The 230,686-nt window shown below is 62.0% G+C and carries 164 protein-coding genes and 3 pseudogenes (2 of these 167 cut by a window edge); 74 read left to right on the forward strand and 93 right to left on the reverse strand.

Translation table 11 applies throughout. The features are described 5' to 3' along the window. Positions 1-22: the 5' portion of a universal stress protein gene (locus tag BLP82_RS02875; RefSeq protein WP_092165187.1), read on the reverse strand. 902 nt of this gene lie to the left of the window's left edge; the window shows 22 of its 924 coding nt (coding positions 1-22); its start codon is at positions 20-22; its stop codon lies beyond the left edge, outside the window. A gap of 257 nt (positions 23-279) precedes the next feature. On the opposite strand from BLP82_RS02875, the gene BLP82_RS02880 reads away from it, so the two are divergent. Beyond that, positions 280-1,530: an MgtC/SapB family protein gene (locus BLP82_RS02880; RefSeq protein ID WP_092165188.1), complete on the forward strand. Its 1,251-nt coding sequence runs from the start codon at positions 280-282 to the stop codon at positions 1,528-1,530. 100 nt (positions 1,531-1,630) lie between these two features. Beyond that, the gene (locus BLP82_RS02885) at positions 1,631-2,542 is read left to right on the forward strand and encodes a universal stress protein (protein ID WP_092165189.1); all 912 of its coding nucleotides are present in this window, start codon (positions 1,631-1,633) and stop codon (positions 2,540-2,542) included. 51 nt (positions 2,543-2,593) lie between these two features. On the opposite strand, the gene BLP82_RS02890 is transcribed toward BLP82_RS02885, so the two are convergent. Continuing rightward, positions 2,594-3,157 (reverse strand): GNAT family N-acetyltransferase, encoded by a 564-nt coding sequence (locus BLP82_RS02890; protein WP_072347403.1) that lies wholly within the window; start codon positions 3,155-3,157, stop codon positions 2,594-2,596. A gap of 246 nt (positions 3,158-3,403) precedes the next feature. Here BLP82_RS02890 and BLP82_RS02895 point away from each other — a divergent pair, with 246 nt between their 5' ends. The 4 genes from BLP82_RS02895 to BLP82_RS02910 all read left to right on the forward strand — a co-directional run bounded on the left by BLP82_RS02895 (position 3,404) and on the right by BLP82_RS02910 (position 9,295). Further along, on the forward strand, positions 3,404-4,297 hold the full coding sequence (locus BLP82_RS02895; protein ID WP_092165190.1) for a universal stress protein: 894 nt from the start codon (positions 3,404-3,406) through the stop codon (positions 4,295-4,297). A 212-nt stretch (positions 4,298-4,509) separates the two neighbouring features. Further along, positions 4,510-6,882, forward strand: coding sequence for a phosphoketolase family protein (locus BLP82_RS02900; RefSeq protein ID WP_092165191.1), 2,373 nt, complete (start codon positions 4,510-4,512; stop codon positions 6,880-6,882). Between the two features lie 66 nt (positions 6,883-6,948). Further along, entirely contained in the window at positions 6,949-7,839 is an 891-nt protein-coding gene (locus BLP82_RS02905) for a universal stress protein (protein ID WP_092165192.1), read from the forward strand. A gap of 100 nt (positions 7,840-7,939) precedes the next feature. After that, positions 7,940-9,295: an MBL fold metallo-hydrolase RNA specificity domain-containing protein gene (locus BLP82_RS02910; RefSeq protein WP_092165193.1), complete on the forward strand. Its 1,356-nt coding sequence runs from the start codon at positions 7,940-7,942 to the stop codon at positions 9,293-9,295. A 197-nt stretch (positions 9,296-9,492) separates the two neighbouring features. On the opposite strand, the gene BLP82_RS02915 is transcribed toward BLP82_RS02910, so the two are convergent. The 4 genes from BLP82_RS02915 to ftsH form a co-directional block, all read right to left on the reverse strand. Then, complete coding sequence (locus BLP82_RS02915) at positions 9,493-10,032, reverse strand: Hsp20/alpha crystallin family protein (RefSeq protein WP_092165194.1); 540 nt, start codon at positions 10,030-10,032, stop codon at positions 9,493-9,495. Between the two features lie 87 nt (positions 10,033-10,119). After that, on the reverse strand, positions 10,120-11,613 hold the full coding sequence (arcD, locus tag BLP82_RS02920) for an arginine-ornithine antiporter (protein WP_092165196.1): 1,494 nt from the start codon (positions 11,611-11,613) through the stop codon (positions 10,120-10,122). A 130-nt stretch (positions 11,614-11,743) separates the two neighbouring features. Continuing rightward, positions 11,744-12,496, reverse strand: coding sequence for a fumarate/nitrate reduction transcriptional regulator Fnr (gene fnr / locus BLP82_RS02925; protein WP_092165198.1), 753 nt, complete (start codon positions 12,494-12,496; stop codon positions 11,744-11,746). A 210-nt stretch (positions 12,497-12,706) separates the two neighbouring features. Then, on the reverse strand, positions 12,707-14,533 hold the full coding sequence (gene ftsH, locus BLP82_RS02930; RefSeq protein ID WP_092165200.1) for an ATP-dependent zinc metalloprotease FtsH: 1,827 nt from the start codon (positions 14,531-14,533) through the stop codon (positions 12,707-12,709). Between the two features lie 259 nt (positions 14,534-14,792). Here ftsH and BLP82_RS02935 point away from each other — a divergent pair, with 259 nt between their 5' ends. Further along, entirely contained in the window at positions 14,793-15,053 is a 261-nt protein-coding gene (locus BLP82_RS02935) for an Lpp/OprI family alanine-zipper lipoprotein (protein ID WP_092165202.1), read from the forward strand. A 78-nt stretch (positions 15,054-15,131) separates the two neighbouring features. Here the strand turns inward: BLP82_RS02935 and BLP82_RS02940 are convergent, their stop codons facing one another. Continuing rightward, positions 15,132-16,475 carry an OprD family porin gene (locus tag BLP82_RS02940; RefSeq protein ID WP_092165204.1) on the reverse strand — a complete coding sequence of 448 codons (1,344 nt, stop codon included), beginning with the start codon at positions 16,473-16,475 and terminating at the stop codon, positions 15,132-15,134. A 308-nt stretch (positions 16,476-16,783) separates the two neighbouring features. Here BLP82_RS02940 and BLP82_RS02945 point away from each other — a divergent pair, with 308 nt between their 5' ends. From BLP82_RS02945 to BLP82_RS02975, 8 genes and pseudogenes are all read left to right on the forward strand, one after another. Continuing rightward, positions 16,784-17,515, forward strand: coding sequence for a GntR family transcriptional regulator (locus BLP82_RS02945; RefSeq protein WP_092165213.1), 732 nt, complete (start codon positions 16,784-16,786; stop codon positions 17,513-17,515). Between the two features lie 122 nt (positions 17,516-17,637). Continuing rightward, positions 17,638-18,927, forward strand: coding sequence for an MFS transporter (locus BLP82_RS02950; protein WP_092165215.1), 1,290 nt, complete (start codon positions 17,638-17,640; stop codon positions 18,925-18,927). 28 nt (positions 18,928-18,955) lie between these two features. Next, positions 18,956-19,786 carry an amidohydrolase family protein gene (locus tag BLP82_RS02955; protein ID WP_092165217.1) on the forward strand — a complete coding sequence of 277 codons (831 nt, stop codon included), beginning with the start codon at positions 18,956-18,958 and terminating at the stop codon, positions 19,784-19,786. Positions 19,787-19,895: 109 nt separating this feature from the next. Continuing rightward, complete coding sequence (locus tag BLP82_RS02960; protein WP_092165219.1) at positions 19,896-22,079, forward strand: PAS domain-containing sensor histidine kinase; 2,184 nt, start codon at positions 19,896-19,898, stop codon at positions 22,077-22,079. Continuing rightward, positions 22,076-22,477 carry a response regulator gene (locus BLP82_RS02965; protein WP_092165220.1) on the forward strand — a complete coding sequence of 134 codons (402 nt, stop codon included), beginning with the start codon at positions 22,076-22,078 and terminating at the stop codon, positions 22,475-22,477. Before BLP82_RS02960 ends, BLP82_RS02965 begins: the two co-directional genes overlap by 4 nt. A 254-nt stretch (positions 22,478-22,731) precedes the next feature. Then, complete coding sequence (locus tag BLP82_RS02970; protein WP_092165222.1) at positions 22,732-23,175, forward strand: HIT family protein; 444 nt, start codon at positions 22,732-22,734, stop codon at positions 23,173-23,175. Positions 23,176-23,230: 55 nt separating this feature from the next. Beyond that, positions 23,231-23,384, forward strand: a pseudogene (locus BLP82_RS31495) (PLP-dependent transferase); the annotation flags it as partial. A 298-nt stretch (positions 23,385-23,682) separates the two neighbouring features. Continuing rightward, on the forward strand, positions 23,683-24,201 hold the full coding sequence (locus BLP82_RS02975) for a hypothetical protein (RefSeq protein WP_092165224.1): 519 nt from the start codon (positions 23,683-23,685) through the stop codon (positions 24,199-24,201). A gap of 32 nt (positions 24,202-24,233) precedes the next feature. Here the strand turns inward: BLP82_RS02975 and BLP82_RS02980 are convergent, their stop codons facing one another. Continuing rightward, the gene (locus BLP82_RS02980; RefSeq protein WP_092165226.1) at positions 24,234-26,093 is read right to left on the reverse strand and encodes an ABC transporter ATP-binding protein; all 1,860 of its coding nucleotides are present in this window, start codon (positions 26,091-26,093) and stop codon (positions 24,234-24,236) included. Between the two features lie 143 nt (positions 26,094-26,236). Further along, positions 26,237-27,121: a LysR family transcriptional regulator gene (locus BLP82_RS02985; RefSeq protein WP_060741897.1), complete on the reverse strand. Its 885-nt coding sequence runs from the start codon at positions 27,119-27,121 to the stop codon at positions 26,237-26,239. Between the two features lie 113 nt (positions 27,122-27,234). On the opposite strand from BLP82_RS02985, the gene argC reads away from it, so the two are divergent. Next, positions 27,235-28,158 carry an N-acetyl-gamma-glutamyl-phosphate reductase gene (gene argC / locus BLP82_RS02990; RefSeq protein WP_092165228.1) on the forward strand — a complete coding sequence of 308 codons (924 nt, stop codon included), beginning with the start codon at positions 27,235-27,237 and terminating at the stop codon, positions 28,156-28,158. Positions 28,159-28,163: 5 nt separating this feature from the next. Here the strand turns inward: argC and BLP82_RS02995 are convergent, their stop codons facing one another. After that, positions 28,164-28,979, reverse strand: coding sequence for a response regulator transcription factor (locus BLP82_RS02995; protein ID WP_092165230.1), 816 nt, complete (start codon positions 28,977-28,979; stop codon positions 28,164-28,166). Positions 28,980-29,116: 137 nt separating this feature from the next. On the opposite strand from BLP82_RS02995, the gene BLP82_RS03000 reads away from it, so the two are divergent. Continuing rightward, entirely contained in the window at positions 29,117-30,220 is a 1,104-nt protein-coding gene (locus BLP82_RS03000) for a polyamine ABC transporter substrate-binding protein (protein ID WP_060741900.1), read from the forward strand. A gap of 139 nt (positions 30,221-30,359) precedes the next feature. After that, positions 30,360-31,688: a type VI secretion system tip protein TssI/VgrG gene (gene tssI, locus BLP82_RS03005; RefSeq protein ID WP_092165232.1), complete on the forward strand. Its 1,329-nt coding sequence runs from the start codon at positions 30,360-30,362 to the stop codon at positions 31,686-31,688. Positions 31,689-31,820: 132 nt separating this feature from the next. Here the strand turns inward: tssI (BLP82_RS03005) and BLP82_RS03010 are convergent, their stop codons facing one another. The 5 genes from BLP82_RS03010 to BLP82_RS03030 all read right to left on the reverse strand — a co-directional run bounded on the left by BLP82_RS03010 (position 31,821) and on the right by BLP82_RS03030 (position 37,004). Then, positions 31,821-32,840 carry an SMP-30/gluconolactonase/LRE family protein gene (locus BLP82_RS03010; RefSeq protein ID WP_092165234.1) on the reverse strand — a complete coding sequence of 340 codons (1,020 nt, stop codon included), beginning with the start codon at positions 32,838-32,840 and terminating at the stop codon, positions 31,821-31,823. A 34-nt stretch (positions 32,841-32,874) separates the two neighbouring features. Further along, on the reverse strand, positions 32,875-34,263 hold the full coding sequence (locus tag BLP82_RS03015; RefSeq protein WP_218189407.1) for a tripartite tricarboxylate transporter permease: 1,389 nt from the start codon (positions 34,261-34,263) through the stop codon (positions 32,875-32,877). Continuing rightward, positions 34,260-34,736 (reverse strand): hypothetical protein, encoded by a 477-nt coding sequence (locus BLP82_RS03020; protein WP_256574041.1) that lies wholly within the window; start codon positions 34,734-34,736, stop codon positions 34,260-34,262. Before BLP82_RS03020 ends, BLP82_RS03015 begins: the two co-directional genes overlap by 4 nt. Before the next feature lie 61 nt (positions 34,737-34,797). Continuing rightward, the gene (locus BLP82_RS03025; protein WP_092165236.1) at positions 34,798-35,718 is read right to left on the reverse strand and encodes a hydroxymethylglutaryl-CoA lyase; all 921 of its coding nucleotides are present in this window, start codon (positions 35,716-35,718) and stop codon (positions 34,798-34,800) included. Next, entirely contained in the window at positions 35,718-37,004 is a 1,287-nt protein-coding gene (locus BLP82_RS03030) for a hydroxymethylglutaryl-CoA reductase, degradative (protein ID WP_092165249.1), read from the reverse strand. Before BLP82_RS03030 ends, BLP82_RS03025 begins: the two co-directional genes overlap by 1 nt. A 133-nt stretch (positions 37,005-37,137) precedes the next feature. On the opposite strand from BLP82_RS03030, the gene BLP82_RS03035 reads away from it, so the two are divergent. Next, the gene (locus tag BLP82_RS03035; RefSeq protein WP_092165251.1) at positions 37,138-38,532 is read left to right on the forward strand and encodes an aminotransferase-like domain-containing protein; all 1,395 of its coding nucleotides are present in this window, start codon (positions 37,138-37,140) and stop codon (positions 38,530-38,532) included. A gap of 90 nt (positions 38,533-38,622) precedes the next feature. Here BLP82_RS03035 and BLP82_RS03040 read toward each other — a convergent pair whose 3' ends face one another. The 8 genes from BLP82_RS03040 to BLP82_RS03080 form a co-directional block, all read right to left on the reverse strand. Then, complete coding sequence (locus tag BLP82_RS03040) at positions 38,623-40,389, reverse strand: S8/S53 family peptidase (RefSeq protein WP_092165253.1); 1,767 nt, start codon at positions 40,387-40,389, stop codon at positions 38,623-38,625. A 94-nt stretch (positions 40,390-40,483) separates the two neighbouring features. Further along, entirely contained in the window at positions 40,484-41,050 is a 567-nt protein-coding gene (locus BLP82_RS03045) for a DUF6630 family protein (protein ID WP_092165255.1), read from the reverse strand. Positions 41,051-41,246: 196 nt separating this feature from the next. Then, entirely contained in the window at positions 41,247-41,381 is a 135-nt protein-coding gene (locus tag BLP82_RS31500; RefSeq protein ID WP_256576531.1) for a hypothetical protein, read from the reverse strand. Between the two features lie 136 nt (positions 41,382-41,517). Next, the gene (gene arsH / locus BLP82_RS03055; RefSeq protein WP_092165257.1) at positions 41,518-42,252 is read right to left on the reverse strand and encodes an arsenical resistance protein ArsH; all 735 of its coding nucleotides are present in this window, start codon (positions 42,250-42,252) and stop codon (positions 41,518-41,520) included. 233 nt (positions 42,253-42,485) lie between these two features. After that, positions 42,486-42,647: a DUF2986 domain-containing protein gene (locus BLP82_RS03060; protein WP_092165259.1), complete on the reverse strand. Its 162-nt coding sequence runs from the start codon at positions 42,645-42,647 to the stop codon at positions 42,486-42,488. 435 nt (positions 42,648-43,082) lie between these two features. Next, entirely contained in the window at positions 43,083-43,613 is a 531-nt protein-coding gene (locus BLP82_RS30120; RefSeq protein WP_139197803.1) for a hypothetical protein, read from the reverse strand. 345 nt (positions 43,614-43,958) lie between these two features. After that, entirely contained in the window at positions 43,959-46,667 is a 2,709-nt protein-coding gene (locus BLP82_RS03075) for an RHS repeat-associated core domain-containing protein (protein ID WP_256576532.1), read from the reverse strand. 17 nt (positions 46,668-46,684) lie between these two features. After that, positions 46,685-48,175 (reverse strand): DUF6531 domain-containing protein, encoded by a 1,491-nt coding sequence (locus tag BLP82_RS03080; protein ID WP_092165263.1) that lies wholly within the window; start codon positions 48,173-48,175, stop codon positions 46,685-46,687. Positions 48,176-48,625: 450 nt separating this feature from the next. On the opposite strand from BLP82_RS03080, the gene BLP82_RS03085 reads away from it, so the two are divergent. From BLP82_RS03085 to BLP82_RS03100, 4 genes are read left to right on the forward strand one after another with little or no spacing between them, the layout of a single operon-like run. Beyond that, positions 48,626-49,108, forward strand: coding sequence for a formate dehydrogenase subunit gamma (locus tag BLP82_RS03085; protein WP_092165265.1), 483 nt, complete (start codon positions 48,626-48,628; stop codon positions 49,106-49,108). Beyond that, a complete protein-coding gene (locus BLP82_RS03090; protein ID WP_092165267.1) occupies positions 49,102-50,661 on the forward strand; it encodes a formate dehydrogenase beta subunit in 1,560 nt (519 codons plus the stop codon). Before BLP82_RS03085 ends, BLP82_RS03090 begins: the two co-directional genes overlap by 7 nt. Further along, the gene (fdhF, locus tag BLP82_RS03095) at positions 50,658-53,534 is read left to right on the forward strand and encodes a formate dehydrogenase subunit alpha (protein WP_092165269.1); all 2,877 of its coding nucleotides are present in this window, start codon (positions 50,658-50,660) and stop codon (positions 53,532-53,534) included. Before BLP82_RS03090 ends, fdhF begins: the two co-directional genes overlap by 4 nt. Then, the gene (locus BLP82_RS03100) at positions 53,531-53,752 is read left to right on the forward strand and encodes a formate dehydrogenase subunit delta (RefSeq protein ID WP_092165271.1); all 222 of its coding nucleotides are present in this window, start codon (positions 53,531-53,533) and stop codon (positions 53,750-53,752) included. Before fdhF ends, BLP82_RS03100 begins: the two co-directional genes overlap by 4 nt. A gap of 75 nt (positions 53,753-53,827) precedes the next feature. Here the strand turns inward: BLP82_RS03100 and BLP82_RS03105 are convergent, their stop codons facing one another. The 3 genes from BLP82_RS03105 to BLP82_RS03115 form a co-directional block, all read right to left on the reverse strand. Then, positions 53,828-54,358 carry an AidA/PixA family protein gene (locus BLP82_RS03105; protein WP_092165273.1) on the reverse strand — a complete coding sequence of 177 codons (531 nt, stop codon included), beginning with the start codon at positions 54,356-54,358 and terminating at the stop codon, positions 53,828-53,830. 333 nt (positions 54,359-54,691) lie between these two features. Next, a complete protein-coding gene (locus BLP82_RS03110) occupies positions 54,692-55,012 on the reverse strand; it encodes an isochorismate lyase (RefSeq protein WP_092165275.1) in 321 nt (106 codons plus the stop codon). Positions 55,013-55,092: 80 nt separating this feature from the next. Further along, complete coding sequence (locus BLP82_RS03115) at positions 55,093-55,611, reverse strand: UxaA family hydrolase (RefSeq protein WP_256574046.1); 519 nt, start codon at positions 55,609-55,611, stop codon at positions 55,093-55,095. Between the two features lie 69 nt (positions 55,612-55,680). Here BLP82_RS03115 and treA point away from each other — a divergent pair, with 69 nt between their 5' ends. Continuing rightward, positions 55,681-57,306 (forward strand): alpha,alpha-trehalase TreA, encoded by a 1,626-nt coding sequence (treA, locus tag BLP82_RS03120; RefSeq protein ID WP_092165637.1) that lies wholly within the window; start codon positions 55,681-55,683, stop codon positions 57,304-57,306. 160 nt (positions 57,307-57,466) lie between these two features. On the opposite strand, the gene BLP82_RS03125 is transcribed toward treA, so the two are convergent. The 4 genes from BLP82_RS03125 to BLP82_RS03140 all read right to left on the reverse strand — a co-directional run bounded on the left by BLP82_RS03125 (position 57,467) and on the right by BLP82_RS03140 (position 63,585). After that, positions 57,467-58,420 carry a sensor domain-containing diguanylate cyclase gene (locus tag BLP82_RS03125; protein WP_092165277.1) on the reverse strand — a complete coding sequence of 318 codons (954 nt, stop codon included), beginning with the start codon at positions 58,418-58,420 and terminating at the stop codon, positions 57,467-57,469. Between the two features lie 3 nt (positions 58,421-58,423). Next, the gene (locus BLP82_RS03130; protein WP_092165279.1) at positions 58,424-59,434 is read right to left on the reverse strand and encodes a response regulator; all 1,011 of its coding nucleotides are present in this window, start codon (positions 59,432-59,434) and stop codon (positions 58,424-58,426) included. 336 nt (positions 59,435-59,770) lie between these two features. Further along, on the reverse strand, positions 59,771-61,633 hold the full coding sequence (locus BLP82_RS03135) for an ATP-binding protein (RefSeq protein ID WP_092165281.1): 1,863 nt from the start codon (positions 61,631-61,633) through the stop codon (positions 59,771-59,773). Between the two features lie 248 nt (positions 61,634-61,881). After that, entirely contained in the window at positions 61,882-63,585 is a 1,704-nt protein-coding gene (locus BLP82_RS03140) for an ABC transporter ATP-binding protein/permease (protein WP_092165283.1), read from the reverse strand. 199 nt (positions 63,586-63,784) lie between these two features. On the opposite strand from BLP82_RS03140, the gene fhuF reads away from it, so the two are divergent. Beyond that, positions 63,785-64,474 carry a siderophore-iron reductase FhuF gene (gene fhuF, locus BLP82_RS03145; protein WP_092165285.1) on the forward strand — a complete coding sequence of 230 codons (690 nt, stop codon included), beginning with the start codon at positions 63,785-63,787 and terminating at the stop codon, positions 64,472-64,474. A 191-nt stretch (positions 64,475-64,665) separates the two neighbouring features. Here fhuF and BLP82_RS03150 read toward each other — a convergent pair whose 3' ends face one another. The 8 genes from BLP82_RS03150 to BLP82_RS03185 all read right to left on the reverse strand — a co-directional run bounded on the left by BLP82_RS03150 (position 64,666) and on the right by BLP82_RS03185 (position 103,119). Beyond that, a complete protein-coding gene (locus tag BLP82_RS03150; RefSeq protein WP_092165287.1) occupies positions 64,666-66,312 on the reverse strand; it encodes a cyclic peptide export ABC transporter in 1,647 nt (548 codons plus the stop codon). Next, on the reverse strand, positions 66,313-70,164 hold the full coding sequence (locus tag BLP82_RS03155; RefSeq protein ID WP_092165289.1) for a non-ribosomal peptide synthetase: 3,852 nt from the start codon (positions 70,162-70,164) through the stop codon (positions 66,313-66,315). Continuing rightward, positions 70,161-80,366, reverse strand: coding sequence for a non-ribosomal peptide synthetase (locus tag BLP82_RS03160; protein WP_092165291.1), 10,206 nt, complete (start codon positions 80,364-80,366; stop codon positions 70,161-70,163). The genes BLP82_RS03155 and BLP82_RS03160 overlap by 4 nt, the downstream gene beginning before the upstream one ends. A 96-nt stretch (positions 80,367-80,462) precedes the next feature. After that, the gene (locus BLP82_RS03165; protein WP_092165293.1) at positions 80,463-94,409 is read right to left on the reverse strand and encodes a non-ribosomal peptide synthetase; all 13,947 of its coding nucleotides are present in this window, start codon (positions 94,407-94,409) and stop codon (positions 80,463-80,465) included. Positions 94,410-94,467: 58 nt separating this feature from the next. Beyond that, positions 94,468-97,530 (reverse strand): non-ribosomal peptide synthetase, encoded by a 3,063-nt coding sequence (locus BLP82_RS03170; protein ID WP_092165639.1) that lies wholly within the window; start codon positions 97,528-97,530, stop codon positions 94,468-94,470. Positions 97,531-97,641: 111 nt separating this feature from the next. Beyond that, entirely contained in the window at positions 97,642-98,688 is a 1,047-nt protein-coding gene (locus BLP82_RS03175) for a TauD/TfdA family dioxygenase (RefSeq protein WP_092165295.1), read from the reverse strand. A 17-nt stretch (positions 98,689-98,705) separates the two neighbouring features. Continuing rightward, positions 98,706-102,134, reverse strand: coding sequence for a condensation domain-containing protein (locus tag BLP82_RS03180; RefSeq protein ID WP_092165297.1), 3,429 nt, complete (start codon positions 102,132-102,134; stop codon positions 98,706-98,708). 7 nt (positions 102,135-102,141) lie between these two features. Next, positions 102,142-103,119: a TauD/TfdA family dioxygenase gene (locus tag BLP82_RS03185; RefSeq protein ID WP_092165299.1), complete on the reverse strand. Its 978-nt coding sequence runs from the start codon at positions 103,117-103,119 to the stop codon at positions 102,142-102,144. 247 nt (positions 103,120-103,366) lie between these two features. On the opposite strand from BLP82_RS03185, the gene BLP82_RS03190 reads away from it, so the two are divergent. Beyond that, positions 103,367-105,430 (forward strand): TonB-dependent receptor, encoded by a 2,064-nt coding sequence (locus BLP82_RS03190; RefSeq protein ID WP_092165301.1) that lies wholly within the window; start codon positions 103,367-103,369, stop codon positions 105,428-105,430. 106 nt (positions 105,431-105,536) lie between these two features. Then, on the forward strand, positions 105,537-106,958 hold the full coding sequence (locus BLP82_RS03195) for a diaminobutyrate--2-oxoglutarate transaminase (RefSeq protein WP_092165303.1): 1,422 nt from the start codon (positions 105,537-105,539) through the stop codon (positions 106,956-106,958). 91 nt (positions 106,959-107,049) lie between these two features. On the opposite strand, the gene BLP82_RS03200 is transcribed toward BLP82_RS03195, so the two are convergent. The 11 genes from BLP82_RS03200 to tssB form a co-directional block, all read right to left on the reverse strand. Next, a complete protein-coding gene (locus tag BLP82_RS03200; protein WP_092165305.1) occupies positions 107,050-108,003 on the reverse strand; it encodes an MBL fold metallo-hydrolase in 954 nt (317 codons plus the stop codon). 538 nt (positions 108,004-108,541) lie between these two features. After that, positions 108,542-109,078 carry a toxin-antitoxin system YwqK family antitoxin gene (locus BLP82_RS03205; RefSeq protein WP_092165307.1) on the reverse strand — a complete coding sequence of 179 codons (537 nt, stop codon included), beginning with the start codon at positions 109,076-109,078 and terminating at the stop codon, positions 108,542-108,544. Positions 109,079-109,091: 13 nt separating this feature from the next. After that, positions 109,092-111,101, reverse strand: coding sequence for a type VI secretion system Vgr family protein (gene tssI / locus BLP82_RS03210; protein WP_092165309.1), 2,010 nt, complete (start codon positions 111,099-111,101; stop codon positions 109,092-109,094). 43 nt (positions 111,102-111,144) lie between these two features. Continuing rightward, entirely contained in the window at positions 111,145-111,813 is a 669-nt protein-coding gene (locus tag BLP82_RS03215; RefSeq protein WP_092165311.1) for an endonuclease/exonuclease/phosphatase family protein, read from the reverse strand. 14 nt (positions 111,814-111,827) lie between these two features. Continuing rightward, positions 111,828-114,371: a type VI secretion system ATPase TssH gene (gene tssH, locus BLP82_RS03220; protein WP_092165313.1), complete on the reverse strand. Its 2,544-nt coding sequence runs from the start codon at positions 114,369-114,371 to the stop codon at positions 111,828-111,830. A gap of 1 nt (position 114,372) precedes the next feature. After that, on the reverse strand, positions 114,373-115,398 hold the full coding sequence (gene tssG / locus BLP82_RS03225) for a type VI secretion system baseplate subunit TssG (protein ID WP_092165315.1): 1,026 nt from the start codon (positions 115,396-115,398) through the stop codon (positions 114,373-114,375). Continuing rightward, entirely contained in the window at positions 115,362-117,152 is a 1,791-nt protein-coding gene (gene tssF, locus BLP82_RS03230; protein WP_092165317.1) for a type VI secretion system baseplate subunit TssF, read from the reverse strand. Before tssF ends, tssG begins: the two co-directional genes overlap by 37 nt. After that, the gene (gene tssE / locus BLP82_RS03235; protein WP_092165319.1) at positions 117,136-117,579 is read right to left on the reverse strand and encodes a type VI secretion system baseplate subunit TssE; all 444 of its coding nucleotides are present in this window, start codon (positions 117,577-117,579) and stop codon (positions 117,136-117,138) included. The genes tssF and tssE overlap by 17 nt, the downstream gene beginning before the upstream one ends. A 13-nt stretch (positions 117,580-117,592) precedes the next feature. Then, positions 117,593-118,090, reverse strand: a complete 498-nt coding sequence (locus tag BLP82_RS03240) for an Hcp family type VI secretion system effector (protein WP_046063980.1) — start codon at positions 118,088-118,090, stop codon at positions 117,593-117,595. Between the two features lie 227 nt (positions 118,091-118,317). Beyond that, positions 118,318-119,799, reverse strand: a complete 1,482-nt coding sequence (gene tssC / locus BLP82_RS03245; protein ID WP_060741946.1) for a type VI secretion system contractile sheath large subunit — start codon at positions 119,797-119,799, stop codon at positions 118,318-118,320. Positions 119,800-119,829: 30 nt separating this feature from the next. Beyond that, on the reverse strand, positions 119,830-120,390 hold the full coding sequence (tssB, locus tag BLP82_RS03250; RefSeq protein ID WP_092165321.1) for a type VI secretion system contractile sheath small subunit: 561 nt from the start codon (positions 120,388-120,390) through the stop codon (positions 119,830-119,832). A 224-nt stretch (positions 120,391-120,614) separates the two neighbouring features. Here tssB and BLP82_RS03260 point away from each other — a divergent pair, with 224 nt between their 5' ends. The 5 genes from BLP82_RS03260 to tssA are packed head-to-tail and all read left to right on the forward strand — an operon-like array spanning position 120,615 to position 128,143. Next, the gene (locus BLP82_RS03260; RefSeq protein ID WP_092165325.1) at positions 120,615-121,079 is read left to right on the forward strand and encodes a type VI secretion protein; all 465 of its coding nucleotides are present in this window, start codon (positions 120,615-120,617) and stop codon (positions 121,077-121,079) included. Positions 121,080-121,131: 52 nt separating this feature from the next. Beyond that, positions 121,132-122,463, forward strand: a complete 1,332-nt coding sequence (gene tssK, locus BLP82_RS03265) for a type VI secretion system baseplate subunit TssK (RefSeq protein WP_092165327.1) — start codon at positions 121,132-121,134, stop codon at positions 122,461-122,463. A gap of 18 nt (positions 122,464-122,481) precedes the next feature. Beyond that, positions 122,482-123,246: a DotU family type IV/VI secretion system protein gene (locus BLP82_RS03270; protein ID WP_092165329.1), complete on the forward strand. Its 765-nt coding sequence runs from the start codon at positions 122,482-122,484 to the stop codon at positions 123,244-123,246. Then, a complete protein-coding gene (locus tag BLP82_RS03275; RefSeq protein WP_092165331.1) occupies positions 123,243-127,067 on the forward strand; it encodes a type VI secretion system protein in 3,825 nt (1,274 codons plus the stop codon). The genes BLP82_RS03270 and BLP82_RS03275 overlap by 4 nt, the downstream gene beginning before the upstream one ends. Continuing rightward, positions 127,064-128,143 (forward strand): type VI secretion system protein TssA, encoded by a 1,080-nt coding sequence (gene tssA / locus BLP82_RS03280; RefSeq protein WP_092165333.1) that lies wholly within the window; start codon positions 127,064-127,066, stop codon positions 128,141-128,143. Before BLP82_RS03275 ends, tssA begins: the two co-directional genes overlap by 4 nt. Here tssA and BLP82_RS03285 read toward each other — a convergent pair. Continuing rightward, entirely contained in the window at positions 128,140-129,093 is a 954-nt protein-coding gene (locus BLP82_RS03285) for a 2-hydroxyacid dehydrogenase (protein WP_092165335.1), read from the reverse strand. The genes tssA and BLP82_RS03285 overlap by 4 nt on opposite strands. 382 nt (positions 129,094-129,475) lie before the next feature. On the opposite strand from BLP82_RS03285, the gene BLP82_RS03290 reads away from it, so the two are divergent. After that, positions 129,476-130,756 carry a serine/threonine transporter gene (locus BLP82_RS03290; protein ID WP_092165337.1) on the forward strand — a complete coding sequence of 427 codons (1,281 nt, stop codon included), beginning with the start codon at positions 129,476-129,478 and terminating at the stop codon, positions 130,754-130,756. A gap of 258 nt (positions 130,757-131,014) precedes the next feature. On the opposite strand, the gene acnB is transcribed toward BLP82_RS03290, so the two are convergent. Further along, entirely contained in the window at positions 131,015-133,624 is a 2,610-nt protein-coding gene (gene acnB, locus BLP82_RS03295; protein ID WP_092165339.1) for a bifunctional aconitate hydratase 2/2-methylisocitrate dehydratase, read from the reverse strand. Between the two features lie 406 nt (positions 133,625-134,030). Here acnB and BLP82_RS03300 point away from each other — a divergent pair, with 406 nt between their 5' ends. Then, positions 134,031-134,501, forward strand: coding sequence for a DUF1289 domain-containing protein (locus BLP82_RS03300; RefSeq protein WP_092165341.1), 471 nt, complete (start codon positions 134,031-134,033; stop codon positions 134,499-134,501). A 153-nt stretch (positions 134,502-134,654) separates the two neighbouring features. On the opposite strand, the gene BLP82_RS03305 is transcribed toward BLP82_RS03300, so the two are convergent. Beyond that, on the reverse strand, positions 134,655-135,518 hold the full coding sequence (locus BLP82_RS03305) for a universal stress protein (protein ID WP_092165343.1): 864 nt from the start codon (positions 135,516-135,518) through the stop codon (positions 134,655-134,657). Between the two features lie 178 nt (positions 135,519-135,696). On the opposite strand from BLP82_RS03305, the gene BLP82_RS03310 reads away from it, so the two are divergent. After that, on the forward strand, positions 135,697-136,302 hold the full coding sequence (locus tag BLP82_RS03310; protein ID WP_025213256.1) for a MiaE family protein: 606 nt from the start codon (positions 135,697-135,699) through the stop codon (positions 136,300-136,302). Positions 136,303-136,425: 123 nt separating this feature from the next. Here BLP82_RS03310 and BLP82_RS03315 read toward each other — a convergent pair whose 3' ends face one another. The 3 genes from BLP82_RS03315 to BLP82_RS03325 all read right to left on the reverse strand — a co-directional run bounded on the left by BLP82_RS03315 (position 136,426) and on the right by BLP82_RS03325 (position 138,765). Beyond that, complete coding sequence (locus BLP82_RS03315) at positions 136,426-136,914, reverse strand: GFA family protein (protein WP_092165344.1); 489 nt, start codon at positions 136,912-136,914, stop codon at positions 136,426-136,428. 127 nt (positions 136,915-137,041) lie between these two features. Continuing rightward, positions 137,042-137,659 carry a DNA-3-methyladenine glycosylase family protein gene (locus tag BLP82_RS03320; RefSeq protein WP_092165346.1) on the reverse strand — a complete coding sequence of 206 codons (618 nt, stop codon included), beginning with the start codon at positions 137,657-137,659 and terminating at the stop codon, positions 137,042-137,044. Between the two features lie 23 nt (positions 137,660-137,682). Further along, entirely contained in the window at positions 137,683-138,765 is a 1,083-nt protein-coding gene (locus tag BLP82_RS03325; protein WP_092165641.1) for a bifunctional transcriptional activator/DNA repair enzyme AdaA, read from the reverse strand. Positions 138,766-138,909: 144 nt separating this feature from the next. Here BLP82_RS03325 and BLP82_RS31135 point away from each other — a divergent pair, with 144 nt between their 5' ends. Further along, entirely contained in the window at positions 138,910-139,368 is a 459-nt protein-coding gene (locus BLP82_RS31135; RefSeq protein ID WP_092165348.1) for a hypothetical protein, read from the forward strand. Between the two features lie 67 nt (positions 139,369-139,435). Here the strand turns inward: BLP82_RS31135 and BLP82_RS03335 are convergent, their stop codons facing one another. Beyond that, positions 139,436-140,890, reverse strand: coding sequence for a TrkH family potassium uptake protein (locus BLP82_RS03335; RefSeq protein WP_092165350.1), 1,455 nt, complete (start codon positions 140,888-140,890; stop codon positions 139,436-139,438). Between the two features lie 201 nt (positions 140,891-141,091). Between BLP82_RS03335 and BLP82_RS03340 the strand changes: the two genes are divergently transcribed. After that, positions 141,092-141,679 carry a LysE family translocator gene (locus BLP82_RS03340; protein WP_092165353.1) on the forward strand — a complete coding sequence of 196 codons (588 nt, stop codon included), beginning with the start codon at positions 141,092-141,094 and terminating at the stop codon, positions 141,677-141,679. A gap of 193 nt (positions 141,680-141,872) precedes the next feature. Here BLP82_RS03340 and BLP82_RS03345 read toward each other — a convergent pair whose 3' ends face one another. Beyond that, positions 141,873-142,697 carry a helix-turn-helix transcriptional regulator gene (locus BLP82_RS03345; RefSeq protein ID WP_092165355.1) on the reverse strand — a complete coding sequence of 275 codons (825 nt, stop codon included), beginning with the start codon at positions 142,695-142,697 and terminating at the stop codon, positions 141,873-141,875. A 137-nt stretch (positions 142,698-142,834) separates the two neighbouring features. Between BLP82_RS03345 and BLP82_RS03350 the strand changes: the two genes are divergently transcribed. Next, the gene (locus BLP82_RS03350) at positions 142,835-143,797 is read left to right on the forward strand and encodes a sensor domain-containing diguanylate cyclase (protein ID WP_092165357.1); all 963 of its coding nucleotides are present in this window, start codon (positions 142,835-142,837) and stop codon (positions 143,795-143,797) included. A 19-nt stretch (positions 143,798-143,816) separates the two neighbouring features. Here BLP82_RS03350 and BLP82_RS31925 read toward each other — a convergent pair. Continuing rightward, positions 143,817-143,897, reverse strand: a pseudogene (locus BLP82_RS31925) (enoyl-ACP reductase); the annotation flags it as partial. 64 nt (positions 143,898-143,961) lie between these two features. On the opposite strand from BLP82_RS31925, the gene BLP82_RS31930 reads away from it, so the two are divergent. Together BLP82_RS31930 and BLP82_RS03360 are read left to right on the forward strand one after the other, a co-directional pair. Then, positions 143,962-144,324: a lipid II-degrading bacteriocin gene (locus BLP82_RS31930; RefSeq protein ID WP_368665062.1), complete on the forward strand. Its 363-nt coding sequence runs from the start codon at positions 143,962-143,964 to the stop codon at positions 144,322-144,324. A 6-nt stretch (positions 144,325-144,330) separates the two neighbouring features. Further along, a complete protein-coding gene (locus tag BLP82_RS03360) occupies positions 144,331-144,747 on the forward strand; it encodes a hypothetical protein (protein ID WP_139197804.1) in 417 nt (138 codons plus the stop codon). Between the two features lie 53 nt (positions 144,748-144,800). Here BLP82_RS03360 and fabI read toward each other — a convergent pair whose 3' ends face one another. The 8 genes from fabI to gloB form a co-directional block, all read right to left on the reverse strand. Further along, positions 144,801-145,595, reverse strand: coding sequence for an enoyl-ACP reductase FabI (fabI, locus tag BLP82_RS03365; RefSeq protein WP_025213267.1), 795 nt, complete (start codon positions 145,593-145,595; stop codon positions 144,801-144,803). Between the two features lie 20 nt (positions 145,596-145,615). Beyond that, on the reverse strand, positions 145,616-147,226 hold the full coding sequence (locus BLP82_RS03370) for an ABC transporter ATP-binding protein (protein ID WP_092165363.1): 1,611 nt from the start codon (positions 147,224-147,226) through the stop codon (positions 145,616-145,618). Position 147,227: 1 nt separating this feature from the next. Next, on the reverse strand, positions 147,228-148,247 hold the full coding sequence (locus BLP82_RS03375) for an ABC transporter permease (protein WP_092165365.1): 1,020 nt from the start codon (positions 148,245-148,247) through the stop codon (positions 147,228-147,230). Position 148,248: 1 nt separating this feature from the next. Further along, positions 148,249-149,322: a microcin C ABC transporter permease YejB gene (locus tag BLP82_RS03380; protein WP_060741968.1), complete on the reverse strand. Its 1,074-nt coding sequence runs from the start codon at positions 149,320-149,322 to the stop codon at positions 148,249-148,251. 4 nt (positions 149,323-149,326) lie between these two features. After that, on the reverse strand, positions 149,327-151,180 hold the full coding sequence (locus BLP82_RS03385) for an extracellular solute-binding protein (RefSeq protein WP_092165366.1): 1,854 nt from the start codon (positions 151,178-151,180) through the stop codon (positions 149,327-149,329). Next, positions 151,177-153,009, reverse strand: coding sequence for an extracellular solute-binding protein (locus BLP82_RS03390; protein WP_092165367.1), 1,833 nt, complete (start codon positions 153,007-153,009; stop codon positions 151,177-151,179). The genes BLP82_RS03385 and BLP82_RS03390 overlap by 4 nt, the downstream gene beginning before the upstream one ends. Positions 153,010-153,314: 305 nt before the next feature. Beyond that, the gene (locus tag BLP82_RS03395; protein ID WP_092165368.1) at positions 153,315-154,763 is read right to left on the reverse strand and encodes a transglycosylase SLT domain-containing protein; all 1,449 of its coding nucleotides are present in this window, start codon (positions 154,761-154,763) and stop codon (positions 153,315-153,317) included. Between the two features lie 99 nt (positions 154,764-154,862). After that, positions 154,863-155,630, reverse strand: coding sequence for a hydroxyacylglutathione hydrolase (gene gloB, locus BLP82_RS03400; RefSeq protein ID WP_092165369.1), 768 nt, complete (start codon positions 155,628-155,630; stop codon positions 154,863-154,865). A gap of 65 nt (positions 155,631-155,695) precedes the next feature. Here gloB and BLP82_RS03405 point away from each other — a divergent pair, with 65 nt between their 5' ends. The 4 genes from BLP82_RS03405 (at position 155,696) to BLP82_RS03420 (ending at position 158,885) form a co-directional block, all read left to right on the forward strand. Further along, complete coding sequence (locus tag BLP82_RS03405) at positions 155,696-156,454, forward strand: class I SAM-dependent methyltransferase (RefSeq protein ID WP_053119806.1); 759 nt, start codon at positions 155,696-155,698, stop codon at positions 156,452-156,454. An 88-nt stretch (positions 156,455-156,542) separates the two neighbouring features. Continuing rightward, complete coding sequence (rnhA, locus tag BLP82_RS03410) at positions 156,543-156,995, forward strand: ribonuclease HI (protein WP_030142629.1); 453 nt, start codon at positions 156,543-156,545, stop codon at positions 156,993-156,995. Between the two features lie 231 nt (positions 156,996-157,226). Further along, a complete protein-coding gene (gene dnaQ, locus BLP82_RS03415; protein ID WP_060741972.1) occupies positions 157,227-157,988 on the forward strand; it encodes a DNA polymerase III subunit epsilon in 762 nt (253 codons plus the stop codon). 282 nt (positions 157,989-158,270) lie between these two features. Beyond that, a complete protein-coding gene (locus BLP82_RS03420; protein WP_092165370.1) occupies positions 158,271-158,885 on the forward strand; it encodes a GNAT family N-acetyltransferase in 615 nt (204 codons plus the stop codon). On the opposite strand, the gene BLP82_RS03425 is transcribed toward BLP82_RS03420, so the two are convergent. Then, complete coding sequence (locus BLP82_RS03425; RefSeq protein WP_092165371.1) at positions 158,851-159,744, reverse strand: LysR family transcriptional regulator; 894 nt, start codon at positions 159,742-159,744, stop codon at positions 158,851-158,853. The two genes, BLP82_RS03420 and BLP82_RS03425, sit on opposite strands and share 35 nt — an antisense overlap. Positions 159,745-159,830: 86 nt before the next feature. Next, the gene (locus tag BLP82_RS03430; RefSeq protein ID WP_081015420.1) at positions 159,831-160,094 is read right to left on the reverse strand and encodes a hypothetical protein; all 264 of its coding nucleotides are present in this window, start codon (positions 160,092-160,094) and stop codon (positions 159,831-159,833) included. 185 nt (positions 160,095-160,279) lie between these two features. Here BLP82_RS03430 and BLP82_RS03435 point away from each other — a divergent pair, with 185 nt between their 5' ends. The 3 genes from BLP82_RS03435 to BLP82_RS03445 all read left to right on the forward strand — a co-directional run bounded on the left by BLP82_RS03435 (position 160,280) and on the right by BLP82_RS03445 (position 162,765). Next, positions 160,280-160,837 (forward strand): NADPH-dependent FMN reductase, encoded by a 558-nt coding sequence (locus BLP82_RS03435; protein WP_072404556.1) that lies wholly within the window; start codon positions 160,280-160,282, stop codon positions 160,835-160,837. 256 nt (positions 160,838-161,093) lie between these two features. Then, positions 161,094-161,444 carry a metalloregulator ArsR/SmtB family transcription factor gene (locus BLP82_RS03440; RefSeq protein ID WP_092165372.1) on the forward strand — a complete coding sequence of 117 codons (351 nt, stop codon included), beginning with the start codon at positions 161,094-161,096 and terminating at the stop codon, positions 161,442-161,444. A 37-nt stretch (positions 161,445-161,481) separates the two neighbouring features. Beyond that, a complete protein-coding gene (locus BLP82_RS03445; RefSeq protein WP_072404552.1) occupies positions 161,482-162,765 on the forward strand; it encodes an arsenic transporter in 1,284 nt (427 codons plus the stop codon). A gap of 103 nt (positions 162,766-162,868) precedes the next feature. On the opposite strand, the gene BLP82_RS03450 is transcribed toward BLP82_RS03445, so the two are convergent. Next, complete coding sequence (locus BLP82_RS03450) at positions 162,869-163,834, reverse strand: DUF1853 family protein (RefSeq protein ID WP_092165373.1); 966 nt, start codon at positions 163,832-163,834, stop codon at positions 162,869-162,871. 105 nt (positions 163,835-163,939) lie between these two features. On the opposite strand from BLP82_RS03450, the gene BLP82_RS03455 reads away from it, so the two are divergent. From BLP82_RS03455 to BLP82_RS03490, 8 genes are all read left to right on the forward strand, one after another. After that, positions 163,940-164,830 carry an NAD(+) kinase gene (locus tag BLP82_RS03455; protein ID WP_003180647.1) on the forward strand — a complete coding sequence of 297 codons (891 nt, stop codon included), beginning with the start codon at positions 163,940-163,942 and terminating at the stop codon, positions 164,828-164,830. After that, positions 164,827-165,801, forward strand: coding sequence for a metallophosphoesterase (locus BLP82_RS03460; protein ID WP_170842267.1), 975 nt, complete (start codon positions 164,827-164,829; stop codon positions 165,799-165,801). Before BLP82_RS03455 ends, BLP82_RS03460 begins: the two co-directional genes overlap by 4 nt. Then, positions 165,798-166,670, forward strand: coding sequence for a rhomboid family intramembrane serine protease (locus BLP82_RS03465; RefSeq protein WP_092165375.1), 873 nt, complete (start codon positions 165,798-165,800; stop codon positions 166,668-166,670). Before BLP82_RS03460 ends, BLP82_RS03465 begins: the two co-directional genes overlap by 4 nt. 45 nt (positions 166,671-166,715) lie before the next feature. Continuing rightward, a complete protein-coding gene (locus BLP82_RS03470; RefSeq protein WP_072404544.1) occupies positions 166,716-166,976 on the forward strand; it encodes a YeaC family protein in 261 nt (86 codons plus the stop codon). Further along, positions 166,973-167,803, forward strand: a complete 831-nt coding sequence (locus BLP82_RS03475; RefSeq protein ID WP_072404542.1) for a DUF2797 domain-containing protein — start codon at positions 166,973-166,975, stop codon at positions 167,801-167,803. Before BLP82_RS03470 ends, BLP82_RS03475 begins: the two co-directional genes overlap by 4 nt. Before the next feature lie 13 nt (positions 167,804-167,816). After that, positions 167,817-170,474: an aminopeptidase N gene (gene pepN, locus BLP82_RS03480; RefSeq protein ID WP_092165376.1), complete on the forward strand. Its 2,658-nt coding sequence runs from the start codon at positions 167,817-167,819 to the stop codon at positions 170,472-170,474. 415 nt (positions 170,475-170,889) lie between these two features. Next, on the forward strand, positions 170,890-171,942 hold the full coding sequence (locus BLP82_RS03485; protein ID WP_092165377.1) for a WD40/YVTN/BNR-like repeat-containing protein: 1,053 nt from the start codon (positions 170,890-170,892) through the stop codon (positions 171,940-171,942). Between the two features lie 43 nt (positions 171,943-171,985). Beyond that, a complete protein-coding gene (locus BLP82_RS03490; RefSeq protein ID WP_092165378.1) occupies positions 171,986-174,361 on the forward strand; it encodes an efflux RND transporter permease subunit in 2,376 nt (791 codons plus the stop codon). Between the two features lie 230 nt (positions 174,362-174,591). Here the strand turns inward: BLP82_RS03490 and BLP82_RS03495 are convergent, their stop codons facing one another. From BLP82_RS03495 to BLP82_RS03505, 3 genes are all read right to left on the reverse strand, one after another. Further along, complete coding sequence (locus BLP82_RS03495) at positions 174,592-179,280, reverse strand: dermonecrotic toxin domain-containing protein (protein WP_092165379.1); 4,689 nt, start codon at positions 179,278-179,280, stop codon at positions 174,592-174,594. A 248-nt stretch (positions 179,281-179,528) separates the two neighbouring features. Then, positions 179,529-180,248, reverse strand: a complete 720-nt coding sequence (locus tag BLP82_RS03500) for a FadR/GntR family transcriptional regulator (RefSeq protein ID WP_060741988.1) — start codon at positions 180,246-180,248, stop codon at positions 179,529-179,531. Positions 180,249-180,451: 203 nt separating this feature from the next. Beyond that, positions 180,452-182,188, reverse strand: a complete 1,737-nt coding sequence (locus BLP82_RS03505; RefSeq protein WP_092165380.1) for an IlvD/Edd family dehydratase — start codon at positions 182,186-182,188, stop codon at positions 180,452-180,454. 193 nt (positions 182,189-182,381) lie between these two features. Here BLP82_RS03505 and BLP82_RS03510 point away from each other — a divergent pair, with 193 nt between their 5' ends. The 7 genes from BLP82_RS03510 to BLP82_RS31505 all read left to right on the forward strand — a co-directional run bounded on the left by BLP82_RS03510 (position 182,382) and on the right by BLP82_RS31505 (position 188,716). Continuing rightward, the gene (locus tag BLP82_RS03510; RefSeq protein WP_092165381.1) at positions 182,382-183,704 is read left to right on the forward strand and encodes an MFS transporter; all 1,323 of its coding nucleotides are present in this window, start codon (positions 182,382-182,384) and stop codon (positions 183,702-183,704) included. 97 nt (positions 183,705-183,801) lie between these two features. Next, positions 183,802-184,794 carry an AraD1 family protein gene (gene araD1, locus BLP82_RS03515; RefSeq protein ID WP_092165383.1) on the forward strand — a complete coding sequence of 331 codons (993 nt, stop codon included), beginning with the start codon at positions 183,802-183,804 and terminating at the stop codon, positions 184,792-184,794. A gap of 12 nt (positions 184,795-184,806) precedes the next feature. Then, positions 184,807-186,387: an aldehyde dehydrogenase (NADP(+)) gene (locus BLP82_RS03520; protein ID WP_092165385.1), complete on the forward strand. Its 1,581-nt coding sequence runs from the start codon at positions 184,807-184,809 to the stop codon at positions 186,385-186,387. 234 nt (positions 186,388-186,621) lie between these two features. Next, the gene (locus BLP82_RS03525) at positions 186,622-186,918 is read left to right on the forward strand and encodes a DUF5629 family protein (RefSeq protein WP_170842262.1); all 297 of its coding nucleotides are present in this window, start codon (positions 186,622-186,624) and stop codon (positions 186,916-186,918) included. Beyond that, entirely contained in the window at positions 186,905-188,080 is a 1,176-nt protein-coding gene (locus tag BLP82_RS03530) for a lactonase family protein (protein ID WP_092165389.1), read from the forward strand. Before BLP82_RS03525 ends, BLP82_RS03530 begins: the two co-directional genes overlap by 14 nt. Before the next feature lie 156 nt (positions 188,081-188,236). Continuing rightward, positions 188,237-188,416 carry a hypothetical protein gene (locus tag BLP82_RS03535; RefSeq protein ID WP_092165391.1) on the forward strand — a complete coding sequence of 60 codons (180 nt, stop codon included), beginning with the start codon at positions 188,237-188,239 and terminating at the stop codon, positions 188,414-188,416. Positions 188,417-188,590: 174 nt separating this feature from the next. Further along, the gene (locus BLP82_RS31505; RefSeq protein ID WP_256573475.1) at positions 188,591-188,716 is read left to right on the forward strand and encodes a hypothetical protein; all 126 of its coding nucleotides are present in this window, start codon (positions 188,591-188,593) and stop codon (positions 188,714-188,716) included. Positions 188,717-188,888: 172 nt separating this feature from the next. Here BLP82_RS31505 and BLP82_RS03540 read toward each other — a convergent pair whose 3' ends face one another. The 16 genes from BLP82_RS03540 to BLP82_RS03615 form a co-directional block, all read right to left on the reverse strand. Continuing rightward, positions 188,889-189,491 (reverse strand): glutathione S-transferase, encoded by a 603-nt coding sequence (locus BLP82_RS03540; protein WP_092165393.1) that lies wholly within the window; start codon positions 189,489-189,491, stop codon positions 188,889-188,891. Then, positions 189,488-193,129, reverse strand: coding sequence for an AAA family ATPase (locus tag BLP82_RS03545; protein WP_092165395.1), 3,642 nt, complete (start codon positions 193,127-193,129; stop codon positions 189,488-189,490). Before BLP82_RS03545 ends, BLP82_RS03540 begins: the two co-directional genes overlap by 4 nt. Continuing rightward, positions 193,126-194,370 (reverse strand): exonuclease SbcCD subunit D C-terminal domain-containing protein, encoded by a 1,245-nt coding sequence (locus tag BLP82_RS03550; RefSeq protein ID WP_092165397.1) that lies wholly within the window; start codon positions 194,368-194,370, stop codon positions 193,126-193,128. Before BLP82_RS03550 ends, BLP82_RS03545 begins: the two co-directional genes overlap by 4 nt. A gap of 305 nt (positions 194,371-194,675) precedes the next feature. Continuing rightward, the gene (locus BLP82_RS03555; RefSeq protein WP_092165398.1) at positions 194,676-196,313 is read right to left on the reverse strand and encodes a BatD family protein; all 1,638 of its coding nucleotides are present in this window, start codon (positions 196,311-196,313) and stop codon (positions 194,676-194,678) included. Continuing rightward, positions 196,310-198,046, reverse strand: coding sequence for a tetratricopeptide repeat protein (locus BLP82_RS03560; RefSeq protein WP_092165399.1), 1,737 nt, complete (start codon positions 198,044-198,046; stop codon positions 196,310-196,312). Before BLP82_RS03560 ends, BLP82_RS03555 begins: the two co-directional genes overlap by 4 nt. Continuing rightward, positions 198,043-199,122 carry a vWA domain-containing protein gene (locus BLP82_RS03565; protein WP_092165400.1) on the reverse strand — a complete coding sequence of 360 codons (1,080 nt, stop codon included), beginning with the start codon at positions 199,120-199,122 and terminating at the stop codon, positions 198,043-198,045. Before BLP82_RS03565 ends, BLP82_RS03560 begins: the two co-directional genes overlap by 4 nt. Beyond that, complete coding sequence (locus tag BLP82_RS03570; protein WP_092165401.1) at positions 199,115-199,609, reverse strand: DUF4381 domain-containing protein; 495 nt, start codon at positions 199,607-199,609, stop codon at positions 199,115-199,117. The genes BLP82_RS03565 and BLP82_RS03570 overlap by 8 nt, the downstream gene beginning before the upstream one ends. After that, a complete protein-coding gene (locus BLP82_RS03575; protein ID WP_092165402.1) occupies positions 199,606-200,550 on the reverse strand; it encodes a DUF58 domain-containing protein in 945 nt (314 codons plus the stop codon). The genes BLP82_RS03570 and BLP82_RS03575 overlap by 4 nt, the downstream gene beginning before the upstream one ends. Before the next feature lie 9 nt (positions 200,551-200,559). Beyond that, on the reverse strand, positions 200,560-201,519 hold the full coding sequence (locus BLP82_RS03580) for an AAA family ATPase (protein WP_039589986.1): 960 nt from the start codon (positions 201,517-201,519) through the stop codon (positions 200,560-200,562). A 375-nt stretch (positions 201,520-201,894) separates the two neighbouring features. Beyond that, on the reverse strand, positions 201,895-203,049 hold the full coding sequence (locus BLP82_RS03585; RefSeq protein ID WP_092165403.1) for a M20 family metallopeptidase: 1,155 nt from the start codon (positions 203,047-203,049) through the stop codon (positions 201,895-201,897). Next, complete coding sequence (locus BLP82_RS03590; protein WP_092165404.1) at positions 203,046-204,470, reverse strand: M20 family metallopeptidase; 1,425 nt, start codon at positions 204,468-204,470, stop codon at positions 203,046-203,048. Before BLP82_RS03590 ends, BLP82_RS03585 begins: the two co-directional genes overlap by 4 nt. Beyond that, complete coding sequence (locus BLP82_RS03595) at positions 204,467-205,456, reverse strand: ABC transporter ATP-binding protein (RefSeq protein WP_092165405.1); 990 nt, start codon at positions 205,454-205,456, stop codon at positions 204,467-204,469. The genes BLP82_RS03590 and BLP82_RS03595 overlap by 4 nt, the downstream gene beginning before the upstream one ends. Then, positions 205,453-206,469 carry an ABC transporter ATP-binding protein gene (locus BLP82_RS03600; protein ID WP_092165406.1) on the reverse strand — a complete coding sequence of 339 codons (1,017 nt, stop codon included), beginning with the start codon at positions 206,467-206,469 and terminating at the stop codon, positions 205,453-205,455. Before BLP82_RS03600 ends, BLP82_RS03595 begins: the two co-directional genes overlap by 4 nt. 47 nt (positions 206,470-206,516) lie before the next feature. Further along, a complete protein-coding gene (locus BLP82_RS03605) occupies positions 206,517-207,419 on the reverse strand; it encodes an ABC transporter permease (RefSeq protein WP_092165407.1) in 903 nt (300 codons plus the stop codon). 9 nt (positions 207,420-207,428) lie between these two features. Further along, positions 207,429-208,346, reverse strand: coding sequence for an ABC transporter permease (locus BLP82_RS03610; protein ID WP_092165408.1), 918 nt, complete (start codon positions 208,344-208,346; stop codon positions 207,429-207,431). A 104-nt stretch (positions 208,347-208,450) separates the two neighbouring features. Next, positions 208,451-209,971 (reverse strand): ABC transporter substrate-binding protein, encoded by a 1,521-nt coding sequence (locus tag BLP82_RS03615; protein WP_092165409.1) that lies wholly within the window; start codon positions 209,969-209,971, stop codon positions 208,451-208,453. A gap of 186 nt (positions 209,972-210,157) precedes the next feature. Here BLP82_RS03615 and BLP82_RS03620 point away from each other — a divergent pair, with 186 nt between their 5' ends. After that, positions 210,158-211,072, forward strand: coding sequence for a LysR substrate-binding domain-containing protein (locus BLP82_RS03620; RefSeq protein WP_092142397.1), 915 nt, complete (start codon positions 210,158-210,160; stop codon positions 211,070-211,072). Positions 211,073-211,126: 54 nt separating this feature from the next. Here the strand turns inward: BLP82_RS03620 and BLP82_RS03625 are convergent, their stop codons facing one another. Beyond that, on the reverse strand, positions 211,127-214,036 hold the full coding sequence (locus tag BLP82_RS03625) for a DUF4132 domain-containing protein (RefSeq protein ID WP_092165410.1): 2,910 nt from the start codon (positions 214,034-214,036) through the stop codon (positions 211,127-211,129). Positions 214,037-214,066: 30 nt separating this feature from the next. Then, entirely contained in the window at positions 214,067-214,507 is a 441-nt protein-coding gene (locus tag BLP82_RS03630) for a hypothetical protein (protein ID WP_092165411.1), read from the reverse strand. 818 nt (positions 214,508-215,325) lie between these two features. Here BLP82_RS03630 and gcvA point away from each other — a divergent pair. The 3 genes from gcvA to BLP82_RS03650 all read left to right on the forward strand — a co-directional run bounded on the left by gcvA (position 215,326) and on the right by BLP82_RS03650 (position 217,923). Next, positions 215,326-216,231 carry a transcriptional regulator GcvA gene (gene gcvA, locus BLP82_RS03640; protein ID WP_092165413.1) on the forward strand — a complete coding sequence of 302 codons (906 nt, stop codon included), beginning with the start codon at positions 215,326-215,328 and terminating at the stop codon, positions 216,229-216,231. Positions 216,232-216,299: 68 nt separating this feature from the next. After that, complete coding sequence (locus BLP82_RS03645; RefSeq protein WP_092165414.1) at positions 216,300-217,127, forward strand: DMT family transporter; 828 nt, start codon at positions 216,300-216,302, stop codon at positions 217,125-217,127. Between the two features lie 34 nt (positions 217,128-217,161). Further along, entirely contained in the window at positions 217,162-217,923 is a 762-nt protein-coding gene (locus BLP82_RS03650) for a glucose 1-dehydrogenase (RefSeq protein WP_092165416.1), read from the forward strand. Between the two features lie 113 nt (positions 217,924-218,036). Here the strand turns inward: BLP82_RS03650 and BLP82_RS03655 are convergent, their stop codons facing one another. Then, on the reverse strand, positions 218,037-219,287 hold the full coding sequence (locus BLP82_RS03655; protein WP_092165418.1) for an MFS transporter: 1,251 nt from the start codon (positions 219,285-219,287) through the stop codon (positions 218,037-218,039). A 445-nt stretch (positions 219,288-219,732) separates the two neighbouring features. Between BLP82_RS03655 and BLP82_RS03660 the strand changes: the two genes are divergently transcribed. From BLP82_RS03660 to BLP82_RS03675, 4 genes are all read left to right on the forward strand, one after another. Then, positions 219,733-220,752, forward strand: a complete 1,020-nt coding sequence (locus BLP82_RS03660) for a substrate-binding domain-containing protein (RefSeq protein WP_092165643.1) — start codon at positions 219,733-219,735, stop codon at positions 220,750-220,752. 154 nt (positions 220,753-220,906) lie between these two features. Continuing rightward, the gene (locus BLP82_RS03665; protein WP_092165420.1) at positions 220,907-221,332 is read left to right on the forward strand and encodes a YciI family protein; all 426 of its coding nucleotides are present in this window, start codon (positions 220,907-220,909) and stop codon (positions 221,330-221,332) included. Positions 221,333-221,355: 23 nt separating this feature from the next. Beyond that, positions 221,356-221,763 carry a VOC family protein gene (locus BLP82_RS03670; RefSeq protein WP_092165422.1) on the forward strand — a complete coding sequence of 136 codons (408 nt, stop codon included), beginning with the start codon at positions 221,356-221,358 and terminating at the stop codon, positions 221,761-221,763. A 316-nt stretch (positions 221,764-222,079) separates the two neighbouring features. Continuing rightward, complete coding sequence (locus BLP82_RS03675) at positions 222,080-223,822, forward strand: OPT family oligopeptide transporter (protein ID WP_092165424.1); 1,743 nt, start codon at positions 222,080-222,082, stop codon at positions 223,820-223,822. Positions 223,823-223,830: 8 nt separating this feature from the next. On the opposite strand, the gene BLP82_RS03680 is transcribed toward BLP82_RS03675, so the two are convergent. Then, entirely contained in the window at positions 223,831-224,733 is a 903-nt protein-coding gene (locus BLP82_RS03680) for a LysR substrate-binding domain-containing protein (RefSeq protein ID WP_092165426.1), read from the reverse strand. Between the two features lie 157 nt (positions 224,734-224,890). Here BLP82_RS03680 and BLP82_RS03685 point away from each other — a divergent pair, with 157 nt between their 5' ends. Both BLP82_RS03685 and BLP82_RS31935 read left to right on the forward strand, forming a co-directional pair. Further along, positions 224,891-227,959 (forward strand): D-2-hydroxyglutarate dehydrogenase YdiJ, encoded by a 3,069-nt coding sequence (locus BLP82_RS03685; RefSeq protein WP_092165428.1) that lies wholly within the window; start codon positions 224,891-224,893, stop codon positions 227,957-227,959. A 130-nt stretch (positions 227,960-228,089) separates the two neighbouring features. Next, positions 228,090-228,652: pseudogene (locus BLP82_RS31935) on the forward strand (hypothetical protein); the annotation flags it as partial. An 88-nt stretch (positions 228,653-228,740) separates the two neighbouring features. On the opposite strand, the gene BLP82_RS03695 reads toward BLP82_RS31935, so the two are convergent. Further along, positions 228,741-229,961, reverse strand: a complete 1,221-nt coding sequence (locus BLP82_RS03695; protein ID WP_092165430.1) for a multidrug effflux MFS transporter — start codon at positions 229,959-229,961, stop codon at positions 228,741-228,743. A gap of 91 nt (positions 229,962-230,052) precedes the next feature. On the opposite strand from BLP82_RS03695, the gene BLP82_RS31140 reads away from it, so the two are divergent. After that, positions 230,053-230,208: a hypothetical protein gene (locus BLP82_RS31140; RefSeq protein WP_170842263.1), complete on the forward strand. Its 156-nt coding sequence runs from the start codon at positions 230,053-230,055 to the stop codon at positions 230,206-230,208. Positions 230,209-230,298: 90 nt separating this feature from the next. Continuing rightward, positions 230,299-230,686, forward strand: the 5' portion of a protein-coding gene (locus BLP82_RS03705; RefSeq protein ID WP_092165434.1) for an LLM class flavin-dependent oxidoreductase. It continues 1,031 nt past the right edge of the window; 388 of the gene's 1,419 nt are visible here — the first part of the coding sequence; its start codon is at positions 230,299-230,301; its stop codon lies beyond the right edge, outside the window.

A 230,686-nucleotide genomic window follows, 5' to 3' on the forward strand; every position in this document is an offset into this window, starting at 1 on the left:
TCAAGCGTGATTGCGTAGACATGACAAACCTCCCGGGCAAGGACCTGTTGGCGCCGGGCGACGGTTCGCGCGGCGTGGTGTCTGTCATTGATCATGGGCGTCATGGCGCCCGGTAACTTGATTTGCATCAAACACGCTTCAAAGCGTTGCATTGAAGGCGGCAGCGGCGCGGCAATCGCGCTATGTTTGAGCATGATCAGTTGCCCCAGGGCACGAGCGCAGCCGGCTCGGGCCTTTGGATTGAGTGACAACCGCAGGCAGCGCCAGAGAGCCGTGACCATGACTGAAACCCTGGCTTTCGCCAATGCCGCCGCCGCGCTGGGAATCGGCCTGCTGGTGGGGCTCGAGCGCGAACGGCGCAAAGGCGAGGGCGACCGTCGCGACTTCGCCGGCCTGCGCACCTTCGCCATCACGTCCGTGCTCGGCTACCTGGCGGTCCAGGCGGGCGGTCCCTTGTTGCTGGGGGGCATGACGCTCGCCCTGGGCGCATTGGTGACCGTGGCCTATTGGCGAAATCTCGACAAGGACCCGGGGATTACCAGCGAGGTGGCGTTGTTCGCGGTACTGGCACTGGGTGCGCTCTGTGCGAGCGCCCCGGGCCTGGCGACGGCGATTGGCGTAGTGATTGCCGGGCTGCTCGCCAGCCGCCAGGCGTTGCACCACTTTGCCCGCAACCAATTGACTGCCACCGAGCTGCGCGATGGCCTGGTGCTGTTGATCGCCGCGCTGGTCGTGCTTCCGCTGGCGCCGGATCGATTCCTCGGGCCTTATGACGCAATCAATCTGCGCAACCTGTGCACCCTCACCGTCATGCTGATGGCGGTGGGTGCGCTGGGGCATGTCGCGGTTCGAACCCTGGGGACCCGCTATGGCTACGCCCTCAGTGCGATTGCCTCGGGGTTTGCTTCTGCCACGGCGACTGTCGCGACCATGGGCGGTATCGCGGCCAAAGAGCCGATCAATCTCAAGGTGGTGAGCGCTGCGGCGATGTTATCCAATCTGGCGACGGTGACTCAAATGGGCCTGATCCTCGCGGCGGTGGACCCCGCGCTGTTGGGATGGATGTGGGGGCCGTTGGTGTGCGGGATGCTGATGGTATTGCTCTATGCCGGCCTGCTGATGTTTCCCCGTCCAAGGGCGCGGGCCGATGAGCCCATCAAACACGGCGGTGCCTTCAGCCTCAAGCTGGCGTTGACCATGGTTCTGGCAATGACCGGTATCACCGTCCTCTCGTCGGCGATGCTCGATGCGTTTGGCCAGGCCGGGGTGACCGTCACCGCGATTTTCAGCGGGTTGCTCGACGCCCATGCTTCGACAGCCTCCATCGCGTCCCTGGCCAAGGGCGGGTTGTTGCCCTTCGACGGCGTCGCCGTCCCGGTGCTGATGGCGCTGAGCAGCAACTCCCTGAGCAAATGCGTCGTCGCCTGGCTCAGTGGCGGGCGAAGGTTCGCCGGGTATGTGATTCCCGGCCAGGTGTTGGTCACGCTGGCGATGTGGGCGGGGCTGCTGCTCCCGAGTTTGTCAGCCTGAATGATGGCTGTTTGATGAAGATCAAGTCCTGTCTCGGGCAGGCGTCCATTCTGGAACCTTCAATCCTTTAAGTGGCTGTCGCCACGTGCCGAGGTGTTCCATGTCCCAGACTCAACGTTTGTTGTTATTGGCGCCTGACGCCATGATCCGTACGCCGGCGTTCGACCGCGCCACCGAGTTGGCCCTGGCGCTAGACCTGCCCCTGCATATTGTGGCGTTCGACTACCTGGAGTTGCTCTCGGTGGCCGGTCTGTTCGCCCCGGAACAGGTCAAGCAAGCGCGTGAGGGTTATCTGGAAACCCATCGGCATTGGCTGTGGCAACAGGCCGAACTGGCGCGCCGGCACGGCGTCGAGGTGACCTGCGAGGTGGTGTGGAGCAAGGATGCCTTCCAAGCCTTGCAGCAATACGTCAAGGAGATGCCGATGGCGTTGATCATCAAGGACGCGCAGCCGGAACCGGCGATGAAACGGGTGTTTTTCACACCCCTGGACTGGCGCTTGCTGCGTGACTGCCCGGTGCCGGTGCATCTGGTCACGGATTCGCGTCACCCGCGGCCTCGGCGGGTCCTGGCGATTGTCGATGTGCTGCGCAGCGAGGAGCAGGATCTGGTGTTCAACGACCAGATCGTCGACGCCGCGGTCAAACTGGCGGAACAATGTAATGCCCAGGTCGAGTTGCTGCACGCCTTCGATTGGACGGCTGTCTACGCCTCGGACATGGGCATTGGCGCGCTGCCCCTGGCCACCGGGCTCTATGAAGTGTTGGGCCAGGCCCAGCATGAGGTGTTCGAGTCCCTGGCCGAGCGGCATGGGGTCGCACCGCAGCAGCGCCACTTCATCGAAGGAGCGCCGCTGAACAGCATTTGCACGTTCGCCGCCGATCACCAGGTCGATGTCATCGTCATGGGCACCACGGCGCATCGTGGCCTGGACAAGCGCCTGGGTACCACCGCCGAGTTACTGCTGCAACGGGCGCCCTGCAGCGTGTTGGCGATCAAGCCGCAAGCGTGACGGGATCAACGCTGTGCGAGGCCATACCAAGGCCTCGCGCAGCGTCCGGAACTAAAGGTAGAGCCGGTGGATGACCTGCCGGGTGTCGTCGGGATCGCTGTGGGTTTCAAAACCCAGGCTATGGGCCAAATCCCGCATCGGGGCATTGCTGGCCGCATCGACGGAGTACATCTGGCGGTAGCCATTTTTACGCGCGGTGTCGATCAGGTGCTCCATCAGCAACGTCCCCAGCCCCAGGTGTTGCCAAGGGTCGGCGACCGTCACCGCGCACTCGCATTCGTGTTCCTGGGTCGCGCAATAGCGACTGACCCCGATCTCGATCAACTCGCCGTTGTCATGGACCAGGGCGATGTAGGCCATGCGCGTCTTGCAGTCGACGTCCATCAAATTATCGAGCAACGCCGCGCCTGGCTCATTGATCTGCGCCAGAAAGCGCATGTGTCGGGACTCCGGTGACAGGCGCATGATGAAGTCGTATTCGCGCTGGCGATCCTGCTCCCTGAGTGGCCGGATCAAGACATGCCGGCCGTCCTTGAGTGCCTGGATCCAGTGTTTGCCACTGATGCTGGCATACAGGGCAGCGGCGCGTTCGTTGTGGTCTTTGACAGTGAGCATGGTGCGATCCTCCCTCGGATGTACACGTGCGGTGCGATAAAAAGCTACGCATTCGATAGTGTTCTACGCCCGCCACGGCGATCGATTCTGATCTGGATCAGTGCCCGCGTATCCGTCCGTCGATTGCCCTGCCTTTGATTCAGATCAAACCGTCCGGGGCCTTGATGGGCGCACGCTGAAGATCGTGCCGGAAAAGGCCGCTGCAAGGTTTTGGATTTCGTATGGGCAATCCGATGGAGGTGTGCGATGGGGCAATACCAGCGTCTGCTATTGATCGTCGAACCCGACCTGCATCCTTCTGCGGCGATGCGCAGGGCCTGTGCCCTGGCCCGGGCCAGCGGGGCTGCGCTGCACTTGTGCGCGTTCGTCCAGCCACCGGCCCGCACCCACTTATGGGGTGAAAAAATCGATGAAGCGAGCGTGCAGCGCTATTTGCACCGCTATCGTCGCTGGATGGTAGAAGAGGCGGCGCTGCTCAAGGAGGAAGGCCTGGATGTGACGACTCACGTGGTGTGGACGCTCCATCCGTTGCTGGAAATCCTGCGCTACGTCGAGCAGTTCAAGCCTGACCTGCTGATCAAGGACGTTACCCTTGAACCCTTGCTCAAGCGCGTGTTCGCCACGCCCCTTGACTGTCATTTGTTGCGTGACTGTCCGGTGCCGGTGCACCTGGTCAACCAGGCGGTGCACAGCTTGCCGCGGCGGGTCGTGGCTGCGGTGGACCCCTCGGATCCCGAGGCCAATGCCTTGAATGAGCGAATCGTCCAGACGGCCACCTCGCTGGCCCGGCAGTGCGACGCTTCGTTGCATCTGTTGTACGCCTGCGACCTGTCGCCGGCCTTCAATGGCGAAGCCTCGTTGCTGGCCGGTGCCTGGGATGACGACTTTGCCGACGCCCTGCGCGAATCGCTGCATGCGGCGCTTATCAGCCTGGCCGAGCGCTGTGGCGTACCGGCGGAGCGCCGGCACTTCGTCGTTGGCCTGCCGGTGCCGGTCATCCAGGAATTCATCGACGAATTCGAGGCCGATGTGGTGGTGATGGGCACTGTGCACCGCGCCGGTCTTGAGCGCTTGATTGGCAGCACGACGGAGCGTGCCTTGTATTCGGTGCCGGGCAGTGTGCTGGCGGTCAAGGAGTGACTACGACGACCCCGTTGACCTGTCCGCTCATCAGGCGCTCCAGCGTTTGATTTGACTTGGACCAATGGGCAGCAGGCAAGGCCAGCGCCACCAGGCATCGAGCAAGCACCTGGTATGACCTTAGCGTCCCTGGTTCTGATGTAAATCAAGTCACATGCCTTCCTGCGTTCCAGAATCAAGCATGGCAACCCTGTGTTTTTGTGGAGGACGTGATGAGTGATTTTCTCAGCCCCGACCAACTGGAAGGCATTGACGCCTACTGGCGTGCGTCCAATTACCTCGCCGTGGGGCAGATCTACCTCAAGGACAACCCGTTGCTGCGCAAACCGCTGCAACGCGATCATGTCAAACCGCGCCTGCTGGGCCATTGGGGCACGACGCCGGGGCTGAACCTGATTTACGTGCACCTCAATCACCTGATCAAGACCCGTGACTTGAACATGATCCTGATCACCGGCCCCGGTCATGGCGGCCCCGCCATCGTCGCCCAGAGTTACCTGGAGGGCAGCTTCACCCAGTGTTACCCCTCGGTGGAGCAGAATGAAAACGGAATGCTGCGCCTGTTCCGGCAATTTTCCTGGCCTTATGGCTTATCCAGCCATGTCTCTGCGCAGATTCCCGGCTCCATCCATGAAGGTGGGGAGTTGGGTTATTCCCTGGCCCATGCCTATGGCGCGGCGTTCGACAACCCTGACCTGATCGTGGCCTGCGTCATCGGCGACGGTGAGGCGGAAACCGGGACGTTGGCGGCGAGCTGGCATTCCAATAAATTCCTCAACCCCAGGCGTGACGGCGCCGTACTGCCCATTCTTCATCTCAACGGTTTCAAGATCGCCAACCCCACGCTGCTTTCGCGCATCAGTGAAGACGAGCTGTCGGCCCTGATGTATGGCTACGGCTACGATCCTTATTTTGTCGAAGGCGACGATCCGCAAGCGGTGCACCAACAGCTGGCCAGGACCCTGGACGGCATGTTGCTCAAGATTCGCGAAATCCAGCGCATGGCCCGCGCGGATTCGTCGGGACGTACCTTGGAGCGCCAGCTTTGGCCAATGCTGGTGCTGCGCACCCCCAAGGGCTGGACCGGTCCGAAATTCGTCGATGGCCAGCAGGTCGAAGGCACCTGGCGCGCCCACCAGGTGCCGCTGAGCCACTTCGAGTTGCCCCAGCATTTGATGCAACTGGAACAATGGCTCCAGAGCTACCGTCCGCAGGAGTTGTTCGACGACAACGGTGCGTTGCTGCCGGACATTGCCGCCTTGGCGCCGACGGGACATCGGCGCCTGGGCGCCAATCCCCATGCCAATGGTGGCGTGCTCCTCAAACCCCTGGAACTGCCGCGGTTCACCGATTACGCCGTGCAATTCTGCGCCCCCGGCAGCGTGCAGGCAGAGGCCACCCGGGTGTTGGGCGGTTTTGTGCGTGATGTGATGAAGCACAACCTGCGGGCAGGCAATTTCCGTCTGTTCGGCCCCGACGAAACCGCCTCCAATCGTCTTGATGCGGTGTACGAGGTCAGTGGCAAAACCTGGATGGCGGCCCTGGAGGCAAACGATACGAACTTGGCATGCGATGGCCGGGTGATGGAAATCCTCAGCGAACAAGTGTGTGAAGGCTGGCTGGAGGGGTATTTGCTGACTGGCCGGCATGGGCTGTTTTCCTGCTATGAGGCGTTCATCCATATCGTCGATTCGATGTTCAATCAGCACGCCAAATGGCTCAAGACCGCCGCCCAGATCCCGTGGCGCGCGTCGATTGCTTCGCTCAATTATCTGCTCACGTCTCATGTCTGGCGACAGGACCACAATGGCTTTTCCCACCAGGACCCGGGGTTCATCGATCTGGTGGCGAACAAGAGCGCCGACGTGGTGCGCATCTACCTGCCGGCGGACGCCAATTGCCTGCTGTCCGTTGCCGATCACTGCCTCAAGAGTCGCGATTACATCAATGTGATCGTGGCCGGCAAGCAGCCGGAATGGCAGTGGCTGGACATCGATTCGGCCGTTCGGCACTGCTCGATCGGGATCGGTCGCTGGGCCTTTGCCTGCAACAACGACGAAGACCCGGACGTGGTGATGGCCTGTGCCGGTGACGTGCCGACGTTGGAAACCCTGGCCGCTGTCACGTTGCTGCGCGAATACGTACCCGATCTGCGCGTGCGGGTAGTGAATGTCGTGGACCTGATGGCCCTGCAACCGCCGCAACAGCATGCCCACGGGTTGCCGGACGCCGAGTTCGATGGGTTGTTTACCGTGGACAAGCCAGTGATTTTCGCCTTCCACGGCTATCCGTCGCTGATCCATCGGCTGGTCTACAAGCGTCACGGCCACGATAACTTCCATGTCCGCGGATTCATGGAGGAGGGCGCCACCACGACGCCGTTCGACATGGCGGTCATCAACCACCTGGACCGCTACCAACTGGCGCTCGATGTCATCCAGCGCGTGCCACGCTTGCAGCCGCTGGTGGACAGTGCTCGGGATCGCTATTGGGCAACCATGGAAAAGCACCAGTTGTACCTCATCGAGCATGGGCAGGACATGCCCGAGGTCTTGAATTGGCGCTGGACGCCGACGCCGCAGTGACGGCCAACATGCCTCATGGCATCGACGCTGCGCCGTGGCGTTCGAGCCCGATTTTGGAGACCTATCATGAGCCAGTACCAACGCCTGTTGCTGATCCTCAACCCGGCACAACGTCATTCGCCTGCCCTGCATCACGCCGCGGCCCTGGCGACGGCCAGTGGGGCGCATTTGCATGTCACCGCCTTGATTCCCTCGCTGGACATTCTTTCGCTGCTTGAAGAGGGGCCTCGTGAGGAGGCGCGGCAGAACTATCTCCAGGACCATCGTCATTGGTTGGAGGATGAGGCGGACAAGATGCGTCGCCGCGGCCTGCGGGTCACCACTGAGGTGGAATGGGCCCAGAAGATGGGCAAGCAGATCCTGAAACACGTTACACAGATCCAGCCGGATATGCTGATCAAGCAGGTACAACACGAGCCCATGCTCAAGCGGGCTTTTTTCACCCCGCTGGACTGGCAACTGCTGCGCAACTGTCCTGTTCCGATGTATCTGGTTGGGGCTACCGGTCATGCGCTGCCGCGTACAGTGGTCGCGGCGGTGGACCCTTCCAGTGCGTTTGCCCAGAACAGTGGGCTGAACGACCGGATCATCCGCCAGGCAATGGGGCTGGCCTTGCAGTGCGACGCCGAGCTGCACCTGGTTCACGCCTATGAAGTGTCGTCAGTCTATCTGGGGGATGTGGGCGGTGGCGGCCTGTCGCTGTCGCAGCTCAGCAAGGAACTGCGCAGGAGCCTGGAAAAAACCTTTCTGGAACTGGCGAATCTGTTTGGTGTGCCGGCCGAGCGCAGGCATTTTCTACTGGGACATCCGGTCTCGACCCTGAGTGAGTTTGCCCTGGAGCATGAAGTAGACGTGATCGTCATGGGGCGATTCCAGCACGACGATCTGCATGGGCTACTGGGCAGCACGACCGAGCACATCCTGTACCAGGTGTCTTGCAGTGTCCTGGCGGTGTGATGGATCGGACTCGACCGCTTAGCTGTTGACAAAGATCAACGGCAACGAGGTCCAGCAATGTGATTAGTAGACTGACGATCGATTGCCCAGGAGCACCGCCATGCGCATGACATTTCTCGGGGCCGCCGGTACGGTCACCGGCAGCAAGTACCTGCTGGAACACGACGATCAGCGCATCCTGATCGATTGCGGCCTGTTCCAGGGCTACAAGCAATTGCGCCTGCATAACTGGGATCCCTTCGAGCTGCCGATACGTGACCTGGATGCGATCGTACTGACCCACGCCCACCTGGACCACAGCGGCTACCTGCCGGTGCTGGTGCGTAATGGCTATCGCGGCCCCATCTATGCTTCGCCAGTGACCTGTGAGTTGGTGAAGATCCTGCTGCGTGACAGCGCCCGCTTGCAGGAAGAAGAAGCCGAATACGCCAACCGCAAGGGGTTTTCCAAACACGCACCGGCCTTCCCGCTGTACACCCGTGAACACGCTGAACGAGCGCTGAAACTGCTGCGCCCGATTGCATTCGAACACCCGGTGGAGATCGCCCGGGGGATAACCATCTTGCTGCGTCGCGCCGGACACATCCTCGGTGCCGCGACGGTACAGGTCCAGGCCGCAGGGGTGACGCTGGTGTGTTCCGGGGACTTGGGGCGACCCGAGGATCCGGTGATGTTCGCGCCGAAGGTCATCGAGCAGGCGGATGTCCTGTTGGTGGAGTCCACTTACGGCGACCGTCGGCACCCACACGAGTCGCCGGAAGATCAATTGGCTGAGGTGATCACTCGCACCGCGTTGCGCCGTGGCATCACGTTGGTGCCCTCGTTCACGGTTGGCCGTGCCCAGTTGCTGATGTACCACTTGTATCGCCTGAAACAGCGCCGGGCGATCCCCGATATCCCGATCTACCTCAACAGCCCCATGGCCATCGACGTCACCCGGTTGTACCAGCGCTTTGGTGACGAGCACCGTCTCTCCAGGGAAGAGTGCGAAGGCATGTGCCACATCGCCCATCCGGTGCGCTCGGTCAAGGATTCCATGGCCCTGGACCTGCAACGCACCCCGGCGGTGATCATCGCCGCCAGTGGCATGGCCACCGGCGGGCGAGTGCTGCACCACCTCAAGAGCCTGGCGCCCAACCCCATCAACACCTTGCTGATGCCCGGTTTCCAGGCTGGCGGTACACGCGGTGCGAGGATTGTGGCCGGCGAGCCGGCGGTGCGCATTCATGGCAAGGATGTGCCGATCAATGCCGAAGTGGTGCCCATGCAAACGCTGTCGGCCCATGCCGATGCGGACGAAATCATGCAATGGCTGCGCGGCTTCAAGACACCACCCCGGCACACCTATGTCGTGCATGGCGAGCCCAATGCGTCCGATGTCTTGCGCCACCGCATTCACGACGAATTGGGTTGGTCGGTGTCGGTGCCGGAGTACCGCGATAGCGTCGAACTCTGAGCCACCGCCTTCGCGAGCAAGCCCGCTCCCACAGGGAATTTTCTGTGCCCATGGGATTTGTACCCGCCACGGTTCAGTGTGGGAGCGGGCTTGCTCGCGATAGCGGTGGCCGTTTCAACGACGCATTCGGCCTGAAATAGGCACAGGCAAGAAAAAGCCCCTCGTCGTTGGCCGGCGAGGGGCAGGGTTCAAAGCGATCAATCGGCCTTGATGGGCACGACCTTATCCGCTTTCAGTGCTTCCGGTTTTTTTGGCAGTGTCAGCGTCAGCACGCCTTTGCTGAACTGGGCTTCGATCTTGTCGCTGTCGACGCCTTTTGGCAGGTTGAACACGCGTTCGAAGGAGCCGTAATGGCGCTCGGACAGGTGATACCCCTTTCTTTTTTCTTCCTTGGTGTCTTTTTTCTCCCCCTTGATGATCAGGTTGCCGTTGGCCAGACGGATTTCGATGTCTTTCTGATCCATGCCGGGCAACTCGGCGGTGATTTCAAAGCTCTTTTCCTTCTCGCTGATGTCAACGGCCGGCAGGCTGCTCATGGAGAACTCGCGACGCCAGAAAGGCTCGACATCGAACAAGCCGCGACTGAAAGGCGAAAGCCCCGTGCCCCGGTTGAAATCATCGAACAGGCGATCCACCTGCTGGCGGAGCTTTTCAAACGGATGCCTGAGCTCAGTCTTGGCGAGAGGTGGAGCGTTTTCTTCGGTTTTGACCGGCATTTTCTTCACTGAATTGGACATTTGATTTCCTCTTTGGTGATGTCCGGGCGGGTACCTGGCCAGATGAGCAGATACCGTTGCCGAACGGGTCAATGCACGCTTGCGAACTTACAAAGACAGTTGGCCGGCCCAGAGCATCCAGCCGGCGAAGATCGCCGCCACCCAGATCACTATCAGCAGGCCCCAGCCAAAACCATTGAGGGCCCGGCCTGTCCTGGCCCGTTGGGCGCTCAGGTAGATCAGCGAGCCGGGTGCATAGAGCAGGGCACTGAGCAGCATGTACCGGGGGCCGGCGGCGTAGAGCAGCCAGACGCAATAGCCCGTCGCGACCACAGCGATGGCCATGTCGCGCAGTTGCAGGGCGCGATGGCCGGCGTAGGTCTGGCCTTGCCAGGTCATTTTCAGTGCATACAGGCCACTGAACAGGTACGGCAGCAGGATCATCGAGGTGGCAAGAGAAATCAGCGCCAGGTAGCTGGCACTCGAATACAGGGTCAGCAACAGGAACAATTGGATGCAACCGTTGGTGATCCACAGCGCGTTGGCCGGTGCGCCATGTTGGTTTTCCGTGGCCAGCAGGCGTGGCATGACCTTTTCCTTGGCCGGGGTGAAGACCGATTCGGCTGCCAACAGCGTCCAGGCCAGCAGCGCGCCGCCCACTGACACAATCAGGCCAATACTGATCAGCACCGCGCCCCAAGGCCCGGCCACCGCTTCCAGTACACCGGCCATGGAAGGATTCTTCAGCGCGGCCAGTTCGGGCTGTCTGAGGATGCCCAAGGACAATAGGGAAACGGCGATCAGCAGCATCAATGTCAGGATGAAGCCAATCACCGTGGCGCGGCCGACGTCGGCCCGTTCGGCGGCCCGGGCGGAGAATACGTTGGCGCCTTCAATACCGATGAACACCCAGACCGTCACCAACATGGTGCTCTTGACCTGGTCCAGCGTACTGCCCAGCGCCGGCGTGCCCCAGAAATCCACCATGAAGGTGTCCTTGGAGAACGCGGCAATGACCAGCCCGATGAACAACAGCAACGGCACCACCTTGGCGATCGTCGTCAGGGCGTTGGCCTCGGCGGCGGTGCGCATCCCGCGCAGGATCATCCAATGCAGTGCCCACAGCACCACAGAAGCGCCGACGATCGCGGCCTTGTTATTGCCTTCGCCAAACAGGGGGAAAAAGTAGCTGAGTGCAGCGAACAGAATCACCAGGTAACTGACATTGCCGATCCAGGCGCTGATCCAATAGCCCCACGCCGAATTGAAACCGAGGAATTCGCCGCCCAGGGCACGGGCATAGGCAAACACGCCGTTGTCCAGTTCCGGTTGGCGGTTGGAGAGGGTCTGGTAGACCAGGGCCAGCGAGAGCATGCCCACCCCGGTGATGAGCCAGCCGATCAGGATCGCCCCGGCACCGGCGCTGGCTGCCATGTTCTGGGGCAGGCTGAAGATGCCGCTGCCGATCATCGAACCGACGACCAGGGCGATCAGCAGGCTCAGTGACAGGCGCTTGGGCTCGACCTTTCGCAAACTGCCGGCCAAAGGGTGAGGTGTGACGGTCGGGATGACCGGCTCTGTACCTTGCAGGTGCGTTGCCATGATCTAAGCCTCCATGAGACGGGAGGTTCGGTAACCTTCGTCGATGCAAAGGTTCGAACGCTGAGTCTTAATCTCGGCTTGGAGGCGTTGACGGGTATTGACGTAGATCAGATGTCATGCAGAGCAGGCATCACAGTTCCGCATGACGATGACAACCGGCGACTTTTTGCTTGAGGCCGGGCAAGTCCAGAATCGTGACATTACGCCCATGCATGTCCACCAGTTCCTCCTGGCGCAGGTGGGCGATGCCCCGGCAGATGGTTTCCAGGCGCAGGCCCAGGTAGGAGCCGATGGCTTCGCGGTTCATGCGCAGCACGAATTCCTTGGAGGAATAACCTCGCATGTTATGCCGCTGGGACAGGTTCAATAGAAACGCCGCCAGGCGTTCGTCGGCGTTCATGTTGCCGAGCATCAACAGCATGCTGTGGTCGCGCACGATTTCCTGGCTCAGGAGTTTGTTCAGGTTGTGCTGCAACGACGGTAAGTCGTGGGCCAGTTTTTCCAGGAGGTTGAAAGGCAGCGGGCAGACTTCGCTGTCTTCCAGGGCAATGGCATTACAGGCGTAGTGATCTGTGCTGATGGCGTCCAGGCCAAGCATTTCGCCTTGCATCTGGAAACCGGTGACCTGTTCGCGACCGTCTACCGAGAGGACGCTGGTCTTGAAGAAACCCAATCGCACCGCATACAACGAGCGCAGCGGGTCGCCGGTGCGATACAGCGCTGCGCCTTTCTTGACCTTCACCCGCTGGGCGATCAGCGTGTCGAGGCGCTCGACTTCACCACCCGTCAGGCCAATGGGCAGGCACAGTTCAAGCACGCTGCAGTTCGAGCAGGCGGTCTTGAGGGCATGCACCCGCAGAAGTCGCGGTTCGGACTCGGCCATGGGGTAAATTCCTGTAGTTGGAGCAAGCATAGAAGAACAACTCATCCACGCCTGTTTTTTGTCGCCTAAAGCGATACCGACTGTCGATTGGCGCAGTGGGGCGCGAACGATGGGTTGCAAACCTTCACTGTCGGTCTGCAGGACGACGCTGCTGCATCGTGGGCGGGCGTACAAAGGGGCTGTGACAGATCGATCAACGGCCTGGCGCTGTCAAACCAGTCGCAAAGCCAGCGCAGCGCGTTTGAGCGGCAGGAGCGGGGCAAACTCTTCAGGTGTCAGGGTTTCCTTTTCCACCAGCAGATGGGCCCCGGCGTCGAGGTCTTCCCGATGGCTTTCCAGCAGTGTCCTGGCGCGTTGATAGGCTTCAGCGAGCAAGGCGCGGATACCCAGGTCGACTTCCCTGGCGGTTTGTTCCGAGTAGTCCTTGTCACCCATTTCCGTGCGCTCGCCCAGGTAACTGGCACTTTTGCGTTCCAGCACCGCCAGGCCAAGCTCTGTGCTCATGCCAAAGCGGGTGATCAACTGTCGGGCGATATCCGTGGCGTGGGCCAGGTCATCGGCGGCCCCGGTCGAGACCTGACCATAGGCCAGGAATTCGGCGGCACGTCCCGCCATCAGGACCACCATGCGGTCCTTGAGCATCTGGCAACTGACGAGAAAATGATCTTCCGTCGGTCGCTGCAGGGTGTAGCCCAGCGAGCCAATGGCGCGCGGCACGATCGACACCTTATGGACCGGGTCCATGTCCGGCAGGTTGCTGGCCGCCAACGCATGCCCCATTTCGTGGTAGGCCACCACTTGGCGTTCATCGGGATGTAACAGGCTGCTCTTGCGTTCGATCCCGGCAACGATGCGCTCCACGGCTGCGGTGAAATCGTCGAGGCTGACCGTTTCGGCACCGCGTCGAGTGGCGATGATGGCGGCCTCGTTGACCAGGTTGGCCAGGTCTGCGCCAGTAAAACCCGTGGTGATGTCGGCGATACGCTCGCTATCGAGGTCCTGGTCAGTGACGATCTTCTGCAGGTGAACCTTGAGGATCGCCTGCCGGCCTTTACGGTCGGGGCGATCGATCAGGATCTGTCGATCGATCCGGCCGGCTCGCAACAGCGCCGGGTCCAATACCTCGGGGCGGTTGGTCGCTGCCAGCAGCACGACCCCTTCACGCGGGTCGAACCCATCCAGTTCTGCCAACAGCTGGTTGAGGGTCTGCTCTTTTTCGTCATTGCCGCCCAGGACGCCGACGCCGCGCATTATGCCCAGCGCATCGAGCTCATCGATAAAAATGATGCAGGGCGCGGCCTGTCGGGCCTGTTCGAACAAGTCATGCACGCGAGCGGCGCCGACACCGACGAACATCTCGACGAATTCCGACCCTGATATCGAGAAGAAGGGCACGCCGGCCTCTCCAGCGATGGCTTTGGCAACCAGGGTCTTGCCGGTGCCTGGCGGACCGACCAGCAATGTACCTTTGGGAATGTGGGCCCCCAAGCGTGCGTATTTCGCCTTGTCCTTGAGGAAAGAAACAATCTCCACCAGCTCGACCTTGGCTTCGTCGATGCCGGCAACGTCGGCAAAGGTCACGCCGGTATCGCGTTCGACGAACACCTTGGCGCGGGACTTGCCGATGTTCATCAAACCACCCATGCCCTGTTTTTCCGCCAGCCCACGAAACAGGAAATGCCAGATCACCATGATCAGCACGAAGGGCAGCAACCAGCCCAGCAGGCCACTCAGGAAGGTGTTTTCGTTGATGCCGGTGAACCCGACCCCCGAGTGGGCGAGATCCGCCGCCAGTGCCGGTTCCACCCTCACGGTTGCGAACTGGGTGTGGCCGTCGATGGGTTCCTGCAACTGGCCGCGGATCTGGTCCTTCTCTACCCGTAGATCGCTGACCTGCCGATTGTTCAGCAATTGCAAAAACTGGCTATAGGGGATGACCTGCACCGCGGGGCGTTCGAAAAACAGGAACTGCACCAGGCTGAACACGGCCAGTGCAATGAAGAAGTAGGACAGGTTCCATTGGTGGTTTTTTTTCATGGCCTCGACTCAATAAAAGGCCTCGGACGAACAGGCCGCGCATAAATGGTCGGGGAGATCGCCGGCTCCCTGGTTTGCTTTTTCTACGCCTGAGGGCTGCAAAGACATTGAGCTAAATCAACTCGGTTCAAGTGAGCCACGGTGTGGGCGTCGGACGAGCCATGCAGTTGACAAAGATCAGAGTGGGCAGAGGGTGTTGCCAGATACTCGAGCCAGTTGCTAGCCGTTTTTCCTGCTGCGTTTAACCGAGGAAATAACCATGGCTTTGAATAGATACTTACCTGTCGTATTAATGAGCATTTTTCTAGCAACCGCTGCCGGGTGCTGTAATAAGCTCGCCCAAGAAGTGGATGCCCGACTGGAGTCGGCGGAGAATAACGCTGCAACGGCAAGGCTCAGGGCGGATGAGGCCTACAGGAAGGCTGAGCAGGCCGAGACAATGTCCGAGCAGGCCCAACGTACCGCTGAAGAGGCGAGCATCCGTGCCACTCGGATGACCGATAAGGCCTCGCGCAAGTAATCAGCGGATACATGGGGCATGGGCAACAGGCGGGCGCTGCGCGTGTTCGTCCACCTTCGGTTTCCTGACGCGCGAGGATCAGAACGGCCCCAGCTTGAGTGGGTACTGGATGACGATATACAGCCGATCGATGTCATCGCCGCCCTGGCTGCTGTTGGCGCGATGGATGACGTGGGACAGTTGCAACGACAGGTCCTTGGCCGGGCCTGACTGCACGATGTAGTGCAGGTCCAGGTCGCGCTCCCAATGGCGTCCGCCAGCGCCTTGTTGCGGACTGTAAGTGCCGGTGTCGCTATCGAACGGGTTGTAGGCGCCGCCTTGGGGGGCATGGCTGCCGTCGATCCCGCGTCCAGTCACATAGCGGGCCATGAAGCTCAGGCCGGGGATGCCCAAGGTGCCCAGGTCGAGGTCGTAGCGCGCTTGCCACGAGCGCTCGCCGGGGCCGTTGAAGTCGGCATATTTGATCGAGTTGGCCAGGTAGATGGAGTCGCCGCCGACGAAATCGAAGGGCGTGTCGCCGTTGATTTTCTGATAGGCCAGGGTGAACGCCTGGGCATTGAACCGGTACTTGCCGCTCAGGCTATAGGCTGTGGTGTCGATGGCCCCGGCAATGGCCTTGCCATCGTCGCGGGTGTGATACAGGTTGCCGTCAAGGAACAGTTCGCCAACGGTGGCATGCAGGTTGGCATAGTACTGGCGCCAGGTATCGCTCAGTTCGGAGGCGTAGAGCGCACCGCCCAGGGCTTGGCCGGTGAACAGGTCGGCGCCGATGAAGTCGATGACGCCGTGGCGCGTCGTCGCCCCATACCCGGAAAAATCACCCTTGCTGGTCGAGGCGTCCTGATTCTTGAACGCACTGAAGTGACCCGCCTGCAGGTCGACCCCTTCGAACTCGCGGCTGGAGAGCAGCAGGCCGCTGGCGTATTCGGGTTGCAGGCGCTTGTCTGCGGTATCGAATACCGGGCTCTGCACAGTCATTTCGCCGACCGCCAGGGTGGTGCGTGAGGCGTTGAATTTCAGCGCGCCACCCGCACTGGAGTAATGCTCCTCGCTTCGCCCGTTCTCATCCAGCGGCAATAATCCCGTTCCGGAATGCCCCTTGCCGCCGTCCAGTTTCAACCCCAGGAACCCGTGGGCATCGATGCCTACGCCGATCGTGCCGGGGGTGAAACCGGACTCGAACGAGGCGATGAAGCCCTGGGCCCACTCCTGTTTGTAGCTTTTGCCTGCCGGGGTCGGGGCGCGATAGTCATTGTTGAGGTAGAAGTTACGGCTGAGGACTTGCAGCGTCGCCCCGTCGAGAAAGCCAGGCGTGCTGTGCGCGAGTTCCGCTGCCATCGCCGGTGCGGTGCCGCTTGTGAGCAGGGCAAGCAGCCAGAGTGGCTTCAGGGCGGCGGTTGAGTGGTGGGGTGCAGGCAACATGCTTCATTCCATGTGAGATTGGGCGAGCGAAGGGGCGGTACTACGCGCAGCCAGTGGGAAATGTCCGGCGCACCGCAGGGTGGGCGGACAACTTTGCGCTTGAGAAACCAGGTCTGGGCAGAGGGCTTCATTCTTGGACGTGGGCCGCGAGCGTGCGAGTTAAACGTTGTTAATTGCGGGCGGCTGCGTCATTGGATTCACCATTCGTCAACGAGACACCCAGGCACTTCTTGACAGCCATCGAGCCTGGGTAAATACTCGCCGCTCATATTCATATATATGACTAGATAACAAGGTGAATAAGGTCAATGAGCTCTCTCTCCAGCGATGTCCGTCTGCCGCTTTACCAACGTCTGCGTGACCAATTGGCTGAGCAGATCGCCAATAACCGCTGGCGCCCGGGGGAGGCGATTCCGACCGAGGCCGCCCTTTCAGCGGAGTACCAGTTGTCGACCGGAACAGTGCGTAAGGCTATCGATGCACTGGTCAGCGAGGGCATCCTGGAGCGTCAGCAAGGCCGAGGCACCTTCATTCGCCGGCCGCAGTTTCAATCGTCGTTGTTCCGTTTCTTCCGTTTTCAAAGCGCTTCTGGTGAACGCCGGGTCCCCGAGAGTCGGATCTTGTCCGTGGAACCGGTGGCCGCGCCGTCGGCGGTGGCCCAGGCGCTGGGGTTGCCGGTGGATGCGCCGGTGATTCGCCTGGTGCGGGTGCGTCTGCTGGAAGTGGAGCCGGTGCTCGCCGAAGAAATCTGGTTGCCCCGTAGCCGCTTCCAAGCCTTGCTCGACATCGACCTGAGGCAAAAGGGCCCGTTGCTTTACCCCATTTATGAAGAGGTTTGCGGCCAGGTTGTCGCCTATGCCGAAGAAACCCTCACCGCCGAATCGGTGAATGAGGTGCACGCAAGATTGCTGCAGGTGCCGGTCAACAGCCCGGTGGTGGTGATCGAGCGCCTGGCACGGGACTACGCCGGCAATCCCCTGGAGTGGCGACGCTCTCGCGGGCATGCCGAGCACTTCCGCTACCGCGTGGAAATTCGCTGACCCGACCCGGCTGGCGGCGAGTCGATCGCCGCTGTCCTTACCGTTTTGTTTGTCATGACTGGCCCTGTAGCGGCGCGGTTCGCTCTCGGCTGCCTTTCGTTCCACTTACAAGGATAAGAATCATGTTCAGTTGGTATCGCCAAGTCACTGCGCGGGAGCGCAAAACGTTTTGGGCCTGTTTCGGCGGATGGTCGCTCGACGCCTTGGAAGTACAGATGTTCGGCCTGGCGATACCGGCATTGATCGCCGCGTTCGCCCTGACCAAGGGCGATGCCGGGTTGGTCAGCGGCGTGACCCTGGTCACTTCGGCCATTGGCGGCTGGGTCGGCGGGACGCTGTCGGATCGCTACGGTCGGGTGCGCACGCTGCAATGGATGATCTTGTGGTTTTCGTTCTTCACCTTCCTGTCGGCGTTCGTCACTGGCTTCCACCAGCTGTTGATCGTCAAGGCGCTGCAAGGCTTCGGAATTGGCGGGGAATGGGCCGCCGGCGCGGTATTGATGGCCGAGACCATCAATCCAAAGTACCGCGGCAAGGTCATGGGCACGGTGCAAAGCGCCTGGGCGGTGGGTTGGGGGCTGGCGGTCGGCGTCTTTACCTTGATCTATTCCCTCGTGCCGCAGGACATGGCCTGGCGGGTGATGTTCGTCGTGGGCCTGCTGCCGTCGTTCCTGATCATCTGGGTGCGGCGCAACGTTGAAGAGCCCGACAGTTTCCAGCGCCTGAAAAAAGACAACGTCATCCCGCAAAGTTTCTTCAAATCCCTGGCCGGTATCTTTCGCCCCGAGTTGATCCGCGTGACCTTGTTTGGCGGGTTGCTGGGGCTCGGGGCACACGGTGGTTACCACGCCGTGATGACTTGGCTGCCGACCTTCCTCAAGACCGAGCGCAACCTGTCGGTGCTCAACTCCGGCGGCTACCTGGCGGTGATCATCTTCGCCTTCTGGTGCGGCTGCGTAGTCAGTGGCCTGTTGATCGATCGCATTGGCCGTCGGAAAAACATCGTGTTGTTCGCGCTGTGCTGCGTGGTCACCGTGCAGTGTTATGTGTTCCTGCCGTTGACCAACACCCAGATGCTGTTCCTGGGGTTCCCGCTCGGCTTCTTCGCGGCCGGTATTCCGGCGAGCCTCGGGGCGTTTTTCAACGAGTTGTACCCGGCGGATGTGCGCGGCGCCGGCGTGGGGTTCTGCTACAACTTTGGCCGGGTGCTCTCGGCGATGTTCCCGTTTCTGGTCGGCCACATGAGCGACTCCATGTCCTTGGGCTCGGCCATTGGCATCGACGCCGGGATCGCCTACGGCGTGGCGGTGATCGCGGCGCTGTGCCTGCCGGAAACCCGCGGCCGTAGCCTGGAAGCCACTGCGGCATCGGCGCCTGTGGTTGAGCGTGACAGCCAGAGCGCCCGGGCCTGATTTCCCTTATTGTCGATAGATGAGACCCATGGTTGATACCTGTACCAAACCGATGACCGGCATTGACTGCCACGCCCACGTGTTCAGTCGTGAGCTGGAACTGGCCGCTGTCCGGCGCTACACACCCGACTATGACGCCACGCTCGCTCAATACCTGGGCCACTTGCACGCCCATGGCTTGAGCCATGGCGTGTTGGTGCAGCCGAGCTTTCTCGGCACCGATAACCGCTACCTGCTGGCCGCACTACGGCAAGCGCCGGAGCAGTTGCGCGGGGTCGTGGTGGTGGAGCGAGACATCAGCCGCGCCGCGTTGGACGACATGGCCCGGTTGGGGGTGGTCGGTGTGCGCTTGAACCTGATGGGCAAAGCCTTGCCTGATTTTCGTGACGCCGCCTGGCACGGCTTGTTGGGCCACATCGCGGAACTGGATTGGCATGTGGAGTTGCACGCCAACCTGGTGGACTTGCCGGGGTTGATGGCTCAGCTGTTGCCATGGGGCATCAAGTTGGTGGTCGATCATTTCGGCCGCCCGGATGCGTGTTCGGGGCTGGATCAACCAGGCTTTGCCCAATTGATGGCGCTGGGGCAGGGCGGGCAGGTGTGGATGAAGGTTTCCGGCATCTATCGATTGGGCGCAACGGCCCCGCGCAACCTTGAATTCGCCCGCGCCTCGTTGACGTTGCTGGAACGCAGTTTTGGCTCCGAACGCCTGGTGTGGGGCAGCGATTGGCCGCACACTCAGCATGAAAAACATGTCGGCTTCGAGACGGTCATGGCGCAGTTACGCGCGTTGGAATGTTCGGCGTCGCAGATGCATGCGTTAATGGTCCAGGCACCCCAGGCGCTCTTCAAGTTTTGAGGCGCGAGGCTGTGACGTCGAGTTTTCCTGAACTCGCCCGATGAATAGGGATCTAGACTCCATTGATGCCCCTGCGAAAGGTTTCAGCCAGGCGGTTTGAGGATGACAGATGTCGAACATTGAAGAGCTGCCCACGCAAACACCTGCGCCGAGCGAATACGAAAGCTTGATCGCAATGGGGACGAGCGCGCTTGATGCGATTCCCGGTGCGGTGTACCTCTGCGATCACCGGGGCTGGCTCGTGCGGTACAACAGCGAGGCGGCCGAGCTGTGGGGACGGGCGCCAGCACTCGGAGAGCACGGCGACCGCTTTTGCGGCGCCTATCGATTGTTCCAGGCCGATGGCACGCCGCTGGCATTCGAACACTTCCCGACGGCCTCGGCGCTCAATACAGGCATTGCGCCACGCAACCAGGAAGTGATCGTTCAACGCCCGGATGGCTCGCGGTTCGTGGCGCTGATGAACATCCGTGTCCTCAGGGATCGGTGGGGCGACATTCAAGGGGTGATCAACTGCTTCCAGGATGTGTCGGCGCACCATGCCATGGCCGAGGAGCTTCGGCGCAAGAGTGCCGACCTGGAAGACTTTTTCGAAAACAGCGCCGTGGGCCTGCATATCGTCAGTGGCGAGGGCATCATCCTGCGCGCCAACAAGGCGGAGCTGGCGCTGCTGGGCTATCCGGCAGAGGAATACATCGGTCGGCACATCACCGAGTTTCATGTCGATGAACCGGTTATCGACGATATCCTCACCAAGCTGGGCAGTGGCGACTGCCTGGAGAGTTATCCGGCGCGCCTGAGGGCGAAAGACGGCTCGATCAAGCATGTCACCATCACTTCGAACGGGCGCTTCGAGGACGGAAAGCTTTTCAACACCCGTTGCTTCACGATTGACAGGAGCTGCGTCCATGCGGCCGAGGCGGCGCGCCAGGACAGCGATGACCGGCTTTCGGCGACCTACGAGGCGGTGACCATCGGGATTTCCGAGGCCGATATCGACGGTCGCTTGCTCCGGGTGAACGATGCCCTGTGCAACATGCTCGGCCGGTCGCGGGAGGAACTCCTGTCGATGACGTTCCTGGACTACACCCACCCGGACTGCATCGCCCAGGATGCGGGGTTGTACACCCGCCAGGTGGCCGGTGAGCTGGATAACTACGTGCTGCGCAAGCGCGCCCTGAAGCCCGATGGCGAGGTGGTCTACCTCGACATTCACAGCTCGTCGGTGAGGGACGCCAACGGTACGTTCCGTTATGGCGTGCGGGTGCTGCAGGACGTCACGCTGGCACGGCGGATGGAAAACCAGGTCCGCGAAAGCGAACGGCACATGCGCAATCTGCTCGAGGCATTGCCTGCCGCGGTGTATACCACCGATGCCGAAGGTCGCATCACGTTCTTCAATCGCGCCGCTGTGGAACTGTCGGGGCGCACCCCGCAGTTGGGCGACATGTGGTGTGTGACCTGGAAGTTGTTCAATACGGACGGAACCGCGCTTCCCCACGATCAATGCCCGATGGCGATGGCGCTGAAGGAAAACCGGCCGATACGCGGCGTCGAGGCCATCGCAGAGCGGCCGGATGGCAGCCATGTACCGTTCACGCCGTTCCCCACACCTTTGCATGACGCCGATGGAAACCTGGTGGGCGCCATCAACATGCTGGTCGATATTTCCGAACGAAAACAGGCGGAGAACCGCCAGAAAACGCTGATCGATGAGCTCAATCACCGGGTCAAGAACACCCTGGCCACGGTGCAATCGCTGGCGGCCCAGACCGCGCGCAATGCCGAGGATGCGAAGGACGGCTACAGGCGTTTCGAGGCCAGGCTGTTGGCGTTGTCCCGTGCACACGATCTGTTGACCAAGCGCCATTGGGGGCAGACGCCACTCGATACCCTGGCCCATGAAGTGCTGCTGCCGGTCTTTGGGCATGAGCCAGGCCGTGTCGTGATCGAGGGCGCTTGTGTGGACATCGGCACCCGCGTGGCGCTGAACCTGACGATGACCCTCAATGAATTGGCGATCAACGCGCTCAAGTACGGGGCCATGTCGGTGGAGACGGGGACGCTTGCCGTCACCTGGCAGCTGCAGACCCAAGCGGACGGAACATGGCTGACCCTCGACTGGCAGGAGCGTGGAGGGCCGCTGGTATCCCCGCCGGAGCGGGAAGGACTGGGTTCGCGCCTGATGAAGCGCTGTATCGAGCGCGACCTGGGTGGCACGTTTGACCTCACCTATGCCCCACAGGGCGTTTGCTGTCGCTTTTCGTTCCCGATTGGAGCGGACGGGGCATGAGCCCATTGGCTGGGACCCGGGTGCTGGTCGTCGAAGACGAAGGCGCGATCGCCCTATTGATCGAGGAAATGCTGGAAGAATTCGGATGCGAAGTGGTGGCCTCGGTCGCCCGGCTCGCTGCTGCGTGTGAAATCGCCCGCTCGGTGCAGGTGGACCTGGCGATCCTGGACGTCAACCTGGCCGGCGAATATGTCTTTCCCGTGGCCGACATTCTTCGCGAGCGCCAAATCCCCTTTCTGTTCAGCACCGGATACGGCGCCAGCGGGCTGCCGGCCGAGTACGCCGCGCGGTCGGTTCTGCACAAGCCGTTTTCGGAAAGTGAATTGCAGCGGAAAATTGCCGTTACGCTGAAGGAGGCCGGCGAAAGTGACCCGGCAACCAGCCCTGACGCCCACTGACCCACCGCCATCGCGAGCAAGCTCGCTCCCACAATGGCCGGCGAACCGTGATTGAGTGCCCCCCACAAATCCCCTGTGGGAGCGAGCTTGCTCGCGATAGCAGTCCGGCTCCAGCACCGATACCAACGGATACGACACCCTCCCCAGCAAGCCCAGCCCTGGCGTTCAAGCAGGCCTTTACGAGACGTTGCCGCCGGACTGTGCTAAATCTCTTACCGGCAACCCACCTCTCCACACCCATTCAAGGAGTGAACATGAGTCTCCACGGTCATTACGATTCGCAGAACATCTTTGCGCTGATCCTTCGCGGCGATGCGCCGTGCTACAAGATTTACGAAGACGCCGATGTGCTGGCCTTCCTGGATATCTTTCCTCAATCGCGCGGCCATGTCCTGGTCATCCCCAAAGCCTCCCAAGCGCGCAACATCCTCGAAGTCGAGCCCGCTGTCCTGGGCGCGATGATGTCTGCCGTACAGCGCCTGACGCGCATCATCGTGGACGAGTTGCAGCCGGACGGGGTCCAGGTTGCGCAGTTCAATGGCGCTGTGGCCGGGCAGACGGTCTTTCACATTCACATGCACATCATTCCTCGCTGGGAAGGTGAGGAGCCGGGTGTGCATGGCCGGGGCAAGGCTGATCCCGAGGAGCTGGAAAAACTCCAGGCTCGCCTGGTCGAGCGCATTCGCTCAGTGGCCTGACGCCGGACAAGATCCTGCGACGGGGGCACGGGTCGTATCAGTTCCCGTGCCCCTGAGCGACCTGCCCGGACGGTTGCAGGCCAACACCAAAATGATCTACACCGAAGTGCCCGGTTCCTTGTTGTACGAACTCTGCGACTTGCCGGCCATCGCTGCGCTGCAAGCCGCGCGGCATCTTGCTGGCAGTGGACAATACTGGGGTTGGAGGATGTCGAGGTGTTGATCGATGACTTGAAGCATCCAACATCGATTGCGAACTGACCCACCGCTTTCGCGAGCAAGCCCGCTCCCACAAGGGGCCTGCATAGGTTTCAAGTACCGTGCAGCACCACAAATCCACTGTGGGAGCGAGCTTGCTCGCGATGGGGGCAGTACATACTGACCCACCGCTTTGGCGAGCAAGGTTGTGCACCCCGCCACAAAACCTATCGACACTGGGCTACCAAATCCCTTGCCAACCGCTACCATTGCGCGCAGACCTCCCGACGCCCCTGGACATTCACTTTCATGAAATTGCGCCTGCTGACCGCTGCCTTGTTTTTCACCTGCACCCTGACTCACGCCGCTGAATCGAAACCCGTTCCGAAAGCCCTGGAGGCACAGATCGGGCACTTGGTGGCGCTCATCAAGGACAGCTATGCCACCGGCTACCCGGAAGCGACGCTGGTGCAGACGCTGGACACTGGCGAGGACAGCCAGGTCACCCTCGCGGTTTTCACCATCGAGGGTTTTGGTATGGGCAACAACTACAGCCAATACCTGGCGGCCTTTACGCCCGAAGAAAACGAAGAAGGTGTGCCGCACTACAGCCTGTTGGACGTGATGCGCATCGGGGGCGACAGCTGGCGTGCCATCGACAAACTGGATGCCAGGCTGGTCAGCGACCCGACGGGTGAGCAGACCCTGATCGACATTCCCGTGATGGAGAATACCGATGACGACGCGCCGAACTTCCCGAGCAGGGCTGCGGTGATTCACCTATCGCTGGAGGGGGCACAGTCACTGCGATTGGTTGAGAAAAGGTAGGTCGCGTTGCCCCCCCCCCGGGCCATCCACGCTCATACCTGATCCATCGCCTCGCCCACCCACCGGTCCTCCCCCAGGAACCCGCCACTCTGATGGTGCCACAGCCGCGCATAGATGCCGTTCTTGGCGAGCAATTCGCTGTGGGTGCCCTGTTCGATGATGCGTCCATCATCCATGACAATCAGTCGATCCATCGCCGCAATCGTGGACAGCCGATGGGCGATGGCGATGACGGTTTTGCCCTGCATCATTTCATCGAGGCTTTCCTGGATGGCCACTTCGACTTCCGAATCCAGCGCGCTGGTCGCCTCGTCGAGGAGCAGGATCGGGGCGTTCTTGAGCATTACTCGGGCAATCGCGATGCGCTGGCGCTGGCCGCCCGACAGCTTGATGCCGCGCTCGCCGACCAAGGTGTCGTAGCCGGTGTGGCCCTGGCGGTCGTTCAGTTGGCTGATGAACTCATCGGCCTGGGCATTGGCCGCGGCACGGCGGATTTGTGCGTCGCTCGCATCGGGGCGGCCATAGGCGATGTTGTCGCGAATGGAGCGGTGCAGCAGGGACGTATCCTGGGTGACCATGCCGATGGCGCTGCGCAGGCTGTCTTGTGTCACGTGCGCTATGTCTTGCCCGTCAATGCGGATCTGCCCGCTGTCGACATCATAGAAGCGCAACAGCAAGTTGATGAGCGTGGATTTGCCCGCGCCGGAGCGGCCCACCAGGCCGATTTTCTCGCCCGGGCGGATGTTCAGGCTCAAGCCATTGAGCACCTGGCGTTCGCCGTTGTAGTTGAAGCTCACATTGTCGAAGGTGACCGCTCCGTCGGAGGTCACCAGCACTCCCGCGTCCGGCGCATCCTGCACCTTGGGGCCTCGGGTAAGGGTGGCCATGCCATCCTGCACAGTGCCGATGCTCTCGAACAACGAGGTCATTTGCCACATGATCCAGTGCGACATGCCGTTGATACGCAAAGCCATGGCGGTGATCGCCGCCACGGCACCGGCGCCGACGTCGCCCTGGTGCCACAGCCAGAGGGCATAACCGCCTGCCGCCATGATCAAGCCCACCACCAGCGCCTGGTTGACGATCTCGAATTGGCTGACCAGGCGCATCTGGCGAAAGCCGGTCTGTTTGAAGTCCTCCATGGCCGCGCGCGCGAAGTGCGCTTCACGATTGGAGTGGGAGAACAGCTTCACGGTCGTGATGTTGGTGTAGGCGTCCGAGATACGTCCGGTCATCGAAGAGCGCGCATTGGCCTGTTCCTGTCCGACTTTCCCCAGGCGGGGCACGAAGTAGAGCATGACCAGGCCGAACAGCACGATCCAGGCCACGAAAGGCAGCATCAGCTTCAGGGCGAAGCCACCGGCCAATGCGATGATCGCGATGAAATACACGCCGATTCCGGGGGCGATCTCGATCAGGGTGAACAGCACGTCACGCACGGCCAGCGCAGTCTGCATCACCTTGGTGGTGACCCGGCCAGAGAACTCGTCGGAAAAAAACGACAGGCTTTGCCGCAGCATCAGGCGGTGAAAGTCCCAACGCAGCCGCAACGGCAGATTGATCGCCAATACCTGGTGCTGCACCATGGTACGCAACGCTACCAGCCCGATGCTGGCCAGCATGACGAGGCCCATGCCCCACAGCACGCGACTTTCCTGCGCCGCCGCCTCACCGCCGGCCTGCCAGGTCGAGAGCAGGTCTACGACCTGGCCGAGGAAGGAAAACAGCCAGGCTTCATAGATCGACACACCAGCGCTGAGCAGCGCAAACGCGAGGATATAACCGCGGGCGCCCCGTGTGCAGGCCCAGAGAAACCGAGCCAGGCCTTCGGGCGGTGGCGGTACCTCGTCGGGTGGGAAGGGGTCGAGCCTTTGTTCAAATACGCGAAGCATGGGGGTCTCCGAAACGATCGATTGGGGATTCTGTCACTAAAGGCTGCTTTGAGGGTTATGTGGCACCACGACCACCGGTGGTATTGGCACTCTCAGGTAGTCTCTTTGGCGACGGCAAAGTTCGAAGCATTTGGGGGGGGGCATCACTGCGCACTCAACTCCCACAACACATCCAGTACATGTTGCGTAGGCCGCTCGATGTCCAGACTGCGGTGGGCGATACCCAGTTGACGCCACAACAAGGGCTTTAATGGCCGCATGACGATCCGGGTATCGGGCAATGGCGTGGAGGCCTCATGGGGCAACAACGTTGCACCATATCCCGCCGCCACCAGGCTTTTGATCGCATCGTTGTAGTTCAGTTGGATGCGCGGCACAGGCTGTCGGCCGTCACTGGCGAACCACTCCGACGTCAAGCGCGAAAGGCGAGTGGTGGTGTCATTCAAAATCAACGGCTGGGCGGACAGCCAACCGGGTGTCACGGTATCCGGGCATTCCCAGCGAGCCGGCAAGAAGGCCATGACCGGGTCCCGTCGCCACGGCTCGATCCGCAGGCCCTTCACCGGCGACTGCGGCAGCGCGACCAGACCGATCTCCAAGGAGCCCTCGGCAAGCTTCTTCAAGGTTTCCTGGGAGGTGAGCACCGCGACCTGCACATCGATCGCGGGGTGGCGTTGGCTCAACGTGTCCAAAGCGTTCGGCAGCAATTGTGCGATGGCTCCGGTGGAGGCGCCAAGCCGCACACGTCCGGCCAAGCCCTGTACCTGACGCTCCACGTCCTCGAGCGCCTGCTCCGCATCCGCCAACAGGCGCCGCGCGCGCTCCACCAGGGTATTTCCTATCGCTGAAGGCTGAACGCGCCCACGTGTGCGCGACAAGAGCTTGCCCCCCACCCGCGACTCCAGGTCGGCGATATGCAGGCTGACAGTGGGGGGCGCAAGGTGCAGCACACGCGCGGCTTCGGCAAACGATCCCAGGTCGGCAATCGCCACCAACGTACGCAGCCGGTCCAGGCTGATTTCCCGCATAGTGAACCCTTGTTCAGAAAAACTGAATTTCAGCGTTAATAAATTCAACTTTTCCTATCTTAGCGCCTCGCTGAAGATTGGAACTCCTGATTTTCAATGTTCGAGAGCATGCCATGGCAAGTTCCCTTGTATTCATCGATGGCGACCAAGGCACCACCGGGTTGCAAATCCATCAACGCCTGCGCGACCGAAGCGATCTGCGGCTGCTCACCCTCAGCGCCGACTATCGCAAGGATCCGCAACGCCGCGCTGAAGCCATCAACGACTGCGACATCGCAATTCTTTGCCTGCCCGACGCGGCTGCGCGCGACGCGGTAGCGAGCATCAAAAACTCCGCTGTACGGGTGGTCGATGCAAGTTCGGCGCACCGTACCCATCCAGACTGGGTCTACGGTTTCGCGCAGATGAACTCGCAGCAGGCCGGACGAATCGCCACGGCGCGGCGGGTCAGCAATCCTGGTTGCTATCCCACGGGAGCGATAGGGCTGCTACGCCCACTGCTGGAGGCTGGGCTACTGCCCACGGACTACCCGATGAATATTTACGCCGTGTCGGGCTATTCCGGAAAAGGGCGGGCCGGCGTACAAGAATATGAGGGGGAGGGCGTATCGCCGGTGTTTCAGGTCTATGGGCTGGGGCTGGCACACAAGCATATTCCGGAGATTCAGCAGCAAAGCGGTCTGACGCAACGGCCGATGTTTGTGCCGGCCTATGGTGCTTTTCGGCAAGGGATCGTGCTGACCATACCTGTGCAAACCCGCTTGTTGGCGCCTGGCGTGAGCGCGGTGCAGTTGCATGCGTGTCTGACCCGGCACTACGCCGATGCGCGCCATGTACACGTGATGTCGATGCAGGAGGCTAAAGAGTTGACGGCCCTTGATCCCCAAGCGCTTAACGGGACAGATGATTTGCGCTTGTCGGTGTTCGAGAACGATGAGACCGGGCAGGTTTTGCTGGCTGCGGTGTTTGACAACCTTGGGAAGGGCGCCGCTGGCGCGGCGGTACAGAATCTGGACCTGATGCTTGCAGGCGCATGACCGCGTCAATCAGCGTGCTGGCCCGCCTTCAATGGGGGAGCGGAAATATTCTGTTTGGGCATGAAAAATCGCGCAAAGAGTTCAGATTGTGACTTGATGTTTAATTTTGCATAAATGTTGCGGCGGTGAACCTTTACGGTCTCTGCCGAAAGGGACAGTTTTCCGGCTATTTCTTTATTGGAGAAACCGCTGAGTAATAAACGGAGTACGTCACTTTCGCGTGCGGTAATTTGTGTGCCAAGTTGATTGACCGTTTCTGGCCACAGCGGCGGCTCAGTCAGCGTTTTTTCTACATCAGTTTCAAAGCCCATGCGCTGATGCATCAAGGCAGTCACCCAGGGTTTGATAATATCAAGGATGGTTATTTGCTCTTGGCTAAAACGGACTTTGCTGCCGATGGACATGCATAACGTCCGGTCGGGGTCGAGTTGGACATTGTACTGTGCCTCATCCATGGAGATGTATTGGGCAAAATATTGATGGTAATACTCGGTTTCAAGAAAGTATTCCGGTGCAATATCCAGCAGATGGAAGAAGCCACTTTGTGGGTTTTCCCGATTAGCTATATAAAACGGATCCAGCAAGTAAAGACCTTTCACATAGCGATGAGTGAATGCGTCGACTTCTTCCGCATCGGCTACCTCAGGAAGGCTGACGACCTGCACGTGTTGATTGCTGAAAATCAATACAACCCAATTATCGATCTGCACATATTCATTTAATGTGCGAACCAGTGAACTCCAGAAATCTGGACGATTCAGCTGCATGATCAGTTTCCCAATCGATCGATGCCAAGCCAGGCTATGGAGGTCAAACGACATTTTCTACCCCTTTAGGGTTAGGGATTCGCAGGTCAAAGGTAAGTATTCGTAGGTATTTACTATTCGGGAACACCCGGTATATTCGCTGCCAGGGTTACGATGGCCATGAGGGCATATCGTCTTGACAAGGATGTTGCATGAGAAAGTCACATTTGCGAACCATTTTTTCGGCCTCGCTTCTCTGTGCAGGGATAAGCACTTCAGTGGCGGCTGTAGAGCCCGGGATCTATCTGTATAACTGGTTCGGGTTGCTTGCGCCGGAGACGCCAAAGGAGTTTGAGCAGGAAACTGGCACGAGCGTGCATATGGATGCGTTCGACAGCGCCGAAATCATGCAGAGCAAGGTCATGGCCGGGCGCACCGGATATGACGTGGTCGTTGCGACTTCCAATGTGTTGCCAAGCCTGATCCAGGCGGGCGTTCTCCAGCCTTTGGATCGTCATCAACTGAGTAACTTTTCACATATCGATCCTGACATCCTGGCCCAACTCGCGGTCAATGATCCTGGTAACCGCTATGCGGTACCCTATTTGTGGGGCACTACTGGCATTGGCTATGACGTTGACAAAGTCAGAGCGGCATTGGGTGATAATGCTCCGGTAAATAGCTGGGATCTGATCTTCAAAGAAGAAAACATCAGTAAGCTACAGTCGTGTGGCGTGGCAATGCTTGACTCGCCAAGCGAGATCATTTCGATTGCCTTGAATTACCTTGGACTCCCCAGCAACAGCAAGAACCCGGATGATTACCAGAAAGCTCAAGCCCTGCTGTTGAAAATCCGGCCCTACGTTCTTTATTTCGACTCGTCCAGAATCGACGCCGACCTGGCTGACGGCAATATTTGTGCCGTGGTGGGATGGGCCAATGGTGCCCTGGCGGCACAGGCCATCAACGAGAAGGCCAACACGGGACGCAAGATTACCTACAGTCTTCCTCGCGAAGGCGCGTTGTCCTGGTCGGAGAATCTGGTTCTGCTAAAAGATGCGCCCCATCCCAAGGAAGGCATGGCGTTCATCAATTATATGTTGCGACCAGAAATTATCGCCAAGACCTCAAACCATACGCTGTACCCTAACGCAAATAAGGATGCCGCCGAGTTTGTCGAGCAGAAGCTGCGAGACAATCCCTGGATTTATCCAGACAAAAAGACGATCGCTACACTTATTCCACTTGAACCCCTGCCATTGAAGCTGGAGCGCATCCGCACGCGGATCTGGACCAAAGTGAAGAGTGGTGTGTGATCCGGCTTTGATTTGGATACCTGGAAAGTAAGACGTAAACGCCGATATACAGGGGCGCTGGGCTGGTTGGTATTTGTCAACTCATCAGGCCGGTGTCTTCCGGTCCATTGCGCCGCCTTATGTAAAAAGAGAACAGCGGATGTTCAGCTCAGCCAATCAAACGCAGTTCAGTTTGACCATCAACGGTTTCGAACACGATGTTCAAGTGCTCGCATTCACTGGAGAAGAGGGAATCAGCAGGCCTTACCTCTTCAACGTGGAGTGTGTTAGCGAACGGTCTGACCTGGATCTTGCAAGCCTTTTCGACAAAGAGGCTTTTCTGACGTTGGACGCGACGGGCAACGGCATTCATGGACGGGTCTACCACATCGCACAAAGCGGTCATGACCAGGGTTTGACACATTACAGCCTGGCCCTCGTACCGCACCTGTCCTACTTGCGGCACCGCATCAACCAGAGGATCTATCAACAGTTCTCGGTGCCGAGAATCGTCGCCTTGATCCTGGAAGAGCACGGCATTCTGGGGGATGCCTATCGGTTTCGCCTGGGGGCGACCTACCCAGAGCGTGATTACTGTACCCAGTACGGCGAAACGGATTTGCACTTTATCCAGCGCTTGTGCGAAGAGGAGGGTATCCACTTTCACTTCCAGCACAGCGTTCAAGGCCACGTGCTGGTGTTTGGCGATGACCAGGCGATTTTCCCCGGGATCGGACAGCCCACTGCTTATGGGCAAGCGCCCGATACGGTGACCAACGAGCCGCTGATCAAGCGCATCAACCTGCGGCTGGGGCATCTCCCCCGTCGTGACTCGCACCGCAACGATGATGTCGAGCAACACCTGGACATTGAAGACGATGACAGGCTGGAGCGTTTCACCGGTCATGAGCACGGCGAGCAGAGACGTCTTCGCACTATGGAGCGTCGCCATGCGGCTTATCGTCAAGCCGAAGGGCAGAGTGACCAGACTCGGTTAGCCAGCGGCCATGTGCTGGAAATCTCAGGTCATCCACGCCAGGAGTGGAACGCCCTATGGCTACTGACCCAGGTCATCCACGAAGGTCGGCAACCACAGGTGTTGAATGAGGATGTCGCCAGTGGCAACGCTGCGCCCGAAGGTGACTTCCATCAGGGTTACCGCAACCGCTTTATCGTTCTTCCATGGAATGTGTCCTATCGTCCGTCGTTGGCCCACAAGAAGCCTCGTGTGCCAAGCGACCAGACGGCTGTTGTCATCGCCTTGCAAGACGAAGAGATCCAGAGTGATGGGTGCTTGGCAAGGATCAAGGTCAAGTTCCCTTGGGACCGCGACGACAGATTTGATGACAAGAGTCGGTGTTGGCTGATGGGACCCTCCGATTGGGGGTGTGAAGTCGGGCCCCTGCGGACGGGTATGGAAGTCATGGTTACATTTCTTGAAAACGACCCCGATCAGCCGCTGATCAGTGGTTGCCTGTGTTGTCGCTAAGGCGGGCTGCTGCTTTCGCCATTGTTCAGTGCTCCACGGACGTACCTTTTCGATTGGTGCGGCGCTCTGTATTCAAGTTTTCGGTATCGAAGAATCGACACCGCTACCATGATGGAATGCGCCGGGATTTCGCTATTGATGGGAGTACAGTTTCGCAGCATTGGCAAAGCCTTTGGCTCTGAAAATAGCGCTGCCTTCGCCGAGGCTGCCGTCATTGCTCACGAGATAAACCTCGTTGGTGTCGGGCTTGAGCGCCATGCTCGTCGAGCGAAGAAAGTGGCCCTTTTCGCGCCCCGGAATCAAGATCTGGCCGATGGGCAAGCCGTTAGGATTGAGTACCAGCACGCGGCCTTGGCTGTACAGGGCCACGTACAGATTGCCATCTTGATCGACACGCATTGAGTCAGGTGATGGGCCGCTAAACCGGTAAACAACGGCTTCCCCGAAGGGAGCGATTGTCTTGGCATCTTTCAGTTCGATTCGGTGCAGCAGCCCCGTCGCGAACTCAGTGACCCAAAGGGTCTTGCCGTCGGGAGAGAGCGCAATGCCGTTGGCGATCGCGAGATTGGGCAGGATCGAGACGATTGTCTTGCCGCCAGCTGGGACGTAATAGACGCCGCCGGTGGGCTGAGTCGATGTACCCTTGAAATCGGTGAAATAAAATCCCCCTGTGCTGTCGAAAACGAGGTCATCCACCAGATGGTTTTTGCTTGCCGGGATGATGACTTGCTTTCCTGAGCCGTCCGGTTTGTAGGCTGTCAGGTTGCCGGTATTTTTGAAATTACCCAGCCCTGCCACAAACAATCTGCCGTCTTTATGAATAGCCAGTCCCGCACTTCCCAGCGCGTTTTTCGGCACAACGACACTGAGTTTCTTGTCGGGATCGACCTTTAGAACCTGCCCCCCGAACACCTCGACAAACAGCAGATTGCCGGCCCTGTCGAACGATGGACCTTCCAGTTGCAGAGGACCGTCGGACACCTTCATCCACAGATCGGCTGTCACCGTCGGCAACTCTTTTTCTGGTGATCCAATGGCCTGGAGTTGCTGGCCCTGCGCCGAGTAGTTCAGGGTGGGGATAGCGTCCGCGTGGGCTTGTAGGATGCCAGCGCTGAAGACCAGGCACAGGGAAGCCAAGAGTTTTTTGCGCATGTGGGTGACCTTCTTGTTGTTATGTTGGAGTGGCTCATACGTTCAATAGGGCGATGATGGCGGGCACCGTCAGTACAGCGGTGTAATACCCCATGAATTGCACGCCGATGTTGAAGCCAAGGAAGCGCGATAGAAAACCACCCAGCAGGCCGACGGTGACAATGACCAGTAAGCCGAGTGCTCCGCCCTCCCAGATGCCGATCACCAGAATCAGGCCGACAAACGTCGAGATCACCGCTTCGTGACTGATTTTGCGTGAGACGAAGGACGCTGCCCGGTGGGCGTAATTCATCGTGAAGGGATAGGCAATGAGGATCGCCACGATCACCGCCAGCATCCCATAACCCAGAAACTCCCACGTGCTGAGCAGGGTATGGAGGTTGTTGACCTGCCCGGTGGCGGTGTCGACGCTGAAGCGAGGCGGGGCGTTGAACAGCGGTGCGGCCGGCCCTGCGGCGACCGGACTCAACGGCAAGCCAAACGCGATCAACGGGATCAAGGCTTCAGCGATGTATGTCGCTTCAGTGACGCCGTTACGGGCCGTGATCACCGTTGTCAGCCGATGGTAGACATGCTTGACCCGTGACCCGACGAGTTCGCCCATGATCACGGTCATCGCAACGGGGCTGAAGACGAACGTTGCACTGGAGATAATGGCCGTGATCGCAGTCCACAGGCTTTGTTTGCTGTCCAACACCTTGAGCGGATTGGGGAAAAAGCCGCCCCAGCTTTGCACATCCGCAGACAGCGAGAAGGTGCGCACCTGCTGGCGTCTCATCATCTCCCGTTCGGCGGGGGCGAGCATTGAAAATAGCGCGGCAATCAGCGGGCCAATGGCGATACCGAGGAAATAGCTGACGCTCAGCTTGACCCCGTATTGTCCGGTGATGCTTTGCAGGCCGACGATGACCATCACGAAGGGGACAAGCGCGAGCACCGCCGCAAGTCGCCCCTTGGAAAACCATGCAATGGCGATCGCAGCGAGCAGGAAAACCCATGGGGCGGCGCGTTTGATCGTGTCGCCAAAAGGCGCAAGCATCACGGCGAAAAGCACCGCCGTAGGGACTGCGATCAGCGCCGCGATAACCGCGCCTGAAATCATCTTGCGCAGGGCGACGTGCGGTACACCCAGATTGCGCAGGAAGTTGGCCTCGCGCATCAGGGGGGTTGCCAGAGTGTCGCCGGGGATGCCGAGTAATGCCGTGGGCACGGCGTGAGTCATGTGTTTGGCCACTGCACCTGCGAGAAAGAACGTCAGGACACCGGGCGCAGGTACACCCAACAGCACCACGAGCAATGTGAGTGGGGCGAGGGTGGTGGTTTCATCGCTGCCCGAAATGAGGCCAATCCCGGCGAAGATCACTGCACCTAATATGCCCATCCCGAACGCAATGAGAATCTGCTCCAACAGGGGTGTCATCATGACCGGCCACCGTTGGCCCGGATCGGAGCGACCGGGGCTACCGTTGCGTCTTTTTGAGCGTTAGCGGGACGGGTGAGGTTTGTCTCGTACTCTGCAAACAGCTCATAAAGATCCATCTCACGCAGTTCAGCGAGTGTTTCTGCGGGTAGATCCGACAGACTTCCAAGGTCTCCGAACTCGTCCTGCAATTCCGATAAAACCTTTGCTCGCCACGCGGGATCTGCCTGGTGCTCTACCACATTGCGGTTGGGTTTGAAGAGCTTTGCGCTGATGGCTCCCCCCACCAGGCAGCCGACGATGCCCACCAGCATGGCGTAGGCCTTGGCCATTTGGACATTGTCTACCCACCCCACGAGCAGGTGTTTGGCCAAGAAAAAAGCACCCAGGCTGACGGATGCGCCTATGGCAATGGCGTAAATCAGGTGACGACCGTTTACCGTGTCACCCCATAGTTCATAGAGATCGGATTTCAAGGATTTCTCCTACTGCCCTTGCGAGCTTTTATTGTTATGAACATCAAGGAATGTAGCGGAGTCAGGCCTCTCGTCGTCGTTTCGCCAAGAGCGCCCGTGCAACTCTGGACGCCGTTTCTCGACCCAGATGAGCGTCAATGAACTCCCCGGCGTCGACGACGGCATCCAGGTCGACGCCGTGTTTGATCCCCAGGCCATCCAGCAGATAAAGCACATCTTCAGTGGCCACGTTTCCGGTCGCGCCAGGGGAGTAGGGGCAACCACCCAGCCCGGCCACGGAACTGTCGAACACACGAACGCCCATCCCCAGCGCGGTATGGATGTTGGCAATCGCCATTCCATAAGTGTCATGGAAATGACCTGCCAAGGCGTTCACTGGAACCACACGGGTACAGGCGTCCAGCAACGCTTTGGTGGCCGCGGGCGTTCCTGTTCCAATGGTGTCGCCCAAGCTGATTTCGTAGCAGCCCATCCCGTAGAGAGCGGCACTCACGGCAGCCACCGTTTCAGGTTTAACGTGACCTGTGAACGGGCAACCCATCACGCACGAGACATAGCCTCGCACCCTGACGCCGGCATCCCGGGCGCGTACCATGACTGCCTCAAAGCGCTCGAGGCTCTCGGCTATGGAGCAATTGATGTTCTTTTGGGAGAACGCCTCGGAAGCGGCGGCGAATACCGCCACCTCGCGGCAACCTGCTGCCAGCGCTTCCTCCAGTCCGCGAGCGTTCGGGACGAGCGCGGTCCAGGTGACATCCGGCAGGTCCGGCAACGCTTTAAAGACGTCACCTGATCCTGCCATGTGCGGCACCCATCGTTCTGAGACAAATGCACCGGCTTCGAGTGTCCGCAGGCCCGCATTGGCGAGTTTTTCCAGCAACTCGACTCGTATGGCGGGGGCGAGCGTCCGGTTCTCGTTTTGCAAGCCGTCGCGGGCACCGACTTCCACCAATCGAACGGACAGTTCGAGATGGCTATTCATCACTCAGCCCGCTTTTGCTTGAGAAGCTCCGCCGCTTTGTCGGAGCGAACGTCCCGTGCATCGACCATCTCTTTGACCAGCCAAGTCACTTCATCGCCTTTCGCGCCGGCTGACAGTGCAATATTTCGTGCATGCAGCGCCATGTGGCCACGCTGGATGCCTTCCGTAGAGAGGGCTCTCAAAGCTCCGAGGTTTTGTGCCAAGCCGACGGCGACCGCGATTTCGGCGAGTTCCTGAGCGGTTTTCACCCCCAGAATGCGCAAGGAGAGTTGTGCCAGTGGGTGGGTTTTCGTGGCACCACCGACCAGTCCGACAGGCATCGGCATTTCGAGAGTGCCCACCAGATTCCCTTTGCTGTCTTTTTCCCACGTTGTCAGCGAGCCGTAGTGTCCATCGCGGCAGGCGTAGGCGTGAGCACCCGCTTCCACTGCGCGCCAGTCGTTACCTGTGGCGACGATGAGCGGGTCAATCCCGTTCATGATGCCCTTGTTGTGGGTCGCGGCACGGTAGGGGTCGATGACGGCAAAGTTATAGGCGTCGAGAATGCCTTCGATCACGTCCTCACCTTTATAAGCACCAGTGGTGAGCAACGCTGGGGCAATACGGATCTGGGCACGGGCCAGGCGCAAGTCGGCGAGGTTCGAGAGAATGCGCAGGCGTACCTTCCCGCCGGTGATTTCCTCCATCAACGGGGCGACGGCTTCTGCCATCGTGTTCACGGTATTGGCACCCATCGCGTCACGCACGTCCACGATCAAGTGAGCCACGAGCATCGGGCCTCTCGGGCTTTGGGCAAAGGTGTGGACTTCGAGGTCCCGGCAACCGCCCCCTAGCTTATTGAGCAATTGATCCTTGCGGTTTGCCAATTCAATGATGTCGTCTTTGCGACGCAGGAGGCTGAGGCGGGCATTGAAAGGGTCTTCAATGTCTACGATCTGGACTTGTGCGCGCATCAGCGGTTGCGAACTGGACGTCAGGAATCCACCCGCGTCACGGGCAAGCTTGGCCATGAAAGAGGCCGCGGCAACGACGGAAGGCTCTTCCACGACCAGTGGGACAATGACGTCTCGGCCATTGATCTGGAAATTGCTGGCGACGGCGTAGGGTAATTCGAACTTGCCGATCACGTTCTCGATCATGCCATCAGCCATTTCGAGCGGGAGCGCACCTTCGTCGCTAAGCAGGGCCACGTCAGCGGCCGGGAGGTTGAGCAGGTCTTGAAGGTGATTGAGGCGCTCGGCAGGCGTCAGGCTGCGAAAATTGGGAAGGCGAGAGTCGATGCTCATCTGGAAATCCTGTCGCGGTTGTTGTTTTAAGTTGCCGCCACACTATTCCGCTCTGTGCCTGTAAAGAAGGTACAGTTTGGACAGACAGTACCTAAGCTGTACCCTTGTTGCTGGCACTGGAGGGATTCTCGGCATGAGCAGAATGACCTTGGCTCAGCAGCTCACCGCTTCGTTGGCAGCCCAGATTGATGACGGCACTTATCGCGTGGGCGACCGTTTGCCGTCACTTCGTGAATGCATGCGTTTGTTGGGACATTCAAAAAATACGGTCATCACGGCGTATGAAGCGCTGGCCTCTCAAGGCTTGGTCGAAGCCAGGCATGGGCAGGGGTTTTTCGTCAAACAAGGCACCAGCGGTCACTATGAACCCGAGGAACCGCCGCCCTATGCCAGGGCGATGGATACCATCTGGCTAATGCGCCAGCAATTCGTCCGTGAGCCTGGGCATTCGCCTCTTGGGGAAGGATTCCCTCCCGTAGAGTGGTTAATGGACATGCGCCTGGACAAGTTCACCCGGCAAATCATGCGGATGGGCGTTACCACGCTGTTCAGGTACGGAAATCGCCTGGGCAATGCCAGCTTGCGCCAGCATCTGGTGCAAAAATTGGCGTCTTACGCCATTAGCGCGAATCCTCGGCAAATCGTCACGACTCACGGTGCAAATCATGGGCTGGACCTGATCATCCGACGCTTCCTTGCGTCGGGGGACACGGTACTTGTCGAAGATCCAGGCTATTACCCTTTGTTTGGCAAGCTGCAATTGCAGGGGGCTCGAATGCTGTCCGTGCCGCGTTTGCCCGATGGCCCGGATCTTGATGCGCTAGAAGCACACCTGCGCCTGCATAAACCGAAACTGTTTTTCCTGCAGTCCGTTGGCCATAACCCGACAGGGTCTGACATTTCGCCGGGTAAGGCGCATCGACTGGTTCAATTGGCACAGGAGCATGATTTCATTTTGGTGGACGATGACGCGTTGGCTGATTTCAAGCCCGCCGCAGCCATCAGAGTGTCGGCATTGGACCAACTGAAGCGTTCGCTGTACGTGGGGAGCTTTTCGAAATCCGTTTCCGCAGCCCTGAGAGTGGGGTTCATCGCTGGCAGCAAGGAGGTTATCGATGAGTTGGGCGACCTGAAAATGTTGCTGCACACCAGTTCTTCCGAGCTATGCGAGCGAACGGTCGACGTGGTGTTAATGGAGGGGCATTTCCTGAGGCACTTGATTCGGCTTCAAGAGCGGGTCAAATCGGCTACCGCCGCAGCGTTGGAAATGCTGGACGAGATGGGGGCCGACGTGTTCTGTCGTCCTGAGCAGAGCCTGTATTTATGGGCCAGGTTTCCTAACTTCGACGATGCCAGGGAGTTGACCCGGCTGCTGTTGCCGAAGGGTTTCATGATCGCTCCCGGGCACATTTTTTCGCCCGAGCAATCACGTATCAATCCATGGACGAGACTCAATGTGGCTTATCTGAACGACCCTGTCTTCAAGTCCACGCTGCAACAATGGGCGGTGGATGGCGGGGGGCGTTGATGAGTGTTCCAAAGCCTGCCGGACCCGCGAAGCCAAGCCCCGGCTAGCGCGGTGCAATCCATCCACCGACTGACCCCCTGACCCAGCGGTTCAGCGCACACGATCACGGCTTTGCGCGGCCAGGTCCAGGGCCTTTTGCATGTCCAGCCGCGCCGAGCGGCCGACATCCTTGTCGTTGAGTTGATAGCGACGCTCCGACGGCAGGATGGGAGCGGTGAGGTCTTCGGCGTCCATCTGTTCGAAGTCGTGGTTGTCGCCGATGGTCATGGCGCTGCGGCGTAGCAGCATGCGCAACTGTTCGGGTTGCAGTTGCGGGTTGATGGACAGCATCGCCGCCAGCAGGCCCGCGACCATGGGCGTGGCGTAGGACGTGCCGCAATGCACCGCGCTGTCCTGGCCGGCGTTGGTCGTCGAGGCGTGGGCGCAAGCGGCGGCGGTGATGTCGACGCGCATGTCGATGTTCGAGGAGCTGCGCTTGACCGCATAGGCCGGGTCGTCGACGGCGACGCCGTTGCGTTCGCTGCGCTGGTGCCCGCCGACCACCAGCAATTGCTCGGTGATGAAGGAGGAGGGCAGGCGGTATTCATCACTGCCCGAGAACGAGGAGCCATTGCCGGCGGAGTTCACCACTATCACGTCGGGATGTTCCTTGCGCAGCCAGAGGAAGAACTCTTCCAGCAGTTCTTCGTAGCCGCCCATGGCCAGGCCCGAGCGCAGCAGCGAGTCGACGTCATCGCCTTTGATGTCTTTGGCCCCGACGCGATGGATGCCCCAACTCCAATTGAGCACCCGCACGCCATCTTCCACGAGGTTGACCGAGGCGGCGATGTTGGCGGTGATCCCGGCATCGGAATTACGTTCGACGATGACCTCGAAGCCCCCGCTGGCTTTGTCCAGGCCACGGAGAAAGCCGGTGTTGCCGCTGTCGTCCCAGCGTGCGGCGAGGATGCCGGCGACAGTTGTGCCGTGGTTGTCCGGTTTGTCCGCATCGCGGGCGTAGACGCAGGTGCGCGGTGGCGAGCAAGCGCCGAGGTAGTCCGCGAAATCCGTCGTGTCGAAATCCACATCGCGCTCGATCAGGCCGATGCGCACCGGTTGCGGCTGGATGGGCGGCTGTCGCCCGGGGATGCGTCGTTGGTAATAATTCACCGCGTCGAGAAAGCGATTCGCGGCCCATTCGTCAGAGTCCAGGGCCGGTTTCTTCGGCTCTTCAGGCTGGGCAGGGGCCTGCTCGCTTTCTTCGGCCGAGGACTCCTCGGTAACCACGGCATCCACGCTGGTCTCGCTGCCCAGACGCAGCACCAAGGCGTCACGCTGCACCAGATCCTTGGCCGGCAGACGAAGTTGGTAGAGGTTCAGCGGCGCGATGCTACCGACCACTTTCGCGCCGTATTTCTGGGCCAGACGCTCGGCTTCCTGACGACCATCACGGTCTTCCTCGATCAGCACGCTGACCAGGTCGACGTAGGTGGTCAGGCCGTCCATGTTCTTCGCCACTTCGTCCGGCCCGGCGGCCAGCACATGACTGTTGCGCAAGGTCAGCCAGGCGGCATTGCTGGTGCGGGGGCCGTCTTGCAGCCAGAGCGGGCCACTCTGGTAATCGGCGCTGTCCAGGCGCAAGCGCAGGGTTTCCCCTTCACGCTGGACCGTGTCCGCGGGTAGCGCCTTTGCGCCCAACTTGAGTTGTGGCGTTGCGTCGCCCAACCCGCGCGCTGTCAGGCACCAGTCCTGATGCTGGCTTTGCAGCAGGTCGCCACAGCGTTTCAGGCTTTCCAGGCGCAGTGGTTGCGGCGCAGCGGTTGCCATGCCGGCAGCCAGGGTGAACAAGGTCGCGAGGGCAGTGGGTCGTAGGAGCATGGGCCAGGTTTCTTTGTCGAGGGTCCTGTTGCTCCGACTGTTACGGTGTTCGCTTCGTTCAGCGGCAGAGCGATGCTCGGCGAATACATCTTCTTCAGAAACTCTCGAGGTGCACTTCAAGACCTGCCTGTCGCGCGAGTTCGATCATGGCTTCGACCTGGTCTGCCTCGGCGATGAACCCGATATATTCGTCGCCACCGGAGTCCAGGTGCAGGTAGCGTTTATCGAACGCCGCCAACCATTGGTCGAAATTGGCCAGCGTCTGCGACATCGACAACGTGCCCTCATGGCGGTAGGGGTAAGTTTCTTTCACCCCGCTGGCGCTGACCAGATAGGGCACCAGATATTCGAAACCATCGAAGCCTTTCCAGTCGACGCCTAGCAAAGCCAGGTGTTCGAGCTTCTGGCCCTTGCCTGCATCCAGCAGGCCTTCCACCAGGGCCGTGGCCGGCTCTTGGCCCGAGCCGTAAATGCGCAGCACACGCCTGACTAGCCTGGCGCGTTCGCCTTCTGGCATGCGGACCAACAGGGCTTGGGCAAACGCCTTGAGCCCGGAGCGATAGGGATGCAGCTCCCGCATGATCGTCGCGTCGCTGACAGTCGTTTCCTCTGGTGGCGGCAGGGTAAAGCGGCCGCCGAACAAGCGATCAAGAATGCCCATTTCCTTTCCTCGGATTGTCCATTTTTCCAACCAGCCGTTACACGTTTCCCACATGAACGCGATACCTGATATCCCGATCAAAGTGGTCTTCCGGGTTCTCATAAGCTTCTAGGGTTTCCAAGAATCCTGTCCGCTCAAGACTCGTCAAATCCTCAAGGGTCCAATCGAAGGGGAAGTCGCTGGAAAAGCTCTCGCCCTAATATTCAACCCATTGAAAAACCGGGAAGGGCAGGTAACCGAGCCACTCTGATCGATAACTGATCTCGTCGGATTCGCTGCTCTTCACCACGGCGCGGATCTTGTGCTTGATGGCTGCTTGACGTTCATCCATGGTGTTTCGATCCCTAGCTCGGGGTTGGGCTGGAGGGTTTGGATGTAATAGCGCTCACTCATGCGTTCCTTGCGGTTCAAGGGCGTATTTTGCCTCGAAAAGCCAAACGCAGCACATCCTGATTCTGCCGCTGCGCCTAGATGGACCTCTGGTTAACGCGTTTGGAGAGCGCTTCGGCGCTTTCCTTGCGCTCGGAGTAGCGGTCTACCAAATAGGCTTCTCTGCCACGCACCAGCAAGGTGAACTTCATCAGCTCCTCCATGACATCGACAACCCGGTCGTAATAGGACGATGGCTTCATGCGTCCGGCTTCGTCGAACTCAAGGAAGGCTTTGGGGACGGAGGATTGATTGGGGATCGTGACCATGCGCATCCAACGACCCAACACGCGAAGTTGGTTCACCGTGTTGAAGGATTGCGAGCCGCCGCACACTTGCATCACCGCCAACGTCTTGCCCTGTGAGGGACGAACCGCGCCCAGGGCGAGCGGGATCCAGTCGATCTGGGCCTTGAACACCGCCGACATCGAACCATGGCGTTCTGGCGAGCACCAAACCTGGCCTTCCGACCACATCACCAGGTCGCGCAGTTCCTGCACCTTGGGGTGATCGACGGGCGCATCGTCCGGCAATGGCAGCCCGGACGGGTCGAAAATCGCGGTTTCGGCGCCCATGAGCTCCAGCAGGCGCGCCGCTTCGCGGGTCAGCAACTGGCTGAAGGAGCGCTCGCGGGTTGATCCGTACAGTAGAAGTATGCGCAGCTTGTGCTGTGGTTCTGCGCTCGGCGCGAGCTTTTCCGGCGTAGGTACATCGAAAAGTGACAGGTCCAGATTTGGAAAGTCATTTGGGGGTTCGCTGGAAAACTCAGTCATTGCACATCTCCCGTCCGGTCGAAAACCTGATATATGGAAAAAAGAATATTCGTATTTCCATATATTTAGCGCAAGACGCAATTTGACTGACGGTCCGAAATTTCGCCGAAGGCAGATGACTTCAAGGGGAGGGGATGCGGGCTGGAGTCAGCCCGGCAGGACTGAAGCGCAAGCTTGAGATCAGCAGCCAGGTGCGGCGTTTTTGGCGCAGCGCTTCAAGGGGGGGACGTGGATTAGCTTTGTGCAGGTGTGATAGGCGCATCACTGGCTTCAGCCGCCAGTTTCAGTCGGTCGGCTTTGCTGATGTATTGATTCTTGCTTTTGGGTGCCAGCTTGGCACTGGCTTTTTTGGCGTTAGCCTTCAATAACTGGTTTATTTTCTTACGGCGATTCATGTCGATCTGCTCAGCGTGTCAATGGTTGGATGGTATCAGCTTTCCGTTTTCTCAGGATTTTTCCTGATTTTGGCAACGGGCTTCACGCGGCGCTCGACAATGATCGAGTCATTGGGGATCTCCAACCGGATCGCCGTTTCCTCGGTGTGCATTTCAATGAGCGTCGAATTGCCAATGCCTCGGAAAATCACCGTCGCATTTTCAAATCTTTTGTAATTTTCCAGCGGGAAGTCCTTGGGGCTGGCAATAGGTTGACGTACAAAGAAGCATAGCGATGATTTTTTGCTCTTGTGGCGAGATGGGAGGCCTTTTTTGGGGAGATCTATGGGACTGGTAACTACTGCTGTTGCATTGAAGTCGGGCGCTTAAATACCTCTTAAAAAAACGTTACGGTTTGGGGCAAGCTGTAACGTTTAGTAACTCACATGCTAGCCCTCATGAGAATCTCGATATCCACCAAGTGATATAGATTTCAAGGTGATTGTTTGACCATGATATGTATTTCAATCCCTGGTGGTTGGTCAGGTGTTTTACAGTCAGCGTCTCGGATTTACTTGCTGGATGCCTTTCGAATACGGTGTCTGATGCTTTCGGAAAGTAGGATATGGCAAATAATCGTCCGTTTATAAAGCTGAATTGCGCAGGGGCGGTGCTGTTATCTATTTTGTAGTTGGGTACTTCAAATGTTTTTAAAGAGAATTTTTTTCGCAGAAGACCGCTGTTTTTTTCTGAGTTTTCTAGAGTTATAGGTTTATAACCTTCCGTTTCAAGGGAGTTCAAAGTCTGATCAACAAAGCTGCAGCTGTTGAAGTTGTTTACTAGCGGAGGTCGAGAGTTCTCGCAAGCCCGTTCAATGTTCACGGGTTCTTGGTATTTGAGTCCGATGACAGCAAAAACCACAGTCACCAAAGCAATCAGTGCTGCTGTTGTTTTCGACAGTTTAAGAATGGTATTAATAGTACGCATCTTCAGAGCTTGCCTCTGTCCTTAAAATTCCATTGTTAAGAAATGTCATATAGCTTTTGGGGCGGTTTTCAGGAGAGTTGTTGCCCTTGGCTGCGCATGTTTCCACTTGGTTGTTATTTTGTATTGCTATAAGTAAATATAAGTAAGAAGGATTAGGTCGAGTCCTAGGATGATTCTGCCAAAAGTGCAGAGATTTCCGACGCTTTCTTTGTAGCTGCTCTTATAGAGGCACCACCATGGTCCGGCCACTACAATGCCTTGGCCCTTTTTGGCATGTGGATACGCCGTTATCATCAGGCTTATATAAGTCAGACCCAGTATTGAAAAAATGTATGCGATCATTGTTTAGTACTCTATGGGGCCAGTGCTGTAGTTAGGCCCCGGAATGCCGCCCATAAGTCCGCCATAGGCGCAAAGTGTTCCGTCGGGGTTCAGTTGTCCTCCTAAGAATAGACCAGCTCGGCCCGGCGCCCCGGATACGACTCCACCGTCGGGAAGATGATCTTTCCAATCGGGACCACAATTTGTTTCTGGCGGAGGGGGCATTTCACATACTAGTATCGCAGCACCCAATCCACCGACTCCAAGGGATCCTGTGGCTGTAGGTTCTCCTTGAATATAGGACGCGCAGTACATCCCAAGACAAGCGGTAAAGCCGTAGCGAGCGACCTGTTTTCCTGGCATAAGCGTAGGGCCGTTGGGATAACCCATAAGTCCTTTTGGATCGATAACATTCAACGGATTGGCCATTGCATATTCGAAAGTATTCAAACCGCCTGTCAACCCAATCGGATCGCTCTGCATGTAGCGTCCAGTTTTCGGGTCGTAATCACGGAAATAGTTATAGTGGAGTCCAGTCTCGACATCGTAGTACTGACCGGGAAAGCGCAGGTTGATTTCCAGTTGTCCGCTGGCTTCCTTTGTACCAAATGCATCGGAAACCCACTCCCATATCTTTGTTCGCGTTGCGTTCGTTGCGATCCGCGGTGTGTTGAGGTGGTCGCTATGGAGGTAGAACGCGGCGCTGTTTGCTGGCGCGCCCGTTGCACCGTAGCTCACACTGATCCCGCCCAAGGGCACCCCTTCGAGCCAGATATAAAACTGACTTCTCAGCTTCTTGCCTTGGTTATCGAATACGTGCTCGCCAAGAGGTTCGCCACTCAACCCGTAGATAAATGTTGTAGTGCCTTGAGAGGTGATTTTTTTGGTTCGTTGGCCGAAAGCGTTGTAGCGGAACCGAGCCTTGACAGTACCCTTGATTTTCACTTTGTTCAGGCGATTCTGCTCGTCGTAGGAAAACTGACGATCGGCGCGGTCTGCGGTCAGGTTGCCTGTCGCGTCGAAGCCTACCGAGTGGGTGCCTGCCAGCGTCAACCGATTGTTGCTCGCCCCATACTGATAAGACGTGCCAGCGGTGACACGCAACTCGCCGTCAATCAACGTGCTGAGCGCTTTTCGGGTGCGGTTACCCGCGGGATCATAAACGTAAGTCATCCGGTTGAAAGCAGTAGATTCTCCCACCAGGCGATCCAGCGGGTCATAGCTGTAGCCATGGTTGTCGACTGAGTCGCGTTGCATTTGAGTCATGTTTCCCTGGCCGTCGTAGGTATAGGCGTTACTCTGGCCTGCAACGGTTTGAGCGGTCAGCCGGTAGTCCAGATCGAAGGTACGTTGAAGCGTAGTCCCGTTGGCCCAGGTCAGGTTTTTAAGCGGACCAAAAGGTTGATACGTGATGTTGCTGGCGAACGCGGTCGGCTGCCCCGTGCCGCGCCGAATTTGTACTTGGCTGATTTGTCCTGTGGTGTTGCGCGAGTAAACGATGCTGAAACCTGTTGGATAGTCGATCCTGCTCAATCGATTGGCTACGTCGTATCCATAGCCGATTTGTTCTGGCTGAGTGGCTGTGTTTGCAGGCGCTGTTTGCCGCTGGCCTGTAACGTTGCCTTGGGCGTCGTAGGTGTAATTCAGCTCCCCGTTGACGTCCTCCACGGCTGTCAGTCGGCCAATGCCTTTGTTACCGGCGGCAATCGAATCGTAGTGGAACTGAACGTCCAGTGCCGGGTTCGTCGGATAGCGGCGGGCGGTCAGGCGATTGAGCGCATCGTAGGCAAAAGTCGTGACCACACCACGCGCGTCCACCTGTTGCGTCACGTTGCCTGCGGCATCGTATTGGTAGTCAGTGGAGCCGCTCTCAGGGCTGTTCACCCGCGTCAGGTTTCCCAGGCCGTCGTATTGATATTGAGTGGTCGCACCACGTGGGTCGCGGACTTGCGTGAGGTTATCTTGAACGTCGTACTCAAGTTGAGTGATGCCATTGAGCGGGTCAGTATTCGTCACCCATCGGTTCAATGGGTCAAAGGCCCGTTGATGGCTGTGATTGCGGGGGTTGGTCAGCGCGATCGGATTATCGTTAAGGTCGTACTGGGTCCGGCTTGTCTGGCCGGCAGCACCCACTGAACGCAGCAAGCGACCCAGTTCGTCATACACCCATTGATGTTGTCTGGTCAGATGACCGGTCTTGTCCTTGATCCTTACCGCAGTCCGGCTCCCCATCGGGTCGAGATCAAATTCGATCTGTTCCCCTGCGTTATTGCTCACTCGAATGAGCCGCCTTGCGTCGTCCCAGGTGTAAGCCGACCAGCTATTGTCTGCGCGAATGATCTTGGTGATGTCGCCCACGGCGTTGTGTTCAAAGCGAACAGTGCCGGTAGCGGTACTCAACGACCTCACCCAGCCTTGTGGTGAATAGGTCAGGTTTGTAATAACGCCATTGGAATCGACAATTGTCTTAGGGTTGCCGGTGACGTCAAAGTTGGAAAATGTAGTGGTGTGCCCGAGCGCGTTGATAATGCGTGCCAGATGTCCTTTGGCATCGTATTCATAGCGGGTAATGTCACTTACATCTGTTCGGGGCCCATCTGACGACTCCAACAGCCCCTGGGTATTGTAGGTAAACGACCAGCCACGTTCGGCAGCTTGGCAAAGAGGAAGGGTGGTAATGGTTCCGCCCAAAGCGAGAGCGAACAGAGCAACCTTGCAGATCAATGTATTCATATTCAGATCCTTCTGAATTAACGTGAAATGATTGTTTTACTGAGCTGGCGCCCTTGAGTGTCATAGGTGTATTGAATGGAGCGATTCGGTTCGTTGATACGCACTGGGGAATACAGCGTCGGGTGCCATTCGGTGGTGATCATTCTCGCTTGAGAAGTGCCGCTCGCTTCCGTGCGAGAGGTTTCCAGGCCACGGTCGTTGTGGAGATAGGTGGTTATATTGCCTTTGTTATCTGTTTTTGTTGTCAGCAGACCGCGGGTGTCGTAGGTGAAAGTTGAGTTGCTATCGGGACAGTTGGCCGATGGAAAACCTGTAATGGATTTGATGCGTTTGATGCCTTGAATCAATTCAAATTGATAGTGCGTCTGCTTGCCCAACGCGTTAGTGACCGTGGACGATCCATCACTGTTGTAGTTGACCAGGACTTTCTCAGCTCCAGCAGCGTGCTCACTTGAAATGGCGCGTCCTTGTTCATCATAGGTCCATGTGGCGTAACGTACCCCGCGTTCATCGATAATGCCGGTCAGCAGTCTGCGGTCGTTGGGGTCTTGATAAAGGTATTGTTTGTTTTCTGTATGGTTTGGATGGTTTTTGATCATCGAAGTAAGCTGTTTGTAATCATTGTAGGTGTAGCTAATGTTTACGTTGTTCGCTGTGACGGTAAGAGGTTGCTTCTTTGCGTCCTCGGTAAACGTTAAGGTGTTGCCAAAGCCGTCAGTGACAGTTGCAATGGTATTTAAGTATGTGACGTTTAGTGCGATACCTGATTTGATAAGCGCTATGAGCCTTCCGTCGCTGTCAAACTCAAGTACGTGGTTGTTGGAGGCATGATAGCTCCAGCGGTTTGACAGGCGGGTGAGCTTGCCCGTTTCTGGTGGTTTACCCTTATACGACGCACCTTCCTTTTCGAAATAGGAGAGATTTCCATTATGATGAATAAGCGTGATCAGGTTCTCTTCGAAATTTAGTCTGGATGAATAACCATGTCGCCATACTCCATCGGCGCTTCTGTAGGACTTTGAAAACTCGAGTGGATTTAAAGCTGAAGGTGAGTTCGAAACAGAGTAGTCATTTTCGAGTTGTATTTTATAGCCTGTTGCGAAATTTATCGGATTTCCCGTTAGGCTTGAAGGGCAGCTGTTGTCCACCCCTTGGGCTTCGCATTGTTCGGTAAAGTTATTAAAAGTTTTCCCGCCTTCGCATGAGTTGCCATGCCTGTATATCGATATGGCTAGATTGTCATCGGGCCCGTCACCATAGAAAAGGTTACAGGTCCATTGGTTTTCCCTTGAGGTGGGAGTGGCAGAGCCGTATTCATACATTTCGTACTCAGTGTTTTCGTGCAGAAATCGACAGGCTAGTTCTGGGGATAGATGATTTTTCTGTGGTCCCTGCCAATCCCAAGCTTCCGGTTGAATGTGCCAATAATATTCCTCTGCTGTTGTGTTAAAACTAGTGGCAAGCAGTGAGAGTGACAGAGAGTATGAGGCGAGTGTTTTGGGTGACATTGGGCGTCCCTGCGGTTTTTTAGGTTTTAAACTCCCTTAATGATTTCTCGGTGCGACGCTGTGAAAACGATACATATATAGTGTGTTTGTAACCTTATGTTGTGATCCAGCAAAGCTTTCGCCATGCTGGCAGTCAGGAAAACGGCCAAGCCATCGATCGCTGTGCGTCGCCTACAATCACTTGTGTATTTGACCTCCCGCGGGCGCAGGACAACTTTTCCCGCCTAGTCGCTTTCAGAACACGTTTCGTCGTCCATGTGCAATCGCCAACCCCCGGGAGTGGCAAGCTGTGAGGATGCCCCGGATCAGGTGCGCCAAAGACACCTGGCCGGAGAGCGAGAATGGCGATCGGATGTGCCACGCTACCGTGACGTGGGCCGGACGCCGCAGCCAAGACTCCGGACGGCTGCCGCCATGCGGCGGTGTCGTTCGAGATGCCGAGGTACGTTTATGCCTGATGAGACGCTTCACCTGCCTTTGATCCATAGCGTGCTTGCGCGCGAAAAGGACACCCCCGGTGCCTTGCTGCCTATTCTCCATGCCATCCAGGCAGGCTGCGGGTATGTCCCCGACAACGCCGTCCCGGAGATCGCCCACGCCCTGAACCTCAGCCTGGCTGAAGTGCGCGGGGTCATCAGTTTCTACCACGATTTCCGCACCACGCCGCCGGCGCGCCATACGCTTCGCCTGTGCCGGGCCGAGTCCTGCAAGAGCATGGGCGCCGAAGCCCTGGCTGCGCAGTTGCGCGAGCAGTTGGCGCTGGACGATCACGGCACCAGCGCCGATGGCAGTATCAGCCTGCGCCCGGTCTATTGCCTGGGGGCCTGCGTCTGCTCGCCGGCCCTGGAGCTGGACGGGGAACTGCATGCCCGGATCACGCCCGAGCGTCTGCGTCAGTTGGTCAATGATTGCATGGAGGAGGGCGCATGCTGACGCTCTGTATCCCCCGTGATTCGGTGGCCCGTGCCGTGGGCGCGGACAAGGTGGCCGATGCGTTGGTCCGTGAGGCTGAACGTCGCCAGCTGCCGCTGACGGTGTTGCGCACCAGTTCCCGTGGCCTCTACTGGCTGGAACCGTTGGTGGAGCTGGAAAGCGCCGGCGTCCGGCTGGGCTTCGGCCCTGTCACGCCCGCCGATGTGCCGGGCCTGCTGGATGCCCTGGCAGGCGATCCTGGTAGCCATCCGCTGGCCCTGGGGCCGGTGGAGGAGATTCCCTATCTCAAGAGTCAGCAGCGCCTGCTGTTCGCGCGCGCCGGCATCACGCAACCGCTGTCTTTGGACGACTACCGTGCCCGGGGCGGCTTCCTGGGCCTGGCCCGGTCCATCCAGATGGACGGCGCAGATGTCGTCGCCAGCGTGCTGGACTCCGGCCTGCGTGGCCGGGGTGGTGCGGCGTTTCCGGCGGGCATCAAGTGGCGCACTGTGCGTGATGCCCAGGGGCCGCAGAAGTACGTGGTCTGCAACGCCGACGAAGGCGACTCCGGCACGTTCGCTGACCGTATGCTGATGGAAGGCGACCCCTTCCTGCTGATCGAAGGCATGATCATCGCCGGCATCGCCGTAGGCGCGACGATGGGCTATATCTACGTGCGTTCGGAGTACCCGGACGCCGTCAATACGCTGAACGACGCGCTGCACATCGCCCGTGAGGCCGGTTACCTGGGCGCGAACGTCGGCGGCAGTGGCCACACGTTCGAGCTGGAAGTGCGGGTCGGTGCCGGCGCTTATATCTGCGGCGAGGAAACGGCGCTTTTGGAGTCCCTCGAGGGCAAGCGCGGCACGGTGCGCGCCAAGCCGCCGCTGCCGGCGCTGCAAGGCCTGTTCGGGTTGCCGACACTGGTGCATAACGTGCTGACCTTGACCTCGGTGCCGATCATCCTGGAGAAGGGCGCGCAGTTCTATCGCGACTTCGGCATGGGCCGTTCCCTGGGCACGATGCCGTTCCAACTGGCCGGCAATGTCCGTCACGGCGGCCTGGTGGAACGCGCCTTCGGCCTGAGCCTGCGAGAATTGGTGGAAGGTTACGGCGGCGGTACCGCCAGTGGTCGGCCCCTGAAGGCCGCGCAAGTGGGTGGGCCGTTGGGTGCCTGGGTGCCGCCTTCGCAGTTCGATACGCCGCTGGACTACGAAGCGTTCGCCGCCATGGGGGCGATGCTCGGCCACGGTGGTGTGGTAGTCGCCGACGACAGCCTGGACATGGCCCAGATGGCCCGGTTCGCCTTGCAGTTCTGCGCCGAGGAATCCTGCGGCAAGTGCACGCCATGCCGGATCGGCTCCACCCGCGGGGTGGAAGTGGTGGATCGCTTGATCGCCAGCACCGAAGCCGGTGCCCGTCAGGAACAGGCCCTGTTGCTGCAGGACCTGTGCGACACCCTGCAATACGGTTCGCTCTGTGCCCTCGGTGGGATGACGTCCTACCCTGTCGCCAGCGCCCTCAAGCATTTTCCCGCCGACTTCGGTCTGGCGACCACGGAGGCCGACCAATGATTACCATCTTCGATCCCCGCACCGATATCGACTTGGGCACCCCGGCGCGTGAAAGCGCCGTGCAGGTCAGCCTGACCATCGACGGGCGCGAAATCAGCGTCGCCTCCGGCACTTCGGTCATGCGTGCCGCGGCCTTGCTCGGCACCACCATTCCCAAGCTCTGCGCCACCGACAGCCTCGAAGCCTTCGGCTCCTGCCGCATGTGCCTGGTGGAAATCGACGGCATGCGTGGCTATCCCGCGTCCTGCACCACGCCGGTGACCGAGGGCATGGTGGTGCGCACGCAAACCTCCAAGCTCGCCACGCTGCGACGCAACGTGATGGAGCTGTACATTTCCGACCACCCGCTGGACTGCCTGACCTGCTCGGCCAATGGCAACTGCGAATTGCAGACCGTGGCGGGGCAGGTGGGCCTGCGCGAAGTGCGCTATGGCTACGAAGGTGCCAACCACCTGGACGAGGCCAAGGACGTTTCCAACCCGTATTTCGACTACGACCCGAGCAAGTGCATCGTCTGCAGCCGCTGCGTGCGTGCCTGTGAGGAAATCCAGGGCACCTTCGCCCTGACCATCAGCGGGCGTGGCTTCGATTCCCGGGTGGAAGCGGCCGGGGGTGACAACTTCCTCGACTCCGAATGCGTGTCCTGCGGCGCTTGCGTACAGGCGTGCCCGACGGCGACCCTGATCGACAAGAGCGTCGTGGAAATCGGCCAGCCGGAGCGCAGCGTCATCACCACATGCGCCTACTGCGGCGTGGGTTGCTCGTTCCGCGCCGAGATGAAAGGCGAACAACTGGTGCGCATGGTTCCGGACAAGAACGGCCAGGCCAACCACGGCCATTCCTGCGTCAAGGGTCGCTTCGCCTGGGGCTACGCCACGCACCCGGATCGCATCACCAAGCCGATGATCCGCAAGCACATCAACGACCCGTGGCAGGAAGTCAGCTGGGACGAGGCGGTCACCTACGCCGCCAGCGAACTGCGCCGGATCCAGCTCAAGTACGGGCGCGACTCCATCGGCGGCATCACGTCCAGCCGCTGCACCAACGAAGAAACCTACCTGGTGCAGAAACTGGTGCGCACCGCGTTCGGCAACAACAACGTCGACACCTGCGCCCGTGTCTGCCATTCGCCTACCGGTTACGGCCTCAAGCAGACCCTGGGCGAGTCCGCCGGGACCCAGAATTTCGATTCGGTGATGAAGGCCGACGTGATCCTGGTGATGGGCGCCAACCCAACCGACGCGCACCCGGTGTTCGGCTCCCAGCTCAAGCGCCGCCTGCGCCAGGGCGCGCGACTGATTGTCATCGACCCACGGCGCATCGACCTGGTGGATTCGCCCCATGCCCGCGCCGAGCTGCACTTGCAACTGCGTCCGGGCACCAACGTGGCAATGCTCAACGCGTTGGGCCATGTGATTGCCACCGAGGGCTTGATTGACCTGCCTTTTGTCGAAGCTCGCTGCGAGGCGGCGGATTTCGCCCGCTGGCGCGATTTCGTCAGCCTGCCGGAAAACTCGCCCGAGGTCCTGGGCCCGGTTTGCGGCGTACCTGCCGAGCAGATCCGCGCTGCGGCACGGCTCTACGCCACTGGCGGTAACGCGGCCATCTACTACGGCCTCGGCGTCACCGAACACAGTCAAGGCAGCACCTCGGTCATGGGCATCGCCAACCTGGCCATGGCGACCGGCAATATCGGTCGCGAAGGTGTCGGGGTGAACCCGCTGCGTGGGCAGAACAACGTCCAGGGCTCCTGCGACATGGGCTCGTTCCCCCACGAGTTGCCAGGCTATCGGCACATCTCCAACGAAGCGGTCCGCGCCGAGTTCGAGCAGGCCTGGAACGTCACCCTGCAACCCGACCCGGGCCTGCGTATCCCGAACATGTTCGAAGCGGCCCTGGACGGCACCTTCAAGGCGCTTTATTGCCAAGGTGAAGACATCGCCCAGAGCGACCCCAATACCCAGCATGTGACGGCCGCGCTGTCCGCGCTGGAATGCGTGATCGTCCAGGACATCTTCCTCAACGAGACGGCCAAGTTCGCCCACGTGTTCCTGCCGGGCAGCTCGTTCCTGGAGAAGGACGGCACCTTTACCAACGCCGAACGCCGTATCTCCCGTGTTCGCAAGGTGATGGACCCATTGGCCGGCAAGGCCGATTGGGAAGCCACCATCGCCCTGGCCGATGCCCTGGGCTACAAGATGCACTACAACCACCCTTCGGAAATCATGGATGAAATCGCCCGCCTGACGCCGACCTTCACCCGCGTCAGCTACGCCGAACTGGAGCGCCACGGCAGCCTGCAATGGCCTTGCAACGATGCCGCGCCGGACGGCACGCCGACCATGCACATCGAGCAGTTCGTGCGCGGCAAGGGCCGCTTCATGCTCACCGGCTACGTGCCCACCGAAGAGAAGGTCAACAACCGCTACCCGCTGCTGCTGACCACCGGCCGCATCCTCAGCCAGTACAACGTCGGCGCCCAGACCCGGCGCACCGAAAACGTCGCCTGGCACGAGGAGGACCGTCTGGAAATCCACCCGACCGATGCCGAGAACCGCGGGATCGTCGACGAAGACTGGGTCGGTATCGGCAGCCGTGCCGGGCAGACGGTGCTGCGCGCGAGGGTGACCGAGCGGGTGGCGCCGGGCGTGGTCTACACCACGTTCCACTTCCCGGAATCGGGCGCCAATGTGATCACCACCGATAACTCCGACTGGGCCACCAATTGTCCGGAATACAAGGTGACAGCGGTGGAGATCGTGCGGGTCAGCCAGCCTTCGGAATGGCAGAAGCGTTACCAGGCCTTCAGTGATGAACAAGGCCGCCTGCTGAGGGAACGTCGCCATGCCGAAAAAGCCGAGGTGCGTCGATGAGCTCTGACAGCTTGATCAAGATGGCCAACCAGATCGGTCAGTACTTCGCCAGTGAGCCGGACCATGCGGTGGCGGTGCGTGGTGTGTATCAGCACATCAAGAGCTTCTGGACGCCAACCATGTGTCGCGACTTGATGGCCTGGCAAACGAAACATCCTGACGCTGTCCTGCACCCGTTGGTGTTGGCAGCATTGATGGAGTTTGAAAAAGCGGCCTAGGAATGTAATGCCAGTCAGCTAAGCCTCAAACCTGTGGGAGCAAGCTCTGCTCCCACAGGGCTGTGTACCTTTCAGTTATTGGTTATTGACGGTGATGTAGGGGTCCCAGGTGTTGGTCGGGCCAATCTGGTTCAGGTTTCGGTCCAGCAGAACGAAGTAGATTTGGTACCAGAGCTTGCCTGGGCTCAGTGCAGTGGACTGCCAGAAGGTATAGGTCACATCGGTTTTGGCGATACCGCCGGGGGCGCCGTTGTCCAGATAAGGCACGGGGATGCCGGGAATGTTGAACGGTGTCGGCTTCGAAATGGTGCCCTTGTAATCACCGCCCTGGTGAGGGTCGCCAATCTCGACGTCCTTGATCAATGCGATGCGGTCGAAGTTGCGCGACAGCGTGGTGGCGCGCCAACGAATGATGTCACCGGGTTTTACGTCGAACCACAATTCGTTACCGCCTTCGCCTTCGCCGCTGGTGATGTTGGCATGGCTGTCGATGGCACTGCGGGTCACCAGCATGGCAATCGCGCCGCCTACGTCGTTGGGGTGGGCGAGCAGGTAATCGGCGTCAACGTTGACCAGCACATCAATGGTTTGGGTCGTTCCAGACATTTTGTTGCTCCTTGAGGGAATGACATTGACGACCGCGCCTGCAAAGGCGTCCGGGCCACCCGGTCCCTGGGTGCGGTCTCGAGAGGAACGATAGGTGATAGCTTTGTAGTGTCAAATCTCGAATGCTTGACGCTGGCCAAGCAGAGCGAAGCGCAACACAAACAAGGCGTTGATTTACTTTTGGCGTGGACGATCACCCACTGGATTCTGGGTGGTTTGCGGGTGGTTTTAGTGGCCAAAGGCGTACGAATTTTGTCGGCGATTGCTCCCGAACTCGCCGGAGGACAGGATGCTGGCAAGGAGGGGACGCCCTTGCCAGCGAAGCAGGAAAAATCAGCTCCGGGCTTGATCGGCCGCCCAGTGCTTCATTTCTTCGGCAATGAAGTGGTTCACCAGGTCGCTGTACATTCTTTCGATGGCATCCGGGTTCAGGCCCTCGGCCTCGGCCCATTCCCGTCGTGTCGCCAGCATCGCCTTGAAACGCTCCGGCGCACGTACCGACGTGGCCGAGGTCTTGAACTTCGAAGCCGCGAGTACGTATTGAAAACGCTTGCCCAGCAATTTGATGACCGCCTGATCGAGGGCATCGATTTCACCTCGGATGTCCTCCATGCTGACGCACTCCGAGGGTTGCAGCCGATTGCAGACTTCCATGTAGATCGCTCCATTGTTTGAGCAGGCTCGGCCCAGCCTGGGCCGATGTGCTGATGTGGGTTGAATGCCAATCCAGGCTATCAGGTTTGGCAAGCGGGGGGAGCTTGCCTGTGACAACGATGGTGAGTGCTGCCGCCATCGCGAGCAAGCTCGCTCCCACAGGAGACTTGGACAGGCCGCAAAATCGAGGTGCACCACCGATCAAACTGTGGGAGCGAGCAATTGACGTTGGAAATGACCCCGATGTAATTGCGTGTGCCGACGCGTCCATCCTCGCGGACGTAACCTTCGAAGGTCGCGGGATTCTCGCTCAACGACGTGGGGGCATACACGTTACGTACGCTGTGTTCGGTCGTATTGGCGGGCATGTCCAGATTGTTCACGTGGACGTGATCGCCCGGCTCGATGGCCTGAGTGGCCTGGCCGTACTTGAGCACACGCTGGCCGGCCAACACCGGGCGCAGGGCGATCTTGTGGCCGGACGGAATCGCCTGCCGGGCGACCAGGCTGATGCCGTCGGCACTCACCGGCTGACCTTCGGCGATATCGCCTCGGGCCACCGCGACATCATCGCCAGGCGTCGCCCGGCGCTGCATCATCGGCTGAACCCAGGTCCATTCCGGCAGGTCACTCGTTTGTCAGGAACGAAAAACAGGATGGACCCCTTGATGCGACCTATTGAACTCACCAGCCTTTCCTTTGCCGCGCTGCTGTGCGTGGCCTGTTCAAGCCAACCGCCTGCCACATGGAGCTACGTCGACGCCCAGGGACGGGCCAATCTTCCCCCCGACCAGGCCTACCCCGAGCTCTTTGAAGCGGTGCAGCGTGGGCAGGTGTTCACCGACCAGAAGCATTTCGTGGACGCACTGCCCAACCGTGATCCGGCACAGATCCGCGCCGACTACCTGGCCCAACGTGGTCGCGACGGCTTCGATATCAAGGCCTTCGTGAAAGACAACTTCATCGAATCTGGCCAAGCCGAAAGCCCGGCGCCCAAGCCCGGCGCTCCGATCCAGGAACACATTGACAGCCTCTGGCCGATACTGAGCCGATCCTACAGCCAGGTGCCGGCCTACAGCAGTTTGTTGCCCTTGCCGCAGCCCTATGTGGTACCTGGCGGACGCTTTCGCGAGATGTATTACTGGGATTCGTATTTCACCATGCTGGGTCTCGAGCAAAGCGGCGATAAGGCCCGGGTCCGCCAGATGACCGATAACTTTGCCTACATGATCGACACCTACGGCCACATTCCCAACGGCAATCGCACCTACTACCTGAGCCGGTCGCAGCCGCCATTTTTCGCCTACATGGTGGAGTTGCAGGCGCGCATCGAAGGTGACCAGGCCTATGGGCGATACCTGCCACAGTTGCAGAAGGAGTATGCCTATTGGATGGAGGGCGCCCAGGCACTCAAGCCCGGCGCTGCGGATCGGCACGTGGTCAAACTCGCCGATGGCAGTGTGCTCAACCGCTATTGGGATGCCAGCCCGACGCCTCGACAGGAATCCTGGTTGCAAGATGTCAGCACCGCCGAACAGGCGCCGGATCGCCCCAAGGAGGAGGTCTGGCGTGACCTGCGCGCCGGCGCCGAAAGTGGCTGGGACTTCAGCTCGCGCTGGTTGGACGACGGACAGAACCTGGCGAGTATTCGCACCACTGCCATTGTGCCCGTGGACCTCAATAGCCTGATCTATCATCTGGAACAGACCATCGCCAAAGCCTGCGAGACGGTGCAGAACGGCCCGTGCGTCCAGGCTTACGGCCGGCGCGCCGAATTGCGCCAGCGGGCCATCGAGCAGCACTTGTGGAATGCCGACAAAGGTTTCTACGTGGACTACGACTGGCAACGCCGGCAACAACGCCAGCAGCTCACGGCGGCGACGCTTTTCCCGCTGTACACCGGCCTGGCCGGCGCCGAACATGCCCATCGCACCGCCGATGCGGTCCGTGATGGCCTGTTGCGTGCCGCAGGTATCGCCACCACCCAAGTCGACACTGGCCAGCAGTGGGACGAACCCAATGGCTGGGCACCGCTGCAATGGGTCGCGGTGGAGGGGCTGGACCGCTACGGGCACACCGCGTTGGTGCAACAGGTAGGCAGTCGCTTCTTGCAGCAGGTCGAGAACCTCTACCGCAAGGAAAACAAGCTGGTGGAGAAATACGACCTGTCCGGACGGGGCGACGGCGGGGGAGGTGGCGAATATGAATTGCAGGACGGCTTCGGCTGGACGAATGGGGTGACGCTCAAGCTGTTGGGTAAATATGGCCAGACTTCCTCAACCCTTGGCCAGTGAATGCCAATGAACCCATGTGGGAGCGAGCTTGCTCGCGATGACGGCGTGCCAGCCACCCTCAATGCTGCTGAACCAACGCTATCGCGAGCAAGCTCGCTCCCACAAGGGATGTGAGGTGGGCATCAAACCTCACCGTCATCCTGGAAAAAAAATGGGCTCGCTATTCATGCACCGTCACCCGATTGCGTCCGGTCTTCTTCGAGGTATACAGCGCCTGGTCGGCCCTGGCGATCAGCTCGGCGTGGTCGTTCGAGGGCTGGCTCAGGTCCGCCACTCCCAGGCTGACGGTGAAGCGGATAGTCTGGTCGTTGAACTGCACTTCCAGTGCTTCGATAGCCTTGCGCAGGCGCTCGGCGAAAATATGTGCACCAGCCTTGTCGGTGTCTGAAAGCACCACGGCGAACTCTTCACCGCCATAACGCCCGGCCACGTCGGACTCGCGTACATGTTCGTGCAGCAGCTTGGCGACGTGCTCGATGACCTTGTCGCCAGCCTGGTGACCGTAGGTGTCGTTGACCCGCTTGAAATGATCGATGTCGAGCATGACCAGGCTCAACGCATGGCCATAGCGCTGGTGCCGGGCGTAGGCGGCTTTCAGGTTGCTCTCCCAATGACCACGGTTGTACAGCCCCGTCAGCCGATCGGTGCTGGAGAGTCGCTGCAGCTGTGCGTTGGCGGCCTGGAGTTGATGCCGGTTGGTGGCGACGTCGGTAACGTCATAGATCACCAGGCAGATGTGCTTGATGGTGTTGTCGGGCGAGCGCAGCGGCAGCAGTGTGGTGTTCTGGTACATGAACGCCTCCTGGCCGGTGATCGGCTGGTAACTCTTGAAGCGCATCAAGTACGGGCGCTGCTCCCAGACCGTGAACGCTGGCGTGCCCAGGGTCGCGACGCTTTCCACCTTGCGGCAGAACCATTGGCGATCGATTTCGGGGAACAGGCTGAAAAAAAGCTGGTTGTGCGCGTCCTTGGGCTGTACCCCGGAGCGGTTCTCCATGAAGGTGTTCCAGACTTGCACGCGGTACTCGCGGTCGAGCACCACCACCCCGACGTCGATGCTCTGAACGATGGCCAGCAACCAGTGGAATTCGTTCAGATCGATGGATTCGCTCATGGCTCAGTTCATCAGGTAGGCAAGTTTGTGGGTCAACCGTTCGATGGAGTCTTCCGTGAACAACAGCAACAGGTCGAAACGAATATCGTGCCCTTCCAGGCTGTAGCTGATTTCCACCGCCAAGGTCTTTTTCCAGTGTTTGCTGTTGGTCCGGATCAGTTCCTCGATGGCTGCGTGCTGGCCGAGAATCTGCGGGTGGCCCTGGGAAAACACCACGTCGATCTGTTCGGCAATGCTGCTCAGGCACGCGCCGATCAGGACGCTGGAAAGGTCCAGCAACATCTCCAGGTCCGAATAGTCGGCGCTCTGGCGCTGCATCAATTGCGCGATGTCGGCGATTTCCGAGTCATGGAAGATCAACAGGGCTTCGCCAGCGATGCCGCTGCCGATAAAACCCTGGCAGATCGCGGTGAGTTGCTGGGCGCTGCCAACGTCGGTCAAGGCCATGTGCAACTCACCGACTTCGAGGAGGTTCACGTTCGGCACCGGCAATTGCACGAAGACCCCCAGCACCTTGGCGATCAGGGCCGCTGCCCGGCCGATGGCCACGTTGACCGTCTCGCGGAACACATCGTGGAAACTGATGGCCGTGGTCGTGACCGAACGATTCTGCAATGGCACCTGGCTGGGTTGGGCCAGTAGCCCCAGCCGCGCCAGCGTCTGGCGCAGGTCGTTTTCATCGAACGGTTTTTTCAGGAATGCCAGCGCGCCCAGCTCATGTACGCGGCGCACCGCCTCATCCTGGACGTCACCGGAAATCACGATGACCTGCGCCTTCAATCCTTCGTCGCGCAAGGCGCTCAATACCTGGTAGCCATCCATTTCCGGCATGGTCAGGTCGAGCAGCACCACATGCCCCAGGCCCTGGCGTATGGCGTCCATGGCCTGGCGGCCATTGCTCGCCTCGGTGACCGAAACCGGCCAGTCTGTCGGCAGTGCACGCAACACCTGTTTGCGCGCCATGTTGGAGTCGTCACACACCACCAGGGGAATCAACGACACAGGAATGACCATGGCTGATCAATGGCAGGGAAGGAGGGGCTACTGACATCATTCATAGGCTTGCAAAGACCCTTTGATTAACGAACCGGGTTTATCAGGCTTAGCGTCCTGCACGAAAACTGCGGGGCTCGGTTGCATTAGAAACTGGACCAATAAGTCAGGGGCGTCAACTGCACTTGTTCATCGACACTCCATGCAAAGCCACGGTCGGCGTGCGATTGGCTACCAGAGCCAAGGTATCGGGCTTTTTCACCATGGGTTCAAGGTAACCTCGTTGCGTGGATCGCCATTCGTCTGTTCCTTGTAACGTTGGCTGAAGCTGCGCGTTATCACGCACCGAAGCGTAGCCTAGATCGCCAGTTTGAGCGTAAAGGTCGCGCCTGTTCCCGGGCCATCGCTATGGGCCTCCAGCGAGCCGCCCATCTCCATGGCCGCCAGGACGCAGCTATGCAGGCCAAAACCATGACCATCCTTGCGTGTGGTAAAGCCATGGGCAAAGATCCGCGTCAGGTTCTCGGGCGCTATGCCTTCGCCGTTGTCGATGACCTTGATCACCAGGGTGTCTTCTTGGGGGATTTCGCTCTGAAGGATGATTTGAGGGGGCAGCTCCGGCCGGTCATCCATCGCCCTGCTGGCGTTTTTTATCAGGTTGATCAGGATCAGCAGCACCCGGTGCTTGTCCAGTTGCAGCAAGGGTGTTTCGGCCAGGTCTCGCACCACGGTGATCCGACGCGCCGCGATGGTGCTGGCGTTCATGCGTACGGCATCCTCGATCAGTTCCTTGATCTGCACGGTTTCGGCAAGGCTGGAGGTGCCTGCGTAAGATTGCTGGGCGGCGACGATTTCCTTGATGTGATCAACGCTTTTGCTCAGTTGGCCGAGTTCTTCGGTCATGCTCTGTTGCTCCACCGCAAGTGCGTCCACCAGTTGGTTCAGGTAGCCGGGCAGCAGCTTGCCTTTCTCGTCGTGGGTGATGAAGTCGCCGAGGTCATCGGCGTGCTCGTTCATCATTTGCACCGCCTTACCGAGCCCCAGGGCCTTGCCGGCGCGCAGCTTGCGGGTGACCAGGTCTGCGGAAACATTCACGCTGTTGAGCACGTTGCCCACGTTGTGCAGGACGTTGGTGGCGATTTCGGCCATGCTGGCCTGGCGAGCGGCGGCGGCCAGTTGAGCATGGGCTTCGGCGGCGCGCAAACGGCTCTGCGCCAGTTGCCGGCTCATCCGGGCGAGCACACCCACCAGCAGCACCAGCAGCAGGCTGCCGCCCACCGCGAGCCAGAGGTAGGTACGCGCTTGCTGGTTCACCGCGGCCAGTTGTTCCTCCTCGGACAACCCGACAATCACCGCCAGCGGGAAGTCATGGAGCGGGCGGGCACTGGTGTAGCGCCGCACCCCGTCCCAACCATTGACCGAGAGCACCGCCTCGGTGTTTTCCGTGTTCGCCACCTCCGCCGTGTAATTGGCCGTATCGCCGGCCATTACCGTTTCTCCGGTGCGCCGCACGCGGAAGAGGCCGTCAGTGCCCAGCAACCCGAGCGTACCCTGTTCGCCGAGTTTCGAGGCGTCGTAGCTGCTGACGAAATAGGCGGCATCGACCTCGACCCTGGCGATCCCGGAAAGCGTGCCATCCGCGGCGTCGAGTCGCCGGCTGAAGCGCAAGCGCCATTCTCCCGTGACCGGACTTTTCCACGGCTGACTGATGGACAATGAGTCGCTGTGCCGCAGTGTTTGCTGCTCATTCGGGTTGGCGATATTTTCCCGGTCGTTGATCCGCGTACTCGCCACGAGCCTGCCGTCCGGGTTGACCACGCTGACGTCGAACAGCAAGGCCGGCGGCAACAAGGCCCGCTCCTGGAGCTGGCGCAGGGGATTGGGCTCGCCCTCGGTCTCATAGGTGTATTTGACCAGCTTGAGGGTTTGATCGATTTCATGGATAGCGCGCAGCATTTGCGCTTCGTAGGTGGCGCTCATTTCCAGGCTGGCCGTCGCGGCGCTTTGCTGCGCGCGAAGATGTTCGACCTTGATCAGGTAGAGGGTAGCGCTCCAGATGGCCAGCAACAGCAGAACGGCCAGCAGCGGGAACAGGATGTAGGCTTCCTTGGCCTGGTCGAAGGCGCGCCGAAGCACGCCGGCCTCGGTATCGTCATCGGCCTCGGCGCAATGGGCGGTGCCAGGGGCCAACCTCAGTGTCTCAGGCCGCTCGATCGGCATGGTGTGCTCCCTGCATTGTTCGACCGACGGCTGGTGGGCGTCGACGCGGTGCGGCTCGAGGGGTGTAGCTCCTGATGGCCCGAGCGAAAGATCCTGGGATCTGTCAGGAACTATAGACCACAAACTCTGCATGCCAATGCGGGAATGGCGCCTGGATTGACTGGAATACTGAGGACTTTGTGGTGAGGGGATTTGGTGGGAGCAAGGCTCCCTTCGCCACAGGTTGTTCAGTGTTTGCCCTATCGGGATCACACCGCTTGCTTGATCTTGCGATGCACCCATTGCGCCTCGTCCTTGAGTTCAAGGATTTGCCAATGGAAGTGCTCCAGGGCGGCACTGTGGCCGACGCTGATCAGGATCGTGTCCGGCAGCGTCTGCTTGAGCAGTTGATAGCAACGCGCTTCGTTTGCCGCATCCAGCGCCGAGCTGCTTTCGTCGAGGAACAGCACCGTGGGCCGGGCCAGCAGGGCCCTGACGAAGGCACAGCGTTGTTGTTCGCCGATGCTCAGGGTCTGTGACCAGTCGCGCTCCTGCTCCAACTGATCGCTCAGGTGTTGCAGGCCGACCTGCTCCATGACCTGGCGCAGCGTGGCATCCTCTTCGCGACGGGGTGGGTGGGGGTACCAGAGCGCTTCGCGCAGGCTGCCCAACGGCAGGTAGGGTTTTTGCGACAGGGTCAGGGCGCGCTCACGGTCATAGCCGCTCGAGCCGCGCGCGTGGGGCCACAGCCCGGTAATCGTGCGGATCAGCGTCGATTTGCCGTAGCCGGACGGCGCGCTGATCATCAGGCTGTCACCGGGCTTGAGTGACAGGTTGAAGCCTTTGAACAACGGCCGGCCGTTTGGCAGCCAGATGTCCAGGTCCTTGATATCGAGGCCGCTGGCCTGTTGTTGGTGCCTGACCTGGGACTTGACCTCGATGTTATCCAGGCGCTCCTGGAAGCCAACCAAGCGGTCGATCACCGATTTCCATTCCGACAGTTCCGGGAACACGCTCACCAGGTAGGCGATGGCCGCGTGCACTTCGCCGAAGGCCGCGCTTATCTGCGTCAGGCGGCCAAGGGGAAAGGCGCCGGCAAAGAACTGTGGCGCCATGATGAACATCGGTATGACCGTCGCGCTGCGCAAATAGAAGGTCGAGTAGCCCATGATCAGCTTCTGTTTTTTCACCAGCGCCCAGAAGTTGTCCAGCGCCGCCTCCAGGCGGTGGTTGAAGCGTTCGTTCTCCACGACTTCGCCGCGGTATTGCGCCACCGAGTCCGCGTTCTCCCTCAGGCGGATGAGCGAGAAACGAAAGTCCGCTTCACGCCGCTGTTGCATGAAGTTGAGGCTGGGCAGCGCACGTCCGAGCCAGAATGCAAGGCCGGTGCCCAGGAGCGCATACACCAGGGCGACCCACACCAGCAGCCCGGGAATGACGATCGATTGGTCGTTGAACGGCACGCTGACGAGGCTGGAGGCTTGCCAGAGGATATGCAGGAAGGAAAACAGCGACACCACCGACGTCAACAGGCCCAGGCTCAACTTGAGCGACTTGACGATAAACAGGTCGATGTCCTCGGCGATCCGCTGGTCGGGGTTGTCGACCTCGGTCTCGGTCAGCTTCAGCTTCTGGTAGCGCTGGCTGCCCAGCCATTGATCGAGCATGTTGCGGGTCGCCCAGCGCCGCCAGCGGATGGTCAGCTTCTGCTGGAAATGGAACGCGCCAACGGTAAAGGCGGCCATGCCGATCTGCAGCAGGATGAACTGCAGGCTACCGATCAGGAAACCGTGGTAATCCAAGGCCTGCAAGGCGTTATAGAAGTGCAGGTTCCAGAAATTGGTGAGGATGTTGACACCGACCAGGCACAGGGTCATCAGTACGGTAGCCAACAGCAGCAACAGGGCCGGGTACTTTTCCTCGGAAGCCCAGAAGGGCCGCGCGAGGCGCCAGAAATTGCGGATTGTGTGCATGGGATCTTGGTGAGCCTGGTCGCTAACGACGTTGAGTTTGCAGGGGAGGGAGGATAGGATCAGCCAATGCTAATCGTTTGCATTAATTAGGGAAAGCCACGGGAGCCCCGTTATCGAATTTCCAGAATGGCTTAACCAGGCCTGGCCGCCCATACAGCGGGTCGTCCGGCAGGAACCTGGCGACCAGCCTTCCATCACGTTGAGCCAGCTTGCCGACCCTGCCGCGTTGCAACCCTTGCTGACCCGATTTGCCCTGCGTTACCCGGAGGTGAACCGCGCCGCCGTGGTTTCGCAGTGGTCGATGAACTACATGAGCATTGTCTTGCCGGCCACCCTGGCCTGTGTGCTCACGCGTGGCTGCGCGATCGAGTTCTGGGGCGAGGGCGCGTTGTTGTTGCACGACGACGGCCAACCGGCGGCGCTGGGCCTGGCTGCCGGGCTGTCGTCCTTGAGCGCGGAGGATCGGGCGGTGTATTGGTCGCGGTTGGTCCACGAGCACCTGGCGCCACTGTTCGGCACGTTGGCCGTCGCCGGTGGCTTGGCCCCGAAAATACTGTGGGGCAACTTTGTCGCCATCTGGGACGGCGCCTTCGCCAGGATGGACCCGGACCTGTCCAGGGACGGCTTCGCCGAGGCGCACCAGTGGCTGGAACCGGTTACGGTGAACAACGGCCGCCTGAAGCTGCGAGGCCTGCAACGGATGGTCGAATCACCGGCGCCGCAGATATGCCCCACTTTGCCCTTGCGTCGGCATTGTTGCCTGCACTACCAACTGCACGAACCGGTCGAAGGCCAACCGCCAGTGCTGTGCGAATCCTGCCCCAAACTGCACCGCCTGCCGGTGGCGGAACAGGTGAGCTACCTGCATTACATCTATGAAGAGGGTTGAGCGCAGCTTACATTGCTGTGCCTTGCATGAACCCTTGCTCCCGCTTGGCTGCGCTGTAGGAGCTGCCGAAGGTTGCGATCTTTTGCTTTTGATCTTTCGCTTGAGACTCAACCGGTTTTGGAAAGATCGCAGCCTCGCTTCGCTCGGCAGCTCCTACAGTCCAGCGGGAGCAAGCTCCCTTGCCACATTCCTCAAGACAGCATTTGCGCCTGGGATGAGGCGTTGGCCTGGGGAGCTACTTCGCTGACTTTGCCATGTTCGACGTGGATCAACCGATCGGCCAGGCCGAAGTAGGCGTCGTCGTGGGAGATGACGATCAGCAATTTGCCGCGCTCGCGCAGGTCCGGCAGGATCCGGGTGTAGAAAAAGTGTTTGAACACCGGGTCCTGGTCGGCCGCCCATTCGTCGAACAGGTAGCAGGGGCGGTCATCCAGATAGGCACTGAGCAATGCCAGGCGCTTGCGTTGCCCGGTGGACAGCGCCAGCGTCGTCAGCTTGCCTCCTTCGATCTGCACCTTATGGTCCAGTTGCAGGTGCACCAGGTAGTCCTGCGCCTGTTTCACCAAGTCCGGATCGTCGCCATCGAACAGGTTTTCGAACAGGCAGAAGTCGGTGAAGATCGCCGAGAAGTGCTGTCGATAATGGAGGTTGTCGTTGCTCGAGGACACCTGCTCATCGAGCATGATGTCGCCACTTTCCGGTCGGTACAGCCCGGTCAGCAGCAAAGCCAGGGTGGTCTTGCCGCTGCCGTTGCCGCCGGTGATGAATACCACTTCGCCGGCATTGAGGGTCAGGTCGATGGGCCCCAGGGTGAAATGGCCGTCTTCGCGTTCGCGGTAATAGGTGTGGGCGACCTGTCGGCACACCAGGCGGCGAACCTGGGTCGGGGCGATGGTATCGAAGGTCTCGTCGGATGCTTCCATCTCGCCTTCCAGGGCTCGGATCTTATTCAGCGCCACGCTGGCGCGGCCCAGGGTCGGCAAGGCGTTCATCAGCTCCGACAGCGGCGTGATCATGTAGAGGATCGTCAGGATGTAGCCAGTGACGAGGCTCACGCCCAGGTCGATGAAATGCGGTGCGGCGAACAGCACCACGCCGATCAGCATGTAGAACACCGCGTTGCCCCAGTTCAATACCAAGGCGTAGATGCTCATGCCGCGTACGAAGTTGCGACGGTATTGCTGGCTGACCGGAATCAGCAAACGGGTGAAGAAGTGTTGCCGCCGTGGATGGTTGAGCTGCAGTTCCTTGCTGCCATCGGTGAGCAGGCGGTACTGGTCGAACAACTGATCCTTGAGCTCCCGGGCCCGGGAGATCGAAGTCAACGCCCGACGTTGCGGCCAGTGAAAACTGAAGCTGCCCGCGATGATCAGCAGCAGTGTCAGGCCGAGCAGCGGCAGGCTGAGCCAACCCAGGTAGCCCAGGCACGCGGCGATGATCCCGGCGTTGACCAGCAGGATCGGCACCAGCTCCACCGCCTGGCTGATGGTTTGCGTATCGTCGGTCAGCATGGCCAGCAGGCGATGCTTGCCCAGGCGCTGCAATTTCGCGTAGGGGGTATCGATCAGCTTGGCGCTCAGGTGCAGGCGCATGTCGTTGACCGCGGCCTGGCCCAGGCGCAGCAGGCTGATGTCGGAGATCACCCGTGACACCATGACCAGCAGCACCAGCCCGGCGAAAAGCAACCCGTCCACCGGGCGTAGCTTATCGAACACCTCCAGGCTGTGGTTGATGTTGGCGATCAGCCCGGCTGCCGCGAGGCCGCAGGTCAGGCCCGTCAGGGTCGCCACCAGCAGTGCGCGCCATGAACGTTTAGCCATGAGTAACAACAGATCCATTCAAACCGCTCCGTTTGTAGCAATGGCCTCGAGCCGCGCCGCCAGTTGCTGGTGCAGGGCCGGTTGCTCGAGGATAGTGAGATGCTGCGCCGGGATGACCTCACGGGTCAACGGTCCGGTGCTCAGGCGTTCCCAGTGCGGGTCGGCGAACTCAGCCTGTTCCAGGGTATCGTCGGCCCACCAGACATGCACCGGGCAACTGAGCGGCACAGGCTTGAAGGTCGCCAGCAGATGCTGCGTATGCTGCTGGTAGCGCAGCCGCGTTTGCAGGTGCTCCCAACTGTCACCATCGAGCTGCAGGCCCTGCTGGCGCGCCCACTGGGCCAGTTCCGGCAGGCGTGCTGCCGGGGGCAGGGCGTCCAGTTGTTCCAGCAGTACCGCCAGGGTCGCCTGTGGCAACTGGCGCAACACGGTCTGGCTGTCCGACGTCAGCGACAGGGCAGCCGACTCCAGCAGCGCTTCGACGGTGTCTTCCTGGGCGTGATGCTGGTACTGGGAATCGATGATACCGAGAAACGCTACCTGTTCGCCCTGGCTCTCCAGGTGCGCGGCAGCGGCAATCGCGAGCAGCCCGCCGAGGGAGAAACCCAGCAGGTGATAAGGACCGTGCGCTTGCTGCTGGCGCAGATGCTCGACATAGACCGCCGCCAGGCTCTCGATGTCACCGCCCAGTGTCGTGCTGTCGTCAGCCAGGTAGGCCGCCTGGAGTCCCCACAGTTGCCAGGCCGGTAGCGATGCCAGCAGGGGACGGTAGTCCTGCACATGGCCTGTGGAGGGGTGGAAGCAGAACAGCTTGCCGGCCTCCACAGGCGCTGCGTTTGGCGGCGACAGCCTGACCAGTGGCGAGAGCTTGAGTTCGGCCTGCACCAACGCCGCGAACGCCGCGACGCTGGGGGCGTTGAACACCGCATTGACCGTCACCGGCGCCGACAGCGCGGTCTGCAAACGGCTGGCGAGGGTCACCGCCGCCAGGGAATGGCCGCCCAGCTCGAAGAAATCGTCGTCGATACCCACCCGCTCCAAGCCCAGCACTTGCGCCCAGACCTCGGCAAGCAAAGCTTCCAGCGGGGTGCGCGGCAAGGCACTGCCAACGGTGTCGAGGACTTTGTCGGCCCATTGTTGCAGGGTCTTGCGATCCAGCTTGCCATTGCCCATCAACGGCAAGGCTTCGACGATCCGCAGGGTGGGCAGCATGTAGTCCGGCAAGCAATCCTGGGCCTGGCCATGCAGCCTGGCGACCGTGGTCGAATGCCCGGGCGCCAGGGTCATGAAGGCGAACAGTTGCTGGCCGAGCTCGCCCCGGGGAATGCATTCCACCGCGGCCTGGGCGACGCCGGGAAGGCGGGTCAATTGCGCCTGGATCTCATCGAGTTCCACGCGGAAACCGCGGATCTTCACCTGGCGATCGGCTCGTCCGGTGATTTCCAGGCTACCGTCGTGGAGGTAGCGGGCCATGTCGCCAGTGCGGTAGAGGCGTTCGCCAGGCGATTGCCCCCATTCGATGAAACGGCCGGCGTTCTGTTGCGCGTCCAGGTAACCCCGGGCCAGTTGCGGGCCGGCGATATACAGCTCGGCGCTCTGCCCGGGAGCGGCCAGCGCTTGCTGTTCGTCGAGCAGGTACAGGCGCATGCCATCGAGGCGGTCGCTGAGGGGCAGGCGGCGATAATCCATGGCCGGATCGGCTTTGTGCATCACCACCCCGACCGTGGTTTCGGTCGGGCCGTAATGATTGAAGACCGTCAGCGCAGGCGCGAGGCTGCGAATGTTTTGCAGCAGGCGCCGCGAGCAGCTTTCGCCACCGAGGATCAGTTGCTTGCGAGGCAATACGGCCGCGCTCTGGGCATGAATCAGCCAGGCGTCCAGCAGGGACGGCACGATCTTCAGGTGGTCGATGGGGTATTCAGCCTGCCAGGCCGCCCAGGCCTGGGCGTCCATTGCCGTTTCCTTGTCCAGCAGGTGCAACTCACCGCCACTGAGCAGCGTCGGGAACAGCAAGGTGTAGCCCAGGTCGGCCGCCAGTGAAGTGACCACCGCACTGCGCTCGCCAACCCCCAGCGCCAGGCGCCGGGATACGCTGGCGACATAACTGGCGAGCTGGGCGTGTTCGACAATGACGCCTTTGGGCGTGCCGGTGCTGCCGGAGGTGAACAGCACGTAGGCCGCGTCCTGCCCTTGGCACTCGACGGTGGTTGCCGTGGCAGGTGCGTGCTGCCAGGTCGCTTCATCACGCAGGTCGAGGCTACCGATGCCGGGCAACGCGGGGGCGCTGCCGGCCGAACCGCTCAGGACGAAGACTGGCTGCGCCTGTTGCAGGATGGCCAGGGAGCGTTGTGCCGGCTGATGCACGTCCAGGGGGACGAACGCCGCGCCGCTCTTGAGCACGGCGAGCATCGCCATGACCATTTGCGCCGAGCGATCCAGGTACAACGCCACGCGATCTTCGCGGCCCACGCCCTGGGCACGCAGGTAATGCGCCAGTTGGTTACTGCGGGCCTGCAACTGGGCATAGCTCAGGTGCCCGTGGTGGTCGCGCAGGGCCAAATGATCGGGGAACTGCGCGGCGCATTCAGCGAAACGCGCCGGTACGCTGGCAAACGGCGGGGCGGCGACGTCGTCCTGCCGGGCGGCCAGCGTCGCGCTGAAGCTCGGTGCCTGCAACGACAGCTCGGCCAGGGGCTTGCCCGGGTTGGCGAGGGCATCGGACAGCAGCGACTGGAACTGCTCCAGAAGCGTCAGGGCTGCTTGTTCGCTGTAGCGCCTCGGCAGATGGTGCAAGTTCAGCCGATAGCCTAGACCGCTGGTTTCGTGGCGGACCGTTTCGGCAACCAGCAGCAACTCCATGCCTGCCGGGATGGCTTGCGCGTCCGATACAGTGAGCGTCGATGCGAGACTGCCCAAGGTATCGAGTCGATCGGGCAGGTGTGCGCCCCACTGGAAACCGTAGTGCAAGGTTTCGGCCGGCAGTGCGGTGCTGACGCCGCAGTATTCCTGCCATTCGATGGCTTGCTCGCACAGCGTCTGCAGGGTTTCCAGCGCCTGGACAAATGAACTGTTCGCAGCCGGTTGCCAGCGCAAGGGCAGGGGCTTGGCGAACAACCCCCAGCAGTCTTCGAGTTCCTCGTAGTCGTCGCGGCAATCGTGTACCCAGTTCAAGGTCAGTGCCGGACTGTCACCGGTACTGAGGCGTTGCAGCAACAGCCCCCAGGCGCTCATCAGCACCTGCTCGGGCGAGGCACCGTGACGCTGGCAAAAGTGGTCCAGGGCGTTGCTCAATTGCGGGTTGGCGAGCAGGCGGGTGGTCGCCGGGGCGTCGTGGCGATCGTTGCGCACCTGGCGGTAGAGCAGCTCGCTCCCGGCCGGTTCGTCCAGGGCCTGGCTGGCCCAGAAGCGCCGACCGGGGACGGCGTCTTCATCGGCCTGCAATTCATGGAGCCAGGCACTGTACTGGGTGTAGGTCATGGCCTCGTCATCGAGGCATGGCGCGTCCGTCGATCCCAATGCCTGGGCCAGGCGCAGCAAGGTGCCGCGATCCGCGCTCAGGGCCGGCAGTTGCAGTGTCACCCGGTGCCGAGCGTCACCCATCGATTGCACCTCGACACTGATCCCGTCGACTGCGGTGGCGGTGGGCTCGACCACTTGCAGCGGCATCAGCAGGCCCGGCTCGGGCCGCACGCTCAGGCGCAAGGCCTCGTGACAAGCGCTCAGCGCGGCCAGCCGCTGCTGCAGGCGTTCCAGCGCCAACGCGCCGGTGATCTCCAACTCCAGGCGCACGGGCGGCAAGCCCGCCAGCCATTGGCTGCGCTGTTGCGGCGAGAGGGCGAAGGCTTCTTCACGTTTCTCAAAGGCGGTCATGCCTGCACCTCCGAAGCCGGCAGCGGCTGTGCTTCGGGCAACTGCCCCGTGAGTTCTTCGCGGCGCATCATCTGGCCCATGGCGACGCAGATCTTGCGCTCGCCCTCGAAGGGATCCCGGGCGTGAGCCACCAACATATTGTCCAACATGACCATGTCACCCTTTTGCCAGGTAAAACGTACCGCGCAATGTTCGTACGCTTCGCCGATCACTTGCATCACCGCGTCTTCGATCACGCTGCCGTCGCCGTAGTACACGTTGCGGGGCAGGTGCCCGAGGCCGAACAGGTTGATCAGGTTGTTGCGCACTTCCGGCTCCAGGCAGGCAGTGTGGTGCAGTTGCACCTGGTTGAAGAACGACAGTTCCCCGGTCTCGGGGTGTTCGACGATGGCCGGGCAGTGCTGGGCGATCCGCAGGTTGTCGGTGCCCAGCCATTCCCAGCGCATGCCCGAGGCCAGGCACTGGCGCTCGACTTCCTCGCGCTGTTCGGTCTTGAAGAAGTCCTGCCAGCGCACATCCAGCTTGTCGGTGAAGTGCCGCACGTAAAGCAGCCCCAGGGCCTTGAAGCGAGCGACGATGTCCTGGGGCAAGCGCGCCAATACCTGCCGGCAATCGACGATGGGCGTACAGCCGCCACGTGGCGCCGGTGTTTCGCAGTAGAACCACTGTTTGCGTGGCCACTGCGGCAGATGGGAGCTCTCGTTGTGAAAGAGGATCATGTGCTGTTCCGGGTACGGCGTGGAGTGGTAGATATTCTTGCCGGACTTGTTTTTCGGCAGGTCGCCGTAGGTCCCGTAGAGGTCGGGCTCGATGGCCTGGGCGAACTGCTCGAAGGCCGCGGCATCCGGCAGGTTGAAACCTCGGAACAGCAGGCCGCCGTGGGTCAGCAACTGTGCATTGATCCATTCCCGGGCTTGCAGCGCCCAGTGCACCGGGTCCAGGTCGCCGAGCAACGGCTCGATCACCAACGGCAAGGCTTGCCCGGCGTCGAGGGTACGGGTACGGACCTGCTCGTGGGCCACTTGGCTGACGGCGGTGGCGCGGGTCTGCTTGAGCTTGCTCAGTTTCGACTGCTTGCGTGCGCTGCGGGCCGTGGCCTCGTCGAGCGACGAATCAGGTTGGGACGCGGCGCCAGCGTGGCGGCCCTCAAGGCGCCACGACCACTGCTCCAATGCCTGGGCGGGGGCCGAGACGATCTGCTCCAGCAGGTGCCCGAAGCCCTGTTCGAGACGTTGGATGGTTTGCTCCTGCAACACGCTGGTGCGGTACACCCAGCGCACGTTCAGGCCTTGGTCTTCGTCCTCTTCGACAAATACGGCGAGGTCGAACTTGCTGCTCTGCTGGGGGGCGACCAAGTGTTCCACTTCAAGGCCCGGCACGCTGGCATTGCCGCTGGGCGTGTTCTGCATGACGAACAACACCTGGACCAACGGGTTGACCCCTGGTGTACGCGGCGGCTGCAACTCCTCCACCAGTTTGTCGAACGGTACTTGCTGGTGTTGGAACGCCGACAGGCAATCCTCGCGCAAGCGTTGCAGGCGGGCGTCAAAGGTTTCGCCCTCGCTCAGGCGGGCACGGATCGGCAGCACGTTGACGAAGAACCCGATGAGATGTTCCAGGGCTGGATGTTCGCGGTTGGCCAGGTCGGTGCCGACGATGAAATCGTTGGCCCCGGTGGCCCGCTGCAACAGGCTGTTGAAGGCATTGAGCAAGACCATGAACAGTGTCGCCCGTTGCGCTTGCGCATAGGCCTTCAACACCTGGGCCTGGGCCGACGTGAAGCGTTGCTCGAGGGCCGCGCCCTGGTAGTCGGGGCGTGCCGGGCGTGGCTGGTCAAGGGGCAACGGGATCAACGTTGGCGCGCCGTCGAGCTGGCGGCGCCAGTAATCGATGGCCCGTGCCAGCAGGCGCTGTTGCGCTTCGCTGCGTTGCCAGTAGGCATAGTCGGCGAACTGGATCGGCAACACCGGCAACACGGGGGTCGAACCATTGAGGCGAGCCTGGTACCCGACGATCAGTTCCTGCATCAGGATGCCCATGGACCAGGCGTCAGTGGCGATGTGATGCAGCACCAGTTGCAGCACATGATCCTCGCTTCCCAAGCGCAGCAGGTTGGCGCGCAGCATCGGCGCCTGTTGCAAGTCGAACGGGCGCGCGGCCTGTTCATCGATCAGGCGCTGCAGGCTTTGCGCCTGCTCTGCGCTGTCCAGGTCACTCAGCTCGGTTGGCGTCAAATCGACCAGCGGCGCCGGGTTGATGACCTGGCAAGGTTGGTCGCCATGGAGGTGGAAGGCGGTGCGCAAGGACTCATGGCGTTCGAACACCGCTTGCAAGGCTCCTTGCAGCGCCGCGATGTCCAGCGCGCCACGCAGCCTGACGGTGGTGGTCATGTTGTAGGCGGCACTAGGGCCTTCGAAGCGATCCAGGAACCACAACCGTTGCTGGCTGTAGGACAGCGGCAGCGGCTGGTTGCGCGGCGCCAGGGCCATCTCGGTGTCACTGTCGGCCTCGGTCTGGGCGTTGCGTTGCTGATCGACCGCTTGGGCCAACTGCTCAAGGGTGCCGCGCTCGAACAGGGTGCGCAGCGGCAGGTTCACGTTCAACCGGCGGCGAATTCGCGACAAGACTTGGGTGGCCAGCAGCGAGTGACCGCCGATGGCGAAGAAGTCATCGTGCACACTGACGTTGTCCAGGCCGAGTATTTCCTTCCAGAGTTCGGCCAGGACATGTTCGGTCGGCGTGCGCGGCGCCATGGAGTGCGCCTGTACCGCCTCGTCCTGGGGCACACCCAAGGCGGCGAGGGCACGACGGTCGACCTTGCCATTGGCGTTCAGCGGCAATTGTCCAAGGGCCAGCCAACGGGCTGGGACCATGTAGCTTGCCAGTTGCTGGCCCAGGTATGCGCTCAATACCTGTTGCGCGGGTTCGCCGCCCAGGTCGGCCGCTTCATCGAGCACATACCAGGCCACCAGTTGCAAGGCGCCGCGGGTGTCGGGCAGCGCCAGCACCGCCGCGCTGTCCACCGCCGGGTGTTGCATCAGGCGGTTTTCGATCTCGCCCAGCTCGATGCGGTGGCCACGGATCTTCACTTGCTGGTCGCGACGGCCGAGGTATTCGATCACGCCATCCTCACGCATCCGGCCGATATCACCGCTGCGATACAGGCGCGCATCGGCTTGGAACGGGTGCGGGACAAACGCCTCGCGGGTTCGTTGCGGGTCGCGCAGGTAGCCGCGACCCACGCCGACACCACCGATGCACAATTCACCGGGTACACCCACAGGGACCAGGCGCAGCGCCGAGTCGAGGACGAAAATCTGGTTGTTGGCGGTCGGTTTGCCGATGGGCATGTGCAAGCAGTCGTCGGCCGGTGCTTCGGTGATGGGGTAGAAGGCCACGTCGTCCGAGCATTCGGCAGGACCGTAGGCGTTCATCAATGGGATCGCCGGGAAGCGTGCGAACCAGTCCCGCGCCAGGACCGGCGGCAATGCCTCGCCGGTGGGCAACAGCCAGCGCAGGCTTGCCAGGGTGTGATGGGCCTGGCTTTCCTGGAGCATGCCACGAATCAGCGCCGGAACGGTTTCCAGCAGCGTCAGTTGCTGCTCCTGGACGGCGTCGAGCAGGGCCACGGGATCGTGGGCCTGGGCATCGGGAAGAATGTGCACGGTGGCGCCGAACAGCGGTGCGGCGAGGAACTGCCATACGCTGATATCGAACGCCGCCGAAGCTGTCTGGGCAATCCGGTCGTGCTCACCCAGGCCCAGGCTCGGGACCTTGCCGAACATGTTGTTGAGCATCCCGCGTTGTTCCACCATCACGCCTTTTGGCGTGCCGGTGGAACCCGAGGTGAAGATCACGTAGGCCAGTTGATCCGGCTGGTGCACATAGGTGACCGGCGGTTGCTCACGACCTTGCCAGAGCGCCTGGGCGACCAGGCAGGTAGGCTGCTTGTGCATCTGCGGCAGGACGTTGTCCAGTGTCGAGGTCGCGTGCTCGCACACCAGCAACAGCGGCGCCTCACCCAGGTCCAGCAGTTCCGCCAGGCGTGCGTGGGGCTGTTGGATGTCCAAGGCCTGGAACGCGGCGCCGACCTTGAGCGTGGCGATCATCATCGTCAGCAACGCCAGGCCACGCTCGGCGAACAGCGCCACCAGGGTTTCCGGGCCGGCACCGGCTGCTTGCAGCGCCTGGGCGATGGCATTGGCGCGGCGGTCCAGTTCGGCATAGGTCAGCGATTGGTCCTGGCATACGGCGGCCAGGTGTTGCGCACGGCTGCGCACTTGCTCGGCGAACAGCGCCGCATAACCGCGTTCCAGCGGGAACTCGACGTCGCTGCGGTTGCAGTCGATCTGCAGGTGCCGGCGTTCCGCCTCGGGCAGCATGTGCAAGCTGCCCAAGGGCGCCTGCGGTGTCTCCAGCATGGCCGAAAGCAGTTGCACCAGATGCCCGAGCATGCGCTGTACGGTGTCCGTGCTGAAACGCATGCTGTCGTAGGACAGGCGAATGCCCAGGCGGTCGCCAGGGTACAGCACCACCGTCATCGGGAAGTTGGTGTGCACCCGGTCTTCGTAGATATCGATGCTGAAGGCGTCCAGTTGCACGCTGCTGATGTCCAGCGGGGCGTTTTCGAACACCACCAGGCTGTCGAACAACTGCTGGCCGCGCGGCACTTGGCTGCAACGTTGGATGTCCACCAGCGACGCGCTTTCGTGTTCGCGCAATTGTGCGTTGTGGGACAGCAGTGCCTGCAACCAGTCGGCCACGGGGGCCTCCGGGTCGACATCGATGCGCAGCGGCAGGCTGTTGATGAACAGCCCGACCATTTCTTCTACACCGGCGAGGTCGGTCGGGCGGCCGGCGACAGTCACGCCGAACAACACGTCGCGGTTGCCGCTGTAGCGTGACAGCAACAGTGCCCAGGCACCTTGGATCCAGGTGTTGGGCGTCAGTTGGTATTGCTGGCAGAGCTGTTGCAAGCGTTGGGTCTGGGCAATGCTCAGGGTCTGGTCGAAGTCGCCGACCTGTTCCGGTGCCTGCTCCGGACGGGCCACCGGGCCGTCCACCTGCAGCGGCGTCGGCTCGCTGAAGCCGGCCATCTGTGCCTGCCAGAAGGCGTGGGCGGCAGCCATGTCATGGCGTTCCAGCCAACTCATGTAGCCACGGAACGAGCGCAGACGCGGACGGGCCACCGGCTCCTGGCGCACCAGGGCCTGGTAGATCGCCAGCAGGTCTTCCATCAACAGGCCGAAGCACCAGGCATCGGTCAGGATGTGGTGGAAACTGCGCACCACGGCGAAGCGGCGCTCATCGAGCTGGAACACCCGCAGGTGGGTCAGCGGTGCGCAGGCCATGTCGAAACCTTGCAGGCGCTGTGCTTCGAGGGCCTGGTCCATCGCCTCGCGCTGCTGCTCTTCGTCGAGATGGCGCAGGTCCTGCCAGTCGAACGCCTGGTGGGTCTGGCGGTACACGCATTGCAGCGGCTCATGGTCGTCCTGCCACCAGAAGGCGGTCCGCATCATTGGATGGCGCTCGAGGAACAGCTGCCACGCGGCTTCCATTGCCGGGCGCTGCAATACCCCGTCCCAGCTGTAGCGTTGTTGCATCAGGTAGATGCCGCTGTGGGGTTGCAACAGGGTGTGCAGAAGCATGCCCTGTTGCATCGACGACAGCGGGTAGACATCTTCGATGTTCAGCCAGTCCAGCGGTTCGGCCGCCAGGGTTGCCGCTTGCTTGTGGCACAGCGGGAACGCCTGGCTGGCAGGGCGCAGGTCGGCCGCGGTGGCCAGTGCGGCGAGTTCGCTCAAGCGTTGGACAAGGCGCGGCGCCCAGTCGGCGGCGAGGGTGCCTTGGCTGCGCAGGTGCAGGCGGTCATCCTGCCACCAGGCGTCTACGTTCAGCGGCCCGGTCGAAGCCGGCGATGGGGTTGGCGCTTCAACCTGAGCCAGGATGCCGCGCTCTTCGCGGTGGCTGTCGAGGTTGCCCAGCCAGCGAATGACGACCGATGGCGCTGGTAGCTCGCGCAGCGGTTCTTGCAGGTAGGTATTGTCCGACAAGTAGCGCAGGGCGCCATAGTCGACGCCGTGTTGCGGGTAGGCGCGCATCTGCGCCACCAGTGCCTGCAAGCGTTGCAGCAGGCTCTCGCCTTCGGGCTGGAGGAAGTACGGCACGGCCAGTGCCAAGGGGCCCATGATGCGGGCCGGGTCGAGGTCGGCCACGGCAATCGGCGCAGCGACCGGCAAGCGCTCGGCGCTCGGACGGGCATCGTGCACGCTCAGCGCGACCAGGCCATTGCCGCACCGTTCACGGCACTGTTCGGCCACGGCAGCGGCCAACAGGTTGTTCCAGTCCAGTTGCAGCACCTCGCCCAGGCGCTTGAGTTCGCCGGAGGTGGCGGCCGGCAGGGTGTGTTCGACCACGCTGGCCGGTTGCTGGCTGTCAGGCAGTTGCAGCGGTTCCACACCTGCGTATTGCAGCCAATGTTCCCAGGCGTCATCCAGGGCATCACCCTGGGCATGGGCCTGCTGGTGCCGCGTCCACTGGGTGAAGTCGCCACCGGCGAAGGACAGCCGCACCGGCCGCTGATAGCGCAGCTGTGCCAAGGCCAGGTTGAGATCAGCCAGTAGCAGCGACCAGGAGGCTTCGTCCAGGCACAGCGGATGAGCGGCCAGCAGCAGGGATTGCGTGCCGTCCACCTCCAGCAGGCTGGCATGCAGGGTTTGGCCTGCGCCCAACTCCAGCGCATCGACACCGGCCTGGGCCAGGGCTTGCAGTTGCGCCAGGGCGCAGGTCTCCAATTGCTCGGTGGTGATGACCGGAGCCTTGGCCACGACCAGTAGCCGTTGCTGCCACTCGCCCTCCGGCAGCGCCTTGAGCGCCAGACGCAGGGCCTGGTGGTGTTGCTGCAACGCGGCGATGGCCTGGGCCAGCAGCTCGCTATCGATGGCCTGGGTCAACGCCACGCAGCGCCAGGTGGCGTGCAATGGCCCTTGTTCCAGGCGTGCCAATTGCCCGGCAGCCAGCGGCAGGTCATAGCCATCGGCAACGGCTTGCGCCTCGCCATGGCTGGCATCGGCGCCCAGTACCCGGGCGATATCGGCGATGGTGCGGTTCTCGAAGAGCTGGCGGGGCGTGAGTTTCAGCCCTTGCTGGTTGGCGCGGGCGATGATCTGCAAGTTGATGATCGAGTCGCCGCCCAGGGCGAAGAAGTTGTCATGCACGCCGACACGTTCAAGCTTGAGGACGTCTTGCCAGATGGCGGCCAGCTGTGTTTCGACTTCATTGCGCGGGGCAACGTGAGTGGCGCTGTCGTCCGTGGGTTTTTGCGGGAGCGGCAAGCGCTGGACATCGACCTTGCCGTTACGGGTGAGGGGCAGTTCGTCGAGGGGCATGAAGTGCGCCGGCACCATGTAGTCCGGCACCCGCGCACTCAGGTCGTTACGCAGTTTCGTCGCGGACAGTGACTGGCTGGCGACCAGGTAGGCCACCAGGCGCAGGCTGCCGTCCAGCTCCACGGCGCGGACCAGCGCCTGTTCGATCAGCGGCGACAGGCGCTTGATCTGCGCTTCGACTTCGCCCAGCTCCAGGCGGTTGCCACGGATCTTGACCTGGCTGTCGACCCGGCCGAGGAACGCCAATTGTCCGTCCACTTGCCAGCGCACGCGGTCGCCAGTGCGATACCAGCGTTGCTGGTCCGCGTCGAGATGGAAGCGTTCGGCGGTCAGGTCCGGGCGGTGCAGGTAACCTCGGGCCAAGGCGCCGTTGATCAGCAGCTCACCGGACACCCCGGTGGGCACCAGCCGACCCTTGGCATCCACCACTTGCAGTTGACGGTTCGGCAGTGGCCGGCCGAGGGCAATGCTGCGCAGGCCCGCGGGCAGCTCGGTGGCGATTGCGCCGACTGTCGCTTCGCTCGGCCCATAGTGGTTGAACACCCTGAGGCCAGGTGCCAGGCGGTTAACCTGCTCCAGCAGCGCCGGGCTGAGAGCATCGCCACCGAAGACCAGCAGGGCGCGAGGCAACAAGCGTGCATCGGGCAGCGCCTGCAACAGGCCGGACAGATGGCTTGGGGTGATCTTCAGCACATCCACCGGGTGTTGGTCGAAGAGTTCGGCCAGTGCCAGGGGGCTGAAACCGCTGTCTTCATCCACCAGCAACAGGCTGGCGCCGCTGCACAGAGCGCCGAACAGTTGGGTGTGGCCCAGGTCGGCGGCGATGCTGGACAACAAGCCGTAGCGGGCGGCCGGCGGCGGGTTGAGTACCGCGTGCACTGCCGTCAGGTAATCGACGATGGACTGGTGCTCGACCACCACACCCTTAGGGGTGCCGGTGGAGCCTGAGGTGTAGATCACGTAGGCGGCGTCAGTCGGGTTATGGGCCACGGCAGGTGGCGTGTCTGGCTGGGCGGCGATGGCGTCGGCCTGTTCCGCCAGCCACAGCGTTGGCGTGTGCTCGGCCAGGCCTTTGAGCAGGGGCGAGGCGCTGGCGCCGATCAGCAGTGCGGCGCGGCTGTCCACCAGCACGTCGGCCAGGCGCCCGGCGGGCTGCTTGAGGTCCAGCGGCAGATAGGCCGCGCCAGCCTTGAGGGTGGCGAGCAGGGCGATCACGAACCCGGCGCTGCGTTCCAGGGCCAGTGCCACGACGCTGTCGTGACCGATGCCTTGGGCGCGCAAGTACTGGCTGAGTCGGTTGGCTTGCTGGTCCAGTTCACGGTAGGTCAGGGCGACCTGGCGGTCGCGGACCGCCAGGTGATCCGGGTGGGCGGCCACTTGTTGTTCGAAGCACTGATGCAGGCACGCCTGGGGTACCGGCAGTTGTACGCCGCTTCCCTGCACGAGCAATTGCTGGCGTTCTTCAGGACTCAGCCACTCAAGCTCGCTGACCCGGCACTGCGCTTGCGCCGTCATCGCCAACAGGATGGCGCGCAATTGTGCCGACAACACCGCGACCTCGGCGTCGCTGAAGCGACTGCGGTCGTAGCTGATCAGGTAGTGCAGTTGTTTGTCCGGCACCACGATCAGCGACAACGGGAAGTGGTTGCGGCCTTGGGTGAGGGTGATGCCGTCGGCCTGCTGGTCGCTGCTCGGGGCACTGAAGCTCAGGCCGCCGGTGTCCTGGTTGAGCGCGTCGGTGACCGGGAAATTCTCGAACACCAGGATCGAGTCGAACAGCGCCTGCTCGGCGGCGATGCGGGTCATGGACTTGAGCTTGCCCAGGGGCAGGTAGGCGTGGTGGCGCAGATCGCTGTTGGCTTGCTGCAACTGCTGCAGCCAGTCCACCAGGGCCGGGCCTTCAGACCACTGCACGCGCAACGGCAAGGTGTTGATGAACAGCCCGACGGTGCTGTCCACGGCGGCCAGGTTCTCTGGACGACCGGCAACGGTGACGCCATAGACTACGTCGTCACGCCCGGCATGCTGGCCCAGCAGCAATGCCCAGGCGCCCTGGATCAGGGTGTTGATGGTCAAGTCGTTCTGGCGGGCGAAGTGTGCCAGATGCTCGGTTTCGCTGGCCGTCAGCAGGCTTTCCCGTTCGGCGAACGGTGCCCCCGCGGGTGCAGGCTGCCGCACGGCGAAGGTGGGCAGCGGTGTCGGCTCGCTCACGTCCTGCAACTGTTCGCGCCAGAAGCCTTCGGTGGCGACCATGTCCTGTTCCGCCAGCCAGGCGATGTAGTCCCGGTAAGGGCGGGTCGGCGGCAGGTCGGCGGGGCGGCCGTGGGCCTGTTCGTAGTACAGCGACAGCCACTCCTGGACGGCGATGCCGACGCTCCAGCCGTCCATGAGTATGTGGTGGAAGGTCCAGATCAGGTGCCAGCGCTCGGGCGCCAGGCGCACCAGGCACACACGCATCAGCGGCGAGTCGTTCAGCTCCAGGGGCTGGGCGCGCTGTTCCAGCGCCAACTGTCCGAGCGCGGCCTGCGGCTCGGGGCGGTCTTGCCAGTCCAGTTCCGTCAGGGGCAGTGGCACGTCCTGTTGCACCACCTGATAGGCATCGTCCAGTTCTTCCCAGAGAAAAGCACTGCGCAGCACGGCGTGGCGCCGCATCAACGCCTGCCAGGCACCGCGAAATGCGCTCAGTTGCAGCGGGCCGTTCATGTCCAGGCTCAGTTGCTGGTAATACACCCGCGAATCCGGTTCATAGACGCTGTGGAACAACAGGCCGTGCTGGGTCGGCGAAAGGGAGTAGATGTCTTCGATGTTGTTCATGCTTGCTTGGTCCATTTCAAAGTCTTGAAAACTCGAGTGAGCGTCGATCAAGGCGCCGCGCCGGTCCGCAGACCTGGGCGGGCGCCGCGTCGCTCGCTAGCGTTGGGAATCGGGTTTGGTCTTGAGTTTGCCCAGCAGTTTGTCCAGGGATTTCTGGTTCAGCGCCTTGGCCAGCGGGAAGTCCGCAGGCATCAGCGAACCGGCCTGCGGGTCGAGGCAGTGTTCGACCAGTGCCTGCAAACGTTCCAGCAGGCGAGCAGGCAAACGACTGTCGGCATTCGGCGTGACGCTGTGCCACTCGACACGCAACACGCCGTCCTCCAGCCAGGCCACCACCTCACGGGCATGGGTCACTCGGTTCACCGGGGCCACGTCCGGTGGCGGGGTCAGGCTGCTGGCGCGCAACCAGCCCGCTGGCGTTTGCTCATGCCCCAGGTAGTTGAACAGCACATCGCCGTGGCTGGCCGGCAACTCGCCGCGCTGGTGCAGCAAGCCGTAGCCCAGGCCCTGGCCGGGTACATCGCGCAAGGCTTGCTTGGCGTTGCGCACCTGATCGCCCGCGGCGCCGCTGGCACTCACGCGCAGTGGGTAGAGGGTGGTGAACCAGCCGACGGTGCGGCCGACGTCCAGCCCGGCAAACGGTGCATCACGCCCGTGGCGTTCAAGGTCCACGACGATGTCGCTGCGCTGTTCGACCTCGGCCAGGGTCGCGGCGAGGGCGGCGATCAGCAGTTCCTCCGGTTGTGTGCGGTAAGCCGCGTGGGATTGGGTCAGCCATTGGTGCGTGCGGCTGGCATCCCAGCGGGCCGACAGGGTCTGGCGTTCGGCGAGCGTGGCCATTGGCGGCGGGTTCGCAGAGGCCTGGGCACTCCAGTAGCGCTGCTCGGCGGCAGCCTTGGCGGCATGGGCTTGCAGGTGCTCGGCCCATTGACGATAGGAGGTGGTTTTCGCCGGCAACGTCGGCTGCTCGCCACGCTCCAGGGCGGCATACAACTGTTGGAAATCTTCCAGCAGCGGCGTCCAGGACACTGCATCGACCACCAGGTGATGGGCCACCAGGTACAGGCGCTGCGGTGTGCCTTCCAGCAGGGCCGCGGCAAACAGCGGGCCGTGTTGCAGGTCCAGGCTTTGCGCGACTTGCAGCAATTGCTCCGGGTGTTCGCCGCAGGTCAACTGGGCCGGTGCCACCGGCGCGATGTGTGCCTGCCATTGGCCGTCGACGTGGGTGAAACGCAGGCGCAGTGCGTCGTGGTGGGCCACCAGCCGATCCAGCGTGGCTTGGACGATGGCCGGTTCCAGGCGACGGTCGCTGTCGGCCAGCACCGATTGGTTCCAGTGCGCGGCCTGGACCTGTTGCTGGTCAAAGAACCACTGGTGCAACGGCATCAGCGGCATCGGCCCGGTCACGTCGCCTTGTTCGGCCTGGGTCAGCAGCGCCGTGGTCACATGGGCCAGGGCCGCCGGGGTCGGCGAGCGGAACAGGTCCCGTGGCGTGAGCGAATAGCCCTGCTCACGCAAGCGCGAGATCAGTTTCAGGCCGAGAATCGAGTCACCGCCCAGGGCGAAGAAACTGTCCGAGGTGCCGACTTCGCGACCGCCAGTCAAGGTTTCGCCGAGCAGTTCACCGAACAATTGGCAGAGCAGGCGTTCCAGGTCGTTGCGCGGTGCCGCGTAGTCTTTCTGGGTGTTTGGCAAGGGCAGGGCGGCCAGGGCCTTGCGGTCGATCTTGCCGTTGGTGCTCAGGGGCAGCGCCGGAATGTGCACCCACACCGCCGGCACCATGTAGGCCGGCAGCTCGGCTGCGAGCTGGGTGTCGAGTTCCGACTGCGCGGTGCTACTGCTGTAGAACGCCACCAGGCGGTTGTCGATGACCAGGGTGCAGGCGCCGGTGATGGCCGGCAGGTTCAGCAGGGCTGAGTCGATTTCCCCCAGCTCGATGCGCTGGCCACGCAACTTCACCTGGTGGTCGAGACGGCCCAGGTACTCGATGTTGCCATCGGCCAGGAAGCGGCAGCGGTCGCCGGTGCGGTACAGGCGATCGCCGGCCACGAACGGGCTGGCGAGGAAGCGTTCTTCGGTCAGGTCCGGGCGTTTCAAATAGCCACGGGCCACGCCGACGCCGCCGATGTACAACTCGCCGATGCTGCCAATCGGCAGCGGCTGCATGGCTTCGTCGAGGATGTACAAGCGCAGGTTGGCGATGGGCTTGCCGATCGGCACGATTGTGTCGTGCGCCGAGCAACGCCAGACCGAGACGTCGATGGCCGCTTCGGTCGGGCCGTACAGGTTGACCAGCGCCGCCGGGTGTTGGCCCATGAAGCGCCGCACCAGGTCCACCGGCAAGGCTTCGCCACTGGCGAACACCTGGCGCAAGCTGTGGCAGTCGACCAGGCTCGGTTCCTCGACAAAGGCCCGCAGCATGGACGGTACGAAGTGCAAGGTCGTGACCTGTTCCTGTTGGATCAACTGGCTGAGGTAGGCCGGGTCGCGATGACCGTCCGGACGGGCGACCACCAGGGTCGCGCCGGTGATCAGCGGCCAGAAGAACTCCCACACCGACACGTCGAAGCTGTACGGCGTCTTTTGCAGCACACGGTCGTTCGGGCCAATCGGGAAGGCGTCCTGCATCCAGTGCAGGCGGTTCATCAAGGCGCCGTGTTCGTTCATCACGCCCTTGGGTTGGCCGGTGGAGCCGGAGGTGTAGAGCACGTAGGCCAGGTCGTTGGTCTGAACGCTGATTGGCTCTCCAACTTCGGCGCTTGGCAACGCATCCAGCGTCCAGGCGGCATGCCCTGCGGGCAGGCGTGACAGCCATTGCGCCTGGGTCAAGGTGACCTTGGCATCGGCGTCTTCGATCAGGAAGGCCAGGCGCGTGGCCGGCAACTCCGGATCCAGCGGCAGCCACGCGGCACCGGCATGGACGATGCCGAGCAAGGCCACGACCATTTCCACCGAACGCTCCATGCACACCGGCACGATGCTGTCGGTACCTATACCGGCGGCGCGCAGGGCGCGGGCGACGGTTTGCGCCCGTTGGTCGAGTTCGGCGTAGCTCAGGCGCTGGCCTTCGAACACCAGCGCCGGGGCGTTGGGGCTCAGGGCCGCTTGCTGGCTCAGAGCGGTGTGCAGGTTGGTCGGGCCGTTGTAATGACGTTCGGTGGCGTTCCAGCGGTCCAGTTGCTGTTGGTCCTGCTGTTGCGGGAACAGTTCGACCAGGGTGCGTCCAGGGGTTGCCACCAGGGCGTCGAGCAACGCGCACCACTGCGCGCTCCAGCGTTGCATCGTCGCTTCGTCGTACAAGGCCGATTGGTATTCCAGCGCCAGCGTCATGTCGCTGCCGTCGTCCTGGACTTCCCAGCTCTGTTCAAACTTGGCGTCGATCGCCGGCAGCATCTGCTCTTCGACGTTCAGCCCCGGCCATTGGCTGCTGTCGACGCGGCCATAGTTGAGGGAGAACAACACCTGGAACAGCGGCGTGCGGTTCAAGTCGCGGTTCTGCGCGATGGCACCGACCAGGGTGGCGAAAGGCAGGTCGGCATGGGCCTGGGCTGCACGCAGGTCGGCTTCGAGGCTGGCGAGCAATTGCTCGGCCGGGGCCCGTTGGTCGACGTCGCTGCGGAGCACCAGGGTGTTGACCAGGCAGGCCAGCAACGTCTGGGTTTGGGCGTGGTCACGTTGGTCCGCCGGGGTGCCGAGGCGAATCTCCCGCTGGCCGCTGTAGCGGGCCAGCAGCGCGCTCAGGGCCGTGGCCAGCACCACGTAGGTGGTCGTGCCGCGCTGACGGGCGAACTGTCGGATGGCTTCGGCACGCTGGGTGCCGAGGCGGACGCTCAGTTGCCGGGCGCGACGATCGGCTTCGGCGCCGCGTGGATGGTCGATGGGCAGGTCGAGCTGGTAGTCGTCCTGGCCCAAGTGGTTTTTCCAGTAGTCCAGGCTGGCATGGCGCCGGGCCTGGGTGTCCGGGTGCTGTTGCCACAGGGCGAAATCGACGTAGTCGATATCCAGCGGCGTCCAGGCGGGCGACTGTCCGCTGAGGCCGGCGGCGTAGGCCTGGGTCAGTTCGTCGATGAGCAACTGCATGGCCCAACCGTCGGTGGCGCTGTGGTGCAGGCACACCAGCAACAGGTTTTCGTCGCTGCCCTGGCGTTGCAGCAGGTGCGCACGCCAAGGCGCGGCGGCGGCCAGGTCGAACGGTGTCATCAGTTCGTCCTGGGCGTTGGCACAGGTCGCGGCCCAGTCCTGGGTTGCAACGGAAGTGACCGCGAGCGCCGGCCCGTGGTCGTCGATCAGCAGTTGCGGCTCGCCGTCGACGTCGACAATCCGGCTGCGCAGCACCAGGTGGCGCTGGCTGACCTGCTCAAAGGCCTCGCGCAGGACCTGGACCTGCAGCTCGCCGCGCAAGGTCAGGGCGAACGGCATGTGGTATTCGCGGGACTCCGGCACCAGGCGGCTGAGCATCCAGAACCGGCGTTGGGCCAGGCCCAGGGGCAGTTGCGCCGGGCGCGGTTGCGCGGTGATCGACTCAGCGGGCGTGGTCGCTCGCAGATGCTCGACCAGGGCCGCGACCGTCGGTTGGGCGAACACCAGCGGCAAGGGCAGGGACACCCCCAGGCGCTCACGGACCCGGCTGACCAGGCGTGTGGCCAGCAAGGAGTGGCCGCCGAGTTGGAAGAAGTGGTCCTCGATACCGACGACTGAACAGCCCAGCACCTCGCTGAACAGTTCGCAGAGCACGGTTTCAGTGGCATTGCGCGGCGCGGTGCGCGGCTGGTCGCTTTGGCTGTGTGGCAGCGGCGCGGCGGCCAGGGCCTTGCGGTCGAGCTTGCCGTTGCTGTTGAGCGGCAGGCGGTCGAGCTGCACGAAAACGCTTGGCTGCATGTGCACGGGCAGGCTGTCGCTCAAGTCGGCACGCAGGGTCGCCTCATCGGCGTCACCGCACCAGAAACTCACCAGGCGCTGATCCAGCAACAAGGTGGCGGCGTCGCGAACACCGGCCTGGGCCAGCAGCGCAGCGTCGATTTCCCCCAGCTCGATGCGCTGGCCACGCAACTTCACCTGGTGGTCGAGACGGCCCAGGTACTCGATGTTGCCATCGGCCAGGAAGCGGCAGCGGTCGCCGGTGCGGTACAGGCGATCGCCGGCCACGAACGGGCTGGCGAGGAAGCGTTCTTCGGTCAGGTCCGGGCGTTTCAAATAGCCACGGGCCACGCCGACGCCGCCGATGTACAGCTCGCCGATGCTGCCAATCGGCAACGGTTGCATGGCTTCGTCGAGGATATACAAGCGCAGGTTGGCGATGGGCTTGCCGATCGGCACGATTGTGTCGTGCGCCGAGCAACGCCAGACCGAGACGTCGATGGCCGCTTCGGTCGGGCCATACAGGTTGACCAGCGCCGCCGGGTGTTGGCCCATGAAGCGCCGCACCAGGTCCACCGGCAAGGCTTCGCCACTGGCGAACACCTGGCGCAAGCTGTGGCAGTCGACCAGGCTCGGTTCCTCGACAAAGGCCCGCAGCATCGAGGGTACGAAGTGCAAGGTCGTGACCCGTTCCTGCTGGATCAACTGGCTGAGGTAGGCCGGGTCGCGATGACCGTCCGGACGGGCGACCACCAGGGTTGCGCCGGTGATCAGCGGCCAGAAGAACTCCCACACCGACACGTCGAAGCTGTACGGCGTCTTTTGCAGCACACGGTCGTTCGGGCCAATTGGGAAGGCGTCCTGCATCCAGTGCAGGCGGTTCATCAAGGCGCCGTGTTCGTTCATCACGCCCTTGGGTTGGCCGGTGGAGCCGGAGGTGTAGAGCACGTAGGCCAGGTCGTTGGCCTGGACGCTGATCGGCTCTCCAACTTCGGCGCCTGGCAACGCATCCAGCGTCCAGGCGGCATGCCCTGCGGGCAGGCGTGACAGCCATTGCGCCTGGGTCAAGGTGACCTTGGCATCGGCGTCTGCGATCAGGAAGGCCAGGCGCGTGGCCGGCAACTCCGGATCCAGCGGCAGCCACGCGGCACCGGCATGGACGATGCCGAGCAAGGCCACGACCATTTCCACCGAACGCTCCATGCACACCGGCACGATGCTGTCGGTACCTATACCGGCGGCGCGCAGGGCGCGGGCGACGGCTTGTGCCCGCTGGTCCAGCTCGGCGTAGCTCAGGCGCTGGCCTTCGAACACCAATGCCGGGGCGTTGGGGCTCAGGGTGGCTTGCTGGCTCAGGGCGGTGTGCAGGTTGGTCGGGCCGCTGTAATGACGTTCGGTGGCGTTCCACTCGATCAGTTGGCGATGACGTTCGGCCGCCGGCAGCGGTGTCCAATCCCCGAGGCGGGTGCGTGGCGCCTCGAGCATGGCTTCCAGCAGTTGTTGCCATTGTTCCAGCCAACGCCGGGCCGTGGTTTCGCTGAACAGCGCGGCGCGGTATTCCAGCAACACCGACAGCACTTCGCCGTCGTGCACTTCCCAATTCAGGTCGTACTTGGTGGCCTGGGCGGTCACCGCGCGTTCCCTGACCTGCAACTGCGGCCATGGCTGGCTCGACGTGTCGGCGTTCTGCATGGCGAACAACACTTGGAACAGCGGGGTCTGGCCGAGGCTGCGCGAAGGCTTCAAGTGCTCCACGACCTGGTCGAACGGCACGTCCTGATGCTGTTGGGCATCCAGCACACGGTTGCGCACCTGGTTGAGCAAACCTTCGAAATCCAGGGCCGGATCCAGGTCGGCGCGCATGACCACGGTGTTGACGAAGCAGCCGATCAGCGGTTGCAGCTCGGCGAATGGACGCTGGGCCACCGGGCTGCCGACCCGCACGTCGCGCTGGTTGGCGTAGCGCCCCAAGAGCAACTGCGCGGCACCAAGCATGAGCATGTACAGGGTGGCACCGCGTTGCTGGGCGAACTGCCGCAGGCGTTCCACCAGGTCGGGCGGCAATTGCAGTTGCACCGCGCCGGCCGCCGGGGCGAGCTGGTTTGGACGGCCCTGTTCGGTCGGCAGGTCGAGCAGGTAGTCGCCGTCCTCCAGTTGGTTGCGCCAGTATTCCAGTTGGCTGCTGAACGCGCTCTGTTGGCCGGGCTCGCGCTGCCAGAGGGCGTAATCGGGATATTGCAGCGCCAGCGCCGGCAGTGTCGCCGGGGTGCCATGGCACTGGGCGGTGTAGCACTGTCGCAGTTCCTCCAGCAGGTTCTGGCTGGAGGCATCATCGGTGGCGCAGTGGTGCACGCTGAGCAACAGCAGCGACTGGGCGCCGCCACTGCGTTGCAGCAATGTGGCCCGGACCGGCACTTCAGCGGCGAGGTCGAAACGGTGGCCGGTTTCCGCATGGATCGCCGCGTCGGTCAGTCGCTGCCATTGCTCGTCGCTGGTCGCTTGCAGTGCCGTCACCTGCACGGTGAGATCGACCTTCGGTTCGATGACCAACGCCAACTCGCCGTTGGTATCGCGCACGATGCGGCTGCGCAGGATCTCGTGGCGTTGGACCACACTGTTCAGGGCCGCTTGCAGGGCCTGGACATGGAGTTCGCCGTCCAGTTGCACGGCGCTGACCACATTGTACTCGCCACCGCCGGCGCTCAGTTGTTCGAGGAACCACAAGCGTTGTTGTTCGAACGACAGCGGCAGGCGCGCCGGACGCGGCGCCGCAACGAAAGTCGCCGCCGGGGCTTGCAGGGGATCGCCCAGCAGTGCGGCCAAGGCGTCGAGGGTCGGGTGTTCGAACACCGCCCGCAACGGCGGCACAGTGGCGAACTGTTGGCGCAGGCGGGCAAACAGCGCCGCCGCCAGCAGCGAGTGGCCGCCGAGGTAGAAGAAATGGCTGTCACGGCCGATCTGCGTCGACGGCACGTTCAGCAACTCGGCCCACAGGGCGGCCAGTTGCTGTTCGGCCGCGCTGCGCGGCGGGTCCAGGGCGTCTGGCGCGGCTTGGACATCCGGGGCCGGCAAGGCCTTGCGGTTGAGTTTGCCGTTGTCGGTCAGCGGCAGCTCATCGAGCAGCACGAACGCCGAGGGCACCATGTAGTCGGGCAGGGCGGCGCCAATGGTCTTGCGCCAGGCATGGATGTCGGCCTGCTGGTCGCACGTCACGTAGGCCACCAGGCGCTTGTCGCCGGGCACGTCTTCACGGGCCAGCACCACGGCCTGGCGTACGCCCGGTTGGGCGCCGATCAAGGTTTCGATTTCCCCCAGTTCGACACGGAAGCCACGGATCTTCACTTGATGATCCATGCGTCCCAGGTATTCGAGCTGGCCGTCGGGCAACCAGCGCACCAGGTCGCCGGACTTGTACATCCGTGCGCCTGGCAGGGACGAGAACGGGTCTTCGATGAACACCTTCGCGGTCTGTTCGGCACGGTTGAGGTAGCCCAGGGTCACGCCGGCACCGCCGATGTGCAGTTCCCCCGGGACGCCCACCGGCATCGGGTTGAGGAAGGCGTCGAGCACGTAGGTGCGCACGTTGGCGATGGGCCGGCCGATGATCGGCCGCTGCGGGAAGTCATCCACCGCGCAACCGGTGGCATCCACGGTGCATTCGGTCGGGCCGTAGGTGTTGAAGAAGCGGCTGCCGGCAATCGATGGCAGGCGTTGCCACAGTTGAGCGTCCACCGCATCGCCACCGAACAGCACGAAGCGCGGCAGGTACACCTCGCCAAGGCGAACGCCGTCGCTTTCAAGCAGGGCCTTGAGCTGCGCCGGGGTGCACTCGAAGGCGTCCAGGCGGGTATCGCGGAAGAAACCGGCCAGGGCCTCGGGGTCGTAGCGCACGTCTTCCGGGGTCAGGTACAGGCTATGGCCGTCGAGCAACAGGATCAGTTCGGCCACCGAACTGTCGAAGGCGAACGAGTAGTTGAAGCTGGTGCGCATCGGCTGGTCGGTGTAGCGGCGATACAAGCCATGGATACGCGCCCAGGCCAGGTTGACCACCGAACCGTTGGTCACCAGGGTGCCCTTGGGCTTACCGGTCGAACCGGAGGTGTACATGATGTAGGCCAGGTCTTGCGGCCCGGCGAGCGGGGCCGGGTTGTTGTCCGGCTGGTCGGCGAACAGCGCCGCGTCGCTGTCCAGGCGCAAGCGTGGCAGCTCGGCGCCCAGTTGTTCCAACAGGCCCTGCTGGCCTATGAACAGTGCCGGTTGCGCGTCTTCGAGCATGTACGCCAGGCGATCCACCGGGTAGGTCGGGTCCAGCGGCACATAGGCACCACCGGACTTGAGAATGCCCAGCAGGCCGACCAGCAGTTCCAGCGAACGCTCGACACACAGCGCCACCGGGCGGTTGGCGCCGACGCCCTGGCTGCGCAGGTAATGCGCCACCTGGTTGGCCCGCCGGTTCAGTTCGCCGTAGCTCAGGCTGCGGCCTTCAAAACACAGGGCGTCACGCTCCGGGGTGCGCTCGGCCTGTTGTTCGAACAACTGGGCAAAGGTCAGGTGCGTCGGCACTTCCATCTCGGTACGGTTCCACTCGACCACGGTGCGTTGCCACTCCGCGTCCATCAGCAGCGGCAAGGCGGCGACCGGGCGCTGGGGCTCGGCGAGCATGTGTTCGAGCAGGTGTTCCAGGCGGGCGAGGGTCTGGCGGGCGCTGTCGGCGATGAACAGGTCGAGGGCGAACATCAACTCCAGTTGGATCGGCGCATTGGCCGGGCACAGCACGTGCAGGTCCAGGTCGCATTCGGAGTGTCGCAGCGGCGTGTCCAGCGCTTCGAATTCCAACCCGGGGAAGCGCAACCGCGACTCCATGGCCAGTTGCTGGGCGACCATGACCTGGTACAGCGGCGCATGGCTGAGGCTGCGCGGCAGTTGCAGGCTGTCCACCAGTTGCTCGAACGGCAAGTCTTGATGCAGCAGGCCATCGCGCAGGCGTTCGGCCACTTGCTTGACCAGGGCGCTGAAGCCGGCTTGCGGTTCGAAGTCCGCGCGGATCGCCAGGTTGTTTAGCAGAATGCCCAGCAGGCCTTCGGTGCCCGGTTGTTCACGGTGGGTGACCGGGGTGCCGACCAGCACCGTGGCGTCGCCGCTCAAACGGTGCATCAGTACGGCGAAGCCGGCGAACAGGACGGTGAACGGTGTGGTGCCGAGACGACTGGCAAAGGCTTGTACCCGGCCGCTGAGGTCGGCGCTGAGTTCACGCTGCACGATCCCGGCGCGGTAGCTTTGCACCGAGGGCCGTGGATGGTCGGTGGGCAAGGCCAGCAGCGGGCTGGCGTCGCTGTCGCGACGGTCCAGGGTGGTGGTCCAGTAGTCGAGTTGGCGCTTGAGTTCGGCGCCTTGCAGGTGTTCGCGCTGCCAGAGGGCGAAGTCGGCGTACTGCAGCGGCAGGGCCGGCAGGTCGGCGCGAGTACCGTTGCAACGGGCTTCATAACCCAGGGCCAGCTCACGCAGGGCGATGGTGGCCGACCAGGCGTCCGACACCAGGTGATGCAGGGCGATGCCGAGCACGTGCTCGCCCGGCGCCAGGCGCAGCAAGCGCGCACGCAGCAGCGGTGGGCGGGTCAGGTCGAACGGCTGCTCGAAGGTGTCTTGCAGGGCATTGAACTGCGCGCCGGCGCGGGCGGTGGCGGTCAACCCCGACAAGTCTTCGAAGGGCAACGCGATGTCCAGTGCCGGGCTGATGCGTTGGCACGGCACGCCGTCGGTGCTGTGGATGCCGGTGCGCAGGATTTCGTGGCGTATCAGCAGGTCGTTCAGGCTGGCGTGCAACGCCTGGACGTTGAGTTCACCCTTGAGGTGCAGGGCGAACGGGATGTTGAACAGGGTGGTGCCTGGCGTCAGTTGCTCGATGAACCACAGGCGCTGTTGCGAGAACGACAGCGGCAGCAGCGTCGGGCGTGGTTGGGCCTTGGGCACGCTGAGCGCGTTGGCTTGCGGTGCGGCGGCCTCGGCCTGGCGGGCGTCGATGGCCACGGCCAGCAAGGCCACGGTGGGGTGTTCGAACAGGACCCGCAATGGCAGGTCCAGTTTGAAATGGGTGCGCAGGCGGGCCACGATCTGGGTCGCCAGCAGCGAGTGCCCGCCGAGGGTGAAGAAGTTGTCCTCCACGCCAACGGTGTCGCGCCCCAGGACTTCGGCCCAGATGGACGCCACGCTGGTTTCCAGGGCGTTGCGCGGGGCGATGCTCTCCTGGGCGTCCGCCTGCCAGTCCAGCTCGCGGGCGGCGAGGGCTTTGCGGTCGACCTTGCCGTTATTGTTCAGCGGCAGTTTGTCCAGGCCGACGAAAGCCGCCGGCACCATGTACGGCGGCAGTTGCGCCCGCAGGTGTTCGCTCAGGTCGTCACTGCCCTGGGTCTCGTCATGGGCCGACCAGTACGCCACCAGCCAGGCTTCGCCGACGGTATTTTCCCGCAGCAGGACGGCGGCTTCGCGTACGTTCGGGTGCTGGGCGAGACGGTGTTCGATTTCCGTCAGTTCGATCCGGTGCCCGCGCAGTTTTACCTGCTGGTCGCGACGGCCGAGGTATTCGATCACCCCGTCTGCACGCCAGCGTCCCAGGTCACCGGTGCGGTACAGGCGACCTTCGAGTTGAGGGTGCTCGATAAAAGCCTCAGCGGTGCGCTGTGGGTCGTGCAGGTAGCCGCGGCCGACGCCGACGCCACCGACGCAGATTTCCCCGGCGACGCCAACCGGCACCGGGCGCAGGGCTTCGTCCAGCACATACAGGCGGTTGTTGGCGGTCGGCTGGCCGATGGGCATGTGGCTGACCTCGGCCCCGGGCGCCGCGAAGATCGGCTGGAAGGCGACGTCGTCGGCACATTCGGCCGGTCCGTAGGCGTTCATCAGCGCGATGTCGGGGAACCGTGCGAACCAGTCCCGGGCCACGGTCGGTGGCAGGGCTTCACCGGTGGGCAATACCCAGCGCAGGTCCGGCAGTTGCAAGTCGCACGGGCACAACGCGAGCACGGTGCGCATCAGGCTCGGGACGATTTCCAGCACGTTCAGGCGCTCGCTGGCGAGCACCTGCAACAGGCGTTGCGGGTCGTGGGCGACTTCATCGGGAAGAATATGCACGGTGGCACCGAGCACCGGCGCGGCGAGGAACTGCCAGACCGAAATGTCGAACGCCACCGAGGCGGTTTGGGGAATGCGGTCAGCGGCGCTGAGCCCCAGGGCCGGCACCTTGCCGAAGATGTTGTTGAGCATGCCGCGCTGTTCGATCATCACGCCCTTTGGCGTGCCGGTCGAACCCGAGGTGAACAGCACGTAGGCCAGGCTGTCGGGGCGGGCGAGCACCGGCAGTGGCGTGTCGTTGCCCGATGCCCAGCAGGCTTCGGCGAACAGCGCCGTGGGCGCCTGGTCGAGGCCGCTGAGCAGTGGCTCGATCAGACCGCCGCAGGCTTGGCTGGCGATCAGCAACGGCGCGCGGGACAGCCCGAGGATTTCCCGCAGGCGCTCGGGCGGGTGATTGACCTCCAGGGGCAGCATCGCCGCCCCAGCCTTGAACACGGCCAGCATCATGGTCAACAGCGCCAGGCCACGAGGCGCCACCAGCGCGACCAGTTGGTCTTCACCGGCACCGGCCTGGCGCAGGGCGTGGGCCAGGCGCGTGGAACGCAGGTCCAGCTCGGCGTAGGTCAGCGACTCACCGGCGCAGGTCGCGGCGACCTGATCACCGCGCAGGGCGACTTGGGCGGCAAACAGCTCGGCGTAGCTTTGATCCAGCGCAAAGTCGTGGGGGTTCAGCGCCCATTCGCCCAGCAACTGTTGACGTTCGTCGGCGGCCAGCAGTTCGAAGCTGGCCAACGGCGCGTCGGGGGCGACGAGCATGCTGCGCACCAGGCTGGCGATGTGACCCAGCAGACGCTGCACGGTGGCGGCCTCGAAACGTTCGCGGTCATAGGACACGCGGATGCCCAGTTGATCGCCCGGCAGGATCACCACGGTCAAGCCGTAGTGGGTGTGCACGCTGTGGTCCATGCCTTCGAGGCTGAACTGGAAACCGCCTTCGAGGATCTGTTCGTCGATGGGCGCGTTTTCGAACACCAGGATGCTGTCGAACAGGGTCTCGCCCCGGGGGAAATCGCTCCAGCCCTGGATGTCGGTCAACGGTGTGTGCTCGAAGTCGCGCATGTCGACGTTGAGTTTCTGCAGATCGCCCAGCCAACTGCCGAGTGAGGCGTTCGGATCCACCGAAACCCGCAGCGGCAAGGTGTTGATGAACAGGCCGATCATTTCCGCAACGCCGGTCAGGTCAGCCGGACGGCCGGCCACGGTGACACCAAAGACGACGTCCTGCTGCCCGCTGTAGCGCGACAGCAGCAACGACCAGACCCCCTGGAAAAACGTGTTCGGGGTGATCCGGCGACTGCGGCAGAACGCCGCCAGTGCCTGGGTTTCCTGTGCGTCGAGGTGAATCAGTTGGTCGTCCACCAGCACCGCATCGGTGTAGCGGTCGCGGCTCACGCCGTTGTCCACGGTCAGTGGCGTGGGGGCGTTGAGGCCTTGCAACTGGCCGCGCCAGAATTGCTCGGCCTTGCCCGCATCCTGGCGTTGCAGCCACTGGATGTAATCGCGAAATGGCCGAGGGCTTTTCAGTTCCGGCGTGCGGTCGTTGCACAGCGCTTCGTAGACTTTGAGGAAGTCCACGGTCACCAGGGAGATGCACCAGGCGTCCATCAGGATGTGGTGGAAGCTGCGAATGAACTCGTAGGACTCGTCGGCCAGGCGCACCAGCCGGAAGCGAATCAGCGGTGGCTTGGACAGGTTGAAGCCGACCTTCTGCTCGTCTTCCAGCAGCGTGCGGATCCGCGCCTCCTGCTCATGGGGCGCGAGCCCGCGCAGGTCGAGGGTGTCCAGCGGCACCTTGACCTGGCGATGGATCACCTGCACCGGTTGCTTCTGGCTTTTCCACTGGAAACTGGCGCGCAGGGAAGGGTGCAGTGCCACCACCTGGCGCCACGATTCGAGGAACGCCCCTTCATCGATGGCCCCGCCGATGCGGTAGCGATCCTGCATCAGGTACACCCCGGAGTCTTCGTGCAGCAGGGAGTGGAACAGCATCCCTTGTTGCAACGGCGACAGCGGGTAAATGTCTTCGATCGGGTTGCCAGCGGTTTTTTCGGTGGTCATTGAAAGCGTCCTGCGTAAAAAGGGGCAACGGTGATGGCGGGGCGACGGGAGGAACCGTTCACAGGTCGGCCTCGTCCAGTTCGGCCATCAGCGCTTGCATTTCGTCATCGGACAGGCCCGAGGCACTGAACTCGGTGCTGTCGGCTTGCGGCTCGGCGGCGTTCGGATCCAGCGGTTGCGCGACCTCGGCCATGGCCGCGATGGTCTGGCGTTCGAAGACTTGCTTGGCGGACAGCGCGATGCCTTGCTCGTGGGCCTGGGCCACCACTTGCAGGCTCAGGATCGAGTCGCCGCCGATGGCGAAGAAGTTGTCGGTGACACTCACCGTCGAGAGTTTCAAGACCTTGGCGACGATCGCTTGCAGGGCGGTTTCCATGGCGTTGCGCGGCGCCACGTGGGCGTTTTCGTCGAACTGGTCCGGGTCGGGCAACTGGCGGGTGTCGAGCTTGCCGTTGGGCGTGCGCGGAAAGCTCGCCAGGGTCAGCACCAGGGCCGGCACCATGTACGACGGCAGGCGCTCACCGAGGAAGCGCTTGATCGCCTCCGAATCCGGCGCGTAGCCGTGGGCGGCCACGATGTAGGCGAGCAGGCGTTTGCCAGCGGCATGTTCCTGGACGATCACCGCGGCTTCGCGCACGTCGCTGTGGCTGCACAACTGGCGTTCGATTTCGCCCAGTTCGATGCGGTAGCCGCGGACCTTGACCTGATGGTCCTTGCGCCCCAGGAACGCCAGGCGCCCGTCGGCCAACCAGCAGGCCAGGTCGCCCGTACGGTAGGCGCGAGTGCCGTCGGCCAGGGTGACGAAGGCCTTGGCGGTTTCTTCGGGTTTGTTGCGATAGCCGCGGGCCAGGGTCGGGCCGGCCAGGACGATCTCGCCCGGTTCGCCAATGCCGCAAGCGCGGTCGAATTCATTCAGCAGGCGCAGGTCCATGCCGGCGATGGGGCGGCCGATGCTGACGTTCCGGCTGGGCTCCAACACTTCATAGGTGGCCCAGACTGTCGCTTCAGTGGGGCCGTATTCGTTCACCAACCGGGCGTGTGGCAAGGCCTTGCTGTGTTGCGCGATCAGCGACGGCGGGCAAGCCTCACCGGCGACGATCCAGCAGGCGAGGTGGGCGGCTGCGTCGTTGCGCTGCAATTGATCGAGCAGGGCCTGGTACAGGGATGGCAGCGACAGGCCGTGGCTGACCTGGTGCTGGGCAATCAGCTGCGCCAGGCGAGCCATCTCCAGTTCTTCACCCGGGGCGGGCAACACCAGGCGTCCGCCTTGGGCCAGGGTCCAGAAAATCCCGGCGACCGAACTGTCGAAGGCAAACGAGGACAGCAGCAGGTAGGCGCGCACGGGCGTCTCATAGGCGGCCATGCGCACTTGGGTCGAGAAGCTCAGCGCGCCGTGGCTGATTTCCACCGCTTTCGGCGCACCGGTGGAGCCGGAGGTGTAGATCAGGTAGGCGAGGTCGTTCGCGTTCGGCAAAGGCAGCGCCGGCTTGTCGGCGAGATCCGGCGTTGACAGGTCATCCAGCACGAAACGTTGCAGGTGGGGCGGCACGCTGTCGGCCAGTTCGGCGCTGACCACGATGTGGGCAATGGCGCTGTCGGCGAGCATGTAGGCGCGGCGGTCGGCCGGGTAGGTCGGGTCGACCGGCACGTAGGCGCCACCGGCTTTCAAGACGGCGAGCATCGCGACAATGGCCGCGTTGCTGCGGGCGAACAGGATGCCGACGGGTACCCCGGGACCGATGCCGGCGGCGACCAGTCGATGGGCCAGTTGCGTGGCGCAGGCGTCGAGGCGGCTGTAGCTGAGGTCACCGTCCTGGTCGCTGAGGGCGATGGCGTTCGGTTGCTGGCGAACCTGACGGGCAATCAACTCCACCAGTGTCACGGGTTCGATGGACGGCATGCTCGCGCCGGTACCGATCAACTGCGATTGCAGTGTGCCGCCCAGGGGCAGTTGGGCCCAGGCCCGTTGCGGTTCGGCCAGGGCACCTTGCAGCAGTTGCAGCCATTGCTCGGCAAGGCAGCCGGCGGCTTCGGCACTGAGGGCATGGCGGTCGTAGACCAACTGCGCGCGCAGGCCGTCGGGCAACTGGCGGACGTTCAGGCATGCCTTCAGCGGATTCATCACCGCACTGGCGTGACGCTCCCGAGCATCGCCCGAGCGCCAGGCAAAGGCGTATCCGGCATCGAGGGTACCGGTGTAATAGTCCTGCCAGCCGACCGCCCGTTCCAAGGTGGCGGCTACTTGCGTGCTTTGCTCCAGCAGGGTCGCCTGGGCATCCAGTTCGATGTTCACGGGCAGGCACTGCTCGAACAGACCCAGGGTGTTCTCCAGTTCCGCGCCGCGACTTTCATGGATCAGGGTGAGCGGCACCTGTTGCTGGCCGGCCAGTCGTCCCAATACCGCTGCCCATGCCGCCAGCAGCAGGTCCGGGGTCAGGGCCGGATGGCGGACGATGGCGGCCGGCAGCGCCAGGTCCAATCGGGTCGGCGCAAACCCGCCTTCGAGGGCCGATTCGAGGGGCAGTTGCAGGGTGGCCTGTTCGGTTTCGCCCGAGGGTTTCCAGAAGCTCACGCCCGGATGGTCCGGCGCGTCTTCAACCAGGCTCCAGCGCCATTCGGCGTAGTCGGCGTACTGCAAGGTGTCGGACAGGTCCGTGGCGCTGCCTTGCAGCAGTGCATCGGCCAGCCATTTCAGGCTGGCGAGGTCGAAGTGGCTGCTGGCCGCCGCCAGGTCCAGGATCGTCTGTTCATCGGACAGGCGCACCAGGTTCACATACAGGGGGGACGTCCAGTCACGGGGCTGGCCGGCGAGTTGGGCCAGCACGGCGTCCTGGTCGGCGTGATTGTATTGACGCAGGTCCTGGAGCTTCACCGCCAGCGGAGCGGTTTCGTCGATCACCTGCACCGGGTGGCGCAGGCCGGGCACGGGCATCAGGCGCGTGCGCAGGATTTCACTGTCGGCCACCAGCGCCTGCAGGCGCTTGTTCAGGGCATCGACGTCCAGCGATTGCGACAGCGACCATTGCAAATGGCAACTGAACGGGTGCTCCGCCGCGCCGTTGATGTGGGGGTAAACCGATGCCTGTTGCGGCGAAATACGAAAACCTTGAAGTCCGCTCATGTTCATCTCGACTGGAAAAGGGCTTGAGCCTGGATCGCCGCACAGACGCTGGGGCTTGCTGGACATGGGTCAGGCAAGCCTCCTGCGAACGGCGGGTGGACCCGTTGAATGTCAGACGGCAACGTCGCTCGACAGCAGGGCTTCAGCCATGCCGGTCATGATGGCGCGCTTGCCGGTAAAGGGTTCGCGACCGTGCACAGCGAGCATGTTGTCGATGAACAACACGTCCCCCTGTTGCCAACTGAACCGCACCAGTGAGTCGAGGTAGGCCGCGCGCAGTGACTCCAGGACCTGGGGCTCGATGGGTTCGCCATCGCCGTAAAAGGTGTTGGTGGGCAGGTCGAGGTCGTTGAAGTTGCTTTGCAGCGAATCGCGGATTCGCCCAGGCAGGGTGCTGATGTGGAAGAACGTGGCGTGGTTGAACCAGACCTCTTCGCCGGTGCGCGGGTGGCGCACCACGGCCGGCCCCCGTTGGCGGGTGCGCAGGCGATTGTGGTCTTTCCATTCCACTTCGATGCCGACGCTGGCGCAGTAGGCTTCCACTTCGCCACGGTCTTCGGACTGGAACACGGTCTGCCACGGCAGGCCGAAACCGTCGCCGTAGTTGCGAACGTACAGCACGCCTTTTTCCCGGAACCGCGCTTCGATCTGCGGGCTGATCCTGGCCTTCACGGCGCGGGTCGAGCCGATCGGTGTTTCACCGCCGGTCTCGGACGGCAGTTGGCAGTAGAAGAACAGCCGCAGCGGGAAGCGCGGTGAGTAGGAGTGTTCGTTGTGGGGGAAAATCATCTGGTCGGCCGGGTAGTCGGTCGAGGTGTAGATATTGCCGCCGACCCGTGTCCGCGGCGAGGCACGGAACATGTACTCCAGCGCTCCGGGGGAAAGGGCGGCGATCACCTGGTCGAACTGCTCGACGGAGGCGACGTTGAAGCCACGAAACAGCAGGGCGCCGTACTGCAGCAATTTCTTTTCCAACGACTCGCGTTCCCGGGCGGCCCAGGCGACCAGATCGACACCACTGACCGCTGGCTCGATCACCAGGGGCAGGGCGTGGTCCGGGCTGAGCAGGCGCTCGGTCACCAGCTGTTGTTCCGAGACGTTCATGGCTTTGCGACGCACGGCGCCGAGGGCGCGTGGCGATGGGGGCACGATAGACATAACGGCATCCGACTCGGTTAAAGGGACAAGGAGCGACGTTTGGCTTGCATCATCTGGCTGCGACCGGCCAGCGCCTGGGACTGTTGTCGCTCACGGGCAAAGGCCTGGTCCCAACTGTCGATGCGCTCGGCCAGTGCCGGCAACGGCTCGTCCAGCAGGGTGTGGAGTTGTTCCAGCAGGCACGTCCACAGGTGTTGCAGGCGCAAGGCACGGCTCTGGTCGAAGTAGTCGCCGCGATACTTGAGGGTCGCGGCAAGGCCTTCGCTGCCGTGCACGAGGTCGAGTACCAGGTGGAAATCCCCCGGTGCCTGGGCCACGTCCAGTGCGGCCAACTGCGCACCGGCGATGGCGGTCGGGGCCACCCGTGACGGTTGGTAGTTGAGCTTGACCTGGAACAGCGGCGAGTGACCGGGACGGCGCTGCGGCGCGAGGGCCGAGACCACCAGATCGAAAGGCAGGCCTTGATGGGCGTAGGCCAGGCGCGCTTCATCGCGAACCCGCTCAAGGAAACCGGCCAGGGTTGGCTCGCCACGCAGGTCGCAACGCAGGGTCAACTGGTTGACGAAGAAGCCGATGACGTCGTTGTGCTCGGCCAATGGCCGGCCGCTGACGTCGGTGCCCAGCAGGAACTGCTGCTGGCCGCCCAGTTGCTTGAGCACCAATTGATAACTGGCCAGCAATAGCATGAACAAGGTCATGCCTTGCTCGCGGGCCAGCGCTGCCAACCGCTCACAACTGGCTTGGGGCACGTTGAAGTCCAGGCTGTGTTCGCCCGGGGCCTGGCCGCTGCCACCCAGTTCCAAGGTTTGGGGCATGCCGGCCAAGTGGCCGCGCCAGAAGGCCTGCTCGCTGGCGATCCGCTGTTGGTTCCAGTGCCGGGCTTCCCATTGGGCGAAATCGAGGTATTGCCCCGGGAGCACGGCGTCCGCTGCCCCTGCCAGTTCCGCCAGCAATAGTTGCGCCGAGCGTCCGTCGAAGGCGATGTGGTGCAGGGTCAGCAGCAGGTCATGCTGTTGCTCATGTCGGCTGAGTAACTGCGCCCGCAGCAGCGGGCCGGCTTGCAAATCGACGGGGGTGGCGTGTTCGTGGGCCAAGCGCTGGCTCAGTGTCTGCTGTTGCTGCGCTTCATTCTGCTCACGCACATCGTGATGGACCAGCGCTACCGCCGTGGCCGGCAACACGTGTTGTTGCGGGCCATCGACACCGTCGCGGTACACCGTGCGCAGCACGCCATGTCGCTCGACCAGCGTGTTCAACCGCAGGGCCAGCGTCTCGATGTCCAGCGGACCTTGCAGGCGCAGGTGCAGCACCAGGTTGTGGCGGGTGTCGTCCGGGTTCAGCTGGCGCAGGAACCACAGGCGACGCTGGGCGAACGATTGATGCCCCTGGCTGAGGTTGGTCTGTTCGGTCGAAGCCTCGGCCGTCGGCACCGGCTGATTCAGGAGGTCTTGCAGGGCCAGCGCCCATTGGCCGAGGGTGGTTTCCCCGAACAGATCTTGGGTATCGAGGTTCCAGCCCAGGTCCTTGTGCAGGCGCGCGGCGAAGTCGGCCACGCCGATGGAGTCCAGGCCCTGGCCGATCAGGCTGAGGTCGAAGTCGGCGCAAAAGTACGGGTTGACCGCGTGCAGCGTCTGTTCCAGCCATTGGCGACAGGCGGCTTGGGCCTGTTGCGGCGTTTCGGTCGCCAGGCGCTTGAGCTGGGCAAGGTCGAGGGCCGCACTGTTCGAGGCTTGCACTGCACCGCTCTGGGCGATGACGCTCAACGTGCCCGCAGCGAGCTGCTTGCGTGCGCCTTGACGGGCGATCTTGCCGCTGGTGGTCATCGGGATGGTGCCGGCTTGCACCAGCACGATCTGGTCGATGCCACAGTCGGCGGCTTCGCGCACGGCGTTTTGCATTGACGCGAACAGCGCCGGGTGATGCGCCGGGTCGACGAACTTGCGTTGCGGCTCGGCGACAATCACCAGCTTCTCGCGGCCCAGTGCCGGGTCCATTTCCGAGAAGGCGGCGATGCGCCCGGTGCGGATGCCCGGCTCGGCGTCGGTAATGGCGAATTCGATGTCGTGGGGGTAGAGGTTGCGCCCATTGAGAATCAACAGGTCCTTGAGCCGTCCGCAGATCACGACTTGGCCTTCGTGCATGAATCCCAGGTCGCCGGAACGCAGGTAATGCTCCGATGAACCGACAATCCGGGCTTCAAAGGCTTCGCGCGTGGCTTGGGGATTCTTCCAATAGGATTCGGCGTTGCTCGGGCCCTTGAGCCAGACTTCGCCAATGCGATCGGCGGCGCATTGTTCGAAGGTTTGCGGGTCGACGATGGCAATGCTGTGCAGGGCTTGCGGATAACCACAGGCGACGAACTCCACGGCGGCGGCATCGGCCGCCGCCAGCGCCACGCGGCCAGTCTCCAGCACGGCCTTGTCCAGGCGCAGCACCACCGGCAGCGCGTCGGCCGGCGTGGCGCTGACACACAGGGTCGCTTCGGCCTGGCCATAACCGGGGCTGATGGCCAATGGGTCGAGGCCACAGGCGGCAAAGCGCTGGGCGAACGCTTCGAGAGTGCCAGGGTGGATCGGTTCGGCGCCGTTGATCGCGTGCTTCCAGGCGCTCAGGTCGAGCTGCGCGATGAGGTTATCGCTGACCACGCGGTTGCACAGGGCATAAGCGAAGTTGGGGGCGAAACTGGCGGTGGCGCGATAGCGACTCAACGCTTGCAACCAGGTCGACGGCGCATTGACGAAGGTCTGGGAAGCCATCAGGTAGCACGGCATGCCGCTGTAGAGCGGGGCCAGCATACCGCCGATCAGGCCCATGTCGTGGTACAGCGGCAGCCAGTTGACCATGGCGCCGTGTTCGTCGAAAGCGTAGGCCTGGCGCATCAGTTCGACGTTGGCGATCAGATTGCGCTGACGTACCTCGACGCCTTTCGGCGAGCCGGTAGACCCCGAGGTGTATTGCAGGAAGGCCACGGTCGAAGCGTCGATGGCCGGGCGTTGCCATTGGCTGGCCGGTGGTGTGCCCAGGTCCTGGACAGTCAGCACATCGACCCGGCTCTCCACCAGTTCCAGCAAGCCTTCGCAATAATCCGCCGGGGCGAGAATCAGTGCCGGCTCGGCATCCACCACCACGTTGCGCACGCGGTCGAGGTGGCGTGGTTTACGCGACGGTGGCGGAAACAACGGCACCGCAATCAGGCCCGCATACAGGCAGGCGCAGAAGGCGCGGGCGTAGTCGAGGCTGCTGGGCAGCATCAACAGCACCCGATCACCCGGCGCATACCGCGCTTGCAACGCGGCCGCCAGGGAGCGGGATTGCTCGTGCAGTTGGGCAAAGGTCAGGGTTTCGCCAATCTCTACGCCGTCCGGCAGAAAGTGCAGGGCGGCACGCTGAGGGAAGTGCTGGGCGTTGGCTTCCAGCACGTCGATCCAGTGTTCGAATGAAAACATGTGCAGTTCACGCCATGGCCACGATGACTTTGCGGTCACCGGTAAAAGGATTGCGACCGTGTGCCACCAGTCGGTTGTCGAGCATCAGGATATCGCCGGGCTGCCAGGGGAAACTGATGGCAGTCTCGCGATAGACCTCGCGCACGGTGTCGAGCATGTCGTCGGCGATCGGCGAACCGTCGCCGAAATAGACATGGCGCGGCAGGTTTTCTTCACCCACCGCCGCCAACAGGCTGGCGCGTACGTTCGATTCGATGGCCGAGACATGGAACAGGTGCGCCTGGTTGAACCAGACCCACTCACCGGTCTCGGGATGCTGCTGCACGGCGGCGCAACGCTGGCGGGTGCGCAGGTCGCCGTCGGCTTTCCATTCCCACTCGATGTCGTTGTCCTGGCAGTAGCGTTCGACCTGGGCGCGGTCCTGGGTGTTGAAGACTTTTTCCCAGGGCAGGTCCAGGGCGCCACTGTAGTTGCGCACATAAAGCAGCTCGCGGCTGGCGAACAGCTCGCGGATCTCGGCAGGCATGCGCTGGTAGATCAGGCGGCTGTCGGCAATCGGGGTCTCGCCGCCGGTTTCACTGGCCTTGATGCAGTGGAACCAGATGCGCGAAGGCCAGGGGCGGGTGTAGGCCTGTTCGTTGTGCAATGGAATGAACTGATGGGCCGGGTACTCGGTGGAACTGTAGACCCCGGCGAAGACTTTGCTGCGCGGCGTCGAGCCGAATTCGTAGCTGGCTAGCGGCGCGCCGAAGCTGGCCGCGAAGCGCTTGAAATCGATGGGGGTGGCGACGGTGAAACCGCGGAACAATACGCCGCCTACCGTGGCCAGGACCTGGGCCAGGTCGTCGCGAATCGAGGCGTCCAGGTCATGGATCGACTGTCCCGCTGCCCCCTGCACCAGCACGGGCAGCGATTGGGCGCTTGCATCCGTGGGCGCCATTGAAAACAGCTCGGAACGCCCGTTCAGGTGTTCGATTGAGGTCATCCTTGTGCATCCTCTTATAGCTTCTTCGACCAGTCACAAGACCTTGAAAGCAGGGCAGCGGTCGGTTGTGTAGGACTCGTCTGTAATGTATTCAATTCAATACAAGACGACATACTAGGTACAAATGAGATGGATTATCAATACTATTTATTTAATTTTTTTTTTGGATTAGACTCCGCTCCGCTGGCGCCAAACAGCCTTCAGCCAGCTCAAAAAACCAAAAATATCTGTCGCAGGGGAGCGGGGCGTGAATTTCAAAAAGAACACAATTGCGTTGGCTGTAGGGTCGGCCATAGGCTTGAGCAACGGCGCTTGGGCGGCTGAAGAAGCCGGCAAGATGGAGATCGCTCCAATCACCGTGACCGGTGAAAAGATCGACCGTACCCTCGAAAAGACCCAGTCCAGCGTCGTGGTCGTCACCGACAAGAATCTGCGTGAGCACGGCGACAAGGATCTGGTGGATGTGTTTGCCCGCACGCCCGGCGTCTATAGCCAGGCCGGCAATGAGAACTGGGGGATCCGTGGCGTGCCGGTGTCCGGTTTCGACGACCAGGGCCCGGCGGCTCTCAACGGTGCGGTATCGGTGTATGTCGACGGTGCCGTGCAGCCCAACCGCGCACTGACCCTCAGCCCGGTCCCGCTCTGGGATGCCGAACAGGTCGAGGTTTTCCTTGGCCCGCAATCTACCACCCAAGGCCGTAACTCCCTGGCCGGCGCGGTGGTTATCCGAACCAAGAACCCAACCTTCGAACCGAGCTTCTCGGCGCAGACCAGCGTGGGCAACTACGGTGAGCACGGTGCGGCCGTGGCGGGCGGCGGGGCCATCGTGGATGACAAGATCGCCGGGCGTATCGCCGTGGATTATTCCGACGGTGACGGCTACATCCGCAACACCACGCTCGATAAAGACGCCAACCCGCATCGCACCAGCAACGCCCGCGGTAAATTGCTGATCCTGCCCAATGACGACACTGACGTGTTGCTTACTTATGCCCATAACGAACATCGCCAGGGTGACCGTTCGACGATGCGAGGCGCTGATGGTAAGCCGAGCTATTACGACATCGGGTCCAATACCGAGGCCTTCGACAACCTCAAGCAAGACACCCTCAGTGCCAAGGTGGATTACCGCCTGAATGATGCATGGTCGCTGACGAGCATGACCGCCAATACCAGTACGGACTACAGCAACCGTCTGGACTTTGACCAGAATGCTGTGGACAACGAGGTCGTTCTGCGTAAGCAGGACGGCAATCTGTTCAGTCAGGAGCTGCGTCTGAATTACGACTCGGACACCGTGAAGAGTTTCGTCGGTGCCTACTATGGCCACAACACCAACAACTTCCACGACCGGTTGTTGTTCGATGACGTGCTGGTTCGTACCGTCAAAGGTGATACCAAGATTGAAAACAAGGCGGTGTTCGGTGAAGTCAACTGGACGTTCGCCCCGCGCTGGACCTTGATCACCGGCCTGCGTTACGACCACGAGACGAACGATACCGACATCGAAGCGGATGGCCGCTTCGTCCCAGAGAAAATTAAAAAGTCGTTTGATGCCGTGCTGCCGAAACTCGGCATCGACTACGAACTGGCAGCGGACCAGTACCTCGGTTTCACGGTGCAGAAGGGCTATCGCGGTGGCGGTGTCAACCTGCGTTCCGGTAGCGGTCACCAGGCCTACGACCCGGAATACACCACCAACTACGAGCTGTCCTATCGCGGTTCGTTCTTCGACAAGACCCTGCGTACCCGCGCCAACCTGTACTACACCGACTGGAAAGATCAGCAGGTCAGCGTGCGGCAGCCTGGTAGCAACGTCATTGATATCTACAACGCTGGTCGCAGTGAGATCAAAGGCCTGGAAGTCTTCGTCGAAAAAGACATCACCGAACAACTGACCTTGAACGTCGGGGGCGCCATTACCGATAGCAAATACAAGGACTTCGTCGCTGACAATGGTCAGGACAGGAGCGGCGAGTCTTTCCTCTACTCGCCTAAATACAAGGCCTCGGTGGGTGGTGTCTATCGCTTTGACGATCGCCTGATATTCGGCACGGATATTGTCTATCAGAGCACCGCGCCGTCGGAGTACGAGTTCGACGCGAACGGCAAAGTCACTGGTGAGCGTAAGAGCGACGCCTATGTGCTGGTGAACTTCAACACCGAGTACAAAGTCACCAAGAACGTCGCGGTTTCCGCTTACGTGAAGAATGCGTTCGACAAGGAATACGTCACCAACAACCGCAACGACGACATCATCGACGTCGGCGCACCGCGTACGGTGGGGATGATTCTGCGTTACGACATGTAAACCCAAGGGCGCGGGGAGGCAATCTCCCCGCGCCTGCTCCAACGTTTCGGATGTTTGTTTCCAGGCTGTTCGTTCCCTTCCAAACCCAGCCTCCATGGAGGAAATCATGAGTGCTTTTTCGAATGTCACAGCAGGTGGCGCGCAACAGCTACGCCTGTTGCACACCGGTCTGTCGAGCCCTTACTGCCTCGATTCGACGCCGCTGCTGGAGCGTCAGCAACAGCAGGAATCCAACGCCCGCAGTTACCCGCGACGCATTCCCCTGGTGCTTGAAAGGGCCCATGGCATTTATGTGCAGGACAGCCGGGGACAGGTGTTCGTCGATTGCCTGGCCGGTGCCGGAACCCTGGCGCTGGGACACAATCATCCGGTGATCATCGAAGCCATCACCCAGGTCATGGCGGCCGGTGTGCCGATGCATACCCTGGACCTCATGACACCTGTGAAGGACGCATTCGTCCAGGAAATTTTCGCTTGCCTGCCCAGCGAGTTCGCTCGTCACGCACGCATCCAGTTCTGCGGCCCGAGTGGGGCCGATGCGGTCGAGGCCGCGCTCAAGCTGACCCGTACCGCCACCGGGCGCCACTCGGTCCTGGCGTTCGAAGGGGCCTACCACGGAATGACCCTGGGCACGCTGGCCATCAGTGGCAATCTGTCGCCGAAAAATGCCCTCGGTGCCTTGATGCCCGGGGTACAGCGCCTGCCGTTCCCCCACGATTATCGTTGCCCGTTCGGGGTGGCCGGTGATCAGGCGGTCACCTTGAACGTGCGCTACCTCGAACACTTGCTCAACGACCCGGAAAGTGGGGTGACCGCACCCGCGGCGATGATCCTGGAGCCAATCCAGGGCGAGGGAGGGGTGATTGCCGCGCCGGACCGTTGGCTGCAGGAATTGCGCCGGTTGACCCAGGCCCACGGTATTCCGCTGATCGTCGACGAGATCCAGTGTGGCATTGCCCGCAGCGGGCGGATGTTCGGCTTCGAGCAGTCGGGCATCACCCCGGATGTCATCACCCTGTCCAAAGCCATTGGCGGCGGGTTGCCGCTGTCGGTGATGGTTTACCACGAGTCGCTGGACGTCTGGCAGCCGGGTGCCCACGCCGGCACGTTCCGCGGCAATCAGTTGGCGATGGCGGCGGGCACCGCGACCTTGCGCTTCATCCGCGATCAAGGCTTGGTCCAGCACGCCGAAACGGTAGGGGCTCACCTGCACAAACAATTGCAGGCACTGCAAAACGAGTTCGACTGGATCGGTGATGTGCGTGGGCGTGGCCTGATGCTCGGCATGGAAATCGTCGACCCGCAGGGCACTCCCGATGTACAGGGGCATCCGCCGGTGGACACGGCCCGGGCCAAGGCTTTCCAACAGGCGTGCCTGAAGCACGGATTGATCGTTGAACTGGGCGGCCGCCACGGCGCGACCGTCCGCTTCCTGCCGCCGTTGATCATCACCGAGCAGGAAATCGATTTTGTCGGGAAAATCCTGTTCCAGGCCGCGAGCACGATCAACGAGCGTCCCGCACGCTGATCATAGGGTCAGGGTCAGGGTCAGGGTCAGGGTCAGGGTCAGGGTCAGGGTCGGCGTCCGGCTTGGACGCTGGCCCCGGTCCAACGCGCACTCAGTAGTCCCAATAGGCTGCTACCCAACGAAAGGCATCACCGTCGACCGCCACCCGGCCAACGGAGGGGAACGGCAGGTGAGTGGCGACCAGCAGCTCACCGGACGCCGCCGCTTCTTGCATCAGGCGGACCCGAACGCGGACCGATTCTTCAGGGTCATGCTCAAAGCCGTTGTGCCAGTCGGGGTGGTCGAAAGCGACCGGGAACAACGCGTCGCCGGCGAATGTCAAGCGCTCCTCGCCGCAGGTCACGTGGACCACGCTGTGCCCTGGCGTATGGCCGCCGGTGCGCTTGACCAGCACGCCCGGGGCGACCTCGTAGGCTTGCTCGAAGGTGCGCAGCTTGTCGTGGTACTCGCGCATGAATTGCTCGGCGGTGGCGTGCAGTACGTCCGGTACCGGTGAGGGCATGGAGGTGAGGGAGAAATCCGGTGCCGCCCAGAACGCTACCTCGCTAGCGGCCACGTGGATCCGCAGGTCTGGACGCAACCGGCTCTTCACCTCATCAACCAGCAGCCCACCAATGTGGTCCATGTGCATGTGGGTAATCACCACGTCGGTCACCGACGCCAGATCGATACCGGCGGCGGCAAGGCGCTTGGGAAACTGCCCGGCCCGCGGGAAACCGGGAAACTGGCCGCCGAGCCCGGCATCGACCAGTATGGTCTGCTCTCCGCTCCGTATCACCAGCACGTTCAGCGCCCAATCGAAGGCGTCCGGGCCCAGGAACATGTCCTTGAACCAGGCCGCGCGAGCGGCTGGGTCGGCATTGGTGGACATCGTTGCGGTCGGCAGGGGCAACACCCCATCGCTGACCACCAGTACGTCGATCTCGCCAATTTTCAGCGCATAACGCGAAGGGACCAACTCCTCGTACGAGGCAGCGTGCAAGCTCATGTTTGAATCCGGATGCATTCCATCCTTTGCTGCAGGGGCGTTCAAATGTGTGGTCATGGTCGTTCTCCGAAGGCTTGGCTCAAGGGCTTTGGCGAAAGCCGCCTTTCTCGGTATGAGAAAGTGGCTGTCGCTGGAGAATGAGTCTGCATCGCGCCGGACCGCGTTCGATACCATACGTGGGTATGTAGTACAGGCGCTTTAGCGTGATGGACCCCAGCAAAAGGTATGGGCATTCAGTGAGCCGGGGAGACGACGGTACATGCGCCATTGATGCGACTGACCCACCGCCATCGCGAGCAAGCCCGCTCCCACAGGGGATCTGGGTGTTCATGGGCTTTGTATGTAGCGCAGGGCCATTGTGCGAGCTTGCTCGCGATGGCGACGGCACAGTCAACATCGATTCAAGCTGACCCACCGCTTTCGCGAGCAAGCCCGCTCCCACAGGGGATCTGGGTGGTCATGAGTTTTGTATGCAGCGCAGGGCCATTGTGGGAGCGAGCTTGCTCGCGATGGCGACGGCACAGTCACATTGATTCAAGCTGACCCACCGTTTTCGCGAGCAAGCCCGCTCCCACAGGAAAGTCAGGGGGCATGTTTAAGCAGGGTCATTCCAGCGCTTGAACCACCAGTGCAGCCGGGAGATCGGTTTGCCCTCGGCGTCCAGTGGGCGGCCGTCCTGGGCGTAGGCTTGGGCCGGCTCCAGCAGTTGGCCGTTGAGGTAGCGGGCTTCGACCGCTGGGTTGCCGTTGGGGTGCAGGCGGCGGTAGCGGCCGTCGCGCACGCCGTCGCGATAGACCTCGGCTTCGGCCAGTTGCCCGTTGGGGAAGTAGTTGTTGGCCTCACCGTGCAGCAACCCGCGGTGGTACGTGGCCTGACGTTGTAAGCCGCCTTCGGCCGCGTAAAAGCTCGCCACGCCCTGCAATTTTCCCTTTACGAACGGCAGGACCGCCGAGACCTTGCCATTGGGGTGATACAGGGTGCTGGTGCCCTGCAGTTCACCTTGGCTGTAGTTGAGTTTCGCTTGCGGGCGTTGGGCTTCCTCGATGTGCAGCGGACCGTCGAGCCGGCCATCGACCAGTTGCCCGTCCAGCCGGCTGTCGCCGCGTTCCAGGTCCAGTCTTTTCGTGGTCATCGCCGTGCTCCCGTCAGTTGACCTTCACCAGGCCACCCTTGATGGTCAGCATGCCGCCGCCGTCCACCGTCTGTTCGGCGGCCGCCTTGTTCACCAGGCTGATGCCGGCGTCGTTGGTCAGGGTGGTGCCAGCCTTGTTTTCCAATGACGTCCCGGCCTGGTTGCTCAGGGCCGTGCCGGCTTTCTGGCTGATGGACGTGCTGGCCTGAGCCGCCAGGTCCGCGCCGCTCTTGATGGCGAAGCTGCCGCCGCTTTGCAGGGTCAGGGTGCCGCTGACCTTGATGGTCAGGTTGCCGTCCACCGTCAGGCTGTAATTGCCGGTGACCTTGTGCTCATAGTTGCCGCCGGTGCTGTGGGTCTGGTCCGAGCCCACGGTGACGGTGCGGGTGTCCTTCACATCGAGGCTGTCGCTGCCGGTCTGGATGGTCACGCTGCGCTTGCCTTTCTCCAGGGTGACGGTTTCGTCGCCGTCCTTCACCGTGCGGGTGCGGGCGTTCTGCACCGTGAGGGTTTCGTCGTGGCCGACGGTGGCGGTGGTGTCATTGAGCACGTTGATGTTGAAGTCCTTTTGCGCCTGGAGAAATACTTCTTCGGCGTCCTTCTTGTCTTCGAAGCGCAACTCGTTGAACCCGCCACCGCCCTTGGATGAGTTGGTCTTGATTCCGGATTGGGTCTGGTTCGCCGGCAGCGGGTAGGGCAGGGCGTTGTCGCCGTTATAGACGCAACCGGTGACCAAGGGACGATCCGGGTCGCCGTCGATGAAGGTCACGATGACTTCCTGGCCGATGCGCGGCACGAACTGCATGCCAAAGCCTTTGCCGCTCCAAGGCAGGACCACGCGCACCCAGCAGGAGGAAGTCTCGTCGTTCTTGCCGGTACGGTCCCAGGGGAACTGCAACTTGATCCGGCCGTATTCATCGGTCCAGATCTCTTCGCCGGCCTTGCCCACCACCACGGCCGACTGGGTGTGCATACGCGGTTTTGCGGTGACGCGGGCTGGTCGATAGGCCGTGGCCTTGGGGATCGCTTCGAAGCGATTGCGGTAGCTTTCATGGCTGGCTTCGTGGCTGACCGAGGTCACGACCCAGTCGATATTCAGCGCCGTGTCTTCATGGCCGGCGAGGGTGAACCAATACCCCGGCACCAGCCAGCGGCAGTCGCTTTCGCCGACAAAACGTTTCTCCTGGCTGCGCAGGCCGTCCGCCCGCTGTTTGGTCAGTGCATCGCCCTGGGCCTTGGCGGTATAGCCGCCCGGATGTTCATACATCGAACTCGGCCCGGCCACGGCTTCTGCCTGGCTGAAGAGCGATGTGGTCGGCGTGGTGAATTCATAATCGGTGGCCTGGTAAACCCCGGCCACCGCCTGCAGGCATACCTGCCCTGAGCGGATACCGTGCAGTTCTCGCTCACCCATTTTCTGTCCGAGATAATTCACCGTCGGCCCATTGGGGATGGGCACGAAGGCGTCATTGCTGTCGGCCAGTACTAAGGTGTGCTTACCGTCTTCATGGCTGAAGAACCAGAAAATCCCGTCTTCCTCCAGCAGCCGCGAGACGAAGGCCAGGTCGGTTTCGCCGTATTGCACGCAGTACTCGCGGGGTGTGTAGCTGCCGCTGAGCTTGAGCTGGAAGTCGGTGAAACCGTGGGCCTTGAAAATCGTGGTGACGATGTCCGAGGTGGCGAGGTTCTGGAACACTCGGTTGTTGCTGGCCAGGCTCAACCACCAGAGCCAGGGCCGGAGCAAAAGCTGATAACGCTCGGCGGTGGCATCGGCCGGCAGTTGGCGAATCTCGGCCACCAGCCCATCCAGCGGGCGCAGCAAGGCGTCCTTGTGCAGCGTGGTGGTCACGTGGCTGGCGACGGCCGTGGTGAGGTCCAGCGAGGCGCCGTCGTTGATGCCGTTGAGAGTGTGCGAGCCCAAGGCATTGAGGCGTTCTTCGCCGGACAGCGATTCGGGGTACAGCGCCGACAGCGAACTGGCGGTGAGGGAGAGGGTGGTGTTGCTGTCGGTGGAGCGGGGCATCAAGCGTCCTCGGCAGGGCGTGGAAAACGACGACCGTTGTCGTTCAACTTGTCACATCGAAAAGGATGGGGCGGTGATCGGGACCGGACATATCGAACACCTGGGCGAGGCCGGTGATGTCAACCGGCACGACCCTTACGTCCACCGATGCCAGTACCCAGTCGAGAATGCCGCCCTTGCTCTGGGTCTGCTGGCCGTTCCAACACTCATAGGCAAGCCCCGCCGTATCGAGTTGCCCTACTTTTTGATAATCCAGGTTCAGGTCACCTGTTGCGACCCATTTACCGCCCAGGGACGTACAGGACTTGAGCTGGCTCTTGGTCACGCCATTCTGGCCGGACTTGAAGTGTGCGAGGAACACGTAGCCCGTATAACCCTTCACGCCGTTGGCTTCCACCGCAATCAAATCCCTGTTCAGGGTAAACAGGCTGCCCTGGCTGATCACTTGCAATCGCTCAAAGCTTTTGACCATGACGATGTAGGCGTTCGAGTAGCCGCCAGTAAAGGCATAAACACTGTAGTTCTTGTAGATGGCAGCCAGGTTCGAGCGGTAGTTTTCGATTTGGGCCGAATGTATCTCACACAAAAATACGATGTCCGCATCCCAGTAGCTACTGGAGCAACAGTTGTAGAGAAAGATGTCCACCTGGGTTTGCTTTTCCAGGGTGGAAGACTTGCCGTTTTTTTCAACGTTGAAGCTACCGATTCTCATGATCCCTGTGCTCCTTACTCCAGCACCCACTCCGCCAATTTCCCTGTCACCTGTGTCATCAACACGTTCTCGACATCCCGTGCCCCCGCCGCGCTGCATTTGGCCAACACGGCCTTGACGATCCCGGCATCGAATTCGAACTGTTTGCCTGTCGCGGCCTTGTAGCGCCCGCGCAATTTTTCCAGCTTCGCCAGCACGATCCCTTCCAGCGTTGCTTCATCCAGCGGCCGGTACGCCACCACCGTCATGCGTGCCAGGAACGCCGGACGGAACGCTTGCAGCAGCACCTTGTGCAAGGCCTCGTTGAAGGCGTCGGTGCCCAGTTGCGCCGCCGGCGTGTCCAGCAGCAGTTCGGCGCCGACGTTGCTGGTGGCGAGCATCACGGTGTTCTTGAAGTCCACCACCAGGCCGGTGCCGTCTTCCATCAGGCCTTTGTCGAAGACGTTGTAAAAGGCTTCGAGCACGTCCGGGTGGGCCTTTTCGATTTCATCCAGCAACACCACGGAATAGGGTTTGCGCCGCACCGCTTCAGTAAGCACGCCGCCGCTGCCGTAGCCGACGTAGCCGGGCGGGGCGCCTTTGAGTTGGCTGACGGTGTGGGCTTCCTGGTACTCCGAGAGGTTGATGCTGATCAGGTTGCGTTCACCGCCGTACAAGGCATCGGCCAAGGCGTAGGCGGTTTCGGTCTTGCCCACGCCGGTGGGGCCCACCAGCAGGAACACGCCGACTGGTTTCTGTGGGTCGGTGAGGCCGGCGCGGTAGGCTTGCAGGCGTTGGGCGATGGTGTTCAATGCCGTGCCCTGGCCCATGACCCGCTGGCCCATGCGCTGGCCGAGGGTGCGCACGGCGTGGGCCTCGTCGGCGAGCATCTTGCCCACCGGAATGCCGGTCCAGCCAGCGATCACCGCGGCGACGGTCTTGCTGTCCACCTGTTCGGGCACCAGCGGATCGTCCTGGCGAATGGCATCGAGGCCGGCTTCCAGGCGCAGCAGTTCGGCGGCCAGGTGGTCGATGCGGTTATCGATCTCGGTGTCGGCTTTTTCACTGTCGGCCCGTTCGCTCAGGGCCAGCAGTTCGCGCCGGGTGTCGAGTAGTTCGCGTACGGCTTCGCGCTCTTCGCCCCAGCGGGTTTCCAGCTCACGGATGGCCTGCACATTGCTGGTCGATTCGCCCTCCAGCAGGGTGATGCGCTCGCGGTGATCCAGGCCGGTGGCCTGTTCGCGGCGCAGGCGTTCGACTTCATCCTTGAGGCTGTTCTGCCGGTGGCGCAGGCTTTCCAGTGGCGGCGGCACGTCGTGTTGGCCGAGGGCGACCCGGGCGCAGGCGGTGTCGAGCACGCTGATGGCTTTGTCCGGCAACTGCCGCCCGGAGATGTAGCGGTGGGACAGTTTCACCGCTTCGTGGATGGCGGCGTCCAACACTTGCACGCCGTGGTGCTGTTCCAGTTTGCTCGCCACGCCGCGGAGCATTTCCACGGCGGTGAGTTCGTCCGGTTCTTCGACCTGCACCAACTGGAAGCGGCGGGCCAGGGCCGGGTCTTTCTCGAAATATTTTTTGTATTCCAGCCAGGTGGTGGCGGCCAGGGTGCGCAGTTCGCCCCGGGCCAGGGCCGGCTTGAGCAGATTGGCCGCATCGTTGCCGCCTTCCGCACCGCCGGCGCCGATCAGCGTGTGGGCTTCGTCAATGAACAGGATGATCGGTTTTTCGGCGCTGCGGACCGCATCGATCACGCCCTTGAGGCGTTGTTCGAATTCGCCCTTGACCCCGGCGCCGGCCTGTAACAGGCCCAGGTCGAGGACGCGCAGGGTGACTTCCTGCAGCGATGGCGGCACATCCCCGGCAGCGATCCGCAGGGCCAGGCCTTCCACCACGGCGGTCTTGCCGACACCCGGCGCGCCCACCAGGATCGGGTTGTTCTGTCGGCGCCTGAGCAGGATGTCGATGCACTGGCGGATTTCGCCGTCGCGGCCGACGATGGGGTCGATGCGACCGTTCCGGGCGTCGGCGGTCAGGTCCTGGGTGTACTGGTCCAGCACCGGGTCCTGTTTCTGTGGCGCCTCGCCGGGCTTGGCCGGGCGCACGCCAGCGACATGCTCACGGGAGCTTTCGGTCCATTCCAATAGCTGGGCGCGCAGGGCGTCGCGGGGAATGCGCAGCAACGACGAGGCGCTGTTGAGCAGCAGGCTGCGGCGTTCATCACGGTCCAGCAGTGCCAGCAGCAACAGCCCGGAGCGGATGCTGTCCAGGCCCAGCACGCTGGCCTGGACCACGGCATCTTCCAGCAGGCCGATGGTGTGCGCCGACAGGGCGGGCGTGCGGGTGCTGCCGGATTTGAACAGGTCCAGGGCCTTGTTGGTTTCCGCGGCCACCGCGTCACGTTCCAGGCCGAAACGCGGCAGCAGGCAGGCGAAGTCACCGCCCTCGATGTCGAGCAACTCCAACAGCAGGTGTTCGATTTCCACGTAGTGATGGCTGCGCTGCATGCAGCGTTGCGCGGCCCGTTCCAGGGCGCGGCGGTTGTCCGGGTTGAGGCGTCCGATCAGGCTGGCCAGTTCCATTTCAGGCAATCTCCGGCTGGCGAAGGCGGGTTTCGATCCGTTGCACGGCCAGGCTTGGCTGGCGTTGCAGACCACCGTTCCAGTTCAGCCGTGGCGCTGCCTGGCGACCCAGTTGCAGCGGGCCGGCACCGCGGACCAGCAGCACCAGGGTGCAGTCCAGGTCAGGGCCGAAGTACAGGGCGTAAAGGCTGGCGAGCAGCGGATGGGTCTCGCCGGTGGGCAGCAATCCGCTGGCCTGGGCCGTGCTCAGCGGGCCGAGAGTCAGGCGCACGCCGGCGTGTTCGTCCCAGACCCGGGTGCCGGCCACCGCGCTGCGGCCCAGGCGCAGGTTGCGCCCGCCCGGTTGCAGGCGGCTGCGACTGGCGGGCGGGATTTCACGCCAGCCACCTTCGTAGGCACTCAGTTCCACGGGCAAGCCGAACTGCTCGCGAACAATCGCCGCGAACCCGTCCAGGGAACGCCGGCCATCGGCGTACAGCGCGGTGCAGGCCAGGACCGCCGAGTCGGGGGCGGCCTGGCGCTCCTGCAAGGCCTTGGGCAGCAGGCCGGTCAACGCTCGCAGTTGTGCGTGTACGGCGGACGCGCCTGGGGCGGTGAAACCGAGGGCGATGCGATGTTTGCGCATCACCTTGTACAGCAGGCTGAGCAGGCGATGCTGGAACAGGTCGAGGAATTCCGCCGGGGCGTGATCCTTCGCCCGCGCTCGCTGTTGCAGCCATTCCTGATAGGCGTAGGGCAGCGGGCCGTCCGGGCCTCCGAGGCCGAAGATCGGGGTGGTCAAGGTGGGCGGCAGACCGGGCTCGTGGTCCAGGCTCTCGACTTCACTGGCGGCGAACAGCGGCGTCAAGGGCCCGCGCAGGCGCAAGGCTTCGGCGTGCGGCGCGGTGCCGCTGCCCAGTGGGGCGGCCTGGGGGTGTTCGCGTTCGAGCAACAGCAAGGCCTGGAGCCATTCGAAGCGTTGCGGGTCGCGTCGCAGTCGCTCGCTCAGGTTCAGAGCACCAGGGGTTTGCCGGCTTGGGGTTGCCATGTCTTCACCTCCTTGTCGGACTGGACCAGCACAGTGCGCACGAAGCGATTGGCGGTGGCGTAAAGGGAAAAGAACTGCGCCAGCACGCCGGAAAAGAGCACGGCGCTGCTGCCGACAAAGTGTTGCGGATCCAGGTGCAGGCGCACCTCCAGGCCGTTGCGCCAGCCGCGCCAAGCGTCTTCGCCGACGTGGGCGATGACGCGCTCGCAACCCAGTCCGGCGACCCCTTCGATCTGGCGGTGGGCGCTGGCTTCGTCCCGCAGGTTGTGCAATTCGAGAATTTCACGCAGTGCGTCCAATGCCTGGGGGCCTTCGACCAGTGACAGATGGTTGAGGGTCAATTGCGACACCAGCCGCCAGCGCGATTCACCGTCCAGGCGCGGCAGGCTTTGCGGGCTGGGTGGGTTGCGCAGGCGTGCCCAGGCCACCGGTCCCGGGCGCTCGAAACCCAGCGGCGTACCGGCCGGCAGGCTTTGGGCCAGGTGGCGGTTGGTGCACAGCAGTTCGGCGGTGAGGCTGTAGTCGCGGGTGTCGGCCAGCGGGTCGAGCCGGGTGTCCACCAGGCTGACCATCAAGTCGGTGCCCAGCCGGTTCGGGCTCATGCCGCTGACCCGGCGCGCATGCCAGTAGCAGGTTTGGTCACTGCCATGCTGGCTGCCGTAGTAGGCCGGCACTTTGCGCACGCCTTGGCCGGAGATGGCGCGCATGCCCCGGATGCTGTGGATCTCGACGCTGTTTTCCCGGTGACTGTCGGCCACCAGCCGGTACTCGCTGCGGGTGCCATCCGGGCGCAGCGGCTCGGACGTGCGGGGGAACAGGTTGATTACCGGCGTGCACCCCAGGGCGATGTCGCTGGCCTGGAGCGGCAGGCGACTGCCGGGTGCACGGTCGAACACGATGTACAGGTACAAGGCCTGGCTGTCGCTGGTGGCGCCGGCCAGGGGCAGGTCGAAGAAACCGAATTTATCCGGGAAGGCAAAGTACTCGGCCAGCAGGCGCATGCCAGGGTGCACGCCGTCCTCGTCCGGCAACAAGACCTGGTCGCTGGCGAAGCCGACGATCTGCGGCAAGCCGGCCAACGGCTCGGGCACGCTGCCCGGCGCGCCGGCCAGGACCTTGATGGCGTGGGCGCCCAGCAAATCGTACAGCCCGGCGTTGATCATCGGTGACGCCGCCAGGTGCACCCGCAGCGAGTCGATCCCCAGCGTCGACCACTGGCTTTCCCCCAGGCATCGCAACTCCAGGCGCAAGGCCGAGCGGGCCTGGACCACCCCGGTCAGTGCCTGGGTTTCATCGCTGCCCAACAGCAGCGCTTCGCTGACGTGGACTGGCCACAGCTGCACGGCGGCCGTGGTGCGAAAATGAATGCTCTGGCCTGTGTCGGTGGTGACGAACAGCGGTGTGTCGCGGGGCAGCGGGTAGCCCTCGTTCAAGTTGCCTTTGCTCGGGTCGGGCTCGAACTGCACGATGGCGCACGATGGCAAGGGCCGCATGGCCAACGGATAAAGTTGTTCGAGCAGGGCATCGCTGAATTCGGCGTAATCGTCGTCCAGCCGCCGTTGCAAACGCGCGGCCAGCAGGGCGAACCCTTCCAGCAGGCGCTCGACGTGGGGGTCGGGGCATTCGCCGGGGGACAGCTCCAGGCGCCGGGCGACCTTGGGATAACGCTCGGCGAACAGGCTCCCGGCGTGACGCAACCAGGTCAGCTCGCGTTGGTAATAGTCCAGCAGTTGCGGGTCAATCGAGTCGCTCATGGCGTACCTCCAGGCCGTCGCCGGCGGGCTCGATGACAAAGGCCACGGGCCATGCGTGCAGGTCGCCGCGCAGCTCGCCCGACAGCCGAATGCACAGTTGCTGCGGATGGCCTGGCACCGGGCAGACCTGGACCTCGCCCAGACGCAGGCGAGGTTCGAAGTGGGTGATGGCCTGGCGGATTTCCCGGGTCAGTTGGCGCCGGTCATCGCTGCGCTGCTGTTGCAGCGCGGTCCAGTCGGCGATGCCATAGTCGAGGATGCTCGGTGGTTCGGTCAGCGCCCGCGGACCGCGTCGGGTATTGAACAGGCGCGACAGTTCGGCATGCACCGAGTCTTGCAACGCCTGTCGGTCGAACGCCCGCCCGGTGTCGTCCGCCGGGCTGGCCAGGCGTTCGAACAGGGGTGGGCGCAGCCCGAAGCCAGCCATGGGCGCGGCGGCCTTACTTGGTCATTTTGTTGGCGGCCAGGTCCCAGGTCGTGCCCGCCGTGCCTTCCTTGGTGCCGTCGTCTTTCTGTGCGGTGAGTTCCCATTTGATCTTGGTGAAGTTCAGCGACAGGGTTTCCACCGGTTTGCCGCCGGTGCCGCCGCTGACACTGACGTTGGACAGCACGACGTTGGTCAGGGTGTAGATGATGAAGGGCATGAGTTTTCCGCTGCCCTCGGCGGCGTTGCGGCCGATGGTGATGACGGCTTGCGGGATTGGCTTGCCGGCGCAGCAATATTCATTGAGGGTGGGGGTGGAACTGTCGACGAATTTGGTCAGGGTGAATTCGCCGATGTGGGGCCGGCCGGAGGTGCGCTCCGAGTTGCTGACGTCGTTGGTGACCTGCATGGCCACGTTATGGCTGTAGGACATGACCTCGATCTTGTCCGTGAACCCCTCCAGCAGGCTGTCGCCCTTGATGTCGCCGCCGAGGTCGAGAATGATTGCATCCATTGTGTGGAACTCCTGAAGAAGACAAGTAGGTGGTACCCAATACCCCTATAAACGAATGTCGAACCCCTGTGGCGAGGGGATTTATCCCCGCTGGGCTGCGCAGCAGCCCCTTGAGCAGTCAGCTTAATCTGCCGGATACACCGAGTGGCCGGTATTTAGGGCCGCTTCGCGCCCCAGCGGGGATAAATCCCCTCGCCACAACAGTGTCCTCGCCACAAGTTCAACCGTCAGGCAGCTACCGGCGGTGGCAGGGTCGCCACCAGGCGGATCGAGGCGGTCAACTCCTCCAGCTGGAAGTGCGGCCGCAGGAATACCGTGGCCTTGTAGGCGCCGGGCTTGCCGGCCACCTCCGTCACGTCCACCCGGGCTTCGCGCAATGGGTACTGCGCCTTGATCTCTTGCGGCGCGTTGTCGTTGATCAGCACGTAGTCGGCAATCCAGTTGTTGAGGTAGGTCTGCACGTTGTCGCGGGTCATGAAACTGCCGACCTTGTCGCGCATGATCACCTTCAGGTAATGGGCAAAACGCGAAGCCGCGAGTACATACGGCAACATCGCCGAGATCCGCGCGTTGGCGTTGGCCTCGTTGGTGTTGTAGACCTTGGCCTTGTTGGTGGTCTGGCCGCCGAAGAACACTGCCACGTCGCTGTTTTTCTTGTGGCACAGGGAGATGAAGCCCAGGTCGTTGAGTTCTTTTTCACGGCGGTCGGTGATCGCCACTTCGGTCGGGCATTTGAGCGACAGATCCCCGGAGCTGGTGCGGAAGGTATGGGCCGGCAGGCCTTCGACCGCACCACCGCCTTCGGCCCCGCGAATCGCCGCGCACCAGCCATATTTGGCGAAGGCTTCGGTGATGCGTTGCGCCAGCGTCCAGGCGGCATTGCCCCACAGGTATTTGCTGTGGTCGGTGCCGTTGACGTCTTCGACGTAGTTGATGCCTTCCACCGGCAGCGTGTCCGGACCGTAGGGCAGGCGCAGCAGGAAGTGCGGCAACACCAGGGACACGTAGCGCGAGTCTTCGCTTTCCCGGAAGGCGCGCCACTTGATCAGCTCCTGGCTCTCGAAAATCTTCGACAGGTCCCGGGGGATCGCCAGTTCGGTGAAGCTGGTCATGTCGAACAACCGCGGACTGGCGGCGGCAATGAACGGGGCATGCGCGGCGGCTGCGACGTTCGAGAGTTTTTCCAGCAGGCCGATGTCCTGCGGATGCCGGCCAAAGGTGTAGTCACCCACCAGCAGGCTGAACGGATGCCCGCCGAAGGTGCCGTATTCTTCTTCGTAGATTTTCTTGAACAGCGCGCTCTGGTCGAATTCGACGGCTTTTTCCAGGTCGTTCTGCAGTTCTTTCTGAGTGACGTTGAGCAGGCGCAATTTCAGCCGGGTGCTGGTTTCGGTGTTCTGCACCAGCAGGTGCAGGCCGCGCCAGGAGGCTTCGAGTTTCTGCAGGTCGGGGTGGTGCAGCACTTCGTTGAGCTGGGCGCTGATCAACTCATCGATCTGGCTGATGCGATCGTTGATCATCGCCACCGTGTCCTTGTCGATGGCCATGCCTTCGTCGAGGACCTGGGTGGCGAATTCGGCCAGCATGTCGCGGGCGTAGTCTTGCTGGCTATCGTCGTGGGCCATGCGGCCTTCGGCGATGATCTTGTCCAGCAGGGACAGGGTCTGGGTCGTGCTCTCGCTGGTTTGAGCGCTGGATGAAGCAGGCATGGCGTTATCTCCCTTGAATGATGCGCGCGATCAGGCCTGTGGTTCGGCCGGGGCAGGGTCATCGTTGGCAGCGACGGTCGGCAACTCCTGCGTTGCGTCCTGGGGACGGGCCGACTTGATCTCCTGCAGGCCCTCGGTGTTGGCGATCACGTCACGCAGCAATTTGTCCAGGTCATCGTTGCCGTCGAGCTTGGTCAACAGATCCCGCAGGCGTTGGCGCGCTTCGAACAACCGACGCAACGGCGTGACCTGCCCCACGACCTTGACCGGGTCGAAGTCGTCGATGTGCCGGAAGTTGAGCTCGATGTTGAGCTTGCTGTCGTCGCCGCTGAGGGTGTTGTTCACCTGCAGCGTGGCGCGGGGGGAGATGGAGGCGAGCACCTCGTTGAAGTTGTCCCGATCGATTTCCGTGAAGCGCCGCTCATTGAGCTTGGGCAGCGGGTCCAACGGCTTGCCCGAGAGGTCGGCCAGAATGCCGACCACCAGTGGCAATTCTTTTTTCTCGATGGCATTGCCGATTTCCACGTCATAGGTGATCTGGACGCGGGGAGGACGGACTCTGTCGAGCTTGTGCTGGGTACTTTCTGCCATGGCGGCCGACTCCGATGCATGTGTGGGAGCAATGCATCGGGAGGCCCGCTCATCGCATTCCCTTGCTGATCCGCAGGTTGCAAACGGGCGGCAGAAAACCTGTCATTCCCTTGACGAACCTGGTCCATTCAACCGTGTGGGTCGAACTACCCAAGACGCTAGAACAGGTCTATAAAAAAGCAAGCAAAAACAATTTTTGACCGCTGAGAAAAGGAAGATTCATTTTGCGTGGGTTTTTTTATGGATTTTTTTTGAGCCTGGCGCTCACCGGTTGCTCGTTCTTTGCGCCCAGTGTCGACCTGGACAGCCTGACCCTGGACGTCGCGCCCCGGGCCAATGACGACACGCCGATCGCGGTGGATTTCATCGCGGTGAACGACCCGGACCTGCTCAAGCAGCTGTCGGGCATCACCGCCAGCCAATGGTTCGCCGAGCGCGAACAGTTCCAGCGCGACTATCGTCAACTCATGTCGGTGTGGGGGCTGGAGCTGGTCCCGGGGCAATTCATCGATCGCCAACCCTTCCCATTGGAGGGCCGGCGCGCCGCTGGACTTTTGGTCTTCGCCAGCTATAACACTCCCGGAGCCCACCGGCTTCGGCTGGACGATCAGCGCAAGGCCTGGCTGAAGTTCGACAGTCGCGAGATGACCCTCGTCAACGATGGCCAGCGTGATGACCGTCAGCCTTGAGTAAACCGCGGGCCGCCATGGGCGGCGACATTGGGATGTCGAAGGGAGTCGTATGAGTCTGTTACCTGACGCGGTGTGCTGGCATGAGGGTATGCAATTGTTGCCCCAGCATTTTCAATTGCAGGGGCTGCGTGCCGAGGCCTTGGCTGCGCATTTCGCCGGGGCCTGCAACCCTTGGTTCTGGGGCGTCAGCCAGTTGGAGGTCGACCCGTCGGCCCTCAGCGCCGGCCAGGTACGGCTGCTGCAATTGCAAGGGACCTTGCCGGATGGCTTGCCGGTCAACCTGCAGGCTGGCGTCGGGCCGACGCTGGAGCTGGACATCACCGAGGCGATCGACAAGACCGCCGACGCCACCGTAACGGTGTACCTGGCCGTCAGCCCACTGTGGCGTGCCGGGCAACTGCTGCCGCTCAAGGGCCGTTTGCAATCGGTGGTCGGCGAGGCGTTGCCGGACCTCACCAGCGGTGAGTTTCCCGAGTCGATCACCGTCTGGCGACCCAATCCGAGGCTGTGTACGCAACTGAGCAAGGCCGATTCGATCTGCCTGCCGCTGCTGCGCATCCGCAAGGAGGGCGGTGGCTTCTGGCGCGTACCCTACACACCACCAACGCCGGTCCTGTTGCCGGAGTCGGTCCTCGGCCGGCGGGTCGCCGGGGTGTGTGCCCGGGCCCGGGAAAAGTGCATGTTCCTCGCCGGTCGCTTGCGTCAGGCCCAGGCGGCCGGCAACCAGGACGATGCCATGGAAATCCGTCGGCAATTGACCGCCTTGTGGGCGCGCTTGCCGGAAGTCGAAGGGGCGCTGAACACCCGGGTGACGTCGCCCCAGGCACTCTACGGTTTGCTGCTGGGGCTGGCCGGGAGCTGGTCGGCCCTCGATCCGCTGGCGGGCGTCCCGGCCTTCGCACCGTTGGATTTTCTTGAGTTGCAGCGTGGCTACGAGCCGTTGCTGGATTGGCTGGAAACCACCCTGGAGCTGGTCCGTGCCGGCTATCGCAGCCTGGCCTTCGAGCGCAACGAGCAGGTCTTCTCCATCCAGTTGCCGGACGACCAGCCGGATCAACGCCTGGTGATCGGCCTGCGCATGCCCAACGGTGCCAGCGAGCAGGCGGCGGCTGAGTGGTTGCGCGGGGCGATCATCGCGTCGGCGCGGCACGTCCCGCTGCTGAGCCGGCAACGCATGAGCGGTTTGCCCCACCAGGCCATGAGCCGCAACGAACAGGTGGCCTACAGCGTCGGCGACGACACCCGTTTGTTTGTGGTGGCCGCCAGCGGGCAATGGTTCGACGGGCAATTGCCGCTGCACATCGTGGCGCCGGCATCAGCCCAGGCCAGCAGCCCGTGGCAAGTGGTGTTGTTCGTGGCGCAAGTCAATGAAAGTGCCTGATCGCAAAAGGGGAGTCGTATGCCTGACGGAAGTGGCGGGGCGGTTCGGAGTCTGCATGAGGCGCCGCTGAGCAGCGCTTTTCGCCAGGCCTGGCTGAAGTGGTCTCAGGAATGGCAAGACTTGCCCAAGGACAGCGCCCCCGCGGTATTGGTCAACCGGGTGGTGGAGTTTTCCGGGCGCAGTGCCCAACGTCTGTGGCGGGTGGCCTTCGCCACCGTCGGCGATGCGGCCACCGAGCAGGTCAAGGCGCTGGTCTATGCCTTCGTCGCGCTGGTGGACGAAACCCTGTTGTTCAGCCCTTGGCCCGGCCAATTGGCCTGGCAGCAGCACCCCCTCGAATCACGCATGTATGCCAGTCGCCAGGCCGGCGAGCGTTTGCCGGCGGCGATCAAGAAATTGCTGGACGAGCAGATGCCCGGTACCCGGGACTTGGCGAATGTCTATCTGCAGTGCCTGATCCTGGGGTTCCAGGGGCGATTGCGGGGCGAGTCTGGCCAGGTCCAGCAGGCCAAGTGGCGCGCGGCGCTGTTCACCTTCGCCTGGCAACACGATCCTGATTACGTCGACGTCAGCCAGCGCCTGGCGTTGGCTGCGGCAGCGCCGCCAGTGCGCATGCCGGTGCAGCAGTCGTTGCCGGACGGCTTGCGCCTGGGGCTGGCGATCCTGGCAATGGTGTTGTTGCTGACCGGCTTGGGGCAGGTGTTCTGGCGTGACATCCGTTTGGAGCTCGAGCCGGTGTTGCAACTGAACGAGTCGGCGGTGGTTCAGGAGCAGGATTCATGAGCACCCTGAGCATCGTTGCCCTGGTGTTGATCGCCATCGTCGTGGTGCTGTTGATCGCAGCCCTGATCTGGTGGCTGCGGACCCAGGGCGGGGCGGCGATCCGCAGTTTCTATGGGGCGGTGCGCCACATGGAACAGGAGCAGGGCACCCGGGACCGCTATCAGATGCCCTGGCTGATGATGCTCGGCAACGAAACCGACGGTGCCCGACTGTGCGCCCAGTGGCGCTTGCAACCGACCGATAAGGCGGCCTGGTTCGGTCGCTGGTTTTCCGATGCCGAAGGCGCGGTGCTGGTGGTGCCCCAGGCGTTGTTCCTGCCCGATGAAGGCATGAACCGGCAACGGGGCAACTGGTGGCGCCTGCTCGGGCTGATGTTGCGCTTGCGCAGCAAACGGCCATTGGATGCGGTGATCTGGACCGTGCCGTTCAGCACCCTCGATGACATCGAGCACACCACCGAGCTGAGCCTCAAGGTCCGGCGCTGCTTCATCGACCTTTTGCAACGCTTCGGTCTCAGCCTGCCGGTGTATGTGGTGATGACCGGGATGGAAGAACTGCCCGGGTTCCAGGAACTGGTCAGCGCGCTGCCCGTCGAGGCGCGGGAGTCGATGCTGGGCTGGTCGTCGCCGTATTTGCCGGATGCGGCGTGGCAGTCGCAGTGGAGTGATCAGGCCCTGGACCAGGTCAACGCTGCGCTGTCGCAGTCGATCATCGAGATCGGTGCGCTGTCGGGACAATTGGGCACCGATCTCTATGGCTTGCCGGAGCGTTTCGAAGGCTTGCGGCGGGCATTGCAGATCCTGCTGGAGCCGGTGTTCCAGGGCAACGCCCAAGGCGAAGCGCCGCGTTTTCGCGGGCTGTATTTCACCGCCAGCCAGGCGCCGGCCGTCAGCGGCGACGGGTTGACCGCCGCCGACAGCGCCCAGGGGCAAACCGTGTTCGCCCGGCAATTGTGGTCGCGGCGGCTGGTGGCCGAGCGTGGCCTGGCCCAGCCTGTGCCACGGCTGTTGCGCTTGCGCCAGCGTGGGCATCGGTTGGCCGCGGCGGTGGCGTTGGTGGTGGGCCTGGTCTGGCTGGGGGGCATGGTCTGGGTCTGGCACGATTCGGTGGAGCAGGCCGAGGGGCTGTCGCGGTTGATCCTCAGCGCCCATAAGAACCACCTCGTCGTCGACCCCGACGAACCGCAACTGGAGCCGACCCGGCACAACGTGCAGAACTACTGGAATGTGTTGGAAAAAGCCCCGCGCTGGCGCTTCGTCTCGGTGGTCTTTCCCACCTCGTGGTTCTCTTCGGTGGACACGCAACTGGAGAATGGGTTGCGTCTGACCGCCCGGCATCATTGGATCTTGCCGTTGCGGGATCTGTTGAACGCAGACCTGGAGCAACTCAAGTCCATCCGCAACACCGAGCGCCGGGGCAACGTCGAGAGTGAAGACCCGGCGCAATGGCAGAGCTACGTGAAGGCCAAGGCACTGGTGGACTTGGCGGTACGCCTGGAACAGCACAACCAGATGTTCAGCCAGGTGGTAAACGACCCCAAGGCGCCGCTGGACGAACTGGTGCAACTGAGCAACACCGCGTTGTCCCTGGGACTCAACACCGGCACCTTGAGCCGCGCACACTTCTACAACCGGGTGCTGTTCGATGCCCAGAACAGCGATTTGAAAGGGTTGGACCTGAACGCCGCGCGCCCGATGATCTCCGATAACTTCACCGGCCTGATGCAGCGCTGGCTGGACCATTACTTCCTGGCGGACAACTTCGTGCGCCAGGCCGGTTACCTCAAGCTGCACTTGCAACGGCTGGAGGCCGGCAGCGGCAATTCCTTGAATGAACTCGAAGACCTGATGGCGCTGATCGACGATTTGCAGACGCTGGTCAGCTTGACCAATTCGGCCTGGGGCCGAGGCAAGGGCCAGGACTTGGTACCCGGCTACAGCCAGATGCTGGACAAGGTCAGTCACAGCGCGTTGCTGGGGCCGGATATCGAGCAGGACCTGGAGAGCCAGGCGGCGAAGTTGCAGCAGAGTTTTCGTGACCAGTGGATCGTCCAGACCGGCTCCCGGGACAACCTGCTGGTGCAACAGGGCAGCGGCCTGCTGGTCTTGCAGGACCATGTCACCGCGCTGAACGGTGCGGTGCAGGCACTGTTCAAGCGCGATTTCGTGGCGTTAGCCATGCAGAAGGATCCGTCGGACAGCAACCCCGATGCGATGGGCCAGGGCGATGGCAGTGATGATTTCAGCGTCGCCCTGAACTACTTCGCCAGCTACAAGAGCTATGCCGGCGAAGAACTGCCGCGCATTCCGCCGGATTACCGTGACGCGCTGATGCAGGCCGCCGAAGGCGCCGCCGCACGGGCCATGTGGTTGAGCCTGGATGAAAGCGACGCGTCGTTGCCCGGTATGGGGTTCAACGTGCAAACGGCCCAGGCCGTGGCGTTGCAAAAAGCCTTCATGGATGTGCACCGCGGCGACCTGGCGATCCGTTTCCAACGTCTGCTCAATCGCCGGGCATTGGCGCAGATCAAGAGTGGCCTGGATGAAATCGATGCCCAGCCGCTGTTCAGCCAGCGGGCCGATGTCCAGCGCTGGGACGGTTCGAAGAACTTCGGCTTGCAGCTGTACGGTGCCAGCGATCCACAAGACTTGAAGCTGAGCCTGAGCCAGCAGTTCGGCGTGATGCTGCAGGTCGCCGAGCAGCGAATGCCCGCCCTCGAATGGCTGATCGTCCAGCAGGACAATCTGTCGGCGCTGGAGCACGACCAGGTGGCGCGCTTCATGGCCCTCAACGATGAATTGCTCAAGTACAAGAACCAGAATCCGGCCAGCTCGGCGGCCCAATTGGAGCAATTGGTGAGCCGGGACTTCATCACCATGGACACCACGTCCTGTGCGCAGATCTTGCAGACCTCCAGCCTGCCCAGTGGGCGCGGTGACCTGGCACAGCGTACGGTCGCGTTGCAGCAGGGCGCTCTGCAACGGTGCCTGTACCTGCAACAGAACCAGGCGGCGACCGCCTGGAATGACTTGGCCAACTATTTCAATCAATACCTGGCCGGGCGCTTTCCGTTTGCCCAGGATGTGCGAGCCAGCGATGCCGACCCGGCGCGGGTCCAGCACCTGCTGGAACTGATCGACACACGCCTGCCCCTGGCCCAGGCCGGGCTGGTGTTGAGCCAGACGCCGGAGCGCTTGGCGGCCGAGGATTTTCTCAACCGTTTGAAACAGGCCGGCACTTGGCTCGGGCCGCTGTTCGTGCGCGACAAGAGTGGCATTCTGGGGGTGGAGATGGACGTGCGCTGGCGGACCGATCGTGATGAAGAGCGCGGCGCTGACCAGGTGATCGCCTGGAGCCTGGACGCCGGCAACCAACAGATCAACTACCCCGGCGGCGGCCAGCAGAACCTGCGGTGGATGGTCGGCCAGCCCGTGCGCCTGACCTTGCGCTGGGCCCGCAACGGCTACCAGCGTCCGGCCAATGACCCATTGCAACCGAACCTGGTGGTGCGCGACCTGGAGGCCGGCTGGGAGTACCAGGGGCCGTGGTCATTGCTGCGCCTGATGCGCGCGCTGGGATCGGCCCAGCGCCAGCCGAATGTCGACTACACCGATTTTCCCCTGGCCCTGCAACTGCCGGTCACTGCCCAGACCCAGGCCCGCACGGCGGAACAGACCCTGATGTTCGTGCGCCTGTCGTTGATGAGCCAGGGTTCCAAGCTGCCGTTGTCGATCCCGCCGCTGCCGACGCGGGCACCCCGATCACCTTTCATGGCGACCTCATCGAGCCCCGCCATTGCCACCCGTGAGGAGGGCCTGTGAGCGTGCCGATATCACCTTTGCCTGAGTTGGTCACTCAGTTGCTCGAGCCGATCAGCGCCGAGTCGCCCTGTGGTCCCGACCTGCGCTACGAGCCGGAATACGACCAACTGCGCGAATTGCGCCGGGAGGACGACACCAGCTTGCCCACCGGTGTGTGGCAGTCTTCGATCAAGCGCGCCCTGTGGCCGGACCTGGAACGCCTCGCGACCACGCTGCTGCTGGAGCGCAGCAAGGACTTGATGATCAGTGCCTGGCTGGGGGAGGCCTGGTTGCATCGGGCCGGGCTGGAGGGGTTGCCGGGCAGCCTGGCGCTGGTGGCGGGGTTGTGTGAACGCTATCCGGAGCAGTTGCATCCCCAGGCCGATGAAGGCGACCAGTCGTGGCGGGTGATCCCGTTGGAGTGGCTGGCCCGGCGCTACAGCGAAGTGTTGCTGACGCGAGTGCCATTGCTCGATGGCCGGGACCCGGCGTTTGCCACTTTCTGCCTGGACGATTGGCAACGCTTGCAACGTCAGCAAGTGTTGGTCAACGACAGCAAGAACGCCAAGGCGTCGGCGGAAGCGGCGCGCAACGAGCAAAAAAAACTCAGCGAACTGATTCGCGGCACCCCCTTGTCATTCTGGTTGCACCGCCAGGGCAGCCTGATGTTGAGCCTGCAGCACCTGCAACGGCTCGAAGCCTGGAGCGACGCTTACCTGGGCAACCTGGCGCCGGGCTACAAATCCCTGCAGGACGTGATTCAGGCGTTGCTGACACTGGTAGAGGAGTTCATCGCGATGCACCCACAGCAACCCACCATCGTGCCGGTGCAAACGTCCCCGGCGCCGACGTCGCCGCCTCAGCCGCAGGCGGTCGCCGCCCAGGTCTTCCAGGAGCCGGCCAATCGTGAGGAGGCCTACCGACAGCTACTGGTGATCGCCGGTTACCTGGCCCGTACCGAGCCCCACAGCCCGGTGCCCTATCTGATCCGGCGCGGCGTGGAGTGGGGCAACAAGCCGCTGAGCGAGCTGCTGGGTGAGCTGATCAGTGCCGATGCCGAATCCCGGCGGTTATGGACCTTGCTGGGCGTGCTTTAAAGCTGCGTGTCGGGTAGCGGCACCGGCGTCAACACCGGTTTGCCGGCAAAGAACGCGTTCAGGTTCTGGCCCACCAACTCCACCGTACCACGCGTCGCTTCCGGCGACAGGCCGGCGACATGGGGCGTCAGTACGACGTTGGGCAGGTTTTTCAGCGCGTCCGGCACTTCGGGTTCGTGATCGAACACGTCCAGGGCCGCGCCAGCGATCCGCCGTTGTTCCAGGGCGTTGATCAGGTCGGCGGTGGCGACGACACTGGCGCGGGCGATGTTCACCAGGAAACCATGGGGGCCCAGGGCGTCAAGGGCCTGTTTGTTGATCAACTGCCGAGTATCCAGGCCGCCGGGCGTGGCGACGATCAGGAAGTCCGAGACCCGGGCCAGTTCCGTGGGCGTGGCGCAGAAGGTGTAGGGCACGTCGTTGCGCAGCCGGCGATTGTGGTAGCTGACGCTCATGTCGAAGCCGAGGGCGGCGCGCTTGGCAATGGCCATGCCCACCGCGCCCAGGCCCAGCACGCCCAGGCGCTTGCCGGCCAGGGAAGGGCGCATGACCTTGGCCCACTCGCCACGGCGCACACTCGCATCGGCCCGGGGGATGTCGCGCACCAGCGCCAGCAGCAGCGCCATGGCGTGGTCGGCTACCGACGAGGCGTTGACCCCGGCGCCGTTGGTTACCACGATGCCCCGATTGCGGGCGGCTTGCAGGTCCACCTGCTCGTAACCGGCGCCGATCACGCAGATGATTTGCAGGTTGGGCAGGGCGCCGATTTCTTCCTCCGTCAAACCCAAGGGGCCACGGGTCAGTACCGCACTGAAGCGTTCACCGTGTTCGAAAATCGCTGTCTTGCGTTCGGCCGGCGTGGGCGCCAATTCCAGGTGGTAACCCTGCCGCTCGAGAATCGGCAGGTATTCATTGACGGTTTCAACCAGTACCAGAACGGTTGCGGTCATGCTGGGCTCCTGTGGGCGCTGGATCGATTGTGGCTATTCAACCTGATTGTAGGAGCCGGGGGCAGGGGGGCTTGGCTTTTTATGTGCATTTCGGGTTCAGCATCGCCATTGTGGGAGCGGGCTTGCTCGCGAAGTCGGTACATCAGTAACGCATCGGCTAAATGACACACCGCTTTCGCGAGCAAGCCCGCTCCCACAGGAAATACGGCGGCTGTTTCTATTGGCTTGATCTGATCCGCACAACCACTCCTCGGCTAAGTCTTTGCTTCTGCTCGTGAATCCCGGACAATCGCGCCCCTGTTTCGGCCAGGGCGCTGCCTGTCGGGGTTTTCCGACTCGTCCCGGCCGGGTGCATGTGACCGGAAAGCGGAGATCCGACCGGATGAATGATCAGGCCAATAGCGTCGAAGAGCGCTTTGAAACGACAGTCCCTGCCACCCTCAGCCAATGGAGTCGCCAGGACACCACCTGGATGCTGGGGCTGTTTGGCACCGCCATCGGTGCAGGTACGCTGTTTTTACCGATCAATGCGGGCCTGGGTGGTTTTTGGCCACTGATGATCCTGGCAGTGCTGGCGTTTCCCATGACGTTCTACGCCCACCGGGGACTGACTCGCTTTGTGTTGTCCGGTCGTGACGGCGCGGACATCACCGAGGTGGTGGAAGAGCATTTCGGCCTCAAGGCCGGTGCGCTGATCACGTTGCTGTACTTCTTTGCGATTTTCCCGATCCTGCTGATCTACAGCGTGGCGTTGACCAATACCGTGGGCAGCTTCCTGGAGCATCAGCTGCATATCCAGCCGCCCCCTCGGGCGGTGCTGTCCCTGGTGCTGATCCTGGGCCTGCTGGCCGTGGTGCGTTGCGGCGAACAGGCGATCGTCAAGGCGATGAGCCTGATGGTCTATCCGTTCATCGTTGCGCTGCTGTTCCTGGCGGTGTTTCTGATCCCGCACTGGAACGGCGGCATCCTGACCACGGCGTCGACGCCGCCTGAGCCATCGGCCCTGCTGCATACCCTGTGGCTGGCAATTCCGGTGATGGTGTTCTCGTTCAACCACTCGCCGATCATCTCGGCGTTTGCGGTGGACCAGAAGCGTCGCTACGGTGCCAACGCCGAGGAGCGCAGTTCGCAGATCCTGTCGCGCGCCCATGTGCTGATGGTGGTGATGGTGCTGTTCTTCGTGTTCAGTTGCGTATTGACCCTGACCCCGGCGCAATTGGCCGAGGCCAAGGCGCAGAACCTGTCGATTCTGTCGTACCTGGCTAACCATTTCAGTAATCCGACCATCGCCTTTGCCGCGCCGTTGATTGCGTTTGTCGCCATTTCCAAGTCGTTCCTGGGGCACTACATCGGCGCCAGCGAAGGCCTCAAGGGCCTGATCGTCAAGAGCGGCCGCCGTCCGGCACCCAAGACCCTGGACCGTCTCACCGCAGCGTTCATGCTGGTGGTGTGCTGGATCGTCGCCACCCTCAATCCGAGCATCCTGGGTATGATCGAAACCCTGGGCGGCCCGGTCATCGCAGCCATCCTGTTCCTGATGCCGATGTACGCCATCCGCAAAGTCCCGGCCATGGCCCGCTATCGCGGCCAGGCCTCGAACGTCTTCGTTGTGTTGGTGGGGTTGGTGGCGATTACGGCGTTGGTCTACTCCTTGATGGCCTGACCATCACCTTGTGGGAGCGGGCTTGCTCGCGAAAGCGGTGGTTCAGCTGGCAGGGATGTTGGATGTGCCGCCGTCTTCGCGGGCAAGCCCGCTCCCACACTGGTTTCGGGTGTTCATGGAAATTGCAACCATCCCAACTCCCTGTGGGAGCGGGCTTGCTCGCGATAGCGGTGGCTCGGCTGGCATCGAAATGACAGGCATAAAAAAAACGCCGCCCCTCGCAAGAAGGGCGGCGTTTTTAGTCGGGCGTTCTAAGCTTTACGCTTGAACGACCGGGATGTTGGCGTTTGCAGCCGCTTCACGGAACTCGGCGATCTGGTCGAAGCTCAGGTAGCGGTACACGTCCGCTGCCATGCTGTCGATCTTGCCGGCGTATTCCATGTACTCCTCGACGGTCGGCAGGCGACCCAGGATGGATGCAACGGACGCCAGTTCGGCCGAAGCCAGGTAGACGTTCGCGCCGTCACCCAGACGGTTCGGGAAGTTACGGGTCGAGGTCGACACCACGGTGGAGTTCGGCTCGACGCGTGCCTGGTTACCCATGCACAGCGAGCAGCCTGGCATTTCCATCCGTGCACCGGCCTTGCCGTAGATGCCGTAGTAGCCTTCTTCGGTGAGCTGGTGAGCGTCCATCTTGGTCGGCGGCGACAGCCACAGACGGGTTGGCAGCTGACCCTTGACCTGCTCCAGCAGTTTACCGGCGGCGCGGAAGTGACCGATGTTGGTCATGCACGAACCGATGAACACTTCGTCGATCTTCTCACCGGCAACGCTGGACAGCAGACGGGCATCGTCCGGATCGTTCGGCGCGCAGAGCACAGGCTCGTTGATGTCGGCCAGATCGATTTCGATGACTTCGGCGTATTCGGCGTCGGCATCGGCTTCCATCAGTTGCGGGTTGGCGACCCAGGCTTCCATCGCTTGGGCGCGACGTTCCAGGGTACGTGCATCACCGTAGCCTTCGCCGATCATCCAGCGCAGCAGGGTGATGTTCGATTGCAGGTACTCGGTGATCGATTCTTTCGACAGCTTGATGGTGCAACCGGCAGCCGAACGTTCGGCCGAGGCGTCGGACAATTCGAAAGCCTGTTCCAGGGTCAGGCCTTCCAGGCCTTCGATTTCCAGGATGCGGCCGGAGAAGGCATTTTTCTTGCCTTTCTTCTCGACGGTCAGCAGACCGTTCTGGATGGCGAAGTACGGAATGGCATGAACCAGGTCGCGCAGGGTGATGCCAGGTTTCATTTTGCCTTTGAAGCGCACCAGGATCGATTCCGGCATGTCCAGCGGCATGACACCGGTGGCAGCGGCGAACGCGACCAGGCCGGAACCGGCCGGGAACGAGATGCCCATCGGGAAACGGGTGTGCGAGTCACCACCGGTACCCACGGTGTCTGGCAGCAGCATGCGGTTCAGCCACGAGTGGATGATGCCGTCGCCCGGACGCAGGGAAACGCCGCCGCGGGTCATGATGAAGTCAGGCAGGGTGTGGTGGGTGGTGACGTCGATCGGCTTCGGATAGGCCGCGGTGTGGCAGAAGGACTGCATCACCAGGTCAGCCGAGAAGCCCAGGCACGCCAGGTCTTTCAGTTCGTCACGGGTCATCGGACCGGTGGTGTCCTGGGAACCCACGGTGGTCATTTTCGGTTCGCAGTAGGTACCAGGGCGCACGCCTTGGCCTTCCGCCAGACCGCAAGCCTTGCCGACCATCTTCTGCGCCAGGGTGAAACCCTTGGTGCTTTCAGCGGGGGCTTCCGGCTTCTTGAACAGGTCGAAGGGTGGCAGACCCAGTTCGGCGCGTGCCTTCTCGGTCAGACCGCGGCCGATGATCAGCGGGATACGACCGCCGGCACGGACTTCGTCCAACAGGACCGGGGTCTTCATTTCGAAGGTGGTCAGGACTTCATCGGTACCGTGCTTGCAGACTTTGCCAGCATGCGGGTACAGGTCGATCACGTCGCCCATGTGCATGTTGGACACATCGAATTCGATCGGCAAGGCGCCGGCGTCTTCCATGGTGTTGTAGAAGATCGGTGCGATCTTGCTGCCGAAGCAGAAACCGCCGGCGCGCTTGTTCGGAACGAAAGGAACGTCGTCGCCGAAGAACCACAGCACCGAGTTGGTCGCCGATTTGCGCGACGAACCGGTACCGACCACGTCACCGACGTAGGCGATCGGGAAGCCTTGGCCACGCATTTCTTCGATCTGCTTCATCGGGCCGGTCTTGCCTTGTTCATCAGGCACGATGCCGTCACGGGCCATTTTCAGCATGGCCAGGGCGTGCAGCGGGATGTCCGGGCGGGACCAGGCGTCCGGGGCAGGGGACAGGTCGTCGGTGTTGGTTTCGCCGGTGACCTTGAACACCCGCAGGCTGATCTTGTCGGCCAGTACCGGGCGGTTCTTGAACCACTCGCCGTCGGCCCAGGATTGCAGTACGGCCTTGGCGTGAACGTTGCCGTTCTTGGCTTTTTCAGCCACGTCGTGGAAGGCATCGAACATCAGCAGGGTGTGCTTGAGTTCCTTGGCGGCTACCGGCGCCAGCTCGGCGTCGTCCAGCAGTTCCACCAGGGTCACGATGTTGTAGCCGCCCTGCATGGTGCCGAGCAGTTCAACGGCACGCTTCTTGTCCAGCAGGGGGGATTGGGCCTCGCCCTTGGCCAGGGCGGAGAGGAAACCGGCCTTGACGTAGGCGGCTTCGTCGACTCCAGGCGGAACGCGGTTGGTGATCAGGTCAACGAGGAAAGTTTCTTCGCCAGCCGGAGGATTTTTCAGCAGCTCGATCAGGCCTGCGGTTTGTTCGGCGTTAAGCGGCTGGGGAACGATACCCAGGGCTGCGCGCTCTTCGATATGTTTGCGGTAGGCTTCAAGCACAGTTATTACCCTCATCAGTGGTCCCAAATGGGTGTCCGGGACGCTCATCCAGAAACCCACGGTACTCATGCGCGTCGGCGGCTTTTTGAGCCACCACGCCAGAGTTTCCGGAGTTCCTCACAGAAGCTGCTTTCAAAGTTTTACGCCTGCAGAACGGGAGCTGATGAGGGTTGGCGTTGGGCTTTCCCCGCTGGAAAGACCCTTCGCCAACACCGCTCTGAAGGAACGACTGTGCTCGTGACGCTTTGAAAACAGCTTCTAACGGACATTGGCGCCTTAAAAGGCTGGCTGATTCTACGGGAAAAAAAAATTAAAGGTAAGTTGGGCGCTCAAGTTTGAGGGGTGATCAATCTTAGACAAAGGGCTAACATGCCAGCCTGTCCTGCTTTTGCGTGTGCTTTCCCCTATGCCCAACCAGCTCATCAAGACCCCCTGCGTCGGCCTTTGCTCCACTGTCTACGGTGACCTGGTGTGCCGTGGCTGCAAGCGGTTCCACCATGAAGTGATTCACTGGAACGGCTACAACGAGGACGAAAAACGCGCGGTGTGGATGCGGCTCGAACAACTGTTGGTGCAGGTGATGGTGGCCAAGTTGGAGGTTTTCGACCCCGGGTTGCTGCGCCAGCAACTGGAATCGCGCAAGATCCGTTTTGTGCCGCACCAGTCGGAATATTGCTGGGCCTACCAGTTGATCGCCCGGGGCGCGCGGGTGATCAACAACCTGGAAGCCTATGGCATGGTGCTGATGCCGGAATTTCGCGATTGGGAACTGCCGGACCTGCGCGATGCCATTGATCGGGAGTTTTTCCTTCTGTCCGAAGCCCATTACCAGCGTTACATCGCGCCGGGGTTCCTGAAGGATGCGATCGGCGGTTGACCTCCGGCCATTTGTGCAAAGGCGCTTTGTGCCCGGGAGCTTTTGTGGCGAGGGGATTTATCCCCGTTCGGCTGCGAAGCAGGCGTCTGGCGTTTGGACTGATGGGGCCTGCTTCGCAGTCCAACGGGGATAAATCCCCTCGCCACGGCTTGTTTATTCCTTGGTCGCCAACTCCACCAGATGATCCTCGACTTCCTGGGGCTTGAGCACCAGCACATCGCTTTCCAGCGTATCGAGCACGGCCTCGGCGGTGTTGCCGATCAGCACCCCGGACAACCCCGAACGGGCCACGGTACCGATTACCGTCACCGCCGCCTGCAGCTTGCGCGCCATGTACGGAATCAAGACATCCGCGGGGCCTTCTTCGATGTGCAGATGCTGGTCGTCGATGTCGAACTCGGCCTGGAACGCCCGGCATTGTTCGCGATAGCGGGCCTCGATGGTTTCCTTGAGCTGGAACGTCGGGTCGGCGGACGAAAGCATCGGTGTGGGGTGGGCGCTGATCACATGCAAGTGGGCCTTGGCGAGGAGGGCGATGTCATAGCCATGATCGATGATGGTGGTGTGCAGGTGCCGGTGCTCGCCGTCGGCATTGCCGACATCGACGGCCGCCAGGATCACCCGGTCTTTCCACGAGCCGGCGGTTTTCACCAGCAGTACCGGGGTCGGGCAGTGGCGTAGCAGTTTCCAGTCCGCCGGGGTGAGCAGGGCTTTTTTCAGCGGGCTGTCGGGGAAGTGCTGCTTGATCACCAGGCCGCAGCCCTCGGCCTGCTGCACATCGATGATGGTTTCGTAGAGGCTCTCGTTCCAGGCCTGTTCGGTGGTGACGCTGTAGCCGTCCGCCAGCAGCGCGGCCTTCAATACGCTGAGCATGCCGGCATGGTCATGCTTCTTGTCGCACACCAGCAGGTGCAGGTGGGCCTGGGTCACCCCGGCGATCAGCTTGGCGCGCTTGAGCGCCAGGCTTTCCGAATGTTCGGGTTCGATGACCACCAGAATGCTGCGAATGGCTTGCATGATCGGCGTTCTCCTGCAATGAAAAGGCTGGCATTGCTCAACTATAGTTGCTGTGGGGCAGTCTAGTTCTTATGGGTCAGTCGTCGACTTGATGCATATCAACGACGGTGACTGGTGGTCTGGAGGCAGGCCGGTATAATCGGCGCCCTTCGCTCGACTACCTTTGCCCGTGAGCCCCATGATCCTTCCTGAAATCCACGAATTCCTTGGTTGCCGCACCCCCGATGCCTGGGTCCAGGCCGCGCTGGCCGACCAGGAAACGTTGCTGATCGACCACAAGAACTGCGAATTCAAGGCGGCCAGCACCGCCTTGAGCCTGATCGCCAAATACCATTCCCACGTCGACCTGATCAATCTGATGTCGCGCCTGGCCCGGGAAGAGCTGGTGCATCACGAGCAGGTCATGCGCCTGATGAAAAAACGCAAGATCGGCTTGCGCCAGCTCTCCGCCGGGCGTTATGCCTCGGGGCTGCGCAAGGTGGTACGCAGCCACGAACCGGTCAAGCTGGTGGACACCCTGGTGGTAGGGGCTTTCATCGAAGCCCGTAGTTGCGAGCGCTTCGAAGCTTTGGTGCCGCACTTGGACGAGGAACTGGGCAAGTTCTATTTCGGCTTGCTGAAAAGCGAAGCCCGGCACTTCCAGGGCTACCTGAAACTGGCCTACCAGTACGGCGACGCCAAGGACATTGCCCAGGTGATCGACAAGGTCCGTGAGGCCGAGCGGGAACTGATCGAATCGCCGGATGTGGAGTTCCGGTTCCACAGTGGTGTGCCGGCTCGATAGTGCAGAGGTGCCGGTACTGACGTCATCGCGAGCAAGCTCGCTCCCACAGTGGATTTGTGAACTTCCCAAGTCCACTGTGGGAGCGAGCTTGCTCGCGATGGGGCCTTATGCACCACTGCATCTCTAAGTGACCAGCCCCAGGCGTTCATGCCACTGGGCAATGGCCTCCTCGGGATAGACATCGAATTGCTGGTCGCCCTTATGCGCCTCGACCTCCACCCACGGTGCCTTGGAACCGAGCATCAAGTGGGTGTGCTCCGGCGGTACCGGCAGCGGTGTGTCGATGGCTGAGGCAAACGGGTGCACCAGTTCCGGCCATTCGGGGCTGAACAGCCACAACCCCGAACCACACTGGGAACAGAAATGCCGTTCGGCACTGCTGCGGTGGGCGCGTTTATCGCCTTCGTCCTTGAGTCGTGCATGGTAGATCGAGATGTGCTTGCGACCGCGCACCTTCAGGCTCTGGGCATCGCCCCCCAGGTTGATTGCAAAACCACCACCGCCCTGGGTCTTGCGACAGATCGAGCAGTAGCAGCGTTGGTAAGGGTAGGGGTGGGCACAGGCCAGGCTGAACGACACGGCGCCGCAGTGGCAGGATCCTTCGAGCTGCATGGGAACCTCCTATTGGGGACTGTAATGACTCTGGACAGCTCGGACGGCCTGTTGTTCTGGACTGTTGAACTCGTGACTGACATGCGGACGCCATCGCGAGCTTGCTCGCGATGAACGATGACACGGTCTAACGACCGGGCACCCGCCACAAATACCACGCCGCCACCGTCCGATAAGGGCGCCAGGCCAGGCCGATCTCGACCATCTGCTTGCGGCTGGGTTGGTGCTCCAGCCCCTTCATCCGTCGATAGCCCTCGCGCACCCCAAAGTCATCGGCCGGCAGGATGTCCGGCCGCTCCAGGCTATAGATCAGCAGCATTTCCACCGTCCAACGCCCGACACCGCGCAGGCTGACCAAGCGCTCGATCAACGCTTCGTCTTCCATCGCCCGCGCGGTGGCGTAATCCGGCACTACGCCGTCGAGGGTTGCCTGGGCGATGCCCTGGATGGTCGCGATCTTGCTGGCGGAAAACCCACAGCTGCGCATTTGCGCAAAGTCAGTCGCCAGGATCTGCGCAGGCCCGGGAAATGTCAGCGCCGGGAACAGCGCCAGCAACCGAGCGAGGATCGCATCGCCGGCCTTGGCGTGCAGTTGCTGATAGGCAATCGCCCGCACCAGGGCTTCATAGGGTTCGCGGGCTGGCTTGGGTTGTAGCAGGCAAGGGCCGATTGTTTCGACATGACGGCGCCAGTCTTCGTCCAGACTTGCCAGGAAGACGCTGGCGTCATGGTAGGGCGCGGGCATCGGGTACTCGTTCTCCGTGTCAATCAAAACGCCAGGGGCAGGGAAACCTGCACCGCGGCTTTTTCCAGCCGCAACAGAAACGCCTTGCGCGGCTGGCCGCCACCATAACCGGTCAACGAACCGTCCGCACCGATCACCCGGTGGCAGGGAATGACGATGGCCAGGCGATTCTGCCCGTTGGCCAGGCCCACGGCGCGGCTGGCACCCGGGCTGCCCAGGGCCGTGGCGATGCCGCCGTAGCTGCGGGTTTCGCCGTAGGGAATGCTCTGCAACTCGGCCCAGACCCGCACGGCGAAGGCGCTGCCGGGCATGTGCAACGGGACGCTGAACGCAGTGAGTTTCCCAGCGAAATAGTCGGCCAGTTCAGTTTCGATCTGTTGCAGGTGAGCGTTGTGCCCTGGTGCGACGGTGTAGCTGTAGCGTCGCTGCAGCTCTTCCAGCTCCTTGGTCAGGGCCGGGCGGTCGAGGAATTCCAGCAGCACCAGGCCCCGTCGCTCGGCCATGGCCAGCATCGGCCCCAGTGGCGTGGTCAGGCGGGTGAACAACAGGGGTTCACTGAGGGCGGCGCGGCCCGGTGTGATGTGGAAGGATTTGACGAAAGCGTCCCGAAAACCGCTCAACGACTCATAACCGGAATCGAACGCCGCATTGTCGATGGAAGTGCCGTCCTTGATGCCGCCCAGGGCAATGCCCAGGCGGCGGGTGCGCAGGTAGGCGTGAAAGGTCATGCCGAAATGTTGCTTGAACCAGCGCCGCAGTTTCAGCGGCTCGATACCTTGTTCCAGCAGCAGGGCGTCGGTCCAGCGCAGGTCGGGCTCGGCGTCCACCGCCTTGAGCAGGGCCTGGATCCAGTCCGGCGCGATGGCGGCGGCGTCCAGCGGCTTGCAGCGCAGGCAGGCGCGGTAGCCGGCCGACATGGCTTCGTCGGCATGGGCGAAGAACTCCACGTTCTCCGGCTTCGGCTTGCGCGCGGTGCAACTGGGGCGACAGAAGATGCCGGTGGTCTTGACCGCAGTGAAGAACACCCCCTCGTAGGCGGTGTCTCGTTCGAGCATGGCGCGGACCATCTCGGCGTGGGGCGGGAGTAGCGAGTCTTGTCGGTTCATGGGGTTGAGCATAAAACCCTGGCTGGGACGGCTCCACCGAAAAATCGACAGTGAATTTTCCGCTCACTTGGTCGGATGCTCGCGAACAAAAGTTGAACCATTGAGTCTTAAGGTTCAACGCTGTTTTTGTCTTTCGGAGACATCATGTCCAAACATAAGAAATCCCTGATCGCTGTTGCTGTCTGTGCCCTGATGCTGGGTGCCTCGGCCTTGCTGCCCGCCGACCTGTCGCCCATTGGCGCGAGCTACGCCGCCGGCGGTGGCAATGGTGGCGGTCACGGCGGTGGCGGTGGTGGTGGCAATGGCGGCGGTAACGGTGGCGGCAAGGGCAGTGGCAAATCCGGCGAATCCAGCGGCCTTGGCAAGGGCCTGGATAGCGACCACGTCGGCACCGCTACGCGCGACCATGGCGTGAGCGGCAAGCATACCGGTACCACCCGCACCGACCGAACCAGCAAGGCTTCGCTCACGTCGGGCATCGCCAAAGACCGCGATACCCGTGGCTTGACCAAGGCTTCCGCGATTTCCACGGCTACTCCGGGTACCCACAACACCAAGGGCCTGACCAACGCGACCAGTTCTTCGATCAAGAACGACCGCTGATCCCAAAAAAGCCGCGACGCCTGATTCAGGCGTCGCGGCTTTTTTACGCCTTGCAATCGCGAAGTGTTCAATACTTCCAGAACACTGGGGTGAACAACACCAGCACCGTCAGGATTTCCAGTCGACCCAGCAGCATGCCTATGGTCAGCAGCCACTTCGCAGCGTCCGGCAAGGTCGAGAAGTTGCCCGCTGGCCCGATGATCGTACCCAGCCCCGGGCCTACGTTGCACACCGCGGTGGCCGCGCCGGTCAAGGCGGTGGTCCAGTCGAGGCCGATCAACGCCAGGCCGAGGGCGATACCGCCAATGGTAATGGTGAAGAAAAACGAAAAGGTCAGTAGCGAGCGGGCGATCTCTTCGTCAATGGGATGGTTGTTGTATTTTTTTCGTATCACCGCCCGGGGATGAATCAGTTGTTTCAAACTGCCCATCAGCAAGGCACTGGCGACCTGGAAGCGAAATATCTTTAGTCCACCGGCCGTCGATCCCGAGCAACCGCCGACGAAGGTCAGATAGAAAAACAGCAGCAGGGCAAAACTGCCCCATAGCGTGTAGTCCCCCAGCGCCACGCCCGTGGTGGTGACCACCGACGTCACGTTGACCGCTACGATGCGGAGCGCGTCCCACCAGATGTAATCGCTGTTCAGGCTCAGCCAGGTCCCCACGATAAGCCAGGTGATGACCAGGAACCCGACGAACCCCCTGACTTGTTGATCCTTGAACAGCGCGCGTGTGTTGCCGCGCAAGGTGGCGACATACAAAGTGAAGGGCAGCGAGCCGGCCATCATGACGAGCACCGACACCCAGTGAATGGCCGGTTGGGGCCAGTGCCCCAGGGATGCATCCGAGGTGGAAAAGCCACCCGTGGAAATCAGGGACATCGCATGGTTGATCGCCTCGAAGGGCGTCATGCCGGCCAACCACAAGGCCAGGGTGGCGAGGGCGGTCAAGCCGACGTAGATCCACAGGATGTAGTTCGCTGCGACATGGGAACGCGGTGTAACCTTCTCCGACCAGTCCGACGACTCGGTCTGGAACAGCCGCATGCCGCCGACCCGCAGCAGCGGCAGGATCGCCACCGCCATGCCGATAAAGCCGATCCCGCCGAGCCAGTGCAGCATCGAGCGCCAGATCAACAGGCCTGGGGAGGCGTTGTCCAGCCCGGTGAGGATGGTCGAGCCGGTGGTGGTGATACCCGACATGGTCTCGAAAAAGGCATCGGTATAGCTGATGTCCTGGATGAACACCATGGGCAGGGCGGCGAAGCTGCAGACGATGACCCAACTGGCGGTGGTCAGCAGGTACATGTCTCGCGGACGCATCTGGGTGTGCGCGGGTCGACCGCGCGCCACCAGTGCGATGCCACAGACAAAGGTGATCAGGCTCGACCACAGGAACGCCGACAGATCATCATTGCGTGCGTATATCACCAGCGTCAAAAGCGGGATGGCCATGCTGGCGGCCAGGGTAATCAAGAAAATGCCGAGGATGAAGCCGATGAACCGCACTACCGCAGGGGACATGGGATGCGCCTGAATAAATGAGCCGCACAGTATTGTTTTTGCGGAGCGACCACTGCGTAAAGTTTGCGTAAAAAAGAGCTGGAAGTGATGCCGCTTCGCGAGGTGGCGGTTGGTCCTCTTCATTGGGCAGTTTTGTTCAATACCTGCAGTGATTGGCCGTTTATCTTGATCGCCACCTCACAGACATGAAGAAGATATGCGATGAGTCTGATTCTTTCCATGGCGGCGTTTGCCTTGGTTGCCTCCATTACGCCTGGGCCGGTCAACATTGTGGCCCTCAGTTCCGGGGCCCGGTATGGGTTTCGAGCGACCTTGCGCCATGTGGCGGGAGCGACCCTGGGGTTTGTCTTGTTGCTGGTGCTGATGGGGCTTGGGTTGCATGAAGTGCTGCAACGCTGGCCTGGGCTCACGCGGGTGGTGCAACTGGGGGGCGTGGCGTTTCTGTTGTTCATGGCATGGAAGTTGGCGATGGACAACGGACACCTGGGCGCCAAGGACGAGGATCGGGCGCCGTCGATGTTCTACGGTGCACTGATGCAATGGCTCAATCCCAAGGCCTGGCTGGCCTGTGTGGCGGGGATGGGCGCGTTCGTGGCCGATGGCGAGGCACGGCTGGTGTGGCAGTTTGCGGCAGTCTACCTGGTGATCTGTTACGTATCGGTGGGCTGCTGGGCTTATGCCGGCAGTTTCCTGCGCAACTGGTTGGGCAACCCGGCGACCCTGCGCCTGTTCAACCGGGCGATGGCGGTGTTGTTGGTGGCAAGCGCGGTGTATTTGGTGTTGCCTTGAGTCGAACCCACGGTTTCGGTTGGAACACCGTTGTGGCGAGGGGATTTATCCCCATTGGGCTGCGAAGCAGCCCCAAAAACCAGGCACCGCTCTACAACAGGCGAACCGCGTTGGCCGGTTTGCGACTGCTGCGCAGCCGAGCGGGGCGGTGCGACGTTTCGCTAAATCCCCTCGCCACAAAAACAGGAGAAGCTCAACCGCGATATTGCCCGGGCGTGGCCGCCAGGTGTTGCTTGAAGGCCCGCTGGAAATGCGCCTGGTCGGCAAAACCGCTGTCCAGCGCTACGTCGGCGATCAGCTTGCCCTCGCGTAACTGGCGGCGGGCGAACTGGATCCGGCGGTTGACCAGGAAAGCATGAGGCGTCATCCCATAGTGGCGCTTGAAGGCACGGCTCAGGTAGGACGGCGACAGTTGTGCGGCGGCGCAGATGTCTTCGAGCCTCAAGGCTTCGGTGCAATGATCATGAATAAACTGCGCTGCCCGCATCAATCCCGGGTGGCTGCCCCGGTCCGGCCGACCGGCAGGGTTGAGCCGTTGTTGCAGGTCAGTGAAAAACGCCTCGGCGGCGCTGCGCTTGCGGTCGATGCCGAGCCGTTCATCCACCAGTTGCTCATACAACCCTCGCACTGCGGCAAACAGCTCGACATCACGGCTGTGGGTGGTGGAAAAGCTCTGGAAATCCAGGGTTTCATCGAAACCGATACGACGTTGCAAATCCCTCAGCCACTGGGTATCGACGTACAGCATCACATACGACCACGGCTCATCGTCGATCGGGTTGCATGCATGGACATCGCCGGGGTTCATCAGCACCACCGTGCCGCTCTGCACCTGGAAATTCGACCGCTCATGAATATAGGTGCTGCGCCCGGCGGTGATCGCACCGATGGAAAAATGGTCGTGGGAGTGGCGTGAATAGCAGACCTTGCGCCCATCGGCGATGGCCCGGGCTTCGATGAAGGGCAGGGCCGCGTCGCGCCAGAAGCGTGGGGCGGCGTCATGGGTGGCGTGCTTCATCGGTCAGCGTCCTCGTCTTGAATCTGTAAAGCAGTGTATTAGCCCCGGCCGGCAAATGCCCGATTGATTTGGCCGTTCGGTTTGAACGGCAGTGGCCCTGAACTAGACTCCATGAAGTCTCGCCCATGGAGTTCCCGATGCTTGCGCCAGGTAAACCGGACAACGAAGCGGTTCGTCTCAAGAATCTGCATTCGCTCAAGCTGCTCGATACCCCGCCCGAAGAACGTTTTGATCGCCTGACTCGCCTTGCCCGGCGTTTGTTTGACGTGCCCATCGCCCTGGTGTCCCTGGTGGACGCCAACCGGCAGTGGTTCAAGTCCAATGCCGGCCTGGATGCGAGCGAAACCCCGCGGGAAGTTTCCTTCTGTGGGCATGCGATTTTGCAGGATCAGATCCTGGAAATCTGCGACGCGGAGCAGGACGAGCGCTTTCACGACAATCCGTTGGTCACGGACAAGCCTGGTATTCGCTTCTACGCCGGGCATCCGCTGGGGTTGGAGGATGGCAGCAAGCTTGGCACGCTGTGCCTGCTCGACACCAAGCCGCGCCAGCTCAATGACGAAGAGCGCGAACTGCTGCGCGACTTGGCGCGCATGGCCGAGCAGGAAATGGTTGCGGTGCAGATGGCGAGCATGGACGAGTTGACGCTGTTGTCCAATCGGCGCGGCTTCAAGACGTTGGCCCAGCATGCGTTGAATGTGTGTGATCGCTTGTCGCGACCGGCGACGCTGCTGTTCTTCGACCTCAACGACTTCAAGCCGATCAACGATCGCTATGGGCATGCCGAGGGTGACAGCGCGCTGAAAACCTTCGCTGATGTGCTGCGTATCGCCTTTCGCGAAAGTGATGTGATTGGTCGCTTGGGCGGTGATGAGTTCGTGGCGCTGCTCACCGGCTCTTCCTATGTCGAGACTTCGGCGATCATGGTGCGCCTCAAGGAAATCCTCGATGAGCGCAATGCGATGTTGCAGCGAGGCTATGACATTCGTTTCAGCGTGGGCCAGATCGAGTACGACCCCCGGCGGCATTCGTCAATCGACAACCTGTTGGCCGACGCGGATACGGCCATGTATGCCCAGAAACAGGCGCTTCGCAGTTAGCGCAGGGCCGAAGTGAAGATTACTCTTCGAGGTTACCCATGGCGGTGGTGTTGAAGCCGCCGTCCACGTGCATGATTTCACCGCTGATGCCAGAAGCAACGCAATAAATATGTACCGCACCAAGGGTATGGGAAATACGCAGAATGAGTTTTTCGCATCGTGTGATGCGGATTCATAACTGCAGTGTTATCCATTACTTACTTATTAATACGGCGGGTGTAGGAGTTACCAGCGTCAATCTCAAGATGCCTTATTCCACGGCCCAGGACTCAAACGTCGCACGGATCTACCTTGGAAACATTACGCTTCAAATTACCGGAGACGTTACTCGATATGCATCAGGTACTCTCAAGTTCTCCGGGAAGATCAAAGCGTACTCGGATCGTTATGATGCTAATGCCAGCAGCCATAGGGCTGCCTTTGATGAGCAAGCCACGAGCGCGCTCCGTGAAGTGGGAAGGGTCGCCAACGCACGGGATTATGAAATTCGAATCACTGGCGAGCTGCCAATCAATTTCTCTAGGTAAGTAGCCATGGCAGCAGGAAGAAACACATTAAGTCTCGCCGCCATTGCTTCAGTGATGGGCGCATGCGCATTGTTGTTCTTTTTTGCGCTGGAGGGTGTCTCGGAAAATCCCAATGATTTAAGTGATACCCGGGGTATTCCCGCGGTAGCGATGTACACGGTCATGCTGATCATCTTGACCGCCGCTTCGGTGGCCCTGACGGGGTTGGGTTATCTGTTTCAAAGGCTTCTAAGGCGACGTGCTTTCAAATGGCGCATTGGCGTGTATGCGTTGACCAATGTCCTGCTTTTCCTGACGTCGCTCATGGGGACGTTCGTCGCCGCCATCTACACGTACGACACCATCGCAGGTGTATTGGGGGGGCTGCTGTTTGTGTTCTCCCTTGTTTTGGTTCTGATTGGTTTTCCACGGAAATCGGGATAAAAAAAGCCGCGGGCCCTTTGCAGAGCCCGCGGCTTTTTTATGCGCGGTGAAGATTACTCTTCGAGATTACCCATGGCGGTGGTGTTGAAGCCGCCGTCCACGTACATGATTTCACCGCTGATGCCCGACGCCAGGTCCGAGCACAGGAAGGCGCCGGCATTGCCGACTTCTTCGATGGTGACGTTGCGACGCAGCGGGGTTTGCGCTTCGTTGGCGGCCAGCATCTTGCGGAAGTTCTTGATGCCGGAAGCGGCGAGGGTGCGGATCGGGCCGGCCGATACGCAGTTGACGCGGGTACCGTCCGGGCCCAGGGAACCGGCCAGGTAACGTACGCCGGCTTCCAGGGAGGCCTTGGCCATGCCCATGACGTTGTAGTTCGGCATGGTGCGCTCGGCGCCCAGGTACGACAGGGTCAGCAGGCTGCCGTTGCGGCCTTTCATCATTTCGCGACCGGCCTTGGCCAGGGCCACGAAGCTGTAGGCGCTGATGTCGTGGGCAATGCGGAAACCTTCGCGGGTGGTGGCTTCGGTGAAGTCGCCGTCCAACTGGTCGCCCGGGGCGAAGCCTACGGAGTGCACGATGCAGTCCAGGCCGTCCCACTTCTTGCTCAGCGCTTCGAAGACCTTGGCGATTTCTTCATCGCTGGCCACATCGCACGGGAAGCACAGTTCAGGGCTCGAGCCCCAGCCTTGTGCGAACTCTTCGACACGACCCTTGAGTTTGTCGTTCTGATAAGTGAAGGCAAGCTCAGCGCCCTCGCGATGCATGGCGGCGGCGATGCCGGATGCGATGGACAGCTTGCTGGCGACACCGACGATCAGTACGCGCTTACCGGCGAGAAAACCCATGTGTTGCTCCTCTTTTCAGGTTATTCGGCAGTTGTTGGGGCCAGGAAGGCGGCCTCCAGCAACTGCTGTGTATAGGGGTGCTGCGGCGCGGCGAATATGCTGCGGGCATCACCTTGTTCGACCACTTGGCCGTGCTTGACCACCATCAATTGGTGGCTCAGCGCTTTGACGACAGCCAGGTCATGGCTGATAAACAGGTACGTCAGGTTGTACTTGGTTTGCAACGACCGCAACAGCTCCACCACTTGGCGTTGCACGGTACGGTCCAGGGCCGACGTTGGTTCATCCAGCAGAATCAACGCCGGCTTGAGCACCAGGGCCCGGGCAATGGCGATACGCTGCCGTTGCCCTCCGGAAAATTCATGGGGGTAGCGGTTCCGGGTTTCCGGGTCCAGGCCTACCTCCTTCAATGCCGCGATTATCGCTTGTTCCTGTTCGGCCGCGGTGCCGATCTTGTGGATCCGCAGGCCTTCGCCGACGATCTGGCTGACACACATCCGTGGGCTCAGGCTGCCGAACGGGTCCTGAAACACCACTTGCATCTCCCGGCGCAGTGGCCGGACCTCTTGCTGCGTCAGGCTGTCCAGCGGCTTGCCTTCGAAGCGGATCCCGCCCTGGCTGCCGATCAACCGCAGGATTGCCAGCCCCAGGGTGGATTTGCCGGAACCGCTTTCGCCGACGATGCCCAGGGTCTGGCCCTGGGGCAGGCTGAAGCGGATGCCGTCCACGGCCTTGATGTAGTCCACCGTGCGTTTGAACAGGCCTTTCTTGATCGGGAACCAGACTTTCAGGTCCTCGACCTGCAACAGCGGCGGGCCGACGACGTTGTTCGCCGGGGTGCCGCTGGGCTCGGCGGCCAGCAGTTCCCGAGTGTACGGATGCTGCGGCGCGCGGAACAACTCTTCGCACGATGCCTGTTCGACGATGCAACCGCGCTGCATGACACATACACGATGCGCAATTCTTCGCACCAGGTTCAAATCGTGGCTGATCAGCAGCAACGACATACCCAATCGCGCCTGCAACTCCTTGAGCAATTGCAGGATTTTCAGCTGGACGGTGACGTCCAGGGCGGTGGTCGGCTCGTCGGCGATCAGCAGCTCCGGCTCGTTGGCCAGGGCCATGGCGATCATCACTCGCTGGCGCTGGCCGCCGGACAACTCGTGGGGCAGGGCCTTGAGGCGCTTGTGGGGCTCGGGAATGCCGACCAGCTCCAGCAACTCCAGGGTCCGGCGGGTCGCGACCTTGCCGCTCAGGCCCTTGTGGATGCCGAGGACTTCATTGATCTGTTTCTCAATGCAATGCAGCGGGTTGAGGGAGGTCATCGGCTCCTGGAAAATCATCGCGATCCGGTTGCCGCGGATATGGCGGATGGTCTTTTCCTTCAATCCCAGCAAATCCTGGCCGGCGTACTGGATGGTCCCGGTGGGGTGATGGGCCAGCGGGTAGGGCAGCAAACGCAGGATCGAGTGGGCGGTGACCGACTTGCCCGAGCCGCTTTCACCCACCAGGGCCAGGGTTTCGCCGCGCTTGATGTCGAAACTGACGCCCTCGACCACGCGCTGGCGGCGCTCACCGACAATGAACTCCACCGCCAGGTCGCGCACTTCGATCAGATTGTCCTGGTTCATATCACTTCCTCGGATCGAAGGCATCGCGAGCGGACTCGCCGATGAACACCAACAGGCTCAGCATCACGGCCAGCACGGCGAACGCACTGATGCCCAGCCACGGCGCCTGGAGGTTGGATTTGCCTTGGGCCACCAGTTCGCCCAGGGACGGCGCGCCCGGCGGCAGGCCAAAGCCGAGGAAATCCAGGGCGGTGAGGGTGCCGATGGCGCCGGTGAGGATGAACGGCATGAAGGTCATGGTCGAGACCATGGCGTTGGGCAGGATGTGCCGGAACATGATCGCGCCGTTCTGCATGCCCAACGCCCGCGCGGCGCGCACGTATTCCAGGTTGCGCCCGCGCAGGAACTCGGCGCGGACCACGTCCACCAGGCTCATCCAGGAAAACAGCAGCATGATGCCCAGCAGCCACCAGAAGTTCGGCTGCACGAAACTGGCGAGGATGATCAGCAGGTACAGCACCGGCAGCCCGGACCAGATTTCCAGGAAGCGTTGGCCGGCCAGGTCCACCCAGCCGCCATAGAAGCCCTGCAAGGCGCCGGCGACCACGCCGATGATCGAGCTGAGCAGCGTCAGGGTCAGGGCGAACAACACCGAGATACGGAAGCCGTAGATCACCCGGGCCAGGACGTCGCGGCCCTGGTCATCAGTGCCCAGCCAATTCACGGAGGAGGGCGGTGCCGGGGCCGGGACCTTCAGGTCGTAGTTGATGCTCTGGTAGCTGAACGGAATCGGTGCCCACAGCACCCAGGCGTCCTTGGCCGCCAGCAGCTCACGGATGTACGGGCTCTTGTAGTTGGCTTCCAGGGGGAACTCGCCGCCGAACGTGGTTTCCGGGTAGCGCTTGAGGGCCGGGAAGTACCAGCCGTCGTCGTAATGCACCACCAACGGCTTGTCGTTGGCGATCAACTCGGCGCCCAGGCTCAGCCCGAACAGGATCAGGAACAGCCACAGCGACCACCAGCCACGCTTGTTGGCCTTGAACAGTTCGAAACGACGACGATTGAGAGGGGACAGGTTCATCTCAATGCTCCCGGCTTTCGAAGTCGATGCGCGGATCGACAAAGGTGTAGGTCAGGTCGCCGATCAGTTTCACCACCAGCCCCAGCAAGGTGAAGATGAACAGGGTGCCAAACACCACCGGGTAATCGCGGTTGATGGCCGCTTCGAAACTCATCAGGCCCAGGCCGTCGAGGGAAAAGATCACTTCCACCAGCAAGGAACCGGTGAAGAAGATCCCGATGAACGCCGAAGGGAAGCCGGCGATCACCAGCAGCATGGCGTTGCGGAAGACATGGCCGTAGAGAACCCGGTGGCGGGTCAGGCCCTTGGCCTTGGCGGTGACCACGTATTGCTTGTTGATTTCGTCGAGGAAGCTGTTCTTGGTCAGCAGGGTCATGGTGGCGAAGTTGCCGATCACCAGGGCGGTCACGGGCAAGGCCAGGTGCCAGAAGTAATCGAGGATCTTGCCGCCCATGCTCAATTCGTCGAAGTTGTTGGAGGTCAGCCCGCGCAACGGGAACCAGTCGAAATAACTGCCGCCGGCGAACACCACGATCAGCAGGATGGCAAACAGGAACGACGGGATCGCGTAGCCGACGATGATTGCCGAGCTGGTCCATACATCGAAATGGCTGCCATGCCGCGTGGCCTTGGCGATCCCCAGCGGGATCGACACCAGGTACATGATCAGGGTGCTCCACAGCCCGAGGGAGATGGACACCGGCATCTTTTCCTTGATCAGGTCGATGACCTTGGCATCGCGGAAGAAACTGTCGCCGAAGTCCAGGTGGGCATAGTTCTTGATCATGATCCACAGGCGTTCGGGGGCCGACTTGTCGAAGCCGTACATGCGTTCGATTTCCTTGACCAGCGTCGGGTCCAGACCCTGGGCCCCGCGGTAGGAAGAGCCGGCCACCGACACCTCGGCCCCCCCGCCGGCAATGCGGCTGGTGGCGCCCTCGAAACCCTCGAGCTTGGCGATCATCTGTTCCACCGGCCCGCCGGGCGCGGCCTGGATGATGACGAAGTTGATCAGCAGAATGCCGAACAGGGTCGGGATGATCAGCAGCAGTCGCCGAAAAATGTAAGCCAGCATCTTGTTACTCCACGCTCGCAGGGGCGGCGATTTGCTGCTCGATGACCTGCTTTTCTACTTCATCGGCCGGCTTGACCTCCGGCTTGACCCACCAGGTGGTGGTGCCGATGTCATAGGTCGGCGTGATTTTCGGATGACCGATGTGGTTCCAGTACGCCACGCGCCAGGTCTTGATGTGCCAGTTGGGAATCACGTAGTAGCCCCATTGCAAGACCCGGTCCAATGCCCGGGCGTGAGCCACCAGGCTCTTGCGCGAGTCGGCATTGATCAGCTGCTCCACCAGTTGATCCACGGCAGGGTCCTTCAGGCCCATGGTGTTGCGGCTGCCGGGCTTGTCGGCGGCGGCGGACATCCAGAACTCACGCTGTTCGTTACCCGGCGAGCTGGATTGCGGGAAGCTGCCCACCACCAGGTCGAAGTCCCGGGAGCGCACGCGGTTGATGTACTGGGACACGTCCACTCGGCGGATCACCAGGTCGATGCCCAGGTCGCTCAGGTTGCGCTTGAAGGGCAGCAATATCCGTTCGAACTCGGTCTGGGCCAGCAGGAACTCCAGCACCACCGGTTTGCCTTGGGCGTCGACCATCTTGTCGTCGACGATGCGCCAGCCGGCTTCTTGCAGCAATTGGTAGGCCTTGCGCTGCTGGTCGCGGATCATGCCGCTGCCGTCGCACATCGAAGGCTGGAAGGCTTCGCTGAAGACCTGATCGGGGATTTTGCCGCGTAGGGGCTCGAGAATCTTCAGTTCGTCTTCGCCGGGCAGGCCGGTGGCGGCCATTTCCGAATTCTCGAAATAGCTGCGGGTGCGGGCGTAGGCGCCGTTGAACAGTTGCTTGTTGGTCCACTCGAAATCCAGCAACAGGCTCAAGGCCTTGCGCACCCGCACGTCCTGGAAGACCGGTCGGCGCAGGTTGTAGACAAAGCCCTGCATGCCGGTGGGGTTGCCGTTGGGGATCTGTTCCTTGATCAGCCGGCCTTCGGTCACGGCCGGGATGTTGTAGGCGTTGGCCCAGTTCTTGGCGGTCATTTCCAGCCAGTAATCGAACTGCCCGGCTTTCAACGCTTCGACCGCGACGGTGTTGTCGCGGTAGTAGTCGGTGACCAGCACGTCGAAGTTGTAGAACCCGCGATTGACCGGCAGGTCCTTGCCCCAGTAGTCCTTTACCCGCTCATAGCGGATCGAGCGGCCGGCCTTCACTTCGGCGACCTTGTAGGGGCCGCTGCCCAGGGGAATCTCCAGGTTGCCCTTGTTGAAGTCGCGCTCGGCCCACCAGTGCTTCGGCAGTACCGGCAATTGGCCGAGGATCAGCGGTAGCTCGCGATTTTGGGTGTGCTTGAACTTGAACAGGACCTTGAGCGGGTCTTCGGCGATGACTTCGGCGACGTCGTTGTAGTAGCCGCGAAACATCGGTGCGCCGTCCTTGGTCAGGGTCTGGAAGCTGAAGACCACGTCTTCCGCCCGTACCGGATGGCCATCGTTGAAACGGGCTTCGGGGCGCAGGTAGAAGCGCACCCAGGCATTGTCCGGCGCTTTCTCGATTTTTTCGGCGATCAGGCCATATTCGGTGAAGGGTTCGTCCAGGCCCTGCTTGGCCAAGGTGTCGTAGATCAGACCGATGTCATCGGCTGGCACGCCTTTGCTGATGAACGGGTTGAGGCTGTCGAACCCCCCAAAGCCGCCCTGGCGGAAGATGCCGCCCTTGGGCGCGTCCGGGTTGACGTAGTCGAAGTGCTGGAAGTTGGCGGGGTATTTCGGCGGCTCGTTGTACAAGGTCACGGCATGCTGTGGCGCGGCGCAGGCCAGCCCGGCGAATAACAGGCTGCTGGCCTGCAGGAGCAGGGCGCGTAAAGGCTTCATTGATCTTTCTCCGAAGATTTCAGCCACCAGGCGCTCAGGCCCAGGGTATAGGGCGGCGTGGTGACGAAGGCGAACCGGTTGCGGTACGCCAGGCGATGATAATTGAGATACCAGTTGGGAATGCAGTAATGCTGCCACAGCAGTACGCGATCCAGGGCCTTGCCGGCGGCGACCTGTTCGTCGCGGGTCTGGGCGGCGAGCAGTTTCTCCAGCAGATGGTCGACCACCGGGTTGGCGATCCCGGCGTAGTTCTTGCTGCCCTTGACCCCGACCTGGCTGGAGTGAAAGTACTGCCATTGCTCGAGGCCCGGGCTGAGGGTCTGGTTCAAGGTCAGCAGGATCATGTCGAAGTCGAACTGGTCCAGGCGCTGTTTGTATTGGGCGCGGTCCACCGTGCGCAGTCGGGCTTGAACACCGATGCTGGCAAGGTTTTCGACGTAGGGTTGCAGGATACGCTCCAGGTTCGGGTTCACCAGCAGGATTTCGAAGCTCAGGGGCTGGTGGTCGGCGTTCAGCAGGCGTTGGCCGTTGAGATTCCAGCCCGCTTCCTTCAAGAGTCCCAATGCCTTGCGCAGGGTTTCCCGGGGAATGCCGCGCCCGTCGGTCTTGGGCAAGCTGAAGGGTTCGGTGAGCAGTTTGGGCGGCAATTGATCCCGGTACGGCTTGAGCAGCAACCATTCATGACCCACCGGCAGGCCAGTGGCGGAGAATTCGCTGTTGGGGTAATAGCTGAGGGTGCGCTTGTAGGCGCCGCTGAACAGGGTGCGGTTGGTCCACTCGAAATCGAACATCAGCCCCAGGGCTTCGCGCACCTTGACGTCAGCGAATGTGCCGCGCCGGGTGTTCATGAACAGGCCCTGGGTCTGGGTCGGGATCTGGTGGGGGATCTGCGCCTTGATCACATCGCCTCGGTTGACCGCCGGGAATTGATAGCCGTTGGCCCAGTTCTTGGCCTGGTGTTCGATGTAGATGTCGAATTCGCCGGCCTTGAAGGCTTCGAAGGCGACTTCGCTGTCACGGTAGAACTCCACGTCCATGCGGTCGTAGTTGTACTTGCCGCGATTGACCGGCAGGTCCTTGCCCCAGTAGTCCTTGACCCGTTCGAACACCAATTGGCGGCCCGGCTGCACTTTGGTGATGCGATACGGCCCGCTGCCCAGGGGCGGTTCGAAGGTCGTCGCCTTGAAGTCGCGGCCTTTCCAGTAATGCTGGGGCAACACCGGCAGCTCACCCAGGCGCAGGATCAGCAAGGGATTGCCCGCGCGCTTGAAGACGAAGCGGATTTTCAGCGGATTGAGAATGTCGACCCGCAGCACCTCCTGCAGGTTGGTGCGGTATTGCGGGTGGCCATCCTTGAGCAGCGTCCTGTAGGAGAACGCCACGTCATAGGCGGTGATGGGCACGCCATCGTGGAAGCGCGCTTCGGGGCGCAGGTTGAAGACTACCCAGCTGCGGTCTTCGCTGTATTCCACCGACTGGGCGATCAGGCCATAGCTAGACGTCGGTTCATCGCCGGACGGTGCGTACTGGCCAGTGCCGACCATCAGCGGTTCGTTCAGCTCATTGATGCCGTATTGCAGGAAATTGGGCGTGGAAACCGGGCTGCTGCCCTTGAACGTGTAGGGATTGAGCGTATCGAAGGTGCCGAATGCCATGACCCGCAAGACTCCGCCCTTGGGCGCTTGCGGGTTGACCCAGTCGAAGTGGGTGAATCTGGCCGGGTACTTGAGCGTGCCGAACTGCGCATAGCCATGGCTTTCGCTGATGGTTGCGCTGGCGGGAGAGCTCAAGGCCAGGCTGATCAGGAGCAGGAGGAGGGGACGTATCAAGTCTGAGATCCGATCCAGGCGGCTTGGGCTTTATGGCCTGTACAGTAACAGCTTGTATCGGCAGGAAAAAGGCGGGTTTTAGCGGGTAATGTCAGTAAGGTGGTGGATATCCGTCGAGCACGGAACCTGTGGCGAGGGGTTTTATCCCCGCTGGGTTGCGAAGCGACCCCATCCAAACTTCCTTAAACACCGTGGTGCCTGGCTTTAGGGCTGCTTCGCAGCCCAACGGGGATAAATCCCCTCACCACAAAAAAACCCTCACCACAAAAAACTCACCACAAAAATCCCCTCAGCCACCGCGAGGCTTAGTGGGGGGAGTAGACCGTCAGCATCTGCCCAGGCTTGAGCGCCTTGCCCATCCGCGGGTTCCAGCGCTTGAGGTGTTGCATTTCCACGTTGAAGCGCTTGGCAACGACGTACAACGAATCGCCCTGCTTGACCTTGTATTGGGTCTGCTTCTTCTGGTCCTTGCTGTTGGCGGCTACCACCGTGCTGATGCGCTTACCGGTGGCCTTGCTGGCCTTGGCGTCCTGCATCACCAGGGTCTGGCCGACCTTGAGCTTGTTGCCGCTGAGCTTGTTCCAGCGCTGCAGGTCCTTGGTCTGGACGTTGTTGGCCTTGGCGATCTGGGCCAGGTTGTCGCCGCGCTTGACCCGGTAGGTGCGCCTGGCACCTTCCACTTCGCTGTCGTCGGCTGATTCGAAAACCGGCTTGAGCGCGCGCTGGCTGATCAGCTCTTCCGGGCGCATGGTCGACAGGCTGGCGGTCAGCAACTGGGCCTTGGATGTCGGCACCAACAGATGCTGGGGGCCGTCGATGGTGGTGCGCTGCTTGAAGGCCGGATTGAGCTGGAACAGCTCGTCTTCGTCGATGTTGGCCACCGCCGCGACCTTGGACAGGTCCATGCGCTGGTTGATCTCGACGACCTGGAAATAGGGTTCGTTGGCGATCGGGTTGAGGTTCACACCATAGGCGTCGGGCGCGAGCACCACCTGGGACAGCGCCAGCAACTTCGGCACATAGGCCTGGGTCTCGCTGGGCAGCGGCAGGTTCCAGTAGTCGGTGGGCAGGCCAAGCTTCTCGTTGCGCTCGATGGCGCGGCTCACCGTGCCTTCACCGGCGTTGTAGGCCGCCAGCGCCAGCAACCAGTCGCCGTTGAACATGTCATGCAGGCGCGTCAGGTAGTCCATGGCGGCCGTGGTGGAGGCGGTGATGTCGCGTCGCCCGTCATAGAAGCGGGTCTGGCGCAGGTTGAAGTAACGCCCCGTGGACGGGATGAATTGCCACAGCCCCACCGCGTTGGCCCGGGAATAGGCCATGGGGTTGTAGGCGCTCTCGATCACCGGCAGCAGCGCCAGTTCCAGCGGCATGTTGCGTTCTTCAAGGCGTTCGACGATGTAGTGGATGTACAGGCTGCCGCGCTCACCGGCGTTTTCCAGGAAGGAAGGGTTGCTGGCGAACCACAGGCGCTGTTGCTCGATACGCGGGTTGACGCCGGCCGTTTCCTGCAACTGGAAGCCCTGGCGCATGCGTTCCCAGATGTCCTGGGGCACTTGGGGGCTGGGTTTCTCGGTGAGCCATACCGGCTTCTGTTTGGCGCGAGCGGCGATATTCGGGGTGTGCGCCGCGTCGGTCTGCGGCAGCTGGCTCGTGCTCTGGCAGCCCGCCAGGGTGGCGGACACAGCCACCGCGATGGCTTGAGCCAAGCGGGTCAATGTGTCTGACTGGACGGACCTGCGTATAGATGACGACATTGGCTGGAAGTAAGTTCCGGGCAAAAATGTCGGCCGATTCTAGGAAGCGCACCCCAACAGGTCAACCTTTCAGAATTTTTGTATCAATCGATAGCTGCCTTAGAACGTATCTTTCCAAGCCCTCAAGGCCGCAAAAACCTCACTCGGCGTCTGGTTTCGCTGGCCGCTCCGTTCGTCTGCTTTTTGTTTAACGGATGTTTCAGTCGTGCGCAGGAACGGGTTGGTGAGTTTTTCCAGGGCCAGGGTCGAGGGCAGCGTCATGATGCCCTCGTTGCGTTGGCGGGCGACTTTTTCCAGGCGGTCGGCGATGTCCGGATTGCCCGGCTCCACGGCGGCCGCGAACTTCAGGTTGCTGAGGGTGTATTCATGGGTGCAGTAGACCAGCGTGTCTTCAGGCAAGGCGGCGAGGCGACCCAGGGAATGGTGCATCTGCGCGGGCGTGCCTTCGAAAAGCCGGCCGCAACCGGCGGCGAACAGGGTATCGCCACAAAAGAGCAGGCCATGGTGGTAGTAGGCGATGTGCCCCAGTGTATGGCCAGGCACCGCGTAGACATCGAAGTCCCAGCCGAGCACGCTGACCTGGTCGTTGTCATGCAGGGCCTGGTCCCGCGCCGGGATGTTTTCGCTGGCCGGGCCGTAGACGGTGGCGTTCGTCGCATTCTTCAACGCCTGGACGCCGCCGACATGATCATGGTGATGATGAGTGATCATAATGTCGCTCAGGACCCAGCCCGGATGGGCGTCGAGCCAGGCCTGTACTGGCGCGGCATCTCCCGGGTCGACCACGGCGCAGCGCTGGGTGGAGTGATCCTGTAACAACCAGATGTAGTTATCGGTGAACGCGGGCAGGGCACTGATCTGTATCATCGCGGAATTCGCCAAGCGGAAAACAAAGGCGCATCTTAGAACTTCCTGACGCGTTGGAGAATGCAATGACCGATGAAGCGTTCGCTCAGGCTGATCCTGACTGGCTGGCGTTGATCAGCGCCGCCCGTGAATGGCTGTCCGGCCCTGTCGGGCAATTTTTGCTGGAAGAGGAACGGCGCATGCTCGAAGACGAGTTGGGCCGGTTCTTTGGCGGCTATCTGGTGCACTACGGGCCTTCGGCGCAAACGCCGCCGTCGGCACCGCAGGTCCAGCGCAACGTGCGCCTGGGGGCGCCGTTGCCCGGGGTGGAAATCGTCTGCGAGGAGCAGGCCTGGCCGCTGAGCGAACATGCCGCCGACGTGGTGGTCATGCAGCACGGCCTGGATTTCTGCCTGTCGCCCCACGGTCTGCTGCGTGAAGCCGCCAGCAGCGTACGCCCCGGCGGGCATCTGTTGATCATCGGTATCAACCCCTGGAGCACCTGGGGGTTGCGTCATGTGTTTGCCCACGACGCCTTGCGCCAGGCCCGTTGCATCTCGGCGTCGAGGGTCGGCGACTGGCTCAACCTGCTGGGCTTCGCGCTGGAGAAACGCCGCTTCGGGTGCTATCGTCCGCCGCTTGCGTCACCCAAGTGGCAGGCTCGCCTGGCCGGCTGGGAGCGCAAGGCCGGCGACTGGCAGCTGTCCGGCGGTGGTTTCTACCTGCTGGTGGCGCGCAAGATCGCGGTCGGGCTGCGCCCGGTGCGTCAGGCGCGACGCGAGCCGATGGGCAAGCTGATTCCCTTGCCGATGGCCAAGGTCAATCGTCGTCACATCGAGCCATAACCCCTTTTTAGCAGGCCTGGCCGGCCTTTCGACTACAGGCATCAACGCCTGATCGGCTGGCCTTTGCATTTTTTCTGGATAGATTGGCATGAGCGATAGCGTAGAACTCTTCACTGATGGCGCCTGCAAGGGCAACCCCGGCCCGGGCGGCTGGGGCGCGTTGCTGGTGTGCAAGGGCGTGGAGAAGGAGCTCTGGGGCGGCGAAGCCAATACCACCAACAATCGCATGGAGCTGATGGGCGCCATCCGTGGCCTGGAAGAGCTCAAGCGGCCTTGCGATGTACTGCTGGTGACCGACTCGCAATACGTGATGAAAGGCATCAACGAGTGGATGGCCAACTGGAAGAAGCGCGGCTGGAAGACGGCGGCGAAGGAACCGGTGAAAAACGCCGACCTCTGGAAGCTGCTGGATGAGCAGGTCAACCGCCACAACGTTACCTGGAAATGGGTGCGTGGCCACATCGGCCACCACGGCAACGAGCGGGCCGACCAATTGGCCAATCGTGGGGTGGATGAGGTACGGGGCTACAAGCAGGCCTGATGCAACCATGTCCACTGAAACATGCGCACTTGTGGCGAGGGGATTTATCCCCGCTGGGGCGCGAAGCGCCCCCCTTCAATTTTCCTGGCGCACTGTGGTGCCTGGCTTTAGGGCTGCTTCGCAGCCCAGCGGGGATAAATCCCCTCGCCACAAAAGCTGTGGTCAGTCATTCCCTTGGAGCGTGTTAAGATCCGCGCTTTTGCAAGACTGCCCGTTGAGAGCTGAACACTGATGGCCAACAGATCTGTAGTACTGGATACCGAAACCACCGGCATGCCGGTGACCGATGGTCACCGGATTATTGAAATCGGTTGTGTCGAGCTGATCGGCCGGCGCCTGACCGGTCGCCATTTCCACGTTTACCTGCAACCGGACCGCGAAAGCGACGAGGGCGCTATCGGCGTCCACGGCATCACCAACGAGTTCCTGGTGGGCAAGCCGCGTTTTGCCGAAGTGGCCGATGAGTTCTTCGAATTCATCCAGGGCGCGCAGTTGATCATCCACAACGCGGCGTTCGACGTCGGGTTCATCAACAACGAATTCGCCCTGATGGGGCAGCACGATCGGGCCGACATCACCCAGCATTGCACCATCCTCGATACCCTGATGATGGCCCGGGAGCGTCATCCGGGGCAGCGCAACAGCCTCGACGCCTTGTGCAAGCGCTACGGTGTCGACAACTCCGGTCGTGAACTGCACGGCGCCTTGCTCGACTCCGAGATCCTGGCCGACGTCTACCTGACCATGACCGGCGGCCAGACCAGCCTGTCCCTCGCCGGCAACGCCTCGGATGGCAACGGCACCGGCGAAGGCTCCGGCAACCAGGCCACGGAAATTCGCCGTTTGCCCGCCGACCGCCAGCCATCGCGGATCATCCGCGCCAGCGAAAGCGACCTGGCCGAGCATGCCGCGCGTCTGGAAGCCATCGCCAAGTCCGCGGGTGCTCCGGCATTGTGGACACAGTTGGCCGAGGCACAGGCCGCCACGCACTGATGAAACCCTGCAACGGTCTTGTAGGAGCTGTCGAGCGAAGCGAGGCTGCGATCTTTCCCCGGACACTCGAGTCTCAAGCGAAAGATCAAAAGATCGCAGCCTTCGGCAGCTCCTACAGGGCCCAGCTGTACTCCTTCATTTCTCGCCACAATTGCCACGACCTTCTACCCTGAGGTAACGGGCAGGCTACGGATCCCGCTTGATGTGTGATGATTTGAAAGACAAGGGCAATGGATGGCGCCACGCCGTTGGTTGCTTCAAGGAATGAGGACCTTCCCCAGTATGCAACCGGTCATGAATCCCAAGCACCCCGGCCTGTCGGTGCGCATCGTCGATGATGGCTTTGCCGCCTACATCTGGGGCAGCGATTTCAGCTTTGAAGTCAGCGACTACGCGACGGCGCAGATCGGCCGTCCCGTCAGCCAATGGCCGGTGACGCCCATCGTTCCCTATCGCAAGTGCTATGGCATCGATCCCGAAGAGTTCAGCAGCTTCCGCGATGCCCCGGACAGCGAGATCTTCATGGCCTACCTCGATGACCAGCCCGTCGGGCACCTGGTGGTCAGTACCAACTGGAACGGCTATGCCCACATCGACGAGCTGGCGGTACATGCCCCGGCCCGGCGCCACGGGGTGGCCAAGGCGTTGCTCGATGTCGCCCAGTTCTGGAGCCGCAAGAAAAAACTGCCTGGCATCATGCTCGAGACCCAGAACAACAATCTGGGCGCCTGCCGGCTCTATGAGCGTTGCGGTTATGTGCTGGGTGGTATCGATCACCTGCGCTATCGCGGCATTGACCGGCATACCGCCGAAGTCGCGCTGTTCTGGTACCGGCTGTTCGACGACCCACTGGGCATGTCGATCAGTGGCTCAGCAGCGCCTCGGCTTGTTCCGTAATTCGTTCCAGCAGCGATTGAAGGGCGGCTGAAGAAGGCGCACCGTTGAGGCTCAAGGCATAGAGGCCAATCGCGATGGCGGGCGATACCGGACAGACGTCGAGGCCGCCGTCCTTGGCGCCCGAGGCGGTGAACGGGTCGACGATGGCCAGGCCTTCTCCGGCCTCGACCATGGCGCGCATCATCTGATGGGTCTGGACGCGGAGCTGGATCATGGGCGCCGGACGCAGCGCCGCCAGTTTATGCTCGAATGCAGGGCTCAGCGGGTCGTGGCCATCCAGGCCCACCAACGGCTGGCCCGCCAGGTCCTGAAGCGAAATATATTTTTGACGGGGTTGCAGCCAGCCGTGGGGCGCGAGCAATTGCAGTTTGCCCTGGGCGATCATCTGGCAATGGATGTCGGGATGTTCAGGGTCGTGCAGGCTCAGGCCCAGGTCGCTTTCGCGCAACAGCAGGCTGTGGACGATGTCGCGGGTCGGTCGGCTGAGCAGGGTGCACGGGGCATCCGGATGGCGACGACGCAAGGCTGCGATGCTCTGGGGCAGCAACCGCTGGGCCAGTGGCGGTGTGCAGATAATGCGCAAGGGCGCTGCTTGATGGTGTTTCAGGCTGCTGGCCAGGCGCTGCACCGGTTCGAGGGTGTCGTACACCCGTGTGATACCGTCGCGTAATTCAAGGGTTTCCCGGGTCGCCTGCAAACGACCGCGCACACTGGCGAACAGCATGAAACCCAATTGGGCCTCGGCATCGCGCAGTATCGCCTCGACCTCCGCCACCGGCAGTTGCAGCCATTCGGCCGCCGTGCCGAGGTGGCCGGTCTGCAGCAGCGCCTGGATCACTTCGATGTGGCGTAAACGCATGCAAGAAGTCCATGTTCGGCGGATGAGCCATTGAGTGGCTGAATCCTAACCCAAGTCCGGGTATGACTTCTGCTCATAACCAACGGTTATGAAGCTATTTGCGTTTCAGCGGGCGTTTGAGTAGGCAGTGGCGTTTCCGGTTCGCGCGTCAATTCGATTTGAGATTGCACGAGAATAAATTTGCCGTCGTCGAGTTTGTTGACTCGATCACCGATAGCCAATTTATAGGTAGTGACAGGCTCCTTGCCGTTTCCGTCGGGCGACGGGGTCGATTCCTGAAACTCATGCACCGAATAGACGCGACCTTCGGCGTCCCGCGCATGAAATTGTCCGACAAGTACTGCTGCCATTGCTTAGAACCTCTGGAAATAAATCACTCGATTTGCGGTTCTGTAGACCCTGGTCAAGCGCGGTAAGTTTTCCTACATGAAAAAAATAGTCCAGCCGGCCGGTTTTTGTCGTTCCACTGGTCCAATTGTCACCCCGATCATCTATAACTACAGGCTCCTTTGAGCCGACAGTCGAGAAGCCTCTCATGAGTAATGTCTACACAGTGGCCGTTTTGGTGGGCAGCCTGCGCAAGGCATCGATCAACCGCAAGGTCGCGCTGGCACTGGCTGACCTGGCGCCAGCCAACCTCAAGCTGAATATCATCGAGATTGGCGAGTTGCCGCTCTACAACGAAGACATCGATGTTTCCCCTCCGCCAGCCTACAGCACTTTCCGTCAGCAGGTGGGTGCGGCCGATGCCTTGTTGTTCGTCACGCCGGAATACAACCGTTCAGTGCCGGCACCGTTGAAAAATGCCATCGATGTGGGATCGCGTCCCTACGGCCAGAGTTGCCTGAGTGGCAAACCGGGTGCGGTGATCAGTGCTTCGCCGGGTGCCATTGGCGGTTTCGGCGCCAATCATCATTTGCGCCAGTCCCTGGTGTTCCTTGACGTGCCCTGCATGCAGCAGCCGGAAGGCTATCTGAGTAACGCCGGGACGGCGTTCGACGAGGCGGGCAACCTGTCGGAGTCTGTCAGACCATTCTTGCAAAAATTCATCGATGCCTATGGCAAGTGGGTCGAGCAGCATAAGAAGGCTTGACGTCCACTGGAACTTCAAGCCAAGCACCTCTATGGCGAGGGGGTTTATCCCCGCTGGGCTGCGAAGCGGCCCCAAACCCAACACCCTGGTGTGTCAGACAATTTGAATGGGGGCGCTTCGCGCCCCAACGGGGATAAATCCCCTCGCCACAAGTGCATGTACATCTGCAAACGCGTCTGACAAATCCAAATCCCTGCTTTACTGGATATTCGAAATTCCATATATTCTCCGCTCGCTCAGCCAGACTGTTTCCGCCATGCCCGATTCCCCCAATCCCGTCGATGTCTTCAAGGCCCTGGCCGATGACACCCGTACGCGCATTGCGTTGCTGGTGGCCCGTGAAGGCGAGTTGTGTGTCTGTGAGCTCACCGCCGCGCTGGGCCTGAGCCAGCCGAAGATCTCCCGGCACCTGGCGCAGTTGCGCAACGCTGGGCTGCTCAGCGACCGGCGGCAGGGGCAGTGGGTTTATTACCGCCAGCACCCGCAGTTACCGGCCTGGGTCAGTGCGATGCTGGAGCAGGCGTTGGCGGCCAGCGCTGCCTGGCTGACAGCGGATGTGCAGCGCTTGAATGCCATGCCTGATCGTCCGGTGGCGCGTTGCTGCTGAGTCCTTCTTTCCCATCCCTTTTTCAAGGCTGTTGCGCATGCTGATCGCGTCGTTGATTTTCCTGCTGACCATTACGTTGGTGATCTGGCAACCCAAGGGGTTGGGCGTTGGCTGGAGCGCGACGCTGGGCGCCGTGCTGGCCTTGTTGAGCGGGGTGGTGCAGGTCAGTGACATCCCGCTGGTCTGGCAGATCATCTGGAACGCCACCGGGACGTTCGTCGCGCTGATCATCATCAGTCTGCTGCTGGACGAGGCGGGGTTCTTCGCCTGGGCGGCCTTGCATGTGGCTCGCTGGGGCCGGGGCAGTGGGCGCAAGCTATTTGCCTTCATGGTGTTGCTGGGGGCGCTGGTGTCGGCGTTGTTTGCCAATGACGGGGCGGCGCTGATCCTCACGCCTATCGTGATTTCCATGTTGCTGGCCCTGCGGTTTTCCCCGGCGGCGACCCTCGCGTTCGTGATGGGCGCCGGTTTCATTGCCGACAGCGCGAGCCTGCCGCTGGTGGTGTCGAACCTGGTGAACATCGTCTCGGCGGACTTTTTCGGCATTGGTTTCAACCGCTACGCGGCGGTCATGGTGCCGGTGAACCTGGTGAGCGTGGCGGCCAGCCTGGCGATACTGCTGTGGTTCTTTCGCCGCGATATCCCACGTGACTATGACCCGCATCAGTTGGATGACCCGGCGACGGCGATCCACGACAAGGCGACGTTTTATGCCGGCTGGGCGGTACTGGTGATCCTGCTGCTGGGCTGCTTTGCCCTGGAGCCCCTGGGGATTCCCATCAGTGCGATCTCGGCGGTCTGTGCTGCGTTGCTGCTGGCGGTCGCGGCCCACGGCCACAAGATATCCACCCGCAAGGCAATGAAGGAAGCGCCCTGGCAGATCGTGATCTTTTCCCTGGGCATGTACCTGGTGGTCTATGGCCTGCGCAACGCCGGGCTGACCGGTTACCTGGCCCATTGGCTCGACGGTTTCGCCGAATATGGCGTGTGGGGTGCGGCCATGGGCACCGGTGTGCTGACGGCGTTGCTCTCGTCGGCCATGAACAATTTGCCGACGGTGCTGATCGGCGCCTTGTCCATCGACGCCAGCCAGGCCACCGGGGTGGTGAAGGAGGCGATGATCTACGCCAACGTCATCGGCAGCGACCTGGGCCCGAAAATCACGCCGATTGGCAGCCTGGCGACGTTGCTGTGGCTGCATGTGCTGGCGCGCAAGAATATCCAGATCGGCTGGGGGTATTACTTCAAGGTCGGGATTGTGCTGACGGTGCCGGTGCTGCTGGTGACGTTGGCGGCGTTGGCTGTGCGGTTGTCACTCTAGACCGTAGTGGCCCCTTCGCGAGCAAGCCCGCTCCCACATTGAAATGCATTCTCATGTGGGAGCGGGCTTGCTCGCGAAGACGGACGTCCAGACACCGCCCAACTCAGCTGTTACCCGGCACATCCGGCCAACGATCCGCCACCAGGAACACCCGCTCGGCTTCTTCCCACTCGCCCTCGGCGTTTTCGCTCAGGCGCACCATCAACTGTGCCGGCGCCATGGGGTCCAGGGCCATTCGCCAGGCGTCCAGTTGCGCGGTGCTCCAGGTTTGCTCGGCCGGATAATGCGCCGGGGCCAGCCAGGCGGCGCGGGGCAGGGGTTGCCAGCGACCCGGCGGACGTTGGGCGATGAACGCAGGCCAGTCCCGTTGATGCAGCCAGCGCCCGCGCAAATGCCTGGGATGGGCACCGGCCGGTGGTTCGGCCTGGCCCGGCCAGGGGTAGAGCAAATACCCGCCCAGCCAGAGCTCGGAGCGAAACAGCTCGAGGCCCGAGGGCTCGATGCCCAGTGCCGCCAGGGCCTCGCGGCTTTCCGGGCGGGCCGAGATCGGCAATTGGTGCTCGCGCAGATGCGCCAGCTTGCGATCGAGCCGGTCATGGCAACCTGGGCCCAGCCATTGCGCGGCGTCCAGCCCGTTTCCGTGCTGGGGGCCAAGGTACAACTTGATGGCCAGTTCCAGGTGGTGGATGCCGTCGCGATCACGCAGCAACAGGTCCAGTTCACCGAGGGTATGGCCTTCGCGTCGGATCGGCAGGTTCGCGGCGATCAATTCGATGCCCGGGGCATGCTGCACGGCGAATTGCCACAGCCTTTCGTAATACAGGCCCAGGCGGCGCGTTCGCCCTTGGGACAGGCAGTGCAGCAATGGATAGCTGTCGCGGTCCAGTTGTCGCAGCCAGTGTTCCAGCCGGCCAGGCTCCTGCACCCAATCACTGCCAGCCAGGGGATGGCGCTGGGGCCAGGGCGTGTCGATGAGCATCGGCGGGGCGATGATCGCCCACGCGAGGTCGCGCACTTCGGGATGGTGCAGGCGTCGGGGCAAGTCCAGCAATTCAGGGAACAGGATCATCTTGCGAGCATAGCCGTTGCGCTGGAGGCTTAAAGGATTTTGTCTACGGCGCGCTTTCGCCCATAATCGTGTTTTTCGCCCGCCGCAGACCCTCGCAGGAGCCTCATGGAGCAATTTCGCAATATCGGCATCATCGGTCGCCTGGGCAGTTCGCAGGTGTTGGACACCGTTCGCCGTCTCAAACGTTTCCTCCTGGAGCGGCACCTGCATGTGATCCTCGAAGATACCATCGCCGAAGTCCTGCCGGGCCATGGCCTGCAGACGTCGTCGCGCAAGATGCTCGGCGAAGTCTGTGACATGGTCATCGTGGTCGGCGGCGACGGCAGCCTGCTGGGGGCTGCCCGGGCCCTGGCGCGGCACAACATCCCGGTGCTGGGGATCAACCGCGGCAGCCTGGGGTTCCTCACCGATATCCGCCCCGACGAGCTGGAGATCAAGGTCGCCGAGGTCCTGGACGGCCACTACCTGGTGGAAAACCGTTTCCTGCTGCAGGCCGAGGTCCGTCGTCACGCCGAGGCTATCGGCCAGGGCGATGCCCTCAATGACGTGGTGCTGCACCCTGGTAAATCCACGCGGATGATCGAATTCGAGCTGTACATCGACGGCCAGTTCGTCTGCAGCCAGAAAGCCGACGGCCTGATCGTCGCCACCCCCACCGGTTCCACCGCCTATGCGCTGTCGGCCGGCGGGCCGATCATGCATCCCAAGCTCGACGCTATTGTGATCGTGCCCATGTACCCCCATACCTTGTCTGGGCGACCGATCGTGGTCGATGGCAACAGTGAGCTGAAAATCGTCGTGTCCAAGGATATGCAGATCTACCCGCAAGTGTCCTGTGACGGCCAGAACCATTTCACCTGCGCGCCGGGTGACACCATCACCGTCAGCAAAAAAGCGCAGAAGCTGCGCCTGATCCATCCGCTGGATCACAATTACTACGAAGTCTGCCGGACCAAGCTTGGCTGGGGCAGTCGGTTGGGGGGTGGAGGCGACTGATGCTCGATCCTGCGCGCAGTTACGATTTGATCGGTGACGTGCACGGATGCGCCTTGACCCTGGAACACCTGCTGGACCGACTCGGTTACCACAAGCAGGGCGGGGTCTGGCGGCATTCGTCGCGCATGGCCGTGTTCCTGGGGGACATCATCGACCGTGGCCCGCGGATCCGCGAGGCGCTGCACATCGTCCATGACATGGTCATGGCCGGCCAAGCGCTGTGCATCATGGGCAACCACGAGTTCAACGCCCTGGGCTGGAGCACACCGGCATTGCCGGGCAGCGGCCAGCGCTACGTGCGCGAACACACGCCGCGCCATGCCCGCCTGCTCAACGAGACACTGACCCAGTTCGAGCAGCATCCCGGCGACTGGCATGACTTTCTCGAATGGTTCTATGAGCTGCCGCTGTTTGTCGACGCTGGCCGCTTCCGGGTGGTGCACGCCTGTTGGGATGCCGGCCTGATCGAACCGCTGCGGGGCCTGTTCCCGGACGGTTGTGTCGACGAGCATTTCCTCCAGGCCTCGGCGCAACCGGGCAGTTTTGCCTGCACGGTGTTCGATCGCTTGCTGCGCGGTACGGACATGCGCCTGCCCCACGGCCTGACGCTGACGGGTGGCGATGGCCTGACCCGTTCGTTTTTCCGCACCAAGTTCTGGGAAGACAACCCGCAGACTTACGGCGATATCGTGTTCCAGCCCGACGCCTTGCCGGAACCGGTGGCCCGCACGCCGCTGTCGTCGGATGAAAAGAACAACCTGCTGCGCTATGGCGTCGATGAGCCGCTGTTGTTCGTCGGTCACTATTGGCGCAGTGGCAAACCCGCACCGATCCGCCCGAACCTGGCCTGCCTGGATTACAGCGCGGTGCTCTACGGCAAGCTGGTCGCCTATCGCCTCGACCAGGAAACCCGCCTGGATCCACACAAGTTCGTCTGGGTCGATGTCGAACGGCCGGAGGTGGTGAAATGAGTGCTGTCGCGGTTCTGCGCCTGCCCCTGGCAGTGGACCTGAGCGGCTTCGTCAAGCTGCTGCAGCGCATGCAGGTGCCCCATCGGGTCAGCGAAGAGGCCGGCGAGCAGGTGCTCTGGGTGCCGGATGAAATCAGCGAGGACGTGCGTGCGTTGTACGCTCGTTTTCCCGCCGGCGATCCCGATCAGCAGTTGGAACTGCCAGACACAGGGGGTACTTCCCGGCGAGCCGGGTTCGTCCAGCAACTGACGCGCAGTCCAGTGACGGCCCTGGTGCTGTTGCTGAGCCTGATCGTCAGCGCGGTCACCCTGCTGGGGGAGAATCTTGAGATCCTGCGCTGGCTGACCTTCCTCGAGTTCCGCGTCGTTGGCGACTACATCCAGTTCACGCCGTTGGGCGATAGCCTGGCGGCGGGGCAGTGGTGGCGCCTGGTAACGCCGATGCTGATTCACTTCGGCTTCCTGCACATCGCCATGAATGGCATGTGGTATTGGGAACTGGGGCGGCGGATCGAAGCGCGCCAGGGCGGTATCAACCTATTGGGGCTGACGCTGCTGTTCAGCCTCGTTTCCAATTTCGCTCAGTACTTTTTCAGCGGGCCGACGCTGTTCGGCGGCTTGTCCGGCGTGCTGTACGGCCTGCTGGGCCATTGCTGGATCTACCAACTGCTCGCACCGAACCCGGCCTATCACTTGCCCCGCGGGGTGCTGGTGATGATGCTGGTGTGGTTGCTGCTGTGCCTGTCCGGGTTGGTTTCGCTGATCGGCTTCGGTGAAATCGCCAATGCCGCCCACGTCGGCGGGCTGCTCGTCGGGTGCTTCACGGGCTTGTTGGGCGGGCTGTTCGCTCGCCGTAAAATGGCCCTTTGACCGGCGCCTGTGCCTTTTGAGAATGCGCGATTGCGCGGAGAACCCATGTCTTCCTTCAATGAAATGATCAAGAACATCACCCCCGATATCTACCGCAGCCTGAAACTGGCCGTGGAAATCGGTAAATGGGCCGACGGCAACAAGCTCACCGCCGAGCAGCGCGAGTTGTCACTGCAGGCCATGATCGCCTGGGAAGTCCAGAACCTGCCCGAAGACGAGCGCACCGGCTACATGGGCCCGCAGGAATGCCAATCGAAGTCGATCGAAGTGCCCAATATCCTGTTCAAGTCGGACGCCATCCATTGATCGAGATTGGCCGCGGTGCAATCAGCAAGATGTCGGCACGCCTTGACGGGCCGACCGTTCAATACGCCTTTCGCCTGGACGAGGTCGAGGTGCCGGTCAACCCATTGATCGGCAGCACGATCCGCCTGGAGTACCTCGGCGCGATCCACTGCACCCATTGCGGACGCCGGACCAAGACCAGCTTCAGCCAGGGTTATTGCTACCCTTGCATGACCAAGCTAGCCCAGTGCGACCTGTGCATCATGAGCCCGGAGCGTTGTCATTTCGACGCGGGCACTTGCCGTGACCCGGCCTGGGGCGAGCAGTTCTGCATGACCGACCATGTGGTGTACCTGGCCAATTCCTCGGGCGTGAAGGTCGGCATCACCCGTGCCACGCAATTGCCGACCCGCTGGCTGGACCAGGGCGCCAGCCAGGCGCTGCCGATCCTGCGGGTCGCCACCCGCCAGCAGTCAGGGTTTGTCGAAGACCTGTTCCGCAGCCAGGTAGCGGACAAGACCAACTGGCGCGCCTTGCTCAAGGGTGACGCGACAGCGGTGGACCTGCCGGCGATCCGCGACGCGCTGTTCGAAAGCTGCGCCCAGGGTTTGCAAGGCTTGCAGGAACGATTCGGCCTGCAAGCGATCCAGACCATAGCGGACGTCGAGCCCATCGAGATTCGTTACCCGGTGGAGCAGTACCCGGCCAAGATCGTCAGCTTCAACCTGGACAAGAACCCGATCGCCGAAGGCACGCTGCTGGGGATCAAGGGCCAATACCTGATTTTCGACACTGGCGTGATCAACATTCGTAAATACACGGCCTACCAGCTCGCCGTGCATCAGTAGAAGGATTCGACCCATGCGCACCGAACAACCGAAGATGATTTACCTCAAGGACTATCAGGCCCCCGAATACCTGATCGACGAAACACACCTGACCTTCGAGTTGTTCGAGGACCACAGCCTGGTCCATGCGCAACTAGTGATGCGCCGCAACCCCGAGCGCGGCGCCGGGCTGCCGCCGCTGGTGCTCGATGGCCAGCATCTTGAATTGATCTCCCTCAAGCTCGACGATGCCGACCTGGGGCAGGGCGACTATCAACTGGACGACAATCACCTGACCGTGCACCCCAAGGCACAAGCCTTTACGGTCGACACCACCGTCAGGATCCATCCGGAAACCAACACCGCCCTGGAAGGGCTGTACAAATCCGGCAGCATGTTCTGCACCCAGTGCGAGGCCGAAGGGTTCCGCAAGATCACCTATTACCTCGACCGTCCGGATGTGATGAGCAAGTTCACCACCACCGTGGTGGCCGAGCAGCACAGCTATCCGGTGCTGCTGTCCAACGGCAACCCGATTGCCAGTGGCCCCGGCGAAGACGGCCGGCACTGGGCGACCTGGGAAGATCCGTTCAAGAAACCGGCCTACCTGTTTGCCCTGGTGGCCGGTGACCTGTGGTGCGTCGAAGACACCTTCACCACCATGACCGAGCGTAACGTGGCGCTGCGCATCTACGTCGAGCCGGAAAACATCGACAAATGCCAGCACGCCATGACCAGCCTGAAGAAGTCGATGCGCTGGGACGAAGAGGTGTACGGGCGCGAGTACGACCTGGACATCTTCATGATTGTCGCGGTCAACGACTTCAACATGGGCGCCATGGAGAACAAGGGGCTTAATATTTTCAACTCCAGCGCCGTGCTGGCCCGCGCCGAAACCGCCACCGATGCCGCGCACCAGCGGGTCGAGGCGATCGTGGCCCACGAATACTTCCATAACTGGTCGGGCAACCGCGTGACCTGCCGCGACTGGTTCCAGCTGTCGCTCAAGGAAGGTTTCACGGTGTTCCGCGATGCTGGCTTCTCCGCCGACATGAACTCCGCCACCGTCAAGCGCATCCAGGACGTGGCGTACCTGCGCACCCACCAGTTCGCCGAAGACGCCGGCCCCATGGCCCACCCGGTGCGTCCGGACAGCTTCATCGAGATCTCCAACTTCTACACCCTGACTGTGTACGAAAAAGGCTCGGAAGTGGTCGGCATGATCCACACCCTGCTGGGGCCTGAGGGGTTCCGCAAGGGCAGTGACCTGTACTTCGAACGTCACGACGGCCAGGCCGTGACCTGCGACGACTTCATCAAGGCCATGGAAGATGCCAACGGCGTCGACCTGGCCCAGTTCAAGCGTTGGTACAGCCAGGCCGGTACACCTCGGCTGGCGGTGAGCGAGTCTTACGACGCCGCTGCCAAGACCTACAGCCTGACCTTCCGCCAGAGCTGCCCGCCAACCCCGGACAAGATGGAAAAGCTGCCGTTCGTGATTCCCGTGGAACTGGGCCTGCTGGACAGCCAAGGCGCCGAAATCCCGTTGCGCCTGGCCGGTGAAGCGACGGCAAACGGTACGTCCCGGGTGATCTCGGTGACCGAGGCCGAGCAGACCTTCACCTTCGTCGACGTCGCCGAACAACCCCTGCCATCGTTGCTGCGTGGTTTCTCGGCGCCGGTGAAGCTGAGCTTCCCGTACAACCGCGACCAATTGATGTTCCTGATGCAGCACGACAGCGACGGCTTCAACCGCTGGGATGCCGGCCAGCAGTTGTCGGTGCAGGTGTTGCAGGAACTGATCGCCCAACATCAGCAGGGCGCCAGCCTGACGCTGGATCCGCGCCTGGTCAGTGCATTGCGTGCTGTGTTGTCGGATGAATCCCTGGACCAGGCCATGGTCTCGGAAATGCTCTCGCTGCCCAGCGAAGCCTACCTGACGGAAATCAGCGAAGTGGCCGACGTCGAGGCGATCCACGCCGCCCGTGAGTTCGCCCGCCAGCAGTTGGCCGAGAACCTGTTCGAAGCGCTGTGGCTGCGTTATGAAGCCAATCGCGACCTGTCGAAACGCACGCCATACGTGGCCGAGGCCGAGCATTTCGCCCGCCGCGCATTGCAGAACATCGCGCTGTCGTACCTGATGCTCACCGGCAAGCCTGAGGTGCTGAGCGCGACCCTGGAGCAGTTCGACACCGCCGACAACATGACCGAACGCCTGACCGCGCTGGCGGTGCTGGTCAACTCGCCGTTCGAGACCGAGAAGGCCAAGGCCCTGGAGGTGTTCGCGGAAAACTTCAAGGGCAATCCGCTGGTCATGGACCAATGGTTCAGCGTCCAGGCCGGCAGCCCGTTGCCCGGTGGCCTGGCGCGGGTCAAGGCGCTGATGGAGCACCCGGCGTTCAATATCAAGAACCCGAACAAGGTGCGGGCACTGGTCGGCGCGTTCGCCGGGCAGAACCTGATCAACTTCCACGCCGCCGACGGTTCGGGTTACCGCTTCCTGGCGGACCTGGTGATCCAGCTCAATGGCTTCAACCCACAGATCGCTTCGCGGCAGTTGGCGCCACTGACCCGCTGGCGCAAATATGACAGCGCCCGCCAGGCGTTGATGAAAGGCGAACTGGAACGCATCCTGGCGTCAGGCGGGCTGTCGGCCGATGTGTTCGAGGTGGTGAGCAAGAGCCTGGCGTGACCTTGATGCCGCGCTCTGCCTGGCGGACCGCGGTGCTCCCATCGCGAGCAAGCTCGCCCCCACATGATCGTTCCCACGCTCTGCGTGGGAACGCCGCCAGGGACGCTCCGCGTTCCGCTTCTGCAAGGTGACGCAGCGTCACGGGATGCATTCCCACGCAGAGCGTGGGAACGATCAAAAAGGTAATCCCCTGGCCTAGCCAGCCTTCGCTATCACCCCACCGAATACCCCGCCATTCACCCCCAGCGCCACCCCCCCTGGTTAACAAAAGATAACGCGGCGTCGATTGTCAGACCTTTCGAAAGCCCGATAGGATAGACCAGCTTCCGAAGTGGCTCTAGATTGCAGGTTTCAGGACTATGCTCCAGGACTGGCAACGTACCAAGCCATAACAATAATAATGGGGGAAAGGTCTATGAATGAGCCTGTCATGGCTGTGGGCCGCTGCCGGCCGCCGATGCTGCGCAGAATCGCGTTGCTGGCTTCGGCGCTCTCGCTGCTGGGCTCTGCGGTGTTGTCGGCACCGGTGATGGCCGTTGCGGCGTCGACGTCCGATGTCATCTATTCCGTCGAGTCGGCCAAGGCCAGCAAAACCCTGATGCTCGATGTGGTCCATGCCGGCCAGCGCCTGGTGGCGGTCGGTGATCGTGGGCACATTGTCTATTCCGACGACCAGGGCACGTCCTGGACCCAGGCCAAGGTGCCGACCCGCCAACTGCTCACCGCGGTATTTTTCGTCGACGACAAGCACGGCTGGGCCGTGGGGCACGACGCGCAGATCCTCGCCAGCGACGACGGTGGCAGCACCTGGACCAAGCAATACGAAGACCTCACCCGTGAAGCGCCGCTGCTGGACGTCTGGTTCAAGGACGCCAGCAACGGTTTTGCCGTGGGTGCGTACGGTGCGCTGCTGGAAACCACCGACGGCGGCAAGCATTGGGAAGACGCCAGCGACCGTCTCGAAAACGAAGACCAGTTCCACCTCAATGCGATCGCGGCCGTGAAAGACGCCGGGTTGTTCATTGTCGGCGAGGCCGGCAGCATGTTCCGCTCCGCCGATGGTGGGCAGACCTGGGAGAAGGTCGAAGGCCCGTACGAAGGCTCGCTGTTCGGGGTCATCGGCACCGCCCAGCCTTCGACGCTGCTGGCCTACGGTTTGCGCGGCAACCTGTACCGTTCCACCGATTTTGGCGGCACCTGGGAGCAGGTCGAGCTCAAGGCCGCCCGGGGCAGCCTGGAATTCGGCCTGTCGGGCGCCACGCTGCTGGCGGACGGTTCCATCGTGATTGTCGGCAACGGCGGCAGCGTGGTGCGCAGTACCGACGACGGCGAAACCTTCAGCGTGTTCAACCGTCCGGACCGAATCTCCGTGGCGGCCGTCACGGCGGCAGGCAACGGCAACCTGATCCTGGCAGGGCAAGGCGGCGTGCGCGCCACCACTTCCACCGGCGCCGAACTGAGCAAATGAGTCAGGCCTGCAAGACGGGCATAAAAACAAGAAGGCGGACCCCATGAGCAGTCATCACCAAGACAAGGCGACGTTCCTCGAGCGCCTGATTTTCAACAACCGCCCGGCAGTGATCGTCATTTGCCTGCTGGTCAGCATCTTCCTGTTCTGGCAGGCCACGCTGATCCGCCCCTCCACCAGTTTCGAAAAAATGATCCCCCTCGAGCACCCCTTCATCCAGAAGATGCTCGAACACCGCAACGACCTGGCGAACCTGGGCAACACGGTGCGCATTTCCGTGGAAGCCACCAATGGCGACATCTTCTCCAAGGACTACATGGAGACCCTGCGCCAGATCCACGACGAGGTCTTCTACATCTCCGGTGTCGACCGTTCCGGGCTCAAGTCGTTGTGGAGCCCCAGCGTGCGTTGGACCGAAGTGACGGAGGAGGGCTTCGCCGGCGGCGAGGTGATCCCCCAGAGCTACAACGGCTCGGCCGACAGCCTCGACCTGCTGCGCAACAACGTGCTCAAGTCCGGCCAGGTCGGGCGCCTGGTGGCCAACGACTTCAAGTCGAGCATTATCGACATCCCGCTGCTGGAGTCCTATCCCGATCCGCAGGACCAGGGCAAATTGCTCGCCCTCGACTATCGGAAGTTTTCCCACGAGCTTGAAGACAAGATCCGCAACAAGTTCGAAGCCCAGAACCCGAATGTGCAGATCCATATCGTCGGTTTCGCCAAGAAAGTCGGTGACCTGATCGATGGCCTGGTCATGGTGGTGCTGTTCTTCGGCGTGGCCTTCGTCATCACCCTGGTCCTGTTGTACTGGTTCACTCACTGCATGCGCAGCACCGTGGCGGTGTTGACCACCACCCTGGTGGCGGTGGTGTGGCAACTGGGGCTGATGCACGCCGCCGGTTTCGGCCTGGATCCGTACTCGATGCTGGTGCCGTTCCTGATCTTCGCCATCGGCATTTCCCACGGGGTGCAGAAAATCAATGGCATCGCCTTGCAGTCCAGCGAGGCGGACAACGCCCTGACGGCGGCGCGGCGTACCTTCCGCCAGTTGTTCCTGCCGGGGATGATCGCGATCCTGGCGGACGCCGTGGGCTTCATCACCTTGCTGATCATCGACATCGGCGTGATCCGCGAACTGGCCATCGGCGCCTCCATCGGCGTGGCGGTGATCGTGTTCACCAACCTGATCCTGCTGCCGGTGGCGATCTCCTACGCCGGCATCAGCAAGCGCGCGGTCGAGCGCAGCAAGAAAGATGCGACCCGCGAACATCCGTTCTGGCGCCTGCTGTCGAACTTCGCCAGCGCCAAGGTCGCGCCGGTGTCCATTGCCCTGGCGGTGCTCGCCTTTGGCGGTGGCCTCTGGTACAGCCAGAACCTGAAGATCGGCGACCTGGACCAGGGCGCGCCGGAACTGCGTCCGGACTCGCGCTACAACCAGGACAACAACTTCATCATCAGCAATTACTCCACCAGCTCCGATGTACTGGTGGTGATGGTCAAGACCAAGGCCGAAGGTTGCTCGCGCTATGAAGCCATGGCCCCCATCGACGAATTGATGTGGAAGATGCAGAACACCGAGGGCGTGCAGTCGGCGATTTCCCTGGTGACCGTGTCCAAGCAGATGATCAAGGGCATGAACGAGGGCAACCTGAAATGGGAGACCCTGTCGCGCAACCCTGATGTGCTGAACAACTCCATCGCCCGGGCCGATGGCCTGTACAACAACAGCTGTTCCCTGGCGCCGGTGCTGGTGTTCCTCAACGACCACAAGGCCGAGACCCTGGACCGCGCGGTGAAGGCGGTGCAGGACTTCGCCAAGGAAAACAACCGCGATGGCCTGGAGTTCATCCTCGCCGCCGGTAACGCTGGCATCGAGGCGGCCACCAATGAAGTGATCAAGGAATCGGAACTGACCATCCTGATCCTGGTGTACATCTGCGTGGCGACCATGTGCATGATCACCTTCCGTTCCTGGGCGGCGACGCTGTGCATTGTACTGCCGCTGGTGCTGACGTCGGTGCTGGGTAACGCCCTGATGGCCTTCATGGGCATCGGTGTGAAAGTCGCGACGCTGCCGGTGGTCGCGCTTGGCGTCGGGATCGGCGTCGACTACGGCATCTATATCTACAGTCGCCTGGAAAGCTTCCTGCGGGCCGGGTTGCCGTTGCAGGAGGCTTATTACCAGACGCTGAAGTCCACCGGCAAGGCGGTGCTGTTCACCGGTTTGTGCCTGGCCATCGGTGTCTGCACCTGGATCTTCTCGGCCATCAAGTTCCAGGCCGACATGGGCTTGATGCTGACGTTCATGCTGCTGTGGAACATGTTCGGTGCACTGTGGCTGTTGCCGGCGCTGGCGCGCTTCCTGATCAAGCCGGAGAAACTGGCGGGGCAGAAGGGCAATTCGTTGTTTGCCCATTGATTGGTGGAGGCTAGGCTGTTGAAGTTTTCCACCCCAGCCATCTGGAATGAACCTGTGGCGAGGGAGCTTGCGAAATGTAGGAGCTGTCGAGTGCAACGAGGCTGCGATCTTTCCCCAGACACTTGAATCTCAAGCGAAAGATCAAAAGATCGCAGCCTTCGGCAGCTCCTACACGCCGCCCGGCGGGAGCAAGGGGTAGGCGCCACAACCATCGGTTGTGGTGTTGGCCATCAAGGCGCCAACGGCAAGAACTTGCTCTGCGCCAACGACTTGCCAAGCTGTCCTCGATGCACGTTCACCACCGCATAAGGGCTGGTGGCCTTGGCCAGCAGTGAGTGGTAGTGCTCCTTGCGTTGTTCCTTGGTCTTCAGGTGCGCGACGCTGAAATTGTCCTTCGGTGTGTCAGCCGTTTCGTAGTGAAAATGCGCATACCAGAGGGGAGAGCCATTACGGTCGTTGATGGCGTACTCCTCGAGGAAATCCTTGCGGCTTCCTTTCAAGGCCGTGCGTTCGCCGAGTCGTGCGACTTGTATCAGGTTCTTTTCGAACAGGAACCGCAGGTTGCCGTCGGTAGGCGGCAATTGCAGGCTCAATTCGGTGCGCAGGGCACTGCCCTTGGCGGTCAGGCTGGATACCGCGTCTGACAACTGTTGGATCAGTCCCTGGTCTGCCGGGGTAAGCGGGGTTTGCGCTGCGGTGAACGCCCGGTCGAGTTCCTCGGCAAGCTTGCGAAACCGACTCGCCTCATTGTTCATGATCTCCTCGATTTCCTGAGGATGGCGGCAGTGTTTCTTGTAGCTTTCAGCGCGATGCATGCGTGCGTCCAGCTCGTCGAGCAGTTTCCGCGCATCGGCCTTGATCGCCTTGACCGATCTTGTCTCGGGTGCCGGGACCGGGCGGCGTACTTCGACGACATCCCAGACATCATCATGGCGGGAATAGGTGGCGAGGATCTCGTCATCGACTTGCGAGCGCAGCTCGACGACTTCAATCGGCAAGGATGTTCCGGCCGGTTTCAGGTCGCCAATCAAGACGCCATTGTGGCGGGTCCTGATCAGCTTTTTCTGGGCGTGTGCAGCGGCTGGTCTGGGGCGTTTCGGTGGGCGCTTGCGTGGTTTGGGCTCGGGTTTGATTTCGGCGGCGAGTTTGCCCGACACCTCCTGGTAAAGACTGTCGACCAACTTGACCAGCCTGTCGAAATAGGACTCGTGGATATCGTCGGGGTAGAGGGTCTTGACCCCTTGCAGCGCATCCAGGGTCTTGCCGTAGCGCTCGGTCAGGCTTGTCAGGATTTCGAGTTGTTCCTGCGGCGTCAGCTCATACAGCCGTAGCTCGCTGTGGGAGCGCGTTTGTTCCCCCAGCGGTACGACGATGCGAAGCAGGACGGCGGGCACGTCCGATTGGGGATTTTTGATCGACAGCATGGGAAGCGTAGAAAGTTGCAGGGCTTTGCGGCTGATGGCATTGCCTTCGTTCAACGGACGGTCCCTGGTCAGGCGTTCGAACGCCTGGGCGCCATCGGCATCGAAGTTCAAGAGGCGCTCAAGGTATTCGTCCTTGAGTTCCAGCCAGTAGATCGCTCGATCATTGATGTCGCTCATGAGGTCGAGGAACTTGATGTAGTCCTGCATATGGTGGGTAAGGACTTCCCGGACATCGCTTTCTGCTCGAAACCTGGGGTCCCTGTTCTTGGCGGCTATGTAATCCATTTCGGTGACCACGACGGCCTTACGGGCATTGTTGATCACGTTTTCAAAGAGTCCGCGCATGTACTTAGGTGTAAGCCCGATACCCAGGCTGGCGCGTTCGGACGCACTCTTCACCAGTTTCAAATAAACTTCGGTCTGCTCCTGGAGCAGGTCATGGAATATTTTGCGTTTCGGCTCCCGCTGCGCTTCGGTGTAAGTGCTGCCTTCCTGGAGCCTTGTCATCACTTGAAGGGCAACGTCGAGGGCTTTTTGTCGATCGGCTTCCTGTGTGGCCCATTGGTTGAGTTCGTCGGTCAATTCCTTGATGCGCTGCAGATTGGCACGACGCTGTGTATCCATCCGCTTGGGCGGTGCACCGCCCAGCAGGCGCAGACGCAAATCCAGAGACCAGCGGCCCTGGGCATCGGCTTTCAACGGTGGACCGTTCCGGCTGGGGTCGAGCGGGTCGACGATGGTCGCGCTGCCGTCCGCTTCAGGGTTGACCTGATACAGAACGTCTTCCACCTCGGCGTGCCATTTTTTGTCGATCACGTACAGACCCTTGTACGGGCCATATCCGATGGGTTCGGGCATTGCCGGAGGACGCGATGCCTGCAAGCGCAGCAGCCGGGTGCGTTGTTCCGATGTCAGGCGCTGGCCGGCGCTGGCGAAACTGAAGTCCAGGTGTCTACTGGCGGCTTCGGCGTGGGCGCCAGGCACGGCGACGGTTCCCTCCACGACGGTGGGCGGTGCCGGCACGGGCCACTGCTCGGCAATGGCCCGTGGTGCTGGGGGGAGCATGGCTTGCTTCTTCAGCGATTCGGGCACCGCCGCACGGGTGACCGGCGCATGACCGATGGGCAGTTGGCTCACCAGCATGGCCAGGTTGACGAGCAGGTCGACGGCGGCCAGCTCCCGTGCCACCGGGTCCTCGCTGATCAGGGCTGGAATGTCCTGTTGGGCACTGGCCATCAGGTTCCATAGCCAGACAGTGGTCATGACCGGGCCGCGCAATAAAGGGAGCAGCAATGTGTTGAACAACAGGCTGCCGCCCTGGAGCAACACGGCCCAGCGGCTCTCGCGATTGGACACCGAGTTCCGGTCGGCCTGGGCGACCAGGGCCTGGGCATTGCAGCCATAGAGGTACTGCATCAGCTCGCCGTTGTGCAGCGCTTGCAGCAGTTCGCCATGGGTGTCCTGCGTGGCGAGTGTGGCCGGGGCGGGTTTGTCGGGAGCACTGAACTCATCACCGGGAAAGAACCGCACGATGTGTGGCTCCAGGAAACCGCCGTTGGCGTACACCGGGCGAGCGGCGTCGGACAGCCAGGTCAGGACGCTATTCTGCAGGTCCCCGGCCGCGGCAATGGCCTGAAACAGCGCCTCCCGTGTCGGGAACTCTTGCAGCGCAGGGGCGTAAAGCGGCCGATACAGCAGGTGCGGGCCGACCGTGGTGTCCTGCGCTTCGATAAGGAACATGTTGGTCACGGTATCGGGCTGGGCCTGGGGCTTGCGCATCAAACCCAGGTGACGAATGACCACCGGGCGACCGTTGACCTGTTGGCTCGCCGCGTCAGGTTGGAGAACGGATTCCAGCAGGCGCAAGCCTTGCAGGGTCATGCCGTTTTCGTTGTCCAGCCGCTGTTTCAGCGCATCAAGGGCCAGTTGCGCAGGGATCTGTTCGGCGAACATCCGTTGGCGGTTCTTTGCCTGGGGCGAGTCACCGAGCAGGTGCTGTTGCAGGTAGCGAGGATAGGTCGTGCCAATGTCGACCTGTTCGACCAGCGCGGTAACGAAGTCCGGGGTCAACCAGGTCGGCAGCGTCAGGCCCAGGCGATGGCTGAGCGTGAAGTGGCCGCTGGGGCGGGCGACGAGATTGTGGATGGCCAGCTCGATCAGGCTCATCTGTCGCTTCTCGCTGAGGCCGATGGTCCCGGGGTAGCCTGCGGAAACGGTGAAGTTCAGGAGCACATCGTCGGGTTGGTATTGGCTCGATGGCACCTTGCCCGGGCTGCTGTCGTTCGTTTTCCTCATGGCGCTGGACAAGGCGCTGGCGGTAAAGGCCTTGATGTCCTCGATGCCGCTGAGGAAGGTTTGGCCCTGATGGCGCTTTTTGGCACTGGCCAGGGCCAGGCTGTAGTGCTGGAGCGTCGTCTGGTCGGCGATGGCGCTTTTTTTCAGCCAGCGGGGCAGCAAGGGAGCCAGGCGTGCCGAGGTTTGCGGCGAGAGTCGCGGGGCTTCCAGCAGGTAGCGAGCCGGGTCGCTCAAGTCGTTGTAGAGGTTCTTCAGGCTTTGCAGGTCGATCCCGGCGGGCAGTTGCACAGCCTTCAGGTCGGCCAGTTGTTGCTCCAGCAGCATCGCCGCCTGGCTCTCGAAGACGTCGCCGCTTATCTCGTAGCGCTGGCAGGTGACGGTGTCGACGGTGTAGCGGCTGGCGATCGATGCGCCCCAATACCGATTGAAGGCTTCCAGGGAAGCAAAGGATTGCACGGCGCTGCCGGGACTGCACAGCAGGACGTCGGTGGCCCCTTTCGTGGCGCGGACCAGGAGGATCTCGCTGCCGACCAGTACGCTGCTGGTGGTGCCCCGGGTGATTCGGGTTTCCAGGTTGTAGGCGTACACAGGCGCCTGTCGGTCGAGACGAAAGCGTCGCTCCCGGTCCGGCCAACGGACGACCTGGTCAAGGGTTTCGCGGGCCGTGTCAGCGAGCCCGGGCTGTTGCAGCCCGCGGATACTCAGCATGTTCCTCAGCACATCGCTGAGCCAGCGCCAGCGATTGCCGTGGCTGTTCGCACCGGTTGCGTCAATGTCGTCGCCCCAATAACGGACCAGCGCATCCTCCAGCCCGAGCGGTACGCTCCAGGCCAGTTCCAGCAGCGAGTTCTTGATGACCTGGATGTCCACTTCCTGGTTGCCTGCCCGGAGCCGGTGCGGTGGGGTGTCGGAGAGAAAACAATCCAGGTTGCCCCGTGGGCTGAAATCCACGGGTGTGCCAACGGCCAGGTGATCGAGCACCACGGGCATGAACGGCTGGAATTGCCAGGCGCGTCCGGCGGCGTCCGGAGTCGCCAATTGGACAGTGGAGAGGTCGATGTCCAGCCAGGGGTGTGTTCGCTTGATCGCTTGTTCGAGCATGCGTTGCGCAATCTGTTCGAAGGTCGGATGGCTGGCGAATTGCAGGCTGACACTTTGCGTCAACGCGGGGATGGAGTCTGCGGGGGAGGGAGCGGTCATGAGAAGTCCTTTTCACAAAACATGGCCGTCGGGATGACGGCGAGAAAAGTATCGACTTCTCGGTTCGGTGCGGGTGGTACATAAATACCACCCGCTGAGAATAATGCTGGTCAGTCAGTCAAGCCAAGCCTCGTAGGAGCAAAGCTGCTCAGTCAAGCCACGACCCTGTGGGAGCAAAGCTTGCTCGCGATGGGGCGCACTCCAGTCCACTGTCGCGAGCAAGCTTTGCTCCCACAAGTCGGACCTTATCAGGCGGGGTCGTTGCCCAGCACGACGTTCAGCGCGCTACGGGCATCGTCCAGTTGCACCAGGGTGGCGTGGCGGGCACCGAGGGCATCGCGGTTCTCGATGGCGGTGAGGATCGCCTTGTGCCGTGGCATCGCCAGCTCATGCAGGTTGGGCCGCTGGTTGGAGTGCTTGAGGGCTTCGGCGATGGCCACCGACAACATGTTGCACAGGTTGGCGAGCAGGTCGTTGTGGGTGGCGTCGGCGATGCGGCTGTGGAAGTCCAGGTCCGGTTGCAGCACGGCCTCGGGGGTCGGGGCTGCTTCCATGCGTTGGTAGGCTTCGCGGATGGCGGCGATGTCGGCCTCGTCGGCGAACTGGGCGGCGAGGGCGGCGGCGGCCGGCTCGATGATGCTGCGCACGCTGGTCAGCAGGTTGAAGAATTCATTCTGCGGGCTGCTCTGCATCAGCCAATGCAGCACATCCGGGTCGAGCATGTGCCATTCCCGCCGGGCCTTGACCACCGTACCCACGCGCGGACGCGAATACACCAGGCCCTTGGCGACCAGCACCCGCGTGGCTTCGCGCAGCACCGGGCGGCTGACCGCATACTCTTCGCACAACAAGGCTTCGGCGGGCAGTTTATCGTCCGGTTTGAAGCGCCCGGAAACGATCTGCATGCCCAGTTCCTGGACGATGCGCGCATGCATGCTCTTGCGGTCGGAGGGTTTGCGGTAATCCATGGGGCGCGGCGCGATCCTGTGGGAGGGGAGTGTTGCGCATGATAGCAGGCGCGGCGATGGCGGGTCGCTAGTGCGATTCAATGCTGACGCCGACCTACTGTGGGAGCGAGCTTGCTCGCGATAGCGGTTGAACATTCAACATCTAAGTTGGCTGTCACACCGCCATCGCGAGCAAGCTCGCTCCCACAGGGGGATGGATGGCTTCAGTGGGAGTGGCGTGGTACTTCGGCGCCGCGGCAGCCCACCAGGAAGTCGAAGTCACAACCCTGGTCCGCTTGCAGCACATGGTCGATGTAAAGCTGGCGGTAGCCGCCCACCAGCAGTTGCTGCGGGGGAGCGATGTCGGCCAGGCGTGCGGCGAGTTCGGCGTCCGGGATGTCCAGGTGCAGGCGGCCGCTGGCACAGTCGAGCTCGATCCAGTCGCCTTCTTTCACCGCCGCCAGAGGTCCGCCGGCCGCTGCTTCCGGTGCCACGTGCAGCACCACGGTGCCGTAGGCGGTGCCGCTCATGCGCGCATCGGAAATCCGCACCATGTCCGTCACGCCCTGGGCCAGCAGCTTGGCGGGCAAGCCCATGTTGCCCACTTCGGCCATGCCCGGATAACCCTTGGGCCCGCAGTTCTTCATCACCAGGATCGAGCTGGCGTCCACATCCAGTTCCGGATCGTTGATCCGGGCCTTGTACTCGTCGAAGTTCTCGAACACCACGGCGCGACCGCGATGCTGCATCAGTTCGGCGGTGGCGGCGGACGGCTTGAGCACCGCTCCCAATGGCGCCAGGTTGCCGCGCAGCACGCAGATACCGCCATCGGCGCGGATCGGGTTGTCCAGGGTGCGGATGACTTCATCCTGGCCGTAGATCGGTGCGTCCTTGGTGTTCTCGCCGATGCTCTTGCCGTTGACGGTCAGGGCATTCGGGTTGGGGATCAGGTTGGCTTCGCCGAGACGCCGCAGTACTGCGGGCAGGCCGCCGGCATAGTAGAACTCTTCCATCAGGAAGCGCCCGGACGGCTGCAGGTCGACGATGGTCGGCATGCCGCGACCGATGCGGGTCCAGTCGTCCAGGTCCAGCTGCACGCCGATGCGCCCGGCAATGGCCTTGAGGTGGATCACCGCATTGGTGGAGCCGCCAATGGCCGCGTTGACCCGGATGGCGTTTTCGAAGGCTTCCTTGGTCAGGATCTTCGACAGCTTGAGGTCTTCACGGACCATTTCCACGGCGCGCATGCCGGACATATGGGCCAGCACATAACGCCGTGCATCCACGGCCGGAATCGCCGCGTTGTGGGGCAGGGAGGTGCCGAGGGCTTCGGCCATGCAGGCCATGGTCGAGGCCGTGCCCATGGTGTTGCAGGTACCGGCCGAACGGGACATGCCGCCCTCGGCCGCGAGGAAATCGTCAATGGTGATGGTGCCGGCCTTGACCTGCTCGCTCAATTGCCAGACCACGGTGCCGGAGCCAATGTCCTGGCCTTTGTGCTTGCCGTTGAGCATCGGCCCGCCGGTGACGACGATGGCCGGGACGTCGCAACTGGCGGCGCCCATCAGCAACGCAGGGGTGGTCTTGTCGCAACCGGTGAGCAGCACGACGCCGTCAATCGGGTTGCCGCGAATCGCTTCTTCCACGTCCATGCTCGCCAGGTTGCGGGTCAGCATGGCGGTGGGGCGCAGGTTCGATTCGCCGTTGGAGAACACCGGGAATTCCACCGGGAAGCCCCCGGCTTCGATCACGCCGCGCTTGACGTGCTCGGCGATCTGCCGGAAGTGCGCGTTGCACGGCGTCAGCTCCGACCAGGTGTTGCAGATGCCGATGATCGGCTTGCCGTGGAACTGATGGTCGGCGATGCCCTGATTTTTCATCCAGCTGCGGTACATGAAGCCGTTTTTGTCGGCGGTGCCAAACCATTGGGCCGAGCGCAGGGAGGGTTTCTTATCAGACATGATCGATTCTCTTATTGTATGACTATATTGTTCGAGCTTGAGCGTAACATAAGCGCAAATTGCGCGCTTTGGAAGTGTTGTTGGGTAAATAGTATTACTATATAGTCCGATTCAACGGAGGGGTTGTCCTGGCGGTCATTCGCGAGAGAAATCCCCCGAGGTTCCATAACAACAACAATCGGAGACCGGTCCCATGAGCCAGGAATTGCGGCTTATTCGTCGCATTACGCTGAAACTGATTCCCTTCCTGATCCTGCTGTACCTGATCGCCTACGTGGACCGCTCCGCGGTGGGCTTCGCCAAGCTGCACATGGGCGCCGACATCGGTATTGGCGACGCCGCCTACGGCCTGGGTGCCGGGCTGTTTTTCATTGGTTACTTCTTGCTGGAGATTCCCAGCAACCTGATGCTGGAGCGCTTCGGTGCCCGGCGCTGGTTTGCCCGGATCATGATCACCTGGGGCGCCATCACCATCGGCATGGCGTTCGTGCAGGGCCCGCATAGCTTCTATGTGATGCGCTTTCTGCTGGGTGCGGCCGAAGCCGGGTTCTTCCCGGGCGTGCTGTACTACATCACCCAGTGGTTCCCGGTGCGCCATCGCGGCAAGATCCTGGGCCTGTTCATTCTGTCCCAACCTATCGCAATGATGATCACCGGCCCCGTGTCCGGCGGCTTGCTGGGGATGGACGGGATCCTCGGCCTGCACGGCTGGCAGTGGCTGTTCATCGTCATCGGCCTGCCGGCGGTGCTGTTGACCTGGCCGGTGCTGCGTTACCTGCCGGATGGTCCGCAACAAGTGAAATGGATGGACCAGGCCGAGAAGGACTGGCTGACTGGTGAGCTGAAAAAAGACCTGCAGGAATACGGCCAGACCCGCCACGGCAATCCGCTGCATGCCCTGAAGGACAAGCGCGTCCTGTTGCTGGCGCTGTTCTACCTGCCGGTGACCCTGAGCATCTACGGTCTGGGTCTGTGGCTGCCGACGCTGATCAAGCAGTTCGGGGGCAGTGACCTGGTGACTGGTTTCGTCTCGTCGGTGCCGTACATCTTCGGCATCGTCGGCCTGCTGATCATTCCCCGCAGCTCCGATCGCTTGAATGATCGTTACGGTCATCTGGCCGTGCTCTATGTATTGGGCGCCATCGGTTTGTTCCTCAGCGCCTGGTTGTCGGTGCCGATGTTGCAACTGGCGGCGCTGTGCCTGGTGGCCTTCGCGCTGTTTTCCTGCACGGCGGTGTTCTGGACCTTGCCAGGGCGTTTCTTTGCCGGCGCCAGTGCGGCGGCGGGTATTGCGCTGATCAACTCGGTGGGCAACCTGGGCGGTTACATCGGGCCGTTCGTGATCGGTGCGCTGAAGGAGTACACCGGCAACCTGGCTTCGGGGCTGTACTTCCTGTCCGGTGTGATGGTGTTCGGCCTGGTGTTGACCGGCGTGGTGTATCGCCTGCTGGAGCGCAAGCATGTGCTGCCGGCGGATCAGTTCGCCGCCAGCGCCCGTGGGGCGACGCGTACCTGAGGCTACTGTGGGAGCGAGCTTTTGTGGCGAGGGGATTTATCCCCTCGCCACAAAAGCCTGCTACGCCTATTCAAGTTTTGCTTACAAGGAGAAAGATATGCGTTTAGTTCAGTTCGAATTGAGTAACGGCGAACGCCGCGTCGGTGTGGTCGAGGGCGATCAGGTGCGCGAAGTGCAGGGCGCCGGCACCGTGCGCGAGCTGGCGCTGGCGGCCATCGAGGCAGGTGTGAAGCTGGAGCAGCAGGTCGGCAGCCTGGGCCTGGGGGCGAGTCATGACTACGCCCGGTTGCTCGGTGATTTGCGTATCCTGCCACCGCTGGACCACCCGGACCCGGCGCACCTGTTGGTCAGCGGTACCGGCTTGACCCACCTGGGCAGCGCCTCGGCCCGGGACAAGATGCACCAGCAGGCCGGTGACGAAGCGGCCATGACCGACACCATGCGCATCTTCAAGTGGGGCGTGGAGGGCGGTAAACCCCAGGCCGGGCAGGCCGGCGTGCAACCGGAATGGTTCTACAAGGGCGACGGCAGCATCGTGGTCCGCCCGGGCCATCCGTTCCCGCTGCCACCCTTCGCCGAAGACGCCGGCGAAGAGCCGGAAATCAGCGGCCTGTATGTCATCGGCCACGACGGCAAGCCCTATCGCCTGGGCTTCGCCGTGGGCAACGAGTTTTCCGACCACGTGATGGAGCGCAAGAATTACCTGTACCTGGCCCACTCGAAATTGCGCAGTTGCAGTTTTGGCCCGGAACTTCGCGTCGGTGAACTGCCTCAACATCTGTCCGGGACCAGTCGTATCCTGCGCAATGGCGAAGTGCTGTGGCAGAACGAGTTCCTCAGCGGCGAGGCGAACATGTGCCACAGCCTCGAGAACCTGGAGTTCCACCACTTCAAGTACAGTCAGTTCCTGCGCCCGGGGGATGTGCACGTTCACTTCTTCGGTACCGCGACCCTGTCGTTCGCCGACGGCATCCGCACCCAGCCAGGGGATGTGTTCGAAATCAGCCAGGCTGAATTCGGCGCGCCGCTGGTCAACGGCATTGCCCCGGTAGACGCGGTGTTCAACCCGGGTACTATCGGCACACTTTAAAGGAGACTTGCGATGAACCAGATCCTTGGCCACAACTACATCGGCGGGGCGCGCAGCGCGGCCGGCCAGACCCGCCTGCAAAGCGTCGACGCCAGCACTGGCGAGGCCTTGCCCCATGATTTCATCCAGGCCACGGCCGAAGAAGTCGATGCGGCCGCCAAGGCTGCGGCTGCGGCTTATCCGGCCTACCGGAGCCTGAGCGCGGTGCGCCGGGCCGAGTTCCTCGAGGCCATTGCCGATGAACTGGACGCCTTGGGCGATGAATTCGTGGCCGTGGTCTGCCGTGAAACCGCGCTGCCGGCGGCGCGGATCCAGGGCGAGCGCGGTCGCACCAGCGGCCAGATGCGCCTGTTCGCCAAGGTCTTGCGTCGAGGCGATTTCTACGGTGCGCGCATCGACCGCGCCTTGCCGGAACGCACGCCGTTACCGCGTCCGGACCTGCGGCAGTACCGCATCGGCCTGGGGCCGGTGGCGGTGTTCGGCGCCAGTAACTTCCCCCTGGCATTCTCCACCGCCGGTGGCGACACGGCGTCGGCCCTGGCCGCCGGTTGCCCAGTGGTGTTCAAGGCCCACAGCGGCCACATGGCGACCGCCGAGCACGTGGCCGATGCGATCATTCGCGCGGCGGAAAAAACCGCGATGCCGGCTGGCGTGTTCAACATGATCTACGGCGGTGGTGTCGGCGAATGGCTGGTCAAGCATCCGGCGATCCAGGCCGTGGGTTTCACCGGTTCTCTCAAGGGCGGGCGTGCCCTGTGCGACATGGCGGCCGCACGGCCGCAGCCGATTCCGGTGTTCGCCGAAATGTCGAGCATCAACCCGGTGATCGTGTTGCCGCAAGCCCTGGAAACCCGCGCCGAGAGCGTCGCTCGCGACTTGACCGCCTCGGTGGTGCAGGGCTGCGGTCAGTTCTGTACCAATCCGGGCCTGGTGATCGGCATTCGTTCGCCGCAGTTCACTGCCTTCACTCAGCAAGTGGCCGCGCTGATCGGCGACCAGGCGCCCCAGACCATGCTCAACGCCGGCACGCTGCAAAGCTACGGCAAGGGCCTGCAGAAATTGCTCGCTCACCCGGGCATCGAGCACCTGGCCGGGCGCGAGCAGCAGGGCAACCAGGCCCAGCCGCAGCTGTTCAAGGCTGATGCCAGCCTGCTGATCAACGGTGACGAGGCGCTGCAAGAAGAGGTGTTCGGCCCGACCACGGTGTTTGTCGAAGTGGCGGACCAGGTGCAACTGACCGCCGCGCTGAACGGCCTGCACGGCCAACTGACCGCGACGATGATTGGCGAGCCGGCGGATTTCGAACGGTTCAGCGAATTGACACCGCTCCTGGAACAGAAGGTCGGCCGCATCCTGCTCAACGGTTATCCGACCGGGGTCGAGGTGTGTGATTCGATGGTCCACGGCGGGCCTTACCCGGCGACGTCCGATGCCCGGGGTACCTCGGTGGGCACATTGGCGATCGATCGCTTCCTGCGCCCGGTGTGCTTCCAGAACTATCCCGACAGCCTGCTGCCGGAACCGCTGAAAAACGCCAACCCGCTGGGGATCCTGCGGTTGGTGGATGGGGTGCCGGGGCGCGAGGCGCTCTGATCGCGGAGGGGCAGTTGCATTGAGGTTTGATGGACTGCCGCCATCGCGAGCAAGCTCGCTCCCACACTGGATTTTTTGTGAACACAAGATCTGTATTCACTGAAATCCTAATTGTGGGAGCGAGCTTGCTCGCGATGGCGATCGCCCGGTCAACATCGCTTCTGAAGTGATGGCCCAAGGTCCACTCGCCCATTGGGTTATCATGGCTACTTTCCCAAAGACCGACTGATCACCATGACTGCCGTAACCGACCCCCTGCTGCTTGCCCTCGACTCCTGCGACATGCTGATTATCGACGGGCTGCACGCATTCAATTTTGAGCTCGACGAGCAGGACCAACTGCACGTCGAGTGCATGAACGGCCGTACCCTCGAGCGCTGGCGTTTCACGCTGGCGCAAATGCAGGCCGCAACGTTCGACAAGGCTTCGAATCACTGGATCATCACCAGTGATTCCGGTGACCACCGTCTGGAATGCGTGGACGCCACCAGCGGCCACGACGATGAGGACGACGAAGATGAAAATGCGTAGTCTCTGGCCGCTGTTGATGGCCAGCAGCCTGGGCGCCATGGGCGTCCAGGCGGACACCGAAGAGCGTCATCAACTGCTGGTGGGGTCCTACACCGCCGGCCAGAGCCAGGGTATCTACCGGTTGCAGTTCGACAGCCGTACCGGCCAGATCGACGCCAATCCCTTGCAAGTGATCAAGACGGACAACCCGTCGTGGCTGACCCTTTCCAAGGACATGACCCGGCTGTTCGTGGTCAATGAAAACGGGCCGGGCCAGAAAGACCCGGTGGGCAAGGTCAGCAGCTACGCCATTGACCCGAAGACCCATGAACTGAGCCTGATCAATCAAGTGCAGTCCCTGGGCAACGAGCCGACCCATTCCAGCCTCAGCGGCGATGGCCGGCATCTGCTGGTCAGCAACTATTCGGTCGTGGAAGACCCGGGCGGCACCCTGGCGGTATTGCCGGTGGGCGCCGACGGCAAGCTGTCGCCGGTGGTGCAGTTGAGCAGCCATCAACCGAGCCGGGTCAATCCCGAGCGGCAGATGTCGGCCCACGTGCACTCGGCGGTCTCGTCGCCCGATGGCAAGTACGTGTTCGCCAACGACCTGGGGGCGGACAAGGTGTTCATCTACCGCTACGACCCCAAGGCCAATCCCGAGCTGCCGCTGACTGCCGCCGAGCCGGCCTTCGTGCAATTGCCACCCGGCAGCGGACCGCGTCACCTGCTGTTCAGCGCTGACGGCAAGCACGCCTGGCTGACCATGGAAATGACCGCGCAAGTGGCGGTGTTCGATTACCAGGACGGCCGCCTGACCCAGCGCCAACTGGTCGACCTGGCCGCCGGCAAACCCCAGCCGGGCAGGGCGGCGGCTGCGCTGCATGCTTCCAGGGACGGCAAGTTCCTCTACGTCAGTAACCGTGGCACCACCAATGAAGTGCTGGTGTTCGCCATTGACCCGGCTGCGGGCACGCTCAAAGAGCTGCAGCGGCGCTCGGTCGAAGGCGATCATCCGCGGGAGTTCAGCCTCGACCCGAGCGGGAAATTCCTGCTGATTGCCAATCAGAAGAGCAACCAGATCGTGGTGGTCGAGCGCGATCCGAAGACCGGCCTGCTGGGTAAAACCGTGCAGAAAATGCCGATGGATGCGCCGAGCGACTTGAAGTTCATGCTGCGTCAATAGACCGCAGGCCTTGTTTTTCAAGGCCTGCGCCGTTGTATCAACGAGACTGATATTCGCTAGTACTACAAAGCATTTCAAAGCGAGACGCCTCGGCGCGTAAGTTTGCTCCACGGCCCAACCGGGCAAGTCAGCCAACTGAATCCGAGGTCTACCGCCATGAATCTGAATCTTTTCTCCGTGATCGCCGCTTCCGCCATCTCTGCCACCGTGGCGCTGCCCGCCAGTGCCAATGTGGAGATCAGTGACAAGAAAAACCGTACCCAGAGCTACACCGAGAAATACCTGCAACAAAGCGCCAACTTCTATGCGGCGCTGGACCACAAGACCCAACACTGAAATCTCGCGCAACGCCTGAAGCCTGCGATCTTTTCATCTTCACTGAACACCGGGTGAAAGAGAAAAGATCGCAGGCTTCGCCGTTTCTGGAAAAATCCAGCTGTAATATCACTTGGCCATGTGTTTAAATTTGACGCTGACAAATTGACTCCTTTGCGGACAAGGATCGACACCATGGCAATGCGTCTGGCAGTGATGTTGCTGTTTCTCTACTCCACGCCGATTGTCTCGGCGGCCCAACCGGATACTGGTGAGTTGGAAGTGGCGCGTGAGCGATTGCTGAGTTTTCTGCACGATTGATAGGGGCAGGGGCTGGTTGCTTTTGTGGCGAGGGGATTTATCCCCGTTGGGCTGCGCAGCAGCCCCCTCAAAGGCAACCTGATCAACCTGACACAGCGAGTTGGTCGCTTTGGGGCTGCTGCGCAGCCCAGCGGGGATAAATCCCCTCGCCACAAGGGTTTTGTGCAGGGCGTTACTTGGCCATGATCGCCACAAACAGCTCGGACGCCAGGAACCTCTGCAACCAATCCTGTAGCCGGGGATAGGGCACCTGGGCAAACCAGTCGCGGTCGACGTGGGCGAATTGCCGTATGAAGGGCATCACTGCCACGTCTGCCAGGCTCTGGTGCTCAGCTGCCAGAAACGGTCGGGTTTCTAGCAGTACCTCCAGGCGGCGCAGAAAGTCTTCGCCCTGGCTGCGGTAATGCTCCTTCGGGTGCTCGGGGTAGCGCTCGGGGTACTTGTAGCGATTCAAGTGCAACTTGAACACCTGGTCGTTTTCCTCGATCAACGCCGCCGTCAATGCCTGGCCTTCGGGGTCGTCCAGTAGCCTCCAGTCTTGCGGGTCGTGCTGGGCCAAGGCCCAGTTCATGATCTCCAGGCTTTCATCGATCACCCGGCCATCGACCTGCAGCACCGGCACCGTGCCTTTGCTGGAGAGGGCGAGCATCTCGTCTGGCTTGGCTTTCAGGCTGACTTCGACAATCGCCATGTCGACCGCGCTGTAGCGCAAGGCCATGCGCGCCCGCATCGCGTAGGGGCAGCGGCGGAAGGAATAGAGCGTGGCGCGGCTCATTTCACTTCCACCGTGCTCAACCCGTTGCCCTGGCGTCGCACTTGGATCTGCACCGGGATCCGCTCGTGCATTTCCTGCACGTGGGAAATCACCGCGACCTTGCGGCCTTGGGCCTGCAAGCCGTCGAGGGCGTCCATCGCCAGTTGCAGCGATTCGGGATCGAGGCTGCCGAAGCCTTCGTCGATGAACAGCGATTCGATCTTCAATGTGCTGGACGCCATCGAGGCCAGGCCCAAGGCCAGGGCGAGGGAGACCAGGAAGGTTTCGCCGCCGGACAACGAATGCACCGAGCGCAGTTCATCCCCCATTTCCGTGTCCATCACCAGCAGACCGAGCATGCTGCCGCCACGCTTGAGCCGATAGCGGCGCACCAGTTGCCGCAGTTGGGCATTGGCGTGATGCACCAGCAAGTCGAGGTTGTAGGCCTGGGCCAGCTTGCGGAAGCGGTCGCCGGTAGCCGAACCGATCAGGGCATCGAGGCGTGCCCAGCGCTGGTATTCGGCGTAGGCCTGTTCGATTTGCTGGGCCAGGGCTTGGTTGGCGTTCTGCCGGCGCTGGTCCTCGGCCTGTTCGGCACGCAGTTCGGCACAACGCTGTTCGCTGACGGCGAATTGAGTTTGCAGTTCGGCGAGGGCTTCGGCGAGTCGCTCGGGCGCCAGGTTGCCGTTGTGCTGGGCCTGGTGGTTGTGCAGGCGCTGCTCGCGTTCGGTGAGCAATACGCTGGCCTGTTCGATGGCTTTTTCGCTGTTGAGCAAGCGCTGGCGCAACTGACCGAGGTGTTGCTCGTCCAGGCTGAGCAGCGCTTCGAGGGCAGCATCGTCCAGTTCAGGATGGCCGGTGCGCCACTGCGCGATACCTGTGGTCAACGCCTGAAGTTCGTGGTCCAGGGACTGCGCCTGTTCCTGGCGGGCCTTGAGTTCGGCGGCCAGTTGCACAAGGCTGTTGCGCACTTGCTGCAACTGCTGATTGGCCGTCGCCTCGGCCTCCCGGGTCTGTTCCAGGCGCTGGTCGAGTTGTTGTTGCCATTGTTCGGCGCTGAGGTGCTCGCCGAGCAGTTGCGCGAGTTTCTCCTGGCAGGCCAGCTGTTGCTCGCTCAGGGCGCTGAATTGCAGGCGGGCCGCTTCCAGTTGCTGGGCGCGGGTTTGCTGGCGGTCCTGCTCTTTCTCCAGGGTCTGCTGGCGCTGGCGTTGTTCGTCCAGTTCGTCGCGCTGCTGTTCCAGTTGTTCCAGGCGTTGGGCAATCTGTTGGTCGAGCTGCAGGAAGGTCGCGGCGGGCTCGTTGCGCAAGGCCTGCAAGGTGTCCGCCGGCAGCAGGGTGCTGAAGTGGTTCAGTTCCTCGTCCAGGCGCTGGCGGTCGCGGGCCAGTGCTTGTTGCTGGTTGCCTAGGTGGTGTGACGCCTGCTGGCTGGCCGTTTCGGCCTCGCGCAAGCGCTGGCCCATGCGTGCGGCGTCCTGCTGCAGGGTCAGCAGGGCGGCTTGGCGTTGTTCGTCCTGGCCGATGCGCAGGTGCAATTGGCTGTTCTGTTGGGTCAGCCAGGCGTCGCGCTTGCTCGCATCCTGGGCCAGCAGTTGCGCTGACAACGGGTGGGCTTCCAGGCTGGGGGCCAGGCTCTGTTGCTGGCTGGCAAGCTGTTCCTGTTGTTGCTTGAGTTCCTTGAGCTGGGCAATGACCCCGCTGTATTGCGCCCGCAGGTCGATGACTGTTTCATTGAGTCGCTCGACGGCTTTGCGGGCGTTGGCCTCTTCGGCTTCATCGAAGCGTCCGAGGTTTTCCAGCAGGGCTTCGGGCTGATGATAAGGATGCTCGACGCTGCCACACACCGGGCAGGGCTGCTCGTCCTGCAACTGTGCGCGCAGCTGTTCGACGCTTTCGCTGCGGGCCAGGCGCTGGCGCTCCAGCAGTTCGCGGGTCACGGTCAGGGTCTGTTCGGCGATGGTCAGCTCGGCCTTGGCTTCGCCGCCCTTACGCACCAGGCGGTCACGTTCCTGCAACGCCTGTTGTTGGCGTTGCTCGAGCTCGGCACCCCGTTTATCCAGCTCTTGCTGACTGGCCCACAGCCGGGTCAGGTCTTCGAAGGCACGCAGTTGCTTGCGGTTGTCTTGCAGCAGGGTGCCGAGCAATTGGATCTGTTCAGCCACGGCCTCCGGCTCGGCGCCGGCTTCCTTGTACAGCACCTCGAGGTCTTGTCGTCGGCTGGCCAGTTCCTCGGCGGCACGGGCGGCGCCTTGCTCCAGCATGGAGAGTTCGGCCTGGCCCTGGTTCAGGCGATTGCCGATCAGCATCAGTTGTTGGAGGCGATCGCGATAGGCGTTCCAGGCGTCGCTCAGCGGTGCCAGGTGTGTGCTTTGTTCAAGCTCGCCGGCGATTCGCTGCAAGCGCTCGGCCACTTGTTTTTGCTGTTCGAGCAAGGTGTCGATGGCGCGCTGGCCTTCGGTGCAGGCCTGTTGCGCCTGGTCCTGATGCTCGGCGGCCTGGCTGGCGTCCCTGACGAGGCGGGCGAGGGTGCTTTGTTCCTCGAAAGCCTGGCGCAATAACGGCGCGTTGTCGCTGCTTTGTTGCCGGGCCGCGGCCAATGCCAGTTGCGTGACGCCCAGGCCCTTTTCCAGTTCGGCTTGCTGTTGGTGCAGGTCGATTTGTTGCTGGGTGAGCTGCTGGATCTGCGCGGCCAAGGGGTCAAGTTGTCGGCTCAGCTCCGCCTGGCGGATGAACTGATGGCGCTGGGGCGCCAGTTGTTCCAGGCGGGTCAGTTTCAGGCGTTCGTCGGCCAGGACGTGCCAATCGGCCTGGGCCTGTTGCAGCTGTTCGGCGGCGCTGGCGTGTTCATCCTGCAATTGGCGCAGGTCACGCAGCCAGGTGTGTTGCTGCTCCAGTTGCTTGAGTTGCGCCTGTTGGGCCTTGAGTTGTTGCTGGGCGTCGTTGAAGCGCTGGTCGAGCTCGGCCCGGGCTTCGGGGGCCAGCGGGGTGACACCGGTGGCCTGGTCCTGCAGCTGTTTGTGGTTTTCCTTGGCTTGCTTGGCTTTGTCGAAGGCGCGGCGGCCGAGGCGGGTATACAGGGCGGTGTCGGTGAGTTTTTCCAGCAGTTCGCTGCGGTCGTTGTCGTCGGCCTTGAGGAACGCGCTGAACTCGCTCTGGGCCAGCAACACGGCACGGGTGAACTGCTCGAAGTTCAGCCCCAGGGCGGCTTCGAGCTGGGTCTTGTATTCGCCTTTCTGGCTCGCCAACAGTTGATCGTTGTCCAGGTCCCGCAGGCTCTGGCGGCTGGCTTGTAATTTGCCGCCGGCCTTTTCCCGGGCGCGATTGGCTTCCCAGCGGGCCCGGTAGCGGCGCCCGTCGATGCCGCGAAAATCCACTTCGGCAAAGCCATCGCCGGTGCCACGGCGCAGCAGCGTGCGCGGATCGCCCGTGGCAATCTCGCCATCGACGTCCGGCACCTTGGCATCGCGCCCGGTATTGTTGAGGCGCGGCACAGCGCCGAACAGCGCCAGGCACAAGGCGTCGAGCAGCGTGCTCTTGCCGGCGCCGGTTGGGCCGGTAATGGCGAACAGGCCGGCGCTGGCCAAGGGTTCTGCGGTGAAATCGATTTCAAACGGCCCGGCCAGGGACGCCAGGTTTTTCAGGCGGATCGCGAGGATCTTCATGGTTGCTCGCTCTCCATCTGCACGTCTTGCAACAGCACGGCAAAGTCCTTGAGGGTCTGTTCATCCACTTCGTTGCCATAGGTGTCCTGCCAGGCGCGGCTGAACAGTTCCTGCGGGCTGAGTTGATCCAGTTCCACCAGCGCGCTGCCGTCATCGGCACTGCCGGCGCCACCGTTGCCGGCGTACTCGGCGGCGATCCGTACCAGGCGCACGGCCTTGCCTTGCAGTGCGGTTTCGACCTGGTGGCGCAGGTCCGGCTGCGGTTCGTCGAGGCGCACCCGCACTTCCAGCCAGGGTTGGCGCTGGATGTCGGCCAGCAGGTCGATGTCGGGCAGCTCCTTGAGTTGCCCAAGGATATCGGCCAGGGGAGCCGGGCCCAGGCGTTGCAGGTTGACGGCCCGGGGAATCAGGCGCGGCTCGACCTTGACCAGGGTTTCGCCGTCCAGGGTGATGTCGAGAATCTGATGCTGGTAGCCAATTTCCGAGAATGACAGCGGGATCGGCGAGCCGCTGTAGCGGATGCGCTCTTCGCCGTTGACCTTCTGCGGTTTGTGCAAGTGGCCGAGGGCGACATAGCTGATGCTCGGGCCGAACAGGCTGGCGGGCAGGGCCTCGGCGTTGCCGATGATCAGGCTGCGCTCGGAGTCCTCGGACACCGAACCGCCGGCCATGTGCGCATGACTGATGGCAATCAGCGCCTGGCCTTTCTTGCGCTTGCTGTTGGCCGCGGCGATCAGCCACTCATGCACCTGGCCGATACCCCGCAGGTAGTCGTCGCCCAGTTGCGCGCCGGTGACTTCGGCGGGACGCAGGAACGGCAGGGCCAGGCACCACGCCTTGACCTTGCCCTTGGCATCGGGCAATGGCAACAACAGGCGTTCGACGTCCAGTTGGCCGTCGTCCAGCCACAGCACCCGGCCCAAGGCGTGGGTGCGCAAGCGGCGCATCAGCGGTGCAGGTAGCTCGATTCGCGAGCCGGAGTCATGGTTGCCGGCGATCATCACGATGGTCAGGTTGGCGTTTTGCTCATGGGCGCTGACGATGAAGTCGTAGAGCCGCTCCTGGGCTTTGACCGGCGGGTTGACGGTGTCGAAGATGTCGCCGGCGATCAGCAGCACGTCGGGTTTTTCGTGGGTCAGCTGACGCAGCAGCCAGTCGAGGAAACAGGCGTGTTCGAAATCCCGTTCCTGACCGTGCAGGTTTTGCCCCAGGTGCCAGTCGGAGGTGTGAAACAGACGCAAGGCAAACTCCAGAAAACAGATGGTGGCCGCGATGAAGAGAAGGGCGGCTAAAAGAAGGAGAGTTTACTGGGAAACGGGGGGGAGGACTTGTTCAACTTCGTTGGATGTACCGATCAAGTCTGGAGTCAACTCTGTGGCGAGGGGATTTATCCCCGATAGGCTGCGAAGCAGCCTTGGAATCCTACCTCTCCATTTGTCTGTTTGATGGCGTCGACAGTGTTGGGGCCGCTTCGCGGCCCAGCGGGGATAAATCCCCTCGCCACAGGTGCTGTGGCTGGGTTTATTTCTCTGCATCAATGCGTGAGCTACTTGGGGTACAACGGCGGTAACCCGGAATCACTGGCCGAGGCTTGCGCCCCTTCGGTGGGCGGGATGGTGCGGATGGCGCGCCACAGGTCTTCGCCTTGCCAATGCTGGCCGGTCTCGCTGTAGAGCGCGCCGTTGAGGCCGTCCAGGGCATCGGACAGCGGCACGAAACGCGCCGCCATGTCGGCCAGGGTTTCCGGTTGCTGGCGGGCCCAGGCGTCCAGGGCCTGGCGGGTGGCGTGGGGGTCGTTGGCCAGGCAGGTGCGCTTGAGGTCGTCCAGCAGAGTGCGCGGGCTCGGTCCGGCCTGGGTCGAGCGCAGGATGGCCGGCTGCCAGCGGGCGCGCCACCACAAGCCAAAGCCGAGCAGCGTCGTGCAGGCCAGGATCAGACTGCTCAGTTGCCAATACCACAGGGTCTCGCTGTCGACTGTTGTCACGATCTGCGCCGTGCCGGCGGGCGTATCCACCATCAGGCTCGGATTGTTCGCCACCTGCAGGGTTCGCGCCGGGAGGCTGGTGCGGTCCAGGTGATCTTCCAGGGTGTTCCACCAGACCACTTCCACCGGTGGCAACTCGATGGTGCCGCTACGGTTGGGCACCAGCGCCTCGCGATCTTCGCGGCTGCCCACCAGCCCGCGTTCACTGCTGCGGCTGCTGAGTACCGGCTGGTCCGGATAACGTCGCAGGCCATTGATCTCGGTGGCCGGCAACGGTGGTAATTGGGCGCTGGCCAGGCCTTCGGCTTCCAGGGTCAGGCTGCGGGTCAGGGAGTCGCCCACCTGGCTGTGGGTCGGTTCCGGGCTCCAGCTCTCGCTCAAGGACAGGCTGCGTGCCGGTAACCAAGGCACGTCGGCCGGGTAGCTGGCGGGCTTGGGCTTGACGCTCAGTTGCAGGAGCTCGGAGCTTACCCGCATCAATTGACCGGGCTTGGGGCCGGAAGGGGCGGCGTCCCGGGCCACCGGTTCGACCAGGGTGGCGCTGAAGGTCTGCGCCGGGATCGTCAGTTCGCCGCTGCGCTGCGGGTAGATGCCATAACGCAGTTCGATCACGCCGTGGCGCACATCGTTGATGACCTTTTCATAGGTGCGCGATTCGCCCAATTGTTCGGTGCGGGCATCGGGGATGTGCAGCGGCGTCAGGCTGCTGTCGTCGTACAGCGACACCGAATGGTAGATGCGCAGCGTCAGGATTGCCTGGGCCTGCACATACACCTGGGTCTGGTCGAGGCTGGCCTCGATGAACACCGGTGCCAGGGTTCCGGACGCATTGCGGGTTTCGCTTTCGATGACTTGCAAGGTGATCGGCTGGCTGGTCACTTCGCCCAGTTGCAGCGGGGGAATGATCACGGTACCGCTTTGGCGCGGCAGCAGGGTGACGATCCAGCGGGTGGTGGCGCGGTTCTCGCCGTCGAGGGTCGTCAACTGGTTGACCTGACGGGTGCCGCGCACATCGAACAAGGCCTGGAGCGGGCCCAGGTCGGGTTTGCCGAACAGTGTGGCGTCGTTGGATTCCAAGGTCAGCTCCACCGTTTCCCCGGAGTTCAGGCGGCTGCGGTCCACACTGGCCGTCAGCTGTGCAGCCTGGGTTCCAGAGGCCCAGAGCAGCAAGACGAGGAGGTAGGCGGTGAAGCGGGTCATGGGGTTTTTCCCTGGGCCTGATGGCTTTGCTGTTCATACCAGAATTTACGCCTGAGCAGCTCGCCGGGATTGTCCGGGATCTGGCGCAGCCATTGTTCCATGGCCTGGCGTTGTTCTTCTTCATTGCGCTGGCCGGCGGCGGGACGCAGCGGCGGCGTGGTGGTCTGCTCGTCAGGCAGCTCGCTGCCCGGCACATCCTGGGCGGTGGGCGCTTGCGCGGTCCGTGGCGGCTGGGACTCGTCCGGTGTCGAGGTTGTCTCGGCGGAGGGTTGGCCTGCTTCGGAAGATTGACTCGTCGAAGTGCTATCCGGCGTTTGTTCGCCCTGGCCCGGTTCCTCGCGTTCGGCGGGCTTGGGCTCTGGCGTCGGTGGTGCCTGTTCGTTCAACAGGCTCTGCACCAGGGCCTTGTTGGTCTGGGCCGGGCGCAGGTCGGGTTGCAATTCCAGGGCTTGTTCATAGGCATCCAGTGCGGCTTCCAGCTCACCGCTGCGGGCCAGGGCGTTGCCACGATTGTAGTGGGCACGGGCGTCGTTGCCTTCGGCGAAGCGCCGGGCGGCTTCGCTGTATTGGCCGGCTTCGTACAGGGCGACGCCTTGCCATTGGCTGTCTTCGAAGTGGACGGCGGCTTCGGCGGGGCGCTTTTGCTTGAGCAAGTGCTGGCCCTGTTGGTCGGGGCGCAACCACAGGTCCTGAAACTCGAAAGCGTGGCCGGTTTGCGGCAAGACGAACAGCAGCGGCAGGCAGAACAGCCAGCCTCGACGCCCGGCGCAAGCGGCCAGCAGCAACAAGGGCAGGAGCAGCCAGTAACCCTGGTCGGCCCAGGTGTCCAGGCGCAACGTCTGGCCGTCGCTGCGCAGATGGCGAGGACCGTCCAGCAGACCCAGGCCGCGCAGGTCGCTGTCGTCCAGCCGCGCGGGTCGGTAGCGGCCGTCCAGCTCGTTGGCGAAGGCCTTGAGGCCCGGGCTGTCCAGGCGCGGTACCAGAATCGAACCCTGGGCATCCTTGAGGTAGCTGCCATCTTCCTGGGCCACCGGTGCGCCTTCGCGGGTACCGATGCCCAGCATCAGCCATTGTGTAGCGGAACCGTCCAGGACTCGGCGGATGCCTTCACGCTCCTGTTCGTTCAACGACGAGCCGATCAGCAGGATCCGGCCGTGGCCGAGTTCACCCTGGTCCAGCAGGGCCATGGCTTTATGAACGGCCAGGTCGGCGCGATGGCCGCTTTGAGGCATGATCGACGGCGCGAGGGCTTCGAGCAGGTTGGTGCTGGTGGCCAGGTCGTCGGACAGCGGCACCAGCGTGTGGGCGCTGCCGGCATAGACGATGATCGCGGTCTGGGCATCGCTGCGGTTCTGCAACAGGTCCAGCACCTTGCGCCGGGCCTGTTCCAGGCGCGTGGGCGGGACATCGGTGGCGAGCATTTCCGGGGTCAGTTCCAGTATCACTACCAGCGGATCGGCGGGTTTCTGGCTGGTCTGTTCGACCCGCGCCCAGCTTGGCCCCAGCAACGCCAGCACGATCAACAGCCAGCCCAGGCCCAGGGCAATCCACGGCAGCCGGCTTTCCCGACCACTGCCGCCGCTGAGCAGTACCGCATGAAAGGCCGGCGGCAGGATCATCTGCCAGCGGCCCACCCGTTTCTGCCGGTGCCACAGTTGCCAGAGCAACCAGCCGAGCAACGGCAGCAGCAACACGAACCAGGGGCGCAGCCAGTGCGGCCAGAGGGCGATCATCGACGCCTCCGCAAGCGCAGGCGCTTGAGCCGCTGGCGCCACTCGGTATGTTGGGACGGCTGGAACAACGGCTGGTTGAACAGGCGTTGCAGTGGGTTATCCGGCCAGCGCGCCCGGGCCACCAGCAATATGCTCAACAGCAGCGCAACGGCCAGGGGCCAGTGATACAGCGCCAGGGCAGGGCGCGCCTGGGTCGGTTGCTGGGTCACCGGTTCGAGCTGGTCGAGGGTGCTTTTGATCGCCAGCAATTGCTCACCATCCTGGGCACGAAAATAGCGACCGCCTGTGACCTGGGCAATGTCCTTGAGGGACGGTTCGTCGAGGTCCAGGCTCGGGTTGACGCCGAGGAAGCCCGCCGTGCCACTTTGTTCCGGGTCGGCACCAATGCCGATCGGGTAGATTTTCACGCCTTCGTCGGCGGCCAGCCGCGCGGCGGTCAGCGGGTCGATTTCGCCGCCGTTGTTGGCGCCGTCGGTGACCAGGATCAGTACGCGACTGTGGGCCGGACGCTGGCGCAGGCGCTTGAGGGCCAGGCCGATGGCGTCGCCGATGGCGGTATTCTTGCCGGCGATGCCGATGCGCGCCTCGTCGAGCCAACGACGCACGGTGCGGCGGTCGAAGGTCAGCGGCGCCTGTAAGTAGGCCTGGCTGCCGAACAGGATCAGGCCGACCCGGTCTCCTTCGCGGCCTTCGAGAAAATCCCCGAGCATGTGCTGGACCAGCGCGAGGCGACTGACTTCTTCGTCCTTCCACTGCATGTCGGGAAAGTCCATGGAGCCCGAGACGTCCACCGCCACCAGCAGGTCGCGACCGCTGGCGGCAATGGGCAGCGGTTCCCCCAGCCACTGCGGTCGTGCAGCGGCGATCAGCAACAGCAGCCAGAGCAGGATAAAGGGCGCCTGTTGCCGCCAGGTCGGCAGATTGGCCCGGGCTCGACGGCCCACCAGGCCTTCCAGGTCGTCGAGGAAGCTGACCTTGAGCGCCGGCTCGCCGCTGTCGGCCGCCGGCAGTACCAGGCGCATCAGCCAGGGCAGCGGCAAGAGGGCGAACACCCACGGCCAGGCGAATTCAAACATGTTTGCGAATCCAGATTTCGACCGCCTGGGTCAGGCCGGCGATGGCTTTGTCATCGAGCTTGCATTCGGGCTTGTAGGCGCCTTCCACCAGTACCATCCAGCGCGTCAGGCCGGCGGCCGGGCAACGGTTATCCAGGAAGGCCAGCCATTTGCGCCCGTTGAGGGTGTGGCTCTGGCTGTAGGGGTAGTGGTTGCGACACAGGCGCTTGAGCAGCCCGTTGAGTTGTTGCAACCAGGCCCCGGCCGGCGCGCCGTCGTAGGGCTTGGGCAGCTGGGCGAGTTCGGCCAGGGCGGCCAGGCGCACCGGGTCCAGGGGGTGCTCGCTGCGGACGGTGGTGCGCTTGGCGGGAATGAACCGGCGCAATTGCCACAGCCCCAGGCCCAGCAATGGCAACAGCAGCAGTAGCAACCACCAGCCTGGCGCGGGCGGCCAGAAACCAATGGGCGGTGGCGCCATCAGCGGCTGCAATTGATCGAGACTGCTCATCGGCTTTTCCCGGCCCGCTTGGGGTTCAGGTATTCGCGCAACTGCTCGACCATGTCGCCCTGGGTACTCAGGGGCATCATCAGGATTCGCAGCTTTTGCGCCAGCAATTCCCAACGCGCCTGGCGTGCCTCGGCCTGGGCGCGATAGGCCTGGCGCAGTTCGAAATTCAGGGTGTCGAGCTCCAACTGCGCGCCACGCTGGGCGAAGCGCAGCAAGCCGGCGGCGGGCAAGGCGTGATCCAGCGGGTCCGACAGCGGCAGCAGCAACAGGTCGCAATGGCGCGACAGCAGGCTCAGTTGCTGTTCGGCGGTGTCGGACAACGCACGCTCGTCGCAAATCACGATCACCAGGCTGCCGGGCCGCAGCACTTCCCGGGCCCGGCGCAGGGCGATGCCGAACGAGTCGCGGTCCGGCTCGCCCTCGGTGTGCAGTGACTGATTGACCCGCACCAGCCGGTTGAGCAATTGCAACAGGCTCTGTTTGCTGCGCCGCGGCTTGACCTCGTAATGGGTGTTGTTGCCGAACACCAGACCGCCGACCCGGTCGTTGTGCCCCAGCGCGGCCCAGCCGATCAGGCTGGCGGCCTGGGCGGCGAGTACCGACTTGAACATCAGCCCCGAGCCGAAGAACAGCCGGTGGCTTTGCTCGATCATGATGAAGATCGGCCGCTCCCGCTCTTCGTGGAACAGCTTGGTGTGAGGCTCCTGGGTCCGGGCGGTGACGCGCCAGTCAATGGTGCGCACGTCGTCGCCGGCCTGGTAGACCCGCACCTGGTCGAAATCGACCCCGCGCCCGCGCAGCTTGGAGTGGTGCAGGCCGATCAGCGGGCTGCGCTGGCCCGGTGTCGAGAACAGTTGCACCTCGCGCACGCGATGGCGCATCTCGATCAGCTCCGAAAGGCTGACGCGGATGCCCGGTGCGGGCGCCAGGGGGTTATTCATGACGCATGCTCAAGCGACAGCGACGACGTCGAGAATCCGCTGCACGACCCGGTCCTGGTCGATGCCGGCGGCCTCGGCTTCGAACGACAGAATGATGCGATGGCGCAGCACGTCGAACAGCACGGCCTGGATATCTTCCGGGCTGACAAAGTCACGCCCGGCCAGCCAGGCATGGGCACGGGCACAGCGATCAAGGGCGATGGAACCCCGCGGACTGGCGCCGTAGGCAATCCATTCGGCCATTTCCGGATCGAACTTGGCCGGGTTGCGGGTGGCCATGATCAGTTGCACCAGGTACTCCTCCACGGCGTCGGCCATGTACAACCCGAGGATTTCCTTGCGTGCGGAGAAGATCGCCTGCTGGCTCACGCGGCGCTCGGGCTTGGTCTCGCCGTTCAGCGCTTCACCCCGGGCCTGCTGGAGGATGCGGCGTTCCACGGCAGCATCGGGAAAACCGATCTTGACGTGCATCAGGAATCGGTCGAGCTGGGCTTCGGGCAGCGGGTAGGTGCCTTCCTGCTCGATCGGGTTCTGCGTGGCCATCACCAGGAACAGCGGCGACAGTTCATACGTGCTGCGCCCGACACTGACCTGGCGCTCGGCCATGGCTTCGAGCAGGGCCGACTGGACCTTGGCCGGGGCGCGGTTGATTTCGTCCGCCAGCACCAGGTTATGGAAAATCGGCCCTTGCTGGAACACGAAACTGCCGGTTTCCGGCCGATAGATTTCCGTGCCGGTAATGTCGGCGGGCAGCAGGTCAGGGGTGAACTGGATACGATGGAACTGCGCTTCGATGCCCTCGGCCAGCTCTTTGATGGCCTTGGTCTTGGCCAGCCCAGGCGCGCCTTCCACCAGCATATGACCGTCGGCGAGCAAGGCGATGAGCAGGCGCTCGATGAGTTTTTCCTGGCCGAGAATCTGCGTTGAAAGAAAGGTTCGCAGCGCAAGCAGCGCTTCACGATGTTCCATCGATGACTGTTCCTGGAAAGGGTGGCCCCAGGCGTTCGGATAACGCCGGGGCTGGGGGCGTTACTTTAATGCATGGCGGGGGGTGGCGACTAACGGGATTTTGTCTGGTGTGCGGATTTGTGATCGGTTTGGAGTCAAGGTATGAGTGAGTTGGCTTGGGATGGCGGTTACACAATCAACATTGACGTCGCCTGAGCCGCCGCTATCGCGAGCTCGCTCCCACAGGTTTTTGCGTTGTGTGCAAATGTTGTGAACACCCGCAACCCCCTATGGGAGCGAGCTTGCTCGCGATAGCGGTGGTAGAGCTACATAGAGGTTGGACATGTGTCCCGCTCTTGTTCTTGCTTTGGACTTTGATCTCGACGCCCCGTTAGCTCAACGGCTCTCGCCAACAGCCAGGATGGTCGCCACCAACGCCTGGGCGCGAGGCACCAGCGTGTCCAGTTCCAGATATTCACGATCGGTATGAACCTTGCCCCCCACCGGCCCGAGGCCACACAGGGTTGGAACGCCCAGGCTGGCGGTGAACCCGGAGTCGGCGCAGCCGCCGGTGAACTCGCCTTCGACGCTGAAACCCAGGGCCAGGGCCTTTTGTTGGTAGATGTGCAGCAATCGTTCGCTGTGACGGGCCTCCATCGGGAGAAAGGTGGTCGCTTCCTTGAGGATGGCGTGGGTGCCGATCAGTTCTTCTTCGGCGACGATGCCCAGGATTGCGGTAAGGATCCGGTCCCAGTGCTTGAGTTCGATGAAGCGCACGTCCAGCCGGGCCGAGGCGCTCGGTGCGACGGTGTTGCTGGACGTGCCACCGGATATCAGGCCAACGTTAGTGGTGATGCCTGCCGGGTAATCGGTCAAGGCATGGAGCTTGACGATCTTGCGTGCCAGGGCCTCGATGGCGCTGGCGCCGTCGGCATGGTTGACCCCGGCATGCGCCGCACGGCCGCTGACTTCGATGATCAGCGTGGCACCGCCTTTGCGTGCGCTGACCACGTTACCACTGGCCCGGCCGGGTTCGGTATTGAGCACGGCGCGGGCGGCACGGGCTGCCTGTTCGATATGGGGCCTGGCGCTGCCGGAGCCGATTTCTTCGTCACCGGTGTACAGGACCTGCACCGGATAGGGCAACTGGCCGGCGCGCTTGAGTGCCTTGAGGGCGAAGCAATTGAGCACCAGGCCGCCTTTCATGTCGGCGACGCCGGGGCCATAGGCGAGGTCGCCATCGCGGCTGTAGCCGCGCGTCGCGGTGGTGCCTTTGGGGAACACTGTGTCGCGATGGCCCAGCAGCAACACCGGCTTTCCAGGTTCGCCTGGCACTTCGGCGAGCATCACGTCGCCAAAACCATTGACCGGCATGCGCTTGAGCAGGATGCCGTCGGCTTCCAGTTCTGCCGCAAGCAGTGCCCCCACCGCGTCGACGCCGGCTTTGTCATAGCTGTTGGAGTCGGTGTCGACGATACGCTGCAGCAGCGCTTCCATGGCGGGGCGCTGGTCGGCAAGCCAGTCCAGCGCCTGTTGTGCCGTGGCGCTCATTGCGCCTGCTCCCGCAACTGATGTTCCTGGGCCAGGCGTGCCGCGTCGTTGCCCAGGTCCCAGAACAGCCCGGCCATGATTTGCAGGCTTTCCTTGACCACCGGTGCCAGCAAGTGCTCGTTCGGCGCATGTTGCGAGCAGGCCGGGTACGAGTGCGGCACCCACAAGGTTGGTAGGCCGAGCACGTCGGCGAACACATCGTTGGGCAGCGAGCCACCGAGGTTTGGCAACAACGCGGGTTTTTTCCCGGTGGTCTGGGCCAAGGAGCCGAGTGCCCAATTGACCCACGGGCTTTGCGGGTCCAGCCGAGTGGCATGCATCACCTCGACGTGGCTTTGCTTGACCTCGACATGGCTGAAACCATGAGCATCCAGGTGGGCACGCACAGCCGGGATAAAGGTCGTGTAGTCGCTGTTCACCACGAAACGGATATGGCAGTGGGCATTGGCCTTGCCGGGGATCGCATGCACGGGGGCGTCCGGGTTGCCGGTCTTGAAGGCGATGACGTCGAGGGTGTTCCAGCCGAACACCTTTTCGCTCAGGGATAGCTCGGGGTTGCCCCAGTTGGCGTCGATTTCCGGATCGCCCGGTCCACCGCCGACGTCAATATCGGCCAGTGCCTGGCGAACCGGCTCAGGCAGTGTCGCGGGCATCAGCCCCGCCACTTTCACCCGACCGTGTTCATCGACCATGCTCGCGATGGCATTGGCCAGAATGATCCCGGGGTTGGCCAGCAGCCCGCCCCAGTTGCCAGAGTGATGGGCGCCTTCACGCAGATTGACCACCAGCTCGAAGTTGAACACCCCCCGTGAGCCGAGAAAAATCGTCGGTCGTGACGCTGCCAGACGCGGGCCGTCCGAGGCAATGAATATATCCGCCGCAAGCTCTTCGCTGTGGGCGGCACAGAACGCGTTCAAGCCCGGCGAGCCTTCTTCTTCGCCCATTTCCAACAGCAGCTTGACGTTGAACCCCAGCTTGCCGTCGCGAGCCTTGAGCGTTTGCTCCAGCGCGGTCAGGTTGATCAGGTGCTGGCCTTTGTTATCCGCCGTGCCGCGGCCGTACCAGCGATCGCCCTCGGCAATGACTTGCCATGGCGACAGGCCTTCACGCCATTGGGCTTCATAGCCGCGCACCACATCACCGTGGCCGTAGCTGAGCACGGTCGGCAGTTCCGGGTGTTCGATGCGTGTGGCGATCATGAAGGGACCGCGCTCTGCCACCGGGTTGTCATAGATCTTGACGCTGAAGCCCATCGCCTCGACATGGGGGGTGATGAACTCATGGAGATAGCGATACAACTCGGGCCGGCTGTCCGTTGCCTGGCTTTCGGTGTGCAAGGCGACGCTACGTTCGAGCAAACTGAAAAATGCGCCGTTATCAAATTGCTCGGTGGTGTTGCTGATGGCCAGTGAACGACTCATGAGTGGACGAGCTCCAGTGTTTGGGCGGGATTGTCGTGAAGGTGGCAACGCACGTTGCCGCCGATAATCGGATCATTGGCCGGGTAGGCCGTCTTGCAGGGAGCGAAGCAGCTCGGGCAGCGCGGATGGAAGGCGCAACCGGAGGGCGGTGACATCGGATTGGGGAAGGAACCGCGCAGGCCGATTTCGGGAATGCCCAGGCGTGGATCGGGGGTGAGCACCGAATCCAGCAAGGCGCGGGTATACGGGTGGCCGGGTTCAGCGAATAACGATTCGCGGGTACGTTCTTCGACGATGCGCCCCAAGTACATCACCGCGACCCGGTCGGCGAGGTGTTCGATGACCGCCAGGTTGTGGCTGATCAGCAGATAGGTCAGGCCGAACTCGCGCTTGAGGTCTTGCAGCAGGTTGAGAATCTGCGCCTGCACCGACACGTCCAGCGCCGAGGTGGGTTCGTCGCAGATCAACACGTCAGGGCGCATGATCAACGCCCGGGCAATGGCTACCCGTTGCCGTTGGCCGCCGGACAGTTGGCTCGGATAACTGTCGATGACCCGCTTGGGCAGACCGACCACATCGAGCATCGCTTCGGTTTTCCTACGCCGCTCGGCGGGACTGCCGATGTCATGCACGATCAGCGGCAGGGTAATGATTTCCCGCAGTGTCTTGCGTGGGTTCAGCGAGGAATACGGGTCCTGGAATATCGGTTGAATGTGCCGGGCCATTTCCTTGCGATCCGTCGCCGCCAGATGTTTGCCGTTGACCAGCACATCACCGCTGGTCGGCGCCAACAGACCGAGCAGTAGCTTTGCCAGGGTACTTTTTCCGCAACCGGACTCACCTACCAGGCCGAGGGTCTCGCCACGCATCAGGCGCAGGGAAACACCATCCACGGCTTTCAGGGTGGCGGCGGGTTTGAAAAAGCCCTTGTTGATTCGAAACTCGCGACGGATGTCACACAGCTCCAACGTGATGTCTTTTTTCATGACCTTGCGCGCTCCAGAAGGCGAATCGGTGCCGGAGCCGGTGCGGCGAACAGGCAGCGCGCCATGTGTCCGTCCTGCTCGATTTCGGGAATGTCTTGCGCGCAGGCCGCTATCGCTTGAGCGCAACGATTGCGGAACGCACAACCCTGCTGTTCGCCCACCAGGCTTGGCACCAGGCCTGGAATCGAACCCAGGGCCTCGCCGGGTTTGGTCCGGCCAGGGATGGGAATACTGGCCAGCAGACCACGGGTGTACGGATGCTGCGGGTTCTCGAACAGTTGCCGGGCCGGGGCGGTTTCGACGATTTCCCCGGCATACATCACCGCGACCCGATCGGCGATCCGTGCCACCAGCCCAAGGTCGTGGGTAATGAAAATCACCGCCAGGCCGAGTTCTTTCTGAATGTCGCGGATCAAGCGCAGGATCTGCGCCTGGATGGTCACGTCCAGGGCCGTGGTGGGTTCATCGGCGATGATCAGGTCCGGTTCGCACATCAACGCCATGGCGATGATCACCCGCTGGCGCAAACCGCCTGAAAGTTGATGCGGGTACTGGCGCAAGCGTTCGGTGGCATTGCTGATACCGACTTTCTCCAGCATTTGCGCGGCGCGAGCCAGGGCATCCTTGCGTGACACCTTGCGATGCTGAGTCAGCACTTCGCTGAGTTGATCGCCAATGCTGTAGGCCGGGTTCAGCGAGGTCATCGGCTCCTGGAAGATCATCGCCAGACGGTTTCCGCGCAGGTCGCACATGCGCCGCTCGCTCTGGCCGATCATGTCGATACCGTCCAGTGTCAGCCGGGACGCGGTGCGTTTGGCCTTGCGTGGCAACAGGTCCATCAGCGCCAGCGACGTCAAGGATTTACCGCAGCCGGATTCGCCGACGATGCACAACATTTCACCGCGTTCGACTTCAAAGCTCAGACCGCGCACGGCATGCAGCATGTCATCCGGCGTCGGGCTGTTGCCCATGGGGATGTCCACACGCAGGTTTTCAACATGGAGTAGTGCCATGTTCGGTACCCTCTATTAGTAAGGCCGTCTATCAATAAGGCCGTCTATCAGTTGCGACCGTCGGGCAGGATCAGATCGCGCAGACCATCGCCGACCAGGTTGATGCCCAGCACCAGAACCATCAGGGCGACGCCGGGAATGGCGATGACCCACGGGGAAAAGAACATGTAGGGTTTGCCTTCGGCGATCATCAAACCCCAGGACGGCGTCGGTGGCTGCACGCCAACCCCAAGGAATGACAGGGCCGACTCCAGCAGGATCGCGTGGGCCATTTCCAGCGTCGCCACGACGATCAGTGCGCCGACCAGATTGGGCAGGATTTCACTGACCAGGATGCGCAGGGTCGAGCAGCCCAGCGCCTGGGCCGAGGCCACATATTCAGCATCGCGAATCTGTTGCACCGAAGCCCTGACCACCACTGCGAAGCGATCCCATAACAGGCAGCCGAGCAGCACGATCACCACTTTCAGCGAGCCGCCCATCAACGAGGCCGAGGCCAGCGCGACCATCACGACGGGCATCGCCAGCCGGGTGGTGATCAGGTAGCTGATAAACGCATCGACCTTGCCGCCGTAGTAACCCGCCAACAGCCCCATGACAGTGCCGATAAAGCCGGAAATCAGCGCCGCCGCGATGCCGATGAACAGCGAAATCCGTGCGCCGTAGAGCAATCGCGACAGGTAATCACGGCCCAGCTTGTCGGTTCCCAGGACGTATTCCCAGGTGCCGTTGGCCATCCATACCGGCGGTTTCATGCGCAGCATCACGTCTTGCGCATAAGGGTCGTGAGGCGCCAGCCACGGGGCGAAGAGTGCGCCGGTGAAGATGATCAGCAACAACACCGCGCCGATGGCGAAACCACGATGGCGAAAGCTCTTGCCAAGGACTCGGCTCAGGCTGCTGGGGGGTGGCAGGTAGTCATTGATCGCGAGGGTCGTGGGGGTGCTCATGTAAGCCTCCTAGCGCACGCGGATGCGCGGGTCGAGCAGTGCGTTGAGCACATCGGCCAGCAAGGTGAGGATGATGTAGATCACCGCAATCAGCAGGACCACGGCCTGTACCACCGGAAAGTCGTCACGGGCGATGGCGTCCCAGGCGAGTTGTCCGATGCCTTGCAGGGAGAACACGGTTTCGATCACCACCGAACCGCCGAGCATGAAGCCGAACTCCACCGCTGCCAGCGCGACGACCGGAATCAAGGCGTTGCGCAGTGCGTGCTTGAACAACACGCGGGCAGGGCGCAGGCCCTTGGCGCGGGCGGTGCGGATGTAATCGGAGCTGAGCACATCAAGCATGCCGGCGCGGGTCAGGCGCATGATCGCCGGCGTCGCGTAGTAGCCCAGGGCAATGGCCGGCATGACGAAGTGCAGCAGGGTCGAGTTGCCGGACACCGGCAGCCACTTGAGTGTCACCGCGAACACCACGATCAACATCAGCGCGAACCAGAAGCTGGGCATGGCCTGGCCCAGTACGGCAATGCTCAAGGCCAGTCGGTCGACCCAGGTGTCGCGCTTGACCGCGGCCAGCACCCCCAGTGGAATCGCCACCAACAAGGCGATGCCCAGCGCCAGGGCCCCTAACCCGAGGGTGATCGGCAAGCGGCTGGCGACCAGGTTGTAGACCGATTCCTGAAAGAAAAACGAGTTACCCAAGTCCAGTCGCAGCAAATCGCCCAGCCAGTTGAAGTACTGGGTCGGTAGCGGTTTGTTCAAACCGTATTGCACGCGGATCTGTTCGATCTGTTCGCTGGTGGCTTCCGGTCCGCCAATGGCCGTGGCCAGGTCACCGGACAGGTGCAACAGGGAAAAGCTGATCACCGACACGGTAATGGCCACGCAAATAGCGATGCCCAGCCGGCGCAGAAGGAATCCAAGCATGGCAAGTTTCCTCATATCCAATGGATGGCAGGTGTGAGGAGGTGTCCGTGGTGCGGTTGGTCCGCAAGCCACGGCACCTCTCGATCAATCCGCTCGGTTGCGGATTACTTCCAGCTGGACTGAACGAAACGCGGCAGCTCGTCCGGGTACGACGTGAACGCCAGTTCGGAGGTGTAGGCGTAGTTCATCGAGTAGTTGAACAGCGGCGCCCAGTACGCCTGTTCGCTGATGCGCTGCAACGCCTTGCGGTAGTTGTCCTTGCGCAGTTGCGGTTCGAGGGCGTTGTCAGCGGTCTGCAGCCAGCCCTGGACTTGCGGATCCTTGATGTTGTCGTCCGGGTTGCCCTTGAACCAGGTGCCGGCCGACGCCGAGGTGTCGAGGATCGAGAACGAGCCCCAGGCCTGAAACGACATGGGCACCTTGCCGCCACGTTGCTGATCGCGCAGGGCGGCGTACTTCAAGAAGCGCAGCTTGGCGTTGATGCCCACGGCGCGCAGGTTGCCGATGATGGCTTCGACGTAGTCACGGTCGCGATAAGCGAAGATTTCGGTCTCGAAGCCATTTGGGTAACCGGCTTCGGCGAGCAGCGCCTTGGCTTTGGCCGGGTCGTAGTTGTAGACCGTGGCCGCGGAGGTATCGCAGCCGAACTGGCCTGGATAACAGGCAACCTGCAGGGGTTTGGCTTCGCCCCCTACCAATTGCGTGGCCAGCGCATTGCGGTTGATCGCATGGTTGATGGCCTGACGCACCTTGAGGTTTTTCATCGGCGAGTTTTCAGTGGAGGTGCCTCGCGCATCAAGAATCAGGAAGCCGATGCGCATGGTTTCTCCGCTGGTCACGGTCAGGTTCGACATACCTTTGAGATCGACAGCCTGGTCCGGGGTCACACGCCAGGTCCAGTCGACACCATCGGTCATCAACTCGGCCAGGCGGGTTTCGGCATCCGGGATCACCCGGAACTTGAGGTGGCCGATATGGGGCTTGCCTTGCGGGCTGTCCGGGAAGTAGTCCTTGTTGATCTCCATGGTCACGCCTTCGCCAGCCACCACCGACACCGCTTTATAGGGCCCGGTACCGATTGGCTTGCGGCTGAATTCCGCCAGGCCGACCTTCTCGAAATACTGCTTGGGGAACATCGGAACGGCGTTGGACAGGTATTCCAGCGCCGGAGGGAAGGGCTTCTTCAAATGCAGGCGGACGCTGTAGTCACCGGTTTTTTCGGCGCTCTTGATCCAGTCTACGTTTTGCACGGTCACGACTTTCGCTTCGGGCGACACCACGTAATTGAGGGTGAACACCACGTCGTCGGCGGTGAAGGCGTCGCCGTTGTGAAATTTGACGCCTTTGCGCAGCTCAAAGTCGATGGTGGTGTCGTCGACCTGTGTCCAGCGGGTGGCCAACATGGGTTTGTATTCGCCACTGTTGGGATCGCGGTAGATCAGGTTGTCCCAGATCAGCCGGCCGAGAATCACGCCTTCGCGTAGGTCGTTGTGATAGGGACTGATGTTTTCAGGCTCGCTGTCGGAAGCGTAAACCAGGGTGTCGTTGGCTTTACCGGCATGAGCCGGAAAACTGCTGATGAGGCCCATCAGCGCGATAGTGCAGGCGAAACCTTTGATGCCCATGCCGTCGTCTCCGTTGGCGAGAGTGGTTGAATCAAAGGGCAGCGAATCGCAAACGCGGAAAGGAGGGTAAAAAGACCAGGTCATGTTTTTTTTGATCTGGACACGAATGTAGGGAAAGGCTATCAATGCCACAAGAATAATATTTCGATACTTCCTTTGCCGAAAAGGCAAACCTTGGGGGCGCCGATGCAGCTGTATGGTGTGCAGTCCACGGCACTGCGCTATTTTCTTGAAGTGGCGCGATGCGGATCGATCAGCGAAGCCTCGGTACGGCTGAACGTCGCGGCGTCAGCGGTGAGCCGGCAGATTGCCAAGCTTGAATTGGCCCTGGATGCCAGCCTGTTCGAGCGTCGTGCCCGGGGCATGGTGCTGAGCGAGGCGGGGGCACGACTGGCGGCTTATGCGCGCAAGTCGCAGCTTGAGGCTGAGCAGGTGGTGCTGGAAATTACCGAGCTGCATGGCTTGCAACGAGGTCATGTGCATGTGGCCTGCTCGGAAGGATTTGCGCTGGAATACATGCCCAGGACCATCAGCGCGTTCCGGCGTGAGTATCAGGGCATTCATTTCACGTTGGAGGTCTGTGCGCCTGCCGAAGCGACCGAGAAGGTTCGCTCCGGCGAAGCCGATCTGGCGATGACCTTCAGCCTGACGCCGCAAAAGGAAATCAAGGTCGAACATGTCCTGAGCGGGGCGATTTTTGCCGTGGTCTCCAACGCTCATCCTCTGGCCGGGCGTGAAGCGGTCAGCCTCGCGGAGTTGCAACCCTGGCCCATTGCGTTACCCAAGGCCGACACCACGATACGGCAGTTATTCGACATCTGTTGCGGTGTGCAGGGGTTGTTGTTCGACCCGGTGTTGACCACCAATTACGTTGCCTCGCTCTATAGCTTCGTCCGCGAAGAGGGGGGCATCAGCCTGGCCAGCGAAATGACCTTGCACAAGCAGGTGGCGGACAAGGCACTGCAATGCTTGCCGATCCTCGACGAAGGCATGCATGCGCGGCGCATCGAACTGCAAAGCATGGCTGGACGCAATTTACCGGCAGCGGTTTGTGCATTCAGGGATTTTCTGATTGCGGATCTGGCGAAAGCCAAGCTCTGAGCCGGGTGAGTGTGTTTTCAATGCTTGAATGACGTCATTCGATTTTCTTGACCGTCAGCCGCCGCGCTGTATTTGCTCCAGGATCAGGCTATCGGTGATGCTCATGTCATCCAGCAACAGGAACATCTTGCTCAGCACCTCGGCCATTTTCTTGTCGGTGTCGGCGAACGGCAGGTAGAACTCCGTGACGTGGCTGCCTGCGGGCACGATGCACAGGTAATGGCCGGGTTCGATATGGATGGCGGCGCTGCCCAGATGAATGCGGTAGTTCGCACGCTGGCCGGTAATGTGCAGAAAATGTCCTTCGCATTTAACGTTTTGCAACCCTAGCCCTCGAATCAGCTCGCCGACCAGTTCGGCGCGTCGTTGCACGGTTTCGTGGCTGGTGCTGTAGTCGTCTGCGGCGTGGGCCACGGAGACCAGCAGGTCGGCGTCACGCATGACTTCCGAGAACAGCAGCGGCGGTACTTGCTCAAGGGGGATGGCTTTGTGGTCGCGGAGGAACGCAATCGTGTCGAAGGTAAAGTGTTCTGTTTCCGAGAGGTAATGACCGGTATCCAGAAAGTTGAACAGGGCGTAAATGCCGTGCTCCTTGCTCTCGTAATAGATGTCCTCGACGCTGGCGGTCGACCAGTTGCGCACCTGTAGCAACCGGGCGGCGACGTTGGCTTTCAGGCGGTGACCGGCAAAGCGGTTGGACCATAGGCCGGTGTCTCGCTCGGCCGGTGTGAGCAGGTACAGCTCGCGAAAGGCCTGTTTGAACGGCTGCACGCGGCGATGGGTCACCACGTCTTTCTGCCAGGCCGACAGTTGCCCTGCTGTGAACAGATGAAAAGGGTGAGCGATACGCAGAGTCTTTTCAGCGACGTGTTGGCGGCCTTCAAGGTCAGTCACCGTCAGCGTCGCGGCATCGAGCCAGCCCAGCGCAGCGTCGTCGGCCTGCACAATCAGTTGTTCCAGCAGCAGGCGAACGGCGGGCATTTTCAACAGCGGCTTCAGGTCGTCCAGGGCGAGGGTTTCGCCGCTGCTCATCATCGCTTCCAGGGTGCGGCAGAAGCGGCCGATCTGCTCCTTGAGCTGGGTCTGCTGCGTTTTGAGGGCGATGAAGTCTGCGTTCTTGCGAATCGCCGGCGGTGCGGTCTTGAGCGTCTTTGCGGCCTTGCAGATGTGCAGCGTGGGTGACAAGCCGTCGATGACGAGGGTGACGTCATAGTCATCGATGGTGGCGGCGGTCAGGGTGGATTCGGCGATCTCCGATTCCATGGCCCATTCCAGGCGAATCGCCGAGGGGTAGCCGGCGACACGCGCCAGGTTTTCCAGGCCTGCCTGCACCGCTGCGTGGGAGTTGGCCTGGCGTTCAGCGCCGTACTTGCGCACCTCTTTGTGCAGTTTCTTGAGCGTCAGATAACGCTGGCGTACATCGTCCGAATCCGTGACGGGCAGCAGGCCATAGATACGCATTGCCGCCTGTGCATGGCGGGTCAACTTCTTTTCCAGCGCGGCTCGACCGATGCCCTGGTAGGCGTTGAGCAGCACACGCGTCTCGGGAAATGCCCAATGCGAGGGTTCGAGCGCCGCGAGGTACTCGCGCAGGTGGTCTGGGTCGGCCTCGGCCAGCGCCTTGTCCAGCAGGTAGCGGTCCACCACGCCCACGGTTTCATCCAGCGTATTGGGCAGGTCGGTGCCCCAGCCGGATCGAGGTGCCAGTGCAATGTTCAGGTATTCGCGCTGGAAGGCTTGCAGATCACGCCAGCCAAGCGCGTCGAGCACCACCCGACTGGCTTGTCCGGCGTAGGGCAGGGCGGTCAGCAGGGTATTTCTTGAAAAGCCGGACAACGCCGCGAGCAGCGTTGCCGATTGGTCTTTGGGCAAATCCTGGAGCAGCAGGAAGCATTGGAGCACCGCGGCTGTATCGCCGAAGCTGTCAAAGTCATCCGGCGTCATGCCCAGTCGTTCGATGACCGCCAAGGCCTCTAGCAACCAGCGTGTCTGATACACCTCGACGGAGCGGAAGGTGTCAGCCAGCCTCACGGCGTTGTCGGGTAATCCAGCCAGGGCGTCCTCGACGTAACGAACGGTGAAGTTCGCCAGTTCCGAGGGCACCTCGGTGGGAGTGTCGTCAGGCTGAGATGACTCATCATCGAGGTCTTGCGGGTCATCGTCGTTTGAGTCGTCTTCGTCGAAATCTTCATCGACGTACCGATTCAGGTCCGCATCATCGCTGTCCAGTCCGGTGTCGTCTGAGTAGAACATCATGGCGCGGCCCCAGGTATTGGCCGCCCGAACGAAGCGCGGGTAATCGAGGCGACCTGCTTCCATCAGGCCCAGGGCGATGCGCCTGGTTTCCTTGTGCCCATAGATATACGCATCGGCGATTGTCCTTTGTTCACCACCCGGCGTTGAAGGGGGCTGCTCGCGGTTCCAGCTGCCATCCAGCAACCATTCGGCGAAGGTCTGCCAGGCCGGGGTGGACGGGTAATCGCTCAGGCGCTGGAGGCAGGCCTGAACATCGGGGAAGGCCCAGGCCTGGTCTGGGCTTCTTCGGTAATAGGCAGGGCCATCTTCGTCAGTGGGCAATGGATAGTCGCTGTCCTCGAAGGCAAATTGCAGCATGTGCCGCAGTCGGGCGCAGATCTGCTCCAGCCCATAGGCATCCGGATGAGCCGTGACCCAGGCATCGCAGAGTCGATGTTGCAGACCGTAGCGCTGTTGATCGCGACGGTCCTCCAGATCGTCCCAAACGGTCGGGAACACAAAACCATCAGCCAGTGCCTTGGGTCCATCCTTGGGATGCTGCCTGACCCAGTCATCGGCCAGGCGCAGGAAGTCGATGCCGTCCCGGAAGTCGGGCTCGAATTCGTCATGGTGGCTGAGCTCTGGATAGTCATCCAGCGCTCTATCACAGAATGCTCGCAGTGCTGCGAGGCGTGTGGCTTGTTCAGGCACAGGACGGCGTGACGGCATGATGTTGTCCGAAGAAGTGAGTAACGAGGATCAACCGCCAAGCAGCGGCACCAAGCGGATAAACGCGAGGGTGGAAGGGGGACTCAGTTCGATTGTCTCATCGAGTCCTTGCAGCATGACGCCGTTGTGCAGGACGCGGAACGCACGGCTTTCAAAACCCTTCAAGGCTCGTTCGACCTCAACGTCGACATCCAGGTCTGGAGGCGCGCTGGCCTGAGGCATGAGCACCGCGCCTTCACTGGCTTGTCGGAGAATGTCCCGCTCGCTCAGGTATTGGCGGTCGAGCACTTCACGCATCGACATCTGTTCCAGCCAGTGCTGGACCGACAGCGCGGCGATCTGCTCGGCAACGGTCAGGCGAATGAGCTCGGCGACTGTCAAGGTCGACGCGGTCGGCGTCAGGGTGACAGGGGGCAGCAAAGGCTCTTGGCGTGCGCCTTTCAGGCAATAGCTATGAACCACGAACTCCATGACGCGTTCCTTGCAAGCCAGGCCAGCCGGGCGGATGGCACCGTAGCATAGCCCTGTGTGCAATAAATATCATCGCGCCGCGTTCTCTTTTCATCTTGACGATATTCGCGGTCAGCCTCTCTCTGCCGAGCTACCGATGAACCTCTGTTGTCGGCGAAAAAACCGTAATGCTAAGGCTGGACAGTGCTCTTGGTGGAGACGATTTTGCCGTACCCTTCTATCGGCGAGGTCTCGACCACCGTCGTACGCTCGCTGCGACATTTGAACTTCACACCTTTGCGCGGCGCCATGACCCGGGCTGTCTCCATGCACATTGCCCTGGTAGCAAAGGTAGGCCCTGGTTTTCGCTCCTCGACACAACCTTCGATGCCACTGCAGATCGTCATCACAACAAAGTAAACAGTCATCATCTCAGTATTGCTCCCTTGCGCGATGCGAGTGATTACATCCTGTAGTTCAGGTCGGCTGGCCTAAACGTTTAGCGGGAGTTGCCTGCGGATAATGAGCTTCGATTTAAATAGCCAGCAATGGCACGTTGGTACCGCGCGTCGGGAAACTGTCGCTTTATTAATATATTTTTATTTCATTGATTTTTATGCCGGAAAATTGGCGTCATCCGTGCGCAGGGGAGGGGGTGAACGCGGGGGCCATGAACACCCGGGAACCCCTGTGGGAGCCGAGCTTGCTCGTGATAGCGTCGGTACATCCAACATCACTACAAGCTGACCCCGCGTCAGCAAGCCCGTCGTTGCACGGCTTGCCTACAACGACAGAGGCAAAGGCGCTAGCATGAGCGTTTACTCATAGAAGGGAACATCATGCGAAACCTTCCTCCTTCTTCGAGCCTGCGCGCCTTTGAAGCCGCTACGCGGCACGCCACGTTCACCGCGGCAGCAGAGGAGTTGCATGTCACACAGAGCGCAGTGAGCCACCAGCTCAAGCATTTGGAACAGCTCTGGGGACTGCAACTGTTTCATCGCGGTAACTCGCTGCACCTGACCTCGGCAGGCGCAGCGCTTGCGCCCATCGTGCGGGAGTTCTTCATGAAGCTCGAGGCCACCCTGGCCGATTTGCGCGAGCAAAACGGGCGGCAGCGGCTGAGTGTGAGCACGACCTATTCTTTCGCCTTGAAGTGGTTGCTGCCCAGGCTTCCTGATTTGGCGCAAGCGCATCCGCAAATCCTGCTTACCCTGGACAGCACCGATAGCCCCATCAACTTCTCGACGACAGACCCGGACGTGGCTATCCGCCTGGGCAACGGGCATTTCCCTTCGCTGTTTTCAGAATTCCTGTTCCGCGAGCAGATTTTCCCGGTCGCCAGCCCAGTGTTGCTTGCCCGCTTTGGTACGCCTCAAACGGCCGCCGAATTGCTGCGCTATCCACTGCTTACACGCGATGGCGCGGCGTTGGTGCCGAAATGGGAGCAGTGGTTTGCCCAGGTGGGCGTCGAGGTCACGACCTTGAAGGAAAGCATTCGCTACGCAGATACCAATATGACTATCGAGGCGGCGCTCTTGGGACAAGGTATCGCGCTGGCACGCAGCGGGCATGTCGAAGCCGAACTCAATGACGGCCGTCTTGAAAGGCTTTTCGAACTGCCGTGCGCCTCGCCTCTGGCGTATTACTTTGTATGCCCCAAAGGGATCGAGACTCAGCCTCATATCACCCGTTTTCGTCGTTGGCTGGTGACCCAGGCCCTGGACGCTCAGCACGCTTATGCATGAGGTTTTCCTCATGCAGGGATGAAGAGACTTCGCTTTTTCAGCGCTACTGGATCGGTCTAGGATGATGCATGCCCTTACACATCATCTGCCTCGTCTTGTTCGCCGCGCTGCTACACGCCAGCTGGAATGCCATGCTGCGTGGGGGCACCGACCGTTTGTGGTCCATGACCATCATGTGCGTGGCGATAGCCTTGGCGAGCGTCGTCGTGGCGATGCTGTTGGCGCTACCCGCCCGTGCCAGCTGGTTTTGCATCGGACTCTCCGCTGTATTGCACGTGGGGTACAACCTGTTCCTGGTGCGCAGTTACCAGTCCGGCGACCTGGGCCAGACCTATCCAATCGCCCGCGGTGTATCCCCGATCCTGATTGTCCTGGCCGCCTCGCTGTTCGCGGGCGAGCGCGTGGCGCCGAGTGGACTGCTGGGTATTGCGTTGGTGTCGACCGGAATCCTGTCGCTGGCTTATACCGGGCGCCGGCGGGCGTTGCCTGACTTGCCCTACGCACTGGGCACCGGTTTTTTCATCGCCGCCTACAGCGTTGTCGATGGCATAGGTGTTCGCCTCTCCGGGGCGCCAATGGCCTACACCGCCTGGATGTGCCTGTTGTGGGGCGTGATGATGCCCCTGGTTTATATCGGACTGCGGGATGCCAGAAGCCTCTTTGCCTTGCGGCCAGGTATCGCCGTGGCCTTCGCTGGCGGCCTGGTTTCATTGTTGGCCTACGGCGTCGTGATCTATGCCATGGCCCATGCCCCGATGGGGGCGGTGTCCGCCCTGCGCGAAACCAGTGTCATGTTCGCCGCTTTGATCGGGTACGCATTTCTTGGCGAAGCATTGACCTTGCGCAAGCTGTTGGCCTGCGCCGTCATTGCCCTCGGTACGCTGGTGATCGGCTGACGCCGCTTTTTTCATTTGGCTGTGAGGATTGACCATGAATGACCGTTCGCAAAAACCCGTGATTCTGATCACCGGAGGCGGGCGCGGGATCGGGGCGGCGACCGCCCTGCTGGCCGCTGAGCAAGGTTACGACGTCGTGCTGACCTACATCGCCGATGAGGCGTCGGCATTGGCGGTGGCAGCGCAAGTCGAAGCCAAGGGGGGCCGTGCCTTGGCAGTGCGTGCCGATAACGCCGACCCAGCCCAGGTTGCCGAACTCTTCGCCACCCTGGACCTGCGCTTCGGACGAATCGATGTGCTGGTCAACAACGCTTCGATATTGGCCCGCCAATCTCGCTTGGAGGATCTTGGTTTCGAGCGCATGCAGCGAATCTTTGCGGTCAACACCTTGGGCCCGATGCTCTGCGCGCAACACGCGACCCGGCGCATGGCCTACCGTTATGGCGGGCGTGGTGGTGCGGTCATCAATATCTCTTCGGCGTCAGCCCGCCTCGGCAGCCCGAATGAATACGTGGACTACGCAGCGTCCAAGGGGGCGGTTGAAACGTTCACGACCGGTTATGCCAAGGAAGTGGCCCGGGAGGGCATTCGTGTCAACTGCGTTCGCCCCGGGCATATCTATACCCAGATGCATGCGAGTGGGGGAGAACCGGGCAGAGTCGACCGGGTGAAGGAGACGATCCCCATGGGGCGTGGCGGCCAGCCGGAGGAGGTGGCGCGGGCCATTCTCTGGTTGGCGGGGCCGCAGGCTTCGTTTGTGACGGGGACCTTTCTGGATGTGACCGGAGGGAAGTAGGCGGCTATCAAGTGCTTCTTTCAAATGACAGCGTCCGATTATTGCCGCTGCACCACGATGTGCAGGTCAGCTTGATGCGTCTCCTGCAGGAAGGCGAGGTGCCCAAGTGAAGATCAGAAAACGGTTTTCTTGAAGGGGCGAGCGGAGACACCCCGATAGAACGACAGAATGGCCAGCACCTGCACGATGACGGCTGCTGTCACGACAGCGACGATGGCGTGATTCGGATCGGTGAAGGTGGCGCGCAACAGGCCAAAAAAGGCCGGGGCGAAGGCGTAGGTGGCCTGGCTGATCGCAACCATCAGGGCGATCACCCTGGCAGTGTGTTCACGGCTGAACTCGGCCTGTGCTATCAGCGGCGGCAAGGAGGTGGCATTGCCAATGCCCGAACCGATCAGCACCACGGCTATCCAGGCCACTGTCGGGTGAAGGTCCAGGCCCAGAAGCATCAGCGTGCCCAGCATCTGGACGGTATAACCAAGGCAAGCCAGCTGTCGGCGATTCATACCTTGGGTCATCAAGCGTGCGGCGACATATCGCCCGCCTATCGCACTGGCGGTGGCCAGACCCATGGCGAATGAGGCGTCATGTGCCCCCATGCGTCCCACCAGGATCGAGTACAGGTGCGCGATCAAGCCGATCTGGGCGAACAGCCCCAAGGACATGCCGGCTGCCAGGGTGCGGAAACTGGCCGACCTGAGCGTCTGCATGACGGTCCACGGCGCGGCGCTGGCGCTGATTGGCACGGGGGCCGGCGGGGCTGCATTGTCGGGATGTTGTCCCTGGCTTTGTGGGGTTTTGTTGAAGACCAGAAAGGCGAAAGCGCCTATGAGCAGCACCGCGATGACGCTGATCAGCGCCGCCGCCGGGGCAAAGCCGAAACGCTCGATCAGCCACACCCACAGCGGCGAAAAGATCACGCCTCCCAGGCTGGCGCCGTTATAGGCCTTGCCCAAGGCCTTGGGTCTTTCCTTGACGTACCACGGCGCGATGAGGGTGTTAACGGCCGCGGCCCCCAATGTCACCCAGCCGATACCCGAGCAGACGGCGCCGGCATACAGCACCCAGGGCTGGTTGGCCTGCGCCCAGAGGTTCACGCCGATGCCCAGGACGATGCTGCCAAGCAAGGTGATGGCGGGGATGCCGAAGCGTGCATAAAGTCGTGGCAGATTGGCGATGACCATCGTGCCGCTGAGAAAGTGCAAGGTCACGGCAGCCGAGACCTGGGCGATTGGCCAACCCGTGCGCTCAATGACCGCCTGCATATAAATTGGCGGGCCATAGAAGCCGATTCCCCAACCGATCATCGCCAGGATGAACGTGCAGGCCAGTACGGTTTTGCCAAAAAAACGGGTGTGCGTCATCGCCATCTCCTCCAGGGTGGCTCGCAGACTATGCGCGCGACAGGCTCCTCACTTCGTGGTGCGTCGAACAATGGATGTCGAGCACGATGGCTTGGCCAGATCCAGGCCGGACGCGGCAAGGGTGGGCCTTCAGCGATCCGGAACTGATCAGAGGGCCGGGGCAGAAAGGATGTTACAAACTTGCTATTTCCCTTTTGGGCCGATGACAGCAGAGCCGACTATCCTTGCGGACACTGAACGTAAACGCTGCATCCATAAAAAAAGAGACGCCATGTCACATTATGATTGCGCCATCGGCTCCAGACCCGGCATCACGCGCGGTGATCGAACCTGTTTGATCAAGTCCCGGTTGCTCCGGATAGTTTCAATGACGATGCTCTGTCTTTTCACGGCAACGCCTGGGTATGCCCAGGACCTGCCAGCCGCGACGGACACGCCGGTGACGGTGACGCAAGCGCAGGAAATGGTGGCCAAGGCCACCCTCGGCGCCGTTCCCTGGAGCGGCCCTGAGTCCGGCCCGCGGGCCCAGCGCGGCAAGAGCATCGCCATTGTCGCAGAAGATATGCGCAACGGCGGCATTGTCGGCGTCGCCCAGGGCGCCCGCGAGGCCGCCAAGGCGATGGGCTGGACGCTGAGGGTATTCGATGGCGCTGGATCCTCGGCCGGGCGTGCAAAGGCCTTTGCCGATGCCCTGGCGGCGAACCCCGATGGGCTCATCCTGTGTGGCGCCGATGCCCTTGAAAACAAGGCGGCGCTGGCTGTCTTCGCCGACAAGGGCGTGCCGGTGGTGGGCTGGCACGCCGGGGAGCGCCCCGGGCCGATTGTTGGCACGTCGATGGCCATGAACGTCACGACCGACCCGCTGGAAGTGGCTCGCATCACGGCAATGGCGGCAGTGGCGCAGTCGAACGGAAAGGCCGGAGTGGTGATCCTGACCGACTCCAGGTACAGCATCGCGATGGCGAAAGCCAGGGCCATGGAAAGCGTCATTCGAGCCTGTCGGGAGTGCTCGTTGCTGGAGGTGCGCGATGTCGCGATCTCCGAAAGTCGCGAGAAGATGCCGGCGATCACCACGGAACTGCTTCAGCGCCATGGCAAGCGTTGGACCCATACGCTGGCCATCAACGATATCTATTTCGACTATGCGGTTGACACCTTGGCCAGCGCCGCGATACCCCGCGACGGCATCAGTCTGTTGTCTGCCGGCGACGGTAGCGCTTCGGCGTTCTTGCGCATACAGGAAAAAAACTACCAGACCGTCACCGTGGCCGAACCGCTCAATGTGCATGGCTGGCAAGTGATCGATGAATTGAATCGACTGATGGCTGGCCAGCCGGTGAGCGGCTTCGTGGCACCGGTTCACTTGGTCAACGCCGACAATATCACCTTGGACGGCGGGACGAAGCTCCTGTACGACCCAAGCAATGGTTATCGAGACATCTATCGATTCCAGTGGAATCCCTGAGCGTTGGACGTGACTTCACGGCAGGGGAGCCTTGGCTCCCAGGCCGCCAGCAATCTATCGAAAAATAATCCCGTCGAGCTGTCGATTTCGACCATTGCCATTCGATTAGCCCGTAGAGCCGCCACAAGGGCGACCATTCTCAGGAGATACGAGTATGCGATTTATGGTGATCGTCAAGGCCAGTCCGGAGTCTGAAGCCGGAGAAATGCCCAGCGAAGAACTGCTGGCGGCCATGGGCGCCTACAACGAAGAGTTGGTCAAGGCCGGGGTGATGCTCGCCGGTGAAGGCCTGCATCCCAGTGCCGAAGGCGTGCGTGTGCAGTTTTCCGGCAAGAACCGGACTGTCGTCGATGGGCCCTTTGCCGAGACCAAGGAGCTGATCGCCGGCTTCTGGATCTTCAAGGTCCAGTCATTGCAGGAGGCCATCGATTGGGTCAAGCGTTGCCCGAACCCCATGGTCAGCGACAGCGAAATCGAAATCCGCCAGATCTTCGAACTCGAGGAGTTCGGCGAGTCCTTTACCCCCGAATTGCGCGAGCAGGAAGAACGCTTGCGGGCGCAGATGGCCGGTCAATCGTGACGCCGACGACAGGAGAACCCAGCATGAGAATCATCCCTTACCTGACCTTCAACGGCCGCTGCAAGGAAGCCTTTGCGTTTTACAAGGATGTGCTTGGCGGCGATCTGTTTTCCATGTCCTATGCCGAGGCGCCCGAGGACGTCGGCATGCCCAAGGACGCCAGCCTGATCATGCACGCCTGCCTGACCGTGGGCAATTTCAGCCTGATGGCGTCCGACTGCCCACCGGGCCAGCCGTATAGCAAACCACAAGGCGTATCGATTTCCCTCAATGTCGACAGCGTGAAGGAGGCCGAGCGGCTGTTCGAACGCTTGAGTGAGGACGGTCACGTGCAGATGCCCTTGGACAAGACCTTCTGGGCGGAACGCTTTGCCATGTTCGAGGACCGTTTCGGAATCGCCTGGATGGTCAATTGCGAGGGCCAGCCATAAGTCGAACGCTGCCTGGTCGCAATGCGCCGCCTGGCCCTTGGCAGCGCTCGCGACAGGCCTCACTTCCTGCCCATGGATTGACGATTCTGGCGAGTACGCTTGCCAGGTTTTCCCTCCATCGTGTGAACCTTGCGCCAATACTGCGTTCACTTATTGAGTTGCCGCTTTACATGACCCAGTGGGAGCGAGCTTGCTCGCGATGACGGAGCGTCAGTCTCTATCCCTGTCACTGATCCACCGTCATCGCGAGCAAGCTCGCTCCCACAAGGGGGCAGTCTGAATCTGACGGTGGCCCCAGTGCCGATAAGGACTTCGCATGCACCCAACCTCATCCACTATCCCTTTGAACGCCACAGTCGAACGCGAACTCAGCCCGCGTGCGGTCAGTACGGGGATCGTCCTCGGTATCCTGCTGACACCTTCCAATGTCTACGCCGGGTTGAAGATCGGTTGGTCGTTCAACATGTCGATCATTGCCTTGCTGATCGGCTATGGCATCTGGCAAGGCTTGGCCAGTCGATCGGTGGGGCGACTGCCCTGGACCCTGCACGAAAGCAACATCAACCAGACCGTGGCTTCCGCCGCGGCGTCGATCATTTCCGGTGGGCTGGTCGCACCCATCCCGGCCTACACCCTGCTGACTGGCCAGCAATTGGATGCCATTCCCATGGTGGCCTGGGTCTTTTCGGTGAGTTTCCTGGGGATCTGGATTGCCTGGTACCTGCGCCCCTCACTGCTCAATGACAAGGCGCTGAAATTTCCCGAAGGCATGGCGACCCTGGAAACGCTGCTGCACATCTACAACCACGGCCACGAAGCCGCGACGCGTTTGAAGGTGCTGCTCAGCGCCGCGCTGCTGTCCGGGTTGGTCAAGGCGGTCGACACCTTCATGTGGGTCATCCCGCGCTGGTCTCCGAGCGCTCAACTGGAGCGCCTGACCTTTACCGCTGACCCTTCGCTGCTATTGGTGGGGTTCGGCGGGATCATCGGTATTCGCGTGGGCCTGACCCTGCTGCTCGGTGCTGTGCTGGCGTGGGGCGGGTTGGCGCCGTGGCTGTTGGAACAGGGCCTGGTGACGTTGCCGCACGGCAGCAGCGGCCCGCAGTTCGCGGCGCTGGTGGAGTGGTTGCTCTGGCCGGGGGTGAGCCTGATGGTCTGTTCGACCCTGGCCTCACTGGCGATTCGCTTGTGGGCATTGCACCGGTCCACCAAGGCGGGCGGCGGGGCGATCTGGACGATACCCAAGCCTGGGCCTGCCGCCGGTTTCGCACTGTCGATCATCCTGGTGGTCAGCCTGCAAGTGCTGTTGTTCGGTATCAACCCGTGGATGGCCTTGTTGACCATTCCCCTGGCGATCTGCCTGGCGGCGGTGGCCGCCCGGGTGGTCGGCGCCACGGGTATTCCGCCGATCGGGGCCATCGGGCAATTGTCTCAACTGAGTTTTGGCATCGTCGCCCCGGGGCAGGTGCCAATCAACCTGATGAGCGCCAATACCGCCGGTGGTTCGGCCGGGCAGTGCACCGACTTGATGAACGACTTCAAGGTCGGCCGGGCGATTGGCGCCACGCCGCGTAAGCAATTGATCGCACAGACCTTGGGTATTTTCATCGGTAGCATCGTCGGCGTGCTGGCCTATCTGGCCCTGATCCCGGACCCGCAAACCATGCTGCTCACCGAAGAGTGGCCGGCCCCGGCGGTCGCCACCTGGAAGGCCGTGGCGCAAACCCTGACCCTGGGCCTGGATTCATTGTCAGCGAGCATTCGCTGGGCGATTTTCATCGGCGGCCTGGTGGGTTTGTTGTTGGGGATCCTCGACAGCCTGCTGCCAGCGCATCGGGCCCGCTACCTGCCGAGCACGGCGGCCCTGGGCCTGGCCTTCGTCCTGCCGGCCTCCGTGTCCTTGATGATGGCGCTCGGTGCGGTGCTGACGTGGCTGGTGAGCTGTCGCTGGCCGAGCCTCACGGAACGCTTCGCCATTACCGCGGCGGCGGGGTTGATTGCCGGGGAGAGCATTACCGGGGTGGGGGCGTCGTTGTGGCAGATGCTTGGCAATGGGTGAGGGCAACCTCAGTTGTCAGGAAATGGCAACGACAGAAGCCAGGCGCTGAAGGCCTTCAACGCCGGCAGGTGTTGGTATCGGCTCGCGTAGACAAGGTAATAGCGGCGTCCACTTTCCATTGGTTCAAACAGCGCAACCAGGTCGCCGCTCTTCAGTTCATCCTGGACCAGGATTTGTGGAACCAGCCCAATCCCGATCCCCGCCGACACGGCTTGGATCAGGTGGGCCGTGAGTTCGAAGCTCGGGCCGGATCGCATGTTGCGGTGGTCGACGGTGTGCTTGTCGAACCAGTCCGACCAGACACCCGGCCTTGATACAACGTTCAACAAGGCATGCTCGGCAACGTTCGCCGGCGACATTGTCCGGTACTCGGGCAGTGCGGTCGGGCTGGCGATCACCACCAGCTTTTCCGTGAGCAACTGATGTGCAATGTAGCCAGGCCACTCCCCCGAGCCTGCGCAGATGATTGCATTCATGTCATGGGTGGAGGATTGAACGTCTTCGCGGATGATCCTCGAATGTATGTGCACCAGCAGGTCCGGGTGCCTGGCATAGAATTCATGCATCCGCGGCAGCAGCCATTTGGAACCGAGGGTTGGCAGCACGGCCAGGTTCAATGGGCCGCTGTCGCTCTTGTAGGCGATGGCCTGCAACGTTGCGCTTCGAATACGCCCCAACGCGGCCGCCAGTTCGTGCTGATACAGCGCGCCGGCGGCGGTCAGTTCAATCTTTCGGCCTTCGCGACGGAAGAGTTCGATTTCAAGTTGCGCCTCCAGGGTCTGCACCTGTCGGCTGACGGCGCTTTGGGTCAGTGCCAACTCTTCCGCGGCCTTGGTGAAGCTGCCGTGGCGTGCGGCGGCCTCAAAGGCAACCAGCAGCGACATCGAGGGCGTAAGGCGTCTAGGGTTCATTCATAAAGCTCATGCAAAAACAGCAGGAATTACGTTTGCTCCGACCGTATAGGAAGGCAAGAATCATGAAAACCTTATGCGGCTGCTCGATACGTCCTGTACTGAGCATACGTAATGTGAATGCATAGATTAGCTTTTCAGCCTGTAGGAATACATCATGATTGCCCGGTTATCGCCTCCTGATCCCCAGAAAGCGACCTATGACGCTTTTCTGAATGCGCTCCAAGTGGCGGGGTTCCAAGGCGAGATTGCCCGCGACCATGGCGACCGGACGGTATTGGCCACCGACAATTCCATCTACCAGCGCCTGCCCCAAGCGGCGGTATTCCCCCTGGACGAACAGGACGTGATGATCCTGTCACGCTTGGCCGCCGAACCCGCGCACCGTGCGGTCGTGCTCACGCCACGCGGTGGCGGCACCGGCACCAACGGGCAATCGCTCACCGATGGTGTGGTGGTCGACCTTTCCCGTCATCTGAACAACATCCTGGAAATCAACGTCGAGGAACGCTGGGCCAGGGTACAGAGCGGTGTGGTCAAGGATCAACTGAACGCAGCGCTCAAGCCCTACGGTTTGTTCTTTGCCCCCGAGCTCTCGACGTCGAACCGCGCCACGATTGGCGGCATGATCAATACGGACGCGAGTGGCCAGGGGAGCTGCACCTACGGCAAGACGCGCGATCACGTGCTCGAACTTTCGACGGTGTTGCTGGGCGGTGATCGTCTCACCAGTTCAGCTGTCGACGCCGCGCTGTTGCCGGCGTTGGTCGAGCGCCAGGATCGGGTGGGGGAGGTCTACCAGTGCGCGTTGGACATCGCCGATACCCACGCCGAGCTGATCAGGGACACCTTCCCGAAACTCAACCGTTGCCTGACCGGTTATGACTTGGCCCATTTGCGCGAAGCCGATGGGCGCTTCAATCTGAACAGCGTTCTTTGCGGCTCCGAAGGGTCCCTGGGCTTCATCGTCGAAGCCAAACTGAACGTCCTGCCTATCCCGAAATACTCCATCCTGGTGAACGTGCGTTACGCCGGGTTCATGGAGGCCTTGCGTGACGCGAAGGCGTTGATGGCAATGAAGCCGCTGTCGATCGAGACCGTGGACTCGAAAGTGCTGATGCTGGCGATGAAGGACATTGTCTGGCACGGCGTCGCCGAGTATTTCCCTGAAGACCCTGATACACCGACGCTGGGGATCAATCTCATCGAGTTCAGTGGGGATGACGAAGCGGCGGTTCAGCAGCAGGTTCATGAGTTCGTCCTGCACCTGCAGCGCGATACTTCCGTGGTCCGCTTGGGCCACACACTGGCCATCGGCGCCGATGCGCTCAAGCGTGTCTATGCGATGCGCAAGCGGGCCGTGGGGTTGTTGGGCAACGTCAAGGGCGAGGCCAGGCCCCAGCCGTTTGTCGAAGACACCGCTGTTCCACCCGAACACCTGGCGGACTTCATCCAGGCGTTCCGTGCGCTGCTCGATAGCCATGATCTGCAGTACGGCATGTTCGGTCACGTCGACGCCGGGGTCTTGCATGTGCGGCCGATCCTCGACATGAAGGACCCGGCCCAGGCCGCCTTGATCCGGCCGATTTCCGATGCGGTCGCGGCCTTGACGCAACAGTATGGCGGACTGTTGTGGGGCGAACATGGCAAGGGCTTGAGGTCGCAATACGTGCCCGATTACTTCGGTGATTTGTATCCCGCGCTGCAAGCGCTGAAGGCGGCCTTCGATCCATTCAACCAACTCAACCCAGGCAAGATCGCCACCCCGAGCACAGTGCCCGGCGCACGATTGACCCGCGTCGATGAAGTGGACATACGCGGTGCCCTGGATCGCACTATCGATGAACGTGTCTGGCAAAGCTATGACACGGCGGTTCATTGCAATGGCAATGGCGCGTGCTACAACTTCGACCCTGACGACGCCATGTGCCCGTCCTGGAAGGCGACGCGCAATCGCATTCACTCGCCCAAGGGGCGGGCCTCGTTGATCCGGGAATGGCTGAGGTTGCAGGGCGAGCAGGGTGTCGATGTACTGGCGGCCAGCGAGCGGGTTCGAGGGGCTGGCGGGGCGCCGGGCGTTGCGCGTCGGGCCGTGAATAGCCTGGCCCGGAAGATGGGGCAGCCGGACTTTTCCCATGAGGTCTATGAGGCGATGACCGGTTGCCTGGCTTGCAAATCCTGCGCGGGCCAATGCCCTGTCAAAGTGAATGTGCCGGAGTTTCGCTCGCGCTTCCTTGAGCTTTATCACAGCCGCTACCTGCGTCCCCTCAAGGACTACCTGATTGGCTCATTGGAATACACGGTTCCGTATCTCGCCAAGATGCCGCGGCTGTACAACTTCGTGATGAGTGCCTGGCCGATCCGCTGGGGGCTCGAACGTGTAGCCGGGATGGTCGATAGCCCGTTGCTCAGCCTGGTGGATTTTGCCGCCGTGTGCCGGCGCTGGAACGTGGAGGTGGCAACTCCGGAGCGCCTGGAAGCGCTTAGCGCTGAGCAGCGTGAGAAAAGTGTCATCCTCGTTCAGGACGCTTTCACCCGTTTTTTTGAAACGCCCTTGCTTGTTGACTGGGTTGAGCTGATCTCGAGGCTGGGCTACCGAGTCTTCCTGGCCCCGTACGCGCCCAACGGCAAGCCGCTTCAGGTTCAGGGTTTCCTGAACGCGTTCGAGAAGGCCGCCAGCTTCAACGGCCAGACCTTGCTCAGCCTCCAGCAGTATCGAGTGCCATTGGTGGGGCTCGATCCGGCGATGACCTTGGTCTATCGACAGGAGTATGCCAAGACACTGGATAGCGGCAACGCTCCCCAGGTGATGCTTGCGCAGGAGTGGCTGATGGATGCGCTGCCGGAAGATGCAGCAGTGGAGGAGGGAGAGCCTTACCACTTCCTGCCCCATTGCACGGAAAAGACCAATGAGCCAGGCAGCATCGGGCAATGGCAGAAGATTTTCCAGCGCATGGGGCTGACGCTTCAAGTGCAGGCCAGCGGCTGTTGCGGGATGTCGGGCACCTACGGGCATGAAGCGCGAAATGCTGGAACGTCCGACACGATCTACGGGCAGTCCTGGAAGCCGCTCCTGCAGAAACTCAATCAGTCGGGCAGGGTGGTCGCCGATGGGTACTCTTGCCGCAGCCAGGTGAAGCGGCAAGAGGGTGTCACTGTGCTTCATCCCCTGCAGGTTCTGTTGGCGCGGGTGAAAGAGATAGGCACAGATCCCCTGTGGGAGTGAGCTTGCTCGCGAAGGCGGTGGGGCAGGCAATGAAGCATGGCCGCTAAACCCCCTTTCTGGCTCCCATAACCTCAACGCTGGAGTAGCGCTGCCGTAACGTGCACCTGACTGCGCGCGAAGGAGCGTTCTGATGAACCGTAGAACCTTTATGCTCGGCACCGCGGGAGTGGGTGCGTTGATGGCAGGGGTGGGGGCGCTGTTGCGTCCGAGCGACCGGGGCAGTCCCGAGGCCAACCTCTTGCTCGGCAAGCCTTTGCCGGTGCGCTCGGTCGAGCTGTTCTACCAGACCCACAAGGGCACCTTTGACCCTTCCAGGCAATTGCAGTGGCTGCTCGACACCCCCCGGCGGCTGATGGATTACCTGAGCTACCGAATACATGAACAGGAGCGCTTGAGCAGCGAAGTCTCGGTGGGGACGGCGTTTCTCAAACCGACTTGCCATCGCTGGCCGAGCATGTGCCGGCGGCCTTTATCGCAACGCCGGTGTTGAAGAGCACCGGGGCCGTCAATTTTCCCGCTTTGGATGACAAGTCCCGATTGTTCTCCTGGTGGAACCCGAATCAGCGCGGAACCTTCTTCATCTATGGCGGCAACTGGATGGCCGAGTTCGAGTCCCCCTCGGGGCTGCAAAGTAACGAACTCTATGGCCGCAGTTCCAACCAGGAAATGGTCAACGGCTCACCGGCCGTGGGGGGAAGATTGTCGAAACCTGGCCGGTGTATTGACTGGCCCTTATCACGGGAGAAACCCTCCATCGTGCTTGGCCGGCAAAGCGGTTTGCTCAAAGCTTGCCCCGCAACAGAAACAGCACCAGCGCCACCAGGCAGGCCGTCGCCTGGATTCCACCCAGCGTCGTGACCGGTGCGAAGCTCAAGACCGAGGCCAGCCAGGTGGTCAGCGCAGCCGCGCCCATGGAGAGAAAACCCAGCAATGCGGAGGCCATCCCGGCTTCTTTGCCGAAGGGGCCCATGGTGATCGCCGTGCCCAGCGGATTGGCCAGGCCCATGCCCCACAGGAAGGTGACCATCGAGAGGGCATACCACCACAGGCCAGGCACGGCCGGACCTGCCAGAAGCAGCCCACCGCCGATCATGGCGCAGGCGATGCCCAGGAGTGTGATGACTCGAGCGCCATGACGATGGGCCAGGCGCGGGGCCGCCATGCCGGCGGCGAACACGACGAATACCGTAGAGGCGAAATACAGGCCGGTCTGCACCGACGTCAGGCCGATGCCTTGCATCAGGATGGCGGGCGCCGCCGCGAACGAGGCGAACAGGCCGCTCATCAGCAAGCTCATTGAGAGGGCGGGGAGGATGAAGCGCCTATCCAGTACCAATCGGCGATAGGCGAGCACCACGCTCTTGGCCGAGTGTGGCGCCCGGCGATCGGCGGGATGGGTTTCTCCGAGGTCGCGCACGTAGAAAAACGCCAGTACCACGGCGGCCAATCCCACCAGGATGAAGATGGCACGCCAGCCGAGCGTGACGGCCAGCACGCTGCCGGCCAACGGCGAAAACCCCGGCGCCGCAGCGGTGGCGATCATCGTCAGCGACAGGGCGCGGGCGAGCGTCTCGCCTTCGAACAGATCCCGCGCAATGGCGCGCGACAGCACCGAGGCCGCGCATACGCCCAGCGCCTGCACGACGCGTCCGGCGATCAGCACATCAAGGGTGCTGGCCAGGCCGGCGATGACGGTGCCGACGACGAACACCGACAAGCCGCCCAACACCAGTTTCTGGCGCCCGTAGCGGTCGGCCAGCGGCCCGACCACCAGTTGGCCCAAGGCGAATGTGATGAAGAAACTGGACAACGTCAGGCCGAGCTCGCGAGCGGTCACGCCCAAGTCCTCACCGATCGCCGCAAACGCCGGGAGGATGATATTGGTGGAGAGCATGCTGATCGCCGCCAGGCCCGCGAGCAGCGCCACGACTTTGCCGGTCAATGGTTGTGTGGAGGCGTGCGGTTGCCTACCGGTGATCGCCAATGAAGTTCTGGCTTCCATACGTCATCTCCTGCGCGGGTGGAGGGCGTGCCTCAACCTGAGTCTACGGCCCGTAGCGGTTCACATGATGGTCATAATATTTCGACCAAATATGATGATCATCATCTCGGGCGTCAAGCTAAATATTGATGGTTCGAGTTTCGTGACAGGAATCATCCGCGCACTGTCTGCCACCGGACAGCTGATCAACAAGGTTGTCACCATGCAGGCATTTCCCGTGAACGAATGCATGTCTAACGTGCTGTAAATAAAAGACTTATTACTTGGCACGAATCGTGTTGATAGAGCAATGAGAAGCACTCGGAAGGGGTGCTGAATCTATCGAGCAGGAGTTCCCATGCCACGTGAAATTCGATTGAATGCCTTTGAGATGAACTGTGTGGGTCACCAGTCGCCCGGTCTCTGGAGGCATCCCAAGGATCGCGCCTGGCAGTACAAGGACCTGGATTACTGGACCGACCTGGCCAAGCTGTTGGAGCGCGGCAAGTTCGACGGCATCTTCATCGCCGATGTGATTGGTATCTACGATGTGCTCGGTGGCAATGGCGATGCGGCCATCCGCCAGGCGACGCAAGTGCCGGTCAACGATCCCTTGGCGTTGATCACGCCGATGGCGCTGGTGACCGAACACCTGGGCTTCGGCCTCACCGCCTCGCTGACCTTCGAACACCCTTATCCCTTCGCCCGTCGCCTGTCCACGCTGGACCATCTGACCAAGGGGCGCA

It is taken from the genome of Pseudomonas sp. NFACC37-1 (genome assembly GCF_900101575.1).
In the GTDB taxonomy this organism is placed as follows: domain Bacteria; phylum Pseudomonadota; class Gammaproteobacteria; order Pseudomonadales; family Pseudomonadaceae; genus Aquipseudomonas; species Aquipseudomonas fluorescens_AA.

What these genes read in the sequence shown, in the direction of transcription:
- BLP82_RS02880 (WP_092165188.1), top strand. Translation starts at nt 280, where the DNA reads ATGACTGAAACCCTGGCTTTCGCCAATGCCGCCGCCGCGCTGGGAATC.
- BLP82_RS02885 (WP_092165189.1), top strand. Translation starts at nt 1,631, where the DNA reads ATGTCCCAGACTCAACGTTTGTTGTTATTGGCGCCTGACGCCATGATC.
- BLP82_RS02890 (WP_072347403.1), bottom strand. Translation starts at nt 3,157, where the DNA reads ATGCTCACTGTCAAAGACCACAACGAACGCGCCGCTGCCCTGTATGCC.
- BLP82_RS02895 (WP_092165190.1), top strand. Translation starts at nt 3,404, where the DNA reads ATGGGGCAATACCAGCGTCTGCTATTGATCGTCGAACCCGACCTGCAT.
- BLP82_RS02900 (WP_092165191.1), top strand. Translation starts at nt 4,510, where the DNA reads ATGAGTGATTTTCTCAGCCCCGACCAACTGGAAGGCATTGACGCCTAC.
- BLP82_RS02905 (WP_092165192.1), top strand. Translation starts at nt 6,949, where the DNA reads ATGAGCCAGTACCAACGCCTGTTGCTGATCCTCAACCCGGCACAACGT.
- BLP82_RS02910 (WP_092165193.1), top strand. Translation starts at nt 7,940, where the DNA reads ATGCGCATGACATTTCTCGGGGCCGCCGGTACGGTCACCGGCAGCAAG.
- BLP82_RS02915 (WP_092165194.1), bottom strand. Translation starts at nt 10,032, where the DNA reads ATGTCCAATTCAGTGAAGAAAATGCCGGTCAAAACCGAAGAAAACGCT.
- arcD (WP_092165196.1), bottom strand. Translation starts at nt 11,613, where the DNA reads ATGGCAACGCACCTGCAAGGTACAGAGCCGGTCATCCCGACCGTCACA.
- fnr (WP_092165198.1), bottom strand. Translation starts at nt 12,496, where the DNA reads ATGGCCGAGTCCGAACCGCGACTTCTGCGGGTGCATGCCCTCAAGACC.
- ftsH (WP_092165200.1), bottom strand. Translation starts at nt 14,533, where the DNA reads ATGAAAAAAAACCACCAATGGAACCTGTCCTACTTCTTCATTGCACTG.
- BLP82_RS02935 (WP_092165202.1), top strand. Translation starts at nt 14,793, where the DNA reads ATGGCTTTGAATAGATACTTACCTGTCGTATTAATGAGCATTTTTCTA.
- BLP82_RS02940 (WP_092165204.1), bottom strand. Translation starts at nt 16,475, where the DNA reads ATGTTGCCTGCACCCCACCACTCAACCGCCGCCCTGAAGCCACTCTGG.
- BLP82_RS02945 (WP_092165213.1), top strand. Translation starts at nt 16,784, where the DNA reads ATGAGCTCTCTCTCCAGCGATGTCCGTCTGCCGCTTTACCAACGTCTG.
- BLP82_RS02950 (WP_092165215.1), top strand. Translation starts at nt 17,638, where the DNA reads ATGTTCAGTTGGTATCGCCAAGTCACTGCGCGGGAGCGCAAAACGTTT.
- BLP82_RS02955 (WP_092165217.1), top strand. Translation starts at nt 18,956, where the DNA reads ATGGTTGATACCTGTACCAAACCGATGACCGGCATTGACTGCCACGCC.
- BLP82_RS02960 (WP_092165219.1), top strand. Translation starts at nt 19,896, where the DNA reads ATGTCGAACATTGAAGAGCTGCCCACGCAAACACCTGCGCCGAGCGAA.
- BLP82_RS02965 (WP_092165220.1), top strand. Translation starts at nt 22,076, where the DNA reads ATGAGCCCATTGGCTGGGACCCGGGTGCTGGTCGTCGAAGACGAAGGC.
- BLP82_RS02970 (WP_092165222.1), top strand. Translation starts at nt 22,732, where the DNA reads ATGAGTCTCCACGGTCATTACGATTCGCAGAACATCTTTGCGCTGATC.
- BLP82_RS02975 (WP_092165224.1), top strand. Translation starts at nt 23,683, where the DNA reads ATGAAATTGCGCCTGCTGACCGCTGCCTTGTTTTTCACCTGCACCCTG.
- BLP82_RS02980 (WP_092165226.1), bottom strand. Translation starts at nt 26,093, where the DNA reads ATGCTTCGCGTATTTGAACAAAGGCTCGACCCCTTCCCACCCGACGAG.
- BLP82_RS02985 (WP_060741897.1), bottom strand. Translation starts at nt 27,121, where the DNA reads ATGCGGGAAATCAGCCTGGACCGGCTGCGTACGTTGGTGGCGATTGCC.
- argC (WP_092165228.1), top strand. Translation starts at nt 27,235, where the DNA reads ATGGCAAGTTCCCTTGTATTCATCGATGGCGACCAAGGCACCACCGGG.
- BLP82_RS02995 (WP_092165230.1), bottom strand. Translation starts at nt 28,979, where the DNA reads ATGTCGTTTGACCTCCATAGCCTGGCTTGGCATCGATCGATTGGGAAA.
- BLP82_RS03000 (WP_060741900.1), top strand. Translation starts at nt 29,117, where the DNA reads ATGAGAAAGTCACATTTGCGAACCATTTTTTCGGCCTCGCTTCTCTGT.
- tssI (WP_092165232.1), top strand. Translation starts at nt 30,360, where the DNA reads ATGTTCAGCTCAGCCAATCAAACGCAGTTCAGTTTGACCATCAACGGT.
- BLP82_RS03010 (WP_092165234.1), bottom strand. Translation starts at nt 32,840, where the DNA reads ATGCGCAAAAAACTCTTGGCTTCCCTGTGCCTGGTCTTCAGCGCTGGC.
- BLP82_RS03015 (WP_218189407.1), bottom strand. Translation starts at nt 34,263, where the DNA reads ATGATGACACCCCTGTTGGAGCAGATTCTCATTGCGTTCGGGATGGGC.
- BLP82_RS03025 (WP_092165236.1), bottom strand. Translation starts at nt 35,718, where the DNA reads ATGAATAGCCATCTCGAACTGTCCGTTCGATTGGTGGAAGTCGGTGCC.
- BLP82_RS03030 (WP_092165249.1), bottom strand. Translation starts at nt 37,004, where the DNA reads ATGAGCATCGACTCTCGCCTTCCCAATTTTCGCAGCCTGACGCCTGCC.
- BLP82_RS03035 (WP_092165251.1), top strand. Translation starts at nt 37,138, where the DNA reads ATGAGCAGAATGACCTTGGCTCAGCAGCTCACCGCTTCGTTGGCAGCC.
- BLP82_RS03040 (WP_092165253.1), bottom strand. Translation starts at nt 40,389, where the DNA reads ATGCTCCTACGACCCACTGCCCTCGCGACCTTGTTCACCCTGGCTGCC.
- BLP82_RS03045 (WP_092165255.1), bottom strand. Translation starts at nt 41,050, where the DNA reads ATGGGCATTCTTGATCGCTTGTTCGGCGGCCGCTTTACCCTGCCGCCA.
- BLP82_RS31500 (WP_256576531.1), bottom strand. Translation starts at nt 41,381, where the DNA reads ATGGATGAACGTCAAGCAGCCATCAAGCACAAGATCCGCGCCGTGGTG.
- arsH (WP_092165257.1), bottom strand. Translation starts at nt 42,252, where the DNA reads ATGACTGAGTTTTCCAGCGAACCCCCAAATGACTTTCCAAATCTGGAC.
- BLP82_RS03060 (WP_092165259.1), bottom strand. Translation starts at nt 42,647, where the DNA reads ATGAATCGCCGTAAGAAAATAAACCAGTTATTGAAGGCTAACGCCAAA.
- BLP82_RS30120 (WP_139197803.1), bottom strand. Translation starts at nt 43,613, where the DNA reads ATGCGTACTATTAATACCATTCTTAAACTGTCGAAAACAACAGCAGCA.
- BLP82_RS03075 (WP_256576532.1), bottom strand. Translation starts at nt 46,667, where the DNA reads ATGAATACATTGATCTGCAAGGTTGCTCTGTTCGCTCTCGCTTTGGGC.
- BLP82_RS03080 (WP_092165263.1), bottom strand. Translation starts at nt 48,175, where the DNA reads ATGTCACCCAAAACACTCGCCTCATACTCTCTGTCACTCTCACTGCTT.
- BLP82_RS03085 (WP_092165265.1), top strand. Translation starts at nt 48,626, where the DNA reads ATGCCTGATGAGACGCTTCACCTGCCTTTGATCCATAGCGTGCTTGCG.
- BLP82_RS03090 (WP_092165267.1), top strand. Translation starts at nt 49,102, where the DNA reads ATGCTGACGCTCTGTATCCCCCGTGATTCGGTGGCCCGTGCCGTGGGC.
- fdhF (WP_092165269.1), top strand. Translation starts at nt 50,658, where the DNA reads ATGATTACCATCTTCGATCCCCGCACCGATATCGACTTGGGCACCCCG.
- BLP82_RS03100 (WP_092165271.1), top strand. Translation starts at nt 53,531, where the DNA reads ATGAGCTCTGACAGCTTGATCAAGATGGCCAACCAGATCGGTCAGTAC.
- BLP82_RS03105 (WP_092165273.1), bottom strand. Translation starts at nt 54,358, where the DNA reads ATGTCTGGAACGACCCAAACCATTGATGTGCTGGTCAACGTTGACGCC.
- BLP82_RS03110 (WP_092165275.1), bottom strand. Translation starts at nt 55,012, where the DNA reads ATGGAAGTCTGCAATCGGCTGCAACCCTCGGAGTGCGTCAGCATGGAG.
- BLP82_RS03115 (WP_256574046.1), bottom strand. Translation starts at nt 55,611, where the DNA reads ATGATGCAGCGCCGGGCGACGCCTGGCGATGATGTCGCGGTGGCCCGA.
- treA (WP_092165637.1), top strand. Translation starts at nt 55,681, where the DNA reads ATGCGACCTATTGAACTCACCAGCCTTTCCTTTGCCGCGCTGCTGTGC.
- BLP82_RS03125 (WP_092165277.1), bottom strand. Translation starts at nt 58,420, where the DNA reads ATGAGCGAATCCATCGATCTGAACGAATTCCACTGGTTGCTGGCCATC.
- BLP82_RS03130 (WP_092165279.1), bottom strand. Translation starts at nt 59,434, where the DNA reads ATGGTCATTCCTGTGTCGTTGATTCCCCTGGTGGTGTGTGACGACTCC.
- BLP82_RS03135 (WP_092165281.1), bottom strand. Translation starts at nt 61,633, where the DNA reads ATGCCGATCGAGCGGCCTGAGACACTGAGGTTGGCCCCTGGCACCGCC.
- BLP82_RS03140 (WP_092165283.1), bottom strand. Translation starts at nt 63,585, where the DNA reads ATGCACACAATCCGCAATTTCTGGCGCCTCGCGCGGCCCTTCTGGGCT.
- BLP82_RS03150 (WP_092165287.1), bottom strand. Translation starts at nt 66,312, where the DNA reads ATGGATCTGTTGTTACTCATGGCTAAACGTTCATGGCGCGCACTGCTG.
- BLP82_RS03155 (WP_092165289.1), bottom strand. Translation starts at nt 70,164, where the DNA reads ATGACCGCCTTTGAGAAACGTGAAGAAGCCTTCGCCCTCTCGCCGCAA.
- BLP82_RS03160 (WP_092165291.1), bottom strand. Translation starts at nt 80,366, where the DNA reads ATGAACAACATCGAAGACATCTACTCCCTTTCGCCGACCCAGCACGGC.
- BLP82_RS03165 (WP_092165293.1), bottom strand. Translation starts at nt 94,409, where the DNA reads ATGACCACCGAAAAAACCGCTGGCAACCCGATCGAAGACATTTACCCG.
- BLP82_RS03170 (WP_092165639.1), bottom strand. Translation starts at nt 97,530, where the DNA reads ATGAGCGGACTTCAAGGTTTTCGTATTTCGCCGCAACAGGCATCGGTT.
- BLP82_RS03175 (WP_092165295.1), bottom strand. Translation starts at nt 98,688, where the DNA reads ATGTCTATCGTGCCCCCATCGCCACGCGCCCTCGGCGCCGTGCGTCGC.
- BLP82_RS03180 (WP_092165297.1), bottom strand. Translation starts at nt 102,134, where the DNA reads ATGTTTTCATTCGAACACTGGATCGACGTGCTGGAAGCCAACGCCCAG.
- BLP82_RS03185 (WP_092165299.1), bottom strand. Translation starts at nt 103,119, where the DNA reads ATGACCTCAATCGAACACCTGAACGGGCGTTCCGAGCTGTTTTCAATG.
- BLP82_RS03195 (WP_092165303.1), top strand. Translation starts at nt 105,537, where the DNA reads ATGAGTGCTTTTTCGAATGTCACAGCAGGTGGCGCGCAACAGCTACGC.
- BLP82_RS03200 (WP_092165305.1), bottom strand. Translation starts at nt 108,003, where the DNA reads ATGACCACACATTTGAACGCCCCTGCAGCAAAGGATGGAATGCATCCG.
- BLP82_RS03205 (WP_092165307.1), bottom strand. Translation starts at nt 109,078, where the DNA reads ATGACCACGAAAAGACTGGACCTGGAACGCGGCGACAGCCGGCTGGAC.
- tssI (WP_092165309.1), bottom strand. Translation starts at nt 111,101, where the DNA reads ATGCCCCGCTCCACCGACAGCAACACCACCCTCTCCCTCACCGCCAGT.
- BLP82_RS03215 (WP_092165311.1), bottom strand. Translation starts at nt 111,813, where the DNA reads ATGAGAATCGGTAGCTTCAACGTTGAAAAAAACGGCAAGTCTTCCACC.
- tssH (WP_092165313.1), bottom strand. Translation starts at nt 114,371, where the DNA reads ATGGAACTGGCCAGCCTGATCGGACGCCTCAACCCGGACAACCGCCGC.
- tssG (WP_092165315.1), bottom strand. Translation starts at nt 115,398, where the DNA reads ATGGCAACCCCAAGCCGGCAAACCCCTGGTGCTCTGAACCTGAGCGAG.
- tssF (WP_092165317.1), bottom strand. Translation starts at nt 117,152, where the DNA reads ATGAGCGACTCGATTGACCCGCAACTGCTGGACTATTACCAACGCGAG.
- tssE (WP_092165319.1), bottom strand. Translation starts at nt 117,579, where the DNA reads ATGGCTGGCTTCGGGCTGCGCCCACCCCTGTTCGAACGCCTGGCCAGC.
- BLP82_RS03240 (WP_046063980.1), bottom strand. Translation starts at nt 118,090, where the DNA reads ATGGATGCAATCATTCTCGACCTCGGCGGCGACATCAAGGGCGACAGC.
- tssC (WP_060741946.1), bottom strand. Translation starts at nt 119,799, where the DNA reads ATGCCTGCTTCATCCAGCGCTCAAACCAGCGAGAGCACGACCCAGACC.
- tssB (WP_092165321.1), bottom strand. Translation starts at nt 120,390, where the DNA reads ATGGCAGAAAGTACCCAGCACAAGCTCGACAGAGTCCGTCCTCCCCGC.
- tssK (WP_092165327.1), top strand. Translation starts at nt 121,132, where the DNA reads ATGAGTCTGTTACCTGACGCGGTGTGCTGGCATGAGGGTATGCAATTG.
- BLP82_RS03270 (WP_092165329.1), top strand. Translation starts at nt 122,482, where the DNA reads ATGCCTGACGGAAGTGGCGGGGCGGTTCGGAGTCTGCATGAGGCGCCG.
- BLP82_RS03275 (WP_092165331.1), top strand. Translation starts at nt 123,243, where the DNA reads ATGAGCACCCTGAGCATCGTTGCCCTGGTGTTGATCGCCATCGTCGTG.
- BLP82_RS03285 (WP_092165335.1), bottom strand. Translation starts at nt 129,093, where the DNA reads ATGACCGCAACCGTTCTGGTACTGGTTGAAACCGTCAATGAATACCTG.
- BLP82_RS03290 (WP_092165337.1), top strand. Translation starts at nt 129,476, where the DNA reads ATGAATGATCAGGCCAATAGCGTCGAAGAGCGCTTTGAAACGACAGTC.
- BLP82_RS03300 (WP_092165341.1), top strand. Translation starts at nt 134,031, where the DNA reads ATGCCCAACCAGCTCATCAAGACCCCCTGCGTCGGCCTTTGCTCCACT.
- BLP82_RS03305 (WP_092165343.1), bottom strand. Translation starts at nt 135,518, where the DNA reads ATGCAAGCCATTCGCAGCATTCTGGTGGTCATCGAACCCGAACATTCG.
- BLP82_RS03310 (WP_025213256.1), top strand. Translation starts at nt 135,697, where the DNA reads ATGATCCTTCCTGAAATCCACGAATTCCTTGGTTGCCGCACCCCCGAT.
- BLP82_RS03315 (WP_092165344.1), bottom strand. Translation starts at nt 136,914, where the DNA reads ATGCAGCTCGAAGGATCCTGCCACTGCGGCGCCGTGTCGTTCAGCCTG.
- BLP82_RS03320 (WP_092165346.1), bottom strand. Translation starts at nt 137,659, where the DNA reads ATGCCCGCGCCCTACCATGACGCCAGCGTCTTCCTGGCAAGTCTGGAC.
- BLP82_RS03325 (WP_092165641.1), bottom strand. Translation starts at nt 138,765, where the DNA reads ATGAACCGACAAGACTCGCTACTCCCGCCCCACGCCGAGATGGTCCGC.
- BLP82_RS31135 (WP_092165348.1), top strand. Translation starts at nt 138,910, where the DNA reads ATGTCCAAACATAAGAAATCCCTGATCGCTGTTGCTGTCTGTGCCCTG.
- BLP82_RS03335 (WP_092165350.1), bottom strand. Translation starts at nt 140,890, where the DNA reads ATGTCCCCTGCGGTAGTGCGGTTCATCGGCTTCATCCTCGGCATTTTC.
- BLP82_RS03340 (WP_092165353.1), top strand. Translation starts at nt 141,092, where the DNA reads ATGAGTCTGATTCTTTCCATGGCGGCGTTTGCCTTGGTTGCCTCCATT.
- BLP82_RS03345 (WP_092165355.1), bottom strand. Translation starts at nt 142,697, where the DNA reads ATGAAGCACGCCACCCATGACGCCGCCCCACGCTTCTGGCGCGACGCG.
- BLP82_RS03350 (WP_092165357.1), top strand. Translation starts at nt 142,835, where the DNA reads ATGCTTGCGCCAGGTAAACCGGACAACGAAGCGGTTCGTCTCAAGAAT.
- BLP82_RS31930 (WP_368665062.1), top strand. Translation starts at nt 143,962, where the DNA reads ATGCGGATTCATAACTGCAGTGTTATCCATTACTTACTTATTAATACG.
- BLP82_RS03360 (WP_139197804.1), top strand. Translation starts at nt 144,331, where the DNA reads ATGGCAGCAGGAAGAAACACATTAAGTCTCGCCGCCATTGCTTCAGTG.
- fabI (WP_025213267.1), bottom strand. Translation starts at nt 145,595, where the DNA reads ATGGGTTTTCTCGCCGGTAAGCGCGTACTGATCGTCGGTGTCGCCAGC.
- BLP82_RS03370 (WP_092165363.1), bottom strand. Translation starts at nt 147,226, where the DNA reads ATGAACCAGGACAATCTGATCGAAGTGCGCGACCTGGCGGTGGAGTTC.
- BLP82_RS03375 (WP_092165365.1), bottom strand. Translation starts at nt 148,247, where the DNA reads ATGAACCTGTCCCCTCTCAATCGTCGTCGTTTCGAACTGTTCAAGGCC.
- BLP82_RS03380 (WP_060741968.1), bottom strand. Translation starts at nt 149,322, where the DNA reads ATGCTGGCTTACATTTTTCGGCGACTGCTGCTGATCATCCCGACCCTG.
- BLP82_RS03385 (WP_092165366.1), bottom strand. Translation starts at nt 151,180, where the DNA reads ATGAAGCCTTTACGCGCCCTGCTCCTGCAGGCCAGCAGCCTGTTATTC.
- BLP82_RS03395 (WP_092165368.1), bottom strand. Translation starts at nt 154,763, where the DNA reads ATGTCGTCATCTATACGCAGGTCCGTCCAGTCAGACACATTGACCCGC.
- gloB (WP_092165369.1), bottom strand. Translation starts at nt 155,630, where the DNA reads ATGATACAGATCAGTGCCCTGCCCGCGTTCACCGATAACTACATCTGG.
- BLP82_RS03405 (WP_053119806.1), top strand. Translation starts at nt 155,696, where the DNA reads ATGACCGATGAAGCGTTCGCTCAGGCTGATCCTGACTGGCTGGCGTTG.
- rnhA (WP_030142629.1), top strand. Translation starts at nt 156,543, where the DNA reads ATGAGCGATAGCGTAGAACTCTTCACTGATGGCGCCTGCAAGGGCAAC.
- dnaQ (WP_060741972.1), top strand. Translation starts at nt 157,227, where the DNA reads ATGGCCAACAGATCTGTAGTACTGGATACCGAAACCACCGGCATGCCG.
- BLP82_RS03420 (WP_092165370.1), top strand. Translation starts at nt 158,271, where the DNA reads ATGCAACCGGTCATGAATCCCAAGCACCCCGGCCTGTCGGTGCGCATC.
- BLP82_RS03425 (WP_092165371.1), bottom strand. Translation starts at nt 159,744, where the DNA reads ATGCGTTTACGCCACATCGAAGTGATCCAGGCGCTGCTGCAGACCGGC.
- BLP82_RS03430 (WP_081015420.1), bottom strand. Translation starts at nt 160,094, where the DNA reads ATGGCAGCAGTACTTGTCGGACAATTTCATGCGCGGGACGCCGAAGGT.
- BLP82_RS03435 (WP_072404556.1), top strand. Translation starts at nt 160,280, where the DNA reads ATGAGTAATGTCTACACAGTGGCCGTTTTGGTGGGCAGCCTGCGCAAG.
- BLP82_RS03440 (WP_092165372.1), top strand. Translation starts at nt 161,094, where the DNA reads ATGCCCGATTCCCCCAATCCCGTCGATGTCTTCAAGGCCCTGGCCGAT.
- BLP82_RS03445 (WP_072404552.1), top strand. Translation starts at nt 161,482, where the DNA reads ATGCTGATCGCGTCGTTGATTTTCCTGCTGACCATTACGTTGGTGATC.
- BLP82_RS03450 (WP_092165373.1), bottom strand. Translation starts at nt 163,834, where the DNA reads ATGATCCTGTTCCCTGAATTGCTGGACTTGCCCCGACGCCTGCACCAT.
- BLP82_RS03455 (WP_003180647.1), top strand. Translation starts at nt 163,940, where the DNA reads ATGGAGCAATTTCGCAATATCGGCATCATCGGTCGCCTGGGCAGTTCG.
- BLP82_RS03465 (WP_092165375.1), top strand. Translation starts at nt 165,798, where the DNA reads ATGAGTGCTGTCGCGGTTCTGCGCCTGCCCCTGGCAGTGGACCTGAGC.
- BLP82_RS03470 (WP_072404544.1), top strand. Translation starts at nt 166,716, where the DNA reads ATGTCTTCCTTCAATGAAATGATCAAGAACATCACCCCCGATATCTAC.
- pepN (WP_092165376.1), top strand. Translation starts at nt 167,817, where the DNA reads ATGCGCACCGAACAACCGAAGATGATTTACCTCAAGGACTATCAGGCC.
- BLP82_RS03485 (WP_092165377.1), top strand. Translation starts at nt 170,890, where the DNA reads ATGAATGAGCCTGTCATGGCTGTGGGCCGCTGCCGGCCGCCGATGCTG.
- BLP82_RS03490 (WP_092165378.1), top strand. Translation starts at nt 171,986, where the DNA reads ATGAGCAGTCATCACCAAGACAAGGCGACGTTCCTCGAGCGCCTGATT.
- BLP82_RS03495 (WP_092165379.1), bottom strand. Translation starts at nt 179,280, where the DNA reads ATGACCGCTCCCTCCCCCGCAGACTCCATCCCCGCGTTGACGCAAAGT.
- BLP82_RS03500 (WP_060741988.1), bottom strand. Translation starts at nt 180,248, where the DNA reads ATGGATTACCGCAAACCCTCCGACCGCAAGAGCATGCATGCGCGCATC.
- BLP82_RS03505 (WP_092165380.1), bottom strand. Translation starts at nt 182,188, where the DNA reads ATGTCTGATAAGAAACCCTCCCTGCGCTCGGCCCAATGGTTTGGCACC.
- BLP82_RS03510 (WP_092165381.1), top strand. Translation starts at nt 182,382, where the DNA reads ATGAGCCAGGAATTGCGGCTTATTCGTCGCATTACGCTGAAACTGATT.
- araD1 (WP_092165383.1), top strand. Translation starts at nt 183,802, where the DNA reads ATGCGTTTAGTTCAGTTCGAATTGAGTAACGGCGAACGCCGCGTCGGT.
- BLP82_RS03520 (WP_092165385.1), top strand. Translation starts at nt 184,807, where the DNA reads ATGAACCAGATCCTTGGCCACAACTACATCGGCGGGGCGCGCAGCGCG.
- BLP82_RS03525 (WP_170842262.1), top strand. Translation starts at nt 186,622, where the DNA reads ATGACTGCCGTAACCGACCCCCTGCTGCTTGCCCTCGACTCCTGCGAC.
- BLP82_RS03530 (WP_092165389.1), top strand. Translation starts at nt 186,905, where the DNA reads ATGAAAATGCGTAGTCTCTGGCCGCTGTTGATGGCCAGCAGCCTGGGC.
- BLP82_RS03535 (WP_092165391.1), top strand. Translation starts at nt 188,237, where the DNA reads ATGAATCTGAATCTTTTCTCCGTGATCGCCGCTTCCGCCATCTCTGCC.
- BLP82_RS31505 (WP_256573475.1), top strand. Translation starts at nt 188,591, where the DNA reads ATGGCAATGCGTCTGGCAGTGATGTTGCTGTTTCTCTACTCCACGCCG.
- BLP82_RS03540 (WP_092165393.1), bottom strand. Translation starts at nt 189,491, where the DNA reads ATGAGCCGCGCCACGCTCTATTCCTTCCGCCGCTGCCCCTACGCGATG.
- BLP82_RS03545 (WP_092165395.1), bottom strand. Translation starts at nt 193,129, where the DNA reads ATGAAGATCCTCGCGATCCGCCTGAAAAACCTGGCGTCCCTGGCCGGG.
- BLP82_RS03555 (WP_092165398.1), bottom strand. Translation starts at nt 196,313, where the DNA reads ATGACCCGCTTCACCGCCTACCTCCTCGTCTTGCTGCTCTGGGCCTCT.
- BLP82_RS03560 (WP_092165399.1), bottom strand. Translation starts at nt 198,046, where the DNA reads ATGATCGCCCTCTGGCCGCACTGGCTGCGCCCCTGGTTCGTGTTGCTG.
- BLP82_RS03565 (WP_092165400.1), bottom strand. Translation starts at nt 199,122, where the DNA reads ATGTTTGAATTCGCCTGGCCGTGGGTGTTCGCCCTCTTGCCGCTGCCC.
- BLP82_RS03570 (WP_092165401.1), bottom strand. Translation starts at nt 199,609, where the DNA reads ATGAGCAGTCTCGATCAATTGCAGCCGCTGATGGCGCCACCGCCCATT.
- BLP82_RS03575 (WP_092165402.1), bottom strand. Translation starts at nt 200,550, where the DNA reads ATGAATAACCCCCTGGCGCCCGCACCGGGCATCCGCGTCAGCCTTTCG.
- BLP82_RS03580 (WP_039589986.1), bottom strand. Translation starts at nt 201,519, where the DNA reads ATGGAACATCGTGAAGCGCTGCTTGCGCTGCGAACCTTTCTTTCAACG.
- BLP82_RS03585 (WP_092165403.1), bottom strand. Translation starts at nt 203,049, where the DNA reads ATGAGCGCCACGGCACAACAGGCGCTGGACTGGCTTGCCGACCAGCGC.
- BLP82_RS03590 (WP_092165404.1), bottom strand. Translation starts at nt 204,470, where the DNA reads ATGAGTCGTTCACTGGCCATCAGCAACACCACCGAGCAATTTGATAAC.
- BLP82_RS03595 (WP_092165405.1), bottom strand. Translation starts at nt 205,456, where the DNA reads ATGAAAAAAGACATCACGTTGGAGCTGTGTGACATCCGTCGCGAGTTT.
- BLP82_RS03600 (WP_092165406.1), bottom strand. Translation starts at nt 206,469, where the DNA reads ATGGCACTACTCCATGTTGAAAACCTGCGTGTGGACATCCCCATGGGC.
- BLP82_RS03605 (WP_092165407.1), bottom strand. Translation starts at nt 207,419, where the DNA reads ATGAGCACCCCCACGACCCTCGCGATCAATGACTACCTGCCACCCCCC.
- BLP82_RS03610 (WP_092165408.1), bottom strand. Translation starts at nt 208,346, where the DNA reads ATGCTTGGATTCCTTCTGCGCCGGCTGGGCATCGCTATTTGCGTGGCC.
- BLP82_RS03615 (WP_092165409.1), bottom strand. Translation starts at nt 209,971, where the DNA reads ATGGGCATCAAAGGTTTCGCCTGCACTATCGCGCTGATGGGCCTCATC.
- BLP82_RS03620 (WP_092142397.1), top strand. Translation starts at nt 210,158, where the DNA reads ATGCAGCTGTATGGTGTGCAGTCCACGGCACTGCGCTATTTTCTTGAA.
- BLP82_RS03625 (WP_092165410.1), bottom strand. Translation starts at nt 214,036, where the DNA reads ATGCCGTCACGCCGTCCTGTGCCTGAACAAGCCACACGCCTCGCAGCA.
- BLP82_RS03630 (WP_092165411.1), bottom strand. Translation starts at nt 214,507, where the DNA reads ATGGAGTTCGTGGTTCATAGCTATTGCCTGAAAGGCGCACGCCAAGAG.
- gcvA (WP_092165413.1), top strand. Translation starts at nt 215,326, where the DNA reads ATGCGAAACCTTCCTCCTTCTTCGAGCCTGCGCGCCTTTGAAGCCGCT.
- BLP82_RS03645 (WP_092165414.1), top strand. Translation starts at nt 216,300, where the DNA reads ATGCCCTTACACATCATCTGCCTCGTCTTGTTCGCCGCGCTGCTACAC.
- BLP82_RS03650 (WP_092165416.1), top strand. Translation starts at nt 217,162, where the DNA reads ATGAATGACCGTTCGCAAAAACCCGTGATTCTGATCACCGGAGGCGGG.
- BLP82_RS03655 (WP_092165418.1), bottom strand. Translation starts at nt 219,287, where the DNA reads ATGACGCACACCCGTTTTTTTGGCAAAACCGTACTGGCCTGCACGTTC.
- BLP82_RS03665 (WP_092165420.1), top strand. Translation starts at nt 220,907, where the DNA reads ATGCGATTTATGGTGATCGTCAAGGCCAGTCCGGAGTCTGAAGCCGGA.
- BLP82_RS03670 (WP_092165422.1), top strand. Translation starts at nt 221,356, where the DNA reads ATGAGAATCATCCCTTACCTGACCTTCAACGGCCGCTGCAAGGAAGCC.
- BLP82_RS03675 (WP_092165424.1), top strand. Translation starts at nt 222,080, where the DNA reads ATGCACCCAACCTCATCCACTATCCCTTTGAACGCCACAGTCGAACGC.
- BLP82_RS03680 (WP_092165426.1), bottom strand. Translation starts at nt 224,733, where the DNA reads ATGAACCCTAGACGCCTTACGCCCTCGATGTCGCTGCTGGTTGCCTTT.
- BLP82_RS03685 (WP_092165428.1), top strand. Translation starts at nt 224,891, where the DNA reads ATGATTGCCCGGTTATCGCCTCCTGATCCCCAGAAAGCGACCTATGAC.
- BLP82_RS03695 (WP_092165430.1), bottom strand. Translation starts at nt 229,961, where the DNA reads ATGGAAGCCAGAACTTCATTGGCGATCACCGGTAGGCAACCGCACGCC.
- BLP82_RS31140 (WP_170842263.1), top strand. Translation starts at nt 230,053, where the DNA reads ATGATGATCATCATCTCGGGCGTCAAGCTAAATATTGATGGTTCGAGT.